Here is a 230,686-nt window from a genome sequence, read left to right as displayed (position 1 = left end):
AAATAAAGAAAAGAAATGTTATGGTGTTGCGGATCAATTGTTCATATTAAAAAAGATTTAAATTTAATGGTTTATGGAGGAGCTATAGATGAGTTACTTTTTAGGAAGGATTTTAAAAGGTAGGATGTTTTGGTTGTCTTTATTTATTATGTTAGTAATTGTTATTGCTCAATATATTGCTATGTTTGTGACAACTAAAGGATTTAACGATGCTGGGATTATAAAGGTATCCCCATATTTATCTAATATTTTATATTTTAATAGATTATCGTTTTATAGTGAGTTTTATTTACTTATATTTCCTATGCTTTCCGCAATGGCTGTAGCAGGGATTTATAGAATTGATAAAAATTATGGATTTATTTATCCTGTTATTTCTAAGATGGGAACATGTTATTATTTTAAGCTGCTTTATTTTATTAATTTTATTGTATCTTTTTTTATTATAAGTGTCCCTTTACTATTTAATTTTTATTTATATGTGATGACTTATCCAACAGTTGCTCCGCATCCAATATTAAATTATATGGCTTCTACTGTTTCGCCAACAGCTCAATTTCATATAGTTTATTATAAGTACCCTACTTTATATTTTCTAATGTATGTATTTTTAAATGGTTTATACGGTGCGGTTTTTTCGAGTTTAGCTTTATCAGTTTCGTTTTTTATAAAACGAGTTTATTTTATTTATTTAGTTCCATTTATTTTACATATTTTTTGGCTTGGTATTGGAAAAGGGATTCTCAATCCTAAAGATTATTTAATTAAAGATTTTGGCTTTTTTGAATTACAAATTTTTCTTAGTGTACTGTTATGTATTTGGTTTTGTTCTGTAGTTCTTTATTTACGGGGGAGTAGGAAGCATGTTCTTTTATAATGTTATGAAAGAAACTATAAGGATGAAATATGTTTGGTTAAGTATTCTCTTTTTACTTAATGTCAGTATCATTGGTTGTTTGTTCAATTATTTTGAAACCGGAATTATAAAAGAGCAAATGAACGAATTGGAAGCTTTGTATAAGGTTATGTCGTTGTATAATTTGTCGACTATATTTATTCCTTTAACAATTGTTTTTTCTGTATATTCTATGTCGAACTTTTTTAGTATTTATGTTGTTTACAGAGTGAATAATGCATTGAAATTAGTTTCTATATATTATTTAAAATTATTCGTTTTTGTTTACTTTTTTGCTGGGAGTATGATTTTACAGTTGTTTTTGATATCAACTATGATGGCTGTAACTAGTGTTGATGTAAATTATCCATTATTATTTTGCATTCAATTATTTGCGAGTGTTTTTATATGTATGATAAGTGCTTTATTGCAATTATTTTTACCTAGTTTACTTGTAATAATATGTATGATTACTGCTGTTTTATTAGATAGATTTATATTACATGGATTTTTATTTACAAATGCTTTTTATATAAATGTCTTTGAAGATGCTACTGGTTTATTTATACGCTTATTTGGCTGTTTTTTTATCTTTTTTATAAGTGTATGGATTTTATCTAAAAAAAGTTATATTTCTATGAATGATGAGACAGAGGTGGTCTAGTTTACATTATGATCTTATATTATTTGTTAAAAAGAGATTTATATGTAAGGTTTCGAGATTCCATCAAGATAATGGTTTTTTTATTCTTAATTTACGCTATTATTGCAATTGCTTTTTTATACAATCAGCCTCTTAGTAATGGTAAAGAATCTGTATTAGTAGATGTTACCTTTTATCGATTTTTTCATGGAGTAGACTTTGTGGATTTATCTTATTTTTATAAGGAGGGGCGATTTTCTATCCCTTTTTATTGGATATTCTTTCAAATCACTCCTTTGTTGCTTGTAGGGAATTTTGCTTTTTCAGATATTCAACAGAATGGTGTTTATTTATTTCCTCGTGTTAAGAAGAAGCATTTTCTGTGGTTAACGAAAATATTATCTTTGTTTTTTTATATAATTATTATTTGGATTGGTATGTATTTTATTTGGTTTAGCGCTTACTATTTGCTTTCTTTAGGCGAGTATAATTTTTTGAATTTATATAGTCAATTTCCTTATAAGATATTAGGTACTATGCTAATTCAAATAATTATAAGCTTTTTATTAGCTTTGATTTTTGAGTTTTTAACTTTTTATATACCGATAACTATTGTTTTTGTACTAATGTTGTTGTACCTATTTTTGTCTATTTTCTTTCATAGTATTTATTTTTTAGGCTCTTTTGTTATGCCAAATCGTTGGTATTTTGTTGATCACAGTTCAATTCAATTGACTTTAGGTAATAATCAATCTATTCAATATAATGATTTACTTTTAATAGGAGTAGTAATTGTTGTTGTAATGATTTTATTAGGTAGTTTTTGTTTTAAAAAACTAGATGTGATAGGTGAATAATTTATGGACAATTATATTAAATGTGAATGTATGACGAAAAGATTAAAAGGAAATATTGTGTTAGATAATATTAGTTTGTCAGTAAAAAAAGGCGAATTTTTAGTTTTGAAGGGGCATAATGGCTCTGGTAAAACGATGATTTTACGCGCTATATCAGGGTTAATGCGCTTGAATTCTGGAGTTGTTTATATAGATAATGAAATAATTGGAAAACAAAAGCAATTTCCTGATTCTATGGGAATATTGATTGAATATCCAAGTTTTATTCCAGGGTATACTGGTTTTCAGAATTTGAAATTTTTATCATCGATTAACAATAAAATCTCCGATGAGGAGATTTATAATATTATTCAAAGGGTTGGACTTGATAAAACAGATAAGAGAAAGTATAAAAGATACTCTTTAGGTATAGCGCAAGCTTTAATGGAACAACCAAAATTACTGTTATTAGACGAGCCAACTAATGCTTTAGATAGTGATGGGATAAAAGATGTTTTAGATATTTTGAAAGTAGAAAAAGCCAAGGGAACGACTATTGTTGTAGCCAGTCATGATGTGCATGTTCTAGATAATGAAATGGTAGATCGTATTGTACATGTTAATAATGGAAAGTTGGTAGATTAAGAGTGACGAGAAAACATATCTTAATAAGTATTGGATTATGTCTGTTGCTATGTATATTTGCTAGTTTATTAAGATTTAAAACATTAAATCTTAATAATGAATCTTATAAAGTGGTAAAAGATGAGTTTTTATCTAATAGAACTTTTGAAGATGGGCAAGGAGTTACGTTTCATGCACTCAATCCTCTTGATCCTACAAAAGTTTATGATCCCTATGAAGACCGTGAAGTAGTGACGTATGTTTTACCTTTAGATATTACAAATACAACAAATCGAGATATTAACTTGCTTAGTAATAAGTCTATTTCCGATACAATGTTTTATTCTAAAATAGGTGAGTTTTATAATTTAATCCCTTATTCAATGGAATTACCTAAAAAATATCAGTTTGATCCTGTAATACCTGCTGGTAAAACAGTACGAGGGTATATAGGGACAAATTATTTTATAGGAGATGACCCTTATAAAAATTATAAAAACTTTTCAAATGAATCAACTAAAGTGAAATTCATTTCTTGTATAAAGGATAAGAAAGGGAAATATCATGAATTAGAAATACCGATAAATTAATAAAATTTATGATTGATACAGCTATATTTTAATGGTGTTTGTAGATCTTGCAACATAACAATATCTTTTAAAGTCGGAGTTTTTTTGTAGGTGTAAGTATCTATGGATGCTGCACCTGCAAAGTTTCCGGCTTTTTGTAATTGTTGATTTAGATTTTATTAAGGAATTTCTGGTAGTCATATTCTTTAAAAGGAAACTTGAAAGAATATGACTTAGATTGAATACGAAATTTGTAACGTGAAATTGAAATAGCGAGACAGAGAAAAGGAACGTAACAAATGAAATAAAAACTTTTTTTGAATATAAGGCCCGACATCTTGCCGATTGTTGTCATAGTTATAAGACAAGTGTTACAATTATCATTAGGTATATACATTTTAGTTTTTTTAATTAGGAGAAAAATTGGCATAACATACATTTGATTTTTATAACGACTGATTGTAATAGAGAAAAAGAAAAACAATCGGAAGTTTTATTTTAATAAAAAGAGGAGCGTATTTCCTATGATCGGTATTTTAAAAAAGGTGTTTGATGTAAATCAACGCCAAATTAAACGTATGCAGAAAACAGTTGAGCAAATTGATGCATTAGAGTCATCTATTAAGCCACTAACTGATGAACAATTAAAAGGAAAGACGCTTGAATTTAAAGAACGTCTAACAAAAGGTGAAACAGTAGATGATCTACTACCTGAAGCTTTCGCGGTTGTTCGCGAAGCGGCAACTCGTGTTCTTGGAATGCGTCCATATGGCGTACAGTTAATGGGTGGTATTGCCTTACATGAAGGGAATATTTCTGAGATGAAAACGGGTGAAGGTAAAACGTTAACATCTACATTACCTGTATATTTAAATGCTTTAACAGGAAAAGGTGTTCATGTTGTTACAGTCAATGAATATTTAGCACAACGTGATGCGAGCGAAATGGGACAACTTCATGAGTTCCTTGGCTTAACGGTAGGAATTAACTTAAATAGTATGTCACGCGAAGAGAAACAAGAGGCTTATGCTGCTGATATTACGTATAGCACAAATAATGAGCTTGGATTCGATTACTTACGTGATAACATGGTTTTATATAAAGAGCAGTGCGTTCAACGTCCACTTCACTTTGCTATTATCGATGAAGTCGATTCTATTTTAGTCGATGAAGCACGTACGCCGCTTATTATTTCAGGACAAGCTCAAAAATCAACAGAGCTATACATGTTTGCAAATGCATTTGTTCGTACGTTAGAAAATGAAAAAGATTATTCATTTGATGTGAAAACGAAAAATGTAATGCTAACAGAAGATGGTATTACGAAAGCAGAGAAAGCTTTCCATATTGAAAACTTATTCGATTTAAAACATGTAGCACTTCTTCACCATATTAATCAGGGACTTCGTGCACACGTTGTTATGCACCGTGATACAGATTATGTTGTACAAGAAGGCGAAATCGTAATTGTAGACCAATTCACTGGTCGTCTTATGAAAGGTCGTCGTTATAGCGAAGGATTACACCAAGCGATTGAAGCAAAAGAAGGTGTAGAAATTCAAAATGAAAGCATGACGCTTGCAACAATTACATTCCAGAACTACTTCCGTATGTATGAAAAATTATCTGGTATGACTGGTACAGCGAAAACAGAGGAAGAGGAATTCCGTAACATTTACAATATGAACGTTATTGTAATTCCGACCAACAAACCGATTATTCGTGATGATCGTGCCGATTTAATCTTTAAATCAATGGAAGGTAAGTTCAATGCTGTTGTTGAGGATATTGTAAATCGTCATAAAAAAGGACAACCTGTTCTTGTAGGTACAGTTGCAATTGAAACTTCAGAGCTTATTTCAAAAATGTTAACGCGTAAAGGTGTACGTCATAACATCTTAAATGCGAAAAACCATGCTCGTGAAGCAGATATCATTGCAGAGGCTGGTATGAAAGGTGCTGTAACAATCGCGACGAACATGGCAGGTCGTGGTACAGATATTAAGCTTGGAGACGATGTGAAAAACGTTGGTTTAGCAGTTATCGGTACAGAGCGTCACGAAAGTCGTCGTATTGATAATCAGTTACGTGGTCGTGCTGGTCGTCAAGGGGACCCTGGTGTTACGCAGTTCTACTTATCGATGGAAGATGAATTAATGCGCCGATTTGGTTCAGATAATATGAAAGCAATGATGGACCGCCTTGGTATGGATGATTCTCAGCCAATTGAAAGTAAAATGGTTTCTCGTGCGGTAGAATCTGCACAAAAACGTGTTGAAGGAAATAACTATGATGCACGTAAGCAGTTACTGCAATATGATGATGTACTTCGTCAACAACGTGAAGTTATTTACAAACAGCGTCAAGAGGTAATGGAGTCTGACAACTTACGCGGCATTATTGAAGGTATGATGAAATCTACAGTAGAACGTGCTGTTGCCCTTCATACACAAGAGGAAATTGAAGAAGATTGGAACATTAAAGGTCTTGTTGACTACTTAAATACAAACCTTCTTCAAGACGGAGATGTAAAAGAAGAAGAATTACGTCGCCTTGCTCCTGAGGAAATGAGCGAACCGATTATCGCGAAATTAATAGAGCGATACAATGAAAAAGAAAAGCTTATGCCAGAAGAGCAAATGCGTGAGTTTGAGAAGGTTGTTGTATTCCGCGTTGTAGATACGAAATGGACAGAGCATATTGATGCGATGGATCACCTTCGTGAAGGTATTCATTTACGTGCTTACGGTCAAATCGATCCACTTCGTGAGTACCAAATGGAAGGATTCGCGATGTTCGAGTCAATGGTTGCCTCTATTGAAGAGGAAATTTCTCGTTACATTATGAAAGCTGAAATTGAACAAAACTTAGAACGTCAAGAAGTTGTTCAAGGTGAAGCTGTTCATCCTTCTAGCGATGGCGAAGAAGCAAAGAAAAAGCCAGTTGTAAAAGGTGACCAAGTGGGCCGCAACGATTTATGTAAATGTGGTAGCGGTAAAAAATATAAAAACTGCTGTGGTATCGTTCAGTAATATAGGACGGTAGCTTTGGCTGTTTTGCAAACTTTTATATCAAAAATGTATAATTAAGAAGGATTAAACTCTCTCCGTAATAAGTGGAGAGAGTTTCCCTTGTTTTCATACGAAAGTAATAGCAATTACATAGAGGTGAAGGAAATGGAATTAGTAGAAATTAGACAGGAATTAGAGAAAATGGCTAAGCGATTAGCGGCTTTTAGGGGGTCTCTTTGACCTCCCTACTAAGGAGAAACAAATTGCAGAATTAGAAGAAAAAATGATGGGCGCAGGATTTTGGGATGACCAACAAGGCGCACAAGCTGTAATTAATGAAGCGAATGCGTTAAAAGATATGGTTGGAAAGTTCCGTCAGTTAGATGAGACGTTCGAAAATTTAGAAATCACGCATGAGCTTTTAAAAGAAGAGTATGATGAAGATTTACATGAGGAATTAGAATCAGAAGTAAAAGGCTTAATTCAAGAAATGAATGAGTATGAGCTTCAGTTACTATTAAGTGATCCTTATGATAAAAATAATGCGATTTTAGAATTACATCCAGGTGCAGGTGGAACTGAGTCACAAGACTGGGGTTCTATGTTATTACGTATGTACACACGCTGGGCTGAAAAACGCGGATTCAAAGTAGAAACGGTTGATTATTTACCAGGTGATGAAGCTGGTATTAAGAGTGTAACTTTATTAATTAAAGGTCATAACGCTTACGGTTACTTAAAAGCAGAGAAAGGTGTACATCGTCTTGTACGTATTTCACCATTTGATTCTTCAGGGCGCCGTCATACATCGTTCGTATCTTGTGAAGTTGTACCAGAGTTCAATGATGAAGTTGAAATCGAAGTACGTACAGAAGACTTAAAAATTGATACGTACCGAGCAAGTGGAGCTGGTGGGCAGCACGTAAATACGACAGATTCAGCAGTTCGTATTACACATACACCGACAAATACGGTTGTAACATGTCAGTCGGAGCGTTCTCAAATTAAAAACCGTGAGCATGCGATGAAAATGTTAAAAGCGAAATTATATCAAAAGAAACTAGAAGAGCAACAAGCAGAATTAGATGAAATTCGCGGAGAGCAAAAAGAAATCGGATGGGGTAGCCAAATCCGTTCTTACGTATTCCACCCGTATTCTCTTGTAAAAGACCATCGTACAAATACGGAGGTTGGTAACGTACAAGCTGTTATGGATGGAGAGATTGATCCATTTATTGATGCTTACTTACGTTCTCGTATCTAATAAGCGAAAAAAAGCCAACGAAATTGTTGGCGCATGCTGAGGACAATAGAGGATATAAAGAATTTGATTCTATTTTTATATATGAAGTAAAGAGGAAGAGAAGTTGGAAACGACAACTTCTCTTTTTGATGGGATTATATGTAGATTACAATGCTGTATATTGTTTTGTAAAAAGTAGAGAATAGTAAAATAGAGCGGTAATAGGGTAAAGATTTATATAGAACTTTTCTAATTTTCCTTTTAAAAAGGATACTTTATAGAAGTTTTTTAAGTTGTTCACAGAATTGAAACAACTTATGAAAGCTTTATTTTATCAAGGTTCTCACTGTATTTTTGAGGAATATGAAATACACCTTAGTTTTTCTATATAAAGATAATGCTTATAATGAAAATGAGTGTGTTAGGAATAAAAAGAATATCAACAATGGGGAGCGATAGAAGTGAAAAAGAAATTGTTGGCTATTGCGCTAGGGACATCGGTTGTTTTTGCTTTAGGAGCATGCGGAAATAAAGAAGAGAGTAAGTCTTCGAAACAGTCTGCAAGCACAGACAGCGCAGAACAAATTTTCCAAAGAAGTTGTGCGGGATGTCACGCAACAGATTTATCAGGGGCAACTGGACCTGATTTAAGAAAAGTAGGCGGTAAGTACGACGCTGCAGATATCGAAGAGATTATTAAAAAAGGCCGTGGTTCAATGTCACCAGGACTTATTCAAGGTGAAGATGCGAAAAAAGTATCTGCATGGTTAGCTGAACATAAATAAAAAGGTGAAATGGGCGAGTTGATAATATAGTCAGCTCGTTTTCCTTTTTTCTGGTATGTAACATAACTGTAACAAAAATGTATCCAAATTGGAAACCGTTTGATGTTACAATGGGGTTTGTAGAATTTTGCTGAAATATATTACATAGAGTGGTATTGCTTATGAGAAAGCATAAGTAAACTACCTTCAACAAGGATGACTAAATGAAAATGAAGGATGTCTTTTATTTTCAGATGTACAGAAAAGTATTTCGAAAAAAATCATTAAGTATTGGGTGATAAATAATGATAAAAATGACGAATGTTTATAAGGAGTACCCGAATGGTATGAAAGCCATTGCTGGTCTTACAGTTAACATTAAACAAGGTGAATTCGTATACGTAGTTGGACCGAGTGGAGCCGGGAAATCTACATTTATTAAAATGATGTATCGTGAAGAGAAACCATCTACAGGATCTATTAATGTAAATGGACTTACTATCGAAACATTGGCAGAAAGAGACGTTCCGTATTTTCGTCGTCAATTAGGTGTAATTTTCCAAGATTTCAAATTGCTGCCTAAATTAACGGTATATGAGAATGTTTCGTTTGCTTTAGAAGTAATTGAAGAAGAACCGGATGCAATTCGTGAGCGTGTAACAGAAGTTCTAGGTCTTGTAGGCCTTGAAGATCGTGCAGACGCACTTCCAAGTGAGCTTTCAGGTGGGGAGCAACAACGTGTGGCTATTGCAAGAGCAATTGTAAATAGACCAAAGGTTGTAATTGCCGATGAGCCAACAGGTAACTTAGATATTGAAACAGCTCTTGATATTATGAATATTTTTACTCGCATTAATGAGCGCGGCACAACGATCGTTATGGCGACGCATAATGCAGATATCGTAAATACAATCCGTCATCGTGTAATCGCGATTGAAGGCGGAAAAATTGTTCGAGATGAGATTGAGGGAGGATACGGATATGAAGGCTAAGACCCTTAGTCGACATTTGCGAGAAGGTGTAAAGAATCTATCACGTAACGGATGGATGACATTTGCTTCTGTTAGTGCAGTAACAGTTACATTATTACTTGTAGGTGTCTTTTTAACAGCGATTATGAATATGAACCATTTTGCGACGAAAGTAGAGCAAGATGTAGAGATTCGTGTACACATTGATCCAGCTGCAAAAGAAGCGGATCAAAAGAAATTAGAAGAAGATATGAGTAAGATTGCAAAAGTAGATTCTATTAAATATTCTTCTAAAGAAGAAGAGTTAAAACGTTTAATTAAAAGCTTAGGTGATAGTGGAAAAACGTTTGAGTTATTTGAACAAGATAACCCACTTAAAAACGTATTCATTGTAAAAGCAAAAGAACCAACCGATACAGCGACAATCGCGAAGAAAGTTGAAAAAATGCAGTTTGTTAGTAATGTTCAGTACGGAAAAGGGCAAGTTGAACGATTATTTGATACTGTAAAAACTGGTCGTAACATTGGGATTGCGTTAATTGCTGGTCTTTTATTCACAGCGATGTTCTTAATCTCTAATACAATTAAAATTACAATTTATGCTCGTAGTACAGAAATTGAAATTATGAAACTTGTTGGTGCAACAAACTGGTTTATTCGTTGGCCATTCTTGCTAGAGGGATTATTCTTAGGAGTATTAGGATCAATTATTCCAATTGGCCTAATTCTAATTACGTATAATTCGTTGCAAGGTGTGTTTAACGAAAAACTTGGCGGAACAATTTTCGAGCTTCTACCATACAGTCCGTTCGTATTCCAATTAGCTGGTTTACTAGTGTTAATCGGTGCTTTAATCGGTATGTGGGGAAGTGTAATGTCAATTCGTCGCTTCTTAAAAGTATAAAAAGTTGCAAACATAATTCGTACAAGCTTATCATATAGTAGAAATAGGTAAAGGCATCACACACTGTGTGATGCCTTTTGCTACACCACCTGTGTGTTTTGGAAAGGGGAATTCCGCATTGAAACGTAGAGTTGCAATTATTGGAATGGTTGTTGCATTTTTAATTGGTGCTGGCGGAATGTTTGCAGGCATGTCTGTATTTGGGGTTACCCCATCAGAAGTAACGCAAACAATTTCGAGTGGGAATGCTAGCACTGCGCAAGGAAATTTGGCAAAAATTAATGAGGCGTATGCACTAATTGATTCACGTTATGTGGAAGACGTGAAAGATGAAAAGTTAGTTGAAGGTGCAATACAAGGTATGTTGTCTACGCTGAAGGACCCTTATTCCACGTATATGGATAAAGAAACAGCCAAACAGTTTAGTGAATCGCTTGATCCCGAATTAGAGGGGATTGGGGCTGAGGTGAACAAGACGGACGGTAAGCTTATTATCGTATCGCCAATTAAAGGTTCACCAGCAGAAAAGATAGGAATTAAACCGAATGACCAAATTTTATCTGTAGATGGAAACAGTGTGAAAGACTTATCACGTGAAGAAGCAGTATTAAAAATTCGTGGTAAAAAGGGAACGACTGTCGCAATTGAAATTAAACGTGCGGGAGTAACTGATCCGATCGTATTTAAAATTAAGCGTGAAAAAATTCCAATCTTTACAGTGTTTAGTTCTGTGAAGCAAGAGAGCGGAAAAGATATCGGTTATATGCAAATCACTTCTTTTGCTGAAAATACAGCGAAAGAATTTAAGGATCAGTTAAAAGAGTTAGAGAAGAAAAATATAAAAGGATTAGTTATTGACGTGCGTGGTAATCCTGGTGGCTATTTAAATAGTGTAGAAGATATACTAGGGGAAATTATGACGAATAAAAAGCCGATGCTACAAGTAGAGCAGCGAAATGGTGAGAAGAAGAAATTCTCTACGGAACTGAAAGAGAGAAAACCATATCCAATTTCAGTATTAATTGATAATGGAAGTGCTTCTGCTTCAGAGATTTTAGCGGGTGCGCTAAAAGAAGGAGAAGGGTACGATTTAATTGGTGAAAAGACATTTGGTAAAGGTACTGTCCAGCAAGCTGTTCCATTTAAAGACGGCAGCAACATTAAATTAACGATGTTTAAATGGTTAACACCGGATGGGAACTGGATTCATAAAAAAGGAATCGCGCCAACAGTAGAAGTGAAGCAACCAAATTATTATCATGCGACACCAATTCAAATTGAAAAAACACTTTCATACAATTCAAATGATGTACAAGTAAAACATGCTCAAGAAATGCTTAAGAGCTTAGGGTATGTACCAGGTCGTGAAGATGGATACTTTAGTAAAGAGACAGAATCGGCTCTGAAAGCATTCCAAAATGCAAATGAGATGGAAGCGACAGGACAGCTTGATAAAAAGACAGCTGAAGCGATTCAAACTAAAATTATCGAAAAAATTCGTTCTGGAGAAAATGATCTACAATTACAGTCAGCATTAAAATTAATGGCAAAATAAGAAGAAATACAGGCAGTTTGCTGCCTGTATTTTTTTGTGTTAAACAAACGTTTGTTTAGTTATGATAATATAAAAAGAAAGAATGATATAAATGGTGGTGAATGAGTTCATGGAGGCGTGGATTTTTGAAATAATGCGGGCAGTTGGACGTTTTTTCTTACACCCTGCTGTCTATATATTTTTAATAAGTAGTATCTTCGTTGGATACTTACGTATGTTAAGAGAACGAAAAGATTTTTCTTTTAAAGTTTATGATATTTGGTTTGAACTGCGAACCTCTCTATTTGCAGGGATTGGATACGGATTAGTAGTATCTATTATTACGATTGGGCTTGGACTTGTTGTTTCTAAAGCAAGCTTATGGGCCATTTTAATTTGGACGTTATTATTTGGATTAACGGCTATGTATCGATATTTATCGGCAGCTTATACATTTAGCATTGCGATTGTATGTGTTTTATTATCTTCTAAGCTACCAGTTTCCTTCTTACAGCTTCGAGAAGGTGAAGAGAGTATCATTGTATCCCTTGCTATTTTACTAGGCGTTATGCTTATTGTAGAAGGCTTATTGATTTCTAAAAACGCAGTAGGATATTCGACGCCGAGGATTAGGAAGGGGAAGCGTGGATTAAAGATTGGTTTACACGAATCAAAGCGTTTATGGATCGTTCCTATTTTTATTCTTGTACCGGGTGATGCGGTAACGCAGTTTATTTCATGGTGGCCTGTCGTTTCAATAGGTTCAAATACATATTCTCTATTCCTTGTTCCATTTTTAATTGGATTTATGAGAAAGATTAAAAGTTATGAGCCGACGGAAGCTTTATTATTTACAGGAAGACGTGTTTATGGATTAGCAGGACTTGTGCTCGTTTTAGGAATCGCAAGTTACTGGTGGCACGTACTTGCAATTATCGCGATGGGAGTCGCAATGCTTGGGCGTTTCACAATCTCGATGCAAGAGAAAATTGCCGATGAAACAAGACCAGCATATTTTGCTGCACGCAATGATGGGCTGGTTGTACTAGATACAATTCCAAATACAATTGGAGCAGAGCTGAAATTACTGCCTGGAGAAATTATTACGAAAGTAAATGGAGTTATTCCAAAAAGCGCTGAGGAATTTTATGATGCGCTTCAAACGAAGACGACAGGAGCATTTTGTAAATTAGAAGTATTAGATACAAATGGTGAGCTTCGTCTTGCACAAACTGCATTATATGCTGGTGGGCATCACGAATTAGGTATTGTATTCGTTGAGCAGGAGCACGAGTGGGATTCGGAAGCGATGTAATAGAAGGAAAGGTATCACCTTGTGGTGGTACCTTTTTTGTTTTTTGGGGGGAGGATAGTTAGTAAATGAAATTTATATCGGCGATTATCCGAATATATCAGCGCAACTTGAAATATATCGGCGATTTTGCAAATATATCAGCGCAACTCGAAATATATCGGCGACTATTCGAATATATCGACTTTCCAGCAAAAAACGACAACTATCGCAAAGCTTATTTTCAGTTTCATAGACGGATAACTTGAATAATTATTTGATAATGGTTATCATTTAGGGAGTCTTTTTAATTTTGGAAAATGGAGGTAAGATATGCTGCGTAAATTTTTCTCGTACTATAAACCGTATAAAGGTTTATTTATACTCGACTTTTCTTGTGCGGTTGTCGCAGGATTATTAGAACTCGGCTTCCCGCTTATCGTAAATCAATTTATTGATAAGTTATTGCCAGGGCAAAACTGGACGCTTATTTTATGGGCTTGTTTCGGTTTACTCGCAGTTTATATGTTAAATGCAGGCTTACAATATGTCGTTACATATTGGGGACATATGCTTGGTGTTAACATTGAAACAGATATGAGGCAGAAATTATTTGATCATATTCAAAAGCTATCATTCAGATTTTTTGACAATAATAAAACAGGTCATTTAATTTCCCGCCTTACAAACGATTTAATGGAAATTGGGGAAATTGCTCATCATGGACCGGAAGATTTATTTATCGCCGTAATGACTTTAGTTGGGGCATTTTCATTTATGATGATGATTAACTGGAAGTTAGCGTTATTAACGTTCTTCGTCATTCCATTCCTATTATGGTTAGCACTTTACTTCAATAAAAAAATGACAGGTACATTTAGACGTTTATTCTCAGACGTTGCTGATTTTAATGCATGCATTGAGAACAATGTTGGGGGAATTCGTGTTGTACAAGCATTCGGAAATGAAAAGTTTGAGAAAGAGCAATTTGCTGTCAACAACGCTCGTTTCCGTACAACGAAATTAATGGCGTATAAAATTATGGCGTTAAATTCATCGATTAGTTATATGCTCATGCGGCTCGTAACGCTCTTCGTCTTAATATGCGGTACATGGTTTGTTCTGCAAGGAGAATTAACGTACGGTGGATTTATCGGATTCGTTCTATTAACGAATATTTTCTTCCGCCCAATTGAAAAAATTAACGCGGTAATCGAAAGCTATCCGAAGGGAATCGCTGGTTTTAAAAGGTATGTAGAGCTTCTTGAAACAGAGCCTGACATTGTAGACTCTAAAGATGCAATGGAAGTTAAACATGTACATGGTGATATTCAATATAACAACATTACGTTCGGATATGAAAATAAAGAACCAATTTTAAATGACATTAGTTTGAAAATACATGCAGGTGAAACGGTTGCGTTCGTTGGACCATCAGGAGCTGGGAAAACGACGTTATGTAGCCTATTACCACGTTTTTATGAGCAATCATCTGGATCAATTCAAATTGATGGGATTGATACGAAAGATATGACATTATCTTCACTTCGTAAGCAAATTGGAATTGTGCAGCAAGACGTGTTCTTATTTTCAGGAACAATTCGTGAAAATATCGCTTACGGAAATTTAAAGGCATCAGAGCCTGAAATTTGGCAGGCAGTAAAACGTGCGCAGTTAGAAGATTTAATTTACTCACAGCCGGAAGGTTTAGATACTGTTATCGGTGAGCGCGGCGTGAAACTTTCAGGTGGACAAAAGCAGCGTCTAGCTATTGCTCGTATGTTCTTGAAAAACCCACCAATTTTAATATTGGATGAAGCAACTTCTGCACTAGATACAGAGACAGAACTTGCGATTCAAAAATCGCTTGCTGAATTAGCTGTCGGTCGCACAACGCTAGTTATCGCTCACAGACTTGCAACGATTAAAAATGCAGATCGCATCGTCGTTGTAAATAAAGATGGTATTGCAGAACAAGGTTCACATGATGAATTAATTGAGCAAGGCGGAGGATACAGCAGATTATACGAAGCGCAGTTTAGTTCGTAAATATAATTTGTGCTGAATTAGTGCACCATAAGTAGGTAAAAATCTCATATGGGAGGTAATAAAGTATGATTGTAACAACAACGTCTACAATTCAAGGAAAAGAAATTATTGAGTACATCGATATCGTCAATGGAGAAGCGATTATGGGTGCGAATATCGTTCGTGACCTTTTCGCCTCTGTCCGTGACGTTGTCGGTGGTCGTGCTGGCGCTTATGAAAGTAAATTAAAAGAAGCGCGTGACATCGCAATGGAAGAGATGAAAACTTTCGCAAGACAAAAAAATGCAAATGCAATTGTTGGTATTGACGTGGATTACGAAGTAGTTCGCGAAGGTATGTTAATGGTTGCGGTGAGCGGGACTGCTGTCCGCATATAAAGTAAAAAGCCGTGCTGATGCACGGCTTTTTACTTTATATGTCGAAGTGTCAATATTTCTTGGGAAATGTGGAAGGCCCCGTCGATATATAGGGAAGACATCAGAGCGCTTCTTTACATTTTTGAATTTGAGTTAATAATTTTGCGTATTCTTGTTCGAGAGATGTGATGTCATCGTGATGATTTGGAATGGAAATCCGGCTGATGACTTCTGTTAATTTTGTTTGTAATCGTAACAATTCTTGCTCAGTAACGTTTACAGAATCTCCAGTGGTTCTTTTTGTGTATTGCTCGTAATTACCGTGGAAGATTCTTGGTTCACTCTCATCTACTTGTAGAATATGGTCTGCAACAGAGCGAATAAAGGCACGGTCATGGCTAATGAAAAGTATTGTGCCAGGATATTCTTGTAACATGGTTTCTAATTCTTCTTGCGTTGCTAAGTCTAAATAGTTTGTCGGTTCATCTAGCAGAAGCATATTATAGTTTCCTAAAAATACTTTTGCGAGTGCAACCTTCATTCGTTCACCCCCGCTTAGAACGTGCACAGGTTTATGAACATCCTCACGGCGGAATAGAAGTCGTGCAAGTATTGTGCGAACGAATGCTTCTGTATAGTTTGTTTCTTCTAGAACATTTTCTAAAATGGTTTTATCTGTTTTTAAAATAGATAATGTTTGTTCGAAGTATCCAATTTTACAACTTTTCGATAGCTGCATGCCACGCTCGTTTGTGAGAAGCATGTTGAACAAAGTGGTTTTGCCGCTTCCATTTGCCCCTAAAACGGCAAGCTTTGCACCAGGGGCAATAGTTCCATTCATATTTTTAAATAGTGTGCGGTCGCCTATTTTCTTTGTTGCTTTATTGAATTGTACTGCCACCTTACTATGAATGGGAGTATGGTATTGCACGTCAAATTGAGCTTGAGAAAGATCCTTTGGCTTTTCCTTCTTTTCTAGTTTTTCGAGACGTGTCTCTAATGCTTTCGCTGCTTTGCTAACCTGTTCTTGGCCATGAGCCCCACTTAACCTATAAAGTCTAGATTCAGATGAACTGAACCGCGTTGGGATTTTTGTCATGTTAGAAGCACGTTGTTTTCTTTGTAAAATGGATTGCTCTAAACGATTTTTTTCTTGTATATATTGCTCATATTCTGCTTGTTTTTGTATTCGTTCACGTTCTTTTTGTTTTCGATAGTTTGAATAATTCCCTTTGTACTCTTGAATAGTACCGTCTTCAATTTCAATAATTTTGGTACATATATTATCTAGAAATTCACGATCATGCGATATTAAAACAAGTGCTCCTTTATAAGAAGAAAGTGCCTTTTCTAATTGCTCTGTACCGACCATATCTAAGTGGCTTGTTGGTTCATCAGCGAATAAAATGCCTGCATTTTGTTCGAGAGCATGGGCAATCTTTAGCCGCATTCGTTCACCGCCGCTCATTGCGTCGGTAACGTTTGAAATACTCCATTTTCCTTTTGCGAGAGAAGAAGCGGTTTCCGGTAGTTCTTCGCTAAGCTGAGGAATGATGCTGATAGAACTATGATGAGTTACTATGCCTCTGTCAGCTTCTATTTCTTTACTTAATATTTGTAATAACGTAGATTTACCAGCTCCGTTGACTCCGACAATTCCTATGCGATCCTGTGCTTGAATTTCCAGTGATGGTAATGTAAATAGTGTGCGATCACCAAAGCTCTTTTCAATATTACTTGCGAATAAAATAGTCATAAAAAAACCTCCCTAGTTTCACTAGAGAGGATAAACGTCGCCCTTGTATGTAAAAAATCGTACATAAATAAACGATTTTTTACATGATCGTTTCGAAAGAAAGTATCGACAAATGGACAGACTAATCCCCTGCTAGTTTTCATCATTTTTGTTCACTATTTGTGATGGATGAAATAAATAAGAGAATTAGAACTTCATTGGTCAAAGTACCTTCCTTTCATAATATTACTTTTATTGTATGCGCATACAAAAGGGTTTGTCAAACTTATTTCTGTTCGCTATTTTTGAATGTATCATTATACAATTGTGCTTTTGCCAGCGCCTCAGCATCGTTTTTAATTTCATCCAGTCCATTCGCATTCCCAATAACATAACCTTCAAATGAAGAGCCAACAAAATCAAAGATATATTGGAATTGAGCAATAAGCGGTAATGCTTTTACCTTTGGGTTGTCCCCGCCAACGATGACAACATACATTTTTTTGCCTTTCATTTTTTCTTTGAAATGAAGGGATGTATCGCGCAAGCTTTGTGACCAGCGATCAACAAAATTTTTCATATGTCCACTCATTCCGTACCAATATAATGGTGTAGCAAAGATAATCGTGTCGTGCTCTAGCATGCGTTTCGTTAACTGCTCATAGTCATCATTTACGGATTGGAATCCTTCTGCATCATGACGTTGGTCTGTAATAGGATAGACGGTATGATCACGCAAATAAATTTGTTCTGTTTCAATGTCCTCTATCATCATATGTGTTAAAGCTTCTGTATTTCCGTTTTGTCTTGAACTGCCATGTATAACAAACATGTAATCATCCCTTTTCTTTTGCTTGTTTTAGGAGTGAAACGTGTTTTTGCAAATTCGTTTGAATGTTGGAAAGTAATGTGATTTGCTTTGTTACTTCATTGAGTTTATCTTCGTAAAGCGTAAGGATACTGCTGCACGGATTGTCGTACAGGTGCGGTTCAATTTCAAGGCAGCGCAGCATCCTTGCCGTCTCTTCTAAATTTAAGCCAATTTGTAAGTACATTTGAATAAGCTCCACTTTTTCGATGGCACTTTCATCAAAATCACGGTAGCCATTTGCGAGGCGCGTAGAAGGAAGTAAACCTTTTTCTTCGTAATGTCTTAGTGATCTTTCACTAACGCCAGTTTCTTTTGATAATTCTCCAATTCGCAATGTGTTTCACTCCTTTTACATGTATTGTAAACCTTCACATTAATGTGAAGGTCAATGCTGTTTTTTCGCAAAAGAGTCTACATGATTTAAGAACACTTGAATTGCTTTAGATGGAATGAAATATTTGCCGCGCACGATGGAGAACGGACGGATTAGTTGTTCATTTGGAACTTCGACGTGGAATAGTTCTTTTGCTAGTAGCTCTTTCCGTACAGTCCAATCAGAAAGGATAGCGATGCCAAGCCCGGCACTAACAGCTTCCTTTACGCTTTGGATACTACTGAATGTAAAGAATCGTTTCATTTTTAAATGGTGTTGATGAATAAAGCGGTCACTATAAGCGCGTGTACCAGAACCACTTTCTCTTAATACCCATACTTGATCTTGGAGTGTTCTTTCATTTATTTCATTTGTGCGGAGCAATGGATGATTTGGCGGGACGACGAGCTTCATTTCATCTTGCATAAATGTTTCAACGTCAACGTCAGCGTATACGACTTGCCCTTCTACTAAGCCGATATCAATTTGATTAGAACGAAGGCTTTGCAAAACGTCTTCTGTATTTGAGATGAAAGTATGAACTTCGACGTGTGGATTTTCATTTGCATAGTTAGCCAGTATTTTTGGAAGTAAGTATTCGCCAATTGTAAAACTAGCACCAATGCGCAGTGTTCCTGTTACAACGTTATGTAGTTCATTAATTTCTTGTTTCGCATCTTCGTAAAGAGAGAGCATTTGCTTTGCATGTATATATAATATGTTTCCAGCTTCCGTAACTTGGACGTGCTTCGGGGAGCGTTGAATAAGTGTAGTACCAAATTCGTTTTCTAAGTTGCGTATATGCATACTTACTCCAGGCTGTGAAAGGTTTAATAATTCTGCTGCACGAGAGAAGTGTTTCTGCTCAACGACAGTAACAAAAATTTTTAAAATGTCTACGTTCATATAATGGGCTCCTTTCTTTTTCTATCATCTTATCATAAGTATTTCTAATGATAGAGATTTGGTATTGGTATTAAACTTATTATAGAAACTCTCTTATAATGTAAGTAGAAAGAACATGCATGTTCCAATACGATTATTGGAGTGGTTCAAAATGGAACAAACACTTGTTATACAAAAGAAGAAGCGTTTTGGATTTTCGCAAGGGATTGGAATTACGCTATTAATTGCAATTGCCGCGAAATATTTAGCAGAGCTTCCATTTTTAAATATTATGGGACAATTAGTAATTGCTATTCTAATTGGGATGGTTTGGCGTGCGGCAATTGGGGTCCCTCAAGATGCGATTGCAGGGACGAATTTTGCGAGTAAGAAGTTGCTGCGCTTTGGGATCATCTTACTTGGAATGCGATTAAATCTTGTTGATATTGCGAAGGCAGGGCCGAAAGTATTGGTCATCGCAGCGGTTGTTATTACATTTACGATTTTCGTTGTATATGGACTAACGAAAGTATTTAAGGTAGAAAAGAAACTTGGGATTTTAACAGCATGTGGTACAGCAATTTGCGGGGCGGCAGCGGTCGTGGCAATTGCGCCGCAAGTGAAAGCAAAAGATGATGAAACGGCAGTTGGGGCTGCAATTATTGCTATTTTAGGTACGATATTTACGCTTATTTATACGTTATTATATCCAGTGCTTGGCCTATCTCCATACGGTTACGGTGTATTCTCAGGGGCCACGCTGCATGAAATTGCTCATGTTATCGCAGCTGCGGCGCCAGGAGGAAGTACGGCTATAGACATCGCAGTTATCGTGAAGCTAACGCGCGTTGCAATGCTCGTACCAGTAGCAATTTTAATTGGATTATGGTTTGGAAAGAGTGAAGGAAGCAAGGAAAAAAGATCGTGGCGCGACCTTCCAATTCCGTGGTTTATTTTCGGATTTTTAGCGATGAGTGCCGTGCATTCGCTCGGGATTATTCCAGAAGTTGTTGCGGGATACATTGTTGTCATTGCTTATATGCTAATCGCAATGGCGATGGCAGGACTTGGTTTAAATGTAGAGTTTAAAACGTTCCGTAAGTTAGGAAGCAAAGCGTTCGTGGCGGGGCTGATTGGCTCGGTTTGCTTATCGGTTCTTGGATACGTTCTTGTATATGCGTTAGGATTTATGTAGTAGGAAGAAGCTGTTCCCGAAGGTATTTGGGGACAGCTTTTTCTTGTGATTATAGTAGCGCTACGGATGTCAATATTTGTCGGTAAGTCGATATATTTGAAAAATCGCCGATATAAATGGAGTTGCGCTGATATATTTGGGAAATCGCCGATATAATTTAAGTTGCGCTGATATAAATTGAATTACTCTTGTACTTTATTAGAGTAGGTGTTCAGTGAAACGTTTTTCTAAAATTTGTAAAGATATCTTTACTTGTAACTGGAAAATATTTATAATTTAAGTAAAGATATCTTTACTTTTGAAGGTGGAGCCTATGGGTGTGAAAAATAAAATAAAAGAGTTAAGAAAGCAAAATCATATAACGCAAGTTGAAATGGCAAAGGCGATGCAAGTGACGCGGCAGACGATAGTGGCGATTGAAAACCATCATTACAATCCGAGTCTAGAGTTATCTTTAAAAATCGCCAAGTATTTTGGAGTGAAGGTGGAGGAAATATTTACGCTGGAGTAAGGGGAGAGAAAATGAACGATAGGTTTGAGAGATTTCAATTAGAGTAAACGTTTAAATATATAAGGATTGGTTTTGATTTATTAATTAGTATCGCATCAACGAGCGTGTTAGCAACAAAGAATAATAGATAGAAAAAGGGGAACTGGGATGGGATTACCGGTGTTATGTGTCGCTACAGCTATATTTGCGCTTCTTTGGGGAATGCAAAATTTTTCTCGTAATCCAGTGCCAAGCATTTGCATTATGATTGGTACTGTAGGTTTATCGTATTATTTATTATTATTAGCCCATTATCATAAAACAGCAACGAGTGTTGTCGTTGGAGCACTTATTTTATTTTGTGGGCGCGCTGTACAAAAAGGATTACTTCCGTAAGAGCTGTTTATACGAAGAGTATAAACAGCTTTTTGTATTTTTTTAACAAAAGTATTGAAAGTGACGTTACGTCATCTTTTATAATGAAGGGGAAGAGGTGATGGTAGTGATTTCAATACAACGATTGACGAAAGAAACAGGGGTAACAGTACGTACACTACGTTATTATGATCAAATAGATTTATTAAAGCCGAGCGGAAAAACAGAGGGTGGACATCGGTTATATAGTGAAAATGACGTTATTCGTTTGCAACAAATTTTATTTTTAAAAGAAATGGGATTTTCATTAAAAGAAGCTGCGAATATGTTAGTAAAAGGTGAGCTGGATTTGAAAAATTCGCTTGAAAAACAACTTCGGTTTGTACAGGAAGAACAAAAGAAATTTAATCGAATGGAGCGTGTTTTACAAGCAGTTGTTTATTCGGTAGATGTAGAGGGAGAACTTGATTGGAAAGTTATGTTTGAACTTATTCAGCTTTCAAAACAGTCTCCTCGTATACGTGAAATATTTCAAAATGAAGTATTTTCAAAGGAAGAACAAAAATTGCTTCAGAATTTGCCAAATATGAGTGAGGAAGATCCGAATGTTTTAGAATGGGTAGATTTATTAAAGCAATTACGTACTTTTATGAAAGAAGGTAAAGAAGTCGCGAGTGATGAAGTACAAGAGGCAACGAAGAGATTAATGCAGAAGTGTTTAGAAATGGCCAATGGTGATGAAGCATTTTTAGATAAGTTATGGGAAGTTAGAAAATCGAAGGAAGATTCACAGAAAATGAGCATGTATCCAATTGAAGAAGAACTTTTAGTATATATGGATGAGGCTTTTCGTATTTATGATGAAAGGGAGAAGGATAAATGAGTATACTTGCAGAATATCGTTGGTATTTTTTAATTGGGGCAGAAATTGTATTTTGGTTATCAGCTATCGGTTTCTTTTTACTTCGCTACGGATTCCGTTTGAAAAGGGCGAGTTTTATTATGGGGATTGTACTCCTCGTAAATGAAGTATTTATTTTAACTTTAGGGGTAGTGGACTATTATCAAACAGGAAAGTTCTCTAACTTTCAGATCATTACTGTAATCATTTTATTATATGCAGTTTTCTACGGGAAAAAGGATTTAAAGAAGCTTGATATATTTGTACAAAAATCAGTTGCGAAATGGCGTAATGAACCGGCGCCTATTATTGAAGAACAGGTAGAATTAACAGGCATGGCCTATGCAAAGCAGGAAATAAAAAATTGGGTATTACATCTTGTTTTATTCGTTGGTGTGCACATATTCTTTTTCTTCGCGTATGGATTTATTCCATTTGAACAATGGGGTAATTGGTTAGAATCGGGAATCGTTTTAAATAAAGCTGCAAGTCGCGTGAGTCAAGTGTGGGCGATTATATTTTTAGTTGATACAGCGATTTCATTTTCATATGTGATTTTTCCGAAGAAGGAGAAAGGAAAAGAAAAGCTACTTTCATAGTTGAAAGTAGCTTTTCTGGTATACAAATAATTTTTATAGGAGAGGATGACAATAGGAAAAAGAACCAGTTTTATAAGTCTATTTCTCTTTAGTTTAGTAGCATGTTCATCATCTAGCACTACAATTGATAAGAAGAATGATGTCATTGTAAAGGGAGCAAGAATTCTCAATCTAGATAAATTTGAAAAGTTCGTTTTGAATGTCGAGCAAAGGGAAGTTGATAAAATAAGAATTGTACAGTATACCCTTGAAGGGGACCCGATTTTTCAAACGTTGGAGTATAGTGGGAACGATATATTTTATGTGTCAGATAATAGAAAAGACAAATTTGCTGGGAAGGATAAAGGGTTATATAAAGATAGTTGTAAAAGTATTGTTAAAGAGCAGCGCGAATCAGAAAGTACTTATCGGTTAATAGATTGTATGAATGAAGCTGGGCGCAATGGATATGACTTAGTATATGTACCTAAAAAATAGAACTAGTAGAGGAAGGAGGTATTTACTCCTTCCTTTTTTTATGTGTATATTGTCGAAAACTTTACCGAATATCTGTTCGTTTTTTTAGGTTTTTTATAGGTATTCGTGGTAAAATAATAATACAGATTTTTATGAGGAGGTCGGATTTTCTTGGAACGTCAATTTGAAATTGTCTCAGCGTATTCCCCGCAAGGTGATCAGCCGGTAGCTATAGAGAAGCTTGTAGAGGGAATTAATAGTGGAAAGAAAAAGCAAGTGTTGCTTGGAGCGACAGGAACGGGTAAGACATTTACGATTTCAAATGTCATTAAAGAAGTGCAAAAGCCAACACTTGTTATGGCTCATAATAAAACGTTAGCAGGGCAGTTGTATAGTGAGTTGAAAGACTTTTTCCCGAATAATGCAGTTGAATATTTTGTTAGTTACTACGATTATTATCAGCCAGAAGCGTATGTACCACAAACAGATACGTTTATTGAAAAAGATGCGCAGATTAATGATGAAATTGATAAATTGCGTCACTCGGCAACGTCTGCATTATTTGAACGGGACGATGTAATTATCGTTGCGAGTGTTTCGTGTATATATGGCTTAGGTTCTCCAGAAGAATACCGCGAGCTAGTTGTTTCGCTTCGAGTTGGTATGGAAAAAGACCGCAATCAATTGCTTCGTGAACTTGTTGATGTACAGTATGGACGTAATGATATTGATTTCAAGCGTGGTACATTCCGTGTACGCGGAGATGTAGTTGAAATCTTCCCGGCATCACTTGATGAGCATTGTATTCGAATCGAATTTTTCGGTGATGAAATCGATCGTATTCGTGAAGTAAATGCGTTAACAGGTGAAGTATTAGCAGAACGTGATCATGTAGCAATCTTCCCAGCATCTCACTTCGTTACACGTGAAGAGAAAATGAAGGTCGCTATTGAAAATATCGAAAAAGAATTAGAAGAACGTTTAAAGGAGTTAAATGATAACGGTAAGTTGTTAGAAGCGCAGCGTATAGAGCAACGTACACGTTATGATTTAGAAATGATGCGCGAGATGGGCTTTTGTTCAGGTATTGAAAACTACTCCCGTCATTTAACACTTCGTCCAGCAGGGGCAACGCCGTATACGTTATTAGACTATTTCCCGAAAGATTTCTTAATCGTTATGGATGAGTCGCACGTATCAGTACCGCAAGTAAGAGCGATGTATAACGGTGACCAAGCACGTAAACAAGTGCTTGTGGATCATGGATTCCGTCTGCCATCGGCTTTAGATAATAGACCGCTTATGTTTGATGAGTTTGAAGAGAAAACAAATCAAGTTATTTATGTTTCGGCAACGCCAGGACCGTACGAGTTAGAGCAGTCACCAGAAGTAATAGAACAAATTATTCGTCCAACAGGACTTTTAGATCCCCCAATTGATATACGACCAATTGAAGGGCAAATTGACGATTTATTAGGAGAGATTCAAGATCGCATTGCAAAAAATGAACGTGTATTAATTACGACTTTAACGAAGAAAATGTCAGAGGATTTAACGGATTACTTAAAAGATGTAGGAATTAAAGTTAACTATCTTCACTCTGAAATTAAAACGTTAGAACGTATTGAAATTATCCGCGATCTTCGCCTCGGTAAATTTGATGTACTTGTCGGTATTAACTTATTGCGAGAAGGATTAGATATTCCGGAAGTATCACTTGTAGCTATTTTAGATGCTGATAAGGAAGGATTTTTGCGTTCAGAACGTTCATTAATTCAAACAATTGGTCGTGCCGCGCGTAATGAAAACGGCCGCGTTATTATGTATGCAGATCGTATAACAAGATCAATGGGAATTGCAATTGAAGAAACGCAGCGTCGTCGTACTATACAAGAAGCCTACAATAAAGAGCATGGTATTACGCCGAAAACGATTCAAAAAGGCGTTCGTGATGTTATCCGTGCAACGACAGCTGCTGAAGAGACAGAAACATACGAAGCAGCACCAGCTAAGAAGATGACGAAAAAAGAGCGCGAAAAGACAATTGCGAAGATGGAAGCAGAGATGAAAGAAGCAGCAAAAGCGTTAGACTTCGAGCGTGCAGCTGAACTAAGAGATTTACTATTAGAATTAAAAGCGGAAGGGTGAAAAAAGTGAGTAAGAGCAAGGATTTTATCGTTGTAAAAGGTGCTAGAGCACATAACTTAAAAAATATTGATGTAACCATTCCGAGAAATCAGCTTGTCGTTGTAACGGGATTGTCTGGTTCGGGGAAATCATCATTAGCATTTGATACGATTTATGCAGAAGGGCAGCGCAGATACGTAGAATCATTATCTGCGTATGCGCGCCAGTTTTTAGGACAAATGGATAAGCCGGATGTGGACACGATTGAAGGATTGTCACCAGCGATTTCAATCGATCAAAAAACAACGAGTCGTAATCCACGTTCAACTGTCGGAACGGTAACGGAGATTTATGATTATTTACGTTTATTATTTGCGCGAATTGGTACGCCAATTTGTCCAAATCATGGGATTGAAATTACATCACAAACAGTAGAGCAGATGGTAGACCGTGTTCTTGAATATCCTGAGCGTACGAAATTACAAGTGTTAGCTCCTATCGTGTCTGGGCGTAAAGGTGCACATGTGAAAGTACTTGAAGATATTAAGAAGCAAGGATATGTTCGTGTACGTGTTGATGGTGAAATGCTTGATGTATCTGAAGATATTACGTTAGATAAAAATAAGAAGCATTCCATTGAAGTTGTAATTGACCGTATTGTTGTAAAAGAAGGAATCGCAAGCCGTCTTGCTGATTCACTTGAAAGTGCATTAAAGCTTGGCGGAGGCCGAGTGTTAATTGATGTAATGGGAGAAGAGGAACTTCTATTTAGTGAACATCATGCTTGTCCGCATTGTGGTTTTTCAATCGGAGAATTAGAGCCGCGTATGTTCTCATTCAACAGTCCGTTCGGAGCATGTCCTTCTTGTGATGGACTTGGTTCAAAGCTAGAGGTAGATTTAGAGCTTGTTATCCCGAACTGGGATTTATCATTAAATGAACATGCAATTGCACCTTGGGAACCGACAAGTTCACAATACTATCCACAACTTTTACAATCTGTATGTAATCACTACGGCGTTGATATGGATGTGCCTGTGAAAAATATACCGAAAGATTTATTTGATAAAGTGTTGTACGGAAGCGGGGAAGAGAAGGTTTATTTCCGCTATGTAAATGAATTTGGTCAAGTAAAGGAAAATGAGATTTTATTTGAAGGTGTTATTCCAAACATTGAACGTCGTTATCGTGAAACGAGCTCCGATTACATTCGTGAGCAAATGGAAAAGTATATGGCAGAACAAGCTTGTCCGAAGTGTAAAGGTGGACGCTTAAAGCCTGAGAGCTTAGCTGTATTTGTTGGCAATAAAACGATTGCTGACGTAACGAAGTATTCAGTTCAAGAAGTACAAGAATTCTTCTCGAATGTAGAGCTAACGGAGAAGCAACAAAAAATAGCTCATTTAATTTTAAGAGAAATTCAGGAGCGCGTTGGGTTCTTAGTGAACGTTGGTTTAGATTATTTAACGTTAAGTCGTGCCGCAGGAACTTTATCAGGTGGTGAGGCGCAGCGTATTCGTTTAGCGACGCAAATTGGTTCTCGTCTAACTGGCGTACTTTATATTCTTGATGAACCTTCAATTGGTTTACACCAGCGTGATAACGATCGTCTTATTCGTACATTGCAAGAAATGCGCGATTTAGGTAATACGTTAATTGTTGTTGAACATGATGAAGATACGATGATGGCTGCTGACTATTTACTTGATATAGGGCCTGGTGCAGGTATTCACGGTGGACAAGTCGTATCAGCAGGTACACCGGCTGAAGTGATGCAAGATGATAATTCATTAACAGGGAAGTATTTAAGCGGTAAAGAGTTTATTCCTGTTCCACTTGAAAGACGTAAAGGTGACGGAAGGAAAGTGGAAATTGTCGGCGCAAAAGAGAATAACTTAAAGAATGCGAAGATGTCATTCCCGCTTGGTACGTTTGTAGCGGTAACAGGTGTATCTGGATCAGGTAAAAGTACGATGATTAATGAAGTACTATATAAATCGTTAGCGCAAAAGTTATATAAAGCGAAAGCGAAGCCGGGTACGCATAAAGAAATTAAAGGTCTTGAGCACTTAGATAAAGTAATCGATATTGACCAATCACCAATCGGTCGTACACCACGTTCTAATCCAGCGACGTACACAGGTGTATTCGATGATATTCGTGATGTGTTTGCACAAACGAATGAAGCGAAAGTGCGCGGATATCAAAAAGGACGTTTCAGCTTTAATGTAAAAGGTGGACGTTGTGAAGCGTGCCGTGGTGATGGAATTATTAAAATCGAAATGCACTTCTTACCAGACGTATACGTTCCGTGTGAAGTTTGTCATGGTAAACGTTATAACCGCGAAACGTTAGAAGTGAAGTATAAAGATAAGAATATTTCTGAAGTGTTAGGGATGACAATTGAAGATGGAGTAGAGTTCTTCGCTAATATCCCAAAAATTAAGCGTAAACTTCAAACGCTTGTAGACGTTGGGCTTGGTTATATGAAATTAGGTCAACCAGCAACAACATTATCTGGTGGGGAAGCACAGCGTGTGAAATTAGCTTCTGAATTACATCGTCGTTCTACAGGACGTACGTTATACATTTTAGATGAACCAACGACTGGTTTGCATGCGCATGATATTGCACGTCTTCTAGAAGTGTTGCAACGTCTTGTTGAGAGCGGTGAGACAGTACTTGTAATTGAACATAATTTAGATGTGATAAAAACAGCTGATTATATAGTTGACCTTGGACCAGAGGGTGGAGATAAAGGTGGACAAATCGTTGCTTCCGGAACGCCAGAGCAAGTAGTGAAAGAAGAGCGCTCGTACACAGGTAAATATTTAAAAGAGATTTTAAATCGTGATAAAGCAAGAATGAAAGAGAAGATAAAAGAAGTAGAGCTATCACAATAAGGTATTATTAAAAACCGAGTGGCAATGACACTCGGTTTTTCGTTCATAGGGGGAGAAAATGGAGTTTGTAGATGTTTTAAGAAAGAAAAATATGAAAGTAAGAGAGTTTCAAAAGTGGGGTATATATTTCCGGAAGCGCTGGGAGAATCATTTTGCAAATCATTTAAATAATGAAGAAAAAGAAGATATTTTTCTTTATGGAGATAAGTATGGATGTGGGTATCTTTGGCACATATTTAGTTATGAGAAAAAGAAGTGTTTAGAGGGTGAAGAAGCGGAGAACGCGTTTCATAATGAAGTGAAAAAGGATTGCTATATATTCTATCAACATTGTGATGATGTACTGCTAATAAAAGATGCGAGTTCATTACATCTGAATGATATATTGTGTGAGACGGACGATATGTATAAAGGCGATATCTATATTGTAGATAAAGAGTTCACTTGGACTTTTGTAAAAACGCATGAACATAGATGGTGTGGTCCCTATTTCACAAAGAGATGTTGGTAGGTATACAAGCAGGAAGAGTAGAATAAGTTGATATAAGTGTTTGTATGATACTTGCGTTTCTTATCTATTAGCGTATGATGAAATATATATGTCAAAAGGATGTGTAAGAAAATGAGATGGATTGTATCACTTCTTGTAAATAGCGTTGTGTTAATCGCTGTATCGGGACTTTTAAAAGGGATTGCACCAGACGCGTTTTACGTAGCAAATATACAAACTGCAATTATTGCGAGTATTATTTTGGCTGTTTTAAATGTGTTTGTAAAACCGTTTTTAATTTTAATTACGCTACCAATTACTGTTGTAACTTTTGGTTTCTTCTTAATTGTAATTAATGCGATTACGTTAAAAATAGCAGATTCATTATTAGGAGATGCTTTTAATATATCAGGATTTGGTGTAGCGATTGTTGCGGCAATTTGTATTTCAATTTTTAATATGATAATTGAAAAGGCAATTGTTGAGCCTCTATATGAAAAAAAGAGAAAGTGACAAAAAGAAAAACATTTCATTATTCGTATGAAATGTTTTTTTCTATTTATTAGAAACCGTATTTCTTGTTTCCAGAAAAAAATGGTACAATATCCGATAGAATGGAATTTTACATCAAACGAGACTGAACCCGCAGCGGAGTGGAGGTTTATACATATGCCGAAAGTAAGGACAAAAGATTTAATTGAACAATTTCAATTGGAGTTAATCAGTGGTGAAGAAGGTATTCATCGTCCAATTGATACAAGTGATTTATCACGACCTGGAATTGAAATGGCAGGATTTTTTACATACTATCCAGCAGATCGTGTGCAGCTTCTTGGTAAAACGGAGCTTACTTTCTTTGACACGTTAACGTCAGAGCAAAAACAAGAGAGAATGAAAGCGCTTTGTACTGAGGAGACGCCATGTATTATTGTAACTCGCAATCAAGATGTACCAGATGAGTTATTACAAGCATCACGTGAATCAGGTATGCCTTTATTACGTTCTTCTCAAACGACAACGAGATTATCAAGTCGTTTAACAAACTATTTAGAAGGTAAGTTAGCACCAACAACAGCTGTTCATGGTGTGTTAGTAGATATTTACGGCGTTGGTGTTTTAATTACAGGTCAAAGTGGTGTTGGTAAAAGTGAGACAGCTCTTGAGCTTGTAAAGCGTGGTCACCGTCTTGTTGCGGATGATAGTGTAGAAATTCGTCAAGAAGATGAAGATATGTTAGTCGGAAGTTCACCAGATTTAATTGAGCATTTATTAGAAATTCGTGGTCTAGGTATTATTAACGTTATGACGTTATTCGGTGCAGGGGCAGTGCGAAATTATAAGCGTATTACACTTGTTATTAATCTTGAAATTTGGGATCAAAAGAAAAATTACGATCGCTTAGGTCTTGATGAAGAGAAGATGAAGATTATTGATACAGAACTTACGAAGATTACACTTCCAGTTCGTCCTGGTCGAAACTTGGCTGTTATTATTGAAGTAGCAGCGATGAACTTCCGTTTGAAACGTATGGGAGTCAATGCAGCACAGCAGTTCTCTGAACGATTAATGAGTGCAATTGAGTTAGGAAATCAGGAGTAAACTTTGGAGAGGGAGGTCATATACATATGCTGTTAGCTTCTGTACCACAGCTTGACCGTGTAGCTATCCAACTTGGGCCGTTTCCTGTGTATTGGTACGGGATTATTATCGGTACAGGTGTGCTATTAGGTCTTTGGCTGGCAACTCGCGAGGGAGAAAGGCTAGGTATTCCAAAAGATACATTTGTTGACCTTGTATTAATTGCAGTACCGATCGCTATTCTTTTTGCGAGAATGTACTATGTTATTTTTGAATGGGAATATTACGCACAAAATCCGAGTCAAATTATTAATATTCGTCAAGGTGGTTTGGCGATTCATGGTGGTTTAATCGGAGCTGTTATTACCGGAATTCTTTTTGCGAAGCGACGCGGGGTTTCCTTCTGGAAGTTGGCTGATATTGCTGCACCAAGTATTTTACTAGGACAAGCAATTGGCCGATGGGGAAACTTTATGAACCAAGAGGCGCATGGTGATGAAGTAACGAGACAGTTTTTAGAAGGTCTTCATTTACCAGACTTCATTATTAATCAAATGTATATTGAGGGTGTGTACTATCATCCGACGTTTTTATATGAATCATTATGGAATTTTGCAGGTGTAATTTTACTACTTGCATTAAGAAAAGTGAATTTACGTCGCGGGGAGTTATTCTTCACATATTTAATTTGGTATTCAGTAGGACGCTTCTTCGTAGAAGGCTTACGTACAGATAGTTTAATGCTAGGACCACTTCGTATTGCACAAGTAATGTCAATTGGACTTGTTGTTATTTCTATTATTTTCATTATTGTGAGACGAAAAATGGGGCAAGCTGATAAAAGATATTTAGAAAATTAGAGACAAGTAGCATCTTATTATAAGATGCTGCTTCTTTCATATTCAGGAAGGCGAAAGGACTAAGGCGATGAGAATAAATACCGTGTTATTTGATTTAGATGGAACTTTAATTAATACAAATGAACTTATTATTTCTTCGTTTTTACATACTTTAAATACATATTATCCAAATCAATATAAGCGTGAAGATGTGTTGCCATTTATCGGTCCATCTTTGCATGATACTTTCAGCAAGATTGATGAAAGTAAGGTTGAAGAGATGATTACTAGCTATCGCAAATTTAACCATGATCATCATGATGAATTAGTAGAAGAATATGAAACTGTATATGAAACAGTTCGAGAGTTGAAGAAGCAAGGTTATAAAGTTGGTATTGTTACAACGAAAGCGAGACAAACCGTTGAGATGGGATTACAGTTGTCAAAGCTTGATGAATTTTTTGATGTTGTCGTGACAATTGATGATGTAGAGCATGTGAAACCACATCCGGAGCCACTTCAAAAAGCGCTTGAAATATTAGATGCAAAACCAGAAGAGGCATTGATGGTTGGGGATAATCATCATGATATTGTCGGTGGTCAAAATGCGGGGACGAAAACAGCTGCGGTTTCATGGACGTTGAAAGGTAGAGCGTATTTAGAGGCTTACAAGCCGGACTTTATGCTAGATAAAATGAGTGATTTGCTACCGATTTTGTCTAATATGAACCGTTCATAAAGGTCCAAGTAAGTTAGTAGAGGAGCGAGCTAAGTGCGACGGACAACGCGCTATCCTGTTTCAGGAGAAAATTCGTTATGGAATGTGTATAAAACAGTGTCTTTTTGGAAGGTAATGAAAAACTTTATTATTATCCAAATTGCGCGTTACACGCCATTTTTATCCGTAAAAAATTGGTTGTACCGTACTTTTTTACGGATGAAAGTAGGAAAGAAAACATCATTTGCGCTTATGGTAATGCCGGATATTATGTTCCCAGAAAAGATAACTGTGGGAGAGAATTCGATTATTGGCTATAACACAACGCTTTTAGCACATGAATATTTAATTCGTGAATATCGACTTGGCGAAATCGTCATTGGAAATGAAGTAATGATTGGAGCGAATGTAACAATATTACCAGGTGTAAAAATTGGAGACGGTGCGACTGTCTCAGCTGGCACACTTGTTCATAGAGATGTACCGAGCGGTGCTTTCGTAGGTGGAAATCCAATGCGTATTATTTATACGAAAGAGCAAATGACCGCAAGAGAAGGTTCATGGTGAAAATGTAACATTTCTCCTCTTTTTTTATGAATAAAAAGGAAATAATTGAGTATAATATACTGTTTTGTTTTTTACGGAATCGTTTATACTTATAGATAGAAGAATGTGTGAACGAAGAAAACAAAAAACTGGAGGATATATGGGGAAAAATCAAAGGATATATAAGGAGAACGGACAAGTTATCTCTTTTAATCAATTAGCGGACTTCTTTTATAAAAAAGGGATGAGAGCTTACAAAGGACAAAAATTGCAAGATGCAATTAAATATTTTCGAAGAGCGGCACAAAGTGAGAAGGAGCCGTTTATTTTATGTCAATTAGCATCAGTATTATCTGAGGCTGGTGAATATCAAGAATCGAATCAAATCTTCTTAAAGTTAGTTAGATCTAATCCAGAACTTGAACAGTGCTATTATTTTATTGCAAATAATTATGCATATATGGGGTTATTTCAACAGGCGAAGAAATATGCAGATCGTTATTTAGAAGTTGCAAAAGAGAAGGAATTCGTAGAAGATACATTAGAACTTCTTGAGATTATGGAAGAAGAAGCAATGGGTGCGGAAGAGATTGAAGATGAAGATGATTTAATTGTTATGCAGGAAGAAGCGAATCGCTATATTCGTAATGGACAATTGGAAGAAGCAATTGCTACATTAGAAATTGTTACGAAAGATTATCCGGAATTTTGGTCAGGTCATAATAATTTAGCCATTGCACATTTTCAATCTGGTAATGTAGACAAAGCACTGAAGTTAACAGAAATGATTTTAGAGAAAAACCCTGGTAATATACATGCGCTTTGTAATACGCTTATTTTTCTATATTCAATTGGAGAGCATAAACAAGTAGAGGCATTAGCGGGACAGCTAGTTTCGGTATATCCGATTTCATTTGAACATCGTTTGAAACTGGGAACTACACTCGCAACAATTGGTTATTTCGAGCATGCATATAAGTGGTTCAAACTATTAAAGCGTCAAGGATATGAGGGAGACGTTAGTTTTTATTATTGGTTTGCATATTCTGCGTATATGGTGAAAGACCAGCAACTAGCTGAAAAAATGTGGCAATATGTCGTGGAATTACATCCTGATAAAAAGGGAAAAGAACCGTGGAATGCGCTGAATTTAGCAGATGAAGGGCAAAATGTGTTATTTGAAGAATTACGAAAATCATTTCAGCAAAGTGCGACGCTAGAAGAACAAATGCTAGCTTTATATTTAATGAATGAATTGTCAACGCCGGAGAAGGTTGGATTCTTCTTTGATATAACGCAAGCGAGGAACGGTGTTCCCATCGTATCGCAACTTGCAAAGTACTTCTTTTTACTTAATAGTCATAAGAGTATTCCAGCTGATTTACAGCAATTTGAGCAGTGCGCGAGAATTGCGGATGCATTATACAATTATACGAAAAAAGATGATGAATTAATCGAAGAGTGTTTACACTTTTGGTTTTGTACGTTCATACGTTTATATACATCTGGAGACATATTTACAAATGTGTACGGCTGGTCAGCTGCGATTGAATACATTGTACGCGGCGAACAAGGAAATAAAATGACACAGTCGGAGCTTGGAGATGTATATAATGTATCTGTAGCGACTGTCCGAAAGTATGTGCAAGCTGTTAAGCGTACGCACACATAAGATAAGCAAATCATTGGGAAAAAAATGATGCTAACAGTATAATGAGGGTAACTTAATTGTGTAGGAATGGATAGGAGTGAATAGTGTGTCAGAAGAAAAAATTTATGATGTCGTTATTATTGGTGCAGGACCAGCTGGTATGACAGCTGCAGTATATACATCTCGTGCAAATTTAAGCACATTAATGCTTGAGCGAGGTATTCCAGGTGGCCAAATGGCAAACACGGAAGATGTAGAAAACTACCCAGGTTATGAGTCTATTTTAGGACCAGATTTATCAAATAAAATGTTTGAGCATGCGAAGAAATTTGGTGCTGAATATGCATACGGTGATGTGAAAAAAGTCATCGATGGTAAAGAATACAAAACAATTATTGCTGGTAAAAAAGAATATAAAGCACGTGCAATTATCGTTGCAAGCGGTGCAGAGTATAAAAAAATTGGTGTACCGGGTGAAACAGAACTTGGCGGCCGCGGTGTATCATATTGTGCAGTATGTGACGGAGCATTCTTTAAAGGAAAAGAGCTTATCGTAATTGGTGGCGGAGATTCTGCTGTTGAAGAGGGTGTGTTCTTAACACGCTTCGCATCAAAAGTAACGATCGTTCACCGTCGTGACACGCTTCGTGCACAGAAAATTTTACAAGACCGTGCTTTCCAAAACGAAAAAGTAGATTTCATTTGGAATCACACTATAAAAGAAATCAACGAAGCAAGTGGTAAAGTAGGAAGTGTAACACTTGTGGACGTAAATAGTGGAGAAGAGAAAGAAGTCAAAACTGACGGCGTATTTGTATACATCGGTATGTTACCTTTATCAAAACCATTTGTTGAACTAGGTATTACAAATGAAAATGGTTACCTTGAAACGAACGAGCGTATGGAAACGAAAATCCCTGGTATTTTCGCAGCTGGTGATGTTCGTGAAAAAATGCTTCGTCAAATTGTAACTGCAACAGGTGACGGTAGTATTGCAGCGCAAAGTGCACAACATTACGTAGAAGAATTATTAGAGGAATTAAAAACTGTATCAGAAAAATAAGGGATAATATACCTTGTGAGAAGAAAGCTACCGACAGGAGCTTTCTTCTTTTTTTGTGTGAAAATGTCAAAGTTTTGTCAAAAAATATAAGGATTATAAGCTTTCTTATTGATATACTGGACTTTACGGAAAAAATCACTATAAGAAATGAGGAATTTATTCAGTATGGAATGGCGTAATATATATCGTGGATTTTGTATGGGCGTTAGTGATTTAATTCCTGGTGTGAGCGGCGGTACAATCGCTGTTGTGTTAGGGATTTATGAACAATTGCTTGCGGCAATTAGTGGATTCTTTAGTCGTGAATGGAAAAAACATTTAGGATTTTTAATTCCCCTTGCAGCTGGTGTGGCAGCGGCATTTTTAACGTTAAGTCACGTTATTAAATATTTACTTGCAAATCATTATGAACCGACTCAATTTTTCTTCCTCGGTTTAATTATTAGTATATTACCGATGTTAATGAGGGAAGCTGATGCAAAGTCGTCGTTTAAAGGTAAGCACATCGTTTTATTAATAGTTGCAGCAATTCTTGTTGCGATTACAGCTTTCTTTAAACCAGATAAGGCAGCAGATCCGATTACGACGTTAACAATTTTAAATGCAATTGGTTTATTTTTCGCAGGATGGATGGCTAGTATGGCCATGCTGCTTCCTGGGATTAGTGGATCGTTTATTTTATTAATTATTGGTGTGTATCCAACAGCAATTAACGCTTTAACTACACTTAATTTACCTTTAATCGTGGTTATCGGTGCTGGTGTTATGGTTGGATTTGTTGTAAGTAGTAAAGGCATTAGTTTTTTATTAGATCGTTATAAAAGTATGACATTTGCGGCAATTATTGGACTTGTAATCGGTTCGATTGTAATTGTATTCCCTGGGATTCCGACTGGTGGATTTTCAATTATAAGTTCAATCATTACCTTTATTTTAGGATTTGCGATTGTTACTTATTTCGGTAAGAAATAAGGGCTTTAATCCCCTTGGCGATAAAAATCGTTAAGGGGATTTTTCATGCTATTCATTAAAAGTCTAAGCATTTACATTGCTTGTTATAGAAAGCTTTTTTAAAATTGCTGAGTAGCATATGCTTAGCGAAAGAGGACTGGCTCCTTCGTTGTAGCAAACTGTTTTTGATAGTATAATGAAAGAAGTATGCAGTGAGGAATTTTACTGCAAGTAGCTGAGGTGAAGAAACATGCAAAGAGTGACAAACTGTGTGTTAATTAGAGATAATGAAGTACTCTTACTCCAAAAACCTCGCCGGAATTGGTGGGTTGCACCAGGCGGGAAAATGGAGCGTGGTGAGACTGTAAGAGATTCCGTTGTTCGCGAATATCGCGAAGAAACAGGTATTTATTTGAAAAACCCAGCGTTAAAGGGGGTCTTCACCTTTGTCATCCAAGAAGGTGATAAAGTTGTTTCTGAATGGATGATGTTCTCCTTTTTAGCGACAGATTTTGCAGGAGAAAACAAACTAGAGAGCGAAGAAGGCATCATTGGTTGGCATACATTTGATAAAATTGATGATTTAGCAATGGCGCCAGGAGATTATCACATTATTGATTATTTAATTAAAGGAAATGGCATAATCTACGGTACATTTGTATATACCCCAGATTTTGAGTTGCTTTCATATCGATTAGATCCGAGTTAAACCGTCAAGGAGAGGATACGATGACAGAGAATAATGATATAAAAATGGTAATTATTACAGGGATGTCTGGAGCTGGAAAAACAGTAGCTTTACAAAGTTTTGAAGATTTAGGATATTTTTGTGTAGATAATTTACCACCGATGTTATTGCCAAAGTTTATTGAGCTTATGGCGGATTCAAAAGGGAAAATGAATAAAGTGGCACTTGGTATTGATTTACGTGGCCGCGAGTTTTTCGAACATTTATGGGGAGCACTTGATGATTTATCAGAACGTACATGGATTATTCCTCATATTTTATTTTTAGATGCGAAAGATAGTACGCTTGTAACTCGTTATAAAGAAACGAGACGTTCGCATCCACTTGCACCAACTGGTTTGCCATTAAAGGGAATCGAAGCAGAGCGCAATTTATTAACAGATATGAAGGCACGAGCGAATATTGTGCTTGATACATCGGATTTAAAACCAAAAGAATTACGTGAAAAAATTGTTCACTTGTTCTCAACAGAAACTGAGCAAGCATTTCGTGTAAATGTTATGTCATTTGGATTTAAGTACGGTATTCCAATTGATGCAGATTTAGTATTTGATGTTCGTTTTTTACCAAATCCATATTACATTCCACACATGAAGCCATTAACAGGACTAGATGAAGAAGTTTCTTCGTATGTACTGAAATTTAATGAGACACATAAGTTTTTAGAGAAGTTGACGGATCTGATTACTTTCATGCTGCCTCATTATAAAAGAGAAGGCAAAAGTCAACTTGTAATTGCAATTGGATGTACAGGTGGACAGCATCGTTCTGTTACGCTTACAGAATACCTTGGGAAACATTTGAAACCAGAGTATAGTGTTCATGTATCTCATCGTGATGTGGAGAAGAGAAAGGGCCATTAAGGGATGAAAAAAGAGAGAAAGCCTAAAATTGTCATCATGGGAGGCGGAACTGGACTCTCTGTTTTATTAAGAGGATTAAAGCAATATCCTGTTGATATTACAGCAGTTGTTACAATCGCTGATGATGGTGGTAGTTCGGGTAGATTACGTGATGAGCTAGAAATTCCACCTCCAGGTGACATCCGTAACGTACTTGTTGCGTTATCGGATGTAGAGCCACTGGTGGAAGCTTTATTTCAGCACCGTTTCACAACAGGAGACGGACTGAAAGGTCATGCGTTAGGAAATCTATTGTTGGCAGGTATGACCTCGATTACAGGCGACTTTTTCCATGCAATTACAGAAACAAGTAAAGTATTAAATGTCAGAGGACGTGTATTACCAGCAGCGAATCAAAGTGCGGTACTTCATGCGGAACTTGAAGATGGAGAAATTGTAACAGGTGAATCAAAGATTCCTTATTACGGAAAGAAGATTAATCGCGTCTTTTTAACTCCAGAAGATGTAGAGCCATTGCATGAAACGTTGGCTGAGATTAAACGAGCTGATTTACTTGTTTTCGGCCCAGGAAGTTTGTATACGAGTATATTACCCAATTTAGTTGTTAACAAAATTGGAGACGCTGTTCTTGCTGCAAAGGCGAAGAAGGTATATGTATGTAACGTTATGACACAAGCGGGTGAAACGATGGGATATACTGCTTTTGATCATGTGCAGGCGTTACACGATCATTTAGGGCAACCATTTATCAATACTGCAATTGTAAATAACCGTGAGATTCCTTGTGAATTACGTAAGTTATATGATGAAGAAATGTCTACACCAGTTGTAGTGGATGAAGAACGTTTTGTTGAAAATAATATTGATGTTATTCAAGAGGGATTAGCGAAGTATGATGATCATGTTGTAAGGCATGATACGTTAAAGTTAGCTTCGATTTTATATTCATTGTTATAAATATGCGTTGCCTCGTTTGAGGTAGCGCTCCTCATTCATATAGGACAAGAATTTTGTTCCGCAATAATCGTATAAGGAGGTGTTGACTGTGTCATTTGCATCAGAAACAAAGAAAGAGTTGACGAATCTTGAGATGAAGGAATGCTGTGAGAAAGCAGAATTATCAGCGCTACTTCGAATGAACGGGTCGCTTTCTTTTTCAAACCGTCGTCTATCTATCGATATTCAAACGGAAAATGCGGCAATTGCAAGAAGGATTTATACGCTTTTGAAAAAAGGATATGACGTGACGGTAGAATTACTTGTTCGTAAAAAAATGCGATTGAAGAAAAATAATGTATATATTGTGCGGCTTGTTGAGAAGTCTCGCGAAATATTAGCTGATCTTCATATTGTTCGAGATGACTTTTCATTTATTCGAAATATATCACAAGAATTGATTGAGAAGAAGTGTTGTAAACGATCGTATTTACGCGGAGCATTTTTAGCAGGTGGTTCAGTAAATAACCCAGAAACATCATCTTATCATTTAGAAATCTTTTCGTTATATAAGGAACATAATGATGCTATATGTGAACTGATGAACGGATTTGATTTAAATAGTAAGACGCTGGAGAGAAGAAAAGGGTACATTACGTATTTGAAAGAAGCAGAAAAAATTACAGAGTTTTTAAATATTATAGGTGCTCATAATGCACTTTTAAGATTTGAAGATATTCGAATCGTACGTGATATGCGTAATTCTGTAAATCGTTTAGTGAACTGCGAAACAGCTAATTTAAATAAAACAATTGGTGCAGCACTAAGGCAGATTGAAAATATTCGTTACATTGATGAGACAGTTGGTCTTGATATATTGCCGGATAAACTACAAGAGATTGCACAATTACGAAGAGATTATCAAGATGTAACATTGAAAGAGTTAGGTGAGATGGTATCCGGGGGGAAGATTAGTAAGTCGGGTATTAATCATCGTTTGCGTAAAATCGATGAAATTGCAGAGAAATTACGCGCGGGGGAAACGGTAGCAAAAAAATAAGAGGTTAAAGGGGAAATGGAGCTGTGGTTCAAAAAAGAGTTCAAGTTTCATTAAAAAACGGTTTACAAGCACGTCCGGCTGCGTTGTTTGTACAAGAGGCAAATCGCTTTCATGCAGATATCTTCATCGAGAAAGATGGAAAGACAGTAAATGCAAAGAGCATAATGGGGATTATGAGCTTAGCAATTGGAACTGGAAGCATGATAACAATTACAACAGAAGGTTCAGATGCAGAAGAGGCTTTAGAAGCATTAGCTGCATATGTACAATAAAAAGCTATCGCGTATATGCGATAGCTTTTTTGTTGTCTGTGCGAATTAGCGAGGAGGGGTATTTAAGGGGTACGTGCTTGTCGAGAATTGTCGGTAAGTCGATAAGTTGTGTCGAAACGTCGATATATTAGAATAATCGCCGATATAATCGGAGTTACGGTCGATATATTTGAAAAATCGCTGATATATTTAGAGAGATACTGGATGGGGTATGTGAGCGGGGAACAATATATAAAAGAAGCGCCCAATTATGGGGCGCTTCCACTTTTAGTTGTATCCAGCTCCAGCGACCTGCGATTCTAAACGAGCCGCTTTCGCTTTTAGTATATCCAGCTCCATCGGCTAGAATCTCCGGTCGCTTCGCCCTGCGATTCTGAACGAGCCGCTTTCGCTTTAAATTAATTAACGATTTGTAAAGATTTTATCGATTAAACCGTATTCTAAAGCTTTTTCTGCTGTCATGAAGTTGTCGCGGTCTGTGTCGCGTTGTAGTACTTCAAGTGGTTGACCAGTGCGGTCAGCAAGAATTTGGTTTAGTTTTTCACGTAAGAATAGGATACGTTTTGCAGCGATTTCGATTTCAGTCGCTTGACCTTGTGCTCCTCCAAGTGGTTGGTGAATCATTACTTCACTGTTTGGAAGTGCATAACGTTTTCCTTTTTCACCTGCTGCAAGTAAGAATGCACCCATAGATGCTGCCATACCGATACAGATTGTTGATACTTGTGGCTTAATAAACTGCATTGTATCATAGATTGCCATACCTGCTGTGATAGAACCACCAGGGCTGTTGATGTAGATGTGAATATCTTTTTCTGGATCTTGAGATTCCAAGAATAAAAGCTGGGAAACGATTGAGTTAGCTACGTTGTCATCAATTGCACTACCAAGCATAATGATGCGGTCTTTTAATAGTCGAGAGTAAATATCGTAAGCGCGTTCTCCACGATTTGTTTGTTCAATTACTGTAGGAATTAAATTCATCTGTTATTTCCTCCTTATAAAGCTTTCTTAGTCTTATAATACAATTATGGTCAATAAAGGTCAAACGAAACCACTTTAAATCAAAAAAATATGTAGTTGTACCATGAAATATTCGCTATGTTTTCGAAATTCCCTGCTTATGTATCTTCAACATCATAACCGAATTACATAAATTTAAACGTTATAAAAACTGGAGAAAAAAGAAAAGAACGCCTTTTAACTGAAGCGTTCTTTCGATAATTAGTCTTTTAAAAGATAGGTTACTTTATTTAAAATCTTTTCGATTTGTTTCGCGTTTTTACTATACATTTCGCTTGCTGATTTCGACTTTGTTTCTAGGGAAAATAGTTCAAGATCAGCATGACATTTTTTTAAAGATGCTAATAATAAAGGTTTGTTTTGAGGAGAAGGCATTTGGAGTTTGTCATTGTAAATGTCGATAGTAAGTTGTCCGTATGAATCCACTTGACCGAGGAAGACATTTTCAATAACAACACCGAGTTTTTCTAATTCTGAATGTAGCCAAGCGCGGTTATGTCCGCTTGCTGAAAGAGGTTCATCTAGTATATTTCCATCCATAATAACAGTTTGTGGTTCTTTCTCGTTTGGTACTTTTAAACCGATGTCTTTTGCTGTAAGTGGCTGGGAATCTTTCTTTAATAATACATTTAATTCTCCGCTCGGTTCTAAGACAGCAAATTCGACTTCAGCTACGCTGAACGCACTTTTTCCACGGAGAAGTTCCAGTAATTCGTCACTCGTATATTTTTCTTTCTTTAAGTTATCTTCGAGTATCTTTCCGTCTTTTATTAATACGGTAGATTTCCCTTCAAAGAAGTCCCGAGCTGTTTTGTTCTTTAAAGAGAGGATTCCTGTTAAAAAAGGTACCACAGCGAAAATGAGTATCGCAAAGACGCCGTGAAAAAATTTTGAATCGAGCCCTGTAGATACTTGGGCAGCGATGTCACCAATCGTCATTCCGGCTATGTATTCAAAAAAGGAAAGCTGAGAGATTTGTCTTTTGCCTAACCATTTCGTAATAGCGAATAAAATAATTAATATGAATACAGAGCGAAGAATGACAAGTGTCCATTCCGGCAGGTGAGACATAGTCGTTTCCTCCAGTCTACTTAAAACCCTTTATATTGAGGTTCTTCACGTTCTAATACTGAAATTCTATCCTTTAAATCAGCGATGACGCTGTCCATTTCTAACATACATTCATGAAATACGCGTTTTGATTCTTCGTCTTGTGAATTTAATGAAAGGGAGCTTAAACTTGCTTGAGCGCCCCTTACACTAGCAAGGCAAGTTTTTACGCTAGCGATAACAGTCATATAAACACCTCTTATCCTTTCGGTTTGAATAACAATGCTCCAATGAAGCCGAAAATAATAGCCGCTGATACACCGGCGCTCGTTACTTTAAACATGCCGGTAATAACGCCAACGATGCCATGTTTTGCAGCTTCTTCCATTGCGCCATGAACGAGGGCATTACCAAAGCTTGTAATAGGTACAGTTGCCCCGGCTCCAGCGAAATCAATTAATGGCTCATACAAATTAAATCCATCTAATATAGCTCCAGCAACAACGAGTGTTGCCATTGTATGAGCAGGTGTTAGTTTGCCGACATCAAACATAAGTTGGCCGATTACACATATGAGTCCGCCAATGACGAAAGCCCAGAAAAAAATCATTGCGTTGCACCTCCAAATTCAATCGAAACGGCGTGAGCGATACACGGAATCGTTTCTTCTTGTTGGAATGTAAGTGGAGATAGTAAAGCGCCTGTCGCAACGACAAGTATTTTTTTGAACTCTCCTCTTTTCATTCGGTTTAATAAATGACCGTACACGACTGTTGCGGAACATCCAGGTCCGCTAGCACCAGCTATGACAGGTTGTCCTTCTCTATAAATGATAATTCCGCAATCTTGAAATTGTTCGCTCGTTACTTTCGTTCCGTGTTTATGTAGTAAGTCATAAGCAATTTCGCGTCCTACATGTCCGAGATCGCCTGTTACGATTAAATCGTAGTAAGAGGCATCAATTTGACGTTCACGTAAATGGGCTTCAATTGTATCAACTGCAGCTGGAGCCATTGCGCCTCCCATATTAAACGGATCCGTTAATCCCATATCAACCACTCGGCCGATTGTTGCAGAGGTTACTCTTGGACCGTGTCCAGTATCGCTTAAAATAGCGGCTCCTGCTCCGGTTACTGTCCACTGTGCAGTAGGCGGCTTTTGTCCACCGTATTCGGTAGGGTAGCGGAACTGTTTTTCTACAGCTGTATTATGGCTTGAAGCTCCAGTTAATAAATATTTTGCACCTTTTGCATTTACGATACTTGCCCCAAGTGCTAAACCTTCCATAGAAGTAGAGCAAGCCCCGAATAATCCGAGATAAGGAGTCCCAAGTGTGCGGCAAGCAAAGCTTGTTGGAGTAATTTGATTAATTAAATCTCCTGCGAGTACGAATTGAATATCATCTTTACGAAGCTCTGCTTTTTCAGTAGCGCGACTACAAGCTTCTTCGAATAAAATCTTATGTGCTTTTTCATAGGAATCTTGTCCGAGCCATAAATCTTCATGAAGGATATCGAAGTCTTCTGGGATGTTCCCCTTTGCTTCAAATGGTCCACCGACAACCCCTGTTGAGATAATGACTGGTTTGTTTTCAAATACCCACGTTCGGTGTCCTTGTAACATTTATAGCCCTCCCCATTGAACGAGAATAGTTTTAATAAGCGCGATGACGAAAGCGGAAAATACACCAAATAAAATAACAGAACCAGCTAGTTTAAACATATTGCCGCCAACGCCAAGGACAAATCCTTCCGTTCGATGCTCAATACATGCGGCAATAACAGAGTTACCAAATCCAGTAACAGGTACAGCTGTACCAGCACCGGCAAACTGTCCAAAACGATCGTATATACCAAATCCAGTTAGTAACATGGAGATGAAAATGAGAGTTGCGACTGTTGGATTGCCTGCTGAGCGTTCAGTGAAATCAAAATATGTGATGTAAAAAGTAGAAATGAGTTGTCCGATGAAGCAAATAAAACCACCGACGAAAAAGGCTTTTATACAATTTTTTAAGACAGGTCGTTTCGGTTCGCGTTCTTGTTCGAATTTTTTATACTCCTGTTGTACAGGGGTTAAGTTTTTATCTTTACTAGACATTGCAATCCTTCCTTTTCTTTTAAAAAGCGTTAAGTGTTAGACTCCATTTTTTTACCAATGAATTTTAATTGTTTATTAATTTCATCTTTAGATACTTCTTTTTCCTTAATTTTTCTTTCGAGTTTTTCGAGTAACATAAAGATTTTTTTATCTGTACTGACACGAACATCGAAAGTAGGGTGCTCATCACTTAGTTGCTTTTGAAGTTTGCTGCGCAGCGGCTTTAATCCAAACCTTTCGTGATGCTCAGGTGTAACTGCTATGTAGAGATCTAAATTTGAATTCACTGCTGTGCTTTTTATAATTTCATCCATAGCGAGAGCTCTTTTCTTCGCTCCTTGTGATATAGATTGATTAAAGGATTCCGTACTCGTCTTTGTTAACTTTGGACCTTTTTCTTTCTCCGTTCGTTTTGCTTCTTCTTTCACTTTTTTATCTAAAGGACTATTATCACATCCGGTAAAAGAGCTAAATAGAAGTGCAAATAATGCGGTTATGAGGCCGAGTTTTCGCATAATTATCATTCCATTTCTATTGCAATATGTAATGTGATAGAAAAAGGATGACTGCATATCATCCTTTTTCTATTTCACAGCAAGATTGGTTCGTTATTGCTGTGAGTATTGTGGTTCTTCTTGTTGGACTTCTTCAACACGTGGGTTTAAAGAATCGATAATCGTTTGTGTTTGCTGCGCAGCTGTTTGGAAAAGTTGCTTAGCTTGTTGGTTATCCGTATCAAGAGCGAATCCCTCTAAGCTAGCTTGTGCACTTTTTAATCCAGAAACAGTCTGCTTTAATTTTGTAATTACAGTCATTGAATGAAGCCCCCTTTGGAATATCAATTCATAGGTTATAATTTGTGAGTTGGGGAGAATTTATGATTGGAAAATTTAGGGGTGGAATGGATTTTATATGCTTTTAGCTAAGATGCATAAGGTATTACGGGGATATTTTTATTGATTTAAATGGATTTTATTGCTATTATTATGAGAAGAAAATGAAGTGTTTTCTATAATCATGCGCCCATAGCTCAGTCGGATAGAGCGGTGGTTTCCGGTACCACGTCTGCCGGGGGTTCGAATCCCTCTGGGCGCGTCAAAAAGTCCTAACTTACGTTTTGTAGGTTAGGACTTTTTTTATTTACCTCTTGTTATATCTAGTAATAAGATTTACTATTAGTACTTGATAATAATTTTTAACTTTATTATTTTCTTTCAATATTATTCAAATTTCGGTTGTAAGTTGTAAATCTCATTAATACATATAAATTAATAATATTTTGGAATGGGTGTCTGCGTGAGGATTCTCCTTTTACCAAACTTATTGTACAATAGAAACAAGGGGGAGATTAGTTTGAAGGCAAGTCTTTTACAAGAACAAAGCTTACGTTTGGCAATGACACAAGAGTTAAGGCAAGCGATTACAATGCTCCAGTATAATGTACAAGAATTATCGGAGTTTTTGTATGAGCAATCGTTAGAGAATCCCCTTATTGAGTTAGGTGGTTTTGAGAGGGAGAAGAAAAAGAGCTCTAACAACAGTAAAAGTACCAGCAAACAAGTCGAGAATCAGATGGAAATCTACAGTGTGGATTCTACAACGATTCAGCAACATTTATTAAATCAAATACAGTATTATAAAATAGATGAAGAAGAGCGAAAAGTAGCTTCTTTCATTATTATGAACATGGATGGAAATGGATATTTACAAGAAACGAATGAAGAGTTAGCAGAGCTCCTTTCTGCACATATTCATGTAGTCGACCGTTCTGTAGAGCTTGTCCAATCACTGGAGCCAGCAGGGGTAGGGGCGCGTAATATTCAGGAATGTTTAACCTTACAATTGAAGCGCTTACAAAGGCGAAATGGATTAGCAGAAGAGGTTGTAGAAGATCATTTCGCTTATTTTGTGAAGAAAGATTGGCGAAAGCTCGTTCAAGTGTTGAAATGTAGTAATGAGGAATTACAGAGTGCGGTAAATTGTATAACGTCATTACAACCAAAACCAGGTCTTGCGTTTTCTTCAGATAAACCACTTTATATTGTGCCTGATATGGCGGTGAAAAAAGATGGCGATCGCCTCGTTTTACAAATGAATGAGAGAAATATGCCGAGAATTGAAATTCACTCTGAATATAGTGCGCTTCTTAATAATAGTGAAAGTGAAGTAGCATCTTACGTATCAGAAAAGTATCAGCATGTGCAGTGGATTATGCGCAGTTTGAAGCAGAGAAAACAGACATTGCTGCAAGTAATGACTATTATTATGGAAAAACAACGTGATTTCTTCTGGAAAGGTCCAGAGTATTTAAGACCTCTCGCTTTAAAAGAGGTAGCGGAAGAGTTAAGTGTGCATGAATCGACAATTAGTCGTGCGACGCGAAATAAATATGTGCAAACACCACACGGTTTATTTGAGATGAAATCGTTCTTTAGCAATGCCGTTTCAACGACTGAAGATGAAGCAGTTTCTACAAAACGTGTAAAACAATTTATTCAAACGCTAATTGGGGCAGAGGATAAGAAAAAGCCACTTTCAGATCAAAAGATTTCAAAATTATTAGAAGAAGAGCATGAAATTGTTATTTCTCGAAGAACAGTGGCGAAGTATAGAGAACAAATGCATATCCCAGCTTCGTCATTACGAAAAACGATCGGATAGGTGAAGAAGATGAAAGTTGTACTGTATACTAAAAAAGACTGTGGCCTTTGCGTGAAGGCGAAACAAGTTTTACAGGAAGTACAATGTGAATATTCTTTTCAAATCGAGGAAATAGATATATATGAAGATAATGACCTTTTAGAAAAATATCACTTAATGATTCCGGTTGTAGAAATGGACGGAAAACAAGTAGAATATGGTAACATTCACAAAGGTGTCATAATAAACTATATAAAGAATGCAGTTAAGAGTTGAATAAGTTTCTATCTCCTGTTACAATAATACACGTAGCAGGGATTATTTTTTTAACCTATGTGGGACACAAAATGTCACTACGGGACGTAAAGTGACCACGAGGGAAAATGAACCGATGTAGTGAGGAGAAAAGATATGCGCTCATGGATTCAGAATACAAAAAAATTATTACCTGATCTGCTACCTGTTATGCAAACGAGAATGCAAATTCTTCAATACATTAGGCTCATGCAGCCGATTGGAAGAAGAAACTTATCAGCAAGTCTCGGTATGACAGAACGAGTATTGCGAAGTGAAGTTCAAGTTTTGAAAGAACAAAACTTAGTTCACGTCGCTTCTTCTGGAATGACTTTGACAGAAGAAGGAACAGCTTTAGTTCTTGCTTTGGAAGACTTTATGAAAGAAATTTCCGGGTTAAAGGTTTTAGAAAAGCAACTTAAGGAAACATTAGACTTGGATGAAGTTTTCGTTGTCCCTGGTGATAGTGATGAATCACCTTGGGTCAAACTGGAGATGGGCCGTGCTTGTGTGACTTGTATAAAAGACCGTCTGACAGCGAATAATATCGTTGCTGTGGCTGGAGGAACTACGCTAGCTGCTGCTGCGGACATGATGCAGCTTGATTGCAAAGATTTACATATGCTATTTGTCCCAGCACGTGGTGGAATTGGAGAAGGTGTTGAATTAGAAGCCAATACCATTTGTGCCAAGATGGCGCAAAATACGATGAGTAATTATCGCTTATTGTATGTTCCAGACCATGTTAGTAGCGAAGCATATGCGTCTATTGTGACAGAGCCTTCCGTGAAAGAAGTTCTTGAGTTGATTCGATCTTCCAATATCGTCATTCATGGAATAGGTGATGCGTTAACAATGGCACGTCGCAGAAGTACTTCAGAAGCAGATTGGTTAAAGATTCAGGCAAGCGAAGCGGTTGGCGAAGCTTTCGGTTACTACTTTAATGAAGAAGGAAATGTTGTTCATAAAGTAAGAACAGTTGGTATGCAACTAGAGGACTTACAAAATGTATCTCACGTTGTTGCAGTCGCTGGAGGTTCTTCAAAGGCAAAAGCAATACAGGCTGTAATTAAACAAGGGCACACTTCAATTCTAATTACAGATGAAGGTGCAGCAAAACAGTTAACAAAGGGTTTTACCCTTTAATATAATCCCCCAAGGAGGAAATTCAAATGACTAAAATTGGTATTAATGGATTTGGACGTATCGGACGTAACGTATTCCGCGCAGCTCTTAACAACTCTGAGGTAGAAGTAGTAGCAATCAACGACTTAACAGATGCTAAAACATTAGCTCACCTTTTAAAATATGACACAGTTCATGGAACTTTAAATGCAGAAGTATCTGCTAACGAAAACAGCATCGTTGTTAACGGTAAAGAAATTAAAGTTATCGCTGAGCGTGACCCAGCTCAATTACCATGGAGCGACTACGGAGTAGAAGTAGTAGTAGAATCTACTGGCCGTTTCACTAAAAAATCAGACGCTGAGAAACACTTAGGTGGATCAGTTAAGAAAGTTATCATCTCAGCTCCAGCTTCTGACGAAGATATCACTGTAGTTATGGGTGTTAACCACGAACAATACGATGCAGCTAACCACAACGTAGTATCTAACGCTTCTTGTACTACAAACTGTCTAGCTCCATTCGCTAAAGTATTAAACGAAAAATTCGGCGTAAAACGCGGAATGATGACAACAATTCACTCTTACACTAACGACCAACAAATCTTAGACTTACCACACAAAGATTTACGTCGTGCTCGTGCAGCAGCTGAAAACATGATCCCAACATCTACTGGTGCAGCTAAAGCTGTAGCATTAGTATTACCAGAACTTAAAGGTAAATTAAACGGTGGCGCTGTACGTGTTCCAACTGCTAACGTTTCTCTAGTTGACCTAGTTGTTGAACTTGACAAAGAAGTAACAGTTGAAGAAGTAAATGCAGCATTCAAAGCAGCAGCTGAAGGCGAATTAAAAGGTATCCTTGGATACAGCGAAGAGCCATTAGTATCTATCGACTATAACGGATGTACAGCTTCTTCTACAATCGATGCATTATCTACAATGGTAATGGAAGGTAACATGGTTAAAGTACTTTCTTGGTACGATAACGAAACTGGTTACTCTAACCGCGTAGTAGACCTAGCAGCTTACATGACTTCAAAAGGTCTTTAATTCTTAATTATATAAGTTATCAATGACAAAACGAGGGAGAGGGTTTGTTCCCTCTCTCTCTTCTTTCGTTTTAAAAGCAAATGTGTTAAGCTTTTGAGTGGGTTTTGTCAATCCTAACTAGTAGTCGGAGGGAAATCCAATGAACAAAAAATCAATTCGTGACGTAGATTTAAAAGGTAAGCGTGTATTTTGCCGCGTTGATTTCAACGTACCTATGAAAGAAGGCAAAATTACAGATGAAACTCGTATCCGTGCAGCTCTTCCTACAATTCAATATTTAGTAGAGCAAGGTGCGAAAGTTATTTTAGCAAGTCACTTAGGCCGTCCAAAAGGTCAAGTAGTAGAAGAAATGCGTTTAACTCCAGTAGCAGCACGCTTAGGCGAGCTTCTTGGTAAAGACGTTAAAAAAGCGGACGAAGCATTCGGACCAGTTGCACAAGAAATGGTTGCAGCAATGAACGAAGGCGACGTATTAGTTCTTGAAAACGTACGTTTCTATGCGGGCGAAGAAAAGAACGATGCAGAACTTGCGAAAGAATTTGCAGCACTTGCTGACATCTTCGTAAACGATGCATTCGGTGCAGCTCACCGTGCTCACGCTTCTACAGCAGGTATCGCAGACTACCTACCAGCAGTATCTGGTCTATTAATGGAAAAAGAGTTAGATGTACTTGGTAAAGCACTTTCTAACCCAGAACGTCCATTTACAGCTATCATCGGTGGTGCGAAAGTAAAAGATAAAATCGGTGTAATTCGTCATCTATTAGACAAAGTAGATAACTTAATCATCGGTGGTGGACTTGCTTACACATTCGTTAAAGCTTTAGGTCATGAAATTGGTCTATCTCTATGTGAAGACGACAAGATCGAACTAGCTAAAGAATTTATGCAACTTGCAAAAGAAAAAGGCGTAAACTTCTACATGCCAGTTGATGTTGTAATCACTGAGGAATTCTCTGAAACTGCAACAACTAAAATCGTTGGTATCGACTCTATCCCTTCTAACTGGGAAGGCGTGGACATCGGTCCTAAAACACGTGAAATTTATGCAGATGTAATTAAAAATTCTAAGCTTGTTGTATGGAATGGACCAATGGGTGTATTCGAAATGACTCCATTCGCAGAAGGTACAAAAGCAGTAGGACAAGCATTAGCAGATGCAGAAGATACATACTCTGTTATCGGCGGTGGTGACTCTGCAGCAGCTGTTGAAAAATTCGGTATGGCTGATAAAATGAGCCACATTTCTACTGGCGGCGGTGCGTCATTAGAATTCATGGAAGGTAAAGAGCTTCCAGGTGTAGTTTGTCTTAACGACAAATAAGTAGCAGCCAAAGAAAAAGGACGGTGCAAAGCATGCGTAAACCAATTATCGCAGGTAACTGGAAAATGAATAAAACTCTATCAGAAGCAGTTAGCTTCGTAGAGGAAGTTAAAGGTCAAATCCCAGCAGCTTCAGCTGTTGATGCAGTAGTTTGTTCTCCAGCTCTATTCTTAGAGCGCCTTGTAGCAGCAACTGAAGGGACTGACTTACAAGTAGGTGCACAAAACATGCACTTCGAAAAAAATGGTGCATTCACTGGCGAAATTAGCCCAGTAGCACTTAGCGACTTAAAAGTTGGCTATGTAGTACTTGGCCACTCTGAGCGTCGTGAAATGTTTGCTGAAACAGATGAGTCAGTAAACAAAAAGACTATCGCAGCATTTGAACATGGTTTAACACCAATCGTATGTTGTGGTGAGACTTTAGAAGAGCGCGAAAGCGGAAAAACATTTGATCTAGTAGCAGGTCAAGTGACAAAAGCACTTGCAGGTTTAACAGAAGAGCAAGTTAAAGCAACTGTTATCGCTTATGAGCCAATCTGGGCTATCGGTACAGGTAAATCTTCTTCTTCTGCAGATGCAAACGAAGTATGTGCGCACATCCGTAAAGTTGTTGCAGAAGCTGTTTCTCCAGAAGCTGCAGAAGCTGTTCGTATCCAATACGGCGGTAGCGTAAAACCAGAAAACATTAAAGAGTATATGGCACAATCTGACATCGACGGCGCTTTAGTTGGCGGTGCTAGCTTAGAGCCTGCTTCGTTCTTAGGTCTTCTGGGGGCGGTAAAATGAGAAAGCCAACAGCTTTAATCATTCTTGACGGTTTCGGACTTCGTGAAGAAACTTACGGGAATGCTGTAGCACAAGCTAAGAAACCTAATTTTGATGGTTACTGGAACAAATTCCCTCACACAACGCTTACAGCTTGTGGCGAGGCAGTAGGTCTTCCAGAAGGTCAAATGGGTAACTCTGAGGTTGGTCACTTAAATATCGGTGCTGGCCGCGTAGTATATCAAAGCTTAACACGCGTTAACGTTGCAATTCGTGAAGGCGAGTTCGATAAGAACGAAACTTTTCAAAATGCAATTAAAAGCGTAAAAGAAAAAGGTACTGCACTTCATTTATTCGGTTTACTTTCTGACGGTGGTGTGCACAGTCACATGAACCATATGTTTGCTCTTCTTCGCTTAGCAGCAAAAGAAGGCGTGGAGAAAGTTTATATCCATGCATTCTTAGACGGCCGCGATGTTGGACCACAAACAGCAAAAGGTTATATCGATGCAACGAATGAAGTAATTAAAGAAACAGGAGTAGGACAATTCGCGACTATCTCTGGTCGTTATTACTCTATGGACCGTGACAAGCGTTGGGATCGCGTAGAAAAATGTTACAGTGCTATGGTGAATGGTGAAGGCCCTACTTATAAATCAGCAGAAGAGTGTGTAGAAGACTCTTATGCGAACGGTATCTATGATGAATTCGTATTGCCGTCTGTAATTGTTAACGAAGATAACACGCCAGTTGCAACAATCAATGATGATGATGCAGTTATCTTCTATAACTTCCGTCCAGACCGTGCAATTCAAATTGCTCGTGTATTTACAAACGAAGACTTCCGTGAGTTCGATCGTGGTGAAAAAGTACCTCACATTCCAGAATTCGTATGTATGACACACTTCAGTGAAACTGTAGATGGATACGTGGCATTCAAGCCAATGAACCTTGATAACACTTTAGGTGAAGTTGTTGCGCAAGCGGGATTAAAGCAACTTCGCATCGCGGAAACTGAAAAGTATCCGCACGTTACATTCTTCTTTAGCGGTGGTCGTGAGGCTGAATTCCCAGGAGAAGAACGTATCTTAATTAACTCACCAAAGGTTGCAACGTATGACTTGAAACCTGAAATGAGCATTTACGAAGTAACGGACGCTTTAGTAAATGAAATCGAAAATGATAAACATGATGTTATCATTCTTAACTTTGCGAACTGTGATATGGTTGGCCATTCTGGGATGATGGAACCAACAATTAAAGCAGTAGAAGCAACTGACGAATGTTTAGGAAAAGTTGTAGAAGCGATTCTTGCAAAAGATGGTGTAGCACTTATTACTGCTGACCATGGTAATGCTGATCAGGAGTTAACTGCTGATGGCGGTCCTATGACAGCTCATACAACTAACCCGGTTCCTTTCATCGTTACAAAAAATGATGTAGAGCTTCGTGAAGGTGGTATTTTAGGAGATATCGCTCCAACAATGCTTACACTTTTAAATGTGGAACAACCGAAAGAAATGACAGGTAAAACAATTATTAAATAATTTGCTTATATAAAAAGGAGAGAATTTATTATGTCAACAATTATTGATGTTTATGCTCGCGAAGTCCTTGACTCTCGTGGTAACCCAACTGTAGAAGTAGAAGTTTACACAGAAAGCGGCGCTTTCGGACGCGCTATCGTACCAAGTGGTGCATCTACTGGTGAGCACGAAGCAGTAGAATTACGTGACGGTGACAAATCTCGTTACCTTGGTAAAGGTGTTGTTAACGCAGTAAACAACGTTAACGAAATTATTGCTCCAGAAATCGCTGGTTTCGATGTAACTGACCAAGCTGGTATCGACCGTGCTATGATCGAATTAGATGGCACTCCAAACAAAGGTAAACTAGGCGCTAACGCTATCCTTGGTGTATCTATGGCAGTAGCTCACGCAGCAGCTGACTTCGTAGGTCTTCCATTATACCGTTACCTTGGTGGATTCAATGCAAAACAATTACCAACTCCAATGATGAACATCATCAACGGTGGTTCTCACGCTGATAACAACGTTGACTTCCAAGAGTTCATGATCTTACCAGTTGGTGCTCCAACATTCAAAGAATCAATCCGTATGGGTGCTGAAGTATTCCATGCACTTAAAGCTGTATTACATGACAAAGGTCTTAACACTGCAGTAGGTGACGAAGGTGGATTCGCTCCAAACCTTGGTTCTAACCGTGAAGCTTTAGAAGTAATCATCGAAGCTATCGAAAAAGCTGGTTACAAAGCTGGCGAGAACGTATTCTTAGGAATGGACGTTGCTTCTTCTGAGTTCTACAACAAAGAAACTGGTAAATATGACCTTGCAGGCGAAGGCCGTACTGGCTTAACTTCTGCAGAAATGGTTGATTTCTATGAAGAGCTTTGCAAAGACTTCCCAATCATCTCTATCGAAGATGGTTTAGACGAAAACGACTGGGATGGTCACAAATTATTAACTGAGCGTATCGGTGATAAAGTACAATTAGTTGGTGACGATTTATTCGTAACTAACACTCAAAAACTTGCTGAAGGTATCGAAAAAGGTATCTCTAACTCAATCTTAATTAAAGTTAACCAAATCGGTACTTTAACTGAGACTTTCGAAGCTATCGAAATGGCTAAACGTGCTGGTTACACAGCAGTTGTATCTCACCGTTCTGGTGAAACTGAAGATGCTACAATCGCTGACATCGCAGTTGCAACTAACGCTGGCCAAATCAAAACTGGTTCTATGAGCCGTACTGACCGTATTGCTAAGTACAACCAATTATTACGCATCGAAGACGAACTAGGCGAAATCGCTGTTTACGATGGTATCAAATCTTTCTATAACATCAAACGATAATTGTAGAAAATAAACGACAGACCGTGAGAAATCACGGTCTGTTTTTTTATGCTAAAATTGTTCACCCGTCATAAGTGACATGAAATGTTTGAAGAAGCGGTTATAGTCAAAATCAATTGCGATTTGATGAACCGGCCAATCAATAAATGGCTTCTGGTTCACTAGAGAGCGAAATTCCCCTATGCTTACTCCTTGTGCAGAGGATTCTGTCATGACAACAATAGGTGATTTATGATATGTGAACATAGAGTTATCAAATAAAGCGAGTATTGGCATTATGTCATGGAAGGGGCTCCCCTTTAAATGTGGTAGAGCGTCTTTATAATATCCGTAGTAATAATGATCAAATAACGGTTTGACAAGTGGAGCTTTTCCTTTTGCCTCAATGTATTCTGCCATTTCTGGTGTAATGATGGAGTATTGAGTGACGTTTAATGGGTATATGTACATGTTAACTGCGGATTGAAGGACTATATTAGCGGCAGTAGGATCGCCATAAAAGTTTGCTTCGGAAATAGGGGTAACATTACCAGGATGTAAAAAGGCACCGCCCATTACGTAGTAAGATTTAATTTGTTTCATTAACTGTTTGCACATGATAAACAAAATTGCTAGGGAGGTAAGTCTTCCTAAACTCACAATGATTAATTCATCTTTATACTGTTCAATAAGAGGAATGACTTCAAAAAAATTCTCCATTTCTCCGTTAGTCACATTCACCTTTGGAATAATTGGACCGAGCCCCTGTTTCCCATGTACATCCGTAAAAAACGCAGGTGGGGCACCAGTAAGGGGACGTTCTGAACCACCGAATATCTTGATATTTCTATTCTTTGTTTCGTTATTAAAAAAATGAGCATTTTCTACGGCCATTTTTTTTGGAACATTGCCGTAATCAGCAACGATACCGACGATTTCTATTTCGTCGATAAAGAATGCTAAGAGGAGAGACATCGTATCATCAATCCCAGGATCACAAAAAATGAGAACTTTTTTGGGCATATGTTCACCACCTATCTTGTTTATCCCGTACAAATCCGCTTGGTGAGGGCTAATAATCAATAAGGATAAGGGAAATCTCATTGATTAAAGTTTCACTTTATATATATGTAAGTTTAAGGATAAAAAGATTATTTTATTGAAATAATAGTATTTTAAATTCAGAAAATAAAAACTTTTTATATTAGGTCAAGGTTTTTGACGTAATTTTCATTTGAAAATGCAGTCATATCAAGGTTGTAAGCGTATAACATAGGCTGTTTTTGCTGGCAAGTTGATAAATTGCAGCTTTTTACAATTTATACTATGATAAAGATATTAATAGAAGATCGTATAAACATGAGGGATGATGAACATGAAATTTACAAAGATTCTTGTCCAAATTGCTGCTCTTTACGTGTTTTATATGGTTGGAACTTGGGTGCAAGAAATGTTAAATATTCCGATTCCAGGAAGTTTGATTGGAATGTTCCTCTTACTTGTTTTACTTAGCCTAAAAGTTCTTCCAGTGAAATGGTTCGATTTAGGAGCAGAAACACTCGTTGCTATTATGCCGTTTTTATTAATTCCACCGACGCTTGGCTTAATGAATTACGGTGCTTTTTTTATGAGTAAAGGAATTTCTCTTTTCATTACAGTTGTAGCAAGTACATTTTTAATTATTATTGTCGCAGGACATACAGGACAATATCTTGCGAATAGGAAGGAAAGAGAGTCGCGATGAGCCAAATATTAATCGGAATCGGTTGGGTTCTTTTTACGGTGCTATTATATCAATTATCTAAAAAAATCTATAAATTATTTCCAACACCATTCACCATTCCAATGCTTGTAGCAACTGGATTAATGGCTTTCCTATTTATCGTGCTTGATATACCATATCAACATTATATGGAAAGTGGTGGTGGCTGGATTGCAAAGCTACTTGGACCCGGTGTTGTAGCATTTGCAATTCCTCTTTATAAACAACGTCATGTTCTGCAAAAATATGTTGTACCGATTGCTGGCGGGGTATTAGTAGGTACAACAGTTGCAATCGCTAGTGATTTTGCGATTGCTTCACTTATGGGAACGGATAAAAGCTTAATCTTATCGTCTTTACCAAAATCGGTGACAATGCCAGTTGCGATGAGTGTTTCAGAGCAAGTCGGTGGTGTACCTTCCTTAACAGCAGCTTTCGTTGTTATCGCAGGTATTACTGGAACGATTACAGGACCCCTTTTATTAAAATGGAGCCGTGTTACAAACTCAGTTGGTAAAGGTATCGGATTTGGATGTGCTTCTCATATTATGGGTGTTATGAGAGCGATGAAAAATAACGAACATGAAGGTGTTATTGGATCGGTAACAATGACATTAACAGCAATTTTGACATGTTTACTTGGACCGTTATTTGCGATGATGTTTATGTAATAGAAGAAAAGCGAGAGCGCCTCTATAGCTCTCGCTTTTCTATAGAATTTATGCTACAGTTACAATAACTGAATCTTTGTAGGAGGTACGCCAAGTGCATACGTTATTATCAGTTTTACTTATTATTGTATCGATTTTAATGATTGTTATGGTACTTATGCAATCTAGTAATAGCTCAGGCCTTTCAGGTGCAATTTCAGGCGGTGCGGAGCAATTATTTGGTAAGCAAAAGGCACGTGGAATTGAAGCGGTATTAAACCGTATTACAATTGTTTTAGCTGTATTGTTCTTTGTATTAACAATTGGTGTTACGTACTTCAATTTATAGAATTGAAAGAAGAAGCGTTAGTGAATGGTACTAATGGTTCTTCTTTTTTTGTTTTGTCATTTGAAAGATGTTTCTAATTAGATTATAGAAATACAAATATGGTACACTAGATATAGAAAGAATACGACTAGATTACAGAAGAGAAAGAGGAGAAATACATGATGAAATTAGCATCTCCGAAACCATTTACATTTGAGGGTGGAGACCGCGCTGTTTTATTACTACATGGATTCACAGGGAACTCAGCTGATGTACGTATGTTAGGGCGTTTCTTAGAAAAGAAGGGCTATACTTGTCATGCGCCAATTTATAAAGGGCACGGTGTACCACCAGAAGAGCTTGTTCATACAGGGCCTACAGATTGGTGGCAAGATGTAACGGAGGCATATCAGCTTTTAAAAGATAAAGGTTTTGAGAAAATTGCTGTTGTTGGATTGTCACTTGGCGGCGTATTTTCTTTAAAATTAGGTTATACAGTACCGGTTTTAGGTGTAGTACCAATGTGTGCACCGATGTATATTAAGAGCGAAGAAACGATGTACCAAGGTATATTGGCATATGCCCGCGAATATAAAAAACGTGAGCAAAAATCACCTGAACAAATTGAACAAGAAATGTTGGAATTCCAAAAGACACCGATGAATACATTAAAAGCATTACAACAATTAATTGCTGACGTACGTAACAATGTGGATATGATTTATGCACCAACATTTGTTGTACAAGCACGTCATGACGAAATGATTAATACAGATAGTGCTAACATTATTTATAACGGTGTAGAATCTACGTTAAAAGACATTAAATGGTATGAAGACTCTACGCATGTCATTACACTTGATAAACAACGTGACGAGCTACATGAGGATGTATATAACTTCTTGGAGCAACTAGATTGGTAAGATCTAGTTGCCTCTTTTTTTCATAAGGAATTTTTTGTGAAAACTGTAAAAATCATAAGGGGAGTATTGAAGTTTCACTTTATACATCCCCTATCTTTCGGATACACTAAATAATATAAGGTTTTAAAGGAGGTATTTTTGCTTGGAAGAAATCATACAAGAACATATTGATAAGTTGTTATTATTTATGAGAGAAGAAGCGTATAAACCGCTAACGATACAAGAGTTAGAAGAGGCATTTGGAATTGAAGGTTCTGAGGGTTTTAAAGATTTTGTAAAGGCACTTGTAACGATGGAAGAGAAGGGACTTGTTATTCGTACACGTAGCAACCGTTACGGTCTTCCTGAAAAGATGAATTTAGTACGCGGTAAATTAATTGGACATGCACGTGGTTTTGCATTCGTTGTACCAGACGAGAAGAAAACAGGAGACGATGATCTTTTCATCCCGCCTACAGAATTAAACGGTGCACTTCATGGCGATACAGTATTAGCACGCCTTAGTTCTCAATCAAGCGGTTCACGTCAAGAAGGTTCAATTGTACGCATTTTAGAGCGTGGAACGAAAGAACTAGTTGGTACATATACAGAATCGAAAAACTTTGGATTCGTTATACCTGACAATAAGCGTTGGACGAGTGATATCTTTATCTTGAAAAGCGCATCAATGGGTGCTGTAGAAGGTCATAAAGTAGTTGTCAAAATTACGAGCTATCCAGAGAATCGTTTAAGTGCAGAAGGTGAAGTTATTCAAATTCTAGGTCATAAAAATGATCCAGGAGTAGATATTTTATCTGTCATTCATAAACATCATTTACCTTTAGCATTCCCTGAGGAAGTGATGGAGCATGCAAACAGTGTACCAGAAACGATTTCAGAAGAAGATTTAAAAGATCGCCGCGACCTGCGCGATCAAATGATCGTAACGATTGATGGTGCAGATGCGAAAGACTTAGATGATGCTGTTACAGTAACGAAGCTTGAGAACGGTAACTACAAGCTAGGCGTTCACATTGCGGATGTAAGTCATTACGTTCAAGAAGGCTCTCCAATTGATGTTGAAGCAGCGGAAAGAGCGACGAGTGTATATCTTGTTGACCGTGTAATCCCGATGATTCCGCATCGTCTATCTAACGGTATTTGTTCATTAAATCCGAAAGTAGACCGTCTGACGTTATCTTGTGAAATGGAAATCAACAACTTAGGTGATGTTGTTAAACACGAGATTTTCCAAAGTGTGATTAAAACGACAGAGCGTATGACGTATGCTGACGTAAGAAGCATTTTAGAAGATGAGGACGAAGAGTTAATTAAGCGTTATGAGCCGCTCGTACCGATGTTTAAAGAGATGGGTCAATTGGCACAAATTTTACGTGAAAAACGTATGCGCCGTGGTGCAATTGACTTTGACTTTAAAGAAGCGAAAGTATTAGTGGATGAAGAAGGAAAACCGACTGATGTTGTTATGCGTGATCGTTCTGTTTCAGAGAAGTTAATTGAAGAATTTATGCTTGTTGCGAATGAAACAGTAGCAGAGCACTTCCACTGGATGAACGTACCGTTTATGTACCGTGTCCATGAAGATCCGAAAGAAGATAAGCTTGAGCGTTTCTTCGAGTTTGTAACGAACTTCGGATATGCGGTAAAAGGACGTGCGAATGAAGTGCACCCTCGTGCGCTGCAACAAATTCTTGAAATGGTTCAAGGACAGCCAGAAGAAGTAGTTATTTCAACAGTTATGCTTCGTTCTATGAAGCAAGCTCGTTACGATGCGGATAGTTTAGGACATTTCGGTTTATCAACTGAGTTCTACACACATTTCACATCACCAATTCGTCGTTACCCAGATACAATCGTTCATAGATTAATTCGTGAATACATTATTAATGGTAAAGTCGACAACGAAACGCAAGCAAAATGGCGTGAAAAATTACCTGAGATTGCAGAGCACTCTTCTAATATGGAACGCCGTGCTGTTGAAGCAGAGCGTGAAACAGATGAGATGAAAAAAGCAGAGTATATGGTTGATAAGATCGGTGAAGAGTATGACGGTATGATTAGCTCTGTAACAAACTTCGGTTTATTCGTAGAGCTTCCAAATACAATTGAAGGTCTTGTACACGTTAGCTACTTAACGGATGATTACTACCGTTATGACGAGCAACATTTCGCTATGATCGGAGAACGTACAGGAAACGTATTCCGCATCGGTGATGAAATTACAATTCGCGTTATTAACGTAAACAAAGACGAGCGTGCAATCGACTTTGAAATCGTTGGCATGAAAGGCACACCTCGCCGTAAGTTCAAAGATCGTCCAGTCGTTATCGAGCAGCCAAGAACAGGCAGAAAGAAACGCGGTGGACGTAGCGAGCGCAGTAATGAGCGCGGCGGTGAACGTGGCACAGGTAGAAAATTTGACCGTGGTGGTAAAGGAAAAGGAAGAGGATCTGCATCCGCATCCGCATCCGCTTCTGCTAGCCAGCCAGGAAAAAAAGATGGTAACGGTAAGAAGAAAAAAGCATTCTTCGAAAACGTACCAGGATTCAAGAAGAAAAAGAAAAAGCGTAAGTAAGAAAAGAGTGGCTTCGCTTTGATGAAAAGCGGGGCCTTTTCTTTTTTCTTCGTGGCTTAAGAGCGAGCCACTTTCGCTTTTTAATGGAATCTAGCTACAGTGGCTAGAATCTGTTGGCCATTTCACTCCCTCGGACGAAGCAAAAAGCGCTTCTCTGTCGGGAGTTCCAATGTCCAAAGATTCTGAGCGAGCCACTTTCGCTTTTTATTAACATTTGTTACAATAGTAAAAATAGAGGAGGGACGTTATATGCCAAAGGGTACAGGTAAGGTTATTGCACAAAATAAAAAAGCATTTCATGATTATTTCATCGAAGAAACATACGAAGCAGGGCTTGTCCTTCAAGGAACGGAAATTAAGTCGATTCGCGCTGGACGCGTAAACTTGAAAGATGCGTTTGCACGTGTACATAATGGTGAAGTATGGGTTCATAATATGCACATTAATACGTACGAACAAGGGAATCGTTTCAACCATGATCCACTTCGTACGAGAAAATTACTTCTGCATAAAAAAGAAATTGATAAACTAGCGGGCGCTGCGAAAGAAACAGGTTACGCATTAGTTCCACTTAGAATTTATTTGAAAAATGGATTTGCAAAAATGGCACTTGGTTTAGCAAAAGGTAAGAAACAATACGATAAACGTCACGATTTAAAAGAGAAAGAAGCTAAACGTGAAATTGCACGCGCGTTCCGTGATCGCCAAAAGATGTAATACAGATATTTACATTTGTAAAATGGAGCTCGTATGTTATAATAACTTATGTAAGGTTGTTGCACATTGAAAAACAGCTCTTAGTAGCTATCACGATATTTTCTTCGTATGCTCCATTTTTATCATGGGGACGTTACGGATTCGACAGGGATAGTTCGAGCTTAGGTTGCGAGTCGAGGGGATCGGCCTCGTTAAAACGTCAAAGCCTATAATTGGCAAACAAAACAATCTTTCTTTAGCTGCTTAATTGCACTAAAGGTTCCTCCCTCCATCGTCCATGTGGTAGGGTAAGGGACTCAAACTAAGTGGACTACGCCGGAGTTCGCCGTCTGAGGACAAAGGAAGAGAACAACCAGACTAGCAACTTGGAAGCCTGTCGATAGGCCGAAGAGTTCGCGAAATGCTAATATATCGACTACACTCGTAGAAGCTTAAGTGCCGATATTTTTGGACGTGGGTTCGACTCCCACCGTCTCCACCAATACATATTTGGTGGTTTTTTATTTTGTATATAACAGGAAGCATAAGATGGCCGTTTTGGCCAACTTATGCTTCTTTTAGTTTACGGCCAACTTATGCTTCCAAGCAGAGAGGATATCTAATTATCAATATGAAATTTACTTGATAGATAATGAAGCGATAATTTAGTCTCTTCTATTTGAAATAAAGGAGAGCGTTTTTTATTTTAAATGTTATAAAAAAGTTTAATCATTAAAAAATTAGCTATTTAATAGCAGTTTTTCTGGTATTGCTAACTATAATTTACATTTTAACGAACAGTGTACTTTACGAACAGTGTTCGTTATGTTAAAGTTAATGTGCAAGTGAGAACAAACAATAAATCAAAAAAAATAAAATTGAAAAGGAGGTTTGAGATTTGACAACCCAGCAAGAAATTCAACAAACTGATTTTTCGTTGAAAAAGATTCTTCCGGTATTACTATCCGTTGCACTTGGTATGTTCTTAGTTATTTTGGATAGTACGATAATGAATGTCGCTGTTCCAAAATTAATGAGTGCATTTAATGTCAGTCTCAGCGAAATTCACTGGGTAATTACCGCCTATACTTTGGCTCTTTCAGCCGTCATTCCGTTGGCTGGATGGTTTTCTGATAGATTTACAGCAAAGAAAATGTTTATCGTTAGTATTGTTCTTTTTGTTGTGGCATCTATGCTTTGTGCACTTGCCCAAACTGCAGAACAGTTAATTCTTTTTCGTATTATTCAAGGCCTAGGCGGAGGCATGGTAGCTCCAATAGGAATAGCGATGGTATTTAAAGTTGCGCCTTCTGAGAAGCGTGGTTCCATTATGGGAATTCTCGGTCTTCCTATGCTGTTAGCACCAATTCTTGGACCGTTATTATCTGGTTGGCTAATCGAATATATAAATTGGCATTGAATATTTCTCATTAATCTGCCAGTTGGTGTAATTGCATTTTTTATGGCAAGAAAATACTTACCCGAATCTAAGCCTGGTCATGGGATGAAATTAGATGTTCTAGGTTCTATTTTAGCTCCAATTGCCTTTGCTTCCTTAGTCTTTGGTGTTCACGAAGCAGGTACTAACGGCTGGCTAAATAATTGGACTCTTTCATCATTGGGATTGGGAATTATCACCTTAATTCTATTCATTTGGAATGAGCTTAGACAAAAGAATCCACTTCTTGAATTAAGAGTATTTAGTTCTCGAACATTTACTTACGGAATAATTCTCGCCTGGATGAACCAAATAGCACTGTTCGGAAGTATTTTGCTTTTTCCTATATTTTTACAGCAAGTCAAAGGTTTATCGCCTATGGAGGCTGGTCTTTATGTAATTCCACAGGCAATACTATCAACAATTGGAATTAATATAGGTGGTAAGCTATTTGACCGATACGGCGTACGTTTGGTTGCAATTCTTGGAACACTTTCTTTATCATCTGCTTTGTTTACCTTGACTTATATAAACATTCACTCAAGCAGTATCTTTATCATGTGTAGCTTTGCTTTTGTAGGCCTCGGCCAAGGATTAACGATGATGCAAATTAATACTCATGTGCTTAGATCAGCTCCAAAAGAACTTGTAAGTCGTGTAACGCCAATCACTACTTCTATGCAGCAGATTATGTCTTCCTTTGGGATAACTATCACTACAGGATATCTTGCAAGTCAGATTAAAAATCTTTCTAGTCAACACACTATTGAACAAGTAGGAAGTGCTTTTGTTCACACGTTTTGGATAACCTTTGCTTTTGGAATCACTGCTCTATTGTTAAGTTTATTTTTAAAAGGTTCAAAAAGCGAAGAGAAATCAAAAGGTGGTAAACATTAGAGTTTTGAGTTTTACATTCCTTTCACTTTTCCTTTTTGGAAATACTAGCGTAAATATCATGCTGAGTTCAGGTACATCGTAGAGTGGCGTATTGAAAATAATAGTTCATTTAAGAAACTACAAGCTGAAAATAGATTATAAATTAATAAATTTAAGGAGTGTTTATAATGTCAACTTCATCTAAAGAACAAAAACGTATTGCAATTATTGGTGGAGGCCCAGGAGGATTAACACTTGCTCTACTTTTACAACAAAATGGCATGGAACCTATTATTTATGAACGAGAACTACTTGATATGAACAATCAAAGAGGTGGCTCTTTGGATATCCACGAAGAATCGGGACAAATGGCACTTAAAGAGGCTGGCCTTTACGAGAAGTTCCAAGAAATCGCCCGTTATGAAGGTGAAGATTTCCGTCTTCTAGATAAAGATGGAAAGAGTTTTATTGACGAAATAACTGCACCTGATGAAAAAGGGGATCGACCTGAGATTGATCGCGGTGTGCTTTGTGACCTTCTTTTAAACGCTCTTGATACAAGTTGTATTAAATATGGATATAAGTTAGAAAAAGCTGTTTCACTTGAAAACGGCATGACACAACTTCACTTTGAAAATGGATTTGTGGATACGGTTCATGGTCTTGTTGGGGCAGACGGGGCATTTTCATGTGTGCGTCCTTTGCTAACGAATACCGATATTGAGTATACAGGTCTAACTTTCTTTGAACTTAATGTACTAAATGCAGCCGAGAATCATCCGGATTTGTTTGAATTTAACAGATGTGGTAAAGTGTTCGCTTTAGGTGATAATAAGGGAATTCTTGCCCAACTAAATGGGGACGGACGAATTAAAGTATATGCTAGTTTAAAAGTTGAAAAAGACTGGCCAGAAAAAAATGGCATTTCTGCAGATAAGCCTTTAGAAGCGAAAGCTAAATTATTAGAGTTATTTAATGACTGGGATGAGGGATTAAAGAAATACATTCATTATGCTGAAGATTCAATCATACAAAGACGAATTTATATGCTACCAATTAATTTTAAGTGGAAACGTAATCCTGGTGTCACTCTGATTGGGGATGCAGCTCATTTAATGTCGCCATTTGCAGGTGAAGGTGTTAACTTGGCAATGTTTGATGCATTGAATCTGGCTCTTGCAATCATTCGAAATAACGATTTTGCTAGTGCAATTGAAGAATACGAAGAAAAAATGTATGATTATTCATCTGAAAAAGCACAGGAATCACATGATAATTTAGAATTAAGTTTCTCTGATGGTGCAGCTGTTAAGTTTGCAGATTTAATGAATTCATTCCATGAGCAAATACAACACTAATCTTGAAAATTGATAATATATTTACTAATATATTTGACCATGATATAAAGTAATTATGGAAAATTCGAATCGAAAAATAATTAGTCGTAGGGATCGACCAGCTAAAGAACCCTTAAGCCATGAGCTTATCGTAAAAACTGCTTATGAACTTCTTAAAGAGCAGGGTGTTGCAGGTATGAGCATGCGTAAGGTTGCAAAAGCATTGGATACTGGTCCATCTTCATTGTATGTTTATGTTAAAAATTTTCAAGAATTAAGTTCATTGGTATTGGATCATGGCCTTGGTCAATTGGTATTACCCGAATCAAAGCAAGACTCATGGAAGGAAAATTTAATTGGAGCACTAAGTGCATATTTCTTATTACTATACGAAGAGCCTGGTATCGCTGAACTTACTTTCTCATCTATTCCGAAGGGGACAAACTTTCTTAAATTGACAGAATACATTCTTGCTACATTGCAGGATGGTGGAATTAATTCTAAATCCGCAGCATGGGGAGTAGATCTTTTATTACTATACGTTTCTTCAGTAGCATATGAGCATACTTCTAGGAAAAAGCATGGGAATATGCAAATATCTGATATAAAAGAAACTTTCCAAAATGTTGACCCAGTTCTATTTCCAGTTCTTTTCAGCCTAAGAGAGGAGATGTTCTCCGGAGATATGGAGTCAATGGAACGTTTCCATTGGGGACTTGAAGTATTATTACACGGTATTCAACATTTTAGTAAATAGTATGTTCAATCAAATTTTTATCAAGACAACAAGCAGCCGATTCATTGTGGCTGCTTGTTCTTTTTTTTAGAAAAACCTATACTTTTGAGGAAAGTTTGATTGGGATATTTTAGGATTGGAGTTAGGCAAGCAACGTAGACGATAATACAAAAACGGTAAGTTTTTTATATTAATTTTTCGAAAATAGCTGAAGGATAGAGTAAAGCGAATTTAACATCTCCAGAGGAAGTTCAGAAAGTTACAGGATTTCAAATAAGAAGTATTCGTATGGTAGGGCGTGATTCACCAGAAGTGGCTTTTCCATTATGAAAATATGTATGGAGGTACTGATCAATCAACTTTTGTTAGAGAGAATAGGTATTTTTATTTGCTTTTTTGTGAAATTCATGGTCAGCTTATGGGTGAATACTTAACATACGGCCAACTTATAGGTAAAGTGATATTTTGTATGATATGAACCATAACTTTGCCAGGTTGGCGAGGTTATGGTTCTTTGTGTTTTGTAGTTTTATAAAATGCTTAAGTTGAGGACAGTACCCTTGAAATAGAAACTGAATGAATAGATATTGATGATAAGCAGGTAGATACAGTGTACCTTTAATGATTACATAATATGTATTTGAATCTTCATATGTTTTGTGTTTTTATCCATACCTATTGTAAGATTATATAGAGTTCTCCTAATAAGCTGTTTTAATGGATTATTTAGGGGGGGAATTTGTAAATCATAAATTGTTTTTTCGGAATAATTTTTTATATAAATAAGTTATATTGAAGTAGAGGTGAACCATCGGTGAAGCAGGTGTTGGTGATTAAAAATGAACGGTCTTCAGCAAAGAAAATCGTAAGCGGTCTAACGCAAGAAGGCTATTTCATTTTAAAACTTCACAATGAAAACGAAGGTTTAAATATAATATATGAACAAGATTGGGATATTATCATATTGGATTGGGATTCATTAAGTATATCAGGACCAGAAATTTGCAGACAAATACGACTTGTTAAAACGACACCGATTATTATTGTGACTGACAATATTTCTAGTAAGGATTGCGTTGCAGGGTTACAAGCAGGAGCAGATGATTATATAAGAAAACCATTTGCGAAAGAAGAATTAGTAGCAAGGGTTCAAGCAATTTTAAGGAGAAGTGATTGTAACCAGCAAAAGGAGATAAACTTTTTTCAGTTTAAAGATCTCTTTGTTGATGCATCAAGCAATATTGTGAAAAAAGGTGGCGAAAATCTCTCACTTACTAAGCGTGAGTACGATTTACTTGTATTTTTAATCAAAAACAAAAACACGATATTGAGCCGTGAAATGCTTTTGAATCAAGTTTGGGGATATAACGTAGTAGTAAATCCAAATGTAGTAGATTTATATATTGGGTATGTAAGAAAAAAGTTAAAGTGCGAGAAGAAAGACAGATATATTCAAACGATACACGGCAGAGGCTATTCAATGATTGAATGATAAAATAAGGTAATAGAAAAAAGTTTCTTAGAAGTATTAAAAGACGTAAAAAATGGATTATGAAAATATTAGCTATTAATGGGCGTGTTTTGTAGAGGAAATCATGGTTAATCAATACGCCCGACTTCACATATTACTTTCTATGCCTGATTTTATGAATTCGCACCATTCACAAGATTTTCACAGAATTAATGACTATACTAATTAACAGGATGTTCAAATGAAAATGATTATCAATAGCGATTCAATTGAATAAAAGTTACTTTCTAATTCAATCTATGGATGTCATCATTTTCGAAATAAATCACACTATAAGGAGTATACATATGAAAAAATCTATGCTTTTAAAATTAGTGAGTATTCTAGCAATTTTCACTTTAATGTTAGTGGCTTGCTCAGATTCAAGTAAAGAAACTTCGAAGGCTAATAATAAAGATAATGGTAGTGATAAGCCAAAAACGGTTGAAATCACTGATGCTCATGGAACTGTTAAAGTACCTGTAAACCCAAAGAATGTAGTTGCTTTGGATAACAGAACTTTTGAAACTTTATCTGATTGGGGAATTAAACTAGCGGCTGCTCCAAAAGATATCATGCCTGCAGATTCAGCATATAAAAAGGATGATTCAGTTCAAAATATTGGAAATCACCGTGAACCAAATCTTGAAATTATTGCAGCGGCAAACCCTGACCTTGTAATCGTTGGTCAAAGATTTGCTGATCATTACGAAGAAATTAAAAAATTAGTGCCAAATGCAGCTGTTATTGATCTTAATTTTGATGTTTCTGAGAAGGCTAATAAGCCTGGAGAAAACTTAGTAAAAGGACTTAAAGATTCTACAACTACTTTAGGTAAAATCTTTGCTAAAGATAAAGAAGCTAAACAATTAGTAGCTGATTTCGATAAATCTATTGAAAAAGCAAAATCTGCTTATAACGGAAAAGATAAAGTTATGAGTGTTATCGTTACTGGTGGAAATATTGGCTTTGCTGCTCCACATTCTGGTCGCGTTTGGGGACCTATGTATGACATTTTCGGTTGGACTCCAGCATTAGAAGTTTCGAATTCTACTGCAGGTCATAAAGGTGATGACGTTTCTGTTGAAGCTATTGCACAAACAAATCCTGATTGGCTTTTCGTATTAGATCGTGATGCTGCAACATCTGATGCAGCTAAGTCAGCTCCAGCTAAGGATGTTATTTCTAAATCACCAGCTCTTCAAAACACAACTGCTGTTTCTAAAAAACAAGTTATTTATGCACCAGAAGATACTTACACAAATGAATCAATTCAAACTTATATAGAGTTATTTGGAAATCTTGCAAAAACTTTAGCTAAGTAGTGTAAAGGGGTACGAAACAGTGTCAAAAAATATGATTTCTAGGGTTGAGAATATTTCTCAACCCCAGTTTTATAATCAAAATAAAATATGGACAAAACCTTTTATAATAGCGATTGTAGTTGTTATAATTTTAGGGATTATATCACTGTTTACTGGAGTTTATGATATACGTGGACAAGAGGACGGAATGGAGATGTTTTTCATCACTCGTGTTCCGAGAACAGTTGCATTAATGCTTACTGGAGCTGCAATGGCTATGGCAGGGCTCGTCATGCAACTCATTACACAGAATCGTTTTGTTGAACCTACTACAACGGGGACGATTGAATGGTCAGGCTTAGGCCTGCTTTTTGTATATTTATTATTTCCTGCCCCGACTTTAGTTCAAAGAATGACTGGTGCAATCATTTTTTCTTTTATAGGAACTATGATTTTCTTTCTATTTTTAAGAAGAGTTAAGCTTCGTTCGTCTTTAATTGTCCCGATTATTGGATTGATGCTTGGAGCAGTTATTTCTGCAGTGTCTACTTTTTTAGGACTCCTTTTTCAAAAGACGCAAAGTATTGAAACTTGGTTTGTCGGTTCATTTGCTAACGTTCAGGTGGGAAGATATGAATATTTATGGCTGATTGTTATCATTACTTTTCTTATTTTTATGTATGCGAATAGATTGACTTTAGCTGGACTAGGAGAAGATGTCGCAACGAGCCTTGGAGTTAATTACAATAGAATTGTTCTTTTTGGGACTGCTCTTATCTCGGTTGCAGTTGGAATTGTTGCAGCTGTTATTGGACACTTACCTTTCTTGGGATTAATTGTGCCAAATATCGTTTCAATGTTTAGAGGTGATGATCTTAGGAGTAATTTACCTTGGGTTTGTGTGATCGGAATGGGTTCAATAACTGCCTGTGACATCATTTCTCGAACAATTATACAGCCTTTTGAAGTACCTGTTTCTTTAATACTTGCAACAGTGGGAGCAGTCGTGTTTATTACTATTTTATTGAGAAAAAGAAAACCAAGGAGGCTGCGATGATCACATTAGATTATAGAAATAAAGAAAATGTTGAAGTCGATTCTAGCCTTCATAATGAAAGTAGATCAGCTAGTGCTTTTCGTTCTAAGAAGGAAGCAAGACGTTATTGGATTTTACTGATCACATTGATTACTTTAGGCATTCTTTCTTCATATGGACTTTTAGTTTATAACAATCCAGTTCCGATAGATTCACCTTCTTTTATCCCAGTTGTTAAGAGAAGGATAGTAGCTATTGTTGCAATGATTATCGCTGCAGTTTGCCATAGCTTGTCGACAGTTGCTTTCCAATCTATTACGAATAACAAAATTATTACTCCATCGCTTTTAGGTTTTGAATCACTTTATTCAGCAATTCAAACGAGTACAATATTCTTCTTTGGTGCTAGTGCATTAATAAATTTTAATGGAATTGGCTCATTTTTATTCCAAGTTGTTGTTATGGTCTTCATGAGTTTGATACTTTATGGATGGTTACTTTCCGGCAAATACGGGAATTTACAACTTATGCTTTTAGTTGGAATTATTATTGGTACCGGGCTAAATTCTGTGTCAACTTTCATGAGAAAACTACTTGCGCCTTCAGAATTTGATATTTTACAAGCAAGATTATTTGGTTCTGTTAATCATGCAGATCCTGCATATTTCCCTATTGTAATTCCTATGATCATAATTGTAGCAGTATTAATTTTTGCTCATTCTAAGAATTTGAATGTTTTGTCACTAGGAAAGGATGTTGCTACTTCTTTTGGAGTTAAATATCAACCTAGTGTAATTTATACGCTTGTATTAGTAGCTATTTTGATGTCTATTTCAACAGCTCTAATTGGGCCACTTACTTTCTACGGCTTTTTAGTAGCAACTTTGAGTTATCAGGCGGCGTCAACTTATGATCATAGATATATTTTCCCAATGGCTTTTGCTATAGGATTTTTAATAATGACGAGCGCATACTTTTTAATGTATCATGTATTCCATGCTCAAGGTGTAGTTTCAGTTATTATTGAATTATTTGGTGGAATCATATTCTTAACTATAGTTTTAAGGAAGAGGGCTTTATGATAAAAATTGATAATGTTAAAAAGTTCTATACTGATAAGGTAAAAATAGGACCTTTGGATATTGAAATACCAAAAGCAGGCTTTACTTCTTTAATTGGACCAAATGGTGCTGGAAAGTCAACAACACTTTTGATGATTGGCAGACTTTTAGATATGGATGAAGGCCAAATTCAGGTAGCAAATATGGATGTTTCTGAATCCAAATCAAAAGACTTAGCAAAAGTTTTGACTATATTGCGACAAGAAAATCATTTTGTAACTAGGCTTACAGTTAGACAATTAGTTGGATTTGGGCGCTTTCCTTATTCAAAGGGAAGATTGACTAAAGAAGATGAGGTTATCATTTCTAAATATATCGATTTCTTAGATTTAACTAGTTTAGAGAATAGATATTTAGATGAGCTTTCTGGTGGTCAAAGACAAAGGGCATATGTAGCGATGGTATTGTGCCAAGAGACTGAATATGTACTTTTGGACGAACCTTTGAACAACCTTGATGTTGCTCGTTCTGTTCAAATGATGGAGCATTTAAGACGTGCAGCTAATGAATTTGGACGAACAATTTTGACTGTTATGCATGACATAAATTTTGCAGCTAAATACTCGGATAAAATTTGTGCTATGAAAGATGGACAAATTGCTGCTTTTGGAACAGTAGAAGAGGTTATGGACTCAACACTTTTGACAGATATTTTTGAAACAAAAATAGAAATTATTAATGGTCCTTATGGGCCAATCGCAGTTTATTAGTTATAAAATGTAAAAAAATACCGTAGCTTGCGTAGATTATGCAAGCTACTCTAGTTGAAGTTGCTGTCTGTATTTTATAGGCAGCAGCTTTTTTATGTGACTACTCATAAAATGCAAAAGAATGCTTCACCTTTTCAAGTATGTACTAAACGAAAAAAATATCCCTGTATAACTTTTTAAAAGAATTCAGCTTGTTTTTTGATATGTAATATTGCATATCAGAGTGTATTGATAAAAGTGTAAGGGGTCACTATAATGAGGGCATAAAGATAAATCACATTTTCGTAGCAATAAAAAGGAGGAAATAATATGGAAATCGCAATGGCAGTTTTAAAATTTGTAGGTGGCGTAATCCCGTTAATTCAAGAACTTTTAAAAGCATTTATGTAAGTTTATTAGTTAGCTATCATTTATCAATCATTATCATATTTTACTAAAAAAAGAACGGGGTGATTTTTCTGAATATTAAGAAAAAGACTAAAAGAAGAAAGTTCCTTGCATGTTTATTAGTTAGTCTATGCACTATTAATTATTCATCTATTTCCTTCGCAGAAACACAAGCAAGTAATGCAACTGATGTAACCAAAAATGCTAGTGGCATTGATACTGGTATAGCAAATCTTAAATATAATAATCAAGAGGTTTTAGCTGTAAATGGTGATAAAGTAGAAAGTTTTGTTCCGAAAGAAAGTATCAATTCAAATGGTAAATTTGTAGTAGTGGAACGCGAGAAAAAATCACTTACAACGTCACCAGTCGATATTTCAATTATTGATTCTGTAGTGAATCGCACGTATCCAGGAGCTGTACAACTTGCAAATAAAGCTTTTGCAGACAATCAACCAAGTTTATTAGTGGCTAAGAGAAAGCCTTTGAATATTAGTATAGACTTACCGGGCATGAGAAAAGAAAATACAATCACTGTCCAAAATCCGACATATGGTAATGTAGCTGGAGCAGTAGACGATTTAGTATCTACTTGGAATGAAAAGTATTCTACAACACATACGTTACCTGCAAGAATGCAGTATACGGAATCTATGGTTTATAGTAAATCACAAATAGCAAGTGCTCTTAATGTTAACGCTAAATATCTTGATAACAGTCTAAACATTGATTTTAATGCGGTTGCAAATGGAGAGAAAAAGGTGATGGTAGCGGCGTATAAGCAAATATTTTATACGGTAAGTGCTGAACTACCTAACAATCCATCCGATCTTTTTGATAATAGTGTTACTTTTGATGAGTTAACTCGAAAAGGCGTAAGTAATTCGGCTCCACCTGTTATGGTTTCAAATGTAGCTTATGGTAGAACGATTTATGTAAAATTAGAAACAACATCTAAGAGCAAAGATGTACAAGCTGCTTTTAAAGCCTTACTTAAGAATAACAGCGTTGAAACAAGTGGACAGTATAAAGATATTTTTGAAGAAAGTACCTTTACTGCTGTAGTATTAGGCGGAGATGCGAAAGAGCATAACAAGGTTGTTACTAAAGATTTCAATGAAATCCGAAATATCATTAAAGATAATGCTGAATTAAGTCTTAAAAATCCAGCATACCCAATTTCATATACAAGCACTTTCTTAAAAGATAATGCAACTGCTGCTGTTCATAACAATACAGATTATATTGAGACGACAACTACAGAATATTCAAGTGCTAAAATGACACTTGATCATTACGGTGCTTACGTTGCTCAATTTGATGTATCTTGGGATGAATTCACATTTGACCAAAAGGGTAACGAAGTATTAACACATAAAACGTGGGATGGTAGCGGAAAAGACAAAACGGCTCATTACTCTACAGTTATCCCTCTTCCACCGAACTCAAAAAATATAAAAATTGTAGCAAGAGAATGTACAGGTCTTGCATGGGAATGGTGGAGAACAATTATTAATGAACAAAATGTTCCATTAACAAATGAAATAAAAGTTTCAATTGGAGGAACAACATTATACCCAACAGCTAGTATTAGTCATTAAGTATAAAAAAAGCGCCCTATAAGTAGGGCGCTTTTTACTCTTTCCAAAATTGTTCTAATAGAATGACAAGCATGGTACCCACAAGTAAGCCATTACTTAAAACATATTGTAAGGAAGAAGGAATTCCGCTAAATGCACTTTCTGGAAGAAACAATATTCCTAAACTGATTAATAATGAAATTCCTAATATAGTTAATCGGCGTTGATTTACTGCTTCACGTAAAATGGATTGAAATGAAATGCCTATTACTTGGACAAATGTTGCTAAAAGTGCAGCATTAGCAATAGGTCCTGGTAGCAAGGATATAAAGTTTACAATTGAGGGAATAAAAGAAATTCCTGCTAATATAAGACTTGCTATAAGGAACGACTTCACTTTTCTTTGTCCTGTTAGTTGGATAAATCCTGCTGATGCAGGTAATGGTACAATTCCAATTGTAGAGAACAACGACGAGATAATATGTGATATACCTCCGACCCATGCACCACGGTTCAGTGTTTGCTTTTCATTTTCTTTAGATAATGGAGCCACTTGTTTTACAGCCGAAATAGCAGCGATTGTATTTGCAACTAAAAGAAATGTAAATAAAGTTGCAGTTAGAGTCATTCCAATATCGAATCTAGGTGTGCCCCAAGCAAATATCTCTGGTAACTTAACTAGCGTTGTGTGCGAAGGGATATGAGATGATTTTCCTAATACTGCATACAAAAGCCAACCGCATGAAATTCCAAGTAATACAGCGTAACTTTTCATCCACCCTTTCCCTTTAATTGATAAGAAAGTAATAAGGGCAAAAATAAAGAGAGCAATAGTAGCTGTTGTATAGTCAGGATGAGTTGCAGATCCTTGTAATCCTATCATTCCTTTTAGTAACACACCACTAAGCTGAAGTGCTAAGATTAAAAGAAAAGTTCCTGTAACTAAAGGGGTAAATAAACGTAAGATTCGATGAATAAGTCCTGTTATACCAAGAATGAAGAGTAATATACCTGCAATAATTAACCCGCCTTCTAAAAGTTGCAACACGTCTTTTGCACTTTGTCCCTGATGCATAGCGATTTGTCCCAATATGACAAATATACTTACCCATGAACCGGCTGGCCCGTCCGCAATGGGGTAACGATGCCCAAACCACGCTTGTAGAAACGAACTTACTCCCACGACTAAAAAAGTCCGCTGCATTAATGTTGAGACATCCTCTATTGGTAAATGGAATATGCCACCAATAATTATAGGTAATGCAATTGCATTTGCTAATAGAAACACAAACCATTGTAGAATATTAAAGCTCGTATCAAAGCATTTTTTATTCATATTATTCTCCTTTGCCGAAAAAGAATCTCATATTAAAAATCCATCCTTTCTACATAGTTAGATTAAAAAGGATGGATTTTGTAAATTTATAAAATCAATTTAATTGCATAGATAGATTTTTAATTAATTACCATGCACGGAATGGTAAGAATTTACCGTTAAGTGTAATCACAATACGAGGATCGCCACCTTTTGGATCTTCTTGTGTATCCACACCCAAGTTGAAGTTAATTGCACTCATTACACCTTCGCCGGCTTTTTCTAAGATTAATTCTCTAATAGTTGGTGCATATTGTAACATCATTTCATATAAACGATATGCAATCGGGTCCGTAGGAGGCATTTCCATTACTTGGCCGCGAAGTGGAACTACTGTTAATGCTTGAACTACTTCTTCATCTAATTCTAATAGTTTACCAATTTTTTCTGCTTCTGGACGTGTCATTGTAGCTTGTCCTAATAACGCTGTTACAACCCAAGTCTCAGAGTTTTCACTTACTTTTGCAATTTCTTCCCAAGTTAACCCTTTTTTAATTTTTGCCGCTAAAATTTTTTGCGTAGCTTCTTGTCTATTCATATCTAATACTTGTTTTTTCATATCTCATAACTTCCCTTCATATACGTGATAATTATTATTTTGTTTCACTATTTAACGCTTTATATCCATCAACCACTACATCTAATTTACCTGTGTGAGGGTCAATAACTAAACCATGTACAGGAACATCTTTTGGGATAAGTGGATGATTTCTTACTAAATCAACATTAGCTTGCGTTGAGTCGCAAACATCATCGAATCCGAATAACCATTTTTCAAGGTCAATACCAGCATATTCAATCGCTGATAAAATTTCTGATGAAGCTACTCCGCGATCTAATATTTTTTGAAGTGTTCCTTTTGGATTCGTTTGGCTCGCGCCACATCTATGGTGTCCAATAAGGAAGATTTCATCTGCATTTAAATCGTATACTGACGCTACAACACTTTGCATAACACTATCGAAAGCAGAAGCAATTTTACCACCTGCATTTCTGATAACTTTTGCATCACCATCGTGTATATCTAAAGCTTTTGGAAGTAGCTCAATTAAACGAGCATCCATGCAAGAAACAACAACCATACGTTTTTTAGGCATTTTTGTCGCTTCACGATGAGCGTATTCCTTATTTTCTACAAAGTGTTCATTGAACGCTAGAATTTCTTGTAATAACATATTTGTAACCTCCTTTAAATTTAGATGTATTTTTTTGTTGTGTCCTCTGTGTTATAAGTAAATATAGCTGATAAATAATGTGATGTAAGAGGATAAACTAAGTATAGTGAATTGTATCGATAAGCAGAATAAGTTGGCGAAACACTTTCGGGCTTTCTACTTTCACGGTGAAAGGATTGGTTTATATCATTGATCAAACAGATTTTGAGATACTGAAATTATTAGGAGAAAACTCAAGAATACAATGGAAAGAACTTGGTCAAAAAATACATATGACGGGGCAAGCTGTAGGAAATCGAATTCGAAGATTAGAGGATCTAGGGATTATTGAACAGTATACAATTGCAATAAACCGAATTAAATTAGGGCAAGTAGTGACTGCATTTGTTACTTTGTTCGTAACAACAGCCAATCACCAAGAGTTTATGAATTTCTTTCAAGGAGAAGAAGGGGTTTCTGAAGTACACCGTATAAGTGGTGAGGGGTGTTATTTATTAAAAACACATTTTGCTTCCAATGAAGACTTAGATAACTTTCTAGGACGACTATTAAGATACGGGAATTATCGTGTTAACTTATCAATAGGAAAGTTGAAATAAGGTTTCTTTTCCTTGGAGGGGATGATAATATCAGTTGTTAAACTTTATTTGTATAGATGGAATGAAGTCTTTTAATTTTTATCTTAAATAGTCAGAGCCTTACTACAATTTATGCGTAGTAAGGCTTTTTAAAGTTTTCATATTCAACAATCAAGCTGAAGTGTTGAGGGTGGATATGAGATGATTTTTTAAAGAGAATCATAAATGATTTTGTCTTAAGAAAGATCCTGTAACTCAGTACAGGATCTTTAATCAAACGTTTTTAAAAGCTAAATTGTGGTTTCATATCACCTTTATAAGGTTCATGTTCAACGAATATAGTTATATCCTTACCAGCTTGGTCTTTACCAGTTCTTTTATACGTAAATTTATTCTTATTTAGTTCAGTAAGTTCAAGAGCAGCACCGTATTTGTTATTTCCAATTGAAACATGGGCTCTTATTTTATTTTCGTGTACAACATCGAAGTAGCCATAGTCACCGCGGCTTTGACCTGTTTCGCTATTGAAAAACTCATATTTATTAGATTTGTCATCAAATTTTGCTAGACTTATAAAATTCGAATTAAACTGTGTTACATCGTTACCAGCTTCGTCTAATACCTTTGTTCCGTGCCAAAGGGTACCGCCTAAAATTTTATCTCCATCAACGTTTTTAACAATATCTCCTGTAGTCGTGTTCAGCTGCTTGTCCGGATCAGTGAAAGAAAGTTCTTTTTCTTTATATGGAACATGTTCAACGAAAACTTCTACATCTTTACCGTTAGCGTCTTTCCCCATTCGTTTATAAGTAAATACATTTTTATTTAGTTTTGTCATGTCAACGACAGCTTGATACTTCATTGATTCTGAAATTAATATTCTCTTTTTCCCATCATTTGTGATAAAGAAAGTTCCTTTATCGCCACGACTTGCACCTGTTTTAGCATCAAAAAATTCATATCTGCCTGACTTCGCATCATATTTTGCAAGACCGATGAAGTTCGCATTCTCTTTTGTTAAGTCATTCTTATCTTTGTCATACACTCGTGTACCTTGCCAATTTGTCTCGCTAAGAATATTAGCCATTTTTTGCCCTTTAGTTAATTTGTTTTCCTGTTTTGTTTCTTTAGCAACTTGTTCTTGTTTTTGTTTCCCATGATTTTCTTCAGCTTTAGTACCAGCACACCCTGTTAATGCTAATGTGAATCCGAGCAGTACGGATGATAGTGCTTTTGTTTTTTTGTTCATGTTTTATCGTCTCCTTATTTTATGATTTCAAGTAGTACGGTTAGCGATTATAGTAGCAGTGCGTCATATATAAACTTAATTGCTACGTTTCTTATGTTAATCCCCGACTATAAACTGCCTCTAAATAAAACATTAAAAAAAGATAAACTAATTCCTAAAATTTTTTCATACTTATAAAAAGGTCTTTTACATGGGGGTGAATGTAAATTTCTTATTTTGAAACTGGCGTAATCACATTGGGGTATACACATTATGCTTACATTGCGATTTTAGATGTGATGTTATACTGTGTATAAGATTTTATGTGTGTATGTTGTGTCGGTTTTTGTCGGTAAGTCGATATATTTCGAAAATCGCTGATATATTTGGAGTTGCGCCGATATATTTCGAAAATCGCTGATATATTTGGAGTTGCGCTGATATATTTGAAAAATCGCTGATATATTTTGGAGGGGGATAAAAATGATTGTGAAAGAGCGGAAAATGCCCGTATATTTGCTGCAATTAGAAGCTTTACTTAGAAGATTGCCTGCTCATCATCCAAAAAGGAATGTGGTGGTTGAAAGTCTAGCGAAATTTATGGCCGGCTATAAAGGAGAGCAGGCGATTGAGTATCCACTTAGTTTTTTACCCGAAACAGAATACAGTATTTTACATGATATTAGGTTATTTGATCAAAAACATTATTTCCAAATTGATACTCTCATAGTTTCATCTTATTTTCTTCTTTTTCTTGAAATAAAAAATATTATTGGTACATTAATTTTTGATGCAAAGTTCAATCAACTTATTCGAATAGTAGATGGTACTACGGAAGAAGGATTCCCAAATCCGCTTTTACAACTGCAACGGCAAGAGATGCAACTGAGAAAATGGCTGAATCTACATGATTTACATAATATTCCGATTGAATCCCTCGTTGTAATTAGTTCCCCTCGTACAATTATTAAAACTTCAGATGAAATACTGTCTAGTAAAATTATCCACAGTGCAAATTTACCTAATAGAATAAAACAGATTAAAAATCAATATAAAGAAAAAGTGATTGATAATATAAATGGACTTATAGGCCAGATTATGAATGAGCACATTCCGCAACGTCAAAATGTTCTTGCGCAATATAAAATTAAAAAAGAGGAATTGCTAAAGGGTGTACAGTGTGAGGAATGTTTTACAATGGCAATGTTAAAAGAAAGACAGGGATGGCGTTGTTCAAATTGCAATAGTATGTCTAAACATGCTCATTTACGTGCTGTACAAGATTACACACTTCTGTTTAGTGTGATAACTACTAATAGCGAATTGAGGGAATTTCTTAATATGGAATCTAGTTCTGCGGTTAAAAGACTCCTCCAAACAATGAACATCACCTTCACTGGCAACAACAAAGGACGAATATATGATTTAACTTCTTTCCAATCGTAATTTTGCTATAATAAATAAGTACTTATACGAAGGGGAGTCTAAAGAGAAAATGAAGTCATTTAATATCGATCATGTTATAGCTAGTGTTTTGCAATGGATATTAAATATAGCCTTAATTATATTATCCATTGTGTTATCAATTTTCTTAGTGAATGAGACAATTACGTTTGTACAGTATATTTTTTCGGCAAAAGAGTATACGTCTTATAAATTGGTTGAAAGTATCATCGTCTACTTCTTATACTTCGAGTTCATTGCATTAATTATTAAGTATTTTAAATCGAACTATCATTTCCCGTTACGCTATTTTATTTATATCGGAATTACGGCCTTAATTCGATTAATTATTGTGTCTCATGAGGAACCGATGGAGACGTTATTATACGCAGGGGCAATTCTTGTTTTAGTTATTGCTTTATACATATCAAATATGAGAGATTTGAGAAAAGAGTAGTAGTGCAGACGTAAGTTTGCACTACTTTTTTACATCTTGACCTTCAAGTTGCTTGAAAGTTTACAATGAAATTAGGGCGTTTGAAATCGAAAAAAATTGAGAAATTAAGTGAAGAGGTTTCTTTTACTTGGAGGTTATAGGAATGAATCAGGAATTGAAGTTACGTCCATTAGAACGAGAAGATTTAAAGTTTGTACACGAACTGAATAATAATGCGCATATTATGTCGTATTGGTTTGAAGAGCCGTATGAGGCATTTGTGGAGCTGCAAGACTTATACGATAAACATATACATGATCAAAGCGAACGCCGATTTATCGTTGAGAAAGACAATGAGATGGTTGGATTAGTTGAGTTAGTAGAAATCGATTATATTCACCGTAGAACAGAATTCCAAATTATTATTGATCCGAATTATCAAGGATATGGTTATGCAGTGGATGCGACGCGTTTAGCAATGGATTACGCTTTTTCTGTATTAAATATGCATAAGATTTATTTAGTTGTGGATAAGGAAAATGAAAAGGCAGTACATGTTTATAAAAAAGTTGGGTTTATGGTAGAAGGTGAGCTTATCGATGAGTTTTTCGTTGATGGTAACTATCATAATGCGATAAGAATGTGTATGTTTCAGAAGCAATATTTTGAAAACAAGTAGTTGAAAGATTCGGAAGTAATGTTGACGCTTCGTAAAACCGTATGCTAAAATCCTTTTTAAGTATTAAGGAAGGTGCATAATATGCTTTATATAAAATTTGTAAAACTCATTAGAAAACTTTGCTCCGCACAAATGTATACGGTGAAGCGTTGTACGGAGCTTAATCAAGGGGTATAAATCCCCTATATTCATCGGCTGAATAACTTTTCTAAAAAAGTATAGTGTATCTATGCTTATTTCGTTATGGTTTTTCAGCTGGTGTATAAAATAGATTAAGGGGCCATAGACAATGCTTTGTCTATGGCCCTTTGTGTATATTATTCCGATGAGTCTTTACTGTAAATTGGAGTAGTATAGGAAAAACCACGAAGCAGAGGGCTAGTGTCGAATGACGCTATCTCTCTGCTTTTTTTAATTTCAGGAAAAGAGGAATAAAAATGAGTTTACTTAAAGTTGAAAGTTTATCACATAGTTTTAGAGATAAAGTATTATACGAAAATGCTTCTTTTGATTTGCATAAAGGGGAGCATATGGGAATTGTTGGACAGAATGGTGCAGGAAAAAGCACATTAATGAAAATATTGGTGGGGGAAATTATTCCTGATAAGGGAGACATAAAGTGGCAACCTAATATTCAAATTGGACATCTTGATCAATACGCAGAAATTGATGAGGGTTATACCATTTCACAATATTTAAAGAGAGCCTTTTATGATTTGTATGCAATGGAAAAGAGAATGAACAAGTTATATGAAGAAAGTGCGATGACTGGAGATGAAAATCAACTATTGAAAGCGGCAGAAATTCAAGAACTGCTCGAGGCCCGTGATTTTTATTCAGTAGATAGTATTACGAATAAGGTGGCAGCCGGTTTAGGTATTGATGTGATTGGGATGGATCGTGTGATTGGTGAATTAAGCGGAGGGCAGCGTGCAAAGGTAATTTTAGCAAAGCTCTTATTAGAAGAGCCTAATATTTTATTGCTAGATGAACCGACGAATTTTCTCGATAAGGAGCATGTGGAGTGGCTTGCTAATTATTTAATGAATTTTGAAGGAGCGTTTATTGTCGTATCACATGATTTTGATTTTCTGGAAAAGGTAACTTCTTGCATATGTGATGTAGAGTTCGGAACAGTTAAGAAGTATTACGGCAAATACTCAGATTTTGTAAGACAAAAGGAGCATTTGCGAAAAGATTATATTCGCCAATATTATGCACAGCAAAAGAAAATTGAAAAAACGGAAGAGTATATTCGTAGAAATATTGCTGGGGTGAATTCAAAAATAGCGCAAGGTCGTAGAAAACAATTACAGCGTATGGAAAGAATTGCGCCACCAAGTTTTAATCATAAACCGTCTATTCATTTTCAGGAACTTCCCATTTCAGTTCAGACAGTTCTTGAAGTAAATAATCTTGAAGTTGGTTACGACTTCGTTCTCTTACCAAAGTTGAATTTTTCAGTAATGGGTGGACAAAAACTTGTTATTACAGGCTTCAATGGAGTGGGGAAATCTACTTTATTAAAAACAATCGTTGGAAATATTGCTAGTATTTCTGGAGAGTTTCACTTTTCAGAGCAAATAAAGATTGGATATTATGAGCAAGATTTAAATTGGAGCAATGATTCTTTAACACCGCTTCAAATTATTTCAGAACAGTTTCCTAAACTGAATATGAAGGAAATACGCCATCATTTAGCTGCGTGTGGAGTGAAGGATACGCACGTTTCGCAAGAAATTCGTACGTTAAGTGGTGGTGAACAATCGAAGGTGAAACTGTGCGGATTATTACTATCACCTTGTAACTTCTTAATTTTAGATGAGCCAACAAATCATTTAGATGCAGAAGCGAAGGAAGCTTTGCAAAAGGCACTAATTAAGTTTAAGGGCAGCATTATACTCGTATCTCACGAAGCAAGTTTTTATCTTGATTGGGCAGATAGCATCTTTCATATAGAGACAGGATTAGTTAAGGGGGTGTGAAACATATGAGTGAAAACAATTGGAAAACGAAAATTATATTATTTTTGACCGCTCAAACTATTTCGTTGTTCGGTTCCTCTCTCGTGCAATACGCGATTATATGGTATATCACCCTTACAACATCATCAGGAGTGATGTTGACTATTTCAACTGTTTGCGGTTTTCTGCCACAAATTGCGATATCTTTGTTTGCTGGTGTTTGGATTGATCGTTATGAACGTAAAAAGATGATTATGTTATCGGACGGGATTATAGCGATTGCGACGTTAGTTTTAGCGATTTTATTTTTAACAGGATATAAAAGTATTTGGTTACTTTTTATTGTGTTACTCATTCGTTCAGCTGGAACAGGGGTACAAACTCCAGCTGTGAATGCATTAATTCCGCAAATCGTTCCGAAAGAGTATCTGATGAAAGTAAATGGAATAAATAGCAGTATTACATCTTTAATTATGTTTCTTTCTCCAGCAGCAAGTGCGACGATTCTTTCTATTTCCAGCATTGAAACAACATTTTTTATTGATGTTATTACGGCTATGATTGGAATTAGTATTATGTTTATTATTCAGGTGGAAGGACATGCGAATGTAGAGAATAAGCAAAAATCTAATCTACAAGGAATTAAAGAAGGATTCTCTTATTTAAAAGAAAATGTATTTATTAAAAGGCTAATCGTTTTATTGATTATCGTCATGATTTTAATAAGTCCAGCTGCTTTTTTAACACCTTTAATGGTAACTCGTTCTTTCGGGGCCGAAATGTGGAGACTTACTGCTAGTGAGATGACCTTTAGTGCGGGAGCGGCAGCTGGTGGCATTTTGATTGCAGCGTGGGGTGGTTTCCGTAATCGTATGCATACAACAGCGCTAGCTTGTGCGTTGTATGGACTGCTTATGATTGGACTAGGGATCGCTCCGGTATTTATTATGTATTTAGTATTTAACTTTTTAATTGGTATAACAATGCCGTGCTTCAATACACCAGTTACTGTGTTATTGCAAGAGAAAGTAGAACCATCAATGCACGGACGGATGTTTAGCCTTGTACAAATTGCGAATTCATGCGCGCTTCCTTTAGGAATGATAATATTTGGTCCATTGTCGGATATATTTAGTGTAGAGATTTTGTTAATTTATGCTGGGATATTCGTGCTATTTTGCGCAATGTATATTGTATTAAGCAAGAGGTTTGAAGTGTAAATATTTATAATTTAGAAGGTTTGCGAAGTGATTTAAGATGCTTTGCAAACCTTTTTTTTGTTTGTTTAGTCAATAATTATTTATTGTTAAACAATAAATAATTATTGACTGTTAATTCTTTTTTAGATAATATGATGGTAAGAATCTAAGGGGAATTACATAAGTAGAGGAGAATGTGAAATGAAAAATAAATACGTAGTAGCTATTTCTTTCATGATTTTAGCGATTATTTCTTTAACGATACATGCTTCAAACAGTAAAGTAGGAGCGGATGGATTTCTTGAAGAACCTTTCTTTTTCCTAGTACCGATAAGTTATATATTGTTCCTTAGTGGTATTGGTATATTGCTATTTGGATTTATTACTTCAAAGCTGAAAAAGGGCAATAGATAGGGACAAAACACTCACTATGAAATAGAAACATACTATATGGAAGAAAAAGAATAAGTGAGATGAATCATGATGAATCATTATTTTTATAATGGTAGACAAGTAGGAGCTGCTATTACGCTGGCTGGGGCACAAGGGACAATTCATGCTGTGAATCAAGCTATTCAAATGCAGCAACAAGCATATTTTGCACAAATGATGCAAAGTCAGTATATGCCCTATTCACAACTTCCGATGCAAATTATACATTACGATGTACATCCAGCTGGTTTATTTTCCATTCCATATGGCGGGACATATTTCTTATGAAAAAAAGCGACTCAATAGAGTCGCTTTTTTATATTCCGCCTAACTTCATTCCTAGGAAGGCAAAGGCGATACCAATTATGTAAGTAGCACTTAAATATAAAAGAAAGATGTATAGTTTTTTACGATTGAGAAGCTGAACAGATTCTAATTTAAACGTAGAAAATGTAGTGAATGCGCCCATAAATCCAGTACCTAATAATAGTTGCCAGCCTGTAGTGAATCCGTTGCCAATTATATATCCAAGTAAAAATGCCCCTGTTATATTAATAAGGAATGTAGCAATTGGAAATTGTGTTTTATTTCTTTTCTTAAACCAATTGCTAATTGCAAATCGTGTAATCGCACCGAAAAATCCTCCTGTTGCGACTAATAAGGCTTCTATCATGAGTAATCACCTTCCGTAAGAGATTTCTTAATTAAGAAATCTCCAATTGTATGGCCAAGGCCAGACATAATGAGGCCACCAAGTATGCTACATGATACATATAAGAAGCCTATGCTCCACTCAGAATGATTGATCAATTGCACAGTTTCTACACTAAATGTTGAAAAAGTCGTAAAGGAACCGATGAATCCAGTTCCGATGCCTGTGATAATCTCTGAAGGTAAGATGTTTAGCCGAGCGATATAAGTAGTTAGCCACGCTAAGAAGAAGCAACCAATTAAGTTAATGAGTAATGTTGCTAATGGAAATGAATGATGCCAAAATGTGGTGATATTAAGGCCTAAATAATAACGAGAAAGAGCTCCTAATATACCGGCAATGCCGACGATAATATAAATCAATTTTCTCACCTCTTTAAATAGCTTGCTCAAAAAAATAGACTCCTACCAGTATGTATACTGGTAGGAGTCATTAGCTAAGCAGCGTTTATGGCGAACTCCATCGCCTATGATTATTACATATAGTGTACTAAATATACCGTTTAATTTCCAGTGAGGAGGTGGGTGTAACTTTTCTTTTTTTGATGTCTGAAGGTTTTTTAAGTAATTAAAATGGGATATATTACTTATCAACTAAATATAATGATATAAGGTTTTAATTGTGATAAAATGTTTCTTATGTGTGTCGTTTTGTTTCATTTGACTGAAAATAAAGAAAATAAATTCGCGTGAAAAGGAGTCATTTATTTGAAGAAATTTTTAAAAATCGTATTTATATGTGTTTTAGTAGTAGCGGGCATTGTAGGAGGGTTTCTAGCGTATATGACACTTACTAAAGAACAGCCTGCTGATGTTATAAGCTTGAAGGTGGAGAATAATAAGGAGCGCGTATTAGCGACTGGAAATGAATTTAAAGTTACAACATTTAATATTGGATATGCTGGGTTAGATAAGGACCAAGATTTCTTTATGGATGGTGGAAAGGGATCTGGTTCAAGTAGTAAAGAGCAAACGGAAACTAATTTAAAGAATATGCTTTCGTTTTTACAAAATGAGAATAGTGATTTTGCGCTATTACAAGAAGTTGATATAAAGTCACTTCGTTCATTTGATGTAAATGGACATGAATTTTTGAAAAAAGGATTACCTGATTATGTTTCGTCATTTGGCAAGAACTACGATACGAAATGGGTTCCAGTGCCAATAACAAATCCAATGGGATATGCGGAGGCTGGATTAAGTACGTTTTCTAAATACACTGTTCAAGAAGCGAAGAGGTTCCAGCTGCCTGGAATGGAGCCTTGGCCAAAGCGTTTGTTTGATTTAGATCGAGCAATTGTGGAATATAAAATTCCTGTTAATAATGGAAAACATGTTAGACTCGTAAATTTACATTTGTCTGCTTATGATGAAGGCGGGAAAATTAGAAAACAGCAAGTAGAGTATTTAAAAGAATATATGAACAAGCATTATGAAAATGGTGATTACGTAATAATGGGTGGAGATTGGAATCAATTGGTTTCGAACGCTCAATTAAGTGATCCGAAGTTCGTGAAAGAGCGTCCTGAGTGGTTAGTAGAGTTACCGAAGGACTTTACAGACGGTGGCTTTAAGTGGGCTGTAGATCCGTCTGTTATGACTGTAAGAGATGATGTAAAGAAATATGTAGAAGGTGAAAATTTCGTCACTATTATTGATGGCTTTATCGTTTCACCGAATGTAGAGATTGTAAATGTACAAGGGAAAGATTTAAAGTTTGAAAATAGCGATCATAACCCAGTAAGTGCGGTATTTAAACTGAAGTAATTGATATGTATAAGTAGAAGGTGGGGCTTCATATGGAGTGGTTAAAGAGGACTTGTTTTTCTAACCTTGAGAAAGAATCACAGAAAAATCATTTATTACTGTTTATAACGATTTGTAGTTTCTTCCTTGGGATAATCGCGATTGGGTATTATGGATATATTTTTACAGAGAGAGCAATAGCATTTTGGATTTGTGGTATTTCTGTCGTTGCATTTGGAACGCTTTTTACTTTTATAAAAAGTATGGAATCAGTGTATAAATATATCATGACATTTATGTTGCTTACAATGTCTTACATTATGGTACAAGCTTTTAATGAAAGCCCGGCTGTATTTCAAATGGTCTATTTTACATTAGCTGTTTCACTTATTTACTTAAGTGAGCGCCTCATTTTAATTCTTGGCGGGATAGCTGTTGTGATCACATTTATCCTTTGTAGCTATTGGCCGGAGCAATTTTTTGCTTATACAGCCTCGTCTGAAGCTGCTAATTTCGCAAGTTTGTTAGCGATTGTAACAATCGCTATGTGGGGCGTCACGAAAATCGGTTCTAATCTGCTCCTTCGTTTAAGTGATGAGAAGCAAGAAGTAATGAGAAAAGCTCAGGAGTTAGAAGAGACGCAAAGACTTATTGAAGAAACAGTTGTGAAACTAGATAGTAATTTCAATCATTTAAGACAAAATATGAACACGTCGATGGAATCGATGAGTGAAATTAATTTTGCCTTTGAAGAGGTGGCAGTTGGTACGCAATCACAATCAGAGATGATGTATCGTTCGGTAGAAGTATTGAATGATATGGAGGGAAATATTGAAAAAATCATCTCTCAAGTAAGAACTGCATCGGCTCATGTGGATGAAAGCTTAGAAATTTCAAAAGGTAGTGTACATACTCTAAGAAATTTTGAAACTAACATGAGAAGTTTAAATGATGTTGTTTCACAGTCTGGAATTGTATTTAGAGATTTAATGATGCAATCGAAACAAATTAATGAAATTGTAGATGTAATAACGAATATTTCAAGTCAGACGAGTTTGCTAGCTTTAAATGCAAATATTGAAGCTGCGAGGGCAGGCGAGCATGGAAAAGGTTTTGCTATTGTAGCGAGTGAAGTGTTAAAGCTTGCTGAAGAATCAAATCGTTCTGCGGGAAGAATTCAAGGGATTTTGAAGGAGTTTAGTAATCAAGCAAGTAAGGTAGAAGTGCAAGTAGAGAAGTCAGAAAGAGTACAAGAAGAATGTAACGAGATGTTAGCAAGCGTTTTAACAAATGTAACTGATTTAGGGAAGTTTATTGATGCGATTAATGAAGTAATGCGAGAGGTTGTTGTTCAACAAGAAAGTTTCCAAGTTAAAACGACGAATATCGTAAAGGATGTTACGCATGCTTCTAACGTAATTCAGCAAACTTCTACAGCTACAGAAGAAGTGCTAGCGAGTGTGGAAGAAGAAAAACATCGAAATGATACGTCAGTGAAGACGTTACAAACTGTTAGCGAGCAAGTGAAGTTATTAGAAGATATTTTAGAAAAGTAATATTGCTTAGAAAGAGCACGAGTGATGTGCTCTTTTTTCATTGAAACGAATACTTGATAGGAATTTAATTGCTTTTCTGCGCGTTTTCTGCCAAGCTTAAGGAGATAAAGTGAGACTAGTACATACTGATTATTAGCCCTCACCAATCAAGCTATCCGCAAATAGCGGAATAAAATACTTCAAAGAAAGAATTATATAGGTGACGCATATGATCGAAGTTAAGACTTCTGAACTTAGTGATGGAGAATTTAATAGAGGTGTATTTGCAACTCGTGATATTAAAAAGGGTGAGTTGATACACGCCGCACCAGTTATCTCTTATCCGAATGAACAGCATGAACATATTGAGAAAACGTTACTTGCTGACTACGCATTTGAGTATGGAATCAATCATACGGCAATCCTTTTAGGATATGGTATGTTATTTAATCATTCATATACACCGAATGCAACGTATGACATCGTTTTTGAGAATCATACATTTAACTTCTATGCTTATAAAGATATAAAAGCAGGAGAAGAAATTTTAATCAATTATAATGGTGAAGTTGATAACGATGAGCTGTTATGGTTTGATAAAGAAAAAGAAGAGAACGAAAAGTAATATAAAGAGTATAGAAAGAGCACATTCTGTGGGATGTGCTCTTTTTTATTGATGTAAATAAAGTAAAAAGTACAAAAAAATACCACTTTCTTTTTGTGTGGTATAGTAAGATACTGAGGGATAGTGTTTTGAAAAAGTCACATATTTTACAAATTGTTGTCTTTCTGATGACATGTCAAGTTTAGTAGTCCATTTGGGTTGCTTTATTATGCAATATATATTTTAATATGAGTGGCACCTCTTATAAATTAAGAGGTTTATAGGTGTCTCGAATTGATTTTGGGTACACTGTATCCACCACTTTAGGTTCTTTCATGTACGTGGGGATATTATGGGCCCGTATAACGGGATAAAATGAATATAGAAATAGAGGAATCGTAAAATGAATATGCAAGAGGTTTATAAATATTTAAGTACGGTATTGCCTGAAGGACATGTTAAACAAGATGAAATGTTAAAGAATCATACGCATATTAAAGTTGGCGGAAAAGCAGATGTTTTCGTTGCGCCTACAAATTATGATGAAATTCAAGAAGTTATTAAATATGCGAACGAATATAATATTCCAGTTACGTTTTTAGGAAATGGATCGAATGTCATTATTAAAGATGGTGGAATTCGCGGGATTACAGTAAGTTTAATTCATATTACAGGTGTTACTGTAACAGGTACAACGATTGTAGCACAGTGTGGTGCAGCAATTATTGACGTATCACGTATTGCCTTAGACCATAACTTAACGGGTCTTGAGTTTGCTTGTGGTATTCCAGGTTCAGTTGGCGGAGCATTATATATGAATGCTGGTGCATACGGCGGTGAAATTTCGTTTGTATTAACAGAAGCTGTCGTAATGACAGGTGATGGAGAGCTACGTACTTTGACGAAAGAAGCATTTGAATTTGGATATCGTAAGAGTGTATTTGCGAACAACCATTACATTATTCTTGAAGCGAGATTTGAACTTGAAGAAGGTGTACATGAAGAAATTAAAGCCAAAATGGATGATTTAACGTTTAAACGTGAGTCAAAACAGCCTCTAGAATACCCTTCATGTGGTAGCGTATTTAAGCGTCCACCAAATAACTTTGCTGGTAAGTTGATTCAAGACTCAGGACTACAAGGTAAGCGAATTGGTGGAGTAGAAGTTTCTTTAAAACACGCTGGATTTATGGTGAATGTTGATAACGGAACAGCACAAGATTACATCGATTTAATTCACTTCGTACAAAAGACAGTTGAAGAGAAATTTGGCGTGAAGTTGGAGCGAGAAGTAAGGATTATTGGAGAAGATAAAGAATAACGAAATACGTATGAAGATATGAATTATTTTAAAATAACATTTGGGTATTGTTGACAATTTGTTTTCAATTCAATATAATGGCTAATAATTTAACAAATAACATACGTTGAAAGAGCCCAGTAGCAGTTTGTCACTGTTAACGAGAGAGCTAGGGGTTGCTGGAACCTAGCACAAACAAACTTGCGAATTACACTCTGGAGTATCTTAGGTAATGCTAAGCGGACTAGCAATCGATATTATTGCTAAGAGTGGTATGAGTAGCTATGCTATTTATGCAAACTGGGTGGTAACACGGTGAATAATCGTCCCTATGTCTATCGTAGACATAGGGGCTTTTTTGTTTTTAAAAAATAAAGGGGATGACAAAAGATGAATATTATTGATGAATTAGAATGGCGCGGCGCCGTTAATCAGCAGACTGACGAAGAAGGCTTACGTAAGCTAGTAGAAGAGAAAAAGATTTCACTATACTGCGGAGTTGATCCAACTGGTGATAGTATGCATATCGGACATTTGATTCCGTTTATGATGATGAAGAGATTCCAATTAGCTGGCCATCATCCTGTTATTTTAATTGGCGGGGCAACAGGAACAATTGGTGATCCGAGTGGACGACAATCAGAGCGTCAGCTTCAAACGTTAGAAGTGGTTCAACATAATGTAGATGCGTTAACAGCACAAATGAAAAAGCTATTTGATTTTGGCGGAAATAGCGAAGTGAAGATGGTAAATAACTATGATTGGACACATGAAATAAATATTATTGAGTTTTTACGTGATTACGGGAAAAACTTTAGTATCAATAGCATGTTAGCGAAGGATATTGTAGCAAGCCGCTTAGATACAGGTATTTCTTTCACAGAATTCACGTACCAAATTTTGCAAGCGATGGATTTCCACCATTTATACACGAAAGAGGATGTTCAGCTGCAAATTGGTGGTAGTGACCAATGGGGAAATATTACGAGTGGTTTAGATTTAATTCGTAAGTTAGAGGGTCATGAGGCGAAAGTATTCGGATTAACGATTCCGTTATTATTAAAATCGGACGGCACGAAGTTTGGTAAATCAGCGGGTGGTGCGGTTTGGCTTGATCCTGAAAAAACGACACCGTTTGAATTTTACCAGTTCTGGGTGAATACAGATGACCGTGACGTAATTAAATACTTGAAATACTTTACGTTCTTAACGAAAGAGCGTATTGATGAATTAGCAACGAAGGTAGAAGCGGAACCTCATAAACGTGAAGCGCAAAAAGTGTTAGCGGAAGAAATGACGAAATTTGTTCATGGAGAAGAGGCGTTCCTGCAAGCTGAGAAAATTACAGCAGCGTTATTTAGCGGAGATATTAAATCGTTAACAGCTGATGAAATTGAACAAGGCTTTAAAGAAATGCCAACATTCCAGTCTTCAAAAGAGACGAAAAACATCGTAGAGTGGCTAGTCGATTTAGGGATTGAACCATCTAGACGACAAGCACGCGAGGACATTAATAATGGTGCGATTTCTATGAATGGTGAGAAAGTAACAGATGTGGGTACAGATGTTACTGTAGAAAATTCATTTGATGGAAGATTTATTATTATTCGTAAAGGGAAGAAGAACTACAGTCTTGTGAAATTAGGATAATAAGTAAGGCTGGAAAATATATCGGCGATTTTTTGAATATATCGACCGTAACTCAAATTATATCGGCGATTTTCGAAATATATCAGCGCAAATCCGAATATATCAGCGATTTTCCCAATATATCGATTTACCGACAAAAAGCGACAATAAGAGCTGTTCCGAACGGGACAGCTTTTATTGTAAAAAGTCAGTATATTTAGATAAATTTAAAGGGTATATAATTTTTTTGACGAATAAATAAGTTAGAGAAAATTACGGATAAAAAATAGCCCGAACCATGCAGGGCATGATTCGGACTTATATTCAGATTAGTAAGCTAAGCTGAATAGACCTTTAATGTGTGATAAGTAACGAACGTTACTTGCTTCTTTCATTAATGATGCTGGTAAGCCTTTAAGTGGAGTATTGCTTGCTCCAATTGTAGCAACCGCATCTTTACGTCCTAGACTAGCAAGTGTTCCAGAGTTTACAGGTGCGAACTCTTCTAATGCTTTGCCTTCTAGTGCTGCGTATAAGTTGTATCCAATTAACTCACCCATTTGCCAAGCGATTTGTGCAGTTGGTGGGTATGGACGTCCGTCTGGAGCGAAGACAACTGCGCTGTCTCCAGCAACGAATACGTCTTTGTGAGAAGTAGATTGTAGGTATGCATCAACTGTTGCACGTCCACGGTTAACTTCAAGACCTGATTCACCGATTAATGGATTACCTTGTACGCCGCCTGTCCAAACGAATGTGTTAGCAACAAGTTTTTGACCATCTTTTAAGTCGATTTCATTGCCAGCAACGTTTGTTACAGGAAGACCAGTTAAGAATGTAACACCGCGTGCTTCTAGGCTAGTAGTTGCACGTTCGATTAAGTGGTCTGGTAATACTGGAAGGATTTTTGGACCTGCTTCAACAAGAAGAAGTTTCACTTCTTTTGGATTTACGCCGTGGCTTTTTGCAAGTTTAGGCATAATGTCAGCAAGCTCACCAACTAGCTCAACGCCAGTTAATCCGCCACCACCGATTACGATTGTAGCATCAGCTTCGTTTTTCGTTTTCGCGTATTCACGAATACGGTCTTCAACGTGTTTGTAGATTTTGTTTGCATCAGCAGCAGATTTTAATACCATGCTGTTTTCTTCTAGTCCTGGAATACCGAAGTAAGCAGTTTTACTTCCTAAAGCAACTACAAGTGCATCGTAAGATAAAGTAGTGCCACCAGCTAGTTTGATTTCTTTGCTATCAACTGAGAATGACTCAACTGTTGCGATTTTAAGATCGATGTCTTTCCCTTTGAAAAGCTTTGTAAGTGGCATTGCAACTGCTTGCTCAGACACGTTACCAGCTGCAAGGCGGTGTAGTTCAGTGATGATTTGGTGTGTTGGGTATTGGTTAATCACTGTAACTTGTGCTTCTGATTTGCTGTAATATTTACGTACGTTTAAAGCGGCAAGAAGACCGCCATAACCAGCGCCTAAGATGACAATTTGTTTTGACATAGTATGATATCCCCCGTCTTTACTAATTGTTGTTATAAGTTAAATTATTTATTGTTACGTTCTGCACTAATTTGAAGATATGCGTTCACAAAGCGGAACATTTTTTGTGCTTGTGGATCTTTTAGTAATTTTAACAGACCGAATAGGCCGATAACTTCGTTGCTTTCTTCAGCACGATCTTTCGCTTCGATTGCAGTTGCAGCCATGCTTTTCACTGTATCTTTTACAGGTTCTACAAGCTCTGTAATTGCACCAACAGTGTCGCTTTTTAATACTTCATCAGTAGCAACAGTTTGAGCGAAGTCATAAGACTTAGTTAAAATGTTAACAAGCTCAGTTAATTTTGGAAGCTGTTCTACTAGTGTTGTTAATGATTCTTGTACCTCAGGTTTTAACAACTGATCAAGTACATCAAGTTGTCCTTGGCTAGCAGAAATTTGTACAGTTTCTTGTTCTGGCTTTGTTTGAGTCATAGTTTCTGGCATCTCCAATTCTCCTTTACGATAGCAATACTCTTATTTTTTATAAGTAAGATAGTAAACGTTTACGAAACTTTATACAAAGTTTCACAAAACACAATAAAATGCCTTTAAATTTACGACAGCAAGTAAGCTGCAAACATAAATCTAAAACCATAACGTCTTACTTATTATTTATGAACTGTCCGATACATGGCTTGTCCGCATAATGGAAAAGCTCCGTTACCGGAAAGTGTATATAATATATATCCTATATTATATACTATATACACCTATGTTAACATAAAAATGATTCCTAATTATTTGATATTGAGTGTATAACGTAGTGCTGACAAGGTATGAAAGCGTATAAAATATTTTGTTCCAGTTAGAAATGTATATACATATAAAGAAAAAAAGGAAAAAATGAACAAATTCATGTTCGTTTTTTCCTTTTTCCTATTATTCACCTTCTACAATTAGCATCGATGTGTTACCGCTTTTTTCAAGATGGCATTCGCCCCAAGTACAAAGAGAATCAAGAATGGACTCTAAAGACCAACCGTATTCTGTAAGTGAATATTCTACTTTTGGTGGTACTTGATTGTATACCTTTCTTTGAATAACCCCATCGTCTTCTAATTCACGTAATTGCTGAGTTAACATTTTTTGTGTAATCCCAGGCATTAAACGTTTTAGTTCACTCGTTCTTTTTGTGCCTTTCGTTAGATGACAAAGGATAACAACCTTCCATTTTCCACCGATAACCTCTAAAGTCGCTTCAACGGGAATATTATATTTCTTCATATAAAAATCTCCTTTGATGAATGTAGATTTAAGTTCTCCAACAAAAGAAGCTAAATAATTAAATGTTACTAAAAAGTGCCTATAGCACTTTAAAGTACGTACTTTTTATCATGTTGAATATGTTTCATAATAGCATACGTAAGAGGAAAATGAGTAGTACGGTACTAAAAAGTGCCTATGTTACTTTTAGGTACCTATCGTACTTTTAAGTGCGTTCTTCAAAAAAAGAGTAAAGCCATTCATAATAGCGTATATCAACAGTAAAGTTATTTTTGTAGAAGATAAAAAGGCCTTTTTATCATACTATTATGATTGGATTTCTCGCATTAAGGAGGAGTTCAATTGAATTCATATACAGTATCTTCTTCGGTTATGCAGACGAATCGGAGAAGTATGTTTGCTTTATTAGCACTAGCAATTAGTGCGTTTGGAATTGGTACAACTGAATTTATTAGTGTCGGCTTATTACCATCTATCTCAGAGGATTTACATGTTTCTGTTACAACAGCGGGGTTAACTGTTTCTTTATATGCATTAGGAGTAGCGTTTGGTGCTCCAGTATTAACGTCATTAACAGCTAGTATGTCGCGAAAGACGTTATTAATGTGGATTATGATTATTTTCATTATTGGTAATGGAATTGCGGCGGTAGCAACAAGTTTTACTGTGTTACTTATTGCGAGGGTTGTATCTGCATTTGCGCATGGTGTTTTTATGTCAATTGGATCTACAATTGCGGCTGCGCTTGTACCTGAGAATAAACGTGCAAGTGCAATAGCATTTATGTTTACTGGTTTAACGGTTGCGACTATTACAGGTGTACCAATTGGAACATTTATCGGTCAACAATTTGGCTGGAGGGCCTCGTTTATTGTTATTGTGGCCATTGGAATCGTTGCTTTAATCGCCAATAGTATGCTAATTCCTTCTAATTTAAAAAAAGGTACGTCTGTATCATTTCGCGATCAATTTAAGCTGATTACGAATGGAAGACTGTTACTTGTATTTATTATTACTGCATTAGGATACGGGGGAACGTTCGTAACATTTACGTATTTATCTCCGTTATTACAAGAAGTAACAGGATTTAAAGCAAGTACCGTTACAATTATTTTGTTAGTATACGGAATTGCAATTGCGATTGGGAATATGGTCGGGGGAAAATTATCAAATCATAATCCGATTCGAGCGTTATTTTACATGTTCTTTATTCAAGCGATTGTATTATTTGTTTTAACATTTACAGCGCCATTTAAAGTCGCTGGATTCATCACAATTATTTTCATGGGACTATTCGCATTTATGAATGTTCCAGGACTACAAGTGTATGTTGTTATATTAGCTGAGAGGTTTGTACCTAGCGCTGTTGATGTAGCATCGGCGATTAACATTGCAGCATTTAACGCAGGAATTGCTCTTGGTGCTTACTTGGGCGGTATTGTAACGAACTCGTTAGGATTAATTCATACGGCTTGGGTAGGTGGAATTATGGTAGTAGGTGCTGTTGTTTTAACTGCGTGGAGTATGACATTAGAAAAAAGAGATCAAGTAAAATAAAAGGAGAGAAAATAAAATGAAAAACTTACAAAGTAAAACAGTATTAAATAATGGTGTAGAAATGCCTTGGTTCGGTTTAGGTGTATTTAAAGTAGAGGATGGACCAGAACTTGTAGAAGCAGTGAAATCGGCGATTAAAGCAGGATACCGCAGCATTGATACAGCTGCAATTTACGGAAATGAAAAAGCTGTAGGTGAAGGCATTCGCGCGGGTATAAAAGAAGCAGGCATTTCTCGTGAAGATTTATTTATTACTTCAAAAGTGTGGAATTCGGATCAAGGATATGAAACGACACTTGCTGCATATGAAGAAAGCTTAAAAAAATTAGAGCTGGATTATTTAGATTTATACCTTGTTCATTGGCCTGTAGAAGGGAAATACAAAGATACGTGGAGAGCGTTAGAAACACTTTATAAAGAAAAACGCGTACGTGCAATTGGGGTAAGTAATTTCCAAATTCATCACTTACAAGATGTAATGAAAGATGCAGAAATTAAACCAATGATTAACCAAGTAGAATACCACCCTCGTTTAACACAAAAAGAATTACAAGCTTTCTGTAAAGAACAAGGTATTCAAATGGAAGCATGGTCACCACTTATGCAAGGTCAATTATTAGATAATGAAAAATTACAAGAAATTGCTGAGAAACACGGTAAAACAACAGCGCAAGTTATTTTACGTTGGGATCTTCAAAATGGAGTAATCACTATTCCAAAATCAACGAAAGAACACCGCATTATTGCAAATGCCGATATATTTAATTTCGAATTAACGAAAGAAGATATGGAAAAAATCGATGCGTTAAATCAAAATCACCGCGTTGGTCCGGATCCTGATAACTTCGATTTCTAAGATTAAAGTAAGAAAGAAGAGTGCGTAAAAGCACTCTTTTTTTGTGCATAAAAATAGTTTCTAAATAAATACTACTTAGTATTAAGTTTGTGATAAGGGGCTGTAAACATGAATATAAAGCAATCGTTCAAGATTTTAGCTATGTTTTTAAGTGTTTTATTTGTGTTATTCCCGCTTCAAAAAGCATTTGCAGAAGTTATGGACCATACAAAGTATGAAATGAATTGGAGTTATAGTAAGTCAAAGAAGAAACCAATTCGAACAGAGCTTATTAAAACGGCAGATGGCAAAATTGCTTTTTGCTTAAATGTAGATTTGAAATCTCCAAGCGGTCAAGATTTACCGGAAATGGGGAAAGTGGATATTAACGTATACCGTGTACTATTGAATGGATATCCACAAAAGAGTCCACAAGAATTAGGTGTTTCTGATTGGAGAGAAGCACATTACGCAACGCAGCTTGCAGTGTGGAATGCGTTAAAACAAATCGATATTAATGATTTAGATTTCCGCAATAAAAATGTAGAGAAAGTAACGAAAGACATCGTTGCAAAAGCAAGCGCTAGTGAAGAGTTACAAGAAATTACGATGAGTGTAACTCCTACAGAAGAACAAGAAGCAGTATTAAAAAATGATTTCTTTGAAACAGGTTTATATACAGTAGAAACAAATGCAAAAAGCGGAACGTATAAAGTGCAAGCAACAGGTGCACCAGCGGGCGTGAAATTTGCAAATGAAAAAGGCGAAACAAAAACAGAATTTAATGTAGGAGACAAGTTCCGCATTTTAATTCCGAAACAAACACCAGCTGGTGGATTTAGCTTTAAAGTATCAGGAAATTTAACGAAATTACAAGGGATTGCGCATAAAGGTACACCGACTATTCAAAATGCAGTAGTATTACTTGAGCGTAGTGAAGAAAAAACAAGTCCAGAGTTAGCGGTAAGTTGGAAAAAGGCTGAGGCTCCAAATAAACCAAATAAGCCATATACTCCAAATGAACCGCATAAACCGAATCAAAAGAGATAATGAAAAAGCATTGGCGTATGCCAATGCTTTTTGTATGTGAGGATAAAAGTTATATTGAAAAAAATAAAATGGATAGAAATAGTGTTTTTAAAGGTTAAATTATATTTAAAAATAATATAAATATAATAAAATCCTGACGTTACGATTAATAGATTAAATTCACAAAATTGTAATATTATTCTTGGGGGGGAGGCTATTAAATGAAGGTAAAAGCGTGTAAAATTCAGTTGGAAAAACTATCTATAGATGGTCATATATGAAGAAAATGTAAGTTTTTATTGCTATTTTTATTTTTAGATGTATAGATGACAATACTGACAAATATCTTTTACTATTCTCTTTTTTATGTAGCAAGAGAACTCATCACAAATAGAGAGAAGTGAGGAGGGCATATTACATAAAAATTTTACAATGTAAGAAAGCGAATGCATGGAGAGAAATGCGGTAGTAATATATACAGGTGCGCGAGGTGTTAGTCCATTCATTAAATGTTTTTATAGAAATAATAGGATTACTTATTAGATGAATATATAGGATAGTTTATCTAAATAAAGGAACAGGGGACACAGATTATGTCGAAGAAAAAGACAAGTAGGGTATTAGTAGCTAGTGTTTGTTTAGCTACGTTATTGACGCCATATGGACTTGAATTACCTAAGGTGTATGCAGAGATGACGATTGAAGATAAGGAGAAACAGCAAGAAGAGCGAGTGTATCAATTGCTGCCAAAAGGTGATGTAGAAGGGATGCGTGAGTTGCATCAGCGTCGAATGAGTTTTTCTCCTTATGAACCAACTGGCATTTATGTAAAGCCAGGTGAAGAAGTAGTTATTCAAGTAGAAGGGACTCAACAGATTAAAGCTTATATTGGTACATATTCTTATGAAAAAGAAGAACCTAAACAATTCAACTTAAATTCTGGTGAGAATAAAATTTCTTCTCCAAATGGGGGGCTATTATACTTTTATAATTATCACAACACAGGAGAAGTAGTGGCTAAAGTGAAAAAAGGTGGTACATCAAATCCTTTATTTATTTTAGGAAAGCATACGACAAAAGATTGGAAGCGTATGTTGGCAGAGAATCCTGATCCATATGCAATAGAAATGAAGGGAGAAAATAGTTTATTAACTATGCATCCTGAAACTGTGGCGGAACATTTGAAGCAAGAAGATCCAGCTGAGTTATTAAAGAAGCACGATGAAATAATTAATATAGAACATAAGATATCAGGTTTATCAAAAGATGGTGCGGGTGTTGCGAATCAAGGTAAACATTCCATTCATTTTGTTGAAGACTGGTATACAGACGATTATATGTATGCGACTTATTATCGAACAGCTTATAGTAAAGGCAATTTAGAGTCAGTACTAAATCTAGAAGAGTTAACTAATGATGGATGGGGGCCTTGGCATGAAGTTGGACATCAACATCAACAAGACACTTGGTTATGGGATGGACTTGGAGAAGTAACCGTTAATATTTATTCTTTGGCAGTTCAAACTACATTCGGGCATAAAACAAGGTTAGAGCAAGAGGGGCGCTATGAAGCTGCATTTGCTTATTTAGGTAAACCGGATGCACAAGAAAAGATGGATGTATTTGAGAAATTAGTTATGTTTTGGCAGTTACATTTAGCTTATGGGGATCAATTCTATCCGAATTTACATCAAATGTATCGTTTGTTACATGACACAGAACTGCCTAAATCTGATGAAGAGAAAAAGCAGATGTTTATTTATATGACGTCAAAAGTGGCAGGACAAAATTTAATTCCTTTCTTTGATAAATGGGGATTATTTGCAAATGATGCTACGAGAGAAAAGATTGAAAAATTAAATTTACCAAAATTAGAAAAAGAAATATGGTTATCTACAGATAGCAATCCAATTCGTGAAAAACAAACTGAGTTATATGAAGTTCCATATGGCGAGCCAAATAATGAAAAAATACAAAATGTAGTAATCGGTACTACACATGATGAGAAAAAAGCAAAGGAACTTGTACAGAATTTAGGAGAAGGTGTAAAGACAACAGGTGTGATTATGCAAGATAAGCCTGAAGTTGGAGAAAAAACTGTAAAAGTAGAAATTGTAGATAGAAAAGGGAATAAGAATTTTATTCCAGTTTTAGTGAATGTTGGATATGGGGATAGCCTACTTGTATATGGATTGAACTATACTAGGGAGGGAGATTTGAAGTCAACCGTAACTCTACATCATGGTACAAAAAAATTTAGTGCAACAGATACAAAAAATTTAATTCATGATTACTTTAAAGATGAAAAGTATTTTGAGTTCACACTGTACGATAAAGAAGGAAGAGAGAAGAAAAATGTAGCGGTAAAAGGCTTGGAAAATACAGAAGTTCTTGCCAAGGAATTAAATGGGTTAGCATTTGAATATGGAGATGTGGTGAAAGTATACCATGCAGAGTCTTCACGTTTACATTGGTATCAAAAAGGTTTATATGTGGGAGAAGGAAAAAATAAAGAAATAAAAGAATTATTCTTCAAAATTACTGAAAATGGATTTGAGAGATTAAAATCATTGCAAGAAGTAACAGCAAAGCCACAAACAGTAGTAGTCGGAACAGAAGCAGAAAAGCTAGAAGCGAAAAACTTTGTTGAAGTGAAAGACGGAGAAGTAATTGGCTTTGTAGAAAAGCCAACTACAACGAAAATCGGAAAACAAACAGCCAAAGTAGAAACGAAAGATCGTTTTGGAAATAAGCAAGTAACAGAAGTACCATTAGAAGTGGTTTATGGAGATAGCATTGCATATGCAGGATATGGAAATGATATTGCTTCAATTGTAACTTTAAAGCACGAAGAGAAGAGATTCCATGCAACTGATATGGATAGCGAAATTCATGAGTATTTTAATAAAGAGCTATACATGGGGATCACGTTATACGATGGAGAAGGAAAAGAGAAAAAACATGTAACAGCAGAGGGACAAGAAACATCAGAGAGCTTTGCGAAGCAAGTGAATGGTATGCAGTTCGAGTATGGAGATGTAGTGAAAGTATTCCACGCAGAACCGATTCGTTTGAAATGGTATCAAAATAATACACTTACTGGTCAAGGTGAGAAAAAAGGGGCAAAAGAACTATTCTTCAAAGTAACAGAAAAAGGCTTTGAGAGAATGGATATGTTGCAAGAAGTAAAAGCAGTGCCACAAAAAGTAGTAATTGGAACTGATAGCGAACAGTTAGACGCGAAAAATTTTGTTGAAGTAAAAGATGGAGAGGTAGTTGGATTTGTAGAGAAACCAACTACATCAAAAATCGGTGAACAAAAAGTAAAAGTAGAAACGAAAGATATGTTTGGAAATAAGCAAGTGACAGAAGTTCCTCTAACAGTAACGTATGGAGATAGTCTTGTATACCAAGGGCTGGGTGATGATATTCGTTCTATTGTAACGTTCAATCATGAAGATAAGAAGCTACATGTAACGCATACAAATGAACAAATTCATAGTTACTTTAAAAATGAATTATATATGGGAATTACCCTATATGATCAAAATGGAACGGAGAAAAAACATGTAACAGCAGAAGGACAAGAAACTTCAAAGAATTTTGCTGAGCAAGTAAACGGAACTTCTTTCCAATATGGAGATGTAGTGAAAGTGTATCATGCGGAATCAGATCGTTTGAATTGGTATAAAAATAGTGAGTTAGTTGGAAAAGGAGATAAGAAAAAGTTTAAAGAAATTTCCTTTAAGATTACTCCAAATGGTTTAGAGCAAGTGCAATAATAAAAAAAGCTCGTAAAACATTATGTTTTACGAGCTTTTTCTATTATTCAGCTTCAGAAACAACTGTGAAGCGTTCGTTTACATGTTTTGGATTTTCGATTTCATCAAGTGCTGCAACTGCGAAGTCTTCGTAACTTACGTAGCTATCACCTTTTGCGTTAACAAGAAGGTTGTCTTTACCAGCTGTATAAGAGCCTGTGCGCTTTCCTAATGCAAATAGTGCAGAAGGGCTGATGAATGTCCAAGTAATATCATTTGTTTGCTTTAAGATTTCTAAGTTTTTACCTTGGTTTTGAGCTGTTGCAAGGTATTCGCTCGGGAAACCTGGTGTATCAAATACACGTGTTGTTTTTTCTTCGTCTACAAATAAGCTTCCAGCGCCGCCAACTACAAGTAATTTTGTGTTAGGGGCACCTTTCATAGCTTCAATTAGTACGTTTCCTGCATCTATGTGAAGGTGTTCTTCGCCTGCTGGAGCACCGAATGCATTTACAACGACATCGAATGCTTGCAAGTCGTTAGATGTAAGAGAGAATACATCTTTCTCTAAAACTTTTACGTTTTCTTCTGTAATTTTTGCAGCGTTTCTTACGATTGCAGTTACTTCATGTCCGCGATCTAATGCTTCTTTTAAAATACGACTTCCTGCTTTACCAGTTGCTCCGATGATTCCGATTTTCATAATAAATCCCTCCAAAGTGTTTTGTTAAAGTGTATATCTGAAAGTAAATGGATTTGTTGTAATAAGGTTTGTTACAACTTGATGTAATCATTATAGTTACAGGTAGACGCTTTTGTCAATGGGGTAGTTTGTAGATTTATTTTTTGTCTTAGTATACACAGTTAGAGGGAGGGTAGTCATAAAGGTATTATTACTGCGATCCTGTCTAATATTTGGAAATTGCAAATTGTCGAAAAATGTTGATTTTTGAATGTTTTTTAAATATAATTCGTTTTATGGAGAAAAGGAGGGGTTAATTGTATGAATATTTTGGAACAATTCGTTTCGTCAACGAATACAATTCTTTGGTCATATATTCTTATTGCAATGTTAATTGGTTTAGGTCTTTATTTTTCTATTAAATTGAAATTCGTACAAATTACTCATTTAGGGGAAATGATTCGTTTAATGAGTGATGGGTTAACTGGAAAGACGCGTAAAAAAGGCAGTGTATCTTCTTTCCAAGCATTTTGTATGAGTTCTGCAGCTCGTATTGGTATCGGTAACTTAGCTGGTGTAGCGTTAGCTATTTCTATGGGAGGACCTGGAGCAGTATTTTGGATGTGGGTGATTGCGATTATCGGGGCTTCTTCAAGTTTCGTCGAAAGTACGCTTGCACAAATTTATAAAATAAAAGATGGCAGTGGGTTCCGTGGTGGTCCTGCTTATTATATGGAAAAAGGTTTAAATAAACGTTGGATGGGGATTTGGTTCTCTATTCTAATTACAATTAGTTACGGTTTAATTTTCAACTCAGTACAAGCAAATACAGTTACATTAGCTTTTAAAAATGCATTTGGTATTGAGCGTTACGTTGTTGGGATTGTATTAGCAGTATTAGTTGCGGTTATTATTTTTGGTGGTGTAAAAAGTATCGCGCGTATGTCGGAAATGATTGTTCCACCAATGGCAATTCTTTATATTGCGGTAGCGATTTTTGTTGTTATTAAAAACTTCTATTTACTACCAGATGTGTTTACAGAAATCTTTAAAGGTGCATTCGGTTTAGATTCAGCTGTAGGCGGTGGTATCGGTGCTGCGATGAAATATGGTATTCAGCGCGGATTATTTGCGAATGAAGCAGGTATGGGTAGTGCACCAAACGCGGCAGCGACGGCTGATGTAACGCATCCAGCTAAACAAGGTTTTATTCAAACAATTGGTGTTTTAGTAGATACATTCTTAGTATGTACATCAACAGCATTTATCGTACTATGTTCTGGTGCATATAAAGCAACGAACTTAGAAGGTATTGAATTAACACAAAATGCATTAAGTTCACAAATTGGCCCGTGGGCAAGTAGCTTCTTAGCGATTATTATTTTCTTATTTGCTTTCAGTTCGCTTCTAGGAAACTACTATTATGGTGAAACGAATATTGAATTTATTAAGCAAAGCAAAACGTGGTTAACAATTTACCGTATTGCGGTAGTTGGAATGGTATTATTCGGTTCCGTAGCAACGCTTCAAGTTGTATGGAATATGGCAGACTTATTTATGGGTCTAATGGTAATAACGAACTTAATTGCGATTACACTTCTTGGCCGATTTGCGTACGCGGCATTAACAGACTATGTAAGGCAAAAGAAACAAGGGAAAGATCCAGTCTTCAGTGCAGATTCTATTCCTGGTTTAACGAATACAGAGTGCTGGGATAAGCCAGTGGTAACAGATAAAGAAAAAGCAGTGTAATTGAAAAGGCGAGCATCGAGGTAAATTTGATGCTCGCCTTTTTTGTTGTAGTAAATGATGAAAAGGGTGAGGGGTAATTATTAATATAACTTTTTGTTTGTTCCTCTCGTTATTTGTGGGGAACGTACTGTTTTAAAAGTATGGCTGGTCGAAGAGGATAAGAGATTGAGTATTGGATAAATGCATGTAATAGCTATATTTTTATGAAAAAAACACGTATGTTAAGATAGTTAACGCAATCATGTCATAAAACCTAACATAAAGTTCTTGATTACTAAAAGTTTTTAGAATATAATTTTCTTATTGTTAGGAAGAGGGGGCAATGCAAATATGGATTTTTTAGCTAGGGTAATTGGGGATGTAAATAATATCCTTTGGTCATATGTCATTATTGCGATGTTAATTGGGTTAGGGCTCTATTTTTCATTTCGTGTGAAATTTGTCCAAGTTCGTTACTTCGGTGAAATGATTCGATTGCTTGGGGATGGGGCAAGTTCGAAAACGAGGAAAGCGCAAAAGGAGAAGAGCGGTGTATCATCGTTCCAGGCTTTTTGTATGAGTACAGCTTCTCGTGTAGGTACTGGTAACTTAGCTGGTGTAGCTATCGCTATCTCAGCAGGTGGACCAGGAGCAGTATTTTGGATGTGGTTAATCGCAGTAATTGGGGGTGCTTCTGCATTTGTAGAGAGCACATTAGCGCAAATTTATAAAGTGAAAGATGGGAATGCATTCCGTGGGGGCCCAGCGTATTATATGGAAAAGGGTTTAAATAAACGCTGGTTAGGTGTTGTGTTCTCTGTTCTAATAACAGTAAGTTTCGGATTGATTTTTAATGCTGTACAGTCTAATACTGTAGCAGCAGCTTTTGATGGGGCATTCAAAACAGATAGTAGGTTAGTAGGTCTTGTTATGGCTGGTTTACTTGCAGTTATTATTTTCGGCGGAGTAAAACGAATTGCTCGCGCGGTTGAAATGATTGTTCCAGTAATGGCAATTATTTATGTAGCAGTGGCATTATTCGTTGTCGTAACAAACATTACGTCAATTCCATATGTATTTAAAGAAATTTTCTTACATGCTTTCGGAATTAAAGAAGTAGTAGGCGGAGGATTAGGAGCTGCGATTTTATTAGGGGTAAAACGTGGGTTATTCTCAAATGAAGCAGGTATGGGTAGTGCGCCGAACGCAGCAGCGACTGCAAACGTAACGCATCCAGTTAAACAAGGTTTTATTCAAACTTTAGGGGTATTTACAGATACATTATTAATTTGTAGTTGTACAGCATTTATTATTCTTTTATCAGATGTGCATAATGCAGCTGATTTAAATGGAATTCAATTAACGCAGCAGGCGTTAAGTCAACATATCGGTCCATGGGCTTCTATATTTGTAGCAGTTGCAATCTTCTTGTTTGCATTCAGTTCATTAGTAGGTAACTACTACTATGGTGAAACAAATATTGAATTCTTAAATGGAAGTAAAGTGCTATTAACAGCGTACCGCATTGCTGTACTTGGTATGGTTATGTTAGGATCTGTAGCGACAATTCAAATCGTTTGGGATGTAGCAGATTTATTCATGGGTATTATGGCTGTTATTAACTTAGTGGCGATTGTATTCCTCTCTAAGTATGTTTTTGCGGCATTATCAGATTACGTAAAGCAAAAGAAACAAGGGAAAGATCCGGTATTCTATGCGGATTCTATTCCAGGTTTGAAAAATACAGAGTGCTGGGATAAGTCAGCAGTAGCTGATAAAGAAAAAGCAGTATAATGAGGTGAGCATCAAGTGAAACTTGATGCTCATTTTTTGTTTTATCCGGACATTAGCGGATGGTAAAAGACGAACATTCATGGATGTTTCATAATAAAATGTATTTTTTTAAAGAAAAGTGCGGATATGAGTTGTAATTTGTGTTAGAATGGAAAATGCCTTTGAAACAAGAGGTTTTATGATCTTTCCTATCTGATTGAAGGTTTTGCAGGAGAAATGGAAAGTTCGGATTATTTCTTATTTTGAGTGGTCAGACGTTCAACGTTAATGAAGAGTTAAATGGAGGATTTTATTAATGAAGTTTGTTATGTTCCTTGTAGGATTACTCGTTGTATTTGTACTCGGTTTTCTTATAAGTGCCGATCGAAAGAAGATTAAGTATAAACCAATCGCAATTATGCTTATTATTCAGCTAGCATTATCTTATTTCTTATTAAATACGCAAGTTGGTTATATTTTAGTAAAAGGAATTTCAGATGGATTTGGCGCACTTCTTGGATATGCGGAAGCTGGAATCGTTTTCGTATTTGGTGGTCTTGTTAATAAAGGAGAGGTTTCATTCTTCTTAACAGCATTATTACCAATCGTATTCTTTGCGGTTTTAATCGGAATTCTGCAACACTTTAAAATTTTACCGATATTTATTCGTGCTATTGGTACGTTGTTAAGTAAAGTAAATGGTCTAGGAAAACTAGAATCATATAACGCAGTAGCAGCTGCCATTGTTGGGCAAGCGGAAGTATTTATTACAGTAAAAGATCAATTAAGTAAAATCCCAAAACATCGTTTATATACATTATGTGCATCTTCCATGTCGACAGTATCAATGTCAATTGTAGGTTCTTATATGAAAATGATCGAACCGAAATATGTAGTAACAGCACTTGTATTAAATTTATTTAGTGGTTTCATTATTATTCATATTATTAACCCGTATGATATTACAGAAGAAGAAGATACACTGAAATTAGAAAATAAGAAAAAACAATCATTCTTTGAAATGCTAAGCGAGTACATTATGCTTGGTTTCACGATTGCGATTACAGTAGCAGCTATGTTACTTGGTTTCGTAGCATTAATTACAGCAATTAATAGCTTGTTTGATTCAATGTTCGGTATTACATTCCAAGCTATTTTAGGATATATTTTCTCACCATTAGCATTCGTAATGGGTATCCCTCAAGCTGAGATGGTAACAGCGGGACAAATTATGGCAACAAAATTAGTATCAAACGAGTTTGTTGCGATGCTTGATCTTGGAAAAGTAGCTGGTGATTTATCGGCTCGTACAGTTGGTATCCTTTCTGTATTCCTTGTATCATTTGCGAACTTCTCATCTATCGGAATTATCGCAGGTGCAACGAAAGGTATCGATGAAAATCAATCAAATGTTGTATCATCATTCGGTCTACGCCTTGTGTACGGTGCGACATTAGTAAGTATTCTATCAGCGATTATCGTTGGTGTTATGTTATAAAGTGAAACTTTAATCAGTGGGGTGGCTTTATCCCACGATCATTATTAGCCCTCACCAATCGGGGTGAAAAAGGATGGTCCTAGCTCATAGCTAGGGCTATTTTTATGGTAAATTTGCATGAAAAAACCAATTAATTAGGAATATATTAACATATAAAAATCTTTTAAAATTTATATTGCATTTCGTCTAGATAACGCTTACAATTTGATTTGTAGGTGGTATCAATTTCAGACTTTCAATTATGGTAGGAGAGAAGAAGCTACCTTTTATAAATTGCAATTTATGTAAACGCTTACTGATTTTAGATGACAGTTGAATAGTTTTAGGGGTTTAAAATTTTTTTAACAACAATGGTCAGACGTCATTCGTTATACGTTATACGACCAATAACTCGTGGGAGAAGTGGAGGATTCACATATGAAGTTCGTAATGTTTCTAGTCGGTTTACTTGTAGTGTTTGTACTAGGTTTCCTTATCAGTTCAGATCGTAAGAAAATTAAATATAAACCAATTGCACTTATGCTTGTCATTCAATTGGTACTTGCGTATTTCTTACTAAATACAAAGGTCGGATTCGTATTAGTAAAAGGGATCGCAGATGGATTTGGCGCTATTTTAAAATTTGCGGAAGCTGGGGTTAATTTCGTATTTGGTGGTCTAGCAAACGATGGACAAGCACCATTCTTCTTAACAGTATTATTACCGATTATTTTCTTAGCAGTATTAATCGGGATTCTGCAACATATTAAAGTTTTACCGATTATCATTCGTGCAGTCGGTTTCCTATTAAGTAAAGTTAACGGTTTAGGAAAACTAGAATCATATAATGCGGTAGCAGCTGCAATCGTTGGTCAAGGGGAAGTATTCATTACAGTAAAAGATCAACTAAGCAAATTACCGAAAAATCGTTTATACACACTTTGTGCATCTTCAATGTCTACAGTATCGATGTCAATCGTCGGTTCTTATATGAAAATGATTGATCCAAAATATGTAGTAACAGCACTAGTATTAAACTTATTCAGTGGATTCATTATCGTTCATATCATTAATCCATATGAAGTAAAAGAAGAAGACGATATTTTAGAATTACAAGAAGACAAGAAACAAACATTCTTTGAAATGTTAGGCGAATATATTATGCTTGGTTTCTCAATCGCTGTAACAGTAGCGGCGATGCTAATCGGTTTCGTAGCATTAATTACAGCAATTAACGGTGTATTCGATTCAATTTTCGGAATCACATTCCAAAGCATTTTAGGATATATCTTCTCACCATTAGCATTCGTAATGGGTATTCCAACATCAGAGATGCTACAAGCAGGACAAATTATGGCAACAAAATTAGTAACGAACGAATTCGTTGCAATGCTTGACCTTGGTAAAGTAGCTGGTGATTTATCAGCTCGTACAGTAGGTATTTTATCTATCTTCCTTGTATCATTTGCGAACTTCTCATCTATCGGAATTATCGCAGGTGCAACGAAGAGTATCGATGGCAAACAAGCAAACGTTGTATCATCATTCGGTTTAAAACTTGTATACGGTGCAACGTTAGTAAGTATATTATCAGCGATTATCGTTGGGGTTATGCTTTAATAAATTAAGAAAAGCAATGAGCGTACGCTCATTGCTTTTTTTGTTTAACTTGCTTTATCCAAGTCTCTTTTAAAACGTGGTTTCTCTAAATAAGTTCCCAGTCTCCACACATATTCCACTGGCCCCATCCGGTATTTTTGGAGCCAATAGGTGCTAACGAATAATTGAATCGTATAAATTCCGATGGTTAAAAGAATACCGAAGAAATAGCCAATTTTCCCGTATAAGCCAAATCCATATGCGTAAAAAATGGTTGTTGCGATAATAGATTGTGCTAAGTAATTACTAACGGACATTTTCCCTATGTTCGCCATGTATGTTAGTAGACGGGTTGCTTTTTTGTAATGGAATAATAAAATGATTGTGCTTCCGTAAAAGAAGGTCATAGTTACTGGTGTAAGGCCATCTTGTAACATAATTAAAAGCGGGTGCTTTACAAACATAGCTAAGATTTTAATTGTAAAAGAGAAGAGACCGGTGGCAAACCATATTTTTTTGACAGCATGTATATGTTTATTGACCTCAAATAGCCAGCCTTTTTTCCCTACATACATTCCGAATAGGAACAGTGGACACATAAAAATTATTGCGAAAACTGATATGAAAAATAATCCGAATGCACCGTCAATTCCCATGTAATCAAAAGGATTTTCAGTCAATCTAAAGTTGACGTGATCCATATAGCTTCCAGTTTGATGGACTTTATGTTCTTTTTCAGTATAAGGTGCAAAATCATCTATATTTGTAGATGGATCAGTTTGATAAGACATAAGTGTAATAAGTGCGAGTAGAATAATCGCCCAAATGAGCAAAGTTTTCGGTTTTCGATTGATGAACATCATTAAGAAAATCCCGATTATTCCGTATGCAAATAAAATATCGCCCTCCCAAACAAAAGTGCCGTGAATGTAGCCTAGTAGTAAAAGAATGATAATACGTCTTATGTATGTGGGGAAGAATTTTTTTCCTTTTGCGATAATACTTTTTTGTAACAAAATAATGCTAAGCCCAAATAGAAAAGAAAATAGGGATATAAAGTTATGTGTGCCGAAGAATTGAATAAACCAATTAGCGCCTTTATCAAGATCGCCGAATAGATAAGTTGGTTTTTCACTGGTGAAGAACCCGAATTGAATTAATGTCATATTGACTAGTAAAATGCCAAACAAAGCGAAACCACGAATTGCATCAACAGCTTCTACACGTTGATTCATTTTTCCTCTCCTCGTATATTCGTTTTTATATTGAAAATAATACTATTTTATAGCTGGCACTATGTCAAATATGAGGAAATTTAAGGTGATTTTAAGATAGAGAGCAAACAAAAAAATCACCTTAATACATGTATTAAGGTGATTGAAATATTATTCAGCTGGAGGCGTAAATGTACGTTTCTCTAATTCAGCATCTAGCATAAACAGTGCGTTTGAATCGCTTGTAATACGTTTTAATTTTTGAATGATGCTATCGAATGAAGCTTCTTCTTCAACTTGTTCGTCAACGAACCATTTTAAGAATGTAATTGTTGCATGTTCACGCTCGTCCCAAGCGATATCAGATAAGTTATAAATACGTTTCGTTACTTCACGCTCGTGCTCAAGTGCGACTTCAAAAGCGTTTAATACAGATTCGTATTCGTTATTTGGATTATCAAATCCAGTAATAATAGCGCGCTCTCCGCGGTCATTAATATAGTTGTAAAGCTTCATTGCGTGGAAACGTTCTTCTTCAGCTTGTACAAGGAAAAAGTTAGCGAATCCATCATAGCTCTCAGATGTACAGTAAGCAGCCATTGCCATATAAGCATGGGCAGAGTAAAATTCAAAGTTCATTTGTTCATTTAATGCGTCGTGCAATTTTTTTGATAACATAAAATCCCCCTTAGTATTGTGACAAGAATATTATACCATAATTGATAATATTCTCATTTAGATACTTCGAACCTTTTCGAAAGCTTTGTGACGTGTGCGTCCATAATGTCTTGTAAGTCTAAATCATATTTTTGCGAAAGAATAATAAGGTTAGATAGTACATCGCCAAGTTCTTCTTTTAGTTCTTGTTTTAGCTCTTCTTCTGTTTTCGCATCTTCATCAGGGCGATCGCGGCCAATTTCAATAGCACGAACGACTCGTGAAACTTCCCCAACTTCCTCGGTTAAGAAATTTAAGCGAATAAAGGCATTATACTGTGACCAGCTTCGTTTTTCGTAAAATTCCTCAACCCATCTTTGAAATGCAACGATATCCATTTCTTCCTCATCTCCTCAATATGTTGTACAATATTCATTGTATCATAACAATATATAGTTTCGGGGTGTAGGGATGAGAAAGATTTGTGTGTTTGCAGGTTCTAATTTAGGGGAGAGACCAGAATTTAAAGAGCAGGCAATTCAGTTAGGTAAAATGTTTGTTGAGAACGACTATGAGCTCGTATACGGTGGTTCATGTGTCGGATTAATGGGAGAAGTAGCAAACGAAGTTCTTCGTTTAGGTGGACGTGTAACAGGTGTTATGCCACGCGGTCTATTCCGAGGAGAAATTGTGCATACAGGATTAACAGAATTAATTGAAGTAGAGACGATGCATGAACGTAAAGCGAAAATGGCAGAGCTTGCAGATGCTTTTATTGCGCTTCCAGGCGGATACGGAACGTTTGAAGAACTATTTGAAGTTGTATGTTGGTCACAAATTGGTATACATAATAAGCCGGTTGGTTTATTAAACATAAAAGGTTTTTACGGACCAATTTTGCAAATGGTTGAACGTGCAGCGGAAGAAGGATTTATGAATCCATCAAATAAAGAATTGATCGTTTCAGCAGAGACAGCAGATAAACTAATTCATGCAATCCAAAATTATGAGCGTCCTGTTTTGGGAACGAAGTGGAAGCAACTATCATAGCAAATACGGAAACACATGTCGTTTTAATTTAAGACGGCATGTGTTTTTAATTTGGTTAAATATGTTAATGTTTAGATGTAATGTTTTTGGAAAAGGAGAAAGAGATGGAGGAGTTTGTGTATTTAAGACCGGTTTTTAAAAGTATTTTAGCAGCGTCTATTCTTGTTATGCTAATTGTTTTGAGACAGAAGAAAGAGTTGATTAATGAATTTTCGCTTTGGTTTATCTCGGTATTGTGTATCGGTGTTTCCGCGATAACGTTGTTTATGTCCGGATTCATCGTTGATGAGTATAATCTAGGTGGAGATCCACAATCGTTTTGTATGTTTATTGCGATTGGTTGTATTAGTGGTCTGAATTTCATTATTTATTACAGAAGGCAATAAAAAGAGGCATTCCGTATTACTTTGGAATGCCTTTATTATTTTGATTGCTTTGTTTTTTATACAGGTACCAGCCACCCCAGCCGCCACCAATTGCTACGACAACGAGGAAAGCATAGTCCTTAACCTCGACACGTATATTGAAAATATTAGCTATAAGTAAGAGAATCCCAACTGTTATTAACGCAAAAAATGCTCTAATTAAGTAGTCTTTCAACTGAACCACTCCCGTCATTTAAGTAGTAAATGATGAATTTGGAAAAGCTAAAGGGTGTTTCCTATATTTTAACATAGATGAGATTGTAATATATTGATAAAAGTAGGGGAGAGGGGTGTGTTAATATTGTCGTGATTTGTCGATAAGTCGATATAATTGAAAAATCGCTGATATATTGGAGGGAATCGCCGATATAATTGAAAAATCGCTGATATATTGGGGAGAATCGCCGATATGTTGGAAAAATCGCTGATATAAATTTCATGTACCAGCATGCGCGATTAATCTATAGAAAAAAGCGACTCTGAACGAGCCGCTTCCGCTTTAAATGATATCCAGCTCCGGTAGCTAGAATGTTCGGTGGCTTCGCTTTTTCCTGCGAGGCAAAGAGCGCCTCTACGTCAAAAGCTCCATCCCCCTCACATTCTGAGCAAGCCGCTTCCGCTTTTAGGTGATATCCAGCTCCAGCGGCTAGAAGCTCCGGTCATTTCGCTCTCTCGCTCGAAGCAAAAAGCGCTTCAAGGTCGAGAGCTTGAAGTGCCCTGCGATTCTGAGCAAGCCGCCTCCGCTTTTACATATTATTGATTCAAGAACGCACGTAGCATCCAAGCGTGTTTTTCTAGTTCTGTGTAGATGCCTAGTAGTAGGTCAGATGTCATTTCATCGTCAGAGTCTTGAGCGATTTCCATGCCTTTTTTCAGTTCGACTAGCATCATTTCGTAGTCTTTCATGATTGCTTCGACCATCCCTTCTGCAGTTTCTCCGTATGCTGCTTCTTGAATAGAAGATAGTTCTAAGTATTCTTTCATTGTTGCTACTGGTTTGCCGCCAATTGCTAAAATACGTTCTGCAATTTCATCGATGTGAGTAGCTGATTCTGTGTAAAGTTCTTCGAATTTCTCGTGTAATGTGAAGAATTGAGGTCCTTTTACGTACCAATGGAAGTTGTGAAGTTTTGTGAATAAAACGCTCCAGTCTGCTACTTGTTTGTTTAATACTTCGATTACTTGTTTGTTCATTATGATCAATCTCCTTTTGAGTTGTTATGTGATATCAATTACTAATTTATAATCATTATAATCTAGTAATCTCTATAAATCAACCCTTTTGCTGGAATTAATTTGAACAAATTATGAACTGTTGTAAATAAAAAGCCCTATTACGGTGAAGTAATAGGGCCTTTGTTTGAGATAGGGCTCTTGTTCTAAACGAGCCGCTTGTGCTTTTAATGATGTCCAGCTTCGGTGGCTAGAACAGTCGGTCATTTCGCGCCTTCCTGTGAGACAAAGAATGTCTCACAGGAAGGAGCTCCAATGCCCTCCTGTTCTGAGCAAGTCACCTCCGCTTTTAATGATATCCAGCTCCAGCGGCTAGAATCTCCGGTCATTTCGCTCTCTCGCTCGAAGCAAAAAGCGCTTCAAGGTCGAGAGCTCCAATGTCCTGCGATTCTGAACGAGCCGCTTCCGCTTTTATTTGTTAAACAGCCTTTTGTTTTTCTTCTACATCTTGCCCATCCCAGCACTCTGTATTCTTTAAGCCAGGGATAGAGTTTGCAACGAAGACAGGATCTTTTCCTTGTTTCTTTTGCTTCAAATAGTCTACTAATGCAGCATAAGCAAATTTGCTAAGGAATGAGATGGCAATTAAGTTTGTGAATACCATTAGTCCCATGAATAAATCAGCTAAACTCCAAACTGTTTTAAGAGCAGCGATTGATCCGAAGAATACCATTCCGACAACTGCAACACGATAAATCATTAACCATGTTTTACTTTCTTTAATGAATGCGATATTTGTTTCACCATAATAGTAGTTTCCTAGAAGTGAACTGAAAGCGAATAGGAAAATAATAATCGCTAAGAAAGTGCTTGCCCACGGTCCAATTTGTGAACTTAATGCGTTTTGTGTTAATTCGATACCTTCTAAATTTGATCCTTTGTAAAGTCCAGAACATAATACGATAAATGCTGTTGATGTACATACTAAGAATGTATCTACGAAAACGCCTAACGCTTGAACAAGCCCTTGTTTTACAGGGTGAGATACATCAGATGTTGCGGCTGCATTAGGAGAACTACCCATTCCTGCTTCTGTAGCGAATAAACCGCGCTGAATTCCGAACTTGATTGCTGCTCCAATACCACCAGCGATGGCTTGGTCTAAACCGAATGCACCATTAAATATTTCTATAAAAATGCTTGGTAACATACTGAAGTTGTTAATTACGACGAAAATTGCCACACCAATATAAATAATTGCCATTGGAGGAACAATCATTTCTGTAATACGTGAAATGCTTTTGATACCACCGAAAATAATAACTGCAACTAATAAAGCTAATAGAGCTCCTACAAGAGTTCGCTCTAGTCCAAAAGCATTTTCAAACGCTATTGTTACTGTATTCGCTTGCACTGAATTGAAAATTAATCCGTACGCAACTGTAATAAGAAGTGAGAACCAGACGCCCATCCAGCGTTTGTTTAACCCTTTTTCCATGTAATATGCTGGTCCACCACGGAACCTACTTCCATCTTTTACTTTATAAATTTGCGCAAGTGTACATTCTACAAAACTAGTAGCTGCTCCGATAATTGCGATAAACCACATCCAAAATATTGCGCCAGGTCCACCCATTGAAATTGCTAATGCTACACCAGCTAAGTTTCCGATACCGATACGTGCTGCTGCACTTAAGCAAAATGCTTGGAATGGTGAGATGCTATCTTTCTTTTTTTCTTTTCGATTAAACCCTTTACTAATTAAGCTGACCATCTCACTGAAATGAGTAATTTGGACAAATTTTAATTTAAAAGAGAAGTAAAGACCGAAGCCGATTAGCATTGCAATAAGAATATATGACCATAAAATATTATTCGTTACCTCAAGGAATCTGCTAAAGATATCAACCATATAATACACTTCCTTTTTTTCGTAATAAGAAAATTATATGCAAAAAATATACGAGAATCAATTTTTCTAAAAAGTTATGTTACTTAAAACGTTTTTGTGTTATGATTATGTTACATCATAATATTTTTAGAATTATTTACATTTTAAAAAACTAAATTTAAAGCGAGAAGGTGGGGCTAATTTGAAAGAAGATTCTTTATGGAAAGTAAGCCTTCAGAGTTTGAAAATGAGAAGTAATATATTTTTTATCATTACATCTTTAAGTATCTTTTTAGGGTCCACTTATTATTACAATAAAAGATTTCCAAATCACAAATATCCTGAGTGGTTAGAATTTCTAAAGTTGATTGGATGAATAAAAGGCAGAAAAACAGAAAATTAAAATAAATAAGTTATGGAGGAGCTAAAAATGAATATTAGAGAAAGTGAACTTCCAGGTATTGGTTATAAGTTTCAAATCGTTACGAAAGGTAACGAAAAGATGGTAATTGTCATTCATGATGATGGTCGTAGAGAAATGTATCATTTTGATTCAGATCATGAAGAAAGCATCTCAAGTATTTCACTACGTGACTCAGAGGCGAGACAAATTGCTGCAATATTAGGTGGAATGGTATATAAGCCTAGGGCGTTAGAAAATGTTGAGATGGTTTTTGAAGGTTTAGCGATTGAGTGGTTCAAAGTGGAGAATACAGCTCCATCAATCGGAAAAACAATTGGCGATCTTGAAATAAGAAAAACATATAGCGTAACGATAATCGCGGTTATGAAGAAGAACATGAAGAAGCTATTTAATCCAGGACCAGAAATAGTAATTGAAGAAGGAGATATGCTTGTAGTGTCAGGTGAGAGAGAAGAAATTAAAAAAATCATTAATGAATTACTTTCAAATAGGGGGGACTGATTAGATGGATACGTTAATTTTTGAAGTTGGTACAGCTTTAGTTTTAGTGGCAATTGCAGCAGTAATTGCTGGGAAATTTAAATTCTCAGTAATTCCTTTTCTAATCGTTCTTGGAATGTTAGTAGGACCGCATGCACCGACAATAGGTGTTATCGATCTCAAATTTATTGAAAGTGCAAGTGTAATTTCCTTCCTTGGACGAATTGGGGTTCTATTCCTTCTATTCTATCTAGGATTAGAATTTTCAATGAAAAAACTAATTAAATCTGGACGATCTATTGCGATTGGCGGAACGATTTATATTTTAATTAACTTTTCACTTGGTTTGTTATACGGATTTATAATGGGATTCCCATTACTAGAAATCTTAATTATTGCGGGTATTATTACGATTTCTTCTAGCGCTATCGTTGCTAAAGTGTTAGTGGACTTAAGAAGAACTGGTAATAATGAAACCGAATTAATTTTAGGAATTATTATGTTTGAAGATATATTCCTTGCTGTATATTTATCAGTTGTTTCTGGTTTAGTACTTGGGGATCACGCTTCCTTCTTAGGTGCCCTTACTTCAATTGGAATTGCTTTAGGATATATGCTTCTATTCTTTATAGTAGCTAGAAAGGCTACGCCGTTATTAAATAAATTGCTCAATATTAGCTCAGATGAAATCTTTATTATTGTAGTATTTGCCTCATTATTCTTCATTGCTGGTTTTTCAGAAACAATTCACGTTGCAGAAGCAATTGGAGCACTTCTTCTAGGATTAGTTTTCTCTGAGACAGAGCATAGTGACCGAATTGAACATCTTGTTGTTCCATTTAGAGACTTTTTCGGAGCTATTTTCTTCTTCAGCTTCGGGTTAAGTATTGATCCGTTCTCATTAGGCGGAGCGATATGGTTAACGTTAGGTGCTGTCCTTCTTACGATAATCGGTAACTTTGTAGCAGGAATGATTGCAGGAAGACAAGCTGGATTATCTCATAAAGCATCAACAAATATCGGATTAACAATCGTTTCAAGAGGAGAGTTCTCCATCATTATGGCTAATATCGGTATCGCTGGTGGTTTAATGTCAGTACTGAAACCATTCTCAGCACTATACGTGCTTATACTATCCATTTTAGGCCCACTTCTGACAAAGGAGTCGAAGAATGTATATAAATTCTTAAATAAAATCTTTAAGTGGGATATGAAGAAGAGCTGAATTTTTTAAAATCAAAGTACAAGATATTTATGAAAAAAGGGATTTATGTCGACATAGATCCCTTCTTTATTGGCATTTTTTCAAGGATGAAAGAATACGTTTAATATTTGCCATATTGTGGCATACATATAGGAAAAGGGAGTTTGGAAAGGGGAATAAAGAAAAATGGAACTCCAGTTTCAAAATGTATATCAACAGGTAGAGAATTGGTATGTGTTGGATTCGGAGCTTCCTTGGGATGTCAAAAAGCTGAGAGAGGATTTGTGTTCTCTTATTGAAGTATGTAAAACGCCCGTTATTTTTTGTGATACGTGCGATGCAAATGATGTACTTCTATCATTAGGGGAAGAGGAAGAAGAGTTCCTATTCCCAGTAGGTGGTTTTTATCATAAAGAAAAGCAATTAATTTTCGTTTGTATGTGGGAAGAGTATGAGCAAGTTCTCAAAACGCTACTGCATGAATTTCGCCATGCGATGCAGCATAAGAGAGATATATTGTATGTGGGAAGTGAACGGTACGAAGAGCGGTGGATTGAAAAAGATGCGAGGAAGTTCGCGGAGAGGAAATTGGATGAATATAAGAGTAGAAAGTTAATGTAAAGCATAGTGGAGAAATAGCGCTGTGCTTTTTATGCTTATTAAAAATAAGTATTTGACTTTTATTAAGTTTAGTTCTAAACTAATGATATGAAACGAGCGAGGTGATGAAATGAAAACAGAAGATAGACTAGGGCTACTATTATGGTTTCGTTTGTCACGCTTTTATAATAAGAGTATTCGTGAGACGAATCAGCATTTGAAAAAATGGAATATATCTGCCGCCCAGTTTGATGTGTTAGCTCAAGTTGGAGGACATAATCGTTTAACGCAGCAAGAACTTGGAAATAAGCTATTTGTTACGAAAGGAAATGTAACGCAGCTTTTAAATAAAATGGAGCAGCTTGAGTGGATTTTGCGTGAACAAGAGGGTACTACGAAATATATTTCTTTAACAGAAAAGGGAAGAGCTTTATATGAGGAAATCGTCCCACCTCAAGAAACGTTCCAAGCAGAGAAGTTTCATAATTTAAATATAGAGGAACAAAAGCAATTATTAACACTACTAAAAAAGTTACAGTAAGAAAAAATTTTAAAATAAATCTCGAATTCGAGATAGTATGAGGTGAAGGATATGTTTAGAAAAGTTGATCATAAAAATATGGGCAGAGCAAATCATGGTTGGTTAAATACACATTTTCATTTTTCTTTTGCCAATTACTATAATCCAAATAACATGAACTTCGGAGCGTTACGTGTTATTAATGATGATCTAGTAGCGGCGCAAACTGGTTTTGATATGCATCCACATCGTGATATGGAGATTATTTCTTACGTTGTAGATGGTGCTTTAACACATGAAGACAGCATGGGAAATCGCGGAACGATTGAGCGTGGACATGTTCAATATATGAGTGCTGGTACGGGTGTATTTCATAGCGAGCATAATTTAGGCGATGAAACGCTGCGTTTATTACAAATTTGGATTTTACCAGACCGTGCAGATCATAAACCAAACTATGGTGAGTTTAAATTTGATTGGAGCAAGCGTGAAAATGAATGGTTCCATATGGTATCTTCAGTAGAAGGAAATGCACCAATTCAAATTCACCAAGATGCGAATTTATATTCCTTATCATTAGAGGCTGGAAAAGAAATTCATTTTCCAGTGAAAGAAGGCCGTCAATTGTACCTTGTACAAATTGAAGGAAGCAGTGTAATCAATGGTGAAAATCTTGTTATGCGTGATGCAGCAGAAGCGGTAGAAGAAGATATTCATATTGAAGCAAAAGAGCAATCTCATTATTTAGCAATTGAATTGAAAAAACAATAAAAGGTTTATAGAAAAGAGGACATCCGATAGATGTCCTCTTTTTTTGATTGGAATTGTCTGAAAAATGTTTCTCAAAATTTTAGTAGAGGTATCGGCTGGGAAAATAAGAATTGTATAAAAGTGTCAAAAATCTTTATGGGAATGGGGAATGTTATAGTGAAAAAGCAAGTCATTTCATCAGCATTAGCGTTAACTGTTATCGCCGGGGGATTTGGAGCGTTTGGGGCAACGACAACGAAAGCGGAAGAACAAAAAATTCAATATCATCAAGAATTTAAAACACCTGCATACATAGGTGAAGAATGGAAAGCACCGGAAGGACTAGATAAAAAAGAGACAGTCTTTCAATACTTAGAGAGTAAGAAAGATATGTTTAAATTAGCAGGAAATATTGAAAAGCATTTTAATATCGTTGGGGAAGAAAAAGACGCTGAATCTGATACGACACATGTGAAGCTAGTTGAGAAACATAATAACATTCCTGTGTACGGTTCTGATCAAACTGTTACACTTGATAAAGAGAATAATGTAAAAGCATTCTTCGGACAAGTTATTCCGAATTTAGATGATAAAAATATTCCTGCAGCTGCAAGCATTACTGCGGAACAAGCAGAAACGATTGCAAAGGCAGATATTGAGAAAGAAATTGGTAAAGTAAAGAGTTATGACGGTGTGAAAAAAGATTTATTTGTATATGAAAAGGACGGTAATTACTATCTTGCATACTTAGTTAAGGCATCGATTTCAAAACCAGCTCCAGGATATTGGCATTATTTTGTTGATGCAACGAATGGAAATGTTATTGAGAAATATAACGCTGTAGATAACATTACTGGATTTGGTTACGGAGTATTAGGTGCTAGACAATCATTTGAAATTGCTCAAGATACGAAAACAGGACAATTCAACTTGTTTGATGGTAAACGAGGACAAGGTGTTCATACATTTGATGCAGAAAATATGGACGAGAACTGGTTTAATTTATTCTCACAATGGCTTGGATATACAGGAGAAGAAGTTGAAAGTAAATCTAAGTTCTTCGAAGATAAAGCTGCAGTTGATGCGCATGTAAATGCAGGAAAAGTATATGATTACTACAAAAAGACATTTAATCGGGACTCTTTCGATGATAAAGGTGCGAAGCTTATTTCAACTGTTCACGTAGGTACAGCTTGGAATAACGCAGCTTGGAATGGTGTGCAAATGATGTACGGTGATGGCGATGGAAAAACATTCATTCCATTATCTGCTGGACTTGATGTTATCGGTCACGAATTAACGCATGCTGTAACTGAACATACAGCAAACCTTGTTTACAAAAATGAGTCAGGGGCGTTAAATGAATCGTTATCTGACATTATGGGTGTTATGGTTGAGAAGAAGAGCTGGGATTTAGGTGCTGACATTTATACACCTGATAAACCAGGCGATGCACTTCGTTCATTAAAAGATCCAGCGTCTATTCCAAACCCATTAAAACCAAGTGAAGGTTACCCAGATCACTATAGTAAACGTTATACTGGAACAGCTGATAATGGCGGCGTTCATATTAACAGTAGTATTAATAATAAAGCTGCTTATTTAGTATCTGAAGGCGGAGATCATTACGGCGTGAAAGTAACTGGAGTGGGCCGTGAAGCAACAGAAAAAATTTACTACCGTGCGCTTACGAAATATTTAACTGCAAACTCTGACTTCAAAATGATGCGTCAAGCGGCACTTCAGTCAGCTGAAGATTTATACGGTAAAAACTCTAAAGCTGTACAAGCTGTAACGAAAGCTTATGATGCAGTAGGTGTAAAATAATAAGAGAAAAGACCTGACATCCTAGTCAGGTCTTTTCTTTATCCCGCTATCCCCAAATGATGAAATTTCCACTTTATTTAGTCGCGAATACCTAATGCGATTTTCGCCATACGTGACATACGTTCTTTCGACCACGGTGGATTCCAAACGACATTTACTTCTATTTCATTAACTTCAGGTACGTTTGTTGATAATACTTTTTTAACGTCTGATACGATTTGCCCAGCCATTGGACAACCGATAGAAGTCATAGTCATCGTAATGACAGCATTATTATTTTCATCTGCTGTAACATCATAAACTAATCCAAGATTAACGATATCAACACCTAGTTCAGGGTCAATAACAGCCTCTAAATTGGCAAGTAATTTATTTTCAAATGCTTCTTGTGACATAAGCAGCCCCTCCTACACTTTAATGATATCGATTCTCATTATAACGGAAATGAGCATAATGTGCAGGAAATGAGCTCAAAAAAATATCCCTCTTTCAAAGAAGGGATATTTTTTGAACATCTATTCTGTTTTAAAATGAGATACGAGTTGATCTAACTCTTCAACTGTTTGTTTCATTTTTCTAGCAGTTACTGTCATTTCATTCATAACAATAACTTTCTGTTCAGCAGATTGTGCTGTTGCGGCAGTTTCGCTGGATACTTCAGTCGAGATAGAAGCGATGTTATTAAGTGAAGCATTCATTTCTTCAGCACTTGCAGCCATTTCTTCAGCAGTTGCTGATATATCTTGCATTTGAGTAGATACTTTATTTACTTGGTCCACAATTGTTGTGAAAGAAGTACCAGCTTCACGAATAACATTAATGCCTTCAAATGCTTCAGAACGGCCTTGAGACATCATAGAGCTAGCAGTTTCTGTATCATTTTGAATTTGATGTAGTAATTGATTAATGTCTGTTGCAGCTGTTTTAGATTGTTCAGCAAGTTTTCGAACTTCGTCAGCTACGACAGCGAATCCTTTTCCTTGCTCGCCAGCACGAGCTGCCTCAATAGAAGCATTTAAAGCAAGTAAGTTTGTTTGCTCAGCAATATTAGAAATAGATTGTACAGCAGTATCAATATATTTCGTATGAGTGATTAGACGTTCAACGACTTCTGACGTAGCATTTACAGCTTCGTGTATTGTTGTCATTTGTGAAACAGATTTTTGGATAACGGTACTTCCATCGCTAGCATGTTCAGATGTGGCAACAGCAAGTTCCGCCACAGATGAAGCAGATTCAGCGATACGCTGAACACTTACTGCCATATCGTCCATTGCAGTTGAACTTTCTTCCATACTAGAAGTTTGTGATTGAATACTTGCATTTAAGTTGGACATCGAGCTTTGGACTCTTAATGTCGCCTCACGTGATGTATTCGTTTTTTCTAGCATATTTTCAGAAGCGGTTTGTACTTCCACTGATGTTTTTTGAACACGATTAATGATCTGTTGTAGGTTTTCTAACATTTTATTAAATGATGTTGCGATAGCACCGATTTCATCGTTGCTATTTACTTGTAGACGTGCCGTTAAGTCACCTTCTTGAGAGGCTAATTCTTTTAGTTTCGTGTCAATTTGTTGAATCGGTTTCACAAGTTTACCAGAGAACCACCATGCAAGAATAATTGCAGCGACAATACAAATAACAAGTGATAAGAAAATAACATATTTAATTAAGAGTGCAGATTGGTCAATTTTTTCAATAGATTGTTCACGTAATTTAGCTTGTTCATTACTGTAATTTGTGAAGTCACCAATTACTTTATAGACCGTCCCGTTTTCTGAAGAAGCTACTTGTAAAGCTTCTTCCCATTTTTGTTCTTTTGCAAGAGTGAATACTTTTTCTTCAACGAACTTTCTCCAAGTAGACCCTAATTCCATTGTACTTTTTACGGACGAAGAAAGATTTGGATTAGAAAGAAGTTTATCTTTTGAATCCTCAAGACGTTTACTCATCTCATTAAACTTGTCTATTTCGACTTGATCATGTTGTAGTAAATAGCCTCTTAAAGCAGATAGCTGTACTTGATAAGCGTCTCCACGTTCTTTCAATTCTGTTGCCAGTGGAGAAATTTCTTTTTGTAATGTTTCAGCTTTACGAGATTGGTCAATAGCAAAAAATAAAATAAATGCTAAGGCGATGCCAAATAAAGCGCAAATCGTTCCCATCATGAACATAAGTTTTTTTCTGATACTTACAAAATTCATATAATTAAAAGCCTCCTTTGTGAAATCTTAGTATTAGAATTAATAAATGTAAAAAATTGAAAGAAAGCTTTACTCCAGTTGGAATAAAGCTTTCTTATTTCCTTTAGGAATTATAGCAGACGGAATGAGAGATAGAAAGAGATATTTTAAAGTGAAAAAGGAGAACCTGTAAAACTTTCTTTCCTATACCTTTGAGTTCGTGTCATTTTCACTTTAAGCGTTTGTTTTGAAATGAGAGACGAGAACTTCAAGTTCTTGTACGATTGTTTTCATTTCAGATGATTTGTTAGCCACGATACTCATTTTGTTTACTTGATCACCAGCTGAATGTGCTGTTTGTAATGTTTCTGCAGCAACTTCATTTGAAATAGAGGCGATATTATTTAAAGCTGCGTTCATTTCTTCAGAGCTTGCAGCCATCTCTTCAGCAGTTGCAGACATTTCTTGCATTTGCGTAGAGACTTTGTTAATGTGGTTAACAATTTCTGAGAATGAAAATCCGGCAGTACGAATAACAGTAATTCCTTCAGAAGCTTCTGCTTGACCTTGTGTCATCATGTCATTTGCTATTTTAGTATCGGCTTGAATTTGATGCAGTAAATGGTTAATGTCAGTTGCGGCTAGTTGAGATTGTTCAGCAAGTTTTCGAACTTCATCAGCAACAACAGCGAATCCTTTTCCATGTTCACCAGCACGAGCTGCTTCAATAGAAGCATTTAAAGCGAGTAAATTTGTTTGCTCGGCGATATTCGAAATAGATTGAAGTGCAGTATCGATATGATTTGTATGTGTAATGAGTCGCTCAACTACTTGTGATGTAGCGTTAACAGCTTCGTTAATTGTGTGCATTTGTGTAATAGATTTCTCAATGACTTTATTCCCATCATCTGCTTTTTCTGAAGTTGTAACAGCTAAACTAGTAACAGAAGAGGCGGACTCAGCGATACGCTGAACACTTGTTGCCATGTCATCCATTGCAGTTGAACTTTCTTCAATGCTAGAAACTTGTGAACGAATATTGTGTTCAAGAGCATTCATAGTTTCTTGGGTCCTTGCGGTATTTTCCATAGAAGCAGTCGTTTCGATAAATACATTTTCGGAAGCTTCTTTTACACTTGTTGATGTTTGTTGAACTTGTTTTATTATAAGCTGTAAGTTAGTGAGCATTTGATTAAAAGAATTTGCAATGTCACCTATTTCATCTTTACTTGTTACGTGTAATCTAGCCGTTAAATCTCCATCTTGAGAAGCTAATTCTTTTAACTTCTCATCAATTTGTCGAATTGGTTTAACGAGTTTACCAGAGAACCACCATGCTAATAAAATAGACGTTAATGTACATGTAATGAGTGAGAAGAAAATAATATATTGAATAAGTGATGAAGAAGACTCAACGTCAGCAATTAATGCGTCACGTTTCTCATTCTCTTCATTTGTATATTTATTAAAACGACCTAAAAGATCATTTACATAATCTGTTTGTGCTAAAGCAATTTTGGATGCTTCGTCCCATTTTCCTTCACGAGCAAGAGGTAGTACCTCATTATCTATGACGCTACGCCATTTTCCCCCCATTAAAATAGCTTCTTTCATTCCTTCTGGGAGCTTCTTGTCACTTGTTACTTTCTCTCTAGTATCAGCTAATTTTTTCCCTTCTCGGTTGAACTTATCTAATCCTTTTTGATCATGTGATAGTAAATATTCTTGTAAACCAGCAACTTGTGCTTGGAACCAATCGCCACGTTCTTTTAAAATCGTCGCTCTTTTTGATACATCATTTTTTAACGTTTCGATTTCACTTGCTTGATTCATGGCGAATGAAAGAATAACTATAAGAGCAATGCTAAATAAAGAAGAAATGCTTAAGAGTGTGAACAGTAGTTTTTTTCGAATACTAACATATTTCATCGTTACCCCTACCCTCATTTAAACTGTTTATTATGATTTATAGATATTTAAAACAAAATTAATAAAAACATTATTATGAAGTTATTAATCTGTTCAATGAAAATTATAGCAGATAATGGAAGGAGTCAGATTGGTATTAGAAAAAGTTCTTAAAATGTATACATTTGCATATCATAAAATTCATAAATAAATATTAGAAATGCTATTGAAATTTGAAATGACATCATGTATACTTCTAATTAGTTGATAACGATTATCAGTATCAACTGAAACATTACTCTTCGTTATGTTGGTCATACCCCTTTTTGACGACGTAAGTCAGAGACGAAATGTTGAAATATCTTGTGTCCTATTCTACAGAATTATGGTAATCTCCAACCTCAACTTATATGCGTGAGCATGCAAAAAGGATCCTATCCGTGAAGGGATCCTTTTTTGCATGCTGTCGCAATTATTGTATATAGACCAGGGATACGTTCTTCGATTCCTTCCGGTGCAGCAGAAGGGAAGAGCCATCTTTGATGAGGTCCGTGTTCTTCAACTAGTTTTTCAATTTTAAAATGTTCTTCCGCGAGTGTTGTAATAATTTCTCCTAGCGTCCAGCGACGGATGGTTGTTTTAGGTAGCGATTCTTTCTGTGCTTCTGTAAGAAGGATGCTATAAGCAACATCATCTTCAATTAATTCTTCATCGAAATAATTTCCACTTGCTCGAAATGATGGATGGTCTACTCCTAATAGCTTTGTGTATATTGGATGGTCTACTCCTAATAGCTTTGTGTATATTGGATGGTAATCGCGAAGGATAAGTATTCCACCGGGCTTTAGTAGTTGAGAGATTGTTGTAAAAAGTGGTTTTAAATCTAGAAAGTAATGAAGTACACCAAGTTCCAGTAATACGATATCAAATGATTTGGAGAGATTTACATCTAGTACATCAGAAACGATGTAATGAATAGAGACGCCTACGGCTTCCGCAAGTTCATTTGCATATTTTGCATTACTTGCTGAAATATCAACAACTGTTACGTCAGCTCCTAAAAGAGCGAGTGCGACAGCTTTATTTCCTTTTGAGCCGAGTAAATTAATAATACATTTTCCTTTTGGAGATTGTATGTAAGGTAAATAATGTGCTACTTCGCGCGTGGGATCTTTCATGATTTTTTTCGCATAATCAGCTGGTGCCCCGTGGCGATTCGTCCAAGCTTCATAAGCAGCTGTATTCCAGCTTTTTGCATTTATAGTGCTTAGTTGTTTTTGGTTCAATGTTATCACTCCTTTTGTGAACGTATAGTTATTCGGCAGGGGGATGGGATTTCCTTTTCTTTCTGAATAAAAGTTTGATTTTTCTGTGATTAAGTCGTACAATACTTTTATACGTAAAAGCGTTGAAAAGGAAAAGTAGGATGAACACATTCTTTCCAGAGAGCTTCGGTAGCTGAGAAGAAGCAAGAATATTCATTTGAACAATGGCCTTTGAGCTTCGTCCTGAACTTATCAAATGATAATAGTAGGCGGCGACGAGAGTTGGTACTCGTTATCAAAACCACAGTATAAGAGCATATAGCTCCGTACTTGTTAAGGCTAATTATGTGAGTAATTGGCGAAATAAGGTGGTACCGCGACTGTTTATACAGCCCCGCCCTTATCTTTTTTAAGATAGGGGCGGGGCTTTTTATATTTAAAAGGAGGAATGTAAGATGAGTATTTTTATTGGAGGCGCTTGGCCGTATGCAAATGGTTCGTTACACCTTGGCCATATTGCGAGTTTATTACCTGGAGATATTTTAGCGCGTTATTACAGGGCAAAAGGTGAGAATGTGCTGTATGTTTCAGGGAGTGATTGTAATGGAACACCGATTGCAATTAGGGCAAAACAAGAAGGTGTGACAGCGAAAGAAATTGCTGATAAGTATCATGAAGAGTTTGAACGATGTTTTCGTAGCCTTGGTTTTACTTATGATTGCTATACACGTACAGATAGTGAGCACCATCATGAAACGGTTCAAAATGTTTTTTTACGTTTATTAGAAGAAGGACATATTTATAAAAAAACAGTGGAACAAGCGTATTGTGAAACGTGTACGCAGTTTTTACCGGATCGTTATGTAGAAGGAATATGTCCACATTGCCATGAAGCAGCAAGAGGAGATCAATGCGATGCGTGTTCAGCTATTTTAGATCCACTCGATTTGTTAGAAAAGAAATGTAAGTTATGTGGTAGTACACCATCCGTACAGGAAACAGAGCATTTCTATTTTGCGTTGCATACATTTCAGCAGAAAATTAAAAAAGTTGTAGAAATCGCAAAAGAAAAAGGAACATGGCGTGATAATGCAATTCAATTAACAGAAAGATATGTAAAAGAAGGGTTACAAGATAGGGCAGTATCAAGAGATTTACCAATCGGGGTACCAATTCCAGTAGAAGGGTATGAAGATAAGAAAATTTACGTATGGATTGAAGCAGTGACAGGCTATTATTCAGCGAGTAAACATTGGGCTGAAGAAACAGGGAAAGATGATCAAGAGTTTTGGGATAGCGAAGCGAAAACATATTATGTGCACGGAAAGGATAATATTCCGTTTCATTCCGTCATTTGGCCAGCGGTATTACTTGGAATAGGGGAGGAAGCAATCCCGCGTCATATCGTTTCGAATGAATATTTAACAGTTGAAAAAAGAAAATTATCTACAAGTAAAAACTGGGCAGTATGGGTGCCTGACATATTAGAACGCTATGATCCAGATTCTATTCGTTACTTTTTAACCGTCAACGCACCAGAAAATCGCGATACTGATTTTTCATGGCGGGAATTTATTTACAGTCATAATAGTGAATTATTAGGTGCATACGGGAACTTTGTGAACCGGACATTAAAGTTTATCGAAAAATATTATGGTGGTATCGTGCCGAAAGGAAGTATTGAAGTAGAGCTGAAAGATAAAGTAGAAGGATTATATAAGCGTGTAGGAGAGGCGATTGAGCAAACTAAATTTAAGGGGGCGCTAGAAACAATATTTGATACAGTACGTTTTGCAAATAAATATTTTGATGAAAAGCAGCCTTGGAAACAAAGAGAAGATGATCCAGTTTCATGTGAAGAAACGATTTATAACTGTGTGTATCTTATCGCTAATTTTGCCCATCTCCTTGAGCCATTTTTACCATTTTCAAGTGAAAGAGTTCGAAACACATTGTCGATTGTGAAACGAAATTGGGAACCGCAAAATACGTTGCCAAGTAGAATTGATAGCGTACAGCCATTATTTGAGCGAATCGATGTAAAACAAATTGAGCATGAGATAGAGAAGCTGTATGGAGCGGTAAAATGAGATAGAGAAAAAGACCTTTCAAGTAAATGAAAGGTCTTTTGTTATGCAGTATGGTTCTCTTTCTTATCTTTCAAAAAGAAAAGTACAGCAAGGATTACAAGAATAATAGCTGCAATATCATACGTTATTTTAAATGTAGTATTAAAGTTTAAGTACTCTACGAAAGGAGTTTTCACTGCTCCTGCATATATACAAACGGGAACGAGAAGTAAATCGTAAAATTTCTTTTCTTTCATATATCTTATTAGGAAGAAGATACACATAATAGCAAAAAATACGATGCTTAAAATAGTCATTTATACCTCCAGATAAATTTACTTATTTTAATTGCAGTTATATCTTTTATATAAATTCTGTATTTTTTCAAGCGCTGTGCACGCGATTGTGTTTCCTTTCTTTCCTAGCCGTAAGCAGCTGAGGAGTGAAGATCCCAACCAATATAAAAATAATTCCAATCCACTGCATGAACGTTACGACTTCATGTACAAGTGTAATAGAAGCAATAATAGCAGTTGGTAATTCAGCTGCACCTAATATCGTACTAAGCCCTGTTCCAACCTTTGGTACACCGATTGAAAAACAAATGACAGGTACGACAACACCGAACAAGCCGAGGAAGAAAGCATATTTCCATAGGCCAGCTTGCAAAGCACCGTCTGTTAAAAAGGTTGGCGGAAAGAATAGGCATACGATAAGAGTAGCACTTGTTGTCATAAGAAAGCTTTTCGTATAAGGCGGAACATCTGTAGCGACGCGTCCGCTTGCAAAAACATAGAATGAAAAAGAGACCGCAGCTAATAGCCCAAAGATAATCCCTTTCGTAGAAAAACTTTGTCCGAGGCCTTCAAATACACCACCTGCAAACAATGTACCAGCAAATAAAATAAGGATAGATATGATCTTATCGCGACTTGGAAATGTTCGATTTGCAATGGCTTCGATAATGACACCAATCCAAGTGAACTGAAAGAGTAGGACGACAGCGATAGATGCGGGTAGTTCTTCTACAGAAATAGCGTAAAAAATCCCAGTCATACTCATTGTTGTTCCGACGGTTAGTAATGAAAAAAATTGTTTTTTTGTTACTTTATGACGTGAAAAGAAAAGAACGAGTAGAAATAGTCCAATCCATCCGAAGACATATTGTCCCCCTAGTAGTTGATGTGCTGAAAATCCATTTATGAATCCGAGTTTGAAAATAGTTGAAAGTATGCCGTAGCTGCAAGCACCGAATAAAACGAGCAATGAATATTTAAACTTTTCCATAAAAAAATCCTCCTTTTAAGTAATAAAAAACGCCCGCTATCCAAATAAGGATAACGGGCGAACGAAACAGAGTAAGACACTCTACAAAATTCCGCCACTCACACATGAAGTATGAGTTTGGGGTATGTAATTATAGTGAATGTTACATTGCTTTTGGGAATACAATGGAGCATTTTACACCTTGAGCTGTGTTTTGTATCCCGTAAGGAAACTGATGTTTATCTAATATTTGTTTCACGATATATAATCCAAGACCACTACCTTGTACTAAACCGTGTTTATCAGGGTTTGCGCGATAAAAAGGCTCAAATAAATGAGCAAGTTTATCTTCATCAATTTGTGAACCTGTATTTAATACTTCTAATGCGTAACCATTTGGTTTTTCATAAAGCTTTATATATACGTGCTGATGGTCAATTGTATAGTGAATCGCATTTGAAATAATGTTAAAAATAGCAGTTTGAATAAATTTAGGATCAGCTAAAATTTGTACGTCGTGTTTAATATTAGATTGTACATTTAATTGTTTTACAGATACAAAGTAATCTACTTTCTTCATAACATCCTCAATAATATTAGATAAAGAAATGACTTCTAAATTCGGTTTAAATTGAGGGTTTTGTATTTTGGATAATTCCGACATTTTTTCCGTTAATATGTTAATGTCTTGCATCATCTCGTAGGAACGTTTCAAATACTTATCTCTATCTTTATAAGCTCCAATTCCGTGAATCATGCCATCTAGTTGTCCCATAACGGCTGCGATTGGTGTTTTTAATTCATGGGACACCATAGACATAAATTCTTTACGAGATTGTTCTAATTGTTGTTCCTTCTTGAGCTCGTTTCTTAAATCTTGATTGCTTGCATGTAAATTCTTCACAATATTTGGTACTTGTGAAGCAGCTACTTGCAAATTAAAATCTGTTTGATCTGTATTTTTGTTAAGTAGCTTTTTATCTGAGAAATCAAGATTCATAATATCTTTTAAAGCATCGCTCATATATTGAAAAGGTTTGGCAATTAGTTTTGTATAAATTAAAGATCCGAGTAGTGATAATGCAAGCATTGTCGCGCCAATATGTGGAGCTAATTGCTGCAACGCATCTGCTAACTTTGGATTATCATTTGTATCATTTGTTTTACTTGCTGCATTTTGTGTATGTAAGGCATCATTATTAGCGGCTTTCTTTTCTGCTTCTGTAGGCGGATTAGAAGTGCTATTTTTCCCCGAAAGATTTTGTGTATGTTCTTTTGCCTTTACAGTTTGGCTAGGCTGCAAAAGGTGATTGATAGCTGTAGAAAGAGATTTATAATCTATAATAGAAGATTGGAAATTAGAAATGCTCCCCTCTGACACAGCTTTATTTTGCTTCGTTTTACTTCCGTCGTTTTGCTTATCTGAATCGGCCTGTTCTGTAGTCGGCGTTCCATTTTCTTTCGCAAAACGTTCTTTATCGTAGTTTGAAGCTAGAAAGTAAATAATTTGATAAAGGCAAAGTGATAAAAGAATACAAAATAATAAGGTTTTGATGAAAATATTTTTGGTGATGTTGTCTTTGCTACGATTCGATTTTGTAGCCAATGCCTTTCACCGTTTTAATATAAGGAATTCCTAATTTTTTTCTTAAGTTTTTAATATGTGTATCTATAACTCTTACATCACCATAATGTTCATAGCCCCATACCTTATTCAACAAATCACTTCTTGATAATACTTTTCCTCGATTTTGCAGTAAAGTATAAATAATTTCAAATTCTTTTGTTGTCAATTCAATTTGATTACCATGAACATAAGCTGCATATGCTGTAGAGTTTAACATCAATTCATGGAATTGTAGTATAGTTGCAGCTTCTGCTTCCTTCGTTGCTGCCCTTCTTAATACAGCCTCTACACGCTTAATAAATACAGTGTAATGGAACGGTTTCGTAATATAGTCATCAATACCTAACTCAAATCCTTTAATTTCACTTTCTTCATTATGTAAGCCTGTTAACATAATGATTGGTACATCAGATTGTCCTCGCATAATTTTACAAATACTATAGCCATCTATATCTGGTAACATTACATCGAGGAGGACAAGATCGTATGAATTTTTTTGGAAAAGAAGAATACCTTCTGTTCCAGCACCAACTACATCAACTGTAAAGTTTTGTGCCATTAGAAATTCACGAATAAGTTCTTGTATATCTGGGTTGTCTTCAATCACCAGTATATGCGTCATAGTAACACCTCCTAAATAACGCTTTTTACTGCAATATTCGAATTCATCATTTTTCGAGTGACTCAGATTGTTTATACATATAATAAGCCCCCGCTATAAAATAATCATGAAGGTAGCAAGGGGAATAGTTTAGTGTTACTGAATAGTTCAGAATTACAGTAGTTCTATTATAGTATGTATTATAAAATTTATAAAACATTATAACTGTATAATTTTAATATCTACGTTTATCAATGTTTAGATATTAACTAATCAAATCTATTCCTATTATATATGTAAATACAGTTGTTTTGCTACTGTAAATGAATAAATAAAATAAGCCAAGACATAAAATTCTTGGCTACACATAAATCTTGTTTTTAGGCTATTTTACAGTGACAGTAGCTTGCTGCTGAACGCGCTCAAATAACCAGTGTATATCATTGTTATACATACGAATACAACCAAGTGTTGTCCATTTGCCGATTGCTTGATTATTGTTAGTTCCGTGAATCGCATAAGTTGTTCCGTAAGTTCCTGCCATATTTAATCCGAGCCAACGGTCACCAAGTGGATTACGTGGATCGCCGCCTTTAATTTTGCCTGTATAATAAGGGCGGTTTTTAATTTTATTTACGATTTGAAAAGTGCCTTTAGGTGTAGGTGTTGCAGCTTTTCCAGTAGCGACAGTAAAACTTTTTATAAATTTTCCATCCTGATAATAATCCATTTTATTTAACTGAGTGTCTACGATTAATTGATCTTTCGTTGTAGCTGCCTCTGCACTAGCGAATGGAAGAGTTAAAAATCCTAATGATAATAGTGCGCTTAATAATAATTTTTTCATTGTTATTCTCCTTTTACTATCGTAATAGTCTTACATACAATGAAGTTGTAATCCTCGTAATGCTTTATTTACATTTTCATCTAATGTTTCAAAGAATGTAGTGATTTTGCTGTTGTGTTTGTTGTTATCAATAAGTAATCTTTCATTTAATAAAAGCTCACCACGTAGTCCAAAACTTTGAACTTGAATATTTAGCTCATCTTCATTTTCAGAAATGATTGGTAAGAAATAGTGAAAAGCTTTTGTTGGAATGATGTAGCTTTTGCCAATCATGCTTTCTTGATTTGAATTAATCCATTTTTTCGTGACAATTTTAATATTCTTTTTTGAAACGATAAAAGATAGTGTTGTAGATTTTGTTAAACTTACGTCAAATTCACTTGTTTCACATATTTGTAAATTAAAAACGGTTTCATTTTGATGAGATTCAACATTTGTATTAATAAAATCGTGCATTTTATATGCTTCCATTTCGTATTCACCCTTTTTTCAATTTCGAAAAACGACTTATATTTATTCAAATTAATGCTTAGTCATATATTGGTTAAATTTTTCAACAAATTCCGATATAATCTTACAATACGTATATGAAGCTAATATGAAGTTAGCATGAGTTTGTGATGGTTTTTTATTGAGAACAAAATAAGAGAGCTTTTTTAGTGCTAAAAAATGGATAAAATCTGCATGTTATTAATGCGTCTTTTCGCTATTTCGACTTGGAAAATAATTTTTACTATTTAATAAAGAACGAAAATCATTAGTGTGACCCTTACAAAAATGTAATAAAAATGTAAGCTATTGTGATAGTTATTTCGACAATTTTTTTATACAATAATAGTAAGAATTTGTACGTGATTGAAAGGAGAGATGACATGGAATGGATTCATGAATTATTTCAGCAATACGGGTATTATGTTGTACTTGTCGGCTTGCTGTTAGAATATATTGCACTTCCGTTTCCGGGAGAGCCAACATTAGCATATGCGGGATTTTTAGCACATAAGGGTGATTTAAGTTTACCGATTTTAATTATTCTATCCTTTATTGGGACAAGTGTAGGAATGACGATTCAATACTTTTTAGGAAATAAATTAGGTATGCCTTTCATTCAAAAGTATGGGAAATACGTATTTTTAACACAAAGAAAAATTGACTTAACGAGAATGTGGTTTGATAAGTATGGGTACTTCCTAATTTTTATTGGTTTCTTTATTCCTGGTGTACGTCATTTCACAGGATACTTTGCAGGAATTATTAATTTACCATTCCGTCGTTTTGCCATTACAATTTATTCAGGCGCTCTATTTTGGGTATCATTCTTCTTAATCGGTGGTTACTGGTTAGGTGGAAACTTACATGATATCTTTGGAGTGCTAGAAGGTCATATCGGTAAAATCATTTTTGGAGTTATTGTGATTGTAGCGGTTACGTTGGGTATTCGTTTCCGTAAGCAGTTAAAACGAGTATTACTACAAAACGCAAGTTAATATGAAATCCATTCTATGTCAGAATTTAGGAAGGTAGTGCAAAAGCACTGCCTTTTTTATTTTATTTTTAAGACTATGTTTAATGCACATTTTACATTCTTTATAGGAATTTGATACAGGATAAGAAATAAGTATTTTGTCAATTATTATAGTCGTAATGACAATTATAATTGACAAATATAAGGATATTATTTACAATTTTAATTAAATAAATGAAAAAGAGGGAAGACATGAAGCTTCAAAATCGAGTGAGGGAATTGCGAGCAAAGCATCGTTTATCACAAGGGGATTTAGGGAAAGCGATTGGATCATCACGGCAAACGATTAGTTTAATTGAGCGTGGGGATTATGCACCATCTATCGTATTGTCGTTAAAAATCGCACAAATTTTCAATGTACCGGTGGAGGAAATATTTACGTTAGTAGAGGGGGAAGAGGACGATGAAGAGTAAGCGAAAAAAACAATTTGATTCTGTGGGGAAAATAGCATTAAGTATGATAGGAGGATTTTTAACGTCTTATATAGCTTTAAATTTACTCTCGGATGAACCGAGAAAATTATCATCCAATACATTTATAGGTATATGTACTATTTTTGGAATTTTAATGATGTACTATACTTGGAAGAATACACGTATGTTAGCAGAGGCACGCGATGAAGAAGAGAGCGTACAAGGCAGAAAATTAGGCATTATAAGTATATATTTACGTGTAGGTGATATAGTTACGCAGGCATGGTTTGTATATGCAGTTATTACATGTAGACGTGCACTGTTGCAGGATACAGATGTTTCATTTGCGGTGTGGAATTTAGTAGCTTCTATTGCTTGTTTAACTACAGTAGTAATTATCGGACTCATAACAAAAAATCGTTATAATAAGCTATATCCTGAACAAGGTGTAACGTATATGGAATCTATGAAAATGTGGACGAAAAATGCAGATGAAGGATTAAAGCACATTGTGCATGAGGCTGGATATAAAGCATATGAATTTACGAATACAATATTGGCATATGTATGGTGGGCTGCCGTTATATATACAGCTGCTAGTAATATCGATTTTGTATTAATTGGCTTAATCTCATTTATTTGGATATTGCATCTTGGGAAGTTCATGTACGAAATGCAGAGGAAAATGATTTATTAAGGGGAGAAAAAGGTGGATATTTTAAGAAGGCCAGCTGGCTCAATGACAGTGGCGCTAATTCTGTCCATTTTATACGGAGTAATCCGAACTGGGAAATTAGAAGTAATTTTGAACCTATGGGCAATAGTTGGAATTTCATTATTAGTGTTAGCCATTCATGAGCTAGGACATGTAGTATTTGGTGTAATAGGTGGTTTAACATTTAAATTTATGACAGTAGGACCCATTACTATTCAAAAAGAAAAGGGAAAATTACGCATTCGAGAAAATAAATTATGGGCTTACTTTGGAGGCGTTGCAACACTAGTACCAACTTCTATAGAGACACCGAATCTTTCGAAAAAATGGGCGTGGCTCACTTTAGGTGGACCAATTACGAGTTTACTGTTTGGTATTACTTCCGGTTACATATACATGGTGAGTTATTATCAATATCTTTTATATTTTTCCTTTTTCCATTTTGCAATCTTTGCGGTTACAATTGTGCCGATAAAAGGAACGCTTATGAGTGATGGGATGCAATTTCTTATTTTAATTAAAGATGATGAAAGAGCTAGAAATCATTTATATGAGATTCAAATATCGAGTGAGTTATTTAGTTATAAAAGACCGAAAGATTGGGATGAAAGATTAGTAGAATTGAGTGAGGAGAAAATAAAAGAGAATAAAGGGATAAGAGAGATAATGAGTAGACTTATGCTTGTCTTTTTTGCTCGTGCAGATCAAGAGGGAATGGAAAGAGCGATACCGTATATAGAACGAATTGTTCAACTACCTGTAACGAAAGAAAATAAGTTTTTCGTTAGTAGTTTTCATAGTTGGTATCTTTTATATAAAGCCCTTTATCAGATGGATAGTCTTTCTTTGCAAGAAGCAACGGAACATGCAAAGGCTATTACAAAAATGGACCTAAGTGGATATTACCGTACACAAGGAATTATTAAATATTTAGAGGGCGATATGGAAGCGTCCTGTACTTATATGAAGAAAGCTGATAAAGAATTAAAGAGTGCCGAGAAGAGTGAGATGGGATATTTACAATTAGAAAGAGAATGGTTTGAGCAGTTGAAGGTGAGGGTATCTTACGATGGGTGAGGTATCCTCTTTTTTATATGTCATCTTATGCCGTTCCATAAATAGCCCGGGGCGAGTAAAATGAGATAAGAAGAGCAAAACTTGGAGGAAGTAAATATGGAAATTTTATCAATTATTTTGATAGTCTTGCTCATTTATGTTGTTTTTAAAGTGGCATATGTAGCATTAAAGATACTCGCGATCCTATTAATTATCTTTTTAATCGTAGAGTTCGGCAGTAAGTTGCTTGGGGGATAGGGTATGTGGTGCGTTTCGAGTGTCGAAGGTTGTCGTTAAATCGATATCTTGTGTTGAACCGTCGATATAATGAAAAAATCGTTGATATAAGTGGAGAAATGATCGATATATTTGAAAAATCGTTGATATATTTTAGTGAATACGAAGTGGGGGATGTGGAAAAGAAGTTGCCGTGAGGGTAACTTCTTTTTATCGTGATGCGGGGATATGCAAAACAATATAAAAAGCTGGAAGAGTATCTTCCAGCTTAAGAGTTACTTTCAATTTGACGACCGCTATCTTCTTCAGTGTCTTGTAATAGGTTGAATACGTCTGCTAGGCAGAATGCAATGAACCAAGTCCATAGACCGTGGAAGAAAGCTGAGCTTAATTGAAGTGGTAATGTATAGTTTGTCATTGAGTAGGAAATACATCCACCAACGATTCCAATCATTGTTAATAACATTGTTTTTTGAGCATTTTCTTCTGGATTGAAGAGGAAGTAAATGTATCCGCCTAGAATTGAAGCGCTTACAAGTGTTTCGATTCCGTTAAAGATGATATTCTCTCCAAGCTGAGTGTTTGTCCAGAAGCAGATTGCTCCGCCGATAATAGCAAACAGGACAGCTATTGTATATCGTATATATTGATTCATATGTTCATCTCCCTATGTAATAAGATGATTTGGAAGTCAAAAAGGTAGGTATAGTATATTGAAGTGAGTTTTAATTGTACGTATCTTTTTATAAAAAGATCATTGAAGAGTAACTAAGATGATCGGTTATTTAAACCGTTACGTGTATGGTGTCTGAAATATACCCGACTGCTCGTTTCTTTTTGCTTGTAAAATAAGAGAAACTTCCAAGTCTATATACTCTTTTTTTGTGAGTCTGCTTTCATTATAACACATTTAGGGACATAATAATAGAATTATCTGATTTTGTAATAAGTGTAAAAAATAAAAAGCGTAAGGAAATACAATTAACGGTGCAGTTTAGTGGAAGAAGGATTTTAATTTATTATGATGAAATATGTAATCAAGGTGAGATCTAAGAATGAGGCTTAAATACTATAAAAAATGTTTTATAGCATGAATGTAAGGGAGGAGAGCTAACTTGGAGTTCACAACAGAAAGATTAATAATTAGACCTTTTAAGAGTACTGATTTACAGGATGTATTTGCTATTTATAATAGTGATGATACATGTAAGTTCCTATTACATAATAAGTGGACTCATGAAGACATGCAGAAAAGATTTAATAAGAAGCTAGCAAATAATGTACTTACTAAAGAAACAATATTAAGTTTGGCAGTTATATACAAAACTAAAGTAGTTGGTGATTTATCAGTATGGTACACAAATATGAAAGACACTGTTGAGATTGGTTATAGTTTTGCAAATGAAGTAGCTGGGAGAGGTTTGGCAACAGAAGCAGTAAGTAGTTTGGTATTGAAATTATTTAATGAATGTAATGTACATCGTATACAGGCTAATCTTGATGCACGTAATACAGCTTCACAAAAATTGTGTGAACGAATAGGCATGAGAAAGGAAGCCCATTTCATACAAGATTTTTGGAATAAAGAGGAATGGACAGATAGTATTGTATATGGAATGCTATCCTCCGATTTGTAGTAATAAACTTAGTGATTTTATTATGCTAAAAGGTACGTTAGTTGAATAACAAAGGGCATAACATATTAGTCATATATAATATGTTATGCCCTTTAATTTATTAACCGGTTTTATATGCGTTTGAAACGGCCGACAATTTCAACTGTTTCAGTAATGTTCATAAATGCTTTGTTATCCACTTGACGGATAATACGTTTCATTTCGCCTAACTCATAGCGAGTCACGACAGTGTAAATCATTTTTTTCTTATGGTTTGTATAGCCGCCGACAGCGTCTACCATTGTCACCCCGCGTATGCCGTGATGTAGTAGTGCGCTTTTTATTTCCTCGCCTTTTTCTGTAATAGTCATTATCGTTAATTTAATATGTTTCGTATGCACAGCGTCGATAACTTTGCTGACTACAAATCGACTAATTAACGTATAAAGTGTAATATCCCATCCGAAAATAAAACCTGCTGCTACAAGTAAGATTAAGTTGAATACAAATATGATTGCTCCAATTGAAACATCTCGGTATTTCGCTACAATCAATCCAACAACATCAAAACCACCTGTTGAAGAAGCAAATCGGAATATAATTCCTGAAGCTGCTCCGCAGATAACACCACCGAATACAGAAGAAAGTAAAATATCGTCTGAAACTTGGTGTACCGGGATAATGTTCATCGCTAACGATGATACAGCTACAAAGTACGCTGTTAAAAAGGTTGTCTTCTTTCCTAAGTAAAAGTGACTTAAAATAAGAAGAGGAATGTTTAGTAAAAAGATAAGTGCACCGATATTGTAGTGCATTAAATAACCGATAATCATCCCTACACCAGCGAATCCACCGCTAATCATATTATGCGGGATAAAAAACATATTCATAGAAATTGCATACAAAATAGAAGCTATAAAAATAACAACCAACTGTATCATAAATTCTAAGTGAAATGTTTTAGCTGCTGGGAAGGATAAAAAGGCGGTGTCGGGAACGTAATCGGCGTCTCCTAGTTGACCCATAGTATGTTTCATCTCCATATTCATTTTTGATTACAAGAAGAGAATAAAGGTTTTTTCAAAAACTGGCAATAGTTTTATTATAATGCAAAAATTTTATAAATTTCTAATAAATCAAGCCTATTCATTGATGTGTGTGAATATGCTAAAGAAAGCGAATACAACGTTTCTTAATTATTGTTTTCTTGAGAAAATATGCAAAATACTTTTTTTGAAAATAAAAGGAAATAGAGAATATTTGCCCGATGTGCTAAAATGACCTTATTAAGGATGTGAAGCGATGGAATTTTTATTGCAGGATGCAATTCTATATATATCGTTTGTAACGACAGCACTTTGTTTATTAGAAGTTTTCTTCCTTACTAATGTTTCTCGCTTTGTGCGTCAACAAGCATCAAGCGGTAGACAAAGAGCTTTTGCGTTAGTTGATACATGTGAAGATAGTGCGGGAAATGTACCGCTATTTTCAATTTTTTATAAATATGGAATGATTCGTTCCGTACGCAGACAAGAATCAAGTGAAGAGAATGATGAGGTTGGTCCGTATACACCAATGTTTCGCTAAATAATTACGAAACATTGGAGGAATGAACATGTTAAAATCATACCGAGCTGCGCTCATTAGTTTATCAGTAGTACTTGTTTTTGTTTTATCTGGCTGCAGTAATGCAGGCACAATTGATTCACATAGTACGGGAATATGGAACCATTATTTCGTATATCCAATCTCGTATATGATTCAATTTGTTGCTCATCATATACCGGGAGCTAGCTTCGGGGTTGCTATCATTATTATGACGCTCGTTATTCGTTCAGCCATGATTCCATTAGCTGTTTCGCAATATCGCAGCCAAGCGAAAATGAAGAAAATGCAACCTGAATTGCAGAAGCTAAAGAAAAAATACGGTGATGTAAGCAAAGACCTTGAAAAACAAAAGCAGTATCAAAAAGAAATGTCAGAACTAATGAAATCAGGCGGTTGGAATCCACTTGCTGGTTGCTGGCCAATTTTTATACAAATGCCGATTTTCTCTGCTTTGTATTATGCGATTAGCAGAACGGAAGAGATTCGCACATCTTCGTTTTTATGGGTGAACCTAGGACATGCAGATCCATATCATATATTACCGATTATTGCAGCGTTAACGACATTTATTCAGATGAAAGTTTTCCAATCGAATATTACACCTGGAGAACAAGTACAGATGCTAAAGATGCAGCAAATTATGATGCCAGCAATGATTCTATTTATGGGGTTTGCGGCGCCATCAGGACTTGTGTTGTACTGGATAACAGGTAACTTATTTACAATGACACAAACAATTGTATTAAGAAAAATAATGGAACGTGAAGAGTTACAATTACAAAAAGCATAGAGAAACACCGCTCATTACGAGCGGTGTTTTTTATTTGAATCGTTAAGGAAATTTTAAGAAACCAATATTACTATTGGCGTTGTATACGAAAGTGTACATGCTTTAGAAATATGAAGGAGGAAATTTCCTATGAAGAAGAAAACAGTTGGTTATTTAGCGATTGCAGGTGCTTTATCATTCGGAATCATTGGAGGAGTCGGTGTTCCGGCATTCGCGGCAACAAATACTCCAACAGCTGAGCAAGCGACAAAAACAGCGAAAAAAGATTTAGATGCCGCTACAAAACAAAAAGTAAAAACGATTATGGACGATACAAAGAAACAGTTACAGGAGCTAGGTGTAAAGCTTCCAGAAAAAGAAAAACGTAAAGAAATGTTTGCGGGATTAGATGAACAGGCGAAAGAAAAAGCGAAGTCGATTTTAGAGCAAGAAAAGTCTGGAAAATTAACACGAGAACAAGCAAAAGAGGAATTAACAAAGTTAGGCGTAAAAATGCCGGAGAAAGGTAAGCGTGGAGACATGTTTGCTAACTTAGATGAACAGGCGAAAGAGAAAGCGAAGTCGATTTTAGAGCAAAAGAAATCTGGAAAATTAACGCATGAGCAAGCAAAAGAGGAATTAACAAAGCTAGGCGTGAAAATGCCGGAGAAAGGTAAACATGGAGACATGTTTGCTAACTTAGATGAACAAGCAAAAGAAAAAGCAAAGTCAATTTTAGAGCAAAAGAAATCTGGAAAATTAACGCATGAGCAAGCAAAAGAAGAATTAACAAAATTAGGTGTGAAACTTCCAGAGAAAGAGAAGCATGAAGATATATTTGCAGGATTAGATGAGGCAACAAAAACAAAAGCAAAAGCGATTTTAGACAATGAAAAGAAACAATTAGAGGCATTGAATGTTGATTTACCGCACCATAAGTTTTTTATGAAAAAAGATGAGAAATAATTGAATGAAGTCGTATCTTTCGTGTGGGCAACCGAAAGATACGTGAGAGGACCGATTTCTGTTAGCAGAAATCGGTCCCTTTTAATGATTTAATAAAATTTTTTTCATTGTTAGTATGTATCCGAAGACGCAGTAGAAGATTGCAAAACCGATAAACACTTCCGTATATTGATATTTACCCAATACGTAGAAGGAAACAGCTGGTATAATAGCTACCGCTAAAATGCTATAACCAGGATACTTGTGCCGATGCATGATAGAGAATAGAACAGAGAGAAACGTAGCGATGATACAAAAGACAGCAATCATTATTGGTGCACCTCCTAAATGGATTATACCATTTTTAGGGAAATAGAGAAGTTTTGTATCTTCTGTTATAATATAAGAAGATAAATATTTCCTATGTTATATAAAAAACATATTGATTTTTTCTAACAATTCAATATAATGAACAATAACTACAAAATTCGACATCAAGAAGTGATGATGAGGACACGATCAATTTTTTACGATTTCCAGAGAGGGAAGCCTTTGGCTGCGAGCTTCCTAATACGGAAAAATGGATTACCACCTCTGAACTGCAGCAGTGAACGAGCATCTAGTAATTGCTTGCCGGCAAAAACCGTTATTTAGACTTGAGAAATTGGTGAAGTGTGTTACTTTACGAATTGAAACAAGGGTGGAACCACGAATACAACACTCGTCCCTTTTTTAGGGAGGAGTGTTTTTTTATTTCATTTTTGCATCACACTAGGATTGGAAGGAGGATACGCAGCATGCATCATGATGAGAAGAACAAAATTGGTTTAACAGTAGCACTTTCTATCGTAGTAGGAACGATTATTGGATCTGGTGTGTTTATGAAACCAGGGAGCGTATTAGATTACTCGGGGAGTTCTAATATGGCCATTCTTGCTTGGGTAATTGGTGGTCTGTTGACGCTAGCAAGTGGTTTAACAGTTGCTGAAATTGGAGCGCAAATCCCGAAAAATGGTGGGTTGTATACGTATTTAGAGGAGATTTACGGAAGTTTTTTGGGATATTTATCAGGTTGGATGCAAACAATTGTTTATGGACCTGCTATTATCGGAACATTAGGTTTATACTTTAGTTCTTTAATGATTAATTTTTTCTATTTAGATAAAGTGTGGAATTTACCAATCGCAATTGGAACGGTTGTGTTCCTTGGCGTTGTAAATAGTATGGGAACAAAATACGGAGGTATCGTTCAAACAATCACGACAATTGGGAAGATGATTCCGATTGTGTTAATTGTTGTGCTAGGTTTCTGGAAAGGGAATAGCGATATTTTTAACGTAGTTGTGCCGATATCGGAAAATCAAAGTATCGGTATGGCAATTTTAGCAACGTTATTTGCTTATGACGGCTGGATTTTACTTGCTTCGATTGGTGGAGAAATGAAGAATCCAACAAAGTTATTACCGAAAGCAATGACAGTAGGGATTTTAATCGTAACGGCTGCTTACGTATTAATTAACTTGGCATTATTAAATGTATTACCAGCAGCGAAAATTGTAGACCTTGGAGAAAATGCAACAGCGACAGCTGCAGGCATGTTACTTGGAGAATATGGCGGAAAAATTATTAGTATCGGTATTATCGTTTCTATTTTCGGCTGTTTAAATGGAAAGATTTTAACGTTCCCACGTATCCCAATGTCTATGGCAGAGCGTGGACAACTTCCATTTTCTAAGTTTATTGCAAAGGAAAGTCCGAGATTTAAAACACCAGCAAATGCGATTACTGTTGAAATCATTTTAGGAATTATTTTAATGATTATTAGTGATCCAAATAAGCTGTCTGAGATTTCCGTATTCATTATTTATATTTTCTATGTAATGACGTTTATTGGTGTCTTCATTTTAAGAAAACGTAATAAGAATAAAGAGCGTGCATATAGTGTACCGTTATTCCCAATCGTACCAATCGTAGCGATTTTAGGTTCGTTCTTTGTAATTGGTAGTGCGATTATTAACGATCCAGTAAGTTGTTTCTTATCGATTGGAATTGTATTTACGGGACTTCCGGTGTATTGGTGTTTAAATAAGAAGAAAGAAACAGAATGATGAAAAGGTAGGCGTATTATACGCCTACCTTTTTTACTGTAAAAAAATTGTACTTGCGTCTATTTTCTGTTTTGGTTACTATAGTCGTAGTAACCAAAACGGAAAGCGTGGGGAAAGACTTGAATTTTCGTGTTTATATTTTAGCTATCGCGGCTTTTGTAGTCGGAACGGTTGAGCTAATTATAGGAGGAACGCTCGATTTAGTTGCCAATGATTTAGGAGTATCTATTAGTGCAGCTGGTCAGCTTATAACAATATTTTCGGTAGTATTTGCTTTGTCAGGTCCAGTTTTATTAGCTTTGACAGGGAAGTTTGAAAGAAAAACATTGTATGTTGGAGCATTATCGATTTTCTTAATCGGAAATATTATTTCGGCATTTAGTGTGAATTACGGAATGCTGATGTTCTCAAGGGTTATTTGTGCGGCGAGTGGTTCATTAATTATTGCACTATCGGTAACACTTGCTTCTAGTGTAGTAGAACCGCATTTTCGTGCGCGTGCAATTGGAATCATTTTTATGGGAATTAGTGGATCACTTGTGCTTGGAGTACCGCTTGGTCTTGTACTCGGAAATGCATACGGATGGCGTGCACCATTTGTATTAATTTCGGTATTAACAGTTATGGCAATTGCTTGTATTTCATTATTCTTAACGAAAGTACCACCGACATCGGTATTATCAATAAAAGAACAACTTGCTACTTTAAAAGATAAAAAAATTGTAAGTGCACAGTTAACATCATTTTTGTTTTTAACAGGGCATTTAACATTGTATGCATATTTAACACCGTTTTTAAAAGATGTCATGCATGTTGAAGCAAACTGGATTAGTGTGTTTTACTTTATTTTCGGAATCGCAGCAGTAATTGGTGGCGGCTTTGGTGGCTGGCTTGCTGATAAATGGGGATCGAAAAAAAGTATTATTTCCATCATTATCGTATTTGCGTGTGCAATATTCATACTGCCATTAATGACATTCTCATTCCCGCTCTTCATCATTATGATGGGACTTTGGAGTATGCTGAGCTGGGCGATTTCACCAGCGCAACAAAACTATTTAATTGAAATTGCACCAGAATCAGCTGGTATTCAGCAAAGTTTAAATAACTCTGCCCTTCACTTAGGAATTGCACTTGGTTCAACAGTAGGCGGAGTTGTTATCGAAAAATCATCTGTTATATATAATGCTTGGGTAGGCGGTGGCTTTATTGTATTAGCACTGCTTTGCGCGATTTTCTCGATTACGAGAGGACGCTCTACTCAGTTCGTGAAAGAAGAATCTATCGTTTGATAGGTTCTTTTTTTATTTGTAAAAAATTGCAGGTTTTAGTAGAAAGGTGGAGAATTTATATGTAGCGAGGTGATGTATATGTATACGAATTTTTCAATTATTGGTCTTCTAATTTCAATGCTCCCTTTGTTTCTTATTATTCTTGCACTTAGATGGGTTCGTTTCATCTATAAAAATTCAGAGAAACAGGTAGAGCAAAATGAGAAAATCATTGAGCTGTTGATGGAGATAAAGGAACAAAACGAAAAGGAGTCTAAGTGAAAAACTAGACTCCTTTTTATTATTTAATTAGTATCTTAATTTCATTAACAAACTCTTAATTTCCTCATCTTCCATAAAGAGGTCATGGTGTTTCTGGGTAATCTTTGCAAGTGCAACGTCATGATAGAAAAATTCTGTAAAGAACTTTACGAAAGGTTGTGACATTGTTTTCATCGCTTGCCATGACTCTTGTTCTACGCCAGCAAATAAAATTTCACGATCGTCAACGATGAGTAGCAAGTAGCGCTCTAATGCATTAGGTTCTTCAGCTGGGATTAGAAAATGCATGTTTTCTAAGTCTGTTTCTACTTCTCCAACAATAAGGGATTCAATTTGAACACCTTGTTTTGCTTTTTGTTCTAGTAAAGGAAGATATTCTAAAAGAGTATCATTCCAAGCTGAAATACGGATTGATTCTTTTGCACTTTCAATGAGTTCTTTACTTTGAACTCGAATAGAAGATTGCATCTTTAAGCTCCACACACGGTCATCTGTAAATGATTTTTTTGATATATTTGTTTCCAGTTCTTTAATATTTGATTGGAATTCTGTCGTTAATTTTTCAATTGCTAGCTTTAGTGGTAATGCTGTATACAGTTTTTTCTTTTCTGAAACAGAATCCATTACCATTCCTTTATCGATTAGGCGTGCTAGCACTTCATATATTTTTGCTTTTGGAACACCTGAATGCTTCACAATCGTTGTAGCATCTAATGGTTCATTGCTTGATACGACAACTTCGTAAGCTTGGCTTTCATATTGTGAGAAACCGAATTTTTGTAACATAGTTACCTCCGAACGAATGAGATTATATTTTAAGGATAATGAACTATTTGTTTTTGCACAAGTGGTAGTCCGTTTTCTAATTGTATTAAGGTGAGAATTAATTTCAATTTTTTAATTTTATCTATTATACTTAATATAATGATTAATAAGATTTCAATTTAATGCGAAGGGGATGCTTGGGGGAAGATGTTAAGAAGTTTACGATTAAAAATTGCGGTAGTGTTTTCAGTTCTTATTTCTATGATGTTCGTAATATTGGGTACAGCTGTGTATCAATTACAGAAAGAAAAGGAAGTGCGTTCCTTAGACGAGTATTCTCAAAATGCGATGGATCTTGTGACAGAGCAACTTACGACATTTGTTCAAAGAACGGATGAAGATATGGGGTATTACGCGAACAGTGAGATGATTCGTAATATGCTTCAAGGTGGGGTTACTCCAGAAGAGGAAGCGTTTTTAACGAAAGAGTTTGCAGAGTATAAAAAGAATCATCCTGGTATTTTAGATTTATATATTGGTACGAAAGATAAAAAAACATTAAGTGCCAATCTTGCTGAAGGTGGGCAAGTGCCAGAAGGATATGATCCAACGACAAGACCATGGTATAAAGATTCAGAGGCTGATGTAAAAAAGGTCCATTGGGGACAACCTTCTTATGAAATTGCAACAGGAAAGTTAAGTGTAGGTGTTTCTAAAGCAATTACAGCTCAAGATGGGTCTGTATTAGGCGTTGTTGCGATGGATGTATCGCTTGGGACGATTCAGAAGTTGCTTCACAATATTCAATACAATAATGACGGAGAAATGTTTATTATAAATGATAAAAATATGGCTCTTGTTTATCCAGAAAAGATAGGGAAAGATGTTTCTAAAGAGCCACTTATAAAAAGCTTAAATAAAGAGGTAACAAAATATGCGGTCACTACAATAAAAGGTGAAGATGTAGTTGTTTATAGTCAATCATTTGATACGATGAAATGGACGATAGGAATCTTTTATCCGAAAGAAACGATCGATGGGCTATTAAATAGTACAAGAAATACAGTTATTATAATGGCATGTATTAGTTTATTAGTTGGAATCGTAGCTTCCTACTTGTTCTCAAGAAGATTAGCAAGACCACTGCAACTATTAAAGAATCACGTGCAAAAAGTAGCAGAAGGCGATTTAACGCTGCGAATGAAAGTGACAAGTAAAGATGAAGTTGGAGAGTTGACTAAGCACTTTAATGATATGGTTGAACAAATGAATGAAATGGTAAGTAAAATTAAAAACAGCGTATCAACGGTACAACAATCAACGAATAGTTTACATTATTTAACGAACGAAACAGTAGCGGCTAGTAGAGAAGTTTCAGGAGCAATGGATGATGTGAGCGGAGGAGCTTCTACTCTTGCGAATAGTGTGGATGAAGTTTCAGCTCAGCTCGAGAATATGGCGGAGTCAGTGGAACAAATGAATAGCTCCGTTGGTGAAATAAAAGGAGTGGCTGGCAAAGCGGAAGAGGCATCTAAGCAAGGATTAAATACAATGAGGAATTTAATCCGTACGAGGGGACAATCATCTTCGATTGTTGTTCATACAGAAGAAGCATCGGATAAGTTAGAACAAAGAGTTGGATCGATTCAAAATGTTGTTGAACTTATAAAAGGCATTTCGGATCAAACAAATTTACTTGCTTTAAATGCATCGATTGAAGCTGCCCGTGCAGGTGAGCAAGGTAAGGGATTTGCGGTTGTTGCTGAAGAGGTGCGGAAATTAGCAGAACAATCAAAAGAGGCAACCGGAGAAATCACAACGATGATTGGTGATGTACAATTAGAAGTAAAAAGGGTTGTAGAAGTTGTAAGTAAATTGAAAGACATTGCAGATGTGCAAAATAAAGTGACGACAGAGGCGGAAATGGAGTTCCGCACAATTATGTCAGTCGTAAATACGATTAGTACTTCAGTTGAAAAAATTGTAGAAGAGGTACATAACATAGGTTACGAGCAGGGGGAAATTACAGCGGTAATGAATACAATTGCTGGTACGAGTCAAGAAAGTGCAGCTGTTTCTGAAGAGGTACATGCTGCAACGGAATCACAGGTGAATCATTTAGAAAAGGTAGCTCACACGATGGAAAGTTTGACAGAACATATGAGAGATTTAGAAAGATTAGTCGAGCAGTTTAAAGTGGAAGAGTAACATATTAGTAAAATGATGAGGATTTCGGTAAAATAGACAATGGATATATAAGAAACGATTATAGGAGGAAGACTACTATGGCAATTGTTGATGTATCGATTATTCCAGTAGGAACAGGCAATCCAAGTGTTAGTGAATATGTAGCAGAAGTACAAAAGGTGCTAGAGAAAAATGCGGATCGCGTGAAGTATCAATTAACACCGATGAATACAATTATTGAAGGAGATCTTCCTGTCATTCTAGAAGTAATTCAACAAATGCATGAAGTTCCATATACGAAAGGTGCACAGCGTGTTGCAACAACAATTCGTATCGATGATCGTCGTGATAAAGTAAGCACGATGGAAAAGAAATTAAACTCTGTTCGATCAAAATTATAAGGAAAAGCAGCGATTTTCGCTGCTTTTTTCATATAGGAGGTAGATAAGATGAGTGAAAAGTTTAATGAACAATTTGACGGGTTACTAGAAAAATACACGGAACTATTACTTGGAGAGAGCAATGAAGAGAGAAAAGAACAGGTGCAGAAGTGGGCACTGTATTCTTACATAGCGAAGACGATGCCGGCTTTAGTGAAGCATTGGAATGAGACATATCCTGATGCGAAAGAAGAGATGGTACAGTTAATTACAGATATTAAAAGGCTGAATGAAGAGAAGCGAAATGAGCAATAAAAAAACTTGAGGGAAATATAATCGTAAGTTTTCTGTATTAATATCCTTATATAATTTACATGGAGTATAAAGGATTTTATAGGCATGTCGAATATTTTCGACATGCCTATTTTATGCCTATTAAACTCCATTTTTCTAAATGTCGAAAAATATTTCAGGTATATTTATAAGCAGAAATATAGGTTTTTAAATGTTTTTATAGTATTTTATAAATTATCTAAATAATTATTTGTATCCAATAATTTTAAACAATGATATAATTTTGAAGAGGGGTAAAAAACAGATAAATTACAGTCATAGGGGTGAATTACATGGAACAATTAATGCGAAATTCGTTTCTTTTCTTATCTAAAAATAAAGCGCTAACAAAACTGGCTAAAAAGTACGGTTTACGCTTTGGTGCAGGTCGCTTCGTCGCAGGGGAGACGATTGAATTAGCGACAGCTGCCATTCAACAATTAAATAAGCAAGGTCTTTGCGTAACAATCGATTATTTAGGTGAATTCGTTGATAATGAAGCGGAAGCAAATGAAATGGCTAACCAATCGATTGAAGCGATCCGTGCAATTGGAAGAGAAGGTCTTGATTCGCAGCTTTCTTTAAAGATGACTTCTATGGGATTAGATATCTCTGATGAAATCGTAATGAACAATATGCGCCGTATTTTAGAAGCGGCGAAAGAAAATGGTGTGTTCGTTACCATTGATATGGAAGACTATACACGCTGTGGTAAAACAATTGATATCTTTAAACAATTAAAATCTGAATACGATAATATTGGTACTGTTATTCAAGCTTACCTATATCGTACAGAAAAAGATATTGAAGATTTAAATGCTTATAATCCGAATTTACGTCTTGTAAAAGGTGCTTATAAAGAACCTGAAGAAGTGGCGTTCCCAGACAAGAAAGATGTAGATGACAATTATAAAAAAATTATTAAAATGCACTTATTAAATGGAAATTATACTGCAATTGCTTCACATGACGAAGCGATTATTGAATATACAAAAAAACTTGCTGAAGAACACAATATTCCAAGGGATCAATTTGAATTCCAAATGTTATATGGTATTCGTAATGAGCGTCAACTTGAGCTAGTAAAAGAAGGATACAAAATGCGTGTTTACGTACCTTATGGAAACGACTGGTATGGATATTTCATGCGTCGTTTAGCAGAACGTCCAGCAAACGTTGCGTTCGTATTAAAAGGTATGGTTAAAAAATAACCAAGGAGAAAATACTCCTTGGTTATTTTAATTGCTGAAATGCATAATGTGCCATTTTCTTCGTATCAGGATATAGTTGCGCACGAGTAGAAGATAATACGACGTTAATGACGCGTTTACCGTCTTTTTCATCCACTGTTACGACTGTATATTTGCCAAGTGCTGATAGACCGCTTTTACTTCCAATCGCATATGGATCATCATATAGTTCTTCTCGTCCGTAGTTTGCGATGTTTGGAGAGCGTTCTGAAGTATGTAGAGTTGTACGTGTTGAATTCATATATTCTAAAACAACTGGATACTTTAATGCTTCTTTCGTAATAATAGCAATGTCATATGGCGATACTTTATTTCCAAGTGCATCAGCACCACTTGCGTTCTTGAAAGTCGCATGCTTTGTACCGAGTTCCTTCGCTCTAGCATTCATCATTTTCACAAATTCATTTTTTGATCCTGCGATATGTTCTGCAATTGATTCAGCTATTGGATCTGCACTAATGATAAGCATAAGTTTTAATGCCTCATCACGCTTTAATTTTTCTCCAGCACGAAGTTTAATTTTCTTACTTTGACTTTCTGTTTTAATTGCGTTTTCTGTAACTGTAATTTCTTCATCTTCTTTTACATTCTCTAGTAAAAGAAGGGTTGTCATCATTTTGGCTATACTAGCCGGATAAGAGCGTTCGTCTTCACGTTTCCCATACAAAATTTCACCTGTGTCTGCATCGATTGTAACTCCGTATTGCCCAGTAATATTAGGTTGATCAGCTCTTACAGATTGTTGCCTTTGTGCATAAGAGAAGAAAATCATCCCTGTAAATAGTGTGGCAATCATTACAATCATAACTATTGTTCGTTTCATTATAATTCCCTCATTTGTTACAAATAAATTGGGCAGAAAAAGCAGCCATTAATCATTATGCCACGTTCTCTGCCCAAAAATATAGCGTTATTTTTCGCCCATATTATGCTTTTTATATTGTTGGTTATTACCTTGACGTCCTTTTTCCACGCCGTGGTTATGCGGACCTGCGTTTCCAGTTACACTAGCTGCACTAATTCCAGCCTTTGAAGGGTTCTTCTTAAGTTTTGCCATATATATTCCTCCAGTTTCGTCAGATTATAAAAAGGGAAAGTGTATTTTAGTGAAGAAAATACATATATAGCATGGCCAAATGAAAGAAAAATATTTATTTCAGAAAATTTTATCAATAAATATATTGCGAAAATTTAAACAGTATCATATATTTATTAGTAGAGGCTCACTCATTGATTGCGACTTATGTCGAAAAATTGAATGAGCATTCATTCAAGAATAGGGGGAGAATTGGATGTTCCAAATTAAAAAGGCTGCTGTTCTAGGTTCAGGCGTAATGGGTTCGGGAATTGCGGCACACTTAGCTAATATTGGTATTCCGACATTATTGCTTGATATTGTACCACCTGCGCTTACGAAAGAAGAAGAAGCGAAGGGACTTACATTAGAACATAAAAGTGTGAGAAATCGTTTTAGTAATACGGCTGTGCAAAAACTATTAAAGCAAAAACCAGCTCCTCTGACAGTGAAAGGAAATCTAGCACTGATTGAAGCAGGTAACTTAGAAGATGATCTTGAGCGTCTAGCTGATGTAGATTGGATTATTGAAGTAGTAGTTGAAAACTTAGATATTAAAAAGAAATTATTTGAAAAAGTAGACGCTGTTCGTAAACCGGGCTCAATTGTAAGCTCGAATACGTCAGGCATTTCAGTTGAAAAAATGGCAGAAGGTCGTTCAGACGACTTCCAGAAACACTTCTTAGGCACACACTTTTTTAACCCACCACGATATTTAAAACTTCTAGAGGTAATACCGACGAAAGAAACAGATCCACAAGTATTAAGCTTCATGAAACTATTTGGCGAAGACGTTCTTGGAAAAGGCGTTGTTATCGCAAAAGATACACCAAACTTTATTGGAAACCGCATCGGTACGTACGGTTTACTTGTTACTCTTCAAGAGATGGTAAAACGCGGCTATAGCATTGGGGAAGTTGATTCTGTAACAGGCCCACTTATCGGTCGTCCGAAGAGCGCAACGTTCCGCACATTAGATGTTGTCGGTTTAGATACATTCGTACACGTTGCAAATAACGTATATGAAAATGTGCAAGAAGAAGAGCGTGATGTATTTAAAGTACCAGCTTTCATGCATGACATGCTTGATAAAAAATGGCTTGGAAGCAAAACAGGTCAAGGCTTCTTCTTAAAACAAGGAAAAGAAATTTTAGAACTAAATCCTGAAACGATGGAATATGAAGCGCGTAAAAAATTAAAAGCTGCATCCGTAGAGTTAAGTAAACAAGAAAAAGGATTAGCGAATAAATTGAAAGCGCTTGTATACGCAAAAGACCGCGCAGGAGAGTTGTTATGGAACATCATTACACCAACTCTTTTATACTCTGCAAAACTTCATAAAGAAATTGCTGACGATATCGTTGCAATTGACCAAGCGATGAAGTGGGGCTTCGGCTGGGAGCAAGGACCGTTTGAAGTGTGGGATGCAATCGGCGTTGAAAAATCTGTTCAAAAGATGGAAGAAAACGGCGTAGTTGTTCCTACTTGGGTGAAAGAAATGTTAGAGAAAGGTTTCACTACTTTCTATAAACATGATAACGGCGATAGCTACTATTACGATAATGGCGAATATAAGCTAATCGAGCGTAATAAAAAAGCAATTTCTCTTAAGCAATTAAAAGCGAAAAATGGTGTATTAAAGAAAAATAGCGGAGCGAGCTTAATTGATTTAGGCGACGGTATCCTTTGCTTAGAGTTCCATTCGAAGAGCAATGCAATCGGTATGGATATTACGCAAATGATTAACTACGCTGTTGATGAAGTAGAAAAGAATTATAAAGGTCTTGTTATCGGTAACCAATCGAAGAACTTCTGCGTTGGTGCGAACCTAGCAATGATCTTAATGGAAGCACAAGACGACAACTACTTTGAAATTGAGTGGGTTGTGAAAAACTTCCAAGATGCAATGACGAAAATTAAGTACTCTTCTAAGCCAGTTGTAGCAGCACCATATGGTATGACGCTTGGCGGAGGTACAGAAGTTTGCTTACCAGCAGCGAGCATTCAAGCTTCTAGTGAAACGTATATGGGCTTAGTAGAAGTTGGTGTTGGCTTAATCCCTGGCGGAGGCGGTAATAAAGAGCTATACATTAAACACTTAAACAAAATGGCAAACGGTGTAGAGTTTGATCTGCAAAAAGTTGCAAATAAAGTGTTCGAAACAGTCGCAATGGCGAAAGTTTCAACTTCAGGACAAGAAGCAGTTTCTCATAACTTCTTAGGTGATAAAGATGGTATTAGTGTGAATGGTGATCACTTACTATACGATGCGAAACAGAAAGCACTTGCTTTATATGAAGCTGGTTATAAAGCGCCGATCCGTAAAAAGATACCAGTTGTTGGGGAAACAGGATATGCAACTCTTGCACTTGGTGCGGAAGCAATGCATTTATCTGGTTACATTTCAGAGTACGATCTTCACATTGCTAAGAAACTTGCATATGTCATTGCGGGCGGAAAAGTGCCGTACGGAACAGAAGTTGATGAGCAATATTTATTAGATGTAGAACGTGAAGCATTTATTAGCTTAGTAAGTGAGATGAAATCACAAGCAAGAATGCAGCACATGCTTGTAAAAGGAAAGCCATTACGTAACTAATAACGAGGGGAGATATCGTTCATGAGAGAAGCTGTCATTGTTGCGGGAGCAAGAACACCAATTGGAAAAGCAAAGAGGGGTTCGTTAAAAACAGTTCGTCCTGACGATCTAGGGGCGTTAGTAGTAAAGGAAACGTTAAAGCGTGCAAATTATGAAGGACCAATCGATGATTTAATTTTCGGTTGTGCGATGCCAGAAGCAGAGCAAGGTTTAAATATGGCTCGTAATATCGGCGGATTAGCAGGACTTTCTTACGATGTTCCAGCTATTACGATTAACCGTTACTGTTCTTCAGGTTTACAAAGTATCGCTTACGGAGCTGAGCGTATTATGCTTGGTCACTCTGAAGCTGTATTATCAGGCGGAGCAGAATCAATGAGTTTAGTTCCAATGATGGGACACGTTGTTCGTCCGAATAGTCGCCTTGTAGAAGCGGCTCCAGAATATTATATGGGTATGGGACATACAGCAGAGCAAGTTGCTGTGAAATATGGAATTTCTCGTGAAGAGCAAGATGCATTTGCAGTAAGAAGTCATCAACGCGCTGCGAAAGCATTAGCTGCAGGAAACTTTGCTGATGAAACAGTATCTGTAGATGTGACGTTACGCTCGGTTGGATCAAACAATAAACTGCAAGAAGAAACAATCACTTTCGCACAAGACGAAGGTGTAAGAGCAGAGACAACGCTAGACATTTTAGGGAAATTACGTCCAGCATTTAACGTTCGCGGTTCTGTAACAGCTGGTAACTCTTCACAAATGAGTGATGGTGCAGCATCTGTACTATTAATGGATCGCGAAAAAGCAGTGAGCGATGGCATGAAGCCACTCGCGAAATTCCGTTCATTTGCAGTAGCTGGCGTACCACCAGAAGTAATGGGAATCGGTCCAATCGCTGCAATTCCGAAAGCGTTAAAACTAGCTGGTTTAGAGCTATCTGATATCGGCCTATTCGAACTAAATGAAGCATTCGCTTCACAATCAATCCAAGTTATTCGTGAACTTGGTTTAGATGAAGAAAAAGTAAACGTAAACGGCGGTGCAATCGCACTTGGACATCCACTTGGCTGTACAGGAGCAAAACTAACACTATCTCTTATTCACGAAATGAAACGCCGCAACGAACAATTCGGTATCGTAACAATGTGTATCGGCGGCGGAATGGGAGCAGCGGGAGTATTTGAATTACTATAAAAAAAGTGCAGGTGGCTTGCTCAGAACAGGAGGGCGTTGGAAGCCTTGACGAAGAGGCACTTTTTGCCTCACAGGAAGGGGTGAAACGACCGACTGTTTTAGCCACTGGAACTGGATTATGAAAAAAAGTGGAAGCGGCTCGTTCAGAATGTGAGGGGGATGGAGCTTCAGACGTAGAGGCGTTCTTTGCCTCGCAGGAAGAAGCGAAGCCACCGAACATTCTAGCCGCTGGAACTGGATTATAAAAAAAATGGAAGCAACAAAGGTTTATAAAAAAAGGGAGAGCTAGCTTCTTTCAAAAAGAGAGAAGCGGCTCATGAAAATATGAAGGAGGAAATTTTCATGGGAAAAACAGTAGGAAATGCGGTTAAAGGCGGTAGCTTTTTAGTAGATGAGATTACGATTGATCAAGTGTTTACGCCAGAAGATTTTTCATCTGAGCATAAAATGATTGCTAAAACGACAGAGGACTTTATCGTAAATGAAGTTCTTCCAGAGCTTGAATATTTAGAGCAACATGAGTTTGATCGTTCAGTTCGTCTTTTAAAAGAAGCTGGAGAACTTGGTTTATTAGGCGCTGACGTACCAGAAGAGTACGGCGGAATTGGTCTTGATAAAGTAAGCTCAGCGTTAATCGCAGAGAAATTCTCTCGCGCTGGTGGTTTTGCAATTACTCACGGTGCTCACGTAGGTATCGGATCTTTACCAATCGTATTATTCGGTAACGAAGAGCAAAAGAAAAAGTATTTACCATTACTTGCAACTGGTGAAAAATTAGCTGCATACGCATTAACAGAGCCAGGTTCAGGATCTGACGCATTAGGCGCAAAAACAACTGCACGTTTAAATGCAGAAGGTACACATTACGTATTAAACGGTGAAAAACAATGGATTACAAACTCTGCATTCGCTGACGTATTCGTTGTATATGCAAAAATAGATGGCGAGCACTTCTCAGCATTTATTGTAGAGAAAGACTACGCTGGCGTATCTACAAGCCCAGAAGAAAAGAAAATGGGTATTAAATGTTCTTCAACTCGTACGTTAATTTTAGAAGATGCGTTAGTACCGAAAGAAAACTTACTTGGTGAAATCGGTAAAGGTCATATTATCGCATTCAACATTTTAAATATCGGTCGTTATAAATTAGGTGTTGGTACAGTTGGATCTGCGAAACGTGCAGTAGAAATTTCAGCACAATATGCAAACCAACGTCAACAGTTCAAACAACCAATCGCTCGCTTCCCATTAATTCAAGAGAAACTTGCGAATATGGCAGCAAAAACATATGCAGCTGAAAGCTCTGTATATCGTACAGTAGGTTTATTCGAAAGCCGCATGAGCACATTATCTGAAGAAGAAGTAAAAGACGGTAAAGCAGTAGCAGCTTCTATCGCTGAATATGCAATCGAGTGCTCTTTAAACAAAGTATTCGGTTCTGAAGTATTAGACTATACAGTAGATGAAGGTGTTCAAATTCACGGTGGTTACGGATTTATGGCAGAATACGAGATTGAAAGAATGTACCGTGATTCTCGTATTAACCGTATTTTTGAAGGAACGAACGAAATTAACCGCCTAATCGTACCAGGTACGTTCTTACGTAAAGCGATGAAAGGTGAATTACCACTTCTTCAAAAAGCACAAAAATTACAAGAAGAGTTAATGATGATGATGCCAGAAGAAGTGGGTGATGAGCCATTAGCACTTCAAAAATATTTAGTAAGTAACGCGAAGAAAATCGGCTTAATGGTAGCTGGATTAGCAGCTCAAAAATATGGTAAAGCATTAGATAAAGAGCAAGAAATTCTTGTGAATATCGCTGACATCGTAAGCAACCTATACGCAATGGAATCAGCTGTTCTTCGTACAGAAAAAGCGATCAAAACAACTGGTCTTGAAAAGAATAAACAAAAAGTGTTATACACTGAAGTATTCTGCCAAGAAGCATTCAACGAAATTGAAGCAGATGCGAAAGAAACACTTATCGCAGTTGAAAACGGCGACATGCTGCGCATGATGTTATCATCATTACGTAAATTAACTCGCCACACACCACTTAACGTAATTCCGAAGAAACGTGAAATCGCTGCGAAAATTTTAGAAGATGAGCGTTACACAGTTTAATAGCTGTACAGAAAAGTAGTCGTATAAACGGCTGCTTTTCTTTTTTTTTGGAAAAAATGAAATTTTTAGTGACATAAAACTAATGACATTAGTATAATAAAACTAATAGTATTAGTTTTCGTGAAAAGGGAGATGGAAATATGAGAATGATACATGAACAAACGGTATATCAATTGTCATTTTTGCCAAGAGTGTTTCCTGTGAATTGTTACTTTGTGGAGGAAGAAGATGGTTTAACTTTAATTGATGCGGCTTTGCCATATAGCGCAAAAAGTATTTTACAGGCGGCTGAGAAAATAGGAAAACGAATTACTAAGATTGTATTAACACATGCGCATGATGATCACATAGGTGCATTAGACGCATTAAAGGAAGTACTCCCTCATGTTCCAGTCTATATTTCTAAGCGGGACGCAAAGCTGTTAGAAGGAGATACGACGTTACAAAAGGATGAACCAAATATACCGATAAAAGGCGGTGTACCTAAAAAGGTAAAAACGGTACCTGATGTTTTATTAGAAGATGGCGACCGAGTTGGATCGCTTCTTGCGATTATGACACCGGGACATACGCCAGGATCCATGTCGTTTCTTGATGTACGAAATAAAGCTCTTATTGTTGGGGATGCATTTCAAACAAGAGGAGGTATGGCTGTTTCGGGACAAATGAAATTTTGGTTTCCGTTTCCTGCGATGGCAACGTGGAGTAAAGAAATATCAGTACAAAGTGCAGAGAAGTTAAGCGAATATGAGCCTTCCTTGCTTGCGGCAGGACATGGGAAAATGATAAAGAATCCAGGCACTGCCATAGAGCTTGCTATTAAGGAAGCGAAACGGAATATAGAAAGTAAGAAAGAGGGTTAATTTATGTCACCGAGAATCGGACTTACATTACAGAAAATTGTAGAAACAGCTGCAGAAATTGCAGATGCAAATGGAATACAAGAAGTGACATTAGCTTCATTAGCGCAAAGGTTAGGGATACGTTCGCCCTCACTATATAATCATGTAAAAGGGTTACAAGATGTACGGAAAAATCTTGGTATTTACGGAATCAAACAGCTGCATAACAAACTGGAAGAAGCGGCCGAGGATAAACGTATGGATGAGGCAATTCATGCATTAGGAGAAGCGTATGTAGCATTTGTCCGAAAACATCCTGGACTATATGAAGCAACTTTTTTACGAGATGAAGAAGTAAGAAAAGCAGGTGACGGAATTGTAAAGCTTTGTCTTCAAGTATTACAACAGTATGGCTTAGAAGGAGAGAATGCACTTCATGCGACACGCGGATTCAGAAGTATTTGTCATGGATTTGCTTCGATTGAACAGCAAGGCGGATTTGGTTTGCCGTTAGATCTGGATACAAGTTTACATGTATTATTGGAAACGTTTATTAAAGGGTTACGTGAATAAGAAGCGAGGCAAACAAAAACCTTAGAAGTGATTCTAAGGTTTTTTAGTGCATATGATTCGAAAAGAGCGGTAGGCTTTTTCTCATTACATGATATTATTTAGCAGGTTTGAAAAATGTGTATATAGCTACGGAAAGGCAAACGAAAATAAAAGCAATAGGATCTTGATATGGACTAGGCTCAGAGCCCTTCTGGATTTCTGTAAGGAAGTCATGTGTTTTCATGTTCATTGCTCCTTTAACTAATAAGTTTTATATGATGCGAGGGTTATAGTGGATAGGGAGTATTTTTTGAAATTTCATATAATAATTATTGCATAGCAATTCTATTCCTAAAACTATAAAATATAAAGTTTTCATAATATGTAAAATTGCATATTATTCTTTTTGTAAAATTCGTTATATTATATTATATTTATATTTAAATTAAAGGATTTTAATGAGATAAATGAGAATAACTGGAGGGATACTGTGGGTAAAACAGTGTTAGAAGCGTATAGTGTGGAAAGAAAAATCGAGAATATAACATATAAAAATCTATTTGTAATGATAGCAATGATTATAGGGATTTCACTCCTAGGAGGATTATTTCTTGGTTTAGCCTTTGAGATTTATGGAGAAGAAGCATTAAGTACTAAATTAGAAGGATATTACTTACTCTTATTCGATGCAATTGTTGTTGCTATCGTTTTATTAGCTTATAAACCAGTTCTTCATTTTATTAAATACATTTGGGATGTATCCGTTTTGAAGAATGGGAAGACATATTTATATCTATTAATTGGTTTTATTATCATTGCAGTATCACAATATTTAATGTTACATGTGTTTAGTTTTGAAAGTGCAGCAGAACAAAAGGAACAATTAGGGAGTTTAAGGCTTCAAAATAGCATACAAAGTATTATATATGTGTTAAGTGTTGCTATCATTACACCGGTTAAAGAAGAAATTCTATTTCGAGGTATTTTATATCGATTTTTAGAAAAGAGGTATAATTTTTTAGTTAGTATCATTATTTCTTCCTTCATTTTTGGAATTCTTCATGGAGGTCTTCTAATTACAGCAACGATTATGGGAATGGTATTTGCAATGTTATACAAAAAGACGCAATCTATTATACCTAGTATTATTTTACACATTGTATGGAACTTACTTGTGAGTATAAGTATGATTGTATCTCTATAAAAATAAATACATAACCAGTATAAAAGATGAATGGCTTAGCTATTCATCTTTTATTTTGTATACACGTGAAAAAGTTAATTCATGTATACAATCAAAAAATAGCTAAATACTAACAGTGAACGAATAAAGAAAGGTAGGAGTATTCCATGCAAAATTTAACAGAGCTTGAAGTAGAAAACTTACGTCATTTAATTGGTGGACATGCAACAATTATTAACAAGTTGGAGCAGTATGCACAAACGTGTACAGATCCACAACTGAAACAAATGCTACAAAAGGATGCACAAGATGCACGAAATACGAAGCAACAATTAATGACTTTTTTAGGATAGGAGGAAGCAGAACATGAATGAAAAAGATATGGTAAATGATTATTTAGCAGGATTAAATGCAAGTTTAACAAGCTATGCAAATTATATTGCTCAGTCTGATAATGAGCAGTTACATCAAACGTTAATTCAAATTCGTAATCAAGATGAGATGCGCCAACGTAATATGTATGAGTACGCAAAGCAAAAAAGTTATTACAAACCGGCAGCACCTGCGAATCCAATGATTGTGCAGCAATTAAAAAGTCAATTAAGTGCGGAATAACGGGATGACAAAAAACGGGCGAATGAAGTCGCTCGTTTTTTGTTTTGAGCATGTCAATAAATATAAAATAAATATTTTTCCAGTTGTAACAAATATGACGAAAATGGAATATAACAATTCACAAAAAGGACAAATAATTTGTTCAATATTTCACAAAGTATCCATGGTTTCTATCGTGGGAACCTCTATAATTAGGAGTGTAAAGAGCAAAAGAAATAGATTATATGATCAATTAGGAGAGATTGCTATGAAAAGACATACAAGAAAAATTGCAATTATCGGTACTGGATTAGTTGGATCCAGTTGTGCGTATTCCATTGTAAATCAAGGAATTTGCGAAGAGCTATTATTAATTGATATAAATCATGAACGTGCAGTTGGGGAAGCAATGGATTTATCACATTGCATTAACTTTACAAATACAAGAACAAAAGTATATGCAGGAAGCTATGAAGACTGCAAAGATATGGACATTGTTATTATTACAGCAGGGCCAGCACCAAAACCTGGACAAAGTCGCTTAGATACTTTAGGAGCGAGTGCGAAGATTATGGAAAGTGTTGTTGGCGGCGTAATGGAAAGTGGATTTGATGGTATTTTCTTACTTGCATCGAACCCAGTTGATATTATTACATATGAAGTGTGGAAATTATCTGGATTACCTAGAAATCGCGTAATCGGTACTGGTACATCACTAGATTCTTCTCGCTTAAGAACAATTTTATCTGAAATGCTACATGTAGACCCTCGTAGTATCCATGGGTATTCATTAGGAGAACATGGTGATTCTCAAATGGTTGCTTGGTCTCATGTAACTGTTGGTGGAAAGCCAGTTCTGCAAATTTTAGAAGAACAAAAAGAACGATTTGGTGAAATAGATTTAGATGAAATTGTTGAGAAGACTGCAAAAGCTGGCTGGGAAATTTATAAACGAAAAGGTACTACTTATTACGGAATTGGAAATTCTCTAGCATATATTGCGAGTTCAATCTTTAATGATGATCACCGTGTTATCGCTGTATCAGCCATTTTAGATGGTGAGTACGGTGAATATGATATTTGTACAGGAGTACCCGCTATTATTACTAGAGACGGTATAAGAGAAGTTGTAGAACTCAATTTAACAGAGGATGAAGAATCTCGATTCGCAAAATCAAACGATATTTTACGTGATTATATGAAAACAATTGGTTACTAACTTATAGAAGAAGGTGAAACGAATGAAGGAATATATAATGTCTCGTGTATTTAAAGCATCTGCTGGAATCGCACAAGGTATTTTCGTATCCCTCGGAATTGGTTTACTGATCGAAAATATAGGAAGAATTGTTGATATACCATTACTTATTACAATCGGAGTTGTTGCAAAATCCCTTATGGCACCGGCGATTGGTGCCGGCATTGCTTTTATGCTCGGTGCAAACGGTCTTGTAATCTTCTCGGCGATGGTAGCCGGAGCAATTGGTGCCGGATCCATTTCAATTACTGAAGCTGGTCTAATTATTAAAACAGGTGAGCCAATCGGTGCATTATTAACAGCAACTTTAGCTGTATATATTGGTAAACGTTTAAGCGGAAAAACTGCGTTAGATATGATGCTCGTTCCATTTGCAGCAATATTAGGTTCTGGTTTAGTTGGTATTTGGTTATCTCATAATATTACTCCTGTTTTAAATGCAGTTGGAGCGTTTATTAAAGATAGCTCGGCTGGTAGCCCGTTTATCGCTTCTATCGTCATTGCAGTAGTTTGGGGGCTATTACTTATCTCTCCAGCTTCATCAGCTGCGTTAGCAATTGCACTTAGCTTAGACGGTGTTGCAGGTGGTGCTGCTCTTGCCGGATGCGTCGCTCAGTTTATCGGATTCTCTGTCATCTCAGCGAAAGAAAACAATTTAGGTGGCATATTAGCTCAAGCACTTTGTACTCCGAAAGTACAGTTGCCAAATATCACTAAAAACCCAATGATTCTCGTTCCAACTGTCGTCGCCAGTGCTATAGTCGGTCCAGTATCAGCATTAATTTTCCAACTGGAAGCAGGAAAGGAAATTGCAGGTCTTGGATTAAGTTCTCTTATCGCACCAATTAATTTAATTTCCAGCCAAGGGTGGGAAGTTCTCCCGGCGATGGTAATTACTTATATCGTCATTCCAGTAGCTGTTTCTTATATACTTTACATTGCTCTTAAAAAAGCAGGTCGTATTCACTCTGGTGATATGACTGTACCGCAATCTTAAGTTGAAAATCTCCTTACTAATAGATAAAAGCAGACTGAGAAGCCACAGTCTGCTTTTTTGTCATGCTACATTCTATGATTTTGTTTTACTGGAACTCTTATCGGTTCTTTGGCCAATAAGAGCTGAACGCCGAAGTAAAGTATACTTGCAAGCGTCATTCCAGAAATGGCATCTACAAAGGCATGCTGCTTCGTAAATAGCGTTGATAAAATAATAAGTGTACCGAAGAAAGTAAGGATGTAATATTCAAAAGCATGCTGTTCTCTACGCTTAAAGGCAGCTAACATAATTACAAATGTAGTAAGAACGTGAATGCTAGGAAAACAGTTTACAGGTTGATCGATACTATAAATATAGCGAACTAGTTCAGAAAATACATCTGTCCCAACGACAGTCGGACGCGGTACAGTTGTTTGCCAAAAATAATAAATAGAAAAACAAGCAAGCTTTCCAAAAATAATACTACTTAAAGTGACATAATATTGCTTTCGGTCTGCAAAGCAGTAATAAATAAGTGCGCCGTATAAGTATGGAAACCAAAGTAAATAAGGAATAATAAATGCTTTTACAAATGGAATCCAATCATCTACTACAGTTGTAACGTCTACTGCGTGAACAGTCGATTTATTTAATACGTCGTAAAGGGGACTTACGAGTACGAGTAGAAGTATATAACTTAACGGAAGAAAAGATGAAAGTTTAAATTTCTTCATGTTGATCTCCTATGTTTAGTAATGTAAGTAAATTCAATTGATTATAATATAGAAACGTGAATTGGGCTATCGATTTTACTTACATTTTCTTGAATTAACCTTACGTTTTTGTCACTTGACTAAAAAGAAGGGGAGGGTGCTAAATGAAGCGTTTATCGTATTTCTTATTTTTTATATTGATATGCCTAGTCGGTGCTGGGTGTGCAAAGGATAAAGAAGGAGAGAAATTAGAATATAACGGAAGAGCACTCGTAATTGGAGTTGTTGGAGAAAAGCCGAAAGATACGTTTAGGAATGTAAAGTTTGAGGAAATGAAGTTAGAGGCACTGGAAAAGAAATCTAAGGAAGTGGATGGTTTTCTAATAATGAAAGATCACTTTCAAGAAGCCTCAACAGAGCAGTATAAAAATGTATTTTCATCGCTAAAGAAACCAGTGTTTTTTATCGGTTTACAAGATAAATCATATTCAATTTTTATTACAAAAGGGATAGAGTATAACAGTGCACGAAAAGATGTAAATGCGATGTATACGCAAGGTTTTGCGAATATCGGAAGTGGTGAAGGGCAACAATGGGCAATTGGTTTATCAAATGGTGGAAACACAGAAGAAAGTATTCATAATATGTATATCGTAGTATTTCAAACAATTGCAGATTATTTGAATAGATGATGAAGGAGCCTGTAAAAGAGGCTTCTTATTTTTTTAAATAAACGTTTGTTTAAGCTGTATGTTCGGTAGGAAGAAACCGATGTAACTCAAGGGTTAACAAAGAGAAATGGAGAATTAATCAAACGTTTGTTTAAGCTGTATGTTCGGTAGGAAGAAACTCCTGTAGTTCAAAGGTTAAGAAAGAAAAATGGAGAATTAATCAAACGCTTGTTTAAGATATATGTTTGGTGCAGAATCTAAAAAATTTATATATTTATTTTTTTCTTAACAAATGGCGGAAAAATAAGAAAAATTCGCAGGATTATTAAAAATTATCACGAAATAAGTAAAAGTTTAGCGAATAATGGTTTGAAATAATAAAACGTTTTCTATATGATAAAGGTAAAGGTTAGTAAAAAAGTAGGTGAATTTATGACAGTAACATTTTATTCATATCCAAAGTGTGGCACATGTCAAAAGGCAAAGAAATGGTTTGAGGCAAACGATGTAGCATATGAGATGATTCATATTGTTGAAAATCCACCATCAAAAGAAGATTTACGTAATTTACATGAAAAAAGTGAATTACCATTAAAAAAATTCTTTAATACAAGTGGAATGCGTTACCGTGAACTTGGTCTAAAAGATAAGTTGAAAGATGCAAGCGAAGACGAAATGTATGAGCTTTTAGCATCTGATGGCATGTTGATTAAACGTCCAATTGTAACAGATGGAACGAATGTAACACTTGGTTTTAACAAAGAGCAGTTTGAAAGTGTGTGGAAAAAGTACCAATAAGGTATTTTTACATAATTAATACATTCACTGGAGGTACAGTCATGAGCATTCCAAATAATTTACGTTACTCTGAAGAACACGAATGGGTAAAAACTGAAGGTAATGAAGTTGTTATCGGTATCACTCACTTTGCACAAGGTGAGCTAGGCGATATCGTATTCGTTGAACTTCCTGAAGTAGGTGCAACAATCGAAGCTGACGAGCCATTCGGAAGCGTAGAATCTGTTAAAACAGTTTCTGAGTTATACGCACCTGTAAGCGGTAAAGTTGTAGCAGTAAACGAAGAATTAAGTGACCAACCAGAACTTGTTAACGAATCTCCATACGAGGGTGCATGGATGGTTAAAGTTGAACTTTCTGATGCAAGCCAAGTTGAGAAGTTATTAACTGCAGAAAAATATGCAGAAATGACAAACCAAGACTAATTATAGTCGACTAAAGGACAGCCTTTGTGCTGTCCTTTTTTATTTTGTGTGAAATAATGAAATTCAAGTTATATGTAAATAAATAAGCTATTATGAGAAAAACTGTTTTGTGGTAAGGTTTCATAAGTCTTCACAATCTAAACGAGCCGCTTGCGCTTTTCATTGTCCAGCTCCACCTCCTAGCCCTTCATGTCTAAGAACCTTCCGTACGAAGAAGACAAAAAGCGTCTTCTGTACGAAAGAACCTTAGCCAACAGGGCTAAACAGTCGGTTCTGCTTTTCTTTATGATCCAGCTCTAGCGGCTAGATTGTTCGGTGGCTTCGCTTCTTCCTGCAAGGCCAAAAGCGCCTTTACGTCAGAAGCTCCATCCCCCTCACAATCTGAATGATCCGCTTCCGCTTTTCTTTTGCAAAAATAAACAGGAAACAACATGAAAATAACGAATATACTATATACTAAGTTCAATGTTATATAGTATATGGTGATCGGGTGATGACATATGATTTATGTAGAAAAAGTCATTATTGTAGAAGGTACATCAGATAGAAGAAAGATTGAATCTATTATTCGTGAACCGGTGGAAATTGTTTGTACAAATGGTACAATTGGTTTGTCGAAAATGGATGAGCTCGTTGATCAGTTTTTTGATAAGGAAGTGTATGTGCTAGTGGATGCTGATGCTGCTGGAGAAAAGTTAAGGAAACAATTTCGAAAAGAATTTCCGCAAGCCGAGCATATCTATATTGATCGCTCGTACCGAGAAGTGGCAACTGCGCCATCTACACACTTAGCAAATGTATTATGGGGAGCCGACATTGACGTTTATACAGAATATTTACGGTAAGGAATGATAGAAGTGATTGATTGGACAGGAGCCGAAGCTACAGCCCTAATAGAGAACGAAGAAAAAACAGTATTATATGTATATACTCCAATGTGTGGAACATGCCAATTAGCAAAAAAGATGTTAACAGTCGTTGAGATGACAATTGAAGGCCTCAAAATTGGGATGTTAGATTTAAATTATGCTCCGTATTTAGCGAAAGAGTATGAGATTGAAAGTGTACCTTGTTTACTTGTTTTTGAAAATGGGACACTGATGAAGAAGATATACGCATTTCATTCGGTTGAATATTTATATACGGAATTAAAGTAGGCGGCAAAATTTTTGCCGCCTCGACATATTTCTTGGGAAATATGTCGAGATGCAGGGTGGATACAGTATTTGTCGAGCGAAAATAACAGGATTGCTCTTTAGTGAGAGGGAATGGTATGTAATAGAAAGTGATATGAAGGATGTGATTTAGGATGAGATTATATTCTTTGCTTCAATCATTTGTAAATTACGCTAATGGTCAATATCATTTAGAACCGCTTTTAAGACAAGAGGAAAAAACTGTTAATTTTCGTTTTGGAGATGAAAGTTGTTCGTTACAAATTTCAAGAGATTATATAGAGCTGGTACATGAGGAAAGAGGAACGGAACAAATCATTTGCTTAGATGAAAAGGATATAGAACAATTGGTGAATGGAAATGTACGATTGCAAATGTTAATGAACGATGGACGTGTACAATATTCGGGAACGTATCGAACGATGTTATTAGTGGAATCGATGTTTCATATATGTAAACCGATGTCAGTAGGTGCTTAAAATTCTGAAGTTTCATTTTTTACGAAAATTTCTGTTGACATGGTGAGTGTATATTGATACAATTCAAGTCATAAAATATAGACAATTTAATAAATTTCAAATCAGACGAAAATTGAATCTGATTTCTCTTATCAAGAGAGGTGGAGGGACTGTGCCCTGTGAAGCCCGGCAACCGTCAACTTATGTTGAAATGGTGCCAATTCCTGCAAAGCGAATGCTTTGAGAGATGAGAGAGAGGGATAATGTTGTTATATACGCATATAAACCTTTCTGCTTCTCTAAAGCAGAAAGGTTTTTTTATTGTTTGAATGTGGAGGACATTCAAATAATAAAGGTAGTGATAACGGTGGACTACACGCATTAAACATAAAAAATTGCGGAGTCGACCTAAAATCTTTATGAAATCTAGCTCCAGCGGCTAGAACAGTCGGTCGTTTCATCCCTTCGTATGAGGCAAAAAGCGCCTCTACGTCAGGGATTCGGGCGTCCTCTTGTTCTAAACGAGCCGCTTGCGCTTTTTATTTAAAAAAGGGGTGAACATCATGATTCTATTAGAGAACGTAAAGAAAATATATAAGGCGAAAAGCGGTGATGTCACTGCTGTAGATAACGCCAATTTAAAAATAGACAAAGGTGAAATCTTTGGTGTTATCGGATATAGTGGCGCTGGAAAAAGTTCTTTAATCAGATTGTTTAATCAGTTAGAGAAACCGACTTCTGGCCAAATTACAATTGCGAATCGTGTTATATCAGCAATTACAGGAAGTGAACTTCGTAAGGCAAGGCAAGAAATCGGAATGATTTTTCAGCACTTTAACTTACTTTGGTCACGAACTGTACGTGAAAATATAGAGTTTCCACTTGAAATTGCAGGTGTTGATAAAGCGCAGAGAAGAAAACGTGTTGATGAATTAATTCATCTCGTTGGATTAGAAGGGAGAGGAGACGCGTACCCATCTCAGCTGAGCGGAGGACAAAAGCAACGCGTCGGGATTGCAAGAGCTTTAGCTAATAATCCACAAGTGCTTTTATGTGATGAAGCAACGTCAGCTCTTGATCCAGAAACGACAGATCAAATTTTGGATTTACTATTAGACATTAATAAGCGCCTTGGTTTAACAATTGTACTCATTACACATGAGATGCACGTGATTCGAAAGATATGTAACCGAGTAGCGGTAATGGAGAGAGGAAAGATTGTAGAAACAGGTCCAGTACTTGATGTATTCCGTAATCCGAAGCAAGATATTACGAAACGATTTGTACAGCAGTTAACAGATTCTGAAGATACAAATGAAACAATTGAAAGTTTAATTGAAAAATATCCAGATGGAAAAGTAATTCGTTTGCAGTTTATCGGTGAGGCTGTAGAAAGACCAGTGCTTCAACGATTAATGCAACGCAGTGATATAGAAGTTAGCATTTTGCAAGGAAATATTGCACAAACGAATAACGGTTCTTACGGTAGTTTAGTTGTTCATTTAAATGGTGAGGAAACAGCGATCCAGCAAGCAATAGAAGGAATTCATCAAGATCAAGTAGAGCTGGAGGTGATTGCACATGGATAAGTTACTCGCAAATGTTGATTGGAATCAAATGTTAGAAGCAACTGGTGAAACGTTATATATGACGGCAATCGCAGCTCTTGCGACATTTGTTTTAGGACTAATTTTAGGATTGTTACTCTTCATGACAGCGAAAGATAATTTATGGGAAAACAAATCAATTAATACGGTGATTGGAGCATTCGTAAATATATTCCGCTCTATACCGTTCATCATTTTAATTATTTTATTAATCCCATTCACAAAGATTCTTCTTGGAACAATTCTTGGAGCAAGTGCAGCTTTGCCGGCTTTAATTATTGGAGCGGCACCATTCTATGCGAGAATGGTTGAAATTGCACTTCGCGAAATTGATAAAGGTGTAATTGAAGCTTCAAAAGCAATGGGAGCAAAAACAAGCACAATTATTTTGAAAGTGTTAATTCCAGAATCATTACCAGCATTAGTATCTGGTATTACGGTTACGACAATTGCTTTAGTAGGCTATACAGCAATGGCCGGAGTTGTTGGTGCTGGTGGCCTTGGAACACTTGCTTATTTAGAAGGATTCCAGAGAGGGAATAACGATGTAACAATCGTTGCGACAATTTGTGTATTACTAGTTGTATTTTTAATCCAGTGGATTGGTGATAGTTTAACGACTCGAATAGATAAACGATAATAAAAACGGGAGGATATTTTAAATGAAAAAATTATTACTTACGGCACTTATTTCAACTTCAATTTTTGGGTTAGCTGCTTGTGGCGGGAAAGATAAAGATGAAAAGAAACTTGTTGTTGGTGCTTCTAACGTACCGCATGCTGAAATTTTAGAAAAAGCAAAACCGTTACTTGAGAAAAAAGGAATTGAATTAGAAGTGAAAAAATTCCAAGATTACGTGTTGCCAAATAAATCGTTAGCGGATAAGGATTTAGATGCAAACTACTTCCAGCACATTCCGTATTTAGAAAAAGAAATTAAAGATAAAAAATATGATTTTGAAATAGCAGGGAAAATTCATATTGAACCAATTGGTGTATACTCTCAAAAATATAAGAGCTTAAAAGAACTTCCAGACGGGGCGACAATTATTATGAGTAATTCCGTTACTGACCATGGACGTGGTTTAGCAATTTTACAAAAAGAAGGCATTTTAAAAATTAAAGACGGAGTAGATCCAGTTAGTGCAACTCCAAAAGATATTGCAGATAACCCGAAAAACTTAAAGTTCAAAACGGATATTGAGCCAGGTTTGTTACCACAAGTGTATAACAATAAAGAAGGCGACGCTGTTTTAATTAACTCAAACTATGCAATTGATGCGAAATTAAATCCAGAAAAAGATGCAATTGCAATTGAAGGTGATGATTCACCGTACGCAAACGTATTAGTGGTTCGTAAAGGTGATAAAGATAAAAAGGCGATTAAAGAGCTTGTAGAAGTATTGCATTCTAAAGAAATCGAAGACTTTATTAATAAAGAATATAAAGGGGCAGTTGTTCCTGTAAAAGAATAATTGCTGAAAAGGCTGGTGTATGCCAGCCTTTTTTATAACTACATAACTATAGGGGAGAAGGGGACATCATATGAAAAAGATTCTATTGTCAGTTGTTACAGCGCTGTCTGTATTTACATTAGCTGCTTGCGGAGGAAAAGAAGAGAATAAGCTTGTTGTTGGAGCCTCTAACGTGCCGCACGCTGTTATTCTAGAGAAGGCACAGCCAATATTAGAGAAAAAAGGCATTAAGTTAGAGATTAAAAAGTTCCAGGATTATGTACTGCCAAATAAAGCGTTAGCGGATAAAGAAATTGATGCGAACTACTTCCAGCATATTCCGTACTTAGATAAAGAAATTCAAGAAAAGGGATATAAAATTGTAAACGCAGGAAAAATCCATTTAGAGCCGATGGGTATTTATTCTAAGAAATATAAAAGCTTAAAAGACTTACCAGATGGCGGAACAGTAATTATGAGTAATAACGTAGCGGAGCGTGGCCGTATGCTCGCATTATTACAAAAAGGAGGAGTTATTAAACTAAAAGATGGCGTAGATGTTGTTAAGGCAACAGTAAAAGATGTAGTCGAAAATCCGAAAAACTTAAAGTTTAAAACAGATGTAGAGCCTGGATTGTCACCAAAGCTGTATGAAACTAATGAAGGTGATGCTTTATTTATTAATTCAAACTATGCAATTGATGCAAAATTAAATCCAACAAAGGATGCAATTGCGATTGAAGGAGCAGACTCTCCATATGCAAACATCATTGCAGTTCGTAAAGGTGATGAGAAGAAAAAAGAAATTAAAGAGCTAGTAGAAGTGCTACATTCAAAAGAAATTCAAGATTTTATTAATAAAGAATATAAAGGTGCTGTACTTCCGGTAAGTGAATAATTATAAGGAAAGGATTGGAAAATTACCAGTCCTTTTTTCTTTATATAAATAAGAAGAAAGGTGTATCATAGAAAGATGCAAAGGAAATACTTATATACATTTGTGAAAAAACGGTTACTTTTTTTCGTCGTTTGCGATATCATTTTATTTGATATAAAATTAGAATGAGAATAAAATGAGAATATGAACGTTTTAGGAATTTTTAAAATGTATATATAGGATTAATGGAGGTATTGAGATGGCTGGTTCTACATTAACGGTTAAAGACTTACACGTATCAATTGATGGCAAAGAAATTTTAAAGGGTGTAAACCTTGAAGTAAAAGGTGGAGAAATCCACGCAATTATGGGACCTAACGGAACAGGTAAATCAACTTTATCTTCTGCAATTATGGGTCACCCAAAGTATGAAGTAACAGAAGGTAGCATCATCATCGACGGTGAAGATGTATTAGAAATGGAAGTAGATGAGCGCGCACAAGCGGGTCTATTCCTAGCAATGCAATATCCAAGTGAAATTAGCGGAGTAACAAACGCTGACTTCTTACGTTCTGCAATTAACGCACGTCGTGAAGAAGGCGATGAAATTTCTCTTATGAAATTTATCCGTACATTAGATAAAAACATGGAATTCCTAGAAATGGATCCAGAAATGGCACAACGTTACTTAAACGAAGGTTTCTCTGGTGGAGAGAAAAAACGTAACGAAATTCTTCAATTAATGATGATTGAGCCAAAAATCGCAATCTTAGATGAAATCGACTCAGGTCTTGATATCGATGCATTAAAAGTTGTATCTAAAGGTATTAACGAAATGCGCGGCGAAGAGTTCGGTTGCCTAATGATTACGCATTACCAACGTTTATTAAACTACATCACTCCAGACTTCGTTCACGTTATGATGAACGGTCGTATCGTTAAATCTGGTGGCCCTGAGCTTGCACAACGTCTAGAAGCTGAAGGTTACGACTGGATTAAAAAAGAATTAGGTATTGAAGACGAAACAACAGAGCAAGAAGCGTAAGAGAGGAGCATAAACATGACAATCGGTACATTACCTTTCGATCAAGAAACAATCCGTCAACGCGCAAGCGAAGTAAACGAAGCTGCTTGGTTGACTGAGTTCCGCTTACAAGCTCTTGCACAAGCAACTGAACTTCCAATGCCAACGCCTGATAAAACGAAAATTGACAAATGGGACTTTATCGGAAAAGGCGACGCTGCTAAGCAAGAGCCTGTAAGTTCTTTAACTGAACTTCCAGAAGCAGTGAAAAACTTAATCGATGAAAATAACAGCGTATTAGTGCAACGTACTGGTACAACTGCATTCGTTTCTTTAGCAGACGAAGCAAAAGAAAAAGGTGTTATTTTTACAGACATCGTAACAGCAGCAACTGAGCATGCTGAACTAGTACAAAAGTACTTAATGAAAGACGGCGTGAAAGTAGACGAGCATCGTCTAACTGCGCTTCATGCTGCATTAATCAACGGCGGTGCATTCATATATGTTCCGAAAAACGTTGTTCTTGAAACTCCACTTCAAGCTGTATTCTTAGTAGACGGCGAAGAAGCTAACGTATATAACCACGTATTATTCGTAGCTGATGCGAACAGTACTGCAACTTATGTAGAAAACTACGTTGCAAATGAAAATGCTAAAGGTATTGCAAATATCGTAGCAGAAGTAATCGTGGAACAAGGCGCACAAGTGAAATTCGGTGCGGTTGATCTATTAGCAAAAGACGTAACAACTTACGTTAACCGCCGCGGCGTTGTAGGACGCGACGGCCGCATTGATTGGGCTCTAGGCCTTATGAATGACGGAAACACAATTTCAGAGAACGTTACAAACTTAATGGGCGACGGTTCATATGCTGATACGAAAACAGTAACAATTGGCCGTGGTAACCAAACACAAAACTTTACAACTAAAGTTGTTCACTTCGGTAAACATTCTGAAGGTTGGATTTTAAAACACGGTGTACAAAAAGATAGTGCAACATCTATCTTTAACGGAATTGGTAAAATTGAACACGGTGCATCTAAATCAAATGCACAACAATCTTCTCGCGTTCTTATGTTAGATGAGAAAGCACGCGGTGATGCAAACCCAATTCTTTTAATCGACGAAGATGATGTAATGGCGGGTCACGCAGCTTCAGTAGGTCGCGTAGATCCAATCCAACTATACTACTTGATGAGCCGTGGTATTCCAAAACGCGAAGCAGAACGTTTAGTCATCCATGGATTCTTAGCACCTGTAGTTAATGAGCTTCCAATTGAAGGAGTAAAGGCACAGCTTGTTGAGGTAATTGAAAGGAAAGTTCGCTAATGAATATTCATGAAATACGCAAACAGTTTCCAATTCTTGATCAAAAAGTGAACGGCAAACAACTTGTTTATTTCGATAGTGCAGCAACTTCTCAAAAACCAATTCAAGTCATTGAAACGTTAGAACGTTACTATAAAGAATATAATTCTAACGTGCATCGCGGTGTTCATACGCTCGGAACGAAAGCTACTGACGCGTATGAAGGTGCACGCGAGAAAGTTCGTAAGTTTATTAACGCGAAATCAATGGAAGAGATTATTTTCACGCGCGGAACGACAACTGCATTAAATACAGTAGCGGCTAGCTATGGTCTTGAAAATGTAAAAGAAGGCGATGAGATCGTTATTTCTTACATGGAGCACCATAGTAACATCATTCCGTGGCAACAAGTTGCGAAGAAAACTGGTGCAACTTTAAAATACCTTCCGCTTCAACCAGACGGTACAATTTCTTTAGAAGATGTTCGTCAAACAGTTACACCGAATACAAAAATCGTTTCTATTATGCAAGTTTCAAACGTGCTTGGAACGATTAACCCTGTAAAAGAAATCGGAGCAATCGCACACGAAAATGGCGCAATTATGGTCGTTGACGGTGCACAAAGTACACCTCATATGAAAGTGGATGTACAAGATTTGAACTGTGATTTCTACGCATTATCTGCTCATAAGATGTGTGGACCTACAGGCATCGGCGTATTATATGGTAAAAAAGAATTGCTGAACAATATGGAGCCAATTGAATTTGGCGGTGAAATGATTGATTTCGTAGATTTACAAGAATCTACGTGGAAAGAGCTTCCGTGGAAGTTCGAAGCAGGTACACCGATTATCGGTAATGCAATCGGACTTGGTGCGGCAATTGATTTCCTAGAAGAAATCGGTCTTCATAATATTGAAAAGCATGAACATGAATTAGCGCAATATGCTTTAGAAAGACTATCAGAAGTAGATGGCGTTACAATTTATGGTCCAAAGCATCGCGCTGGTCTTGTTACATTTAATATTGAAGACGTACATCCTCACGATGTAGCGACAGTATTAGATGTAGAAGGTATTGCGGTTCGCGCAGGACACCACTGTGCACAACCGCTTATGAAGTGGCTAAAAGCTTCTTCAACAGCACGTGCGAGCTTCTATTTATATAATACAAAAGAAGAAATTGATACATTTGTTGAATCGCTAATCAAGACAAAGGAGTATTTCACAAATGTCATTTAATAATTTAGATACGTTATATCGTCAAGTTATTATGGATCATTATAAGAATCCTCGTAACAATGGCGTGCTAGAAGATAGTGTTACAGTAAACTTGAACAATCCAACTTGCGGCGATCGTATTCAACTTACGATGAAAGTAGAAGAAGGTATTGTGCAAGAGGCGAAGTTTGAAGGCGAAGGATGTTCAATCTCAATGTCTTCAGCTTCAATGATGACACAAGCAGTAAAAGGTAAGAAAATTGAAGAAGCACTTCAGCTTTCGAAAATTTTCTCTGACATGATGCTAGGAAAAGAGTACGATGACAGCATCGATTTAGGAGATATTGAAGCATTACAAGGCGTATGCAAGTTCCCTGCACGTATTAAATGTGCAACATTAGCGTGGAAAGCGTTAGAAAAGGGCTTAAACGAAGATAAGTAATGTTAAAGGTTCCTAAAAACGAGGTTATCTAAGGAGGGACACACCAACATGGCGAAGCAACTGCCAGATATCGGCGATTATAAATATGGTTTCAAAGACAAAGACGTTTCGATTTTCCGTGCTGGACGCGGTTTAACAAAAGAAATCGTTGAAGAAATTTCACGTATGAAAGAAGAACCACAGTGGATGTTAGACTTCCGTTTAAAATCACTGGATAAGTTCTACGAAATGCCAATGCCACAATGGGGCGGCGACTTAAATGACTTAGATTTCGATGAAATTACGTACTACGTAAAACCATCTGAGAAATCTGAGAAGTCTTGGGATGAAGTACCTGATGAAATTAAAGCAACATTTGATAAATTAGGTATTCCAGAAGCTGAGCAAAAATATTTAGCTGGTGTATCTGCACAGTACGAATCTGAAGTTGTATACCACAACATGAAAGAAGACCTAGAAGCTCTAGGAATCGTCTTCAAAGATACAGATAGCGCATTAAAAGAGAACGAAGATATTTTCCGTGAACATTTCGGAAAAGTAATCCCACCAACAGACAACAAATTCTCTGCATTAAACTCTGCAGTTTGGTCTGGTGGATCATTCATCTACGTTCCAAAAGGTGTTAAAGTTGATACACCACTTCAAGCGTATTTCCGTATTAACTCTGAAAATATGGGACAATTCGAGCGTACGCTTATCATCGTAGACGAAGGCGCACACGTACACTACGTAGAAGGTTGTACAGCACCTGTTTACACTACTAACTCACTTCACAGTGCGGTAGTAGAAATCATCATTAAAAAAGATGCTTATTGCCGTTATACAACAATCCAAAACTGGGCGAACAACGTATACAACCTAGTTACAAAACGTGCGGTTTGTGAAGAAAACGCAACGATGGAATGGATTGACGGTAACATCGGATCTAAATTAACGATGAAATACCCAGCAGTTATCTTAAAAGGCGAAGGCGCTCGTGGTTTAACATTATCTATCGCGATTGCTGGTAAAGGCCAACACCAAGATGCTGGTGCGAAAATGATTCACTTAGCACCAAACACGTCTTCAACAATCGTTTCTAAATCGATTGCGAAGCATGGTGGTAAAGTAACTTACCGTGGTATCGTACACTTCGGACCAAAAGCGAAAAACTCTCGCTCTAACATCGAGTGTGACACGTTAATCATGGATAACCAATCTACATCTGATACAATTCCTTACAACGAAATCAAAAACGATTACGTTTCACTTGAGCACGAAGCGAAAGTATCTAAAGTATCAGAAGAACAATTATTCTACCTAATGAGCCGTGGTATTTCTGAGCAAGAAGCTACAGAAATGATCGTAATGGGCTTCATTGAACCATTCACTCGCGAACTTCCAATGGAATACGCAGTTGAAATGAACCGCCTAATCAAGTTTGAGATGGAAGGTTCTATTGGTTAAATAGAAATGCGGAGCCGACTGTTCAGACCCGTTGACTAAGGTTCTTTCGCACAGAAGATGTTTTTTATCTTCTCGTGCGGAAGGTTCTTAGACATGAGGGTCTAGGAGGCAAAGCTGGATAATATATGTATGAAGAAAGCGCCCTGCTGTGCAGGGCGCTTTTTTGTTTTGCGGATTTGTCTTGGCTTGGGAGAGGGTACCCGGGTGGGTGTTCAGTTAAATATATCAGCGATTTTTCAAATATATCGACCATAACGCGGAATATATCAGCGATTATTTCAATATATCGACGATTCGACAAGGGATATCGATTTGTCGACAAAGTAAGACAAAAGAAAATCCTCACATACCCCAAACATTTTATAAGAACAGAGAACGACTAGGTTTAAGACAAAGATACTGACAAATCCACTTGAACAACCACCCACTGAATTCTCTATTAAACTTTTTGACAAATCCACCCCTCCCTCCACTATCTGGAATTCTTTCCTGCATTAGCAAAAGTTTCTCATATAAAAAGGACAATCTTTTGCTTTTTCTCACAATGCGAGTACAATGTAAAATAGCAAGAAAAGACGAAAAGTATTTACAGGATTATTGCGTACGCATAGCGTAAATGGCAGTAAGGAACTGAGGGGAGGTTTTTTCTCTGAATATAAATAAAGAAACAATCATCCATCTTTATCATACAAACGATATACATAGTCATTTTGAAAATTGGCCGCAAATTTCTCGGTTTGTACAAGGGGAGAAAAAGCGAAGACAGGAAGCGGGAGAGACCGTCTTGACAGTTGATATCGGGGATCATGTGGATCGTTTTCATAGTATTTCGGAAGCGACAAATGGCCTTGGGAATACGAAGCTTTTAAATGAGGCGTTATATGATTATGTAACGATCGGAAATAATGAAGGCATTACGTTAGCGAAAGAGCATTTAAATCGGCTCTATGATGATGCTGGATTTGAAATACTTGTCGCAAATTTATTTGAAAAAGAAGGGGTACGTCCGTCATGGGCAAGGCCTTATAAATTGCATACAACGACGGATGGGATTACCATTGCTTTTATTGGATTAACGGTAGCTTATCCAGAGTTTTATCAGATGCTCGATTGGCATATTGAAGATCCCATTATTCATTTAGAGTCTATTTTAGAAGAAGTGAAAGATGAGGCTCATATTACGGTTGTCCTTTCCCACCTTGGAAAAAGTATGGATGAGTATATGGCAGAGCATTATGATATAGATGTTATTTTAGGAGCACATACGCATCATTTATTTGAGCGTGGTATTCTACTGAATAATACTTTACTTTGTTGTTGTGAAAAGTGGGGACGTTACGTTGGTCACGTGCAGCTTACTGTGGATATAGAGACGAAGAAATTGCTGAAAAAAGACGGTAGAGCGATTAAGACGGAACGGTTAGGTGCTTATAGCGAGCCGTTATCCACAATTGAAATACTGCAGGAAGAAAGTGAGCATATAATGGCAGAGTCTGTCGTTCATTTAAAAGAGTCATTACCGGTTGATTGGTTTCAGGAGACGCCGTTTTCTCACATGTTAGCAAGTGCGCTGAAAACATGGTGCAATGCAGAGATTGGCATGGTGAACGCTGGTGTACTTCTTGAAGGGTTAGAAGAGGGTGTTGTAACGCGCGGAGATATTCACAGAATTTGTCCACATCCAATTAATCCGTGTGCTTTGAAAGTTCCAGGAAAGATATTAAGAGAAGTTATTTTAAAAGCACGTAAGCCGAATATGGAGAATCTTGAGGTGAAAGGATTCGGATTTCGGGGAAAAGTGATGGGGAAAATGATTTACGCTGGTGTAGAAGTCATTCCAGATACGATTCCCGGGAATAAAATTTTACTCGAAGATGTATTAATTAACGGGGAATCGCTGGAATTAGATCGTATATATACAGTAGGAACGATTGATATGTTTACATTTGGCTACTTATACCCAGAGCTATCCACACTTTCTGACAAACAATATTATATGCCAGAACTACTTAGAGATGTGTTAACAGATATGTTAATAACTTATACATCTTCCGTTAAACTATAGGCTAGTTAACTTGTAACACTCATTTTTCTCTTGTCATACAGATAAGAAAGAGAGGAGTGTGAACTATGGTTAATGTGGAGCCAATTATAATTGATAATTATACGTTTATTGCAGTTAGCGTGAAACTTCCAAAGACGAATTTGCTAGCTGTAATGAGCGATAAAGGATATATTATGTGTGGTGCATTAGATGTAGGTCTTTTAAATGAGAAATTAGGTGATCGAGGAATTATTGCTGGCCGTGCGGTTGGTGTAAGAACGATTGAACAACTTCTTGAAGCACCGCTAGAATCAGTAACGATTGAAGCCGAAGCTTTAGGTATTACGACTGGCACAATCGGAAAAGAAGCATTATTAAAAATGAGATAAGCATATATCGTCCCTCCTTCTTGCATAGAAATGATATAAGAAGGAGGTTTTTTTATGAGTATATTTCGCTCGAAAAACTCGCGGTTTCGAAGGGGACCTATTGCCTTTCGGTATATACTGCTTATGTCGTTTATTCTTTTTGTTATATTACTTACGCAAGGGTTGTGGATTGTGAATAATAATATTCAGCCGACCTTAATTAAATATGGGGAAGTAGAGACACATAAAATGGCGACGGCAATTATGACGAAGGCAGTAAAGGATCGAATTAATGAAGGATTCGATGTAGATTCATTAATGAAAGTACAGAATGATAAAAACGGAAAAGTATCCACAATTAATTTAAATACAAAGCAAGTAAATGAAATCGTAACATCAACGACCACGTACATAGAAAAATATTTACAGCAAGTAGAACAAGGGAAGTTGAAGGAGCTAGGTATTTCTGAAAAAAACGGCGCGACTATGGCAGTTCCTTTTGGGCGTGTAACTGATAATGCACTTCTTGGTAATATAGGACCAGATATTCCGATTCATTTCACGCCAGTTGGACATGTGAATACAGATATTAAACAAAAAATTGAGCCGCATGGGATTAATACTACAGCGATTCAAATTGTTATGGAAATGGAAGTAACATTGCAAGTGATTATTCCATTCCATACGAAAGAGATAAAGGTGAAACAAAATGTTCCGATTGCGACGCGTATCGTTCAAGGGGAAGTGCCTACGTATTATGGAAGCGGAAGTGTTGCTGTACCTGATAAAAAGAAAACAGATAGTTAGTTGTAAATAAAGTGAAACTCGGCTCAGTCAGGCTTTTACTGGATAAAAAATAACCGTAGCAATGCAGCTACGGTTATCGTTTTGTATTTGCTCGTTCTTTGCGCTCCCAAAGGCTTAAATGCATGTATGGATCGAAGGCCCATTCTGTATAGCCATTGTCTTTATACATGCCAAAATGTAAGTGGGGCGGAAATTTTCCGGCTGTACCAGGAGGTCCATAACCAGTGCTACCAACAAATCCGATTACTTTCCCTGGCTCAACAATTTGTCCAAGCTGTATTTCTTTTGAGAACCCGCCTAAATGAGCGTAATAATGGTAATTGTTATGAAGGTCGCGAATACCAATACGCCATCCACCAAGGCGGTTCCAACCTTTCGTTTCAATAATGCCATAGCAAGTCGATCTTACTGGCACGCCATATCCGGCAAAAATATCGGTCCCTTCATGAATCCTTCTGCCGCCAAAACTTCTTCCAGCGCCGAAAGTACTACGGTAGCTATGGTCACTACGGATCGGAAGAGGAAAAGCATTTCCTTCTAAATTAATACGTCCATAATGTTTATAAATTTGGGCGTATTCGCTAATTAAATCAACTGTTTTGGCACGTTTATAATATTCCCAGAGCATAATTTTAATACGGTCTTCTGACGTTCCTTGTTTCCTTAAAATAGTCGCTGCGGTATGCAGAAGATCACGGTCGCTATTTGCATTTGCAAATCCATCTTTGTCACCATCTAAACCTATTCCGCCAAATAGAGAAATTGTATGGGGGAGAGTATCGTTACTATTAATAGGTCCAGCCCATATTTCTGGTTTGAAATAAAGGGAAATGATGGCATCTGGTTTTTTCGGAATATCTTTTCTTACGCTCCGTATATTTCTTTCATATTGATCCATTGCAGCTAAGTAATACCATGGAATGCCTGAAGACTGCTCGGTTTCTTTATATAGTGCCATGCGCTTTTCGTATATGCTTTGCTGATTATCTTCACCGTAAGCGATGTTTTGGTGGAGAAGAAAACAAATAGAAAGCAAAAGAGAAATTTTTCGAAGCATGAAATAGACTCCTTTCACAACATCACTCTTTTTAGTGTGGGATATACGGAGTATTTCATTATAGGGAACGATTGGAAAAAATCTTAGAATCTTCATTTGAGCAAATCGCTTTCATACGTTAGAATAGATATGTTACATTGAAAGAAGCGAACACGGTAAACTATTTCATATTGTGCGGAGTTGATAACCATGACAAAACAAACAGAATATAAGCGCAAGCCCGAATGGTTGAAAATTAAGTTAAACACGAATGAAAACTATACAGGCTTAAAGAAAATGATGCGTTCTAAAAATCTTCATACCGTTTGTGAGGAAGCAAAATGTCCGAATATTCATGAATGCTGGGCTGTAAGAAAAACAGCAACATTTATGATTTTAGGTGCGGTTTGTACACGTGCTTGTCGTTTTTGTGCGGTTAAAACAGGCTTACCAACTGAGCTTGATTTACAAGAACCAGAACGCGTGGCAGATTCAGTAGTACAAATGGGCTTAAAGCACGTTGTTATAACAGCGGTTGCACGTGATGATTTAAAGGACGGGGGAGCAGCTGTTTTTGCTGAAACAGTACGAGCAGTACGTCGTAAAAATCCATTCACGTCTATCGAAGTATTACCATCTGATATGGGTGGAGTAGAAGAAAACTTAAAAATGTTAATGGATGCAAAACCAGATATTTTAAACCATAACATTGAAACAGTACGTCGATTATCTGACCGAGTTCGCGCTAGAGCAAAATATGAACGTTCATTAGAGTTTTTACGTCGAGCGAAAGAAATGCAGCCTGATATTCCAACTAAATCGAGCATTATGGTGGGCTTAGGTGAAACGAGAGAAGATTTAATTGAAGCAATGGATGACTTACGTGCAAACAATGTGGATATTTTAACTCTTGGGCAATACCTACAACCATCTAAGAAGCATTTACCAGTTCTTAAATATTACCCACCAGCAGAATTTGCAGAGCTTAAAGAAATTGCACTTAGCAAAGGATTTAGCCACTGTGAAGCTGGCCCACTTGTGCGTTCTTCTTACCATGCGGACGAGCAAGTACGTTCTGCAAAAGAAAAAACAGCAGAAGCTAAATAATGAAAAAAGAGAGCTAACGATTAGCTCTCTTTTTGTTTATACTCTAAAACGGTATTTGGACATGTTAATAAAATCTTTTTTAATTCTTCTGTGGATAATTCAATTGTAAATTCAGGTACACCAGGTGTAATTAAAATTTTATCGTACGTATAAATAGCGTTATCCACAATAATTGTTACATCGTGTGAATATCCGAAAGGAGCCACACATCCCGGCGTACAACCAGTTTTGTCTCGCAGTTCATCAGGAGAACAGAGAGATAACCGTTCTCCTGTTAGTTCTTTCATTTCTCCCCGGTTGAGTCTTGTGCCCTCTAACGTAAAAAATACGTAATAATCTCCAGACTTTGATTTTAAAAATAAGCTTTTACTTGGAGTGCCTTGTAAGCCGAGTCTCTCACGTACAATCCGATCTGTCTCATAATCGAGTACTGGTTCGTGTTCAAATTTTTCATAAGAAACATTTGTTTTATGTAGTAGAGCAAGTACATCTTCGTACATATGGAGTGATACCCCTTTCTATTATTAGTACAGTTTCTTCTCGTGGCGTCAACTGAATGTTTTGGAAAGGGATATTACTTGGACGATGCTTCCCATAAGCGTTTTATGATACATTGTTCGTCGATTGTAATTTCGTAAATATCAGGATTCGTTAAAGTTCTCCATTCATTAAAGCCAATCGTATGATCAAAATGCTTTAAAATGAGCGTAAGTAAATTGCCATGTGTAACAAGTAGTGTTGTCGTATGGTTTAATTGTAAAACGTCTTGAATAAGCGATATGGCACGGTCTGTTGCTTGTTTTGTTGACTCTCCGCCTGAAAAGGCAATATCTATATTTGTAAAAGTAGATTCTAGTTTTTGCATCCAATCATCCATTGGAACGTTGCTCAATATGCGTTCAGTTAATCGTTCATCTTCTTGGATAGATAAGTTAGCTTGGAGCGCATAGGGCCGAATGGAATCGATAGCTCGGACAAATGGGCTTGAAATAATATGATCGATTTGTAGATGATTTTCTAAGAGGAATGTAGCAAGGGTATTTGCTTGGTCTTTTCCATCGGTCGTTAATTCAGCATCACGTTTTTGCCCAGTTGCTGAACAATGTCGTATTACAATAATTTTCTTCATAATTCATCCCCATCTTTCAAGTTGACGCTATATACTTCGACAAATGTGGAAATAATTCCTTTTTCTTGTAAAACGGCATATGGATTTAAATATGTGGAAAAGTAATGTGGATAATGAACATTTGAGGTGCAATCATGAATAAAATGATATGTATTTTAGTTAGTCTTTGTTTTTTTATACACTTGTCCACAACTTATGCAGAGTCGAATCAAAAAGTAAATTATCCAAGCAATCGAAATAAGTCATTTGTGAGTGAGGATATTTTTTATAAACAGTTAGATAAGAAAATCTATAAAGAATACAATAATGCAGCATATAGTGTTCGAAAAAAAATCTTATTTAAAGAAGTGCCCGATGAAGACTTTTCTTTCCTACAAAAAACAGCCGTGGGTTGTCGGAGTAGTGTGATGCTTCAAGATTTTTTTGTTCATCCTGATCGCCAAGTTTATTTTTTTGCTTCCTTTTCTCAAAATGAAGTAGAAGAGTTTCATAAATATATCGTTATAGATGCAGAAACAAAGAGGGAGCTGCAAGAAGGAAAAAGCTATCATCATTGCGACAATCCATAAAAAATAAACCACCAATCGGTGGTTTATTTTTTACTCCTGTACACTCATTAATTTCGCTTTCATTTTGCGAATAAGAACGACAGCGCCAATTGTACAAAGAAGTGTAATTCCTTCTGCAACGAAGATATTGATTGTTTTTGTTTGGTAAAGTGCCGCGAAAAAGTCTACAAATGCGTGGAATAGTATAGCGTATACTAGGAAGATATATTTCTTCTGTTTTACTGCGTATAAAACAAGCATTGTAAAGGCAATTTGAAGCACGAGTGCCATAATTCTTTCTAAGCTACCAAGGAAGTATAAGTAGGCAGGTTGCTGAATTAACATGTCCTGTAAAATGCTCAGCTCGGGTTTTTGTTCAATCAGTCGAGCGAAGCTACCATCGTTAATAGAATTAGCAAAGATTAATGCTTGTAATGCAGAAAAACCGCCAATTAAAATAGATTCAATTCCGCCGTGACCAATTCCATAAGCGAAGCCATCTTTATATTCTAGATATTTTTTTAGTAAGAAGAAGAAGGCAACGAAGCGTCCTAATTCTTCAAAAATACCAGCAGTCAATCCGCCATAAATTGCGAAGACAAACGGATTTTCTAAAAATGGAGCGATTGTTGGATTACCGCGCATAAATAGGTGGAATGGTGTTTCAAGAATTTGGGTAAATCCGATAAAGATAAGAACACCAATGCCGACCACTTTCCAACTCATATTATATTTTTTACGGAAATAAACGAGTACAATAATTGGGACCAGAATCGAGACAATGAGTTGAAAGATGATGCTGGCAATTACAGTATTTGAAACCATACTTTCACCGCTTTCTAATATATGTACATATCTATTATGCATGAAATATAGGAGAGATGAAACTTTTTAAGATAAAATGAATTTACTTATTGACTCTAACGTTGCGTCATACTTTATCGTATGTATTAAGGGGGAGATACAAATGACAATGAGAGTAAAAGAAGTAGCTGATTTAGTTGGAATTAGTGTGCGCACACTGCATCATTACGATGAAATTGGGTTGTTAACCCCAGACGAGACGACAGAGTCTGGATATCGTCTGTATTCCAATGAAAATTTAGAGACATTGCAGCAAATTTTGTTTTTTAAAGAGCTTGGCTTCCCTTTGAAAAAAATTAAAGAGATTATCATGAGTCCATCATTTGATCGCGAAGAGGCACTACAGCTTCATAAGAAAATGCTTCTTGAAAAGCGTGCTAGATTAGATAAGGTGATTGCGACGATTGATAAAACAATTCAGCATACAAAAGGAGAGATTGAAATGACGAATAAAGAGAAATTTGAAGGATTCGATTTCAGCCATAACCCATATGAAGAAGAAGCACGGGAAAAATGGGGAGACGCAGCTGTAGATAAAGCGAACGAATATGCAAAAGGTATGTCAAAAGAGAACCAAGAGGAGTTTAATGCTATTTATAGAAATTTAGCAGCGCTTAGACACGGAGCACCAGATTCTAAAGAGGCACAAGAAGCAATCGGAGTGTGGTACGATTACTTGCAAAACTTCGGTGCATATTCATTAGATGCTTTTAAAGGACTCGGTCAAATGTATGTCGCTGATGAGCGCTTCATGAAAAATATCGATAAGTTTGGTGAGGGGTTAGCTCAGTTTATGTGTGATGCGATGGAGGTTTATGCGGATCGTAATAAAAAATAAAAAGTAAAACAGGTGGAGATTTTCTCCACCTGTTTTACTTTTTAATCATATCATTCAAAGTCTGATCTCCCGTATTGTTCAAATGAGGATTTTTACTCATTTCACGTTTTAGTATATCGAGGCTTTGCGTATATTCTGTATCATTTAATGCGCCAGATTGAAGACCTTGAATTTGGGAAATCAACTTTTGGTCTGTTGATACATATGCTTTATAATAGCGAGGGACGATGGACAAAGCAGCTCTATATACTTGATCTGCTACGAGTTTTGGATCCGTTGTGTTTGCACGGTATACAACAAATACTTCATCATCGGTAACGAGCGTAGCAGCGTTTGTAACGTCAGGAAGTTTGACTGTCATACTTGTAATCATTTCAGCAACTTTCTCACGGTTAATGGCTCCTACTTGTTTGTTAGATACTTCATGCTTTTGTTTAGATGAATAGCCGACTCTTGTGAGCCGTGTATTTGTATTTTCCGTATGATACATGTCGTTTTTATTGGAAACAAGAACACGGCTTCCTTCTTCACGTTCCATTTCAGCTTTGTTCGCTGATTGGCAGCCTGCAAATAAGGAAATAGTGAGAAGGGAAAGTAAAATTTGTTTTTTCACGATGTATCACCTCCTTCTCCATAGCATGTACTAATTTGCAATTTTTTGTATTTGAAATTGTTGGTTGTTATGCTTTGTGATACGATAAAAAGAAGAATGCTTAGAGAGGAAGTTAATGATGGAGCAAAAGCAAGAGATTCATGCTACGGTGAGCATTAATAATGTGCAGTACGAAGTAATTAAAAACTTTCGTGACGGTTTTAGTGAAGAAGCATTTAAAGAGCGCTATGCAGAAATTTTAAATAAATATGATTATATCGTTGGAGACTGGGGATATGAGCAACTTAGATTGCGCGGATTCTTTGATGATAGTAACCAACGTGCGACATATGATACGAAAATTAGTACGTTAACGGAGTATTTATACGAGTACTGTAACTTCGGTTGCGCACATTTCGTATTACGAAAAATGAAGAAATAAAAAAATCCTCTTACGATTGTAAGAGGATTTTTTGTATATTCTCATTTATAAACAAATCGAGATATGATCGCCTTCAGAAAGTATTGTATTTGGTTTCATTTGTTGTCCGTTCAATTGAATATCCCCGTTTTTAATTTTATCCACAATGAGTGTACGGCTCCAGTCGGAAATATATGTGGATAAGGCCTTATCTATTCGGTGGGAACCCAAAATGATGTCTAATACGATTGTGATTTCAGCTATGCCGTTTTCTTTATGTTGCATAATAGAAATAGTAGTTGTTTCGGCTTGATCTTGCTGCGTCATATCGACTGTTTCAACGTGATCAGTAAATGATTTATAAATACGCAGTTTTTGATTCCACGTATGATCTTTCGGACATTTATAAATGGCAAAGCGGTATATGTTTTTTCCGTTGGCGTTATGCCTACGAATATTCGTGTCAGTAAATAAGGTAGTGCGTCTGCAATTTTTACAATACTTTTCGATTGTGTTTTGCTCATTTTCATATAAACTCCAAGAAAGTTGTACTTTCTGCATTTTTCTTCACCTCTTATAGTAGTGGCAAAGAAACGTAATACAGCTATTTGGATGTCTTGTAGTATGAAGACATGAGAAAAAGACAAAAATAAAAGGAGGTTCCCTTAGGAACCTCTGTAAACATCATACTACAGATGCGTTACGTTCCTTTGTAATGGGAATGGGCAGACTACTCCCTTGAAAAAGCATGGTGCTTTTTTGAGAGTAATGCTATCCAATTGCTGGTCCATTACAAAGTAAATGTTGGCATACGTAGATAACGTCCTTTCTATCCAAATAGATTTATTCTTAATTATAACACAGAAGATTGAAAATTCAAAATTCTTGAAATGGAAAACACCAGCTAAAATAGCTGGTGCATACGATAAATTATATAAGTTCAAATAAAAATGAGCGTAATTCTTCTGCAATTTCTTCAGTCATAGAAAATGCGTGCTCTAAGTAGCCTGGTTCGTTTAAATCGTCAGCACCGATGATTGCAAATTTATTGCGTTGCATATCAAGAACAATTGTTTTACCATAATGACGATCGGAGTATAATAGCGCTAAATCGTGACGCTCATTTTCTCCCATAAAGCTAACGAAACGAGTTTTTGTAGCGACAGTATCGTCGTACAGAAAGAAACGTTCTTCCATACACATGGCTCCTTTATTAAATATCTAAGTTTAAGTGTGGTTTATGATCTAAATGGTGATGCGTTTTAATGAATCGTACTGTTCTTGTTTTGTAACGCATTACGATAGAGTATGTTTCAGCTAAATCTCCACCAAGGAATTTAACACCGTCTAATAACTCACCAGCAGATACACCAGTTGCTGAGAAGATTGCATCATCCCCAGATACTAAGTCATCTAACATAAGAAGTTGACGAGGATCTTCTAATCCCATTTCACGACAACGAGCTTCTTCTTCTTCGTTCATTGGAACTAAACGAGCTTGCATTTCACCTTCAAGGCACTTTAATGCTGCTGCAGAAATAACACCTTCTGGAGCTCCGCCAATACCTACGAATAAGTCGATACCCGTTCCAGGTAGTGCTGTTGCGATTGACGCACCAACATCACCGTCACCAAATAATTTTACGCGTGCACCTTTTGCACGAACACGGTCAATAATATCTTGATGACGTTCACGTTCTTGAACGATAACTGTTAGATCGCGAATCTTTTTATTGTTAGCTTCTGCTACAATTTCAATTGTTTTTTCAATTGGATCATCTAAGCTAATTTTACCAGCTGCTTTTGGACCAACCGCGATTTTTTCCATGTACATATCAGGAGCATGAAGAAGGTTCCCTTTGTCTGCGATTGCAATAACTGCCATTGCATTTGCAAGACCTTTTGCAACGATGTTTGTACCTTCTAATGGATCAACGGCGATGTCTACTTCTGGACCGTTACCTGTTCCTAGTTCTTCACCAATATACAACATCGGTGCTTCATCAAGTTCTCCTTCACCAATTACAACTGTACCTGCCATGTTTACTGAATCGAACATATCACGCATTGCTGTAGTTGCTGCATCATCTGCTTCATTTTTCTTTCCGCGGCCCATCCACTGTGCGGATGCTAAGGCTGCTGCTTCTGTTACACGGACAATTTCTAGTGCGAGTTCACGTTCCAAGATTCCATTCCTCCAATTTCAAAAATCATACAAATATAACTATAACAAATAACGGAGAAAAGGTGAATTCGAAAAATTGTCGATTTTTTCAGAAGAAAGCGTTACAATTAAAATGTAAATGCTTTAATTTCCAGGTAGGTGACATTCATGTATTTTGTAGACAGAAAGAAAATAGAACAAATGCTAGTATGTTTAGAACGAGCAACAAGTACATTTCAAGAGAAAAAGATATATGAAACCGAGTTTGAATTTTACGCATTAGAGCGCATAGCCCATCTTATTATTGATTGTGTATTAGATGCCGGGAATGCGATGATTGATGGATTTATTATGCGCGATCCAGGAAGCTATGAAGATATTATTGATATTTTAATGGACGAGCGAGTGATAAGTGAAGAAGATGGACAAGGGATGAAAGAAATTATCCTTCTTCGAAAAATGCTTACGCAAGACTATATTCAAATGAATCATGATGAATTATATAAGACGATTCAAAAACATATTGCAGTGGTAGAAAAATACCCAGCAAATATTCGCAGTTATTTAGAAAAGGAATTAGGACCTGTATCTGCATTTGTACCAGAATAATTATGCTTATAAGATCCCCAGAGAATGCCTTTTGGGGATCTTATATTGTATGTGAGAAAGAAAAGGGAGAAGGGTGAAGTATGGGGGAAGCACGTACTACGAAAGACGAGATCGTACAATTGTTGAAAGTAAAGGGAGAGCACACAGTAGCTGAATTAGCTGACGTTTTAGAGATTACAGAAATGGCAATCAGAAGACATTTAAGTAATCTTGAGAAAGACGGACTCATTTATTCTAAGATGGTAAGGCAACATGTCGGAAGACCAACTTATTTGTATGGATTAAGTGAAAAGGGAGAAGATACATTCCCGAAAGAGTATAAGCAATTTGCGATTGATATGCTAGAAGATTTAGCTCGAATGGGTGATGAAAAAATACTTCGTTACATTTTAAAAGAGAGAACGAAGCGAATGGAAGAACAGTTACAAAAGAGAGTGAGTAATCAAAAGAATTTAGCATATAAAGTGCAAGAGATAGCAGCTATGCAAGAGAAAAATGGTTATATGGTTCAAATAAAGAGAGATGGAGAGAAATCTTTCGTAATTGAAAAACAAAACTGTCCGTTAAAAGAAATTGCAGAGAGATTCCCACAAGTATGCGAAGATGAAAAAGAAATGTATAAGCGTTTATTTGCAGGGGCAGATGTAAAGACGTTAGCAAACATGTGTGAGGGCGATTGTAGTTGTTCTTACCAAGTAAAAGAGAAAAAATGAACGTTATGGGGCGCTTTTAGGTAAAGCGTTTTTTTCTTTGGAAAAAGCGGGTAATATAAGAGTGGTATGATAAGGTGAGAACGTTAGCATAGAAGGAGAGACATAATCGATGTATAAAGGTTACTTAATTGACTTAGACGGTACGATGTATCGCGGAGAAGAACAAATTGAAGAAGCGAGCGACTTCGTAAAAGCATTAGGAGAGCGCGGCATTCCTTATTTATTCGTTACGAATAACTCAACGCGTAAACCAGAACAAGTGGCAGAAAAACTTGTTCGTTTCGATATTCCAGCGAAAGCAGAGCAAGTATTCACAACGAGTATGGCGACTGCGAACTTCATTTATGAACGTAAACAAGACGCAACTGTATATATGATTGGTGAAGAAGGCTTACACGATGCACTTGTGGAAAAAGGATTTGAACTTGTGGATGAAAATCCTGATTTCGTTGTTGTTGGTTTAGATCGTGACATCACATATGAAAAGTTAGCAAAAGCATGTCTTGCTGTGCGTAACGGCGCAACGTTTATTTCCACAAATGGAGACATTGCCATTCCGACTGAGCGCGGATTATTACCAGGTAACGGCTCATTAACATCAGTTGTAGCAGTATCAACAGGTGTGGATCCAATCTTTATCGGAAAACCAGAATCAATCATTATGGAACAAGCTTTAAAAGTACTTGGCATAGAAAAAAATGAAGCATTAATGGTTGGGGATAACTACGATACAGACATTTTAGCAGGAATAAATGCTGGCATGCATACCCTTCTTGTCCACACTGGAGTCACAACTGTGGAGAAGTTAACAGAATACGAAGTACAACCAACGCAAGTTGTGCATAACTTGACGGAGTGGATTGAGAAGATGTAATGAAATGCAGGTAACCGAAGAGGTTACCTGTTTTTTTATGCATAATTGCATATGTACTATAGGTATATAGAATGTAAAATTTAAATGTATTGATATAAGGGAGGGATAAGAATGTACTGGATGTCATGTATTATGCTTGTTTTTACATTATGTGTTTTGTTCTTTGTTCTATGGAAAATATATAAAATAAATGAAATGAAAAAAAGCGCAGGAAAACTTATTGCAATGTATCCTCGGGTGAGAAGACGTTGGATTGCATTACTTGGACCAGCATATTTCATTGGACAATGTATGTATATATATGCTCAGTACGTAAGTGGCGATATTGATACAGTTGAACAGTTTTTTATTCAGCTAGGTATTTATGCTGTAGCAAGTTGTTTTATGACTTTAATAGCTATACACCTTATTAAAAGTGTACAAATATATGAAAAAGGTGTAATAGATGGATTAAACTTTTATTCATATGAAGAATTGAAAGGCTATAAAACATCAACATGGGAAAATCCAAAAGAAAATATATTTTTATATCGCGGGCGAGAAAAAATGAATGACAATGTGAACTTACTTATTAGACAGGAAGATATGAATGAATTAGAAAGCATTCTTCAAAGATATATTCCGAAATTAATGATGAAATAAAAAAACTCCGGTTTTAACAACCGGAGTTTTTTATTAGAACGCACGATTCACAACGTCTTTAACCTCTTCAAGATATTGTTTACGCACACTGTCATCCACAGAAGGAACACTTGTATAGAATGTATGCTCAATTGTTTCAATGCCTGTAAATTCAAAAATACCAACATCCGCTGTTTTCTTCATTGCATCAAACATGCCGCCTGCTGTGTATGCTTCTTTCGTATTGCCCATTGTAGATAATAACAATCCTTTTTTACCGCTTAATAACTTTTCAATGCCGTTTTCACCGTAAGCATAAGCAAATCCATGGCTAAACACACGGTCAACGTATCCTTTTAAAATAGCAGGAAGCCCCGCCCACCAAACTGGATAAATGAATGTAATGCTGTCAGCCCAAGAGATATGTTCTTGTTCTTTTTTAATATCTTCTGGTGTATTTCCTTGAGAAAATGAGATGAAATCGGAAGCGCCTAATACTGGATTAAAGTTTAATTCGTATAGATCGCGAACGCGTACTTCGTGACCTTTTCCTTCTAATTCACTTTTTACCGTTTCTAAAATCGCATGGTTGAAGCTTTCTGTATTCGGGTGTGCATAAACGATTACATGTTTCATTTTTCTTCCTCCTATTTGTGGATATGTGAATAGTTATTTGTATATATGTAACTATTATGGTTACTACCTTTATAGAAGTCAAGTAATACATATGTATGTATAAAAAGACGCCCGAAAATCGCCTTTTTATACCCCGCTCATACAAAGTACAAAAAAGACAAATAAAATAATGACAATACCAATGCCGAAGTTAAATACGAGAGTACTATCCATATATGTAGCCTCCTTGTTTGAAAGTAAAAAGCACTCTAGTTAAGAGTGCTTTTTTATTTTGAATCTACTTTATAACTTTTAGAAAGTGATGCATGCGTGTAATATTTACATTATTTTATGTATGCATACTTTGAAATGAGTAAGTCCTTGTGAGATATAGAAAAAAAGACACTCTTGGAGTGTCTTTTAAGATGACAAAATGTGCCAATTGCTTGAGGTTGATAAGACGCTAATTTCCGTGTTAACGCCTTTTCTTTAATCAAGAAGTGTAGCAACAGCGATTCAAATAAATTGTACCACTTGTTTAATTGTGGTGCGTATGCAATTGTGCATATTATGATCATGGGGTAGGTAATGAACTGTGAATAATTTGAAGTGATTTATTTACGATTTCTTCTGCGGCATATATGCCAATTGCGTCTGTTTTTAAAATATGGGGTTGTAAGTTATCATGCATTGCCCCTAACTCACCATGAAGTGGTGCGAAGGCATGGTTCGCCTTTTCAAGCATGCATAAATCAAGTAAAGAATCCCCAGCTGTAATAATCGTATCTATTTGCAAAATTTCTTTTATATATTGCACGGCGTCCCATTTGTTAATTGGTTTTGGTACAAAGTATAGCTTTCTACCTTGAAGTGAATGATTCCAGCCTTGTTTGTCTAACCAGGAAGTGAAAGATGATAATTCATCATAAGGAATGTTCTCCCGTTTAATAATGCAATAATGGAATAGATCATCGGCTGTTTTTTGTGATATAACCCAATCTTTATGAGCTATTTGTCCAAGTTCCTTTAGTATGTCATTTCTCTCTATACATTCAGCCGATAGTCTTTCTTTTACTGTCCTGTTCCAAGTACCATCTTGTTTCCCGTTATGAAGGATATTACCGCCATTACTTGTAATGGCGTATTCGGGAATGATTTCGTCTTGGAATAAAGCAATCCGCTGAAACTGCTCAATAGTTCTTGTTGTAACTGGGATGAAATGTGAGTGCAGTTGTAATTTTTTTAGTAGTGAAATGGTTTTATGTGATATGAAAGAAATTTCTTTCCCATCTAAAGTTTCAATGAGTTGAATTGATTCATCTTCTATAGGGGCACGAAACGATTTCCGGGAATAAATAAGCGTCTGATCAAGATCACTGGCGAAAATCATATCGTTTCCCTCTTAAGAGGCTTAATGAGCCCACAACATGAATAAGCCATATTTTCATAGATTTCAATAGGGACATTCTTTTCTTTAGCGAGAAGTAAAATATGCTTTAAATCGGGATTGTTTTGCTTGCGTATTAAAATTTTCCACGGTATTCTCCGGAGTAATACGCGAGTTGTTTCACCGACTCCTGGTTTAATTAAGTTAATATCGTCAATTTCAAAGTGATTTTGGATAGACTGTATATCTTTTAATCCTTGCCAAGAGGGATTAGTGTAAGTTGAAGTAATATAACGTAATTGATTATCTATATGAGAATGAACAGAAGGGAATAAATCTGTTACCTCATCAATGAATAAATTTGATAAGTCTTCTTGTTCTAGCTCTTTATAATATTTAACACCATGAAAATCATTTGGACCGATATAGGTGTCATTTAGTACAGTGCGGCTAATGAGTCCAGAGACTGTTGCATTTAAGCAAGCGCTAGGAATAAGAAAATCTTCACGTGTACCGTAAATTGAAGTACAGTAACCGGGATCAGCAAGCACAGCCATACAATGAGAAATGTGTGTATTATTTCGTTCGTTAAATGTGTGTACTGCATATTCTAATTCTTTTTTTATTGCACCTTTCCCAGTCCACCCATCAATGAATTGAATTGTTTCTTTAGGGTGATGTTCCAAAATATAATGGAGTGCATTTTCATCAATACCGCGTCCGCGAACAATAGAAATACAATAGTGAGGTACATCAAGGTTGTATTGATAGCGTATGTAGCGTTTGATAAGAATGCCAATAGGTGTACCAGCACGAGCTAATGAAACGAGGACAAGGTGAGTTCCTTTAGCTTGTATAATCTGTTCGGCGACAACTCCAACAGCGATGGCTAGTTTGTGTTTGTATTGTTGCAGGGAAGAAAAGAATAAATCCATATATGCTTTAGATGGTTTATATTCCATTGGTAACATTTCGGAATAATGTGTGCCAGCTTGAATTGCTTGTTCTCTAGTTTCCGTGGAACTTTCTTTCATTAAATCACTAATATCTTTTAATAGAAAAATAGCATCATTTGGATTGTAACTACTAATATGAGAATTTACTTTTACCATAATTATCAACCTTCCTTTTCTATGCTATTTGAAAATGAGACGATATGAATAAAAGGAATAACTGTTTGTAACTGCTGTAGAAGAGGAGATAGGGCTTCTTCCCCTAAATTACGCTCAATGAAAACAAATACTTCATCGTAATCATGAGGTGAAATATTATAAAAGTAATTTGTAATAGTAGAATCTTCAGGACTTGGATATGAGAAATGATTATGAATGGCGTAGTTCACATCATTTGAAACAGGATGGATAGGGCTTCTTGTTGTAGATTGATATAAAATATTTTCACCCATTTCAGCAGCAATTTTCATTGGAATATACATAAATTCACCCGTTCCGAGACAGAGTGTTCGTTTTCCAATTCTTTCTCTTTTTAAAGTTTTTCCTGCTTCTTGGGCGAAAGAATGAATGTGCTTTTGTTCATATGCTGAAATGCCAAATCGCCCAGTATATTTTATATAATTTGATGTATAGGGTGATTTTGGGCAGGTAAGGGTATGTTTTTTGAAATCAGGTTTTGTTTCTTCAATTTGAATCTTTGTTTTTGCAATATTTAATGGTTGGCCAGTTGTATGAATACTGCCTTCTAATAAAGAAATAACATGAACCTTAATTTGAAGTTCTTCTTCTAATTGTTTAAATTGTTTTCTATTAGTATGAGAACGCCAGTCTAATAAAGAAGCAATTATATATTCTTCTCGTGGGAATTTATTTTGAATAGATCTAATAATATTTAATGCTGTTTTTCCTGTTGTCATCTCATCATCTACGAGAACAATTGGATTGTTGTTTTGAAAAAAGCTTTCATCTACATAACAACGGTGTGATGTTGCATGAGAATGTTCTTCCTCAAATGTAATGACAGATTCTAGGTGGGGTATCGATTCCCTAGTTGTATGTACATACTTTGCATTTTGAAAGCATTGAAACATAGAATGACCAAGTGATGTCGCTGTTTCAGCGAATCCGATGAACAAAACTTCTTGTTGCAGAGGATATTGATAACGAAATACTTCCTCTGGGATTTCATCAATTTCTAATGAAATGAGATTTAAAATTTCTTTTTGAAATGGATGAGAAATATTATGTAGTATTTCCATATATCTTGCAGCGAGAGCAACTCCACTTGATAGAGAGACTGTAGGTTTAATAGGAAGATGCTTTCCAAGGATTGTACTCACAAATAAAAAACTGCGTTTCTTATTTATTCTCGCAGCCATTTGAAAAAGATTGTCTAGTTCTAAATTATATGGATTATCACGTACTTCTACATGAACTTGTATATTATTTAAAACGTTATACGTGTTGCTTTGCGTTTGTAATAAGGAGATCGGTGAATTGTTTGTTTTCATGTAGCACCCCGTAAATATTAGATTTTAAAATGGTTTTGCGAGCCCAGCCATAATGAGGTTTTACTTCATTCATTTTGTTAGAAAAACTGCTTTTTAGCACTCCATTATACGTATCTGCATTTTGTAAAATTAATCTCGCATCTAAATAATCTTCCATTGTGACAATGTGCATTGCCTGTACAACTTTAATATGAGATGGGTGAATAACTGTCTTTCCGATTAAGCCATTTGCATGGTCAAGTGATACCTCTTGAATAAGCCCTTCTTCATGATCATTAGAAAAATATTCCCATACACATCCTGAAATAATATATTCATTTGTTGCCCTTGAAAAAACGTTAATAATGTCTGAAATACAATCACGGACAACAGTAATATGATAGATAGGTGTGTATTTATTGCGCCGAATACTAAATATACTTGAAAAATCAGTAGCACCAATACGTACATTTAAGATGTAATCGTGATAAGAATCTAGTAAATCCTTTATTTGTAATAATGATTCTGCCCGTGTTTCCTTATACATAATTTCGGGTGATTCTAAAATCGGCATGCCATATAGCGATAATGAGTATAACTCGTTTATATATGCAAGCTGATCGATATAAGTCTTTCCGTTAATCGGTGTGAATTTTGGAAAGACAAAACCACATAAACAATGAACAGCACTACCTAATTCAGTAACAATCTTCTTCATTTGACTTGGCTGTCGAACTCTAATAAAAAGAAGTGGGATGTCTGCTTGATTTAGTATGTTGGCACTGACCAAGTTAGCGATTTGCTGTATTTGAACGACGATGTTTTGCTCTGCAAGTTTTACTTCCTCATCGCTGATAGCGTCCTCTAGACAAAGAATAATTGAGATAGCATCCACATGTTTCCTTCTAATTATATCTTCCGCAATCGTTTCTTTCGTGCCAGGAGTATATAGTGTGGCACCTAGTGCGTAAGCTAGTTGTTCTTTCTCTATATTTTTTGAAAAACCAAGAGGTTCTTTATAGAAAAAATTTTGCCGTTCTTCCGAGGAGAGATAAGAAAAGTAATTCAAATTGTCACCACCTTATTTATAATGATTATGTTTAATCGTAACATAATAAGAAAAATCTTCCATAAAAATGAAGCGAGAAATTAAAAAAATATATTGAGAAAGATGAATTATAAGATGAATATCGAATATTGTTAATAGAAATATAATAGGGGGAAAGAGAAAGTGGATATACATAAATTAACAGAGGAAGAAGCAAATGAGATAAATACTTGGACGTACGAGGAACCATATAATTTATATAGTTTTTCAGGCGAGAAAGAAGTAATGGAAGAGCTATTAGATGGAACGTATTATGGCTGTTGTGATGATCAAGGAGACTTCATCGGTTATTTTTGTTTTGGAGCAAATGCACAAGTACCAGGTGGAAGAGATGCTCATTTATATGGTGGAGAAGATGTGATTGATATCGGACTTGGCATGAAGCCAGCGTTAACTGGGAAAGGAATGGGGAAAGAATTCTTTCAAGCTGGAATAGCGTTTGCCACGAAAGAGTTTAATGCAAAAATGTTTCGATTAAGCGTAGCGACATTTAATACAAGAGCGATTACGTTATATAAAAATATCGGATTTAAGCAAGGGCCTATTTTTTTGAGTCGCGGAAGAGAATTTATGCTGATGGAATATGAAAGACCGTCAGCATGAACCTGACGGCCTAGAAAACATTATTATTCTGAGTGCTCAGCTCGGTGCGCTAAACGGCTTGAAGCAGCGGCAGCGATTCCGCCAACGATATCATCAAGGAATGTATGCACCTTTCCAGTTGATTTATCATTTAAGTATTCTAAAATACCAGGTTTTAATTTATCAATATATCCAAAGTTCGTGAAACCGATAGAGCCGTACACATTCACGATAGAAAGTGCGATAACTTCATCAATTCCATATAAGCCTTCGTCACGTTTTACAATATCTTGTAACGGTTCACTTAGCATTCCCTTTTCAGCAAGGACATCAAGCTCGATACCAGTAATCAGTGCGTTTTGTACTTCACGTTTTGATAGTACACGTTCTACATTGTAACGGCATTCTGACACCTCTAAATTTGGATGATATTTTTTTTGAAGAAAATGAACAAGTTCAGCAATATCGTCAATTGTTACACCGCGTTCTTGTAATAGTTTTAATGCTCTTTCTTGTAGTTGATTTGATTCTTTCATGTTTATCACCTTTTTTTCTTTTTAGTATTTGTATACGTTTCGTTGCTTTATCATGTGCATAGGAATGAAAGGCGAGCACAAGCTCATATATATAAAGAAAAACCATAGGTGGCGACTGCGATGATTCAGCATATTTATGAGCATTATCACATGCATGTTAAAGAATTAATCCCCCTTGGCCCCTATAAAAGCTTTTGGATTCGCAACAAAATTTATGTACTTTTTCCAATTGGAGAAATGGAGGAAGAAGTACTTGTAGAGATGAAAAAGCTCAGTGATTATATGAACCAGCAAGGGGATATAACTGTAGCGACTTTCGTTCCGACTATACACGGCTACTATGTAAGTGAGATAGAAGAACAAAATTACTGCTTATTAAAAGGTATGCGCACGTTAGAACGACATGCTATGTCATTAGGAAGTGAGCTTTCTATATTCCATAAACGAGGTGCATTCTTTCCAGAAGAAATTGAGCAATTAAGCCGAATTGGTGAATGGAAAGCGTTATGGGAAAAAAGGCTCGATCAATTAGAAAAGTTTTGGCAATCACAAGTGATGAACCACCCTTCAGATGTATTCGATCAATTGTTTATTGAATCCTTCCCGTATTACTTAGGAGTTGCAGAAAATGCAATTCAATATGTTGTCGATACAGAAATGGATGATACGCCGCAACTAACGGATGCAGCAACAATTTGCCAAGAACGATTCACACCTTTATTATGGCATCAAACGAAGCGGCTCAAACTCCCTTTTGATTGGGTATATGATCACCCGAGTCGAGATATTGCAGAATGGATCCGCCATATGACGATAGAAAAAAAGAAAGACTGGGAGCAAACAATCGTTCAATTTGTTACAGATTATGAACGGAATTATTCGCTATCCTCATTTGGCTGGCGCTTATTATTTGCAAGGCTCCTGTTCCCGCTTCATTATTTTGAAACGGTCGAACGATATTACCAAACTGGAAACGAAGAACAAAAAAGCATATATAGAGATCGCTTAGAAGCCATTTTACACGATGTGAACCGCTCAGAGCAATTTATGAAGCATTTTTATGGCTCACTTCGTTTACCAGTAGATAAGCTTGGGATTAGAAAATTAGATTGGTTATCTTAAAAATATAAAAAAGAGACCGAGTGAGGTCTCTTTTTTATATACCACAATTTTATGTAATACATTATGCCCCTACCTGCTGATCTGTACATATATTTAAAACGAATTGATGCCTTTCGAGCTTTTCATTTACTTTACCCAATAATTCTTGCTGGATTTCTTTAAATAAAAATTGATAGCTTGTATTCCACGTTGGTATAGCGGATGAAAGGCCTAATAAATACTCTTTTTTCTTTTCTAGTTCTTGAATTGTTAAAAAAGTGTTCCCCATTTTTGGCATCTGTCGTCCCCCTATGTTTTTTACTTTATATGTGTGAACGATTCACTATATAGTATTAATTATCGCATTTTTTGAGAGGGATTTCCAATTTTGTTTTATGATGTTAACGGATAAATGTGATTTGAATAAAAAAAGGAGACCAAATTTGGTCTCCTTTTAGCAAGTGACTCTGAACGAGCCGCTTCCGCTTTTAATTAAAATACTTGCTCTACTTCGATAACGCCTGGTACTTCTTCAAGTAACGCGCGCTCGATACCAGCTTTTAGTGTGATTGTAGAACTTGGGCAGCTTCCGCATGCACCCATAAGGCGTAGTTTTACGATACCTTCTTCAATGTCTACTAATTCAACGTCTCCGCCATCGCGAAGTAAGAATGGACGTAATTTATCTAATACTTCTAATACTTGTTCTTCCATATGTGGGTTTTCCATTTTTATCGACTCCTTTCATCAGTTTTATTATAATCAAGATAGAGGGGAAAATCTATTTTTTCTCTTCTTGTTTTATTGTCGAAATTTTGTATCGTGTTTTTTCAGTATAGGGGTATGGAATAAGTTTGTAAAATGATGTGCTTATGTAATAAGACATCTGAATATACTGTTGGGACAAGAAGTGGAGGAGAAGAAATGGTTAATGTTCAAGTGTATGGAACGAAAGTAATTTGTGCGAGCTGCGTTGGAATGCCATCTTCAACAGAAACGTTTGAATGGTTACAAGCGGCAATTGGTCGTAAATATGAAGGACAAGAAGATAAATTTAATTTCGAGTATATTGATTTCCAGGAAGAACAAGAAGATGCGGATAAAAAAGCATTCGCAGAGCGCGTAGTGGAAGAAGATTTATTTTATCCGGTCGTTCTTGTAAATGGAGAAATTGTTGGAGAAGGAAATCCTCGTTTGAAGGATGTTTACGAAGAAATCGAGAAATATTTATAAAACAAGAAGTCTTTGCGAATTTGCAAAGGCTTTTTTTATTGGAGGGATAGATATGAAAAATGGAGTGAAGCATGCGTTACCAACGGAAGTACAACAGTTAATGGAGCGGTACACAGTAGAATTAAAAGAAATTTTTTTGGATGAAAAAATAGTCGGGGTATATATTTACGGATCCATCGCACTAGGTGCATTTCATAAGGAAACGAGCGATGTTGATTTTGTTACAGTGATAAATGATTCCGTGAATGAAGCTGAAAAACAGCAGCTTGTGGAACTACATAAGAAACTTAGTGATAATACGCTAGGTAAAAGAATGGACGGTATGTATATTTCGCTTGCTGACTTAGGGAAATACAATGATGAAATGAACGAGTATGTGTATTGTGCAGATGGTAAAGCTAATGTTGGTCATTGGGACATTAATGCGGTCACATGGTGGACGTTGAAAAATCAAGGCATTACAGTTACCGGAAAAGAAGCAGAAGATCTTCCACTGCAAATACAATGGAATGATGTAGTAAATACGATGAAATATAACGTAGAACAGTACTGGAGTGAAAAGGCGAAGAAGCCATATTTATTTTTTATAGAAGAGTGGGTAGAATCAGCTGTCGTTACGATGGGACGTATTTTATATACACTGGATCATAAAACAATCGTTTCAAAAGATAGAGGATTGCAATACTTGTCAGAACGTTCAGCGGAAGAATGGGAGATTTTATTAAAAGAAGTAGCGAGAATACGACAGAGTCCAAAAGAAAAGCGAATGCTCTCAAGGTGGGGAAGGGCAGATATGACGAAGAGGTACTTACTGCATTTAATTGAGATGTGTAGAGAGAAATGGTAGGGAAGAAAATGGACAATACAGTGGGTTGTATTGTCTTTTTTTATGTTAAATTTGGTATATAATGGTTTAAAAAATTTAATTATACTGGAGGGGATAGGATGAATATAGAATTAGCTACATATGAAGAAAAGAATGAACAAATGAGTATGCGCCAAGTAATTAGCATTCTATTAATTATTTTTGGGGTCATGCATGGAATTGGTTTTTTGAACCTTTTATATGATTCTTCCTTATACCCATGGTATGTAGATCATCTTATTCCACCTTTAACATTTCTTACTATTATTTTTATATATTCACCAGCAAGAAATCACTGTGTACAGTTAGTAAAATCAATACAGTTCAATAATTTTAAACATTATGTAACGATAGTAATAACAACGATTGTAATGCTTATGTATCTTGCGGTATTAAATGTAGTTTTACCACATGGGCTTGGTGTGGATGAATCTAATATAGTAATAGAACCTACTACAAGTGAAATCATTCTATACGTAGTTGTGCTCACAACTTTTGCGCCTATTTGGGAGGAAATTGTATTTCGAGGTATGTTTTTTATGAAATTATCTCAGCGCTTCTCTACACTTAGTAGTGCTGCTATAAGTGCTTTCATATTTACTTTAGGGCACCCCCTTACAGTAGGGAGTATTTTATATATTTTTGGTATGGGCATATGTTTAGCATACACATATAAGAAAACGAAGAATTTACTCGTTCCAATTGGGATTCATTTATTAAATAATTCGTTTTATTTATTAGTAAATTTTCAACTATAAAAAGACGCCTTTTTGAAAAGGGCGTCTTTCGTATTGTGTAGTAGGTAGAAAAGGCTTTACACACATTGTGTAGAGGCAAGGTAATACAAAATATAGATAGTTTCATGTGAAACATTTTTATTATCAAATATGTAAAATGCTTAACTTAGTGTATTAAATATATCATTCATAAGTATTCTAATATATTTAAAAGTAAAATGAAATAAGAAACGGATAATTGTCGGAATATATTCGATTTCCGTTCATTTTTATGAAATATGTGTACTTTTTGTTAGATTCCTTCATTTTGTGCATATACAATAAATGTATATAGAAATAAGAAAAGGATGATGTACGTGAAGGACACTGTTTTACAAGAAACGATTTCTCCACAAGAATTACATAAAGTTGTTCAAAAGAATACAGCTTATTATGACTTTAAGTGGGGTAAAGTAGAAAATCCAGCGCAAGGGAATACATGGAATTGGGTAGCCTTTTTCTTCCCAACTTTTTGGTTAGCTTATCGAAAAATGTATAAGTTATTTATTATATTTGCGTTATTGGCTATACCTAGTATAGTTATACCCCCTTTTATAGATATTCCAGATGGGATTTATGTAACATTTAATTTAGCTCTTCAATTAGGAATGATGATATTTACTGGATGGTAAGGAAACCGTTTATATTACAAGCATGCTGTTCGTGTTTTTCGTAAGGGAGAAGATTCGTCTGATCATGAGAAGGCGTATTTCTTACAATCAAAGGGTGGCGTAAGTATTGCTGGTATGATTGGTTTACAGGTTATAGTCGGGATTGTGTTTGGGTTAGCTGCGTTCGGGCTGTCCTTTTTACCAACTGAACCGAATATTAAAAACGTTGTTCGTTCAAGCGGTGAAGGGGTTACTTTAGAGATTATGACTGATAATCCAACTTGGAAGTTTGTTAAGAAAGAAAAAGATTATGACGTAGTAGAGTTTACTGGTTATGATTATACAGAGAAGAAAAACGTGAAAATTAAATTTGCTGTTTATTTCGATGAAGATTATTTCGAGTGGCAAGAGATATATGAAAATAATAAGAAGTTAAGTGAAGAAGAATTAGAAGAATATCAAATTTACATTGAAGAAAATAATTGGGGGTTCTAGAGGGAACTCGTTCATTTTGAAAAGAAGAATCTTGCGAAGGTTCTTCTTTTGTTTATTAGGGGGAGAGAAATGATTTCAGCATTAATAGAAGCTCTAATAGGATCTATTAGTTTAAGTACGGGTTTACACACGAAAAAGGTTGATGTTAACATACGTTACTTGCAGCAGTATGAATGGTTTCGAATGACATATGAAGACGAGAAGTATCGAAAGTTATTTATTACGAACTACAAAGTTCACTAAGGGTTTGATTGCTCGTAAAAAAATAAAAATGCACAACGAAGATTTTTAAAATTAGTGGAAGAGCAAATAGAAAAACGGCATACGAATTGAAATTTTGTAAAATACAATAAAAAATGAGAATTTGAGGTAGGGTTGTCAATAACGTGAGACTATGGCACTATAAAGAAATGCTATACAAATTTTATTTATCGAGATGTAAACATCAATTTTGATTTTTACGTATAAATAATGAACGGAGGAAATAAATTTATGGCTACTTTACCAAATTGTCCAAAATGTAATTCAGAATATACGTATGAGGATGGCGTTCTTTTCGTATGTCCAGAATGTGCTCATGAGTGGGGCCAAGAAGCAGAAGCTGAAAATAATGATGGTGCAAAAGTTGTAAAAGATGCGAACGGAAACGTTCTTCAAGATGGCGACGCTGTTACTGTTATTAAAGATTTAAAAGTAAAAGGAACTTCTTCAGTTGTGAAGATCGGTACGAAAGTAAAGAGTATCCGTCTAGTTGATGGCGATCACGATATCGATTGCAAAATCGACGGTTTCGGAGCTATGAAGTTAAAATCACAGTTCGTTAAGAAGGCATAAGTAAATAGAAGAGGAGGCGAATAGCCTCCTCTTTTTATTATGTCACTTTTTGTCGGTAAGTCGATATTTCGTACAAAATCGTTGATATATTCTGAGTTATGATAGATATATTGAAAAAATCGTTAATATAATTTCATTCACCGTGAACTACGCACTATTTACCTCGCACCATAGTCAATTTCTTTCAATTGACATCGCTTATTAAAGAACGTTTTATATCCAAGCTGTAAAAAGATAATGACAGCAAAGGCAGTACTTCCAGAAATACCGAGTATGATAGCGATTTGATATTGAATGGCTGTGAATGGTGATACACCGGATAATATTTGACCAGTCATCATGCCTGGTAAGCTTATAATTCCCATTCCGACCATAGAATTAATTGTTGGTAAAATAGCAGAGTCAAAAGCGTCTCGAATGAGCGGAGCAGCAGCTTCTTTCGGTGTTGCGCCGAGCATAAGTGCACCTTCAATTTGACCTCTTTGCGATTTCATATTGTTTAAGAACGTATTTGCACCAAGAGAAACACCAGTCATGGCATTCCCAACTAACATTCCTGTAATAGGGACGATATATTGCGGAGCATACCAAGGGTCATGACCGATAATAACAAAGATAAATAGTAGAAGTGGCCCAATTGATCCGGCGACCATGGAAAGGGCGGCTACTCGTTTTAATTCTTTAGACATTGGGATGTTAACCCGTTTATAAATATTAAAAATTGCAAAGGTAGTAATAGAAGTGATGAGAGCGATTGTATAAAATGGATTACTGTTTTCAAATACGTATGTAAGGACATATGCAACAAGTACGAGCTGAATCGTCATACGGAATGTTGCGAGCGCGATTTGTTTTTCGCGAGGTATTCCTTTTAATTTTACAAGTCCAATTAAAATAAGAATGAAAATATAGGCAGCTGCAAGTTGCCAAATTTGGAGTTCAATAATGCCCTTCAACTGAGAGCACTTCCTTTCTAGTTGCACCCTTTGTTTTGCTAATTTCAATAATATCGTCTGCAATTTCTTTTGGAAGTTGTTGCGAGTGTGTGATGAAGATAACTGTTTTTTTCTTTTTTCGTGCTAGTTCAGTAAATTGTTTCATAACGCGGCGTTCTGTATCACTGTCTAATGCTGAAGTGGGTTCATCTAATAAATAGACAGGCGGATCCATAAGTACGATACGTGCAAAGGCAAGTCTTTGTTTTTCACCGCCGGATAATGAGGAGGTGCTATCTTCTAATTGCTTGTCTAAGCTAACGGTTTGTAATGCACTCCGCAGGGCATCATCATTTGGAAATGGTTTTTCAGAAAGACGAAGTCCCATTAATAGGTTGTCTTTAACGGTTCCATCAAAAATAGGTGGAGTTTGCCCAAGCATAACTACGTCACGACGTAATTGAATAGGGTGATATTCAGAAATTAACTTTCCGTTATATTCAATTGTACCGGATGTTGGGGATTGTAAATCGTTTAACATGCGAAGTAATGTGCTTTTTCCGCTTCCGCTTTCACCGATAATACAAGTAATCTTTTCTTTTTGAATCTGTAAATAAGGAATGTGTAGTATATCTTTATATATAACGTCTTTTAATATAAACATAAATCGCTCCTTTCTGATTCTAGTTATATCGTATCAAAAAAAGAGGGGAAAATGGTTATAACGAACAACGTTTTTTCTTCGTCTTGAGTTTTATTAATAAGTTAAGTAAACGATCTAATTCTTGGCTGAAAGAAATCACTTTATCATGAGTGAATCCGTATCGTTCAACGAGATAGATTAACTCTTTCTTTTTCGCTTCTATTCGATTGTTTAGTTTCGATAAGTTCATAAGTGGAATGTAATGCCTCCTACAAAAGTATTTATCACATAAAAAATAAGACCGAATGAATTCGGTCTTAAAGGAAATAATAAAACAACTTACAAATAGCATACAATGTTTATCAATATTTTTTAATATGAAAATGAAAAATAAATCATTATAAATATTGAGAAAGATGTGTCTGATAATTTTTAAAAACTGATGCAAAGAGGCTGCCTACATAGTAGACAGCCTGTAAAGTATTAACCTTTATGATATTTGTACATCCAAAGAAGACCAGATTTTAATAATCTCGGTACACGTCCCATTAATGGTTGGTTTGCTAGTAAACCAAAGCCGTGCTTCTTACCAAGAGATCCTAGAACACCTTTTAATTTAATAACAGGTAGTTCATCCGGGAGTGGTTCATTATTCCAACGTTTTAATAATATTTGGACAATTTGTTCTCCTTGACCTTCAGCCAGTTGGGCAGATGGTGCATGTGGAAGTGCTGCGCAATCTCCTACAACGTAAACATGATCGTTATTTGGAATATTATGATATTTAGTTAAGACAACCCGTCCGCTACCATCTTGTTCAACTGGAAGGTTTCGAACAACTTCATTTGCTTGAATACCAGCTGTCCAGACGATTGCATCACATTCAAGTGGTTCATCGTGGTTGTAGACAATATTTGGTTCTACTTTTGTAATGTTAGAGTTTCGTATAATGTTAACTTTATGCTTTACAAACCATTCTTCTACGTATCTACTTAATTTCTCTGGATATGGGAATAAAATTCTATCTTTTCGATCAAATAAATAGATTTTTAAATCAGAACGGCTTTCACGAAGTTCACTTGCTACTTCAACGCCACTTAAGCCAGCACCAACGACAGCTACTGTTGCATTTGGTTCTAGACTATTTAATTGTTCATATGTCTTACGTGTTTGTTCAATTGATTGTAGACTATGTGTATATTCTCTAGCTCCAGGAACGTTATGATATTTATCTTCACAGCCAAGTCCGATAATTAAATCATCATATTGGATCGCTTCGCCGCCATCAAGATGAACAGCTTTTTCTTCGAGGTCAATATTTGTTACTGTGCCGTATTGAATATTGAGGCGTGGGTGTTCAGGAAACGGTATACGAATATGCGTTTCTGAAATAGTACCCGCAACTAATGCATAATATTCAGTTTTGAAACAATGATATGGTACTTTGTCGATTAATGTCACTTGTACATCATCTGGAAGTTGGTTGCTTGGAAGTAGCCTTTGCAGAATTCTCATTCCACCGTAGCCGCCACCTAGTATTACGAGGTGTTTCATGATGGATTACCCCTTTTCTGTTGAAATATCCCCTAATCATAAAATTTTATATTAATAAAATATTTTGACTTTACTCAATCAAATTATATCGAATTTGTGAACAAATAACAATGCATGAATGAATACTCTGTTGTACAATAAGAAGAAAAGTAAACTGTTTTTCTTTTTAAGTTACTCTTTCATTGTAAGTAGCATGTTATATAGAAGAAATCATCTACTTTGAAGTGAAGTAATGAAGTAACTAAATAGTTTAGACTGTGTAACGAAAACAACAAGAAACAGCTTAGTTTTCTTCTTATAGATAAAGTGAAAAGGTAATTTGTTTTGTAGTACAGGGGGGAGAATTTTGATTAAACCATTAATTGAATTTTGTGTAGGTAACCTTGCAAGTGGTTCACAAGCAGCTCTAGAAAAATTAGAAAAAGATCCGAATTTAGATGTAATGGAGTATGGTTGTTTAGGATATTGTGGCATTTGTTTTGAAGGACCATTTGCACTTGTAAATGGTGAAGTTGTACAAGGTGCAACAGTAGAAGAGCTTGTTAATAATGTATATGAGTATTTGGATGAAAATCCAATGTTTTAAGGTGTTGCGAATTAGCAGCACCTTTTTCATTAGATAAAACTTTATTTCGTGGGGAAGACTAATACTGAGTATTAGTCTTCCCCAATCGAAAATAGTAGGATAAATAAAAAAAGGCCCTTTTTAGAAGGGCTTTTTTCTTACACAAATTGTGTAAGAGTGGCTCATCGCCAAACGTTGTCAAATATGAGAAACGGGGGACATTCATATTGTGTTCTAAAAGCATGCATTTTATACTTAACATAACAAATTATTTTTGGAGTGAATATAAATGAGCCAATTTTCTTTTACAAAAATGCATGGTCTTGGCAATAGTTATATATATGTAAATATGTTTGAAGAGCAAATTCCTGAAGAAGATTTAGCCCTTGTGGCCGAAAAGGTTTCAAATATTAATACTGGTATTGGAGCAGACGGGATGATTTTAATTTGCCCTTCAGACGTAGCTCCGGTGAAGATGCGTATGTTTAATAATGATGGTTCTGAAGGAAAGAGCTGTGGTAACGGTTTACGCTGCGTAGCGAAATATGCGTATGAGCATAAACTAGTAGAAGAAACAGTTTTCACAATTGAAACGTTAGCTGGTATTGTAACGGCTGAAGTAACAGTAGAAGCTGGTGTCGTGACATTAGCAAAAATCGATATGGGAGCACCGCGTCTAACACGTGCAGAAATACCGATGCTTGGTGAAGGTGAAACACCATTTATCCGTGAAAACTTCTTATACAATAATCATCGTTATGCATTTACAGCTGTTTCAATGGGAAATCCGCATGCGGTTATTTTTGTTGATGATGTAGAAAAAGCACCTCTTACAACACTTGGACCAGTTCTCGAGACACATGAAATGTTCCCAGAGCGAGTAAATGTTGAGTTTATCGAAATTTTGAATGATGACGAGATGAACTTCCGCGTTTGGGAACGTGGATCTGGTGTAACGCAAGCTTGCGGAACAGGAGCGTGCGCTGCAGTTGTAGCTGCTATTTTAAATGGAAAGATGGAACGTGGTAAGGAAATTACAGTCCATTTAGCTGGCGGCGATTTAATGATTGCGTGGACTGAAGAAGGAAACGTGTTGATGAAAGGACCTGCGGAAGTAATTTGCCGCGGAGTGTATGAGTACAAGATAGAAGCGTAAAGATGTATAATGGACTAAGAACAGAAAGGAAGGTGTATTTCATGATTGAAGTAACAGAACAAGCAGCTTTTCAAATTAAAGATATGTTAAAAGATGCTGAAGATGGAGAGAAGTATGTGCGCCTTGCTGTACACGGCGGCGGATGTAGCGGTCTTTCTTACGGCTTAGGATTTGAAGTAGAACCAAAAGAAGACGACACAGTTCTTGAGTTTTTCGGTGTTGAATTTGTTATCGATACAGAAAGTGCTCCAATTGTTAAAGGAGTAAAAATTGACTATAAACAATCTATGCTTGGCGGCGGATTCACAATCGACAATCCAAACGCAATCGCATCATGCGGATGTGGATCATCTTTCCGTACAGCATCGAATGCTGGTAAGCCAGAAGAGTGCTAAGTTTTTAGCCAAAAAAGAAAAGACCTTTTTAGCGATGGAATAAAATCGTTAGAAAGGTCTTTTCTTTTTGCGTTAAAACAGAAAATGCATGTAAAGTTACTTTGGATTTTAATTTAAATGTTATTATATATGGTATATATGATTAATGCTGTGAATTCGAGATTCATATTGTTCATTTTAAGATAAGATTATGTAGAAAAAATGTAAATGATTAGCAAAAATATACTATTTATTAGTTATATTTAATTTTAATATTTGTAACGAAGATGATTGGGGATTATGTTCGGACTAGTTGTAAATGCATCGGTTATTACTAATAGGTAGATTTATGCAGCACGATTGGTTCAACTAATAATCAGTGGGGAAGAAGAAAACCCCCCACTGATTAAAGTTTCACTTTATACAAAAAAGGTGCATGAGCGAGAAGGCTATAGCAAATTGTATAGAACTGAATAGTTCCGTATTAATTAAAATACGTTGATTACTAGATATAAAAAAACACCGGGGGGATTAGAGTGAAGTCATTTAAGAGAGTACTTATAGTAGGGATGGCGTTGACTACAGTATCGATTTTGGGAGCTTGTTCTAGCGATACAGACGTATTAACAAAAGCAGGAGCAAAGCAACCAGCGAAGGCGGAAGGTGAAGTACTAAAAGATCAGAAGAAAACACCTATGACTACGAGCAAACGTGAAAGTATTAAAAATGAGGATGCACCATCATCACAAAAGCGTTATATTTCTCATGATGAATTTCAACAGATTGAGGAAGGTATGACGTATACGGATATTCTTAATACGATTGACTATGGTGGTGAGAACATAAAACATTATAATAACCATGAAAAACGCGTATTTTATACTGAAAAAGATACGGATGGTACATATGAAATTATGGTTGAATTAAATACATATGGTTATGTTGTAAATATTGAACGTACTGCTATAAAGGATGAAGATAAAGATACAGATAAAGAGAATCAGGTATTTACGAAACGTAGTGAAGAGCCTGTAAAGGAATATGAAGAAAAAAACGATCGTGTACCGTGGTATAAAGATGTAAATAACAATTCGGCAGCAGTAAGTTACAATCATTATTTGAAAATCAAAAAAGGTATGGCCGCGAATCAGGTAAAAGCTGCAATTGGACAGCCACATGTGATTGAGAAATATAAATCTTATTCAGTATATGACTATACTGGTTATGGTGGAGAAGGATCATTACGTGTAATCTTTGAACCGAATGGAACTGTTACGGATGTAGTGGAAGACGGTTTACCACGATAATAAATTAGTTACGGGAAGAATTGTAGTAAAGTTGTCTTTGATTTTATAAAGTTTTTGGGAGCATCTCCGAATATAGGTGAAAAAATAATTCTCTTAGCTATGTTAACTACAGTATTAGTATTTACCGAAGCTTCTTCCAAATTCAATAGCGTTATCGTGGATGTTGTTGTCGTATTTTATCTTTGTTGATATATACCGCAGTAGGGCAGCAATTGTAACTGGACGTAAAAGGACACGGAGGAGTAGCAGCCTCCTTTTGAAAGAAGGAGGAAAATATGATGGAGGATATTCTTGAATTCATAAGGAGATACGTAATTAAACCTATTATTAGTTTAGTAAGATATCTTGTAATAGAGATTATAATTGAAGGCATAATAGAAGGCGTAATAAACGGTATAAGGAAATTACGTGATAAGTGGCAGAATTGGCGTGAAAGACGTTATTGGCGGTAGTGTAGCTGATGAGCGTGCGAAACAAAAACGTTATACAGAAATTTAATGTAATGACAATTTCTAAAGTGAAGAAATAATTATTATCTTACAAAAGTGTAATGTTCATGTCATGTTTTTGAATTTCTTCTTTAAGCTCCGGGCTTTAAGATAAGAATATAAGAAAAAACATATGAGGTGAAGGAAATGAAAAGATATATTGCACTGTTTAGTATTTTAGTTGTATTCGCAAGCCTTTTAGTTGGTTGTGATATTAATCGTTTAGGAAAAGATGAGTATTACGTTCAAGTTACAGCTGATGGAATTGAAAAAAATGAGAAGTTTGATAACGGAGAGCCACATAAATATTTCGAGTATAAATTAAAAGGATTCGATAAAGACGGTAAAGAGAAAGAATTAGAATTCATAGCTCAAAAAAATCTTCGTAAAGAAGCATTCCTACGCGTATACCACTCAGATAAAAAAGGTGTAACAGCTTGGGAAGAAGTGAAAAAAGACGAGCTCCCAGCGAAAGTGAAAGAAAAACTAAGTGTGAAATAAGACAGATAAAAAGGAATTGACGAACAGGGTCAATTCCTTTTTTTGTTTTCAAATTCTTCTTCTGAAATGACTTTAAATCCGTGTCTTTTAAATAAAGCAGTTGTCACTCCGAAACCAGTTTGCTTATTACCGTTAAATTCTCCAGTGTAAATCGTAGAACTACCACAAGATGGGCTGCGTTCTTTTAAAATAATATATTCTGGGTGTAAATCTTTAATTTGTTCTAATGCTTTATAAGCACCATTTACGAAAGCTGCTGTGACATCTTCACCATTTTTTGTTATCACTTTCGCTTTTCCGTCTAAAACGTCGTCGCCATTCCCGCCAATAATTTCAGCGGAAGGACGAGGTGTTGGTAGTCCTCCTAATACTTCAGGGCAAATGAGGACTGTATCTTCTTTTTGCAGAAGCTCCTCTATTTTTGAAACGAGATTGTCATTCCCGTCATAACGGCAAGCAATCCCACCTAAACAAGCGCTAATTACGATCATATTTTCATCTCCATTAAAAAATATTAACTATCACGCCAATTTCGCTTCCTGCCTCTTACTTATAAATGAGGTGATATAAATGGGAAGCTTATATAATTTAATGAAACCATATAGTGAATTTCGAAGTAAAGAAGAGTTTAATACATATCAAAAACAAGTTTTGAAGTGCTACCGATTTCAATTGAATAAAACTGATTCTATCATTATTCATTTTTTAGGAAAATATGCGGTGAATGAGAAACAAAAAACAGTAGGGGTTGCTTGTCCATTAATGGGGACGATTGCGACGAATGTTGGAAAGAGTATTCGTACAGTACGCCGTTCAATTGCAAAGTTAGAGGAACTAGGAATTATAAAGCGTGTTGCAACAAAAGAAAGGCATAAACGCGGCGGGTATAGTGCAAACTTATATGAATTTCTTACATCTGCGATTGACCGCATGGATGACCGTATGAAAATGTCCGCTTGTAAAACTGAGGATAATGCAACTGGCTGTAGTAAAAATGAGCAAAAAATTGCTGGGGAAACAATTCTTTCTAAAAACATTTCGCAAATAAAAGAGAAAAGAAAAGGAACGTATGAGCTTGATGAGACGTATTCCCGTCATGATATACCGAAGCCTTTTATATACGCACTGGTGCCGATGACGAGTAATCCGAAGAAAATTAATATATTTTGGAGTAAGGTCGAGCTTGCGTATAAAAAGAGTGGGTTATTAGAACAAGGTGTTTTACTAGAGCAAATATTAGCTGACGAAGAAGTGTATGGAAATTTAATTTGGCGCGTGAAAAGTGTTGTAAGAGCATATAAATATGGGGAAATTCGTAAAGACATTGGGGCACTTTTATACAGTACAGTGCGAGATTTATTTTTAGAGGTTGGATTAGAATGGGGAGCAGCATTAAGGAGAAGTAAGGGAATATCACTATTTGATCCATTCAAAAAAGAGCCATGCGTATAATACATGACTCTAAGTGGCTAATCGAACTTCCTTACAACTGGAACACGAATCGCTACAAATAGTACGAAGACGATAACAGCTATTGCACCACTTTTCATAACGGTTACGATTGGAATTCCCATTGCAAGTGCAAGTGATGTGAATGCATAAGAGAGCGGGATAAAGCCCATTGATGATAGCATAAGTAAACTCATTACGCGTCCCATCATTTCTTCTTTTACTGTCGATTGAATCATTGCCATAAGCGGTACAATCGCCATTGCGATTGTAATACCATAAAACATGCCGGCTAATAGTGCTTGCCAAAGTACGGTGCTAAAGTTGATGGCTAAGAAGAATACACCAGACAATAGCATCATGATAATACAAAATAGACCGCGTCTACGATTAATATTTTTTAAACCTACAATGATAGCACCGATTGCCATTCCGCCGCCTACAGATGCTTCTAAGTAACTAAACTGGAGCGAATCACCATGCAGAACGTTTTTAACAAAAAGCGGGAAACCAACTTGCATCGGGCCGATTAAAAATAAGCTTAAAAAAGCGCTACAAATAAGGAAAGTTGAAAGGAATGGCGATTCCTTTACATATAAGATTCCTTCTTTAATGGAAGTGAACATACCTTTATCTGTATCTTTTTGTTCTGGCATCGTAAATTGTATTTTTTGAACGAGTATGGCAGCGAAAATTAGTAATAAAATCGTAATGGAAAAGATTGTCTCATAGTTCGTAAATTTAATGAGAATACCACCAAGTACAGGGCCTAAGATGACCGATGCTTGGTTCGTCATTTGTGTAAGTGAATTTGCTTGTGTTAACCGGCTTTTTTCTACCAATTCCGGTAAGATAGATCCATCTGCTGACCAGAAGAAAGCATCAGCAAGTCCAAAGAATAAAGCGAATAAAGCAAATGTATATAGTGTTACATCACCGACAATGAACCATGTGAGAATGGTTGCGACAAGAATCGCTCGAATGATATTGGAGTAAAACATAATGTTTTTTTTCGGGAATTTATCAGCTACAGCGCCGCCGACAATCATAAAAATAAGCCTTGGAACACTAAGGGCTACGAAAACAACACCGAGTGAAGCTTCAAGGTTTAATGTTTTTGCTATGTACCACGTTTGTGAAAAAGTAAAAAAGGCTAAAGCAAAGCTTGAAAAAAGAGTAGCTGCCCAAAGAAAAAGGAAATTCGTATTTTTTAATAACGGTTTTCCGCTTCCTTCTAAAGCAGTTTTATTTTGTTGTAGTTCCTCCATATTGCTTCCTTTCTATGTGACGAATTTAAACTAAAAAACTTATTAACAATCGTTTTATACAGTTTCTAATATTTCTATACTGCACTTTCTCATTGTAGACAATAATAATGAATTTGCCCAGTAGCTATTTAACGACAAAAAAAGATGCCGAATGGGCATCTTTTTTTAGGCTAACGCAATATAAATATCCAATTGAACGTTGTTTGGATCTAACGCTCTTTCATCGTAAAGCTCAAAGTCTGTTGTGAAGGCACGTTTATTTTCTTTCGACCATTTCCAAATATATTCCCAAGCTTCACAAACGACTTCGGCAACTGGTCCCTTTCTTGTTGTAAATACCGCATATGTAGCGGCAGGTATTGTTAAAGTTGTCATATTTTCAGGAACGTCTTTTAGTGAAGAAACTGGCATACCGATTGTAAATGTATATGTACCAGTTTCATCTGATTCGTAGTTTGAGTAGAAAGCGAATGTTTCTTTCGTTTGTTGATTTGGGATGTGATGCATCATTTGTTCTTGAAAGTATCGGTTCCAAAGTTGTGGAATGTTTCCTTCAGTAGATGCCTCTTTTTCATTAGTCGTCGTAACCGAAACGCCGATTGCGTGGAAAGCTTCTTTTTTTACGATAATAGGTTCGTGTAGCATAAAAAATTCCTCCTTCTTTAAAAAAAAGAACGTTTGTTCTTGTTTTAATATAACATATTTTTACATGTAACGGTTGTTATTTTTAGAAAATTTTAATCATAAAAAACAAACTGAAAATAACTAAAAAATGGTAAATTTTCTATTGTATGTATAAATAGGATGAGGAGTATGTTAAAATTTTTAAGTATCCTTTAACTGTTATATAAACCTATACAGCACGGTGTTTTTACTATATTAAAAGTATGGTAAAGGTTTGTATAAGTGTCCGGTATATATGCTATTTTTGATAAATTAAAATAGTAATATTCTATGAGATTTATATTGTTGACATTGGGATTTCAACGATACATTTTCGTAGGTCGGATTGTTGCGAGTGGATATATATTGCTATGTATTCGGCTACTAAATGAAAGGGTTGCTGCAATTTAGTAGCCGGATAGCAAGTATATAGAAAGGAGAAAGGTAGAAAATATGAAGCAAGTATTGAAGTGTTTTAATGTCGTAACAATGATTACACTTCTCCTATCCATCATATTGCCTTCGCCCAGTGCTTTTGCTACAGAGATAAATAAAAAAAGCTGGGATGAGTTACAAGGAAATGATGTGAAAATTAAGGCAGAGAAAGTGAATGCTGAAATGTATAGGGGAGAAGTAGCTGAGAGGGAGCCCGTATTTCAATATAAGATTGAAAATACGGGAGATACACCAATCCGAGAATTAGTAATTAAACAAAATAATGACAATGGAATTGAGTTTCTTTCGCAATCTGTGAAAGTAAACGGAGAGAAGTTACTTGAAAATAAGGTAGCGGATTTCTATGTAGAGGAAAAAGATAATGGAGGAAAGGTTCTTTCTTCTAATCTTAAAATTCAAGATTTAAAATCACATGAAAAAATGACTGTATTAATAAAAGCTCGTCGTGCGCAACATTTTAATAAAGAGTATAAGCAAAAAATTAGTGTGCAAAAGGATCAACTACAGATAGGAAACATGTCTGTAGATGTTGAAGGGCTTCCCTCTGAAGAGAAGTTAGAAGCTAATACCGATGATGAGGCTGACAGTAGTAAGAAAGCTATCGGATCAACAACTGATTCAAAAACTAAAGAAGTGGATGGAAAATTAAAAGTATCTGTAGAAGATAAAAATACATCTGCACAAAAAACAGAAATAGAGAAGATAAAACAACCTGAAGCTGAGAAGCAACTAGAAAAAGAGAAAAAGCAATCACCTTTAGCAGTAAAGCAGAGTGATGCAGAAGTACAAGCTGCATCAGAAAATGCTTCGAAGGTTCAAATCCAAACAGGAGATAAACAAGGATTTGGAGACCCGTTGTATTCTACAATTGCTCCTGGTAATTTAGTACAGACTGGTAATGTGACGCTTGGTTTGACATCTGATCATTATGGCAGACAAAGTATGGGTTATAAAACGAATAAAATGACGGTTGATGTTGATAACGATGATAGTACTTTTAATTCGTCAACAGGTGCATTTCCTAACATTCCTGCTGGAAGTAAAGTGAAAAAGGCGTATTTGTTTTGGACAGCTGCTATGGGGACTCCGAGTGATGCAAGGACAGATTATAGAGTTAGCGATGAAGATGTAAGACAACCCGTTAAAATGAAGATGGGAAATAAGCAATACGCTGAAGTAAGTGCTGATAGTATACGAAAAGCGGATTCTTTACCGTATATTGCAAATCACTATGGCAGTGGTGCAGGATACGTAGCGTATGCAGATGTAACAAATGTAATTGCACAGCAAGGTATTTCTCAAACGGTGACAGTTGCAAATGTGCCACAAATTAAATTTGAAAAAGGTAGTGGCTATTACTGGGGTAACTGGAATCTTATATTAGTTTATGAAAACTATAAAGAAACAGTAAAAGACATGAAGATTTGGGAAGGGCTAGTCTCTCAAAAAAGTACAGCTTGGACAGATATTAGTGTTAATAAAATAAACACACCAAAAGAAGGCGCTTTTAAGGCGAAATTTAGTTATTTTTCATCGCAAGGTGATCCAGCTGATAATGATGGATATGCCTATGATTATGGAGAGTATGATTTTGGGTTAGGGTATCAAAAGTTTAAAAATATTAAAGGTAAAGATAATGATGTTAATGACTCATCTATGACAGAAGTACAAGTAGATGGTACTAACGAATTTGTTACGAAAAAATACCCAGGATATAATCCAGATTGGACAAATTCTTTCAGTACAGATATTCATACGTATCACCTTGAAGGACCCACTCAAGTGAAAAATGATTTAAAAGAAGCAAAAATGCGTTTTAGAGCATATGGTGGTGGCGGTGATATTTACGTATTAAATAACGCTACACTCGTTACAGAACATAATGCTCCAAACTTACAAGTTGATAAAAAGGCATTAGATAGTGCCGGAAAAGAAATTAAGGACGTTAAAGCTGGTGAAGAGTTTACGTATCAAATTGAAGTGAAAAATGATACGAAAAATAACCAAGCGCCGGTATCAAATGTAAAAGGTTTTGATAAATTAGATGATCGTTTAGAGTATGTTCCAGGGTCTATTCAATATGTTACTGGAAGCAATAAAGGACAAAAAACAGATGATGCAAACGATGATGAAGCAGAGTTTGTAAATAATCAAATTGATTTCCGTGTTGGTGAGGGTGCAGATGCTAAAAACGGTGGTGTTTTAAAGCCGGGTGAAAGTACCGTTATTACATTCAAAGTAAAAGTGAAAGTGAAAGATTCTGTACAATCAGATACAACAGTAAAAAATGTCGTTGTTGTAAAGGGACAAGATAGTGCCGAGATAAAGTATGAAACTGAGGACGATGCAAATGTTACGGTTACTACCCCAAAAGAAGTTCCAGGGGAAATAGAGGCGAGAAAAATAGCTTCTAATAAAACACCGAAGTTAGGTGATGAGGTAGAGTATCGTATTACATTTAAAAATAAGATAAAAGATGGACGTCTAGATGTATTGACGATTGAAGACGAATTACCAAGTAGTCTTGAATACGTGAAAGATAGTTTGAAAGCCGAAGGTGTAAAACCAGAGCCAGTAGAGCTGAAGTTTGAAAATGGCAAAGTATCCAGAAATTATGGATATGGAAGAAAGAAGTATCGTCTTTAAAACAAAAGTAAAAGAAACTGCAAAAATTGGTGAAGAAATTGTTAACAAAGCAACCGTTAGTGATAAAACAAATCCACCAAAGGATCTAGAAGAGAAGATTACACCACAGCATAAGGCCGGTAAAATTGATGCAAAGAAAAAAGCAACAAATAAGAAGCCGAAGCTAGGAGAAGAATTTGAATATCAAATTAGCTTTAAAAATACGGTGGAAAACGGAAAACTAGATGCAGTTACAATAGAAGATGAAATTCCAGCTAACTTAGAATTTGTTCAAGGCAGTGAGAGGGCTGAAGGTACTGAACCAAATCCAGTAGAGTTAAAAGTAGAAAATGGTAAGGTAATCGCAAAATATCCAGAGATTACGGATACAAAAGAGCGAAGCATCGCCTTTAAAGTGAAAGTAAAAGAAGAGGCAAAAGCGGGAGAAACGATTGTTAATAAAGCAGTTGTGAGTGAGCCAAATGGACAGTCTGAGCATCCAGAAGAAAAGATTACGCCGAATTATAAATACGGTAAAGTGGATGTAGAAAAAAACGTAACGAATCAAACACCAAAACTAGGAGAAGAAGTGGAATACCGAATTACATTTTATAATACGGTAGAAAACGGAAAACTAGAAACGGTGCTAGTAGAAGATACACTACCAAAAGGTGTTGAATACGTGAAAGATAGTTTGAAAGCTGAAGGTATAAAACCAGAGCCAGTAGAACTAAAAGTGGAAGATGGCAAAGTAATGGCCAAGTATCCAGAGATTATGGATACAGAAAAAAGAAGTATTGTTTTTAAAGTGAAAGTAAAAGATTCGGCAAAGGTAGGGGAGGCAATTGTAAATAAAGCAATTGCAAAAGATCCGAAAAATGAGCCTGTTGAATCGAAGGTTGTTATTACACCGCAAAGTAAAAAAGGTGAAATTGCTGCTACAAAGGTAGTTAATAATAAGAAGCCGAAGTTAGGTGAAGAAATCGAGTACCGCATTAGTTTTCATAATACGGTTGAGAACGGAAAACTAGAAACGGTGCGAGTGGAAGATACAATTCCAAAAGGTCTTGAATATGTAGAAAATAGCATCAAGGCCGAAGGAGAAGAACCTGGACCAGTAGAATTAGCTGTTGAAAATGGGATAGTCAAAGCTAAGTATATCGATATTATGGATATGAAAGAAAGAAGTATCGTCTTTAAAGTAAAGGTGAAGGAAGAAGTAAAAGTAGATAAAGAGATTGTCAATAAAGCAATTGTTGATGATACGAAAAATCCACCGATTGAACCGGAGGAAAGAATTACTCCGCAACATAAGGATGGAATAATTGATTCGAAGAAGACAGTAGATAATCCATCACCAAAACTAGGAGAAGAAGTAGAATACCGAATTAGCTTTAAGAACACGGTAGAAAACGGAAAACTAGAAAAGGTAATAATAGAGGATACAATTCCTAACGGTTTAGAGTATGTAAAAGGCAGTGAAAAGGCTGAAGGTGATAAACCAGCTCCATTAAAGTTAAGTGTGAAAGATGGAAAAGTTATTGCTGAATACGACAATATTACGGATATGAAAGAAAGAAGTATTGTCTTTAAGGTAAAGGTGAAGGAAGAAGCGGAAGTGGGGAAGGAAATCATCAATAAGGCAATTGTTGATGATATGAAAGATCCGAAAGAACCAGAAGCGAAAATTACACCATTACACAAAGATGGAAAAATTAAAGCGAAGAAAATCGTAAATAATGAAACACCGAAGTTAGGAGAAGAAGTAGAATACCGAATTAGTTTTAAAAATACGGTAGAAAACGGAAAACTAGTAGAGGTTAAAGTAGAAGATGAAATTCCAGCTGGATTAGAGTATGTAGAGAACAGTTTACAAGCAGAAGGATCTAAGCCTAGTCCGGTAGAATTGAAATTTGAAAACGGTAAGGTAATGGCAAAGTATCTAGAAATTACGGATACAAAAGAAAGAAGTATTATCTTTAAAGTGAGAGTAAAAGAAGAGGCAGAAATAGGCAAGGAGATTGTTAATAAAGCAATCGTAGTAGATACAAAAAATGAGCCCGAAGAGCCTCATGTGGAAATTACTCCGCAATATAAAGATGGTAAAATTGCTGCGCAGAAAGTGGCGAATAATCATAAACCGAAACTAGGAGAAGAAGTAGAATACCGAATTAGTTTTAAAAACACGGTAGAAAACGGAAAACTAGTAGAGATAAATATAAAGGATGCATTACCAAATGGTTTAGAGTATGTGGAAGGCAGTATCACGGCAGAAGGTTCTAAACCGAAACCAGTAGAGCTACATGTGAAAAATAATAAGGTAATGGCAAAATATCCAGCTATTACAGATACAGAGGAAAGAAGCATTGTCTTTAAAGCGAAGGTAAAAGAAAGCGCAAAAGTGGGGGAAGAAATCGTAAATGAGGCAATTGTGGATGATACAAAGAATCTGCCAGAAGAGCCTTATGTACCGATTACACCACAGTATAAAGATGGTAAAATTGAGGCAAGAAAAGAAGTAAGTAACCATGAACCGAAGTTAGGTGAGGAAATCGAATATCGAATTATTTTTAATAACACGGTGAAAGATGGAAAACTAGCAGAGGTAAAAATAGAAGATGAAATTCCAGCTGGATTAGAGTTTGTAGAAGGAAGCGAAAAAGCTGAAGGTGAAGAGCCAAAACCAGTGGAGTTGAAAGTAGAAAATGGCAAGGTAATGGCAAAGTATTCAGAGATTATGGATACGCAAGAAAGAAGTATTGTCTTTAAAGTGAAGGTAAAAGATTCGGTTACAATAGGGAAGGACATTACAAATAAAGCGATTATCCATGTTGATGATCCGAACCATCCAGTAATTGATCCGACAGCAAAAATTACACCACAATATAAAGATGGTAAAATTGCTGCTCATAAAAAGGTGAATAATCATAAACCGAAGCTAGGTGAAGAAATCGAATATCGAATTTCATTTAATAATACGGTGAAAGATGGAAAACTGGCAGAGGTTAAAATTGAGGATGAAATTCCGTTTGGTTTAGAGTATGTGAAAGATAGTCTAAAAGCAGAAGGTGATAAGCCGTCCCCAGTAGAGTTGAAAGAAGAAGCTGGTAAGGTTAGTGCGAAGTATGAAAATATCACTGACATGAAAGAAAGAAGCATTATCTTTAAAGTGAAGGTGAAAGATTCCGTTGAAGTGGACAAGGCAATTGTAAATAAAGCAATTGTTGATGATACAAAAAATCCACCAGAGCGACCAGAAGTAGATATTACACCGCAGCATAAAGATGGTAAATTTAAAGCTAATAAAAAGGTAAGTAAAAAAGATCCAAAGCTAGGAGAAGAAGTAGAGTACCGAATTAGTTTTAAAAATACGGTAGAAAACGGAAAACTAGCAGAAGTGAAAATTGAGGATCAACTACCAAATGGATTAGAGTATGTGAAGGATAGTTTAAAAGCAGAAGGTAATGAACCAAATCCGGTAGAGTTAAAAGAAGAAGCTGGAAAAATTACAGCGAAGTATGAAAATATTACTGATACAGCTGAGCGTAGCATTATCTTTAAGGTAAAAGTAACAGAAGCAGTAAAAGTCGGGAAGAAAATCGTGAATACGGCAATTGTGGATGATGATAATCCGAAGAATCCTCCGCAAAAACCAGAAGCGATTATTACACCGGAGTATAAGAATGGAAAAATAAAAGCTGAGAAAACAGTAAATAACCCAGCTCCAAAATTAGGAGAAGAAGTAGAGTATCGAATTACGTTCCGTAACGTAGTTGAGCACGGAAAATTAGCGAAGGTGAAAATTAAGGATGAATTACCAAACAGTTTAGAGTTTGTAGAAGGTAGCGAAAGAGCTGAGGGGGATAATCCAAAACCGTTGCATGTAAAAGTGAAAAACGGCACAGTACTCGCAGAATATTCAGAAATTACGGATACGAAAGAAAGAAGTATCGTCTTTAAAGCGAAAGTGAAAGAAAAAGCTAAAATTGGCGAAGCGATTGTGAATACGGCGGTTGTGGAAGATACTATAAATCCACCAGAGAAACCGAATGTCGCGATACAACCTCAACATAAAGAGGGTGTATTACAAGCTGAAAAGACTGTGAGTAACCATGAACCGAAGTTAGGAGAAGAAGTAGAATATCGAATTAGTTTTGAAAATACGGTAGAAAACGGCAAACTAACTGAGGTAAAAGTAGAGGACGAAATTCCAGCTGGTTTAGAATACGTACAGGATAGTATAAAGTCTGATGGGCCGGAACCAAATCCAGTAGAACTTAAAGTTGAGAATGGAAAAGTAATAGCAAAGTATCCAGAAATTACGGATACGAAAAAAAGAAGTATCATCTTTAAAGTGAAAGTACAAGAAACGGTACAAGTAGGAAAAGAAATTATAAACAAGGCGGTTGTGGATGATAATAATCCGACAAATCCACCAGTTGAGTCACTTATACCAATTACACCTCAATATAAAGATGGGAAACTAGAGGCAAGGAAAGAAGTAAGTAACCATGAACCAAAGCTAGGGGAAGAAATCGAATATCGAATTACTTTTAACGGCACAGTAGATGGCGGGAAGTTAGTTGATGTAAAGATTGAAGATGAAATTCCGTCTGGTTTAGAGTATGTGAAAGAAAGTCTGGAGGCCGTAGGTGATAAGCCTGTACCAACAGAACTTAAAGTCGAGAATGGAAAAGTAACAGTGAAGTATCCAGAAATTACGGATACGAAAGAAAGAAGTATCATCTTTAAAGTAAAGGTAAAAGAATCAGTAAAAGTTGGAGAGGAAATAACAAATAAAGCGATCATTCATGTAGATGATCCAAATCATCCAGTTATGGAACCGACAGCGACAATAAAGCCAGAATATAAAGATGGTAAGTTAAAAGCGACGAAGACAGTAAATAATAAAGAACCGAAGCTAGGAGAAGAAGTAGAATACCGAATTAGTTTCAAAAATACGGTAGAAAACGGTAAACTAGCAGAGGTAAAGGTAGAAGATGAAATTCCAGCCGGTTTAGAGTACGTGCAAGATAGCATTAGATTTGAAGGGGCTGAACCAAATCCAATAGAGTTAAAAATGGAGTTTGGAAAAGTAATAGCAAAGTATCTAGAAATTACAGATACGAAAGAACGTAGTATTATTTTTAAAGTGAAGGTAAAAGCAGCACCAAGTAAAGGGATAACAAATAGAGCGGTAGTGGACGATAAAATAAATCCACCACTTGAGCCTACAGTTACAATTTTACCGAAAACAAAAGAAGATCTTAAGATACCAGAAGAGCCGAAGGAACCAGAAGTGAAACCGGAAGAGCCGAAAGAACCGAAAGAACCAGAAGTGAAACCGGAAGAGCCGAAAGAACCGAAGGAACCAGAAGTGAAGCCGGAAGAGCCGAAAGAACCGAAAGAGCCGAAAGAACCGAAGGAACCAGAAGTGAAGCCGGAAGAGCCGAAAGAACCGAAGGAACCAGAAGTGAAGCCGGAAGAGCCGAAAGAACCGAAGGAACCAGAAGTGAAACCGGAGGATCCGAAAGAACCAGAAGTGAAACCAGAGGATCCGAAAGAACCAAAAGAACCAGAAGTGAAACCAGAGGATTCGAAAGAACCAAAAGAACCAGAAGTGAAACCGGAAGAGCCGAAAGAACCGAAGGAACCAGAAGTGAAACCGGAAGAGCCGAAAGAACCAGAAGTGAAACCGGAGGATCCGAAAGAACCAAAAGAACCAGAAGTGAAGCCGGAAGAACCGAAAGAGCCGAAGGAACCAGAAGTGAAACCGGAGGAACCGAAAGAGCCGAAGGAACCAGAAGTGAAACCGGAGGAACCGAAAGAGCCGAAGGAACCAGAAGTGAAGCCGGAAGAGCCGAAAGATCTGAAGAAACCAGAAGTGAAACCGGAGAAACCGGAAGTAAGACTGGAAAAGTTAATTAAAGAACCGCAAGTAAAAGTAGAAAAAGAATTACCGAAAACAGGGGCAGCACATTCATGGATGATGTCAGTTGGTGCGGGAATTTCATTCTTAGTTGGCGGAGTATTATTCGTATTAGGTAGAAGAAGAAAACAATAATTTTTTAGGCGAAAAGCACACTGAGTTCGATGGTTTATTGGACTCAGTGTGCTTTTATGTTATATAAAAGGAAAGCTCCTTCCACGTATGGAAGGAGCTTTATTTTTGCATATTAAAACATACTTGAGCTATGCATCGGTTGAAGTTTTGCATTTGGATCGAAGTAAGCTTTTGCATTGTTTACTGCTGTCGGTGCTTCGCCAAATCCACAAGCGATAAGTTTTACTTTTCCTTCATATGTACAAATGTCACCAGCAGCGTAAATGCCAGGAATATTTGTTTCCATTTTTGAATTTACAAGGATGCTGTTTTTTTGTATATCTAGGCCCCAGTTTTTAATTGGGCCAAGAGAAGAAACGAAGCCGTAGTTTACGATTACGTCATCAACATCGATGATAATTTTTTCCTCCGTTTTTACATGTTGAAGAACGACTTGTTCAATCTTATCATCACCAATGAGTTCTACTGGAACGTATGGTGTACTTACTTCTGCACGAGAATTCATTAAGCTTTCTACGCTATGTTCATGCGCACGGAATTTATCACGACGATGAACGATTGTAACTTTTTCAGCGATCGGTTCTAACATCATTGTCCAGTCTACTGCTGAGTCGCCACCGCCAAATACTACGACGCGCTTACCAGCAAATTTATTCATATCATCAACGAAATAATGTAAGTTTTTCTTTTCGTATTTCGCTGTACCTTCTAATTCTAAGCGGCGTGGTTGGAAAGCACCATTGCCAGCAGTAATAATAACTGATTTAGAATAGTGAGTTTGCTTATTCGTAACAATTTTAAATATACCGTCAGCTTGTTTCTCAAGCGTATCGACAGCTTCTTCTAAACAAACAGTTGGATCAAATTTCTTCATTTGCTCTTTTAAGTTATCAACTAATTCTTGTGCGCGCACTTTTGGAAATCCAGCCACATCATAAATGTATTTTTCAGGGTAGAGTGCGGATAATTGTCCGCCAAGTTGAGGTAAGCTTTCAATGATTTTTACACTTGCTTGTCTCATACCGCCATAAAATGCTGTGAACAGTCCCGTTGGACCACCACCAATAATTGTTATGTCGTAAACTTTTTGATTTTCTGCCACTTTCATTCCCCCTATAGATGGAATTTTGATATTGATTTCATATATTGTTCATATGTACACGAAAATCCTGCAAATGATGATACTTTCAAATAAATGATAGCATATTTGAGTTCATAATACTTCTGAAAACGACTGAATTGTGTGTAAGTTTTCGCATAGGTTCTTTTTTATTGTATAAAATATACAGAAAGGAAAATACATGAAAAAAAGGCTAAAAAACCCTTGAAAACGCTATGTTATTTTAAAATATTGATAATTCTCCAGACGCTTGAATTCTGGAATAAAACCGACTAATATAGGGAAGTATTATGTTAAATTTCTATGACAAAATTCGTACGATTTTTTGACTGCGTTTTGTTATGATATAGAATGTGATAAATTCCACATTCTTGACAAATAGAGTTTTTAGTACTTGGTATTATTTTTCATTACTATTATATAAAGAAAAGGGTTGTGATTTGGTGAAGACTCCAAAAATCGTAGTTTTAGGTGCAGGTTATGGCGGGATGATTACGACTGTTCGTCTGCAAAAAGCATTATCTGTAAATGAAGCTGAAATTACGCTAGTAAACAACAACAGCTATCACTACCAAGCGACTTGGTTACATGAGAGCGCAGCTGGTACATTACAAGATGAAAAAATCTGTCTAGATATTCAAGACGTTATTGATACAAATAAAGTGAACTTTGTACAAGACACAGTAGTAGAAATTAAAGCTGCTGAAAAACGCATTATCTTAAAAGATGGCGAGTTAGAGTATGATTACTTAGTAATTGGTCTTGGTTTCGAATCAGAAACATTCGGAATTACAGGATTAAAAGAGCATGCATTCTCAATCGCTAACATTAATGCAACTCGTGAAATTCGTGAGCATATGGAAGCTAGTTTCTCTAAATATGCAACTGAACAACGCGATGAGTTAGTAACAATCGTTGTTGGTGGTGCTGGATTTACTGGTATCGAGTACGTAGGTGAGCTTGCAAACCGTGTTCCTGAACTTTGCAAAGAGTATAATGTACCACGTGAAAAAGCACGTATCATCTGTGTAGAAGCTGCTCCAACAGCACTTCCAGGTTTCGATCCAGCGTTAGTAGAATACGCTGTAAAACAACTTGAGAAAAAAGGTGTAGAATTCCGCATCGGTACAGCAATTAAAGAAGCAACTGAAGAAGGTATTATCGTTGCGAATGGCGATGACACTGAATTAATTAAGTCTGAAACAGTAGTTTGGGCTGCAGGTGTTCGTGGTAATGGTATTGTGGAAGAGTCTGGCTTTGAAGCGATGCGCGGACGTGTAAAAGTTGATGAGTACATGCACGCTCCAGGATACGAAGATGTATTCATGGTTGGTGACGCAGCGTTAATCATTAATGAAGAAATTAACCGTCCTTACCCACCAACAGCACAAATTGCAATTCAACAAGGTTACAATATTGCACACAACTTAACTGTATTAGTTCGTGGCAAGGGCGAAATGAAGAAATTCGCATTCGATAATAAAGGATCTGTATGTTCTTTAGGTCATGACGATGCAATGGGCGTTGTTATGGGTAAAAAGTTAACAGGTTGGAAAGCTTCCTTCATGAAGAAAGTAATCGATAACCGTTACCTATTCTTATTAGGTGGACCTTTATTAGTTCTTAAAAAAGGTAAATTAAAGTTCTTTTAATATATAGTAGAAAAAGCAGAAACGGCTAAGAGCTGTTTCTGCTTTTTTCATATTAAAAATATAGTATAATATATAAAAAAGAAAGAATATTCTGTCCGTTCTGATGGAGGAGGTTATTACATCATGGAGAAACGAGGGAAGGTATGGCTAGCTGTTAGTGGTTTAGTAGCTACAAAAGATGGTAGGTGGCTATTTGTTAAGAAGAAATACAGTGGATTAAAAGGGAAATGGTCTTTACCGGCTGGTTTTGTAAATGAAGGTGAGACGGTTGATGAAGCTGTGAAACGCGAAGTGTTAGAAGAGACAGGCATTGTCGCTCATGTGAAGGGGATTATTGGTGTTCGATCGGGTGTTATTCGTAATGAGATTAGTGATAATATGATTATTTTCCTTTTGGAACCTGAAGGAGAAAATATTATTGTACAGGAGAAAGAATTGTCTGAAGTGGCGTTCTTACATCCGGATAAGATTGTAGACGATCCGAATACGTCTGTGCTTATTAAATATTTGTTAGAAGGAAGATCAGAACTACATCTTGAAGTGGACAAAACATTAAATCCAGGTGAACCATTTGGTTATACAGCTTATCACGTATTTACGGCACGTGCGAAGGAGAGGGGAAAAGAGTGAGTATACCGGTACTACTTATTTCAATGATGTTATTCTTTATTTTGTTCTTTGGAATTGGATTTTTACTCAACATGATTTTGCGAGCTACTTGGGTAATGGTTATTGTGTATCCGATTGTTTGTATGCTTATTATTAATAAAGCGAGTATGTGGGATTATTTTTCAAAACCGAAAGAAACATTTTCTTCATTTGGGACAAGTGTATCGCACTTAGGACAAGCAGACGTATTTATTCTATCTACTGGATTAGTAGGGGCTGCTTTAGCAGGAGTCGTAATCAAGAAACTTCGGAAAAGCGGATATCAAATGTTTTAATCTCCAATTAAGTTGGAGATTATTTTTTTTGCATATTCCTTCATCGTATAGGGAATGATTAACGATGAAGGAGTGTGGAATATAAAAATGTTAAAACGATATTGTATTCGCATTATGATGACTTGTTTACTTGCAATTGCATTATGCGTAACATGGAATGCTTTCACAGGAGTTTCTTTATTAGAGATTGTAAAGATATATGAAGGAATGAGTGCAAAAGAAGTACATGCAGCAGAAGTTAAGAGAAATGTTGCTCCGAGTAAAGAAGTGATAAATGCTTTAGAGCAGGCAAACGACTGGTCTAAATATCGTTCAATTGAAATGACTGCAACAGGTTATACATCGGGGATTGAGTCAACTGGTAAGAGGCCAGGGCATCCAGAGTATGGTATTACATATTCAGGTGTCAAAGTGAAAAGGGATTTATATTCCACAATTGCTGCGGACTTACGCGTATTCCCGATTGGAACAATTCTCTTCGTGCCAGGTTACGGGTATGGTGTAGTAGCTGATAAGGGCGGCGCAATAAAAGGAAACCGTCTTGATCTATATTATGATACGGTGAAAGATGTTTATAGCCAATGGGGTAAGAAAAAAGTAAATGTGTACGTAGTAAAAGTAGGAAATGGTAAGTTTACAGAAGAAGAGTTAACGATGTTAAATCAAGACGAAACGATGCAAGTGTTTCGTGGTCAATATTTAAATCAAAGATAGTCTAGTCGTAATTACGCTAGACTTTTTTTCTTGGCTTATTTCATGATAGAGGAGATTTTGGATCTGCGATTTTACACGCCATATAACTGTAGTTAGAATTATCGCATTTTATCGAAAATAAAGTTATAATGGTGGTAGAGAAATTTAGGGGGTCTGAACATGTTTCAAGTACAAAAAGAATTAGCAGGTCATGAAGCGGTAATTGTTGCTTTATTTGAAGAAGAGAAAATGAGTAGTTTTGTACAAGAACTGGACAAAGCGTTTGAAGGGCAATTACAAGTTTTACTAGAAGAGAAAGAATTATCTACGAAGAAAAAGGCCATTTCGAAAGTATATAGCTTAGGGAAAACAAATGTGAAACGTTATTACTTTGTTGGTTTAGGAAAGAAAGAATCTTACACGACAGAAACGTTACGTGCGGCTCTTGGTAAGGCGTTTAAAACACTGCAAGCAGCAAAAGTACAAGATGCAGCAATCTTACTTGATTCTTTCGTAACAGAGAAATTAGACGCGATTGATGTCGCTCATATTGCGGCAGAGGTACAAGGCCTTGGTACATATGAGTTACAAACGTATAAATCAGATAAAAAGGATCGTGTAGAGTTAGAGAAGTTCACGGCTATTACAGCGGAAGATGCACAAGAAATTGAAGCAGCATTAACAGTTGGCTACGTACATGGACGTGCAACAAATTCAGCTCGTACACTTGTAAATATGCCGCCAAACGTATTAACAGCGACAAAGCTTGCTGAGTATGCTGTTGAATTAGCGGAGAAGTATGATATGGACTATAAAGTTCTTGAGAAAGAAGAGATGGAAGACCTTGGTATGGGTGCGTTACTTGCAGTAAACCAAGGTAGTGTAGAGCCACCAAAAATGATCGCTCTTATTTATAAAGGAAAAGAAGAGTGGAGAGATGTCATTGGGTTCGTTGGAAAAGGTATTACATACGATACAGGTGGTTATTCTTTAAAACCACGTGAAGGCATGGTTGGTATGAAAGGTGATATGGGCGGTGCAGCTGCTGTATTAGGTGCGATGGAAATTATCGGTGAACTTCGCCCAGAACAAAATGTGATCGCTGTTATTCCTTCAACTGATAACGTTGTAAGTGGTACGGCATTTAAGCCAGACGATGTAATCACATCTATGAGCGGAAAAACAATTGAAGTATTAAATACGGATGCAGAAGGTCGTCTAGCTTTAGCTGACGGTATTACGTATGCGAAAAAACTTGGTGCAAACTACCTTGTTGATGTTGCAACATTAACAGGCGGTGTAATTGTTGCACTTGGAAACTATACGACAGGCGCAATGACAAATAATGAAGAGTTATTTGAGCAAGTGCTAGAGGCTTCTATGGAAACAGATGAGCCAATTTGGCAACTACCGATTTTTGATCGTGATAAAGAACGTGTGAGAAACAGTAAGTTTGCTGATTTAAATAACTCACCAGGCCGTGAAGGACATGCGGTTATGGCAGGTACATTCCTAGGCGAATTCGCTGAAGATACACCATGGGTACACTTAGATATCGCTGGAACATCAGAAACAAAAGGTGCGCACGACTTAGGTCCAGCTGGAGCAACTGGCGCAATGGTACGTACACTTGCAACACTTGTGGAGCGTTTTGGAGAAGAATAATTTTTTGAAGAAAAGGCTGTCTCAAATTTTTGAGGCAGCCTTTTTTTATTGGTATAGTAGAACCATTTGTTGGTAATTGGATATAACTTCGTTTGTCACTACGCTGTTGAAAAATGTGTTTATAAAGAAATCGTATACAAAACCCCATTTAAAGCAAAAGAAGTACGGCCCGTTTCTTCAGAGACAACTAATATAAGTGCATCACTCTTTTCTGATAAGCCAATTGCAGCTCTGTGACGTGTTCCTAGCTCAGGATCAACTTCTGTACTTTTCGTTAAAGGAAGAATATTAGCAGCTGAGACAATATGATTATTTTTTACGAGAACGGCACCGTCATGAAGAGGGTTACCTGGATAAAATATTGATTCGAGTAATGGCGCAGTTAAATGAGCGTTTAATGTCGTTCCAGTTTGAATGAAAGCTTCAAGCGTCTCGTTTCGTTCCACGACGATAAGAGCACCATGTTTTCTGGCGCTTAAATGTTGGATAGCTGTCGTAATAAAAGATGAACTTTCCGTATAAGGTGATAAATATGCCTGAATATAGTATGTAGCTGCCAATGTTTGTACATTTGCTAACATATGATGAATATCTTCCATTTTGCATAAAATACATTCGTCTTCTTTATCGATTGCGTTCCTCATAATCGATAGTTCTTTTTCAGCAATTTCAATCATTTGCTTTGTTTGTATTTTGAGCTCTTCTGACAAGCCCCATTCGTGCATAATCCTCATTCCCTTTAGTGGAGTATTTAACAATAGTGTATACAAATATTCCTAGTAAAATCCTGTTAGATTTTATAAAATATTGAGATACAGCATGTTTTTTTCATATAATAAAGGTATGACGAGCGAGAGGAGAGAGAAGAATGAATTGGAAACAAGAATTTAGTCGCTGGCTTTCTTACGCACAATTAGATGCAGAATTAAAAGAACAGCTAGAAAATATGAAGCAAGATGAGAAGAAAATCGAGGATAGCTTTTATAAAAATCTAGAGTTTGGCACAGGTGGTATGCGT

230 protein-coding genes, 1 tRNA gene, 1 other RNA gene, 5 pseudogenes, 2 riboswitches and 3 other annotated features (1 of these 242 cut by a window edge) are annotated in these 230,686 nt (G+C 36.2%); of the genes and pseudogenes, 166 read left to right on the top strand and 71 right to left on the bottom strand.

What is annotated here, in order from left to right; translation table 11 throughout:
• The 15 genes from ACTFRY_RS21190 to ACTFRY_RS21120 form a co-directional block, all read left to right on the top strand.
• Positions 1 to 61, top strand: partial view of a hypothetical protein gene (locus ACTFRY_RS21190; protein WP_061664408.1) — the final stretch only. It extends 509 nt beyond the left edge of the window; only the last 61 of its 570 coding nucleotides appear in the window; its start codon lies beyond the left edge, outside the window; its stop codon occupies positions 59 to 61.
• A 27-nt stretch (positions 62 to 88) separates the two neighbouring features.
• The gene (locus ACTFRY_RS21185; protein WP_000120044.1) at positions 89 to 877 is read left to right on the top strand and encodes a hypothetical protein; all 789 of its coding nucleotides are present in this window, start codon (positions 89 to 91) and stop codon (positions 875 to 877) included.
• Positions 864 to 1,559 carry a hypothetical protein gene (locus ACTFRY_RS21180; protein ID WP_098616233.1) on the top strand — a complete coding sequence of 232 codons (696 nt, stop codon included), beginning with the start codon at positions 864 to 866 and terminating at the stop codon, positions 1,557 to 1,559. The genes ACTFRY_RS21185 and ACTFRY_RS21180 overlap by 14 nt, the downstream gene beginning before the upstream one ends.
• Positions 1,560 to 1,630: 71 nt before the next feature.
• Entirely contained in the window at positions 1,631 to 2,395 is a 765-nt protein-coding gene (locus tag ACTFRY_RS21175) for a hypothetical protein (RefSeq protein ID WP_033667451.1), read from the top strand.
• Positions 2,396 to 2,398: 3 nt separating this feature from the next.
• Positions 2,399 to 3,019, top strand: coding sequence for an ATP-binding cassette domain-containing protein (locus ACTFRY_RS21170; protein WP_098616234.1), 621 nt, complete (start codon positions 2,399 to 2,401; stop codon positions 3,017 to 3,019).
• 41 nt (positions 3,020 to 3,060) lie between these two features.
• Positions 3,061 to 3,588, top strand: a complete 528-nt coding sequence (locus tag ACTFRY_RS21165) for a hypothetical protein (RefSeq protein ID WP_033668381.1) — start codon at positions 3,061 to 3,063, stop codon at positions 3,586 to 3,588.
• 503 nt (positions 3,589 to 4,091) lie between these two features.
• Positions 4,092 to 6,599 (top strand): preprotein translocase subunit SecA, encoded by a 2,508-nt coding sequence (gene secA / locus ACTFRY_RS21160; protein WP_000579387.1) that lies wholly within the window; start codon positions 4,092 to 4,094, stop codon positions 6,597 to 6,599.
• A gap of 144 nt (positions 6,600 to 6,743) precedes the next feature.
• A protein-coding gene (gene prfB / locus ACTFRY_RS21155) for a peptide chain release factor 2 (RefSeq protein WP_096001716.1) occupies positions 6,744 to 7,842 on the top strand; the annotation gives its coding sequence in 2 pieces (ribosomal slippage) (positions 6,744 to 6,815 and positions 6,817 to 7,842; 1,098 coding nt in all).
• Positions 7,843 to 8,282: 440 nt separating this feature from the next.
• Positions 8,283 to 8,606 carry a cytochrome c551 gene (cccB, locus tag ACTFRY_RS21150; protein WP_000727970.1) on the top strand — a complete coding sequence of 108 codons (324 nt, stop codon included), beginning with the start codon at positions 8,283 to 8,285 and terminating at the stop codon, positions 8,604 to 8,606.
• Positions 8,607 to 8,890: 284 nt separating this feature from the next.
• Complete coding sequence (gene ftsE, locus ACTFRY_RS21145; RefSeq protein WP_000594321.1) at positions 8,891 to 9,577, top strand: cell division ATP-binding protein FtsE; 687 nt, start codon at positions 8,891 to 8,893, stop codon at positions 9,575 to 9,577.
• Complete coding sequence (gene ftsX / locus ACTFRY_RS21140) at positions 9,567 to 10,460, top strand: permease-like cell division protein FtsX (protein ID WP_000645025.1); 894 nt, start codon at positions 9,567 to 9,569, stop codon at positions 10,458 to 10,460. The genes ftsE and ftsX overlap by 11 nt, the downstream gene beginning before the upstream one ends.
• Before the next feature lie 118 nt (positions 10,461 to 10,578).
• The gene (locus ACTFRY_RS21135) at positions 10,579 to 12,015 is read left to right on the top strand and encodes a S41 family peptidase (RefSeq protein ID WP_086424206.1); all 1,437 of its coding nucleotides are present in this window, start codon (positions 10,579 to 10,581) and stop codon (positions 12,013 to 12,015) included.
• A gap of 109 nt (positions 12,016 to 12,124) precedes the next feature.
• Complete coding sequence (locus tag ACTFRY_RS21130) at positions 12,125 to 13,309, top strand: PDZ domain-containing protein (protein WP_136986365.1); 1,185 nt, start codon at positions 12,125 to 12,127, stop codon at positions 13,307 to 13,309.
• A gap of 309 nt (positions 13,310 to 13,618) precedes the next feature.
• The gene (locus tag ACTFRY_RS21125) at positions 13,619 to 15,334 is read left to right on the top strand and encodes an ABC transporter ATP-binding protein (protein ID WP_044795027.1); all 1,716 of its coding nucleotides are present in this window, start codon (positions 13,619 to 13,621) and stop codon (positions 15,332 to 15,334) included.
• A gap of 65 nt (positions 15,335 to 15,399) precedes the next feature.
• Positions 15,400 to 15,711: a heavy metal-binding domain-containing protein gene (locus tag ACTFRY_RS21120; RefSeq protein WP_000637523.1), complete on the top strand. Its 312-nt coding sequence runs from the start codon at positions 15,400 to 15,402 to the stop codon at positions 15,709 to 15,711.
• Between the two features lie 100 nt (positions 15,712 to 15,811).
• Here the strand turns inward: ACTFRY_RS21120 and abc-f are convergent, their stop codons facing one another.
• The 4 genes from abc-f to ACTFRY_RS21100 all read right to left on the bottom strand — a co-directional run bounded on the left by abc-f (position 15,812) and on the right by ACTFRY_RS21100 (position 19,575).
• A complete protein-coding gene (gene abc-f, locus ACTFRY_RS21115; RefSeq protein WP_098616237.1) occupies positions 15,812 to 17,446 on the bottom strand; it encodes a ribosomal protection-like ABC-F family protein in 1,635 nt (544 codons plus the stop codon).
• Between the two features lie 265 nt (positions 17,447 to 17,711).
• A complete protein-coding gene (locus ACTFRY_RS21110) occupies positions 17,712 to 18,257 on the bottom strand; it encodes a flavodoxin family protein (RefSeq protein ID WP_000497612.1) in 546 nt (181 codons plus the stop codon).
• 4 nt (positions 18,258 to 18,261) lie between these two features.
• A complete protein-coding gene (locus ACTFRY_RS21105) occupies positions 18,262 to 18,630 on the bottom strand; it encodes a MerR family transcriptional regulator (protein ID WP_016118889.1) in 369 nt (122 codons plus the stop codon).
• Positions 18,631 to 18,681: 51 nt separating this feature from the next.
• Positions 18,682 to 19,575, bottom strand: coding sequence for a LysR family transcriptional regulator (locus tag ACTFRY_RS21100; protein ID WP_016118888.1), 894 nt, complete (start codon positions 19,573 to 19,575; stop codon positions 18,682 to 18,684).
• A gap of 151 nt (positions 19,576 to 19,726) precedes the next feature.
• Between ACTFRY_RS21100 and ACTFRY_RS21095 the strand changes: the two genes are divergently transcribed.
• The 22 genes from ACTFRY_RS21095 (at position 19,727) to ACTFRY_RS20990 (ending at position 40,315) form a co-directional block, all read left to right on the top strand.
• Positions 19,727 to 20,749 (top strand): YeiH family protein, encoded by a 1,023-nt coding sequence (locus ACTFRY_RS21095; RefSeq protein ID WP_000438437.1) that lies wholly within the window; start codon positions 19,727 to 19,729, stop codon positions 20,747 to 20,749.
• Positions 20,750 to 21,062: 313 nt separating this feature from the next.
• Positions 21,063 to 21,260 (top strand): helix-turn-helix transcriptional regulator, encoded by a 198-nt coding sequence (locus ACTFRY_RS21090; RefSeq protein ID WP_000538364.1) that lies wholly within the window; start codon positions 21,063 to 21,065, stop codon positions 21,258 to 21,260.
• Positions 21,261 to 21,407: 147 nt separating this feature from the next.
• Positions 21,408 to 21,635, top strand: coding sequence for a hypothetical protein (locus tag ACTFRY_RS21085; RefSeq protein WP_098616238.1), 228 nt, complete (start codon positions 21,408 to 21,410; stop codon positions 21,633 to 21,635).
• 100 nt (positions 21,636 to 21,735) lie between these two features.
• Positions 21,736 to 22,497 (top strand): MerR family transcriptional regulator, encoded by a 762-nt coding sequence (locus ACTFRY_RS21080; protein ID WP_136986366.1) that lies wholly within the window; start codon positions 21,736 to 21,738, stop codon positions 22,495 to 22,497.
• Entirely contained in the window at positions 22,494 to 23,114 is a 621-nt protein-coding gene (locus ACTFRY_RS21075) for a hypothetical protein (protein WP_000025225.1), read from the top strand. Before ACTFRY_RS21080 ends, ACTFRY_RS21075 begins: the two co-directional genes overlap by 4 nt.
• Positions 23,115 to 23,159: 45 nt before the next feature.
• Positions 23,160 to 23,591, top strand: coding sequence for a DUF4362 domain-containing protein (locus tag ACTFRY_RS21070; RefSeq protein WP_098616240.1), 432 nt, complete (start codon positions 23,160 to 23,162; stop codon positions 23,589 to 23,591).
• A 150-nt stretch (positions 23,592 to 23,741) separates the two neighbouring features.
• Positions 23,742 to 25,718, top strand: coding sequence for an excinuclease ABC subunit B (uvrB, locus tag ACTFRY_RS21065; RefSeq protein WP_098616241.1), 1,977 nt, complete (start codon positions 23,742 to 23,744; stop codon positions 25,716 to 25,718).
• A gap of 5 nt (positions 25,719 to 25,723) precedes the next feature.
• Positions 25,724 to 28,600 carry an excinuclease ABC subunit UvrA gene (gene uvrA, locus ACTFRY_RS21060; protein ID WP_000045583.1) on the top strand — a complete coding sequence of 959 codons (2,877 nt, stop codon included), beginning with the start codon at positions 25,724 to 25,726 and terminating at the stop codon, positions 28,598 to 28,600.
• Positions 28,601 to 28,658: 58 nt separating this feature from the next.
• Complete coding sequence (locus tag ACTFRY_RS21055; protein WP_098616242.1) at positions 28,659 to 29,111, top strand: DUF4275 family protein; 453 nt, start codon at positions 28,659 to 28,661, stop codon at positions 29,109 to 29,111.
• Between the two features lie 111 nt (positions 29,112 to 29,222).
• Entirely contained in the window at positions 29,223 to 29,603 is a 381-nt protein-coding gene (locus ACTFRY_RS21050; protein ID WP_001267308.1) for a phage holin family protein, read from the top strand.
• 156 nt (positions 29,604 to 29,759) lie between these two features.
• On the top strand, positions 29,760 to 30,689 hold the full coding sequence (hprK, locus tag ACTFRY_RS21045; protein WP_001127250.1) for an HPr(Ser) kinase/phosphatase: 930 nt from the start codon (positions 29,760 to 29,762) through the stop codon (positions 30,687 to 30,689).
• Positions 30,690 to 30,715: 26 nt separating this feature from the next.
• Positions 30,716 to 31,528, top strand: coding sequence for a prolipoprotein diacylglyceryl transferase (gene lgt, locus ACTFRY_RS21040; protein ID WP_000922848.1), 813 nt, complete (start codon positions 30,716 to 30,718; stop codon positions 31,526 to 31,528).
• 67 nt (positions 31,529 to 31,595) lie between these two features.
• A complete protein-coding gene (gene ppaX / locus ACTFRY_RS21035; RefSeq protein ID WP_033667189.1) occupies positions 31,596 to 32,246 on the top strand; it encodes a pyrophosphatase PpaX in 651 nt (216 codons plus the stop codon).
• 33 nt (positions 32,247 to 32,279) lie between these two features.
• Positions 32,280 to 32,792 carry an acyltransferase gene (locus ACTFRY_RS21030; protein WP_001255070.1) on the top strand — a complete coding sequence of 171 codons (513 nt, stop codon included), beginning with the start codon at positions 32,280 to 32,282 and terminating at the stop codon, positions 32,790 to 32,792.
• Between the two features lie 139 nt (positions 32,793 to 32,931).
• Positions 32,932 to 34,443 carry a tetratricopeptide repeat protein gene (locus tag ACTFRY_RS21025; RefSeq protein WP_098616243.1) on the top strand — a complete coding sequence of 504 codons (1,512 nt, stop codon included), beginning with the start codon at positions 32,932 to 32,934 and terminating at the stop codon, positions 34,441 to 34,443.
• Between the two features lie 85 nt (positions 34,444 to 34,528).
• Positions 34,529 to 35,485 carry a thioredoxin-disulfide reductase gene (gene trxB / locus ACTFRY_RS21020; protein ID WP_001288079.1) on the top strand — a complete coding sequence of 319 codons (957 nt, stop codon included), beginning with the start codon at positions 34,529 to 34,531 and terminating at the stop codon, positions 35,483 to 35,485.
• Positions 35,486 to 35,650: 165 nt separating this feature from the next.
• Entirely contained in the window at positions 35,651 to 36,457 is an 807-nt protein-coding gene (locus tag ACTFRY_RS21015) for a DUF368 domain-containing protein (protein WP_000455196.1), read from the top strand.
• 229 nt (positions 36,458 to 36,686) lie between these two features.
• Positions 36,687 to 37,145, top strand: coding sequence for an NUDIX hydrolase (locus ACTFRY_RS21010; protein ID WP_001190080.1), 459 nt, complete (start codon positions 36,687 to 36,689; stop codon positions 37,143 to 37,145).
• Positions 37,146 to 37,165: 20 nt separating this feature from the next.
• Positions 37,166 to 38,047 (top strand): RNase adapter RapZ, encoded by an 882-nt coding sequence (gene rapZ, locus ACTFRY_RS21005; RefSeq protein ID WP_000138459.1) that lies wholly within the window; start codon positions 37,166 to 37,168, stop codon positions 38,045 to 38,047.
• A 3-nt stretch (positions 38,048 to 38,050) separates the two neighbouring features.
• Complete coding sequence (locus ACTFRY_RS21000; protein WP_000712186.1) at positions 38,051 to 39,004, top strand: gluconeogenesis factor YvcK family protein; 954 nt, start codon at positions 38,051 to 38,053, stop codon at positions 39,002 to 39,004.
• Between the two features lie 88 nt (positions 39,005 to 39,092).
• Entirely contained in the window at positions 39,093 to 40,043 is a 951-nt protein-coding gene (whiA, locus tag ACTFRY_RS20995) for a DNA-binding protein WhiA (protein ID WP_000006560.1), read from the top strand.
• Between the two features lie 23 nt (positions 40,044 to 40,066).
• Positions 40,067 to 40,315 carry an HPr family phosphocarrier protein gene (locus ACTFRY_RS20990; protein ID WP_000250307.1) on the top strand — a complete coding sequence of 83 codons (249 nt, stop codon included), beginning with the start codon at positions 40,067 to 40,069 and terminating at the stop codon, positions 40,313 to 40,315.
• 402 nt (positions 40,316 to 40,717) lie between these two features.
• Here ACTFRY_RS20990 and clpP read toward each other — a convergent pair whose 3' ends face one another.
• The 8 genes from clpP to ACTFRY_RS20950 all read right to left on the bottom strand — a co-directional run bounded on the left by clpP (position 40,718) and on the right by ACTFRY_RS20950 (position 45,303).
• Positions 40,718 to 41,299 (bottom strand): ATP-dependent Clp endopeptidase proteolytic subunit ClpP, encoded by a 582-nt coding sequence (gene clpP / locus ACTFRY_RS20985; protein ID WP_001049162.1) that lies wholly within the window; start codon positions 41,297 to 41,299, stop codon positions 40,718 to 40,720.
• A gap of 240 nt (positions 41,300 to 41,539) precedes the next feature.
• Positions 41,540 to 42,409, bottom strand: coding sequence for a DUF421 domain-containing protein (locus ACTFRY_RS20980; protein WP_016118878.1), 870 nt, complete (start codon positions 42,407 to 42,409; stop codon positions 41,540 to 41,542).
• Between the two features lie 20 nt (positions 42,410 to 42,429).
• Complete coding sequence (locus ACTFRY_RS20975) at positions 42,430 to 42,636, bottom strand: DUF1657 domain-containing protein (protein WP_000215909.1); 207 nt, start codon at positions 42,634 to 42,636, stop codon at positions 42,430 to 42,432.
• Between the two features lie 11 nt (positions 42,637 to 42,647).
• Positions 42,648 to 42,998 (bottom strand): stage V sporulation protein AE, encoded by a 351-nt coding sequence (gene spoVAE / locus ACTFRY_RS20970; RefSeq protein WP_000575919.1) that lies wholly within the window; start codon positions 42,996 to 42,998, stop codon positions 42,648 to 42,650.
• A complete protein-coding gene (gene spoVAD, locus ACTFRY_RS20965) occupies positions 42,995 to 44,011 on the bottom strand; it encodes a stage V sporulation protein AD (protein ID WP_000938972.1) in 1,017 nt (338 codons plus the stop codon). The genes spoVAE and spoVAD overlap by 4 nt, the downstream gene beginning before the upstream one ends.
• Positions 44,012 to 44,488 (bottom strand): stage V sporulation protein AC, encoded by a 477-nt coding sequence (gene spoVAC / locus ACTFRY_RS20960; RefSeq protein ID WP_000095399.1) that lies wholly within the window; start codon positions 44,486 to 44,488, stop codon positions 44,012 to 44,014.
• A 29-nt stretch (positions 44,489 to 44,517) separates the two neighbouring features.
• Positions 44,518 to 45,003 carry a YhcN/YlaJ family sporulation lipoprotein gene (locus ACTFRY_RS20955; protein WP_001228546.1) on the bottom strand — a complete coding sequence of 162 codons (486 nt, stop codon included), beginning with the start codon at positions 45,001 to 45,003 and terminating at the stop codon, positions 44,518 to 44,520.
• Positions 45,004 to 45,096: 93 nt separating this feature from the next.
• The gene (locus ACTFRY_RS20950) at positions 45,097 to 45,303 is read right to left on the bottom strand and encodes a DUF1657 domain-containing protein (protein ID WP_000216166.1); all 207 of its coding nucleotides are present in this window, start codon (positions 45,301 to 45,303) and stop codon (positions 45,097 to 45,099) included.
• 204 nt (positions 45,304 to 45,507) lie between these two features.
• Here ACTFRY_RS20950 and ACTFRY_RS20945 point away from each other — a divergent pair.
• From ACTFRY_RS20945 to eno, 9 genes are all read left to right on the top strand, one after another.
• Positions 45,508 to 45,583: transfer RNA gene (locus ACTFRY_RS20945), tRNA-Arg, on the top strand.
• A gap of 258 nt (positions 45,584 to 45,841) precedes the next feature.
• The gene (gene rpoN / locus ACTFRY_RS20940; RefSeq protein ID WP_000647955.1) at positions 45,842 to 47,149 is read left to right on the top strand and encodes an RNA polymerase factor sigma-54; all 1,308 of its coding nucleotides are present in this window, start codon (positions 45,842 to 45,844) and stop codon (positions 47,147 to 47,149) included.
• 9 nt (positions 47,150 to 47,158) lie between these two features.
• A complete protein-coding gene (locus ACTFRY_RS20935) occupies positions 47,159 to 47,404 on the top strand; it encodes a glutaredoxin family protein (RefSeq protein WP_000869730.1) in 246 nt (81 codons plus the stop codon).
• 135 nt (positions 47,405 to 47,539) lie between these two features.
• Positions 47,540 to 48,568 (top strand): gapA transcriptional regulator CggR, encoded by a 1,029-nt coding sequence (gene cggR, locus ACTFRY_RS20930; protein WP_001258185.1) that lies wholly within the window; start codon positions 47,540 to 47,542, stop codon positions 48,566 to 48,568.
• A 26-nt stretch (positions 48,569 to 48,594) separates the two neighbouring features.
• On the top strand, positions 48,595 to 49,599 hold the full coding sequence (gene gap / locus ACTFRY_RS20925; protein ID WP_000161236.1) for a type I glyceraldehyde-3-phosphate dehydrogenase: 1,005 nt from the start codon (positions 48,595 to 48,597) through the stop codon (positions 49,597 to 49,599).
• Positions 49,600 to 49,738: 139 nt separating this feature from the next.
• Positions 49,739 to 50,923: a phosphoglycerate kinase gene (locus ACTFRY_RS20920; protein WP_001036350.1), complete on the top strand. Its 1,185-nt coding sequence runs from the start codon at positions 49,739 to 49,741 to the stop codon at positions 50,921 to 50,923.
• 32 nt (positions 50,924 to 50,955) lie between these two features.
• Entirely contained in the window at positions 50,956 to 51,711 is a 756-nt protein-coding gene (gene tpiA, locus ACTFRY_RS20915; protein ID WP_001231038.1) for a triose-phosphate isomerase, read from the top strand.
• Positions 51,708 to 53,237 (top strand): 2,3-bisphosphoglycerate-independent phosphoglycerate mutase, encoded by a 1,530-nt coding sequence (gpmI, locus tag ACTFRY_RS20910; protein ID WP_001231158.1) that lies wholly within the window; start codon positions 51,708 to 51,710, stop codon positions 53,235 to 53,237. The genes tpiA and gpmI overlap by 4 nt, the downstream gene beginning before the upstream one ends.
• Positions 53,238 to 53,267: 30 nt before the next feature.
• Positions 53,268 to 54,563, top strand: coding sequence for a phosphopyruvate hydratase (eno, locus tag ACTFRY_RS20905; protein WP_000103951.1), 1,296 nt, complete (start codon positions 53,268 to 53,270; stop codon positions 54,561 to 54,563).
• Between the two features lie 51 nt (positions 54,564 to 54,614).
• Here eno and ACTFRY_RS20900 read toward each other — a convergent pair whose 3' ends face one another.
• On the bottom strand, positions 54,615 to 55,565 hold the full coding sequence (locus tag ACTFRY_RS20900; RefSeq protein ID WP_098616244.1) for a nucleoside hydrolase: 951 nt from the start codon (positions 55,563 to 55,565) through the stop codon (positions 54,615 to 54,617).
• A 352-nt stretch (positions 55,566 to 55,917) separates the two neighbouring features.
• On the opposite strand from ACTFRY_RS20900, the gene ACTFRY_RS20895 reads away from it, so the two are divergent.
• The 16 genes and pseudogenes from ACTFRY_RS20895 (at position 55,918) to alo (ending at position 73,532) form a co-directional block, all read left to right on the top strand.
• Positions 55,918 to 56,286 (top strand): CidA/LrgA family holin-like protein, encoded by a 369-nt coding sequence (locus tag ACTFRY_RS20895; RefSeq protein WP_000673222.1) that lies wholly within the window; start codon positions 55,918 to 55,920, stop codon positions 56,284 to 56,286.
• A complete protein-coding gene (locus tag ACTFRY_RS20890; protein WP_000078304.1) occupies positions 56,283 to 56,975 on the top strand; it encodes an LrgB family protein in 693 nt (230 codons plus the stop codon). The genes ACTFRY_RS20895 and ACTFRY_RS20890 overlap by 4 nt, the downstream gene beginning before the upstream one ends.
• A 94-nt stretch (positions 56,976 to 57,069) precedes the next feature.
• Positions 57,070 to 57,303 carry a preprotein translocase subunit SecG gene (secG, locus tag ACTFRY_RS20885; protein ID WP_000557264.1) on the top strand — a complete coding sequence of 78 codons (234 nt, stop codon included), beginning with the start codon at positions 57,070 to 57,072 and terminating at the stop codon, positions 57,301 to 57,303.
• Positions 57,304 to 57,464: 161 nt separating this feature from the next.
• A complete protein-coding gene (estA, locus tag ACTFRY_RS20880) occupies positions 57,465 to 58,205 on the top strand; it encodes a carboxylesterase (RefSeq protein WP_000761986.1) in 741 nt (246 codons plus the stop codon).
• A 142-nt stretch (positions 58,206 to 58,347) separates the two neighbouring features.
• Positions 58,348 to 60,780, top strand: a complete 2,433-nt coding sequence (gene rnr / locus ACTFRY_RS20875; RefSeq protein ID WP_016110936.1) for a ribonuclease R — start codon at positions 58,348 to 58,350, stop codon at positions 60,778 to 60,780.
• A gap of 249 nt (positions 60,781 to 61,029) precedes the next feature.
• The gene (gene smpB, locus ACTFRY_RS20870; protein ID WP_001123919.1) at positions 61,030 to 61,497 is read left to right on the top strand and encodes an SsrA-binding protein; all 468 of its coding nucleotides are present in this window, start codon (positions 61,030 to 61,032) and stop codon (positions 61,495 to 61,497) included.
• Between the two features lie 126 nt (positions 61,498 to 61,623).
• Positions 61,624 to 61,978: a transfer-messenger RNA gene (gene ssrA / locus ACTFRY_RS20865) on the top strand.
• A gap of 477 nt (positions 61,979 to 62,455) precedes the next feature.
• A pseudogene (locus ACTFRY_RS20860) lies at positions 62,456 to 63,811 on the top strand (DHA2 family efflux MFS transporter permease subunit).
• A 167-nt stretch (positions 63,812 to 63,978) separates the two neighbouring features.
• A complete protein-coding gene (locus ACTFRY_RS20855) occupies positions 63,979 to 65,148 on the top strand; it encodes an FAD-dependent oxidoreductase (protein WP_098617071.1) in 1,170 nt (389 codons plus the stop codon).
• Between the two features lie 55 nt (positions 65,149 to 65,203).
• Positions 65,204 to 65,884, top strand: coding sequence for a TetR/AcrR family transcriptional regulator (locus tag ACTFRY_RS20850; protein WP_170968618.1), 681 nt, complete (start codon positions 65,204 to 65,206; stop codon positions 65,882 to 65,884).
• Between the two features lie 793 nt (positions 65,885 to 66,677).
• Positions 66,678 to 67,355, top strand: coding sequence for a response regulator transcription factor (locus tag ACTFRY_RS20845; RefSeq protein ID WP_000815815.1), 678 nt, complete (start codon positions 66,678 to 66,680; stop codon positions 67,353 to 67,355).
• A gap of 326 nt (positions 67,356 to 67,681) precedes the next feature.
• On the top strand, positions 67,682 to 68,698 hold the full coding sequence (locus tag ACTFRY_RS20840) for a siderophore ABC transporter substrate-binding protein (RefSeq protein WP_098617072.1): 1,017 nt from the start codon (positions 67,682 to 67,684) through the stop codon (positions 68,696 to 68,698).
• Between the two features lie 19 nt (positions 68,699 to 68,717).
• Positions 68,718 to 69,734, top strand: a complete 1,017-nt coding sequence (locus ACTFRY_RS20835) for an ABC transporter permease (RefSeq protein ID WP_098022361.1) — start codon at positions 68,718 to 68,720, stop codon at positions 69,732 to 69,734.
• Positions 69,731 to 70,795, top strand: coding sequence for an iron chelate uptake ABC transporter family permease subunit (locus ACTFRY_RS20830; RefSeq protein WP_098617073.1), 1,065 nt, complete (start codon positions 69,731 to 69,733; stop codon positions 70,793 to 70,795). Before ACTFRY_RS20835 ends, ACTFRY_RS20830 begins: the two co-directional genes overlap by 4 nt.
• Complete coding sequence (locus ACTFRY_RS20825; RefSeq protein ID WP_000590071.1) at positions 70,792 to 71,544, top strand: iron ABC transporter ATP-binding protein; 753 nt, start codon at positions 70,792 to 70,794, stop codon at positions 71,542 to 71,544. The genes ACTFRY_RS20830 and ACTFRY_RS20825 overlap by 4 nt, the downstream gene beginning before the upstream one ends.
• A 449-nt stretch (positions 71,545 to 71,993) precedes the next feature.
• Positions 71,994 to 73,532 carry an anthrolysin O/cereolysin O family cholesterol-dependent cytolysin Alo gene (gene alo, locus ACTFRY_RS20820; protein WP_050844691.1) on the top strand — a complete coding sequence of 513 codons (1,539 nt, stop codon included), beginning with the start codon at positions 71,994 to 71,996 and terminating at the stop codon, positions 73,530 to 73,532.
• A gap of 34 nt (positions 73,533 to 73,566) precedes the next feature.
• Here alo and ACTFRY_RS20815 read toward each other — a convergent pair whose 3' ends face one another.
• The 3 genes from ACTFRY_RS20815 to ACTFRY_RS20805 all read right to left on the bottom strand — a co-directional run bounded on the left by ACTFRY_RS20815 (position 73,567) and on the right by ACTFRY_RS20805 (position 76,061).
• Positions 73,567 to 74,847, bottom strand: a complete 1,281-nt coding sequence (locus ACTFRY_RS20815; protein ID WP_098617074.1) for a purine/pyrimidine permease — start codon at positions 74,845 to 74,847, stop codon at positions 73,567 to 73,569.
• Positions 74,848 to 74,974: 127 nt separating this feature from the next.
• Positions 74,975 to 75,424 (bottom strand): cyanase, encoded by a 450-nt coding sequence (gene cynS / locus ACTFRY_RS20810; RefSeq protein ID WP_098390431.1) that lies wholly within the window; start codon positions 75,422 to 75,424, stop codon positions 74,975 to 74,977.
• Positions 75,425 to 75,479: 55 nt separating this feature from the next.
• A complete protein-coding gene (locus ACTFRY_RS20805) occupies positions 75,480 to 76,061 on the bottom strand; it encodes a beta-class carbonic anhydrase (RefSeq protein ID WP_098617075.1) in 582 nt (193 codons plus the stop codon).
• 167 nt (positions 76,062 to 76,228) lie between these two features.
• Between ACTFRY_RS20805 and ACTFRY_RS20800 the strand changes: the two genes are divergently transcribed.
• The gene (locus ACTFRY_RS20800; RefSeq protein ID WP_098022363.1) at positions 76,229 to 76,660 is read left to right on the top strand and encodes an Lrp/AsnC family transcriptional regulator; all 432 of its coding nucleotides are present in this window, start codon (positions 76,229 to 76,231) and stop codon (positions 76,658 to 76,660) included.
• Positions 76,661 to 76,922: 262 nt separating this feature from the next.
• Here the strand turns inward: ACTFRY_RS20800 and ACTFRY_RS20795 are convergent, their stop codons facing one another.
• A complete protein-coding gene (locus ACTFRY_RS20795) occupies positions 76,923 to 77,888 on the bottom strand; it encodes a DUF4822 domain-containing protein (RefSeq protein WP_098617076.1) in 966 nt (321 codons plus the stop codon).
• 462 nt (positions 77,889 to 78,350) lie between these two features.
• On the opposite strand from ACTFRY_RS20795, the gene ACTFRY_RS20790 reads away from it, so the two are divergent.
• The 7 genes from ACTFRY_RS20790 (at position 78,351) to ACTFRY_RS20760 (ending at position 84,308) form a co-directional block, all read left to right on the top strand.
• Positions 78,351 to 79,313, top strand: a complete 963-nt coding sequence (locus ACTFRY_RS20790) for a nuclease-related domain-containing protein (RefSeq protein WP_061664393.1) — start codon at positions 78,351 to 78,353, stop codon at positions 79,311 to 79,313.
• A gap of 49 nt (positions 79,314 to 79,362) precedes the next feature.
• Entirely contained in the window at positions 79,363 to 79,767 is a 405-nt protein-coding gene (gene psiE / locus ACTFRY_RS20785) for a phosphate-starvation-inducible protein PsiE (RefSeq protein WP_000834708.1), read from the top strand.
• Positions 79,768 to 79,909: 142 nt separating this feature from the next.
• On the top strand, positions 79,910 to 80,425 hold the full coding sequence (speG, locus tag ACTFRY_RS20780) for a spermidine N1-acetyltransferase (RefSeq protein WP_001071092.1): 516 nt from the start codon (positions 79,910 to 79,912) through the stop codon (positions 80,423 to 80,425).
• 437 nt (positions 80,426 to 80,862) lie between these two features.
• Positions 80,863 to 82,410: an ABC-F family ATP-binding cassette domain-containing protein gene (locus tag ACTFRY_RS20775; protein WP_098617077.1), complete on the top strand. Its 1,548-nt coding sequence runs from the start codon at positions 80,863 to 80,865 to the stop codon at positions 82,408 to 82,410.
• A 5-nt stretch (positions 82,411 to 82,415) separates the two neighbouring features.
• Positions 82,416 to 83,609: an MFS transporter gene (locus tag ACTFRY_RS20770; RefSeq protein ID WP_001293767.1), complete on the top strand. Its 1,194-nt coding sequence runs from the start codon at positions 82,416 to 82,418 to the stop codon at positions 83,607 to 83,609.
• Between the two features lie 180 nt (positions 83,610 to 83,789).
• Positions 83,790 to 84,002 (top strand): DUF3955 domain-containing protein, encoded by a 213-nt coding sequence (locus ACTFRY_RS20765; protein ID WP_000792610.1) that lies wholly within the window; start codon positions 83,790 to 83,792, stop codon positions 84,000 to 84,002.
• Between the two features lie 66 nt (positions 84,003 to 84,068).
• Positions 84,069 to 84,308: a DUF3947 family protein gene (locus ACTFRY_RS20760; protein WP_000980955.1), complete on the top strand. Its 240-nt coding sequence runs from the start codon at positions 84,069 to 84,071 to the stop codon at positions 84,306 to 84,308.
• 28 nt (positions 84,309 to 84,336) lie between these two features.
• Here ACTFRY_RS20760 and crcB (ACTFRY_RS20755) read toward each other — a convergent pair whose 3' ends face one another.
• Together crcB (ACTFRY_RS20755) and crcB (ACTFRY_RS20750) are read right to left on the bottom strand one after the other, a co-directional pair.
• On the bottom strand, positions 84,337 to 84,693 hold the full coding sequence (gene crcB / locus ACTFRY_RS20755) for a fluoride efflux transporter CrcB (RefSeq protein WP_000568575.1): 357 nt from the start codon (positions 84,691 to 84,693) through the stop codon (positions 84,337 to 84,339).
• Complete coding sequence (crcB, locus tag ACTFRY_RS20750) at positions 84,690 to 85,094, bottom strand: fluoride efflux transporter CrcB (RefSeq protein ID WP_000639314.1); 405 nt, start codon at positions 85,092 to 85,094, stop codon at positions 84,690 to 84,692. The genes crcB (ACTFRY_RS20755) and crcB (ACTFRY_RS20750) overlap by 4 nt, the downstream gene beginning before the upstream one ends.
• 54 nt (positions 85,095 to 85,148) lie before the next feature.
• A riboswitch (Fluoride riboswitch) is annotated at positions 85,149 to 85,208 on the bottom strand.
• A gap of 231 nt (positions 85,209 to 85,439) precedes the next feature.
• On the opposite strand from crcB (ACTFRY_RS20750), the gene ACTFRY_RS20745 reads away from it, so the two are divergent.
• The 5 genes from ACTFRY_RS20745 to tyrS all read left to right on the top strand — a co-directional run bounded on the left by ACTFRY_RS20745 (position 85,440) and on the right by tyrS (position 91,566).
• A complete protein-coding gene (locus ACTFRY_RS20745; protein ID WP_063263852.1) occupies positions 85,440 to 86,498 on the top strand; it encodes an endonuclease/exonuclease/phosphatase family protein in 1,059 nt (352 codons plus the stop codon).
• A gap of 32 nt (positions 86,499 to 86,530) precedes the next feature.
• Positions 86,531 to 88,033 (top strand): DUF4077 domain-containing protein, encoded by a 1,503-nt coding sequence (locus tag ACTFRY_RS20740; protein ID WP_000455087.1) that lies wholly within the window; start codon positions 86,531 to 86,533, stop codon positions 88,031 to 88,033.
• A 208-nt stretch (positions 88,034 to 88,241) separates the two neighbouring features.
• Positions 88,242 to 88,637, top strand: coding sequence for an SET domain-containing protein (locus ACTFRY_RS20735; protein ID WP_000573649.1), 396 nt, complete (start codon positions 88,242 to 88,244; stop codon positions 88,635 to 88,637).
• A gap of 382 nt (positions 88,638 to 89,019) precedes the next feature.
• Positions 89,020 to 89,937 carry a UDP-N-acetylmuramate dehydrogenase gene (gene murB, locus ACTFRY_RS20730; RefSeq protein ID WP_001057102.1) on the top strand — a complete coding sequence of 306 codons (918 nt, stop codon included), beginning with the start codon at positions 89,020 to 89,022 and terminating at the stop codon, positions 89,935 to 89,937.
• A gap of 97 nt (positions 89,938 to 90,034) precedes the next feature.
• Positions 90,035 to 90,250: a binding site (T-box leader), on the top strand.
• A gap of 56 nt (positions 90,251 to 90,306) precedes the next feature.
• On the top strand, positions 90,307 to 91,566 hold the full coding sequence (tyrS, locus tag ACTFRY_RS20725) for a tyrosine--tRNA ligase (protein ID WP_016118864.1): 1,260 nt from the start codon (positions 90,307 to 90,309) through the stop codon (positions 91,564 to 91,566).
• A 308-nt stretch (positions 91,567 to 91,874) separates the two neighbouring features.
• Here the strand turns inward: tyrS and ACTFRY_RS20720 are convergent, their stop codons facing one another.
• The 3 genes from ACTFRY_RS20720 to ACTFRY_RS20710 all read right to left on the bottom strand — a co-directional run bounded on the left by ACTFRY_RS20720 (position 91,875) and on the right by ACTFRY_RS20710 (position 94,318).
• Entirely contained in the window at positions 91,875 to 93,053 is a 1,179-nt protein-coding gene (locus ACTFRY_RS20720; protein ID WP_000043203.1) for an NAD(P)/FAD-dependent oxidoreductase, read from the bottom strand.
• Positions 93,054 to 93,097: 44 nt separating this feature from the next.
• Positions 93,098 to 93,538, bottom strand: a complete 441-nt coding sequence (locus ACTFRY_RS20715) for a DUF1641 domain-containing protein (RefSeq protein WP_001115311.1) — start codon at positions 93,536 to 93,538, stop codon at positions 93,098 to 93,100.
• A gap of 435 nt (positions 93,539 to 93,973) precedes the next feature.
• Entirely contained in the window at positions 93,974 to 94,318 is a 345-nt protein-coding gene (locus ACTFRY_RS20710) for a winged helix-turn-helix transcriptional regulator (protein WP_000760475.1), read from the bottom strand.
• 372 nt (positions 94,319 to 94,690) lie between these two features.
• Here ACTFRY_RS20710 and ACTFRY_RS20705 point away from each other — a divergent pair, with 372 nt between their 5' ends.
• The 4 genes from ACTFRY_RS20705 to ACTFRY_RS20690 all read left to right on the top strand — a co-directional run bounded on the left by ACTFRY_RS20705 (position 94,691) and on the right by ACTFRY_RS20690 (position 101,521).
• Positions 94,691 to 95,875: an MFS transporter gene (locus tag ACTFRY_RS20705; RefSeq protein ID WP_162840098.1), complete on the top strand. Its 1,185-nt coding sequence runs from the start codon at positions 94,691 to 94,693 to the stop codon at positions 95,873 to 95,875.
• Between the two features lie 16 nt (positions 95,876 to 95,891).
• Positions 95,892 to 96,731 (top strand): aldo/keto reductase, encoded by an 840-nt coding sequence (locus ACTFRY_RS20700; RefSeq protein ID WP_000793548.1) that lies wholly within the window; start codon positions 95,892 to 95,894, stop codon positions 96,729 to 96,731.
• A 108-nt stretch (positions 96,732 to 96,839) separates the two neighbouring features.
• Positions 96,840 to 97,760 (top strand): thioester domain-containing protein, encoded by a 921-nt coding sequence (locus ACTFRY_RS20695; RefSeq protein WP_001022513.1) that lies wholly within the window; start codon positions 96,840 to 96,842, stop codon positions 97,758 to 97,760.
• A 572-nt stretch (positions 97,761 to 98,332) separates the two neighbouring features.
• Positions 98,333 to 101,521: a putative mucin/carbohydrate-binding domain-containing protein gene (locus ACTFRY_RS20690; protein WP_098617078.1), complete on the top strand. Its 3,189-nt coding sequence runs from the start codon at positions 98,333 to 98,335 to the stop codon at positions 101,519 to 101,521.
• A gap of 43 nt (positions 101,522 to 101,564) precedes the next feature.
• Here ACTFRY_RS20690 and ACTFRY_RS20685 read toward each other — a convergent pair whose 3' ends face one another.
• Positions 101,565 to 102,203: an NAD(P)-dependent oxidoreductase gene (locus tag ACTFRY_RS20685; RefSeq protein ID WP_098617079.1), complete on the bottom strand. Its 639-nt coding sequence runs from the start codon at positions 102,201 to 102,203 to the stop codon at positions 101,565 to 101,567.
• 300 nt (positions 102,204 to 102,503) lie between these two features.
• Here ACTFRY_RS20685 and ACTFRY_RS20680 point away from each other — a divergent pair, with 300 nt between their 5' ends.
• The 4 genes from ACTFRY_RS20680 (at position 102,504) to ACTFRY_RS20665 (ending at position 108,783) form a co-directional block, all read left to right on the top strand.
• Complete coding sequence (locus tag ACTFRY_RS20680) at positions 102,504 to 103,934, top strand: alanine/glycine:cation symporter family protein (RefSeq protein ID WP_001022939.1); 1,431 nt, start codon at positions 102,504 to 102,506, stop codon at positions 103,932 to 103,934.
• Positions 103,935 to 104,264: 330 nt separating this feature from the next.
• A complete protein-coding gene (locus ACTFRY_RS20675; protein WP_098617080.1) occupies positions 104,265 to 105,707 on the top strand; it encodes an alanine/glycine:cation symporter family protein in 1,443 nt (480 codons plus the stop codon).
• A gap of 295 nt (positions 105,708 to 106,002) precedes the next feature.
• Complete coding sequence (locus ACTFRY_RS20670) at positions 106,003 to 107,184, top strand: NupC/NupG family nucleoside CNT transporter (RefSeq protein WP_000673839.1); 1,182 nt, start codon at positions 106,003 to 106,005, stop codon at positions 107,182 to 107,184.
• A gap of 417 nt (positions 107,185 to 107,601) precedes the next feature.
• Complete coding sequence (locus ACTFRY_RS20665) at positions 107,602 to 108,783, top strand: NupC/NupG family nucleoside CNT transporter (RefSeq protein WP_000673874.1); 1,182 nt, start codon at positions 107,602 to 107,604, stop codon at positions 108,781 to 108,783.
• A gap of 44 nt (positions 108,784 to 108,827) precedes the next feature.
• Here ACTFRY_RS20665 and ACTFRY_RS20660 read toward each other — a convergent pair whose 3' ends face one another.
• The 3 genes from ACTFRY_RS20660 to ACTFRY_RS20650 all read right to left on the bottom strand — a co-directional run bounded on the left by ACTFRY_RS20660 (position 108,828) and on the right by ACTFRY_RS20650 (position 111,031).
• Complete coding sequence (locus tag ACTFRY_RS20660; RefSeq protein WP_016118859.1) at positions 108,828 to 109,997, bottom strand: DUF418 domain-containing protein; 1,170 nt, start codon at positions 109,995 to 109,997, stop codon at positions 108,828 to 108,830.
• Between the two features lie 150 nt (positions 109,998 to 110,147).
• Entirely contained in the window at positions 110,148 to 110,654 is a 507-nt protein-coding gene (locus tag ACTFRY_RS20655; RefSeq protein ID WP_000949406.1) for a ferritin, read from the bottom strand.
• Positions 110,655 to 110,707: 53 nt separating this feature from the next.
• On the bottom strand, positions 110,708 to 111,031 hold the full coding sequence (locus tag ACTFRY_RS20650) for a MazG nucleotide pyrophosphohydrolase domain-containing protein (RefSeq protein ID WP_000355749.1): 324 nt from the start codon (positions 111,029 to 111,031) through the stop codon (positions 110,708 to 110,710).
• An 88-nt stretch (positions 111,032 to 111,119) separates the two neighbouring features.
• Between ACTFRY_RS20650 and ACTFRY_RS20645 the strand changes: the two genes are divergently transcribed.
• Both ACTFRY_RS20645 and ACTFRY_RS20640 read left to right on the top strand, forming a co-directional pair.
• Entirely contained in the window at positions 111,120 to 111,683 is a 564-nt protein-coding gene (locus tag ACTFRY_RS20645) for a TIGR00730 family Rossman fold protein (protein WP_002062664.1), read from the top strand.
• 104 nt (positions 111,684 to 111,787) lie between these two features.
• Positions 111,788 to 112,069 (top strand): hypothetical protein, encoded by a 282-nt coding sequence (locus ACTFRY_RS20640; RefSeq protein ID WP_000390910.1) that lies wholly within the window; start codon positions 111,788 to 111,790, stop codon positions 112,067 to 112,069.
• Positions 112,070 to 112,085: 16 nt separating this feature from the next.
• On the opposite strand, the gene ACTFRY_RS20635 is transcribed toward ACTFRY_RS20640, so the two are convergent.
• The 3 genes from ACTFRY_RS20635 to ACTFRY_RS20625 all read right to left on the bottom strand — a co-directional run bounded on the left by ACTFRY_RS20635 (position 112,086) and on the right by ACTFRY_RS20625 (position 115,193).
• Entirely contained in the window at positions 112,086 to 112,283 is a 198-nt protein-coding gene (locus tag ACTFRY_RS20635; RefSeq protein WP_000656313.1) for a hypothetical protein, read from the bottom strand.
• 578 nt (positions 112,284 to 112,861) lie between these two features.
• Entirely contained in the window at positions 112,862 to 113,302 is a 441-nt protein-coding gene (locus ACTFRY_RS20630) for a Dps family protein (RefSeq protein WP_001041895.1), read from the bottom strand.
• 457 nt (positions 113,303 to 113,759) lie between these two features.
• On the bottom strand, positions 113,760 to 115,193 hold the full coding sequence (locus ACTFRY_RS20625; protein WP_000227596.1) for an alanine/glycine:cation symporter family protein: 1,434 nt from the start codon (positions 115,191 to 115,193) through the stop codon (positions 113,760 to 113,762).
• Positions 115,194 to 115,602: 409 nt separating this feature from the next.
• Here ACTFRY_RS20625 and ACTFRY_RS20620 point away from each other — a divergent pair, with 409 nt between their 5' ends.
• The 6 genes from ACTFRY_RS20620 to ACTFRY_RS20595 all read left to right on the top strand — a co-directional run bounded on the left by ACTFRY_RS20620 (position 115,603) and on the right by ACTFRY_RS20595 (position 120,977).
• The gene (locus ACTFRY_RS20620) at positions 115,603 to 116,097 is read left to right on the top strand and encodes a cation:proton antiporter regulatory subunit (protein WP_098617082.1); all 495 of its coding nucleotides are present in this window, start codon (positions 115,603 to 115,605) and stop codon (positions 116,095 to 116,097) included.
• Between the two features lie 4 nt (positions 116,098 to 116,101).
• Entirely contained in the window at positions 116,102 to 117,301 is a 1,200-nt protein-coding gene (locus ACTFRY_RS20615) for a cation:proton antiporter (protein ID WP_000380222.1), read from the top strand.
• A 165-nt stretch (positions 117,302 to 117,466) separates the two neighbouring features.
• Entirely contained in the window at positions 117,467 to 117,901 is a 435-nt protein-coding gene (locus ACTFRY_RS20610; protein WP_000422797.1) for a DUF3920 family protein, read from the top strand.
• A gap of 109 nt (positions 117,902 to 118,010) precedes the next feature.
• A complete protein-coding gene (locus tag ACTFRY_RS20605) occupies positions 118,011 to 118,421 on the top strand; it encodes a MarR family winged helix-turn-helix transcriptional regulator (protein WP_000845467.1) in 411 nt (136 codons plus the stop codon).
• Between the two features lie 51 nt (positions 118,422 to 118,472).
• Complete coding sequence (locus ACTFRY_RS20600) at positions 118,473 to 119,171, top strand: pirin family protein (protein ID WP_000488928.1); 699 nt, start codon at positions 118,473 to 118,475, stop codon at positions 119,169 to 119,171.
• 156 nt (positions 119,172 to 119,327) lie between these two features.
• Positions 119,328 to 120,977 (top strand): M4 family metallopeptidase, encoded by a 1,650-nt coding sequence (locus ACTFRY_RS20595; protein ID WP_043308787.1) that lies wholly within the window; start codon positions 119,328 to 119,330, stop codon positions 120,975 to 120,977.
• Between the two features lie 77 nt (positions 120,978 to 121,054).
• On the opposite strand, the gene ACTFRY_RS20590 is transcribed toward ACTFRY_RS20595, so the two are convergent.
• From ACTFRY_RS20590 to ACTFRY_RS20575, 4 genes are all read right to left on the bottom strand, one after another.
• A complete protein-coding gene (locus ACTFRY_RS20590) occupies positions 121,055 to 121,372 on the bottom strand; it encodes a metal-sulfur cluster assembly factor (RefSeq protein WP_000076422.1) in 318 nt (105 codons plus the stop codon).
• Positions 121,373 to 121,492: 120 nt separating this feature from the next.
• A complete protein-coding gene (locus ACTFRY_RS20585; protein ID WP_016118855.1) occupies positions 121,493 to 123,184 on the bottom strand; it encodes a methyl-accepting chemotaxis protein in 1,692 nt (563 codons plus the stop codon).
• 213 nt (positions 123,185 to 123,397) lie between these two features.
• Complete coding sequence (locus tag ACTFRY_RS20580) at positions 123,398 to 125,092, bottom strand: methyl-accepting chemotaxis protein (RefSeq protein WP_016118854.1); 1,695 nt, start codon at positions 125,090 to 125,092, stop codon at positions 123,398 to 123,400.
• Positions 125,093 to 125,505: 413 nt separating this feature from the next.
• The gene (locus ACTFRY_RS20575) at positions 125,506 to 126,357 is read right to left on the bottom strand and encodes a class I SAM-dependent methyltransferase (RefSeq protein WP_098617083.1); all 852 of its coding nucleotides are present in this window, start codon (positions 126,355 to 126,357) and stop codon (positions 125,506 to 125,508) included.
• A 113-nt stretch (positions 126,358 to 126,470) separates the two neighbouring features.
• Positions 126,471 to 126,741 (top strand) — a binding site (T-box leader).
• Between the two features lie 50 nt (positions 126,742 to 126,791).
• Between ACTFRY_RS20575 and metG the strand changes: the two genes are divergently transcribed.
• A complete protein-coding gene (gene metG, locus ACTFRY_RS20570) occupies positions 126,792 to 128,426 on the top strand; it encodes a methionine--tRNA ligase (protein WP_098617084.1) in 1,635 nt (544 codons plus the stop codon).
• A gap of 41 nt (positions 128,427 to 128,467) precedes the next feature.
• Here the strand turns inward: metG and ACTFRY_RS20565 are convergent, their stop codons facing one another.
• The 6 genes from ACTFRY_RS20565 to ACTFRY_RS20540 all read right to left on the bottom strand — a co-directional run bounded on the left by ACTFRY_RS20565 (position 128,468) and on the right by ACTFRY_RS20540 (position 133,217).
• Positions 128,468 to 128,722 carry a hypothetical protein gene (locus ACTFRY_RS20565; RefSeq protein ID WP_000154132.1) on the bottom strand — a complete coding sequence of 85 codons (255 nt, stop codon included), beginning with the start codon at positions 128,720 to 128,722 and terminating at the stop codon, positions 128,468 to 128,470.
• Positions 128,723 to 128,789: 67 nt separating this feature from the next.
• Entirely contained in the window at positions 128,790 to 129,692 is a 903-nt protein-coding gene (locus tag ACTFRY_RS20560; protein WP_000410486.1) for an EamA family transporter, read from the bottom strand.
• 142 nt (positions 129,693 to 129,834) lie between these two features.
• The gene (locus tag ACTFRY_RS20555) at positions 129,835 to 131,277 is read right to left on the bottom strand and encodes a sensor histidine kinase (RefSeq protein WP_086410146.1); all 1,443 of its coding nucleotides are present in this window, start codon (positions 131,275 to 131,277) and stop codon (positions 129,835 to 129,837) included.
• Entirely contained in the window at positions 131,255 to 131,920 is a 666-nt protein-coding gene (locus tag ACTFRY_RS20550) for a response regulator transcription factor (protein WP_000148833.1), read from the bottom strand. The genes ACTFRY_RS20555 and ACTFRY_RS20550 overlap by 23 nt, the downstream gene beginning before the upstream one ends.
• Positions 131,921 to 132,284: 364 nt before the next feature.
• The gene (locus tag ACTFRY_RS20545; RefSeq protein ID WP_000735058.1) at positions 132,285 to 132,746 is read right to left on the bottom strand and encodes a L,D-transpeptidase; all 462 of its coding nucleotides are present in this window, start codon (positions 132,744 to 132,746) and stop codon (positions 132,285 to 132,287) included.
• A 30-nt stretch (positions 132,747 to 132,776) separates the two neighbouring features.
• Entirely contained in the window at positions 132,777 to 133,217 is a 441-nt protein-coding gene (locus ACTFRY_RS20540) for a DUF3978 family protein (RefSeq protein ID WP_000388768.1), read from the bottom strand.
• A gap of 401 nt (positions 133,218 to 133,618) precedes the next feature.
• Here ACTFRY_RS20540 and ACTFRY_RS20535 point away from each other — a divergent pair, with 401 nt between their 5' ends.
• The 6 genes from ACTFRY_RS20535 to ACTFRY_RS20510 all read left to right on the top strand — a co-directional run bounded on the left by ACTFRY_RS20535 (position 133,619) and on the right by ACTFRY_RS20510 (position 136,890).
• Positions 133,619 to 134,233, top strand: a complete 615-nt coding sequence (locus ACTFRY_RS20535; RefSeq protein ID WP_000454754.1) for a DedA family protein — start codon at positions 133,619 to 133,621, stop codon at positions 134,231 to 134,233.
• A 230-nt stretch (positions 134,234 to 134,463) separates the two neighbouring features.
• Positions 134,464 to 134,685: a helix-turn-helix transcriptional regulator gene (locus tag ACTFRY_RS20530; RefSeq protein ID WP_000776168.1), complete on the top strand. Its 222-nt coding sequence runs from the start codon at positions 134,464 to 134,466 to the stop codon at positions 134,683 to 134,685.
• Positions 134,675 to 135,382, top strand: a complete 708-nt coding sequence (locus ACTFRY_RS20525; RefSeq protein WP_000837710.1) for a DUF3169 family protein — start codon at positions 134,675 to 134,677, stop codon at positions 135,380 to 135,382. The genes ACTFRY_RS20530 and ACTFRY_RS20525 overlap by 11 nt, the downstream gene beginning before the upstream one ends.
• Positions 135,383 to 135,424: 42 nt before the next feature.
• On the top strand, positions 135,425 to 136,477 hold the full coding sequence (locus tag ACTFRY_RS20520; RefSeq protein ID WP_141541506.1) for a site-2 protease family protein: 1,053 nt from the start codon (positions 135,425 to 135,427) through the stop codon (positions 136,475 to 136,477).
• A 96-nt stretch (positions 136,478 to 136,573) separates the two neighbouring features.
• Positions 136,574 to 136,714, top strand: coding sequence for a DUF3985 family protein (locus ACTFRY_RS20515; RefSeq protein WP_000404758.1), 141 nt, complete (start codon positions 136,574 to 136,576; stop codon positions 136,712 to 136,714).
• 5 nt (positions 136,715 to 136,719) lie between these two features.
• Positions 136,720 to 136,890, top strand: a complete 171-nt coding sequence (locus tag ACTFRY_RS20510) for a PadR family transcriptional regulator (RefSeq protein ID WP_240853309.1) — start codon at positions 136,720 to 136,722, stop codon at positions 136,888 to 136,890.
• Between the two features lie 71 nt (positions 136,891 to 136,961).
• Here ACTFRY_RS20510 and ACTFRY_RS20505 read toward each other — a convergent pair whose 3' ends face one another.
• A complete protein-coding gene (locus ACTFRY_RS20505; RefSeq protein WP_001077763.1) occupies positions 136,962 to 137,348 on the bottom strand; it encodes a DUF3938 domain-containing protein in 387 nt (128 codons plus the stop codon).
• Between the two features lie 460 nt (positions 137,349 to 137,808).
• Between ACTFRY_RS20505 and ACTFRY_RS20500 the strand changes: the two genes are divergently transcribed.
• Positions 137,809 to 138,330: a GNAT family N-acetyltransferase gene (locus ACTFRY_RS20500; protein ID WP_016118849.1), complete on the top strand. Its 522-nt coding sequence runs from the start codon at positions 137,809 to 137,811 to the stop codon at positions 138,328 to 138,330.
• A 110-nt stretch (positions 138,331 to 138,440) separates the two neighbouring features.
• On the opposite strand, the gene ACTFRY_RS20495 is transcribed toward ACTFRY_RS20500, so the two are convergent.
• The gene (locus ACTFRY_RS20495; protein WP_000530044.1) at positions 138,441 to 139,334 is read right to left on the bottom strand and encodes a YitT family protein; all 894 of its coding nucleotides are present in this window, start codon (positions 139,332 to 139,334) and stop codon (positions 138,441 to 138,443) included.
• 277 nt (positions 139,335 to 139,611) lie between these two features.
• On the opposite strand from ACTFRY_RS20495, the gene ACTFRY_RS20490 reads away from it, so the two are divergent.
• The 3 genes from ACTFRY_RS20490 (at position 139,612) to ACTFRY_RS20480 (ending at position 141,652) form a co-directional block, all read left to right on the top strand.
• On the top strand, positions 139,612 to 139,896 hold the full coding sequence (locus ACTFRY_RS20490; RefSeq protein WP_000394936.1) for a hypothetical protein: 285 nt from the start codon (positions 139,612 to 139,614) through the stop codon (positions 139,894 to 139,896).
• 28 nt (positions 139,897 to 139,924) lie between these two features.
• Positions 139,925 to 140,707 carry a membrane protein insertase YidC gene (locus ACTFRY_RS20485; RefSeq protein ID WP_000920519.1) on the top strand — a complete coding sequence of 261 codons (783 nt, stop codon included), beginning with the start codon at positions 139,925 to 139,927 and terminating at the stop codon, positions 140,705 to 140,707.
• A 129-nt stretch (positions 140,708 to 140,836) separates the two neighbouring features.
• Positions 140,837 to 141,652: a hypothetical protein gene (locus ACTFRY_RS20480; protein ID WP_000730878.1), complete on the top strand. Its 816-nt coding sequence runs from the start codon at positions 140,837 to 140,839 to the stop codon at positions 141,650 to 141,652.
• Positions 141,653 to 141,733: 81 nt separating this feature from the next.
• On the opposite strand, the gene ACTFRY_RS20475 is transcribed toward ACTFRY_RS20480, so the two are convergent.
• Positions 141,734 to 141,961 carry a hypothetical protein gene (locus ACTFRY_RS20475; protein ID WP_098617086.1) on the bottom strand — a complete coding sequence of 76 codons (228 nt, stop codon included), beginning with the start codon at positions 141,959 to 141,961 and terminating at the stop codon, positions 141,734 to 141,736.
• A 165-nt stretch (positions 141,962 to 142,126) separates the two neighbouring features.
• Positions 142,127 to 142,363: a binding site (T-box leader), on the top strand.
• A 65-nt stretch (positions 142,364 to 142,428) separates the two neighbouring features.
• Between ACTFRY_RS20475 and ACTFRY_RS20470 the strand changes: the two genes are divergently transcribed.
• From ACTFRY_RS20470 to ACTFRY_RS20460, 3 genes are all read left to right on the top strand, one after another.
• Complete coding sequence (locus tag ACTFRY_RS20470; protein ID WP_000546303.1) at positions 142,429 to 143,739, top strand: APC family permease; 1,311 nt, start codon at positions 142,429 to 142,431, stop codon at positions 143,737 to 143,739.
• A 107-nt stretch (positions 143,740 to 143,846) separates the two neighbouring features.
• A complete protein-coding gene (locus ACTFRY_RS20465) occupies positions 143,847 to 145,031 on the top strand; it encodes an MFS transporter (RefSeq protein ID WP_002001400.1) in 1,185 nt (394 codons plus the stop codon).
• Positions 145,032 to 145,109: 78 nt separating this feature from the next.
• A complete protein-coding gene (locus ACTFRY_RS20460) occupies positions 145,110 to 145,292 on the top strand; it encodes a hypothetical protein (RefSeq protein WP_000288473.1) in 183 nt (60 codons plus the stop codon).
• A gap of 27 nt (positions 145,293 to 145,319) precedes the next feature.
• Here ACTFRY_RS20460 and ACTFRY_RS20455 read toward each other — a convergent pair whose 3' ends face one another.
• Entirely contained in the window at positions 145,320 to 146,078 is a 759-nt protein-coding gene (locus ACTFRY_RS20455; protein ID WP_000939479.1) for a TrmB family transcriptional regulator, read from the bottom strand.
• A gap of 186 nt (positions 146,079 to 146,264) precedes the next feature.
• Here ACTFRY_RS20455 and ACTFRY_RS20450 point away from each other — a divergent pair, with 186 nt between their 5' ends.
• From ACTFRY_RS20450 to ACTFRY_RS20435, 4 genes are all read left to right on the top strand, one after another.
• Positions 146,265 to 148,265: a methyl-accepting chemotaxis protein gene (locus ACTFRY_RS20450; RefSeq protein WP_000946368.1), complete on the top strand. Its 2,001-nt coding sequence runs from the start codon at positions 146,265 to 146,267 to the stop codon at positions 148,263 to 148,265.
• Positions 148,266 to 148,342: 77 nt separating this feature from the next.
• On the top strand, positions 148,343 to 148,645 hold the full coding sequence (locus ACTFRY_RS20445) for an MTH1187 family thiamine-binding protein (RefSeq protein WP_001018860.1): 303 nt from the start codon (positions 148,343 to 148,345) through the stop codon (positions 148,643 to 148,645).
• A 48-nt stretch (positions 148,646 to 148,693) separates the two neighbouring features.
• Positions 148,694 to 148,939, top strand: coding sequence for a YusU family protein (locus tag ACTFRY_RS20440; RefSeq protein ID WP_001290594.1), 246 nt, complete (start codon positions 148,694 to 148,696; stop codon positions 148,937 to 148,939).
• Positions 148,940 to 149,250: 311 nt separating this feature from the next.
• Positions 149,251 to 150,168 carry a proline dehydrogenase family protein gene (locus ACTFRY_RS20435; protein ID WP_000436785.1) on the top strand — a complete coding sequence of 306 codons (918 nt, stop codon included), beginning with the start codon at positions 149,251 to 149,253 and terminating at the stop codon, positions 150,166 to 150,168.
• A gap of 22 nt (positions 150,169 to 150,190) precedes the next feature.
• Here the strand turns inward: ACTFRY_RS20435 and ACTFRY_RS20430 are convergent, their stop codons facing one another.
• The gene (locus ACTFRY_RS20430; RefSeq protein WP_044794995.1) at positions 150,191 to 151,030 is read right to left on the bottom strand and encodes a D-alanyl-D-alanine carboxypeptidase family protein; all 840 of its coding nucleotides are present in this window, start codon (positions 151,028 to 151,030) and stop codon (positions 150,191 to 150,193) included.
• An 87-nt stretch (positions 151,031 to 151,117) separates the two neighbouring features.
• The gene (locus tag ACTFRY_RS20425; protein ID WP_001096344.1) at positions 151,118 to 151,264 is read right to left on the bottom strand and encodes a YuzL family protein; all 147 of its coding nucleotides are present in this window, start codon (positions 151,262 to 151,264) and stop codon (positions 151,118 to 151,120) included.
• A gap of 235 nt (positions 151,265 to 151,499) precedes the next feature.
• Between ACTFRY_RS20425 and ACTFRY_RS20420 the strand changes: the two genes are divergently transcribed.
• The 10 genes from ACTFRY_RS20420 to ACTFRY_RS20375 all read left to right on the top strand — a co-directional run bounded on the left by ACTFRY_RS20420 (position 151,500) and on the right by ACTFRY_RS20375 (position 162,628).
• The gene (locus ACTFRY_RS20420; RefSeq protein WP_000486375.1) at positions 151,500 to 153,881 is read left to right on the top strand and encodes a 3-hydroxyacyl-CoA dehydrogenase/enoyl-CoA hydratase family protein; all 2,382 of its coding nucleotides are present in this window, start codon (positions 151,500 to 151,502) and stop codon (positions 153,879 to 153,881) included.
• 21 nt (positions 153,882 to 153,902) lie between these two features.
• Positions 153,903 to 155,075 carry an acetyl-CoA C-acetyltransferase gene (locus tag ACTFRY_RS20415; protein WP_001206333.1) on the top strand — a complete coding sequence of 391 codons (1,173 nt, stop codon included), beginning with the start codon at positions 153,903 to 153,905 and terminating at the stop codon, positions 155,073 to 155,075.
• A 342-nt stretch (positions 155,076 to 155,417) separates the two neighbouring features.
• A complete protein-coding gene (locus ACTFRY_RS20410; RefSeq protein WP_098617087.1) occupies positions 155,418 to 157,202 on the top strand; it encodes an acyl-CoA dehydrogenase family protein in 1,785 nt (594 codons plus the stop codon).
• A gap of 140 nt (positions 157,203 to 157,342) precedes the next feature.
• Positions 157,343 to 158,065, top strand: coding sequence for an MBL fold metallo-hydrolase (locus ACTFRY_RS20405; protein ID WP_001242350.1), 723 nt, complete (start codon positions 157,343 to 157,345; stop codon positions 158,063 to 158,065).
• Between the two features lie 3 nt (positions 158,066 to 158,068).
• Positions 158,069 to 158,617 carry a TetR/AcrR family transcriptional regulator gene (locus ACTFRY_RS20400; protein WP_000074923.1) on the top strand — a complete coding sequence of 183 codons (549 nt, stop codon included), beginning with the start codon at positions 158,069 to 158,071 and terminating at the stop codon, positions 158,615 to 158,617.
• 469 nt (positions 158,618 to 159,086) lie between these two features.
• On the top strand, positions 159,087 to 159,800 hold the full coding sequence (locus ACTFRY_RS20395; protein WP_098617088.1) for a CPBP family intramembrane glutamic endopeptidase: 714 nt from the start codon (positions 159,087 to 159,089) through the stop codon (positions 159,798 to 159,800).
• 146 nt (positions 159,801 to 159,946) lie between these two features.
• A complete protein-coding gene (locus tag ACTFRY_RS20390; RefSeq protein ID WP_001180555.1) occupies positions 159,947 to 160,132 on the top strand; it encodes a hypothetical protein in 186 nt (61 codons plus the stop codon).
• A 13-nt stretch (positions 160,133 to 160,145) separates the two neighbouring features.
• Positions 160,146 to 160,394 (top strand): spore coat protein, encoded by a 249-nt coding sequence (locus ACTFRY_RS20385; RefSeq protein WP_001002987.1) that lies wholly within the window; start codon positions 160,146 to 160,148, stop codon positions 160,392 to 160,394.
• A gap of 247 nt (positions 160,395 to 160,641) precedes the next feature.
• A complete protein-coding gene (locus ACTFRY_RS20380) occupies positions 160,642 to 161,592 on the top strand; it encodes an L-lactate dehydrogenase (RefSeq protein WP_000820652.1) in 951 nt (316 codons plus the stop codon).
• Between the two features lie 22 nt (positions 161,593 to 161,614).
• Positions 161,615 to 162,628: a PTS transporter subunit IIC gene (locus ACTFRY_RS20375; protein WP_000666172.1), complete on the top strand. Its 1,014-nt coding sequence runs from the start codon at positions 161,615 to 161,617 to the stop codon at positions 162,626 to 162,628.
• Between the two features lie 65 nt (positions 162,629 to 162,693).
• Here the strand turns inward: ACTFRY_RS20375 and ACTFRY_RS20370 are convergent, their stop codons facing one another.
• A complete protein-coding gene (locus ACTFRY_RS20370) occupies positions 162,694 to 163,341 on the bottom strand; it encodes a phosphatase PAP2 family protein (RefSeq protein WP_000713762.1) in 648 nt (215 codons plus the stop codon).
• A 143-nt stretch (positions 163,342 to 163,484) separates the two neighbouring features.
• Between ACTFRY_RS20370 and ACTFRY_RS20365 the strand changes: the two genes are divergently transcribed.
• The 18 genes from ACTFRY_RS20365 (at position 163,485) to yunB (ending at position 179,444) form a co-directional block, all read left to right on the top strand.
• Entirely contained in the window at positions 163,485 to 164,012 is a 528-nt protein-coding gene (locus ACTFRY_RS20365) for a hypothetical protein (RefSeq protein WP_000826876.1), read from the top strand.
• Positions 164,013 to 164,423: 411 nt separating this feature from the next.
• Positions 164,424 to 164,789, top strand: coding sequence for an arsenate reductase family protein (locus ACTFRY_RS20360; protein WP_098617089.1), 366 nt, complete (start codon positions 164,424 to 164,426; stop codon positions 164,787 to 164,789).
• 41 nt (positions 164,790 to 164,830) lie between these two features.
• A complete protein-coding gene (gcvH, locus tag ACTFRY_RS20355) occupies positions 164,831 to 165,214 on the top strand; it encodes a glycine cleavage system protein GcvH (protein ID WP_000026896.1) in 384 nt (127 codons plus the stop codon).
• A 500-nt stretch (positions 165,215 to 165,714) separates the two neighbouring features.
• The gene (locus ACTFRY_RS20350) at positions 165,715 to 166,059 is read left to right on the top strand and encodes a toprim domain-containing protein (RefSeq protein ID WP_000640867.1); all 345 of its coding nucleotides are present in this window, start codon (positions 165,715 to 165,717) and stop codon (positions 166,057 to 166,059) included.
• A gap of 3 nt (positions 166,060 to 166,062) precedes the next feature.
• A complete protein-coding gene (locus tag ACTFRY_RS20345; RefSeq protein WP_098617090.1) occupies positions 166,063 to 166,371 on the top strand; it encodes a thioredoxin family protein in 309 nt (102 codons plus the stop codon).
• Positions 166,372 to 166,523: 152 nt separating this feature from the next.
• Positions 166,524 to 166,868: a hypothetical protein gene (locus ACTFRY_RS20340; RefSeq protein ID WP_001242139.1), complete on the top strand. Its 345-nt coding sequence runs from the start codon at positions 166,524 to 166,526 to the stop codon at positions 166,866 to 166,868.
• Between the two features lie 125 nt (positions 166,869 to 166,993).
• Positions 166,994 to 167,101: riboswitch (SAM riboswitch) on the top strand.
• Between the two features lie 309 nt (positions 167,102 to 167,410).
• Positions 167,411 to 168,436 carry a methionine ABC transporter ATP-binding protein gene (locus tag ACTFRY_RS20335; RefSeq protein WP_000601767.1) on the top strand — a complete coding sequence of 342 codons (1,026 nt, stop codon included), beginning with the start codon at positions 167,411 to 167,413 and terminating at the stop codon, positions 168,434 to 168,436.
• On the top strand, positions 168,429 to 169,094 hold the full coding sequence (locus ACTFRY_RS20330; RefSeq protein ID WP_000359401.1) for a methionine ABC transporter permease: 666 nt from the start codon (positions 168,429 to 168,431) through the stop codon (positions 169,092 to 169,094). Before ACTFRY_RS20335 ends, ACTFRY_RS20330 begins: the two co-directional genes overlap by 8 nt.
• 22 nt (positions 169,095 to 169,116) lie before the next feature.
• Entirely contained in the window at positions 169,117 to 169,929 is an 813-nt protein-coding gene (gene metQ, locus ACTFRY_RS20325) for a methionine ABC transporter substrate-binding lipoprotein MetQ (protein WP_098617091.1), read from the top strand.
• Positions 169,930 to 169,999: 70 nt separating this feature from the next.
• Complete coding sequence (metQ, locus tag ACTFRY_RS20320; protein WP_098617092.1) at positions 170,000 to 170,806, top strand: methionine ABC transporter substrate-binding lipoprotein MetQ; 807 nt, start codon at positions 170,000 to 170,002, stop codon at positions 170,804 to 170,806.
• Positions 170,807 to 171,044: 238 nt separating this feature from the next.
• Entirely contained in the window at positions 171,045 to 171,830 is a 786-nt protein-coding gene (sufC, locus tag ACTFRY_RS20315; protein ID WP_000929160.1) for a Fe-S cluster assembly ATPase SufC, read from the top strand.
• Positions 171,831 to 171,845: 15 nt separating this feature from the next.
• Positions 171,846 to 173,138, top strand: a complete 1,293-nt coding sequence (gene sufD / locus ACTFRY_RS20310) for a Fe-S cluster assembly protein SufD (protein WP_000152164.1) — start codon at positions 171,846 to 171,848, stop codon at positions 173,136 to 173,138.
• Entirely contained in the window at positions 173,138 to 174,358 is a 1,221-nt protein-coding gene (gene sufS / locus ACTFRY_RS20305) for a cysteine desulfurase SufS (protein WP_001020769.1), read from the top strand. Before sufD ends, sufS begins: the two co-directional genes overlap by 1 nt.
• Entirely contained in the window at positions 174,348 to 174,779 is a 432-nt protein-coding gene (gene sufU / locus ACTFRY_RS20300) for a Fe-S cluster assembly sulfur transfer protein SufU (protein ID WP_000009525.1), read from the top strand. The genes sufS and sufU overlap by 11 nt, the downstream gene beginning before the upstream one ends.
• A 48-nt stretch (positions 174,780 to 174,827) precedes the next feature.
• The gene (sufB, locus tag ACTFRY_RS20295; protein WP_001118827.1) at positions 174,828 to 176,225 is read left to right on the top strand and encodes a Fe-S cluster assembly protein SufB; all 1,398 of its coding nucleotides are present in this window, start codon (positions 174,828 to 174,830) and stop codon (positions 176,223 to 176,225) included.
• Between the two features lie 649 nt (positions 176,226 to 176,874).
• Positions 176,875 to 178,290, top strand: coding sequence for a bifunctional metallophosphatase/5'-nucleotidase (locus ACTFRY_RS20290; RefSeq protein ID WP_267496868.1), 1,416 nt, complete (start codon positions 176,875 to 176,877; stop codon positions 178,288 to 178,290).
• A gap of 65 nt (positions 178,291 to 178,355) precedes the next feature.
• The gene (locus tag ACTFRY_RS20285; protein WP_016118834.1) at positions 178,356 to 178,658 is read left to right on the top strand and encodes a YunC family protein; all 303 of its coding nucleotides are present in this window, start codon (positions 178,356 to 178,358) and stop codon (positions 178,656 to 178,658) included.
• Positions 178,659 to 178,712: 54 nt separating this feature from the next.
• Positions 178,713 to 179,444, top strand: coding sequence for a sporulation protein YunB (yunB, locus tag ACTFRY_RS20280; protein ID WP_000021805.1), 732 nt, complete (start codon positions 178,713 to 178,715; stop codon positions 179,442 to 179,444).
• Positions 179,445 to 179,517: 73 nt separating this feature from the next.
• On the opposite strand, the gene ACTFRY_RS20275 is transcribed toward yunB, so the two are convergent.
• The gene (locus tag ACTFRY_RS20275) at positions 179,518 to 180,501 is read right to left on the bottom strand and encodes a M23 family metallopeptidase (protein ID WP_016118833.1); all 984 of its coding nucleotides are present in this window, start codon (positions 180,499 to 180,501) and stop codon (positions 179,518 to 179,520) included.
• A gap of 189 nt (positions 180,502 to 180,690) precedes the next feature.
• Here ACTFRY_RS20275 and lipA point away from each other — a divergent pair, with 189 nt between their 5' ends.
• On the top strand, positions 180,691 to 181,587 hold the full coding sequence (gene lipA, locus ACTFRY_RS20270; RefSeq protein WP_000166372.1) for a lipoyl synthase: 897 nt from the start codon (positions 180,691 to 180,693) through the stop codon (positions 181,585 to 181,587).
• Between the two features lie 20 nt (positions 181,588 to 181,607).
• Here lipA and ACTFRY_RS20265 read toward each other — a convergent pair whose 3' ends face one another.
• Complete coding sequence (locus ACTFRY_RS20265; RefSeq protein WP_000272747.1) at positions 181,608 to 182,087, bottom strand: YbaK/EbsC family protein; 480 nt, start codon at positions 182,085 to 182,087, stop codon at positions 181,608 to 181,610.
• A 74-nt stretch (positions 182,088 to 182,161) separates the two neighbouring features.
• Positions 182,162 to 182,716: a histidine phosphatase family protein gene (locus ACTFRY_RS20260; protein WP_000721049.1), complete on the bottom strand. Its 555-nt coding sequence runs from the start codon at positions 182,714 to 182,716 to the stop codon at positions 182,162 to 182,164.
• Positions 182,717 to 182,850: 134 nt separating this feature from the next.
• Here ACTFRY_RS20260 and ACTFRY_RS20255 point away from each other — a divergent pair, with 134 nt between their 5' ends.
• Complete coding sequence (locus tag ACTFRY_RS20255) at positions 182,851 to 183,285, top strand: hypothetical protein (protein WP_098617094.1); 435 nt, start codon at positions 182,851 to 182,853, stop codon at positions 183,283 to 183,285.
• Positions 183,286 to 183,315: 30 nt separating this feature from the next.
• Here the strand turns inward: ACTFRY_RS20255 and ACTFRY_RS20250 are convergent, their stop codons facing one another.
• A complete protein-coding gene (locus tag ACTFRY_RS20250) occupies positions 183,316 to 184,131 on the bottom strand; it encodes a YhfC family intramembrane metalloprotease (protein WP_141541504.1) in 816 nt (271 codons plus the stop codon).
• Positions 184,132 to 184,231: 100 nt separating this feature from the next.
• Here ACTFRY_RS20250 and ACTFRY_RS20245 point away from each other — a divergent pair, with 100 nt between their 5' ends.
• Complete coding sequence (locus ACTFRY_RS20245) at positions 184,232 to 184,966, top strand: MerR family transcriptional regulator (protein WP_000178773.1); 735 nt, start codon at positions 184,232 to 184,234, stop codon at positions 184,964 to 184,966.
• Between the two features lie 34 nt (positions 184,967 to 185,000).
• Here ACTFRY_RS20245 and ACTFRY_RS20240 read toward each other — a convergent pair whose 3' ends face one another.
• Positions 185,001 to 185,579 (bottom strand): YhcN/YlaJ family sporulation lipoprotein, encoded by a 579-nt coding sequence (locus ACTFRY_RS20240; protein ID WP_098617096.1) that lies wholly within the window; start codon positions 185,577 to 185,579, stop codon positions 185,001 to 185,003.
• Positions 185,580 to 185,697: 118 nt separating this feature from the next.
• Between ACTFRY_RS20240 and ACTFRY_RS20235 the strand changes: the two genes are divergently transcribed.
• On the top strand, positions 185,698 to 186,000 hold the full coding sequence (locus ACTFRY_RS20235; RefSeq protein WP_000435942.1) for a YutD family protein: 303 nt from the start codon (positions 185,698 to 185,700) through the stop codon (positions 185,998 to 186,000).
• Between the two features lie 45 nt (positions 186,001 to 186,045).
• Here ACTFRY_RS20235 and ACTFRY_RS20230 read toward each other — a convergent pair whose 3' ends face one another.
• The 3 genes from ACTFRY_RS20230 to glpX all read right to left on the bottom strand — a co-directional run bounded on the left by ACTFRY_RS20230 (position 186,046) and on the right by glpX (position 188,164).
• Positions 186,046 to 186,540, bottom strand: coding sequence for a cytoplasmic protein (locus ACTFRY_RS20230; RefSeq protein WP_098617097.1), 495 nt, complete (start codon positions 186,538 to 186,540; stop codon positions 186,046 to 186,048).
• A 369-nt stretch (positions 186,541 to 186,909) separates the two neighbouring features.
• Positions 186,910 to 187,176 (bottom strand): DUF3055 domain-containing protein, encoded by a 267-nt coding sequence (locus ACTFRY_RS20225; RefSeq protein ID WP_000392606.1) that lies wholly within the window; start codon positions 187,174 to 187,176, stop codon positions 186,910 to 186,912.
• 16 nt (positions 187,177 to 187,192) lie between these two features.
• Positions 187,193 to 188,164 (bottom strand): class II fructose-bisphosphatase, encoded by a 972-nt coding sequence (gene glpX / locus ACTFRY_RS20220; RefSeq protein WP_000439090.1) that lies wholly within the window; start codon positions 188,162 to 188,164, stop codon positions 187,193 to 187,195.
• A gap of 147 nt (positions 188,165 to 188,311) precedes the next feature.
• Here glpX and ACTFRY_RS20215 point away from each other — a divergent pair, with 147 nt between their 5' ends.
• From ACTFRY_RS20215 to ACTFRY_RS20200, 4 genes are all read left to right on the top strand, one after another.
• On the top strand, positions 188,312 to 188,752 hold the full coding sequence (locus ACTFRY_RS20215) for a DUF86 domain-containing protein (protein ID WP_000273999.1): 441 nt from the start codon (positions 188,312 to 188,314) through the stop codon (positions 188,750 to 188,752).
• An 80-nt stretch (positions 188,753 to 188,832) separates the two neighbouring features.
• Positions 188,833 to 189,465: a helix-turn-helix transcriptional regulator gene (locus tag ACTFRY_RS20210; protein WP_098617098.1), complete on the top strand. Its 633-nt coding sequence runs from the start codon at positions 188,833 to 188,835 to the stop codon at positions 189,463 to 189,465.
• Positions 189,466 to 189,574: 109 nt separating this feature from the next.
• On the top strand, positions 189,575 to 190,339 hold the full coding sequence (locus ACTFRY_RS20205) for a TIGR01457 family HAD-type hydrolase (protein WP_000276467.1): 765 nt from the start codon (positions 189,575 to 189,577) through the stop codon (positions 190,337 to 190,339).
• A 111-nt stretch (positions 190,340 to 190,450) separates the two neighbouring features.
• Entirely contained in the window at positions 190,451 to 190,981 is a 531-nt protein-coding gene (locus ACTFRY_RS20200) for a hypothetical protein (RefSeq protein WP_061663188.1), read from the top strand.
• A gap of 33 nt (positions 190,982 to 191,014) precedes the next feature.
• Here ACTFRY_RS20200 and ACTFRY_RS20195 read toward each other — a convergent pair whose 3' ends face one another.
• The 5 genes from ACTFRY_RS20195 to ACTFRY_RS20175 form a co-directional block, all read right to left on the bottom strand.
• Positions 191,015 to 191,596, bottom strand: coding sequence for an NAD(P)H-dependent oxidoreductase (locus ACTFRY_RS20195; RefSeq protein WP_098617099.1), 582 nt, complete (start codon positions 191,594 to 191,596; stop codon positions 191,015 to 191,017).
• A 553-nt stretch (positions 191,597 to 192,149) separates the two neighbouring features.
• Complete coding sequence (locus tag ACTFRY_RS20190) at positions 192,150 to 192,965, bottom strand: HAD family hydrolase (RefSeq protein ID WP_141541505.1); 816 nt, start codon at positions 192,963 to 192,965, stop codon at positions 192,150 to 192,152.
• Entirely contained in the window at positions 192,962 to 194,074 is a 1,113-nt protein-coding gene (locus ACTFRY_RS20185; protein WP_098617100.1) for a cysteine protease StiP family protein, read from the bottom strand. The genes ACTFRY_RS20190 and ACTFRY_RS20185 overlap by 4 nt, the downstream gene beginning before the upstream one ends.
• A 5-nt stretch (positions 194,075 to 194,079) precedes the next feature.
• Positions 194,080 to 195,426, bottom strand: coding sequence for a phosphoribosyltransferase family protein (locus tag ACTFRY_RS20180; protein ID WP_098617101.1), 1,347 nt, complete (start codon positions 195,424 to 195,426; stop codon positions 194,080 to 194,082).
• The gene (locus ACTFRY_RS20175; protein ID WP_098617102.1) at positions 195,371 to 196,474 is read right to left on the bottom strand and encodes an HpcH/HpaI aldolase/citrate lyase family protein; all 1,104 of its coding nucleotides are present in this window, start codon (positions 196,472 to 196,474) and stop codon (positions 195,371 to 195,373) included. Before ACTFRY_RS20175 ends, ACTFRY_RS20180 begins: the two co-directional genes overlap by 56 nt.
• Positions 196,475 to 196,636: 162 nt before the next feature.
• On the opposite strand from ACTFRY_RS20175, the gene ACTFRY_RS20170 reads away from it, so the two are divergent.
• On the top strand, positions 196,637 to 197,116 hold the full coding sequence (locus tag ACTFRY_RS20170; RefSeq protein ID WP_000351145.1) for a GNAT family N-acetyltransferase: 480 nt from the start codon (positions 196,637 to 196,639) through the stop codon (positions 197,114 to 197,116).
• 23 nt (positions 197,117 to 197,139) lie between these two features.
• Here ACTFRY_RS20170 and ACTFRY_RS20165 read toward each other — a convergent pair whose 3' ends face one another.
• A complete protein-coding gene (locus ACTFRY_RS20165; protein ID WP_098617103.1) occupies positions 197,140 to 197,631 on the bottom strand; it encodes a phosphatidylglycerophosphatase A family protein in 492 nt (163 codons plus the stop codon).
• A 120-nt stretch (positions 197,632 to 197,751) separates the two neighbouring features.
• On the opposite strand from ACTFRY_RS20165, the gene yutH reads away from it, so the two are divergent.
• Complete coding sequence (gene yutH / locus ACTFRY_RS20160) at positions 197,752 to 198,753, top strand: spore coat putative kinase YutH (RefSeq protein ID WP_098617104.1); 1,002 nt, start codon at positions 197,752 to 197,754, stop codon at positions 198,751 to 198,753.
• Between the two features lie 61 nt (positions 198,754 to 198,814).
• Here yutH and ACTFRY_RS20155 read toward each other — a convergent pair whose 3' ends face one another.
• Together ACTFRY_RS20155 and ACTFRY_RS20150 are read right to left on the bottom strand one after the other, a co-directional pair.
• Positions 198,815 to 199,030 (bottom strand): hypothetical protein, encoded by a 216-nt coding sequence (locus ACTFRY_RS20155; protein ID WP_001125495.1) that lies wholly within the window; start codon positions 199,028 to 199,030, stop codon positions 198,815 to 198,817.
• A gap of 194 nt (positions 199,031 to 199,224) precedes the next feature.
• Positions 199,225 to 199,461, bottom strand: coding sequence for a NifU family protein (locus ACTFRY_RS20150; protein ID WP_000431158.1), 237 nt, complete (start codon positions 199,459 to 199,461; stop codon positions 199,225 to 199,227).
• A gap of 195 nt (positions 199,462 to 199,656) precedes the next feature.
• On the opposite strand from ACTFRY_RS20150, the gene ACTFRY_RS20145 reads away from it, so the two are divergent.
• The 6 genes and pseudogenes from ACTFRY_RS20145 to phnA all read left to right on the top strand — a co-directional run bounded on the left by ACTFRY_RS20145 (position 199,657) and on the right by phnA (position 203,546).
• Positions 199,657 to 199,965 (top strand): YuzD family protein, encoded by a 309-nt coding sequence (locus ACTFRY_RS20145; protein ID WP_016118826.1) that lies wholly within the window; start codon positions 199,657 to 199,659, stop codon positions 199,963 to 199,965.
• Positions 199,966 to 200,017: 52 nt separating this feature from the next.
• Positions 200,018 to 200,812: a nucleotidyltransferase domain-containing protein gene (locus tag ACTFRY_RS20140; RefSeq protein WP_136986047.1), complete on the top strand. Its 795-nt coding sequence runs from the start codon at positions 200,018 to 200,020 to the stop codon at positions 200,810 to 200,812.
• A gap of 98 nt (positions 200,813 to 200,910) precedes the next feature.
• Positions 200,911 to 201,588, top strand: a complete 678-nt coding sequence (locus tag ACTFRY_RS20135) for a CPBP family intramembrane glutamic endopeptidase (RefSeq protein ID WP_098617106.1) — start codon at positions 200,911 to 200,913, stop codon at positions 201,586 to 201,588.
• 326 nt (positions 201,589 to 201,914) lie between these two features.
• Positions 201,915 to 202,712, top strand: a pseudogene (locus ACTFRY_RS20130) (DUF2628 domain-containing protein).
• A 69-nt stretch (positions 202,713 to 202,781) separates the two neighbouring features.
• Positions 202,782 to 203,045: pseudogene (locus ACTFRY_RS20125) on the top strand (hypothetical protein).
• A 159-nt stretch (positions 203,046 to 203,204) separates the two neighbouring features.
• Positions 203,205 to 203,546, top strand: coding sequence for an alkylphosphonate utilization operon protein PhnA (gene phnA, locus ACTFRY_RS20120; RefSeq protein ID WP_000212737.1), 342 nt, complete (start codon positions 203,205 to 203,207; stop codon positions 203,544 to 203,546).
• A gap of 158 nt (positions 203,547 to 203,704) precedes the next feature.
• Here the strand turns inward: phnA and ACTFRY_RS20115 are convergent, their stop codons facing one another.
• The 4 genes from ACTFRY_RS20115 to ACTFRY_RS20100 form a co-directional block, all read right to left on the bottom strand.
• A complete protein-coding gene (locus ACTFRY_RS20115; RefSeq protein ID WP_044794978.1) occupies positions 203,705 to 204,502 on the bottom strand; it encodes an ABC transporter permease in 798 nt (265 codons plus the stop codon).
• Positions 204,486 to 205,145, bottom strand: a complete 660-nt coding sequence (locus ACTFRY_RS20110) for an ABC transporter ATP-binding protein (protein ID WP_098617107.1) — start codon at positions 205,143 to 205,145, stop codon at positions 204,486 to 204,488. The genes ACTFRY_RS20115 and ACTFRY_RS20110 overlap by 17 nt, the downstream gene beginning before the upstream one ends.
• Positions 205,146 to 205,200: 55 nt before the next feature.
• Positions 205,201 to 205,374 (bottom strand): aspartyl-phosphate phosphatase Spo0E family protein, encoded by a 174-nt coding sequence (locus ACTFRY_RS20105; RefSeq protein WP_001054089.1) that lies wholly within the window; start codon positions 205,372 to 205,374, stop codon positions 205,201 to 205,203.
• 233 nt (positions 205,375 to 205,607) lie between these two features.
• Complete coding sequence (locus ACTFRY_RS20100; RefSeq protein ID WP_000682077.1) at positions 205,608 to 206,678, bottom strand: NAD(P)/FAD-dependent oxidoreductase; 1,071 nt, start codon at positions 206,676 to 206,678, stop codon at positions 205,608 to 205,610.
• Between the two features lie 346 nt (positions 206,679 to 207,024).
• Between ACTFRY_RS20100 and ACTFRY_RS20095 the strand changes: the two genes are divergently transcribed.
• The 6 genes and pseudogenes from ACTFRY_RS20095 to ACTFRY_RS20070 all read left to right on the top strand — a co-directional run bounded on the left by ACTFRY_RS20095 (position 207,025) and on the right by ACTFRY_RS20070 (position 211,069).
• Positions 207,025 to 207,264 (top strand): YuzB family protein, encoded by a 240-nt coding sequence (locus tag ACTFRY_RS20095; protein WP_000595026.1) that lies wholly within the window; start codon positions 207,025 to 207,027, stop codon positions 207,262 to 207,264.
• A 268-nt stretch (positions 207,265 to 207,532) separates the two neighbouring features.
• Complete coding sequence (gene dapF / locus ACTFRY_RS20090) at positions 207,533 to 208,399, top strand: diaminopimelate epimerase (RefSeq protein ID WP_000077391.1); 867 nt, start codon at positions 207,533 to 207,535, stop codon at positions 208,397 to 208,399.
• Positions 208,400 to 208,440: 41 nt separating this feature from the next.
• The gene (locus ACTFRY_RS20085) at positions 208,441 to 208,794 is read left to right on the top strand and encodes a HesB/IscA family protein (RefSeq protein WP_000573825.1); all 354 of its coding nucleotides are present in this window, start codon (positions 208,441 to 208,443) and stop codon (positions 208,792 to 208,794) included.
• 515 nt (positions 208,795 to 209,309) lie between these two features.
• A complete protein-coding gene (locus tag ACTFRY_RS20080) occupies positions 209,310 to 210,080 on the top strand; it encodes a hypothetical protein (RefSeq protein WP_000834601.1) in 771 nt (256 codons plus the stop codon).
• Between the two features lie 411 nt (positions 210,081 to 210,491).
• Positions 210,492 to 210,575, top strand: a pseudogene (locus ACTFRY_RS20075) (methyltransferase); the annotation flags it as partial.
• A 140-nt stretch (positions 210,576 to 210,715) separates the two neighbouring features.
• On the top strand, positions 210,716 to 211,069 hold the full coding sequence (locus ACTFRY_RS20070) for a YxeA family protein (RefSeq protein ID WP_000833122.1): 354 nt from the start codon (positions 210,716 to 210,718) through the stop codon (positions 211,067 to 211,069).
• Between the two features lie 29 nt (positions 211,070 to 211,098).
• On the opposite strand, the gene ACTFRY_RS20065 is transcribed toward ACTFRY_RS20070, so the two are convergent.
• Positions 211,099 to 211,560, bottom strand: coding sequence for a DUF523 domain-containing protein (locus ACTFRY_RS20065; RefSeq protein ID WP_000635484.1), 462 nt, complete (start codon positions 211,558 to 211,560; stop codon positions 211,099 to 211,101).
• 79 nt (positions 211,561 to 211,639) lie between these two features.
• Here ACTFRY_RS20065 and ACTFRY_RS20060 point away from each other — a divergent pair, with 79 nt between their 5' ends.
• Positions 211,640 to 212,521 (top strand): helix-turn-helix domain-containing protein, encoded by an 882-nt coding sequence (locus ACTFRY_RS20060; RefSeq protein ID WP_098617108.1) that lies wholly within the window; start codon positions 211,640 to 211,642, stop codon positions 212,519 to 212,521.
• 17 nt (positions 212,522 to 212,538) lie between these two features.
• On the opposite strand, the gene ACTFRY_RS20055 is transcribed toward ACTFRY_RS20060, so the two are convergent.
• Together ACTFRY_RS20055 and ACTFRY_RS20050 are read right to left on the bottom strand one after the other, a co-directional pair.
• On the bottom strand, positions 212,539 to 213,786 hold the full coding sequence (locus tag ACTFRY_RS20055; RefSeq protein ID WP_440032419.1) for an MFS transporter: 1,248 nt from the start codon (positions 213,784 to 213,786) through the stop codon (positions 212,539 to 212,541).
• 165 nt (positions 213,787 to 213,951) lie between these two features.
• Positions 213,952 to 214,431, bottom strand: coding sequence for a GyrI-like domain-containing protein (locus ACTFRY_RS20050; protein WP_044797484.1), 480 nt, complete (start codon positions 214,429 to 214,431; stop codon positions 213,952 to 213,954).
• A 471-nt stretch (positions 214,432 to 214,902) separates the two neighbouring features.
• Here ACTFRY_RS20050 and ACTFRY_RS20045 point away from each other — a divergent pair.
• Positions 214,903 to 223,594: pseudogene (locus ACTFRY_RS20045) on the top strand (isopeptide-forming domain-containing fimbrial protein).
• A 112-nt stretch (positions 223,595 to 223,706) separates the two neighbouring features.
• Here the strand turns inward: ACTFRY_RS20045 and ACTFRY_RS20040 are convergent.
• Positions 223,707 to 224,696, bottom strand: coding sequence for an NAD(P)/FAD-dependent oxidoreductase (locus ACTFRY_RS20040; RefSeq protein ID WP_000829774.1), 990 nt, complete (start codon positions 224,694 to 224,696; stop codon positions 223,707 to 223,709).
• Between the two features lie 461 nt (positions 224,697 to 225,157).
• On the opposite strand from ACTFRY_RS20040, the gene ACTFRY_RS20035 reads away from it, so the two are divergent.
• The 5 genes from ACTFRY_RS20035 (at position 225,158) to pepA (ending at position 229,668) form a co-directional block, all read left to right on the top strand.
• Positions 225,158 to 226,366, top strand: a complete 1,209-nt coding sequence (locus tag ACTFRY_RS20035; RefSeq protein ID WP_000856612.1) for an NAD(P)/FAD-dependent oxidoreductase — start codon at positions 225,158 to 225,160, stop codon at positions 226,364 to 226,366.
• 123 nt (positions 226,367 to 226,489) lie between these two features.
• Positions 226,490 to 226,996 carry an NUDIX hydrolase gene (locus ACTFRY_RS20030; RefSeq protein ID WP_000415321.1) on the top strand — a complete coding sequence of 169 codons (507 nt, stop codon included), beginning with the start codon at positions 226,490 to 226,492 and terminating at the stop codon, positions 226,994 to 226,996.
• On the top strand, positions 226,993 to 227,310 hold the full coding sequence (locus tag ACTFRY_RS20025) for a YuiB family protein (protein ID WP_000027016.1): 318 nt from the start codon (positions 226,993 to 226,995) through the stop codon (positions 227,308 to 227,310). Before ACTFRY_RS20030 ends, ACTFRY_RS20025 begins: the two co-directional genes overlap by 4 nt.
• Positions 227,311 to 227,397: 87 nt before the next feature.
• Positions 227,398 to 228,024 carry a 3D domain-containing protein gene (locus ACTFRY_RS20020; protein WP_000920099.1) on the top strand — a complete coding sequence of 209 codons (627 nt, stop codon included), beginning with the start codon at positions 227,398 to 227,400 and terminating at the stop codon, positions 228,022 to 228,024.
• Between the two features lie 159 nt (positions 228,025 to 228,183).
• The gene (gene pepA, locus ACTFRY_RS20015; RefSeq protein WP_000487957.1) at positions 228,184 to 229,668 is read left to right on the top strand and encodes a cytosol aminopeptidase; all 1,485 of its coding nucleotides are present in this window, start codon (positions 228,184 to 228,186) and stop codon (positions 229,666 to 229,668) included.
• A 119-nt stretch (positions 229,669 to 229,787) separates the two neighbouring features.
• Here pepA and cdaS read toward each other — a convergent pair whose 3' ends face one another.
• Positions 229,788 to 230,393, bottom strand: coding sequence for a sporulation-specific diadenylate cyclase CdaS (cdaS, locus tag ACTFRY_RS20010; RefSeq protein WP_000545251.1), 606 nt, complete (start codon positions 230,391 to 230,393; stop codon positions 229,788 to 229,790).
• Positions 230,394 to 230,686 lie beyond the last annotated feature (293 nt).

This window comes from Bacillus cereus group sp. MYBK195-1 (genome assembly GCF_051916605.1).
Classification (GTDB): domain Bacteria; phylum Bacillota; class Bacilli; order Bacillales; family Bacillaceae_G; genus Bacillus_A; species Bacillus_A cereus.
This window is presented reverse-complemented; position numbering and strand designations above follow the sequence as displayed.

Bases quoted from the DNA above. Each gene is read 5' to 3' on its own strand.
- ACTFRY_RS20935 (WP_000869730.1), top strand. From the start codon at position 47,159: ATGAAAGTTGTACTGTATACTAAAAAAGACTGTGGCCTTTGCGTGAAG.
- ACTFRY_RS20515 (WP_000404758.1), top strand. From the start codon at position 136,574: ATGGAAATTTTATCAATTATTTTGATAGTCTTGCTCATTTATGTTGTT.
- ACTFRY_RS21050 (WP_001267308.1), top strand. From the start codon at position 29,223: ATGAGATGGATTGTATCACTTCTTGTAAATAGCGTTGTGTTAATCGCT.
- ACTFRY_RS20350 (WP_000640867.1), top strand. From the start codon at position 165,715: ATGATTTATGTAGAAAAAGTCATTATTGTAGAAGGTACATCAGATAGA.
- sufD (WP_000152164.1), top strand. From the start codon at position 171,846: ATGACAATCGGTACATTACCTTTCGATCAAGAAACAATCCGTCAACGC.
- cggR (WP_001258185.1), top strand. From the start codon at position 47,540: ATGCGCTCATGGATTCAGAATACAAAAAAATTATTACCTGATCTGCTA.
- ACTFRY_RS20370 (WP_000713762.1), bottom strand. From the start codon at position 163,341: ATGAAGAAATTTAAACTTTCATCTTTTCTTCCGTTAAGTTATATACTT.
- ACTFRY_RS20070 (WP_000833122.1), top strand. From the start codon at position 210,716: ATGAAAAGATATATTGCACTGTTTAGTATTTTAGTTGTATTCGCAAGC.
- ACTFRY_RS20420 (WP_000486375.1), top strand. From the start codon at position 151,500: ATGTTCCAAATTAAAAAGGCTGCTGTTCTAGGTTCAGGCGTAATGGGT.
- ACTFRY_RS20590 (WP_000076422.1), bottom strand. From the start codon at position 121,372: ATGTCACAAGAAGCATTTGAAAATAAATTACTTGCCAATTTAGAGGCT.
- lgt (WP_000922848.1), top strand. From the start codon at position 30,716: ATGCTGTTAGCTTCTGTACCACAGCTTGACCGTGTAGCTATCCAACTT.
- ACTFRY_RS20230 (WP_098617097.1), bottom strand. From the start codon at position 186,540: ATGCAGAAAGTACAACTTTCTTGGAGTTTATATGAAAATGAGCAAAAC.
- ACTFRY_RS20630 (WP_001041895.1), bottom strand. From the start codon at position 113,302: ATGAACAAACAAGTAATCGAAGTATTAAACAAACAAGTAGCAGACTGG.
- ACTFRY_RS20180 (WP_098617101.1), bottom strand. From the start codon at position 195,426: ATGAAAACAAACAATTCACCGATCTCCTTATTACAAACGCAAAGCAAC.
- ACTFRY_RS21000 (WP_000712186.1), top strand. From the start codon at position 38,051: ATGAAAAAAGAGAGAAAGCCTAAAATTGTCATCATGGGAGGCGGAACT.
- ACTFRY_RS21090 (WP_000538364.1), top strand. From the start codon at position 21,063: ATGGGTGTGAAAAATAAAATAAAAGAGTTAAGAAAGCAAAATCATATA.
- speG (WP_001071092.1), top strand. From the start codon at position 79,910: ATGAATCAGGAATTGAAGTTACGTCCATTAGAACGAGAAGATTTAAAG.
- abc-f (WP_098616237.1), bottom strand. From the start codon at position 17,446: ATGACTATTTTATTCGCAAGTAATATTGAAAAGAGCTTTGGTGATCGC.
- ACTFRY_RS20215 (WP_000273999.1), top strand. From the start codon at position 188,312: ATGTATTTTGTAGACAGAAAGAAAATAGAACAAATGCTAGTATGTTTA.
- ACTFRY_RS20980 (WP_016118878.1), bottom strand. From the start codon at position 42,409: ATGTCTCACCTGCCGGAATGGACACTTGTCATTCTTCGCTCTGTATTC.
- ACTFRY_RS20770 (WP_001293767.1), top strand. From the start codon at position 82,416: ATGAGTGAAAACAATTGGAAAACGAAAATTATATTATTTTTGACCGCT.
- spoVAE (WP_000575919.1), bottom strand. From the start codon at position 42,998: ATGATTTTTTTCTGGGCTTTCGTCATTGGCGGACTCATATGTGTAATC.
- ACTFRY_RS20620 (WP_098617082.1), top strand. From the start codon at position 115,603: ATGAATATTAGAGAAAGTGAACTTCCAGGTATTGGTTATAAGTTTCAA.
- ACTFRY_RS20410 (WP_098617087.1), top strand. From the start codon at position 155,418: ATGGGAAAAACAGTAGGAAATGCGGTTAAAGGCGGTAGCTTTTTAGTA.
- ACTFRY_RS20190 (WP_141541505.1), bottom strand. From the start codon at position 192,965: ATGATTTTCGCCAGTGATCTTGATCAGACGCTTATTTATTCCCGGAAA.
- ACTFRY_RS20840 (WP_098617072.1), top strand. From the start codon at position 67,682: ATGAAAAAATCTATGCTTTTAAAATTAGTGAGTATTCTAGCAATTTTC.
- ACTFRY_RS21070 (WP_098616240.1), top strand. From the start codon at position 23,160: ATGACAATAGGAAAAAGAACCAGTTTTATAAGTCTATTTCTCTTTAGT.
- ACTFRY_RS20805 (WP_098617075.1), bottom strand. From the start codon at position 76,061: ATGTTATTACAAGAAATTCTAGCGTTCAATGAACACTTTGTAGAAAAT.
- psiE (WP_000834708.1), top strand. From the start codon at position 79,363: ATGAAGTCATTTAATATCGATCATGTTATAGCTAGTGTTTTGCAATGG.
- gpmI (WP_001231158.1), top strand. From the start codon at position 51,708: ATGAGAAAGCCAACAGCTTTAATCATTCTTGACGGTTTCGGACTTCGT.
- ACTFRY_RS20475 (WP_098617086.1), bottom strand. From the start codon at position 141,961: ATGATTGCTGTCTTTTGTATCATCGCTACGTTTCTCTCTGTTCTATTC.
- lipA (WP_000166372.1), top strand. From the start codon at position 180,691: ATGACAAAACAAACAGAATATAAGCGCAAGCCCGAATGGTTGAAAATT.
- ACTFRY_RS20145 (WP_016118826.1), top strand. From the start codon at position 199,657: ATGGTTAATGTTCAAGTGTATGGAACGAAAGTAATTTGTGCGAGCTGC.
- ftsE (WP_000594321.1), top strand. From the start codon at position 8,891: ATGATAAAAATGACGAATGTTTATAAGGAGTACCCGAATGGTATGAAA.
- ACTFRY_RS20650 (WP_000355749.1), bottom strand. From the start codon at position 111,031: ATGGATATCGTTGCATTTCAAAGATGGGTTGAGGAATTTTACGAAAAA.
- ACTFRY_RS21095 (WP_000438437.1), top strand. From the start codon at position 19,727: ATGGAACAAACACTTGTTATACAAAAGAAGAAGCGTTTTGGATTTTCG.
- ACTFRY_RS20525 (WP_000837710.1), top strand. From the start codon at position 134,675: ATGAAGAGTAAGCGAAAAAAACAATTTGATTCTGTGGGGAAAATAGCA.
- ACTFRY_RS20565 (WP_000154132.1), bottom strand. From the start codon at position 128,722: ATGACTATTTTAAGCATCGTATTTTTTGCTATTATGTGTATCTTCTTC.
- ACTFRY_RS20900 (WP_098616244.1), bottom strand. From the start codon at position 55,565: ATGCCCAAAAAAGTTCTCATTTTTTGTGATCCTGGGATTGATGATACG.
- murB (WP_001057102.1), top strand. From the start codon at position 89,020: ATGAATATGCAAGAGGTTTATAAATATTTAAGTACGGTATTGCCTGAA.
- ACTFRY_RS20335 (WP_000601767.1), top strand. From the start codon at position 167,411: ATGATTCTATTAGAGAACGTAAAGAAAATATATAAGGCGAAAAGCGGT.
- ACTFRY_RS20030 (WP_000415321.1), top strand. From the start codon at position 226,490: ATGGAGAAACGAGGGAAGGTATGGCTAGCTGTTAGTGGTTTAGTAGCT.
- ACTFRY_RS21175 (WP_033667451.1), top strand. From the start codon at position 1,631: ATGGTTTTTTTATTCTTAATTTACGCTATTATTGCAATTGCTTTTTTA.
- ACTFRY_RS21120 (WP_000637523.1), top strand. From the start codon at position 15,400: ATGATTGTAACAACAACGTCTACAATTCAAGGAAAAGAAATTATTGAG.
- ACTFRY_RS20640 (WP_000390910.1), top strand. From the start codon at position 111,788: ATGGAGGAGTTTGTGTATTTAAGACCGGTTTTTAAAAGTATTTTAGCA.
- ACTFRY_RS20195 (WP_098617099.1), bottom strand. From the start codon at position 191,596: ATGAAACATGTAATCGTTTATGCACACCCGAATACAGAAAGCTTCAAC.
- ACTFRY_RS20405 (WP_001242350.1), top strand. From the start codon at position 157,343: ATGAGAATGATACATGAACAAACGGTATATCAATTGTCATTTTTGCCA.
- ACTFRY_RS20660 (WP_016118859.1), bottom strand. From the start codon at position 109,997: ATGAATCAACGTGTAGAAGCTGTTGATGCAATTCGTGGTTTCGCTTTG.
- secA (WP_000579387.1), top strand. From the start codon at position 4,092: ATGATCGGTATTTTAAAAAAGGTGTTTGATGTAAATCAACGCCAAATT.
- ACTFRY_RS20055 (WP_440032419.1), bottom strand. From the start codon at position 213,786: ATGGAGGAACTACAACAAAATAAAACTGCTTTAGAAGGAAGCGGAAAA.
- sufU (WP_000009525.1), top strand. From the start codon at position 174,348: ATGTCATTTAATAATTTAGATACGTTATATCGTCAAGTTATTATGGAT.
- yunB (WP_000021805.1), top strand. From the start codon at position 178,713: ATGAGTATATTTCGCTCGAAAAACTCGCGGTTTCGAAGGGGACCTATT.
- ACTFRY_RS20855 (WP_098617071.1), top strand. From the start codon at position 63,979: ATGTCAACTTCATCTAAAGAACAAAAACGTATTGCAATTATTGGTGGA.
- ACTFRY_RS20545 (WP_000735058.1), bottom strand. From the start codon at position 132,746: ATGAAAAAATTATTATTAAGCGCACTATTATCATTAGGATTTTTAACT.
- ACTFRY_RS20700 (WP_000793548.1), top strand. From the start codon at position 95,892: ATGAAAAACTTACAAAGTAAAACAGTATTAAATAATGGTGTAGAAATG.
- ACTFRY_RS20610 (WP_000422797.1), top strand. From the start codon at position 117,467: ATGGAACTCCAGTTTCAAAATGTATATCAACAGGTAGAGAATTGGTAT.
- ACTFRY_RS20580 (WP_016118854.1), bottom strand. From the start codon at position 125,092: ATGAAATATGTTAGTATTCGAAAAAAACTACTGTTCACACTCTTAAGC.
- ACTFRY_RS20250 (WP_141541504.1), bottom strand. From the start codon at position 184,131: ATGCATAATAGATATGTACATATATTAGAAAGCGGTGAAAGTATGGTT.
- ACTFRY_RS20740 (WP_000455087.1), top strand. From the start codon at position 86,531: ATGGAGTGGTTAAAGAGGACTTGTTTTTCTAACCTTGAGAAAGAATCA.
- ACTFRY_RS20540 (WP_000388768.1), bottom strand. From the start codon at position 133,217: ATGGAAGCATATAAAATGCACGATTTTATTAATACAAATGTTGAATCT.
- ACTFRY_RS20435 (WP_000436785.1), top strand. From the start codon at position 149,251: ATGGAACAATTAATGCGAAATTCGTTTCTTTTCTTATCTAAAAATAAA.
- ACTFRY_RS21100 (WP_016118888.1), bottom strand. From the start codon at position 19,575: ATGAACGTAGACATTTTAAAAATTTTTGTTACTGTCGTTGAGCAGAAA.
- ACTFRY_RS21085 (WP_098616238.1), top strand. From the start codon at position 21,408: ATGGGATTACCGGTGTTATGTGTCGCTACAGCTATATTTGCGCTTCTT.
- ACTFRY_RS20815 (WP_098617074.1), bottom strand. From the start codon at position 74,847: ATGAATAAAAAATGCTTTGATACGAGCTTTAATATTCTACAATGGTTT.
- ACTFRY_RS20225 (WP_000392606.1), bottom strand. From the start codon at position 187,176: ATGGAAGAACGTTTCTTTCTGTACGACGATACTGTCGCTACAAAAACT.
- ACTFRY_RS20200 (WP_061663188.1), top strand. From the start codon at position 190,451: ATGTACTGGATGTCATGTATTATGCTTGTTTTTACATTATGTGTTTTG.
- spoVAD (WP_000938972.1), bottom strand. From the start codon at position 44,011: ATGTTACAAGGACACCGAACGTGGGTATTTGAAAACAAACCAGTCATT.
- pepA (WP_000487957.1), top strand. From the start codon at position 228,184: ATGTTTCAAGTACAAAAAGAATTAGCAGGTCATGAAGCGGTAATTGTT.
- ACTFRY_RS20765 (WP_000792610.1), top strand. From the start codon at position 83,790: ATGAAAAATAAATACGTAGTAGCTATTTCTTTCATGATTTTAGCGATT.
- ACTFRY_RS20480 (WP_000730878.1), top strand. From the start codon at position 140,837: ATGAAGAAGAAAACAGTTGGTTATTTAGCGATTGCAGGTGCTTTATCA.
- ACTFRY_RS21055 (WP_098616242.1), top strand. From the start codon at position 28,659: ATGGAGTTTGTAGATGTTTTAAGAAAGAAAAATATGAAAGTAAGAGAG.
- ACTFRY_RS20825 (WP_000590071.1), top strand. From the start codon at position 70,792: ATGATAAAAATTGATAATGTTAAAAAGTTCTATACTGATAAGGTAAAA.
- ACTFRY_RS20085 (WP_000573825.1), top strand. From the start codon at position 208,441: ATGATTGAAGTAACAGAACAAGCAGCTTTTCAAATTAAAGATATGTTA.
- ACTFRY_RS20735 (WP_000573649.1), top strand. From the start codon at position 88,242: ATGATCGAAGTTAAGACTTCTGAACTTAGTGATGGAGAATTTAATAGA.
- ACTFRY_RS20050 (WP_044797484.1), bottom strand. From the start codon at position 214,431: ATGCTACACGAACCTATTATCGTAAAAAAAGAAGCTTTCCACGCAATC.
- sufS (WP_001020769.1), top strand. From the start codon at position 173,138: ATGAATATTCATGAAATACGCAAACAGTTTCCAATTCTTGATCAAAAA.
- ACTFRY_RS20920 (WP_001036350.1), top strand. From the start codon at position 49,739: ATGAACAAAAAATCAATTCGTGACGTAGATTTAAAAGGTAAGCGTGTA.
- ACTFRY_RS20625 (WP_000227596.1), bottom strand. From the start codon at position 115,193: ATGGTTGATATCTTTAGCAGATTCCTTGAGGTAACGAATAATATTTTA.
- ACTFRY_RS20345 (WP_098617090.1), top strand. From the start codon at position 166,063: ATGATAGAAGTGATTGATTGGACAGGAGCCGAAGCTACAGCCCTAATA.
- ACTFRY_RS20375 (WP_000666172.1), top strand. From the start codon at position 161,615: ATGAAGGAATATATAATGTCTCGTGTATTTAAAGCATCTGCTGGAATC.
- ACTFRY_RS20790 (WP_061664393.1), top strand. From the start codon at position 78,351: ATGATTGTGAAAGAGCGGAAAATGCCCGTATATTTGCTGCAATTAGAA.
- gap (WP_000161236.1), top strand. From the start codon at position 48,595: ATGACTAAAATTGGTATTAATGGATTTGGACGTATCGGACGTAACGTA.
- ACTFRY_RS20975 (WP_000215909.1), bottom strand. From the start codon at position 42,636: ATGACTGTTATCGCTAGCGTAAAAACTTGCCTTGCTAGTGTAAGGGGC.
- ACTFRY_RS21110 (WP_000497612.1), bottom strand. From the start codon at position 18,257: ATGTTTGTTATACATGGCAGTTCAAGACAAAACGGAAATACAGAAGCT.
- ACTFRY_RS20690 (WP_098617078.1), top strand. From the start codon at position 98,333: ATGTCGAAGAAAAAGACAAGTAGGGTATTAGTAGCTAGTGTTTGTTTA.
- estA (WP_000761986.1), top strand. From the start codon at position 57,465: ATGAAATTAGCATCTCCGAAACCATTTACATTTGAGGGTGGAGACCGC.
- gcvH (WP_000026896.1), top strand. From the start codon at position 164,831: ATGAGCATTCCAAATAATTTACGTTACTCTGAAGAACACGAATGGGTA.
- metQ (WP_098617092.1), top strand. From the start codon at position 170,000: ATGAAAAAGATTCTATTGTCAGTTGTTACAGCGCTGTCTGTATTTACA.
- ACTFRY_RS20890 (WP_000078304.1), top strand. From the start codon at position 56,283: ATGAGCCAAATATTAATCGGAATCGGTTGGGTTCTTTTTACGGTGCTA.
- metQ (WP_098617091.1), top strand. From the start codon at position 169,117: ATGAAAAAATTATTACTTACGGCACTTATTTCAACTTCAATTTTTGGG.
- ACTFRY_RS20680 (WP_001022939.1), top strand. From the start codon at position 102,504: ATGAATATTTTGGAACAATTCGTTTCGTCAACGAATACAATTCTTTGG.
- hprK (WP_001127250.1), top strand. From the start codon at position 29,760: ATGCCGAAAGTAAGGACAAAAGATTTAATTGAACAATTTCAATTGGAG.
- ACTFRY_RS20715 (WP_001115311.1), bottom strand. From the start codon at position 93,538: ATGCCAGAAACTATGACTCAAACAAAGCCAGAACAAGAAACTGTACAA.
- ACTFRY_RS20365 (WP_000826876.1), top strand. From the start codon at position 163,485: ATGAAGCGTTTATCGTATTTCTTATTTTTTATATTGATATGCCTAGTC.
- ACTFRY_RS21015 (WP_000455196.1), top strand. From the start codon at position 35,651: ATGGAATGGCGTAATATATATCGTGGATTTTGTATGGGCGTTAGTGAT.
- ACTFRY_RS20065 (WP_000635484.1), bottom strand. From the start codon at position 211,560: ATGATCGTAATTAGCGCTTGTTTAGGTGGGATTGCTTGCCGTTATGAC.
- ACTFRY_RS20760 (WP_000980955.1), top strand. From the start codon at position 84,069: ATGATGAATCATTATTTTTATAATGGTAGACAAGTAGGAGCTGCTATT.
- ACTFRY_RS20550 (WP_000148833.1), bottom strand. From the start codon at position 131,920: ATGACGCATATACTGGTGATTGAAGACAACCCAGATATACAAGAACTT.
- ACTFRY_RS21080 (WP_136986366.1), top strand. From the start codon at position 21,736: ATGGTAGTGATTTCAATACAACGATTGACGAAAGAAACAGGGGTAACA.
- tyrS (WP_016118864.1), top strand. From the start codon at position 90,307: ATGAATATTATTGATGAATTAGAATGGCGCGGCGCCGTTAATCAGCAG.
- ACTFRY_RS20100 (WP_000682077.1), bottom strand. From the start codon at position 206,678: ATGAAACACCTCGTAATACTAGGTGGCGGCTACGGTGGAATGAGAATT.
- rapZ (WP_000138459.1), top strand. From the start codon at position 37,166: ATGACAGAGAATAATGATATAAAAATGGTAATTATTACAGGGATGTCT.
- ACTFRY_RS20450 (WP_000946368.1), top strand. From the start codon at position 146,265: ATGTTAAGAAGTTTACGATTAAAAATTGCGGTAGTGTTTTCAGTTCTT.
- ACTFRY_RS20585 (WP_016118855.1), bottom strand. From the start codon at position 123,184: ATGAATTTTGTAAGTATCAGAAAAAAACTTATGTTCATGATGGGAACG.
- ACTFRY_RS20455 (WP_000939479.1), bottom strand. From the start codon at position 146,078: ATGTTACAAAAATTCGGTTTCTCACAATATGAAAGCCAAGCTTACGAA.
- tpiA (WP_001231038.1), top strand. From the start codon at position 50,956: ATGCGTAAACCAATTATCGCAGGTAACTGGAAAATGAATAAAACTCTA.
- ACTFRY_RS21125 (WP_044795027.1), top strand. From the start codon at position 13,619: ATGCTGCGTAAATTTTTCTCGTACTATAAACCGTATAAAGGTTTATTT.
- ACTFRY_RS20140 (WP_136986047.1), top strand. From the start codon at position 200,018: ATGAAAAATGGAGTGAAGCATGCGTTACCAACGGAAGTACAACAGTTA.
- ACTFRY_RS20720 (WP_000043203.1), bottom strand. From the start codon at position 93,053: ATGTCAAAACAAATTGTCATCTTAGGCGCTGGTTATGGCGGTCTTCTT.
- ACTFRY_RS20670 (WP_000673839.1), top strand. From the start codon at position 106,003: ATGAAGTTTGTTATGTTCCTTGTAGGATTACTCGTTGTATTTGTACTC.
- ACTFRY_RS20795 (WP_098617076.1), bottom strand. From the start codon at position 77,888: ATGAACAAAAAAACAAAAGCACTATCATCCGTACTGCTCGGATTCACA.
- ACTFRY_RS20470 (WP_000546303.1), top strand. From the start codon at position 142,429: ATGCATCATGATGAGAAGAACAAAATTGGTTTAACAGTAGCACTTTCT.
- ACTFRY_RS20495 (WP_000530044.1), bottom strand. From the start codon at position 139,334: ATGGGTCAACTAGGAGACGCCGATTACGTTCCCGACACCGCCTTTTTA.
- ACTFRY_RS21185 (WP_000120044.1), top strand. From the start codon at position 89: ATGAGTTACTTTTTAGGAAGGATTTTAAAAGGTAGGATGTTTTGGTTG.
- eno (WP_000103951.1), top strand. From the start codon at position 53,268: ATGTCAACAATTATTGATGTTTATGCTCGCGAAGTCCTTGACTCTCGT.
- ACTFRY_RS20020 (WP_000920099.1), top strand. From the start codon at position 227,398: ATGTTAAAACGATATTGTATTCGCATTATGATGACTTGTTTACTTGCA.
- smpB (WP_001123919.1), top strand. From the start codon at position 61,030: ATGCCAAAGGGTACAGGTAAGGTTATTGCACAAAATAAAAAAGCATTT.
- phnA (WP_000212737.1), top strand. From the start codon at position 203,205: ATGGCTACTTTACCAAATTGTCCAAAATGTAATTCAGAATATACGTAT.
- ACTFRY_RS20150 (WP_000431158.1), bottom strand. From the start codon at position 199,461: ATGGAAAACCCACATATGGAAGAACAAGTATTAGAAGTATTAGATAAA.
- sufB (WP_001118827.1), top strand. From the start codon at position 174,828: ATGGCGAAGCAACTGCCAGATATCGGCGATTATAAATATGGTTTCAAA.
- ACTFRY_RS20135 (WP_098617106.1), top strand. From the start codon at position 200,911: ATGAATATAGAATTAGCTACATATGAAGAAAAGAATGAACAAATGAGT.
- ACTFRY_RS20520 (WP_141541506.1), top strand. From the start codon at position 135,425: ATGACAGTGGCGCTAATTCTGTCCATTTTATACGGAGTAATCCGAACT.
- sufC (WP_000929160.1), top strand. From the start codon at position 171,045: ATGGCTGGTTCTACATTAACGGTTAAAGACTTACACGTATCAATTGAT.
- ACTFRY_RS20675 (WP_098617080.1), top strand. From the start codon at position 104,265: ATGGATTTTTTAGCTAGGGTAATTGGGGATGTAAATAATATCCTTTGG.
- ACTFRY_RS20235 (WP_000435942.1), top strand. From the start codon at position 185,698: ATGGAGCAAAAGCAAGAGATTCATGCTACGGTGAGCATTAATAATGTG.
- ACTFRY_RS20445 (WP_001018860.1), top strand. From the start codon at position 148,343: ATGGCAATTGTTGATGTATCGATTATTCCAGTAGGAACAGGCAATCCA.
- ACTFRY_RS20830 (WP_098617073.1), top strand. From the start codon at position 69,731: ATGATCACATTAGATTATAGAAATAAAGAAAATGTTGAAGTCGATTCT.
- ACTFRY_RS20275 (WP_016118833.1), bottom strand. From the start codon at position 180,501: ATGCTTCGAAAAATTTCTCTTTTGCTTTCTATTTGTTTTCTTCTCCAC.
- cynS (WP_098390431.1), bottom strand. From the start codon at position 75,424: ATGAATAGACAAGAAGCTACGCAAAAAATTTTAGCGGCAAAAATTAAA.
- ACTFRY_RS20655 (WP_000949406.1), bottom strand. From the start codon at position 110,654: ATGTTATCAAAAAAATTGCACGACGCATTAAATGAACAAATGAACTTT.
- ACTFRY_RS20535 (WP_000454754.1), top strand. From the start codon at position 133,619: ATGGAATGGATTCATGAATTATTTCAGCAATACGGGTATTATGTTGTA.
- ACTFRY_RS21170 (WP_098616234.1), top strand. From the start codon at position 2,399: ATGGACAATTATATTAAATGTGAATGTATGACGAAAAGATTAAAAGGA.
- ACTFRY_RS20060 (WP_098617108.1), top strand. From the start codon at position 211,640: ATGGGAAGCTTATATAATTTAATGAAACCATATAGTGAATTTCGAAGT.
- ACTFRY_RS20380 (WP_000820652.1), top strand. From the start codon at position 160,642: ATGAAAAGACATACAAGAAAAATTGCAATTATCGGTACTGGATTAGTT.
- ACTFRY_RS20850 (WP_170968618.1), top strand. From the start codon at position 65,204: ATGGAAAATTCGAATCGAAAAATAATTAGTCGTAGGGATCGACCAGCT.
- ACTFRY_RS20665 (WP_000673874.1), top strand. From the start codon at position 107,602: ATGAAGTTCGTAATGTTTCTAGTCGGTTTACTTGTAGTGTTTGTACTA.
- ACTFRY_RS20110 (WP_098617107.1), bottom strand. From the start codon at position 205,145: ATGTTTATATTAAAAGACGTTATATATAAAGATATACTACACATTCCT.
- ACTFRY_RS20260 (WP_000721049.1), bottom strand. From the start codon at position 182,716: ATGAAGAAAATTATTGTAATACGACATTGTTCAGCAACTGGGCAAAAA.
- ACTFRY_RS20560 (WP_000410486.1), bottom strand. From the start codon at position 129,692: ATGGAAAAGTTTAAATATTCATTGCTCGTTTTATTCGGTGCTTGCAGC.
- clpP (WP_001049162.1), bottom strand. From the start codon at position 41,299: ATGAATTTAATTCCTACAGTAATTGAACAAACAAATCGTGGAGAACGC.
- ACTFRY_RS20895 (WP_000673222.1), top strand. From the start codon at position 55,918: ATGAAATTTACAAAGATTCTTGTCCAAATTGCTGCTCTTTACGTGTTT.
- ACTFRY_RS20505 (WP_001077763.1), bottom strand. From the start codon at position 137,348: ATGAATCAATATATACGATATACAATAGCTGTCCTGTTTGCTATTATC.
- ACTFRY_RS20330 (WP_000359401.1), top strand. From the start codon at position 168,429: ATGGATAAGTTACTCGCAAATGTTGATTGGAATCAAATGTTAGAAGCA.
- yutH (WP_098617104.1), top strand. From the start codon at position 197,752: ATGATTCAGCATATTTATGAGCATTATCACATGCATGTTAAAGAATTA.
- ACTFRY_RS20950 (WP_000216166.1), bottom strand. From the start codon at position 45,303: ATGACTGTAATTACAAAATTAAAGCAGACTGTTTCTGGATTAAAAAGT.
- ACTFRY_RS20775 (WP_098617077.1), top strand. From the start codon at position 80,863: ATGAGTTTACTTAAAGTTGAAAGTTTATCACATAGTTTTAGAGATAAA.
- crcB (WP_000568575.1), bottom strand. From the start codon at position 84,693: ATGATAGAAGCCTTATTAGTCGCAACAGGAGGATTTTTCGGTGCGATT.
- ACTFRY_RS20155 (WP_001125495.1), bottom strand. From the start codon at position 199,030: ATGCCAAAAATGGGGAACACTTTTTTAACAATTCAAGAACTAGAAAAG.
- ACTFRY_RS21075 (WP_000025225.1), top strand. From the start codon at position 22,494: ATGAGTATACTTGCAGAATATCGTTGGTATTTTTTAATTGGGGCAGAA.
- ACTFRY_RS20205 (WP_000276467.1), top strand. From the start codon at position 189,575: ATGTATAAAGGTTACTTAATTGACTTAGACGGTACGATGTATCGCGGA.
- ACTFRY_RS20340 (WP_001242139.1), top strand. From the start codon at position 166,524: ATGAGATTATATTCTTTGCTTCAATCATTTGTAAATTACGCTAATGGT.
- ACTFRY_RS21010 (WP_001190080.1), top strand. From the start codon at position 36,687: ATGCAAAGAGTGACAAACTGTGTGTTAATTAGAGATAATGAAGTACTC.
- ACTFRY_RS20485 (WP_000920519.1), top strand. From the start codon at position 139,925: ATGTTAAAATCATACCGAGCTGCGCTCATTAGTTTATCAGTAGTACTT.
- ACTFRY_RS20460 (WP_000288473.1), top strand. From the start codon at position 145,110: ATGTATACGAATTTTTCAATTATTGGTCTTCTAATTTCAATGCTCCCT.
- ACTFRY_RS21130 (WP_136986365.1), top strand. From the start codon at position 12,125: ATGGAGGCGTGGATTTTTGAAATAATGCGGGCAGTTGGACGTTTTTTC.
- metG (WP_098617084.1), top strand. From the start codon at position 126,792: ATGAGTATTTTTATTGGAGGCGCTTGGCCGTATGCAAATGGTTCGTTA.
- ACTFRY_RS20185 (WP_098617100.1), bottom strand. From the start codon at position 194,074: ATGGTAAAAGTAAATTCTCATATTAGTAGTTACAATCCAAATGATGCT.
- ACTFRY_RS20695 (WP_001022513.1), top strand. From the start codon at position 96,840: ATGAATATAAAGCAATCGTTCAAGATTTTAGCTATGTTTTTAAGTGTT.
- ftsX (WP_000645025.1), top strand. From the start codon at position 9,567: ATGAAGGCTAAGACCCTTAGTCGACATTTGCGAGAAGGTGTAAAGAAT.
- ACTFRY_RS21025 (WP_098616243.1), top strand. From the start codon at position 32,932: ATGGGGAAAAATCAAAGGATATATAAGGAGAACGGACAAGTTATCTCT.
- ACTFRY_RS20425 (WP_001096344.1), bottom strand. From the start codon at position 151,264: ATGGCAAAACTTAAGAAGAACCCTTCAAAGGCTGGAATTAGTGCAGCT.
- ACTFRY_RS20430 (WP_044794995.1), bottom strand. From the start codon at position 151,030: ATGAAACGAACAATAGTTATGATTGTAATGATTGCCACACTATTTACA.
- ACTFRY_RS20255 (WP_098617094.1), top strand. From the start codon at position 182,851: ATGAATAAAATGATATGTATTTTAGTTAGTCTTTGTTTTTTTATACAC.
- ACTFRY_RS20415 (WP_001206333.1), top strand. From the start codon at position 153,903: ATGAGAGAAGCTGTCATTGTTGCGGGAGCAAGAACACCAATTGGAAAA.
- ACTFRY_RS20440 (WP_001290594.1), top strand. From the start codon at position 148,694: ATGAGTGAAAAGTTTAATGAACAATTTGACGGGTTACTAGAAAAATAC.
- ACTFRY_RS20165 (WP_098617103.1), bottom strand. From the start codon at position 197,631: ATGAAAGAATCAAATCAACTACAAGAAAGAGCATTAAAACTATTACAA.
- ACTFRY_RS20600 (WP_000488928.1), top strand. From the start codon at position 118,473: ATGTTTAGAAAAGTTGATCATAAAAATATGGGCAGAGCAAATCATGGT.
- ACTFRY_RS20530 (WP_000776168.1), top strand. From the start codon at position 134,464: ATGAAGCTTCAAAATCGAGTGAGGGAATTGCGAGCAAAGCATCGTTTA.
- ACTFRY_RS20385 (WP_001002987.1), top strand. From the start codon at position 160,146: ATGAATGAAAAAGATATGGTAAATGATTATTTAGCAGGATTAAATGCA.
- ACTFRY_RS20210 (WP_098617098.1), top strand. From the start codon at position 188,833: ATGGGGGAAGCACGTACTACGAAAGACGAGATCGTACAATTGTTGAAA.
- ACTFRY_RS20710 (WP_000760475.1), bottom strand. From the start codon at position 94,318: ATGAAGAAATATAATATTCCCGTTGAAGCGACTTTAGAGGTTATCGGT.
- ACTFRY_RS20615 (WP_000380222.1), top strand. From the start codon at position 116,102: ATGGATACGTTAATTTTTGAAGTTGGTACAGCTTTAGTTTTAGTGGCA.
- ACTFRY_RS20105 (WP_001054089.1), bottom strand. From the start codon at position 205,374: ATGAACTTATCGAAACTAAACAATCGAATAGAAGCGAAAAAGAAAGAG.
- ACTFRY_RS20605 (WP_000845467.1), top strand. From the start codon at position 118,011: ATGAAAACAGAAGATAGACTAGGGCTACTATTATGGTTTCGTTTGTCA.
- ACTFRY_RS20285 (WP_016118834.1), top strand. From the start codon at position 178,356: ATGGTTAATGTGGAGCCAATTATAATTGATAATTATACGTTTATTGCA.
- ppaX (WP_033667189.1), top strand. From the start codon at position 31,596: ATGAGAATAAATACCGTGTTATTTGATTTAGATGGAACTTTAATTAAT.
- ACTFRY_RS20400 (WP_000074923.1), top strand. From the start codon at position 158,069: ATGTCACCGAGAATCGGACTTACATTACAGAAAATTGTAGAAACAGCT.
- ACTFRY_RS20490 (WP_000394936.1), top strand. From the start codon at position 139,612: ATGGAATTTTTATTGCAGGATGCAATTCTATATATATCGTTTGTAACG.
- ACTFRY_RS20390 (WP_001180555.1), top strand. From the start codon at position 159,947: ATGCAAAATTTAACAGAGCTTGAAGTAGAAAACTTACGTCATTTAATT.
- ACTFRY_RS20360 (WP_098617089.1), top strand. From the start codon at position 164,424: ATGACAGTAACATTTTATTCATATCCAAAGTGTGGCACATGTCAAAAG.
- ACTFRY_RS20955 (WP_001228546.1), bottom strand. From the start codon at position 45,003: ATGCGAAAACTCGGCCTCATAACCGCATTATTTGCACTTCTATTTAGC.
- ACTFRY_RS21180 (WP_098616233.1), top strand. From the start codon at position 864: ATGTTCTTTTATAATGTTATGAAAGAAACTATAAGGATGAAATATGTT.
- ACTFRY_RS20265 (WP_000272747.1), bottom strand. From the start codon at position 182,087: ATGTACGAAGATGTACTTGCTCTACTACATAAAACAAATGTTTCTTAT.
- ACTFRY_RS20705 (WP_162840098.1), top strand. From the start codon at position 94,691: ATGCAGACGAATCGGAGAAGTATGTTTGCTTTATTAGCACTAGCAATT.
- ACTFRY_RS20245 (WP_000178773.1), top strand. From the start codon at position 184,232: ATGACAATGAGAGTAAAAGAAGTAGCTGATTTAGTTGGAATTAGTGTG.
- spoVAC (WP_000095399.1), bottom strand. From the start codon at position 44,488: ATGTCTAGTAAAGATAAAAACTTAACCCCTGTACAACAGGAGTATAAA.
- ACTFRY_RS20685 (WP_098617079.1), bottom strand. From the start codon at position 102,203: ATGAAAATCGGAATCATCGGAGCAACTGGTAAAGCAGGAAGTCGTATT.
- dapF (WP_000077391.1), top strand. From the start codon at position 207,533: ATGAGCCAATTTTCTTTTACAAAAATGCATGGTCTTGGCAATAGTTAT.
- cdaS (WP_000545251.1), bottom strand. From the start codon at position 230,393: ATGCACGAATGGGGCTTGTCAGAAGAGCTCAAAATACAAACAAAGCAA.